At 65.8% G+C, this 186950-nt stretch carries 170 protein-coding genes, 1 tRNA gene and 2 pseudogenes; 57 read left to right on the top strand and 116 right to left on the bottom strand.

Annotated features, from left to right (window positions below; all coding sequences use genetic code 11):
• Positions 1–426 precede the first annotated feature (426 nt).
• Positions 427–1716, bottom strand: a complete 1290-nt coding sequence (gene tyrS / locus K940_RS0110205) for a tyrosine--tRNA ligase (RefSeq protein ID WP_028477451.1) — start codon at positions 1714–1716, stop codon at positions 427–429.
• A gap of 99 nt (positions 1717–1815) precedes the next feature.
• On the bottom strand, positions 1816–2439 hold the full coding sequence (locus K940_RS0110210; protein ID WP_028477452.1) for a DNA-3-methyladenine glycosylase: 624 nt from the start codon (positions 2437–2439) through the stop codon (positions 1816–1818).
• Between the two features lie 331 nt (positions 2440–2770).
• Here K940_RS0110210 and K940_RS0110215 point away from each other — a divergent pair, with 331 nt between their 5' ends.
• Both K940_RS0110215 and K940_RS0110220 read left to right on the top strand, forming a co-directional pair.
• Positions 2771–3502: an ABC transporter ATP-binding protein gene (locus K940_RS0110215; RefSeq protein WP_028477453.1), complete on the top strand. Its 732-nt coding sequence runs from the start codon at positions 2771–2773 to the stop codon at positions 3500–3502.
• On the top strand, positions 3499–4296 hold the full coding sequence (locus K940_RS0110220) for an ABC transporter permease (RefSeq protein WP_051407065.1): 798 nt from the start codon (positions 3499–3501) through the stop codon (positions 4294–4296). The genes K940_RS0110215 and K940_RS0110220 overlap by 4 nt, the downstream gene beginning before the upstream one ends.
• A gap of 53 nt (positions 4297–4349) precedes the next feature.
• Here the strand turns inward: K940_RS0110220 and K940_RS0110225 are convergent, their stop codons facing one another.
• Positions 4350–4583, bottom strand: a complete 234-nt coding sequence (locus K940_RS0110225; RefSeq protein WP_028477455.1) for a Trm112 family protein — start codon at positions 4581–4583, stop codon at positions 4350–4352.
• Positions 4584–4692: 109 nt separating this feature from the next.
• Positions 4693–7641 carry an AMP-binding protein gene (locus K940_RS0110230; RefSeq protein ID WP_028477456.1) on the bottom strand — a complete coding sequence of 983 codons (2949 nt, stop codon included), beginning with the start codon at positions 7639–7641 and terminating at the stop codon, positions 4693–4695.
• Positions 7642–7893: 252 nt separating this feature from the next.
• Here K940_RS0110230 and idi point away from each other — a divergent pair, with 252 nt between their 5' ends.
• The gene (idi, locus tag K940_RS0110235) at positions 7894–8460 is read left to right on the top strand and encodes an isopentenyl-diphosphate Delta-isomerase (protein WP_196812158.1); all 567 of its coding nucleotides are present in this window, start codon (positions 7894–7896) and stop codon (positions 8458–8460) included.
• A 68-nt stretch (positions 8461–8528) separates the two neighbouring features.
• Here the strand turns inward: idi and K940_RS0110240 are convergent, their stop codons facing one another.
• The 10 genes from K940_RS0110240 to K940_RS0110285 all read right to left on the bottom strand — a co-directional run bounded on the left by K940_RS0110240 (position 8529) and on the right by K940_RS0110285 (position 18371).
• On the bottom strand, positions 8529–8852 hold the full coding sequence (locus K940_RS0110240) for a multidrug efflux SMR transporter (protein ID WP_028477458.1): 324 nt from the start codon (positions 8850–8852) through the stop codon (positions 8529–8531).
• A 23-nt stretch (positions 8853–8875) separates the two neighbouring features.
• Complete coding sequence (gene argH / locus K940_RS0110245) at positions 8876–10297, bottom strand: argininosuccinate lyase (RefSeq protein ID WP_028477459.1); 1422 nt, start codon at positions 10295–10297, stop codon at positions 8876–8878.
• Positions 10298–10453: 156 nt separating this feature from the next.
• The gene (locus K940_RS0110250; RefSeq protein WP_028477460.1) at positions 10454–11656 is read right to left on the bottom strand and encodes an argininosuccinate synthase; all 1203 of its coding nucleotides are present in this window, start codon (positions 11654–11656) and stop codon (positions 10454–10456) included.
• Between the two features lie 210 nt (positions 11657–11866).
• A complete protein-coding gene (locus K940_RS0110255) occupies positions 11867–12385 on the bottom strand; it encodes an arginine repressor (protein WP_051407066.1) in 519 nt (172 codons plus the stop codon).
• 67 nt (positions 12386–12452) lie between these two features.
• Complete coding sequence (gene argF, locus K940_RS0110260) at positions 12453–13403, bottom strand: ornithine carbamoyltransferase (RefSeq protein WP_028477462.1); 951 nt, start codon at positions 13401–13403, stop codon at positions 12453–12455.
• Positions 13400–14602: an acetylornithine transaminase gene (locus K940_RS0110265; protein WP_028477463.1), complete on the bottom strand. Its 1203-nt coding sequence runs from the start codon at positions 14600–14602 to the stop codon at positions 13400–13402. Before K940_RS0110265 ends, argF begins: the two co-directional genes overlap by 4 nt.
• On the bottom strand, positions 14599–15534 hold the full coding sequence (argB, locus tag K940_RS0110270) for an acetylglutamate kinase (protein ID WP_028477464.1): 936 nt from the start codon (positions 15532–15534) through the stop codon (positions 14599–14601). The genes K940_RS0110265 and argB overlap by 4 nt, the downstream gene beginning before the upstream one ends.
• Complete coding sequence (argJ, locus tag K940_RS0110275) at positions 15531–16748, bottom strand: bifunctional glutamate N-acetyltransferase/amino-acid acetyltransferase ArgJ (protein WP_028477465.1); 1218 nt, start codon at positions 16746–16748, stop codon at positions 15531–15533. Before argJ ends, argB begins: the two co-directional genes overlap by 4 nt.
• Entirely contained in the window at positions 16745–17818 is a 1074-nt protein-coding gene (gene argC, locus K940_RS0110280; RefSeq protein ID WP_028477466.1) for an N-acetyl-gamma-glutamyl-phosphate reductase, read from the bottom strand. Before argC ends, argJ begins: the two co-directional genes overlap by 4 nt.
• A 61-nt stretch (positions 17819–17879) precedes the next feature.
• A complete protein-coding gene (locus K940_RS0110285; protein ID WP_028477467.1) occupies positions 17880–18371 on the bottom strand; it encodes a pyridoxamine 5'-phosphate oxidase family protein in 492 nt (163 codons plus the stop codon).
• 62 nt (positions 18372–18433) lie between these two features.
• On the opposite strand from K940_RS0110285, the gene K940_RS0110290 reads away from it, so the two are divergent.
• The 4 genes from K940_RS0110290 (at position 18434) to ilvA (K940_RS0110305) (ending at position 22693) form a co-directional block, all read left to right on the top strand.
• Complete coding sequence (locus K940_RS0110290) at positions 18434–19402, top strand: YafY family protein (protein ID WP_028477468.1); 969 nt, start codon at positions 18434–18436, stop codon at positions 19400–19402.
• A 205-nt stretch (positions 19403–19607) separates the two neighbouring features.
• Positions 19608–20084 (top strand): iron chaperone, encoded by a 477-nt coding sequence (locus tag K940_RS0110295; RefSeq protein WP_028477469.1) that lies wholly within the window; start codon positions 19608–19610, stop codon positions 20082–20084.
• Positions 20085–20253: 169 nt separating this feature from the next.
• Positions 20254–21444, top strand: coding sequence for a serine hydrolase (locus K940_RS0110300; RefSeq protein ID WP_028477470.1), 1191 nt, complete (start codon positions 20254–20256; stop codon positions 21442–21444).
• A 37-nt stretch (positions 21445–21481) separates the two neighbouring features.
• Positions 21482–22693: a threonine ammonia-lyase gene (ilvA, locus tag K940_RS0110305; protein ID WP_028477471.1), complete on the top strand. Its 1212-nt coding sequence runs from the start codon at positions 21482–21484 to the stop codon at positions 22691–22693.
• A 24-nt stretch (positions 22694–22717) separates the two neighbouring features.
• Here the strand turns inward: ilvA (K940_RS0110305) and K940_RS0110310 are convergent, their stop codons facing one another.
• The 5 genes from K940_RS0110310 to K940_RS0110335 all read right to left on the bottom strand — a co-directional run bounded on the left by K940_RS0110310 (position 22718) and on the right by K940_RS0110335 (position 26833).
• Positions 22718–23605 carry a hypothetical protein gene (locus K940_RS0110310; protein ID WP_155980806.1) on the bottom strand — a complete coding sequence of 296 codons (888 nt, stop codon included), beginning with the start codon at positions 23603–23605 and terminating at the stop codon, positions 22718–22720.
• Between the two features lie 232 nt (positions 23606–23837).
• Entirely contained in the window at positions 23838–24545 is a 708-nt protein-coding gene (locus tag K940_RS27755) for a hypothetical protein (protein ID WP_036528188.1), read from the bottom strand.
• A 131-nt stretch (positions 24546–24676) separates the two neighbouring features.
• The gene (locus K940_RS0110325) at positions 24677–26380 is read right to left on the bottom strand and encodes an amidohydrolase family protein (RefSeq protein ID WP_028477474.1); all 1704 of its coding nucleotides are present in this window, start codon (positions 26378–26380) and stop codon (positions 24677–24679) included.
• A gap of 25 nt (positions 26381–26405) precedes the next feature.
• Positions 26406–26612, bottom strand: coding sequence for a hypothetical protein (locus K940_RS0110330; protein WP_028477475.1), 207 nt, complete (start codon positions 26610–26612; stop codon positions 26406–26408).
• Between the two features lie 41 nt (positions 26613–26653).
• Positions 26654–26833: a hypothetical protein gene (locus K940_RS0110335; protein WP_028477476.1), complete on the bottom strand. Its 180-nt coding sequence runs from the start codon at positions 26831–26833 to the stop codon at positions 26654–26656.
• Between the two features lie 323 nt (positions 26834–27156).
• Here K940_RS0110335 and K940_RS0110340 point away from each other — a divergent pair, with 323 nt between their 5' ends.
• Positions 27157–27537: a hypothetical protein gene (locus K940_RS0110340; RefSeq protein WP_028477477.1), complete on the top strand. Its 381-nt coding sequence runs from the start codon at positions 27157–27159 to the stop codon at positions 27535–27537.
• Between the two features lie 63 nt (positions 27538–27600).
• On the opposite strand, the gene K940_RS0110345 is transcribed toward K940_RS0110340, so the two are convergent.
• Entirely contained in the window at positions 27601–28203 is a 603-nt protein-coding gene (locus K940_RS0110345) for an ABATE domain-containing protein (RefSeq protein ID WP_196812160.1), read from the bottom strand.
• A gap of 89 nt (positions 28204–28292) precedes the next feature.
• On the opposite strand from K940_RS0110345, the gene K940_RS27760 reads away from it, so the two are divergent.
• The 3 genes from K940_RS27760 to K940_RS0110365 are packed head-to-tail and all read left to right on the top strand — an operon-like array spanning position 28293 to position 31291.
• Positions 28293–29081: an MBL fold metallo-hydrolase gene (locus K940_RS27760; protein WP_036528190.1), complete on the top strand. Its 789-nt coding sequence runs from the start codon at positions 28293–28295 to the stop codon at positions 29079–29081.
• Positions 29082–29091: 10 nt separating this feature from the next.
• Entirely contained in the window at positions 29092–30357 is a 1266-nt protein-coding gene (locus K940_RS0110360) for an MFS transporter (RefSeq protein WP_231390316.1), read from the top strand.
• A 46-nt stretch (positions 30358–30403) separates the two neighbouring features.
• A complete protein-coding gene (locus K940_RS0110365; RefSeq protein WP_028477481.1) occupies positions 30404–31291 on the top strand; it encodes a MurR/RpiR family transcriptional regulator in 888 nt (295 codons plus the stop codon).
• Positions 31292–31408: 117 nt separating this feature from the next.
• On the opposite strand, the gene K940_RS0110370 is transcribed toward K940_RS0110365, so the two are convergent.
• Both K940_RS0110370 and K940_RS0110375 read right to left on the bottom strand, forming a co-directional pair.
• Positions 31409–31744, bottom strand: a complete 336-nt coding sequence (locus K940_RS0110370) for a hypothetical protein (RefSeq protein ID WP_028477482.1) — start codon at positions 31742–31744, stop codon at positions 31409–31411.
• Between the two features lie 11 nt (positions 31745–31755).
• A complete protein-coding gene (locus K940_RS0110375) occupies positions 31756–32004 on the bottom strand; it encodes a helix-turn-helix domain-containing protein (protein WP_155980807.1) in 249 nt (82 codons plus the stop codon).
• A gap of 121 nt (positions 32005–32125) precedes the next feature.
• On the opposite strand from K940_RS0110375, the gene K940_RS0110380 reads away from it, so the two are divergent.
• From K940_RS0110380 to K940_RS31525, 3 genes are all read left to right on the top strand, one after another.
• On the top strand, positions 32126–33067 hold the full coding sequence (locus K940_RS0110380; protein WP_081706271.1) for a helix-turn-helix transcriptional regulator: 942 nt from the start codon (positions 32126–32128) through the stop codon (positions 33065–33067).
• Complete coding sequence (locus tag K940_RS31520; protein ID WP_081706272.1) at positions 33057–33269, top strand: DUF397 domain-containing protein; 213 nt, start codon at positions 33057–33059, stop codon at positions 33267–33269. Before K940_RS0110380 ends, K940_RS31520 begins: the two co-directional genes overlap by 11 nt.
• 113 nt (positions 33270–33382) lie before the next feature.
• A complete protein-coding gene (locus K940_RS31525) occupies positions 33383–33595 on the top strand; it encodes a DUF397 domain-containing protein (RefSeq protein WP_081706273.1) in 213 nt (70 codons plus the stop codon).
• 86 nt (positions 33596–33681) lie between these two features.
• Here K940_RS31525 and K940_RS0110385 read toward each other — a convergent pair whose 3' ends face one another.
• From K940_RS0110385 to K940_RS0110420, 8 genes are all read right to left on the bottom strand, one after another.
• Positions 33682–34983, bottom strand: coding sequence for an amino acid deaminase (locus K940_RS0110385; protein WP_028477485.1), 1302 nt, complete (start codon positions 34981–34983; stop codon positions 33682–33684).
• A 39-nt stretch (positions 34984–35022) separates the two neighbouring features.
• Positions 35023–37776, bottom strand: a complete 2754-nt coding sequence (gene ppc, locus K940_RS0110390; protein ID WP_028477486.1) for a phosphoenolpyruvate carboxylase — start codon at positions 37774–37776, stop codon at positions 35023–35025.
• Between the two features lie 125 nt (positions 37777–37901).
• The gene (locus K940_RS0110395; RefSeq protein WP_028477487.1) at positions 37902–38924 is read right to left on the bottom strand and encodes a hypothetical protein; all 1023 of its coding nucleotides are present in this window, start codon (positions 38922–38924) and stop codon (positions 37902–37904) included.
• A gap of 232 nt (positions 38925–39156) precedes the next feature.
• A complete protein-coding gene (locus K940_RS0110400) occupies positions 39157–39924 on the bottom strand; it encodes an alpha/beta hydrolase (protein ID WP_028477488.1) in 768 nt (255 codons plus the stop codon).
• A 102-nt stretch (positions 39925–40026) separates the two neighbouring features.
• On the bottom strand, positions 40027–42552 hold the full coding sequence (gene pheT, locus K940_RS0110405; protein WP_028477489.1) for a phenylalanine--tRNA ligase subunit beta: 2526 nt from the start codon (positions 42550–42552) through the stop codon (positions 40027–40029).
• 32 nt (positions 42553–42584) lie between these two features.
• On the bottom strand, positions 42585–43646 hold the full coding sequence (gene pheS, locus K940_RS0110410; RefSeq protein WP_028477490.1) for a phenylalanine--tRNA ligase subunit alpha: 1062 nt from the start codon (positions 43644–43646) through the stop codon (positions 42585–42587).
• 174 nt (positions 43647–43820) lie between these two features.
• On the bottom strand, positions 43821–44639 hold the full coding sequence (locus K940_RS0110415) for an RNA methyltransferase (protein ID WP_028477491.1): 819 nt from the start codon (positions 44637–44639) through the stop codon (positions 43821–43823).
• Between the two features lie 274 nt (positions 44640–44913).
• Positions 44914–45237, bottom strand: a complete 324-nt coding sequence (locus K940_RS0110420; RefSeq protein WP_028477492.1) for a hypothetical protein — start codon at positions 45235–45237, stop codon at positions 44914–44916.
• 137 nt (positions 45238–45374) lie between these two features.
• Between K940_RS0110420 and K940_RS33530 the strand changes: the two genes are divergently transcribed.
• The 4 genes from K940_RS33530 (at position 45375) to K940_RS30730 (ending at position 48420) form a co-directional block, all read left to right on the top strand.
• Positions 45375–45587: a Scr1 family TA system antitoxin-like transcriptional regulator gene (locus K940_RS33530; RefSeq protein WP_231390317.1), complete on the top strand. Its 213-nt coding sequence runs from the start codon at positions 45375–45377 to the stop codon at positions 45585–45587.
• Between the two features lie 378 nt (positions 45588–45965).
• Entirely contained in the window at positions 45966–46376 is a 411-nt protein-coding gene (locus K940_RS32930) for a M20/M25/M40 family metallo-hydrolase (RefSeq protein ID WP_028477493.1), read from the top strand.
• Positions 46377–46617: 241 nt separating this feature from the next.
• On the top strand, positions 46618–46908 hold the full coding sequence (locus tag K940_RS32935) for a hypothetical protein (protein ID WP_028477494.1): 291 nt from the start codon (positions 46618–46620) through the stop codon (positions 46906–46908).
• 411 nt (positions 46909–47319) lie between these two features.
• On the top strand, positions 47320–48420 hold the full coding sequence (locus K940_RS30730) for an alpha/beta fold hydrolase (RefSeq protein WP_155980808.1): 1101 nt from the start codon (positions 47320–47322) through the stop codon (positions 48418–48420).
• 133 nt (positions 48421–48553) lie between these two features.
• On the opposite strand, the gene rplT is transcribed toward K940_RS30730, so the two are convergent.
• From rplT to infC, 3 genes are all read right to left on the bottom strand, one after another.
• Complete coding sequence (gene rplT / locus K940_RS0110445) at positions 48554–48934, bottom strand: 50S ribosomal protein L20 (RefSeq protein WP_028477495.1); 381 nt, start codon at positions 48932–48934, stop codon at positions 48554–48556.
• 107 nt (positions 48935–49041) lie between these two features.
• Entirely contained in the window at positions 49042–49236 is a 195-nt protein-coding gene (rpmI, locus tag K940_RS0110450; protein WP_028477496.1) for a 50S ribosomal protein L35, read from the bottom strand.
• A gap of 56 nt (positions 49237–49292) precedes the next feature.
• Positions 49293–49976 carry a translation initiation factor IF-3 gene (infC, locus tag K940_RS0110455; protein ID WP_081706289.1) on the bottom strand — a complete coding sequence of 228 codons (684 nt, stop codon included), beginning with the start codon at positions 49974–49976 and terminating at the stop codon, positions 49293–49295.
• A gap of 405 nt (positions 49977–50381) precedes the next feature.
• Between infC and K940_RS0110460 the strand changes: the two genes are divergently transcribed.
• Complete coding sequence (locus K940_RS0110460; protein ID WP_036528193.1) at positions 50382–50723, top strand: DUF1844 domain-containing protein; 342 nt, start codon at positions 50382–50384, stop codon at positions 50721–50723.
• A gap of 25 nt (positions 50724–50748) precedes the next feature.
• Here the strand turns inward: K940_RS0110460 and uvrA are convergent, their stop codons facing one another.
• A complete protein-coding gene (gene uvrA, locus K940_RS0110465) occupies positions 50749–53721 on the bottom strand; it encodes an excinuclease ABC subunit UvrA (RefSeq protein ID WP_028477499.1) in 2973 nt (990 codons plus the stop codon).
• Between the two features lie 389 nt (positions 53722–54110).
• Here uvrA and K940_RS0110470 point away from each other — a divergent pair, with 389 nt between their 5' ends.
• On the top strand, positions 54111–55457 hold the full coding sequence (locus tag K940_RS0110470) for a diguanylate cyclase domain-containing protein (protein WP_028477500.1): 1347 nt from the start codon (positions 54111–54113) through the stop codon (positions 55455–55457).
• Positions 55458–55686: 229 nt separating this feature from the next.
• Positions 55687–58011, top strand: coding sequence for a 3'-5' exonuclease (locus K940_RS0110475; protein WP_369797494.1), 2325 nt, complete (start codon positions 55687–55689; stop codon positions 58009–58011).
• 94 nt (positions 58012–58105) lie between these two features.
• Here the strand turns inward: K940_RS0110475 and K940_RS0110480 are convergent, their stop codons facing one another.
• Both K940_RS0110480 and K940_RS0110490 read right to left on the bottom strand, forming a co-directional pair.
• Complete coding sequence (locus K940_RS0110480; protein ID WP_028477502.1) at positions 58106–58558, bottom strand: universal stress protein; 453 nt, start codon at positions 58556–58558, stop codon at positions 58106–58108.
• 336 nt (positions 58559–58894) lie between these two features.
• On the bottom strand, positions 58895–59740 hold the full coding sequence (locus K940_RS0110490) for an AraC family transcriptional regulator (RefSeq protein WP_036528197.1): 846 nt from the start codon (positions 59738–59740) through the stop codon (positions 58895–58897).
• Positions 59741–59827: 87 nt separating this feature from the next.
• Between K940_RS0110490 and K940_RS0110495 the strand changes: the two genes are divergently transcribed.
• Positions 59828–60298 (top strand): VOC family protein, encoded by a 471-nt coding sequence (locus tag K940_RS0110495; protein WP_028477504.1) that lies wholly within the window; start codon positions 59828–59830, stop codon positions 60296–60298.
• A gap of 53 nt (positions 60299–60351) precedes the next feature.
• Here the strand turns inward: K940_RS0110495 and uvrB are convergent, their stop codons facing one another.
• Complete coding sequence (uvrB, locus tag K940_RS0110500) at positions 60352–62541, bottom strand: excinuclease ABC subunit UvrB (RefSeq protein WP_028477505.1); 2190 nt, start codon at positions 62539–62541, stop codon at positions 60352–60354.
• Between the two features lie 168 nt (positions 62542–62709).
• Here uvrB and K940_RS0110505 point away from each other — a divergent pair, with 168 nt between their 5' ends.
• On the top strand, positions 62710–63234 hold the full coding sequence (locus K940_RS0110505) for a DUF402 domain-containing protein (RefSeq protein WP_028477506.1): 525 nt from the start codon (positions 62710–62712) through the stop codon (positions 63232–63234).
• A 47-nt stretch (positions 63235–63281) separates the two neighbouring features.
• Here K940_RS0110505 and coaE read toward each other — a convergent pair whose 3' ends face one another.
• On the bottom strand, positions 63282–64484 hold the full coding sequence (coaE, locus tag K940_RS0110510; protein ID WP_028477507.1) for a dephospho-CoA kinase: 1203 nt from the start codon (positions 64482–64484) through the stop codon (positions 63282–63284).
• A gap of 765 nt (positions 64485–65249) precedes the next feature.
• Positions 65250–66716: a 30S ribosomal protein S1 gene (gene rpsA, locus K940_RS0110520; RefSeq protein ID WP_028477509.1), complete on the bottom strand. Its 1467-nt coding sequence runs from the start codon at positions 66714–66716 to the stop codon at positions 65250–65252.
• 239 nt (positions 66717–66955) lie between these two features.
• On the opposite strand from rpsA, the gene K940_RS0110525 reads away from it, so the two are divergent.
• Positions 66956–67801, top strand: a complete 846-nt coding sequence (locus K940_RS0110525) for a class I SAM-dependent methyltransferase (RefSeq protein WP_028477510.1) — start codon at positions 66956–66958, stop codon at positions 67799–67801.
• Between the two features lie 162 nt (positions 67802–67963).
• A complete protein-coding gene (locus K940_RS0110530) occupies positions 67964–68374 on the top strand; it encodes an SHOCT domain-containing protein (RefSeq protein WP_028477511.1) in 411 nt (136 codons plus the stop codon).
• A 102-nt stretch (positions 68375–68476) separates the two neighbouring features.
• On the opposite strand, the gene K940_RS0110535 is transcribed toward K940_RS0110530, so the two are convergent.
• Both K940_RS0110535 and K940_RS0110540 read right to left on the bottom strand, forming a co-directional pair.
• The gene (locus K940_RS0110535) at positions 68477–69145 is read right to left on the bottom strand and encodes an MspA family porin (protein WP_028477512.1); all 669 of its coding nucleotides are present in this window, start codon (positions 69143–69145) and stop codon (positions 68477–68479) included.
• A gap of 62 nt (positions 69146–69207) precedes the next feature.
• Positions 69208–69882 carry an MspA family porin gene (locus K940_RS0110540; RefSeq protein ID WP_028477513.1) on the bottom strand — a complete coding sequence of 225 codons (675 nt, stop codon included), beginning with the start codon at positions 69880–69882 and terminating at the stop codon, positions 69208–69210.
• A 296-nt stretch (positions 69883–70178) separates the two neighbouring features.
• Between K940_RS0110540 and K940_RS0110550 the strand changes: the two genes are divergently transcribed.
• The gene (locus K940_RS0110550) at positions 70179–70724 is read left to right on the top strand and encodes a 2'-5' RNA ligase family protein (RefSeq protein ID WP_231390318.1); all 546 of its coding nucleotides are present in this window, start codon (positions 70179–70181) and stop codon (positions 70722–70724) included.
• 48 nt (positions 70725–70772) lie between these two features.
• A complete protein-coding gene (gene trxA, locus K940_RS0110555) occupies positions 70773–71141 on the top strand; it encodes a thioredoxin (RefSeq protein ID WP_028477515.1) in 369 nt (122 codons plus the stop codon).
• 171 nt (positions 71142–71312) lie between these two features.
• On the opposite strand, the gene K940_RS0110560 is transcribed toward trxA, so the two are convergent.
• The 12 genes and pseudogenes from K940_RS0110560 to K940_RS0110610 all read right to left on the bottom strand — a co-directional run bounded on the left by K940_RS0110560 (position 71313) and on the right by K940_RS0110610 (position 85362).
• The gene (locus K940_RS0110560) at positions 71313–71753 is read right to left on the bottom strand and encodes a 2-keto-3-deoxygluconate kinase (RefSeq protein WP_028477516.1); all 441 of its coding nucleotides are present in this window, start codon (positions 71751–71753) and stop codon (positions 71313–71315) included.
• A 96-nt stretch (positions 71754–71849) separates the two neighbouring features.
• Positions 71850–72050 (bottom strand): hypothetical protein, encoded by a 201-nt coding sequence (locus K940_RS0110565; RefSeq protein WP_028477517.1) that lies wholly within the window; start codon positions 72048–72050, stop codon positions 71850–71852.
• An 84-nt stretch (positions 72051–72134) separates the two neighbouring features.
• Positions 72135–72644, bottom strand: a complete 510-nt coding sequence (locus K940_RS0110570; protein WP_028477518.1) for a carbonic anhydrase — start codon at positions 72642–72644, stop codon at positions 72135–72137.
• Positions 72645–72828: 184 nt separating this feature from the next.
• Positions 72829–75573 (bottom strand): DNA polymerase I, encoded by a 2745-nt coding sequence (polA, locus tag K940_RS0110575; RefSeq protein ID WP_028477519.1) that lies wholly within the window; start codon positions 75571–75573, stop codon positions 72829–72831.
• Positions 75574–75675: 102 nt separating this feature from the next.
• Positions 75676–77352, bottom strand: coding sequence for a DUF885 family protein (locus tag K940_RS0110580; protein ID WP_231390319.1), 1677 nt, complete (start codon positions 77350–77352; stop codon positions 75676–75678).
• A gap of 102 nt (positions 77353–77454) precedes the next feature.
• A complete protein-coding gene (locus K940_RS27775) occupies positions 77455–78927 on the bottom strand; it encodes an IPT/TIG domain-containing protein (RefSeq protein ID WP_081706275.1) in 1473 nt (490 codons plus the stop codon).
• 208 nt (positions 78928–79135) lie between these two features.
• Entirely contained in the window at positions 79136–79933 is a 798-nt protein-coding gene (locus K940_RS33540) for an ABC transporter ATP-binding protein (RefSeq protein WP_369797497.1), read from the bottom strand.
• A 42-nt stretch (positions 79934–79975) separates the two neighbouring features.
• Positions 79976–80815: pseudogene (locus tag K940_RS33545) on the bottom strand (ABC transporter ATP-binding protein); the annotation flags it as partial.
• Complete coding sequence (locus K940_RS0110595) at positions 80812–82230, bottom strand: branched-chain amino acid ABC transporter permease (protein WP_028477522.1); 1419 nt, start codon at positions 82228–82230, stop codon at positions 80812–80814. The pseudogene K940_RS33545 and the gene K940_RS0110595, both read right to left, overlap by 4 nt.
• Positions 82227–83264, bottom strand: a complete 1038-nt coding sequence (locus K940_RS0110600) for a branched-chain amino acid ABC transporter permease (RefSeq protein ID WP_028477523.1) — start codon at positions 83262–83264, stop codon at positions 82227–82229. The genes K940_RS0110595 and K940_RS0110600 overlap by 4 nt, the downstream gene beginning before the upstream one ends.
• 83 nt (positions 83265–83347) lie before the next feature.
• Complete coding sequence (locus K940_RS0110605) at positions 83348–84565, bottom strand: branched-chain amino acid ABC transporter substrate-binding protein (protein WP_231390320.1); 1218 nt, start codon at positions 84563–84565, stop codon at positions 83348–83350.
• Positions 84566–84744: 179 nt separating this feature from the next.
• A complete protein-coding gene (locus tag K940_RS0110610) occupies positions 84745–85362 on the bottom strand; it encodes an ANTAR domain-containing response regulator (RefSeq protein WP_028477525.1) in 618 nt (205 codons plus the stop codon).
• 220 nt (positions 85363–85582) lie between these two features.
• Here K940_RS0110610 and K940_RS0110615 point away from each other — a divergent pair.
• Positions 85583–85669 (top strand) — tRNA-Leu (locus K940_RS0110615).
• Positions 85670–86042: 373 nt separating this feature from the next.
• Positions 86043–86468 (top strand): hypothetical protein, encoded by a 426-nt coding sequence (locus K940_RS0110620; RefSeq protein ID WP_028477526.1) that lies wholly within the window; start codon positions 86043–86045, stop codon positions 86466–86468.
• Between the two features lie 10 nt (positions 86469–86478).
• Here the strand turns inward: K940_RS0110620 and K940_RS0110625 are convergent, their stop codons facing one another.
• From K940_RS0110625 to K940_RS0110660, 8 genes are all read right to left on the bottom strand, one after another.
• Entirely contained in the window at positions 86479–87387 is a 909-nt protein-coding gene (locus K940_RS0110625; RefSeq protein WP_051407070.1) for an acyl-CoA thioesterase II, read from the bottom strand.
• On the bottom strand, positions 87384–88805 hold the full coding sequence (gene pyk / locus K940_RS0110630) for a pyruvate kinase (RefSeq protein ID WP_028477528.1): 1422 nt from the start codon (positions 88803–88805) through the stop codon (positions 87384–87386). The genes K940_RS0110625 and pyk overlap by 4 nt, the downstream gene beginning before the upstream one ends.
• A 100-nt stretch (positions 88806–88905) precedes the next feature.
• Positions 88906–90105, bottom strand: coding sequence for a prolipoprotein diacylglyceryl transferase (gene lgt / locus K940_RS27785; protein ID WP_051407071.1), 1200 nt, complete (start codon positions 90103–90105; stop codon positions 88906–88908).
• A 122-nt stretch (positions 90106–90227) separates the two neighbouring features.
• A complete protein-coding gene (gene trpA, locus K940_RS0110640) occupies positions 90228–91028 on the bottom strand; it encodes a tryptophan synthase subunit alpha (protein WP_028477529.1) in 801 nt (266 codons plus the stop codon).
• Positions 91025–92353 carry a tryptophan synthase subunit beta gene (gene trpB, locus K940_RS27790; protein ID WP_051407072.1) on the bottom strand — a complete coding sequence of 443 codons (1329 nt, stop codon included), beginning with the start codon at positions 92351–92353 and terminating at the stop codon, positions 91025–91027. Before trpB ends, trpA begins: the two co-directional genes overlap by 4 nt.
• 5 nt (positions 92354–92358) lie before the next feature.
• A complete protein-coding gene (gene trpC, locus K940_RS0110650) occupies positions 92359–93177 on the bottom strand; it encodes an indole-3-glycerol phosphate synthase TrpC (RefSeq protein WP_028477530.1) in 819 nt (272 codons plus the stop codon).
• A 180-nt stretch (positions 93178–93357) separates the two neighbouring features.
• Positions 93358–94086, bottom strand: a complete 729-nt coding sequence (locus K940_RS27795; protein ID WP_081706277.1) for a TIGR02234 family membrane protein — start codon at positions 94084–94086, stop codon at positions 93358–93360.
• Positions 94083–95705: an anthranilate synthase component I gene (locus K940_RS0110660; protein WP_028477531.1), complete on the bottom strand. Its 1623-nt coding sequence runs from the start codon at positions 95703–95705 to the stop codon at positions 94083–94085. Before K940_RS0110660 ends, K940_RS27795 begins: the two co-directional genes overlap by 4 nt.
• Positions 95706–95830: 125 nt before the next feature.
• Between K940_RS0110660 and K940_RS0110665 the strand changes: the two genes are divergently transcribed.
• From K940_RS0110665 to K940_RS27805, 3 genes are all read left to right on the top strand, one after another.
• Complete coding sequence (locus K940_RS0110665) at positions 95831–96286, top strand: peroxiredoxin (protein WP_028477532.1); 456 nt, start codon at positions 95831–95833, stop codon at positions 96284–96286.
• Between the two features lie 60 nt (positions 96287–96346).
• Entirely contained in the window at positions 96347–96904 is a 558-nt protein-coding gene (locus tag K940_RS27800) for a hypothetical protein (RefSeq protein ID WP_036528203.1), read from the top strand.
• 154 nt (positions 96905–97058) lie between these two features.
• Positions 97059–97565 (top strand): MarR family winged helix-turn-helix transcriptional regulator, encoded by a 507-nt coding sequence (locus K940_RS27805; RefSeq protein ID WP_051407073.1) that lies wholly within the window; start codon positions 97059–97061, stop codon positions 97563–97565.
• Positions 97566–97628: 63 nt separating this feature from the next.
• Here K940_RS27805 and hisI read toward each other — a convergent pair whose 3' ends face one another.
• From hisI to nadA, 12 genes are all read right to left on the bottom strand, one after another.
• Positions 97629–97976: a phosphoribosyl-AMP cyclohydrolase gene (gene hisI, locus K940_RS0110680; RefSeq protein WP_028477533.1), complete on the bottom strand. Its 348-nt coding sequence runs from the start codon at positions 97974–97976 to the stop codon at positions 97629–97631.
• A 135-nt stretch (positions 97977–98111) separates the two neighbouring features.
• Positions 98112–98885 carry an imidazole glycerol phosphate synthase subunit HisF gene (gene hisF / locus K940_RS0110685; RefSeq protein ID WP_028477534.1) on the bottom strand — a complete coding sequence of 258 codons (774 nt, stop codon included), beginning with the start codon at positions 98883–98885 and terminating at the stop codon, positions 98112–98114.
• Between the two features lie 4 nt (positions 98886–98889).
• Positions 98890–99705 (bottom strand): inositol monophosphatase, encoded by an 816-nt coding sequence (locus K940_RS0110690; RefSeq protein WP_028477535.1) that lies wholly within the window; start codon positions 99703–99705, stop codon positions 98890–98892.
• On the bottom strand, positions 99702–100433 hold the full coding sequence (priA, locus tag K940_RS0110695; RefSeq protein WP_028477536.1) for a bifunctional 1-(5-phosphoribosyl)-5-((5-phosphoribosylamino)methylideneamino)imidazole-4-carboxamide isomerase/phosphoribosylanthranilate isomerase PriA: 732 nt from the start codon (positions 100431–100433) through the stop codon (positions 99702–99704). Before priA ends, K940_RS0110690 begins: the two co-directional genes overlap by 4 nt.
• 94 nt (positions 100434–100527) lie before the next feature.
• Positions 100528–101163 carry an imidazole glycerol phosphate synthase subunit HisH gene (gene hisH, locus K940_RS0110700; protein ID WP_028477537.1) on the bottom strand — a complete coding sequence of 212 codons (636 nt, stop codon included), beginning with the start codon at positions 101161–101163 and terminating at the stop codon, positions 100528–100530.
• Positions 101160–101774, bottom strand: a complete 615-nt coding sequence (gene hisB, locus K940_RS0110705; protein WP_036528205.1) for an imidazoleglycerol-phosphate dehydratase HisB — start codon at positions 101772–101774, stop codon at positions 101160–101162. Before hisB ends, hisH begins: the two co-directional genes overlap by 4 nt.
• A 44-nt stretch (positions 101775–101818) precedes the next feature.
• Positions 101819–102952, bottom strand: a complete 1134-nt coding sequence (locus tag K940_RS0110710; protein ID WP_028477539.1) for a histidinol-phosphate transaminase — start codon at positions 102950–102952, stop codon at positions 101819–101821.
• Positions 102949–104286: a histidinol dehydrogenase gene (gene hisD / locus K940_RS0110715; protein WP_028477540.1), complete on the bottom strand. Its 1338-nt coding sequence runs from the start codon at positions 104284–104286 to the stop codon at positions 102949–102951. Before hisD ends, K940_RS0110710 begins: the two co-directional genes overlap by 4 nt.
• 188 nt (positions 104287–104474) lie before the next feature.
• The gene (locus tag K940_RS0110725; protein WP_028477541.1) at positions 104475–106043 is read right to left on the bottom strand and encodes a protein kinase; all 1569 of its coding nucleotides are present in this window, start codon (positions 106041–106043) and stop codon (positions 104475–104477) included.
• A 307-nt stretch (positions 106044–106350) separates the two neighbouring features.
• Positions 106351–107211, bottom strand: coding sequence for a carboxylating nicotinate-nucleotide diphosphorylase (gene nadC, locus K940_RS0110730; RefSeq protein WP_028477542.1), 861 nt, complete (start codon positions 107209–107211; stop codon positions 106351–106353).
• Positions 107212–107286: 75 nt separating this feature from the next.
• Positions 107287–108858 carry an L-aspartate oxidase gene (locus K940_RS0110735; RefSeq protein WP_028477543.1) on the bottom strand — a complete coding sequence of 524 codons (1572 nt, stop codon included), beginning with the start codon at positions 108856–108858 and terminating at the stop codon, positions 107287–107289.
• A 16-nt stretch (positions 108859–108874) separates the two neighbouring features.
• Positions 108875–109882 (bottom strand): quinolinate synthase NadA, encoded by a 1008-nt coding sequence (nadA, locus tag K940_RS0110740; protein ID WP_231390328.1) that lies wholly within the window; start codon positions 109880–109882, stop codon positions 108875–108877.
• Between the two features lie 115 nt (positions 109883–109997).
• On the opposite strand from nadA, the gene K940_RS0110745 reads away from it, so the two are divergent.
• The gene (locus K940_RS0110745; RefSeq protein WP_028477545.1) at positions 109998–110753 is read left to right on the top strand and encodes an NUDIX domain-containing protein; all 756 of its coding nucleotides are present in this window, start codon (positions 109998–110000) and stop codon (positions 110751–110753) included.
• On the opposite strand, the gene K940_RS27810 is transcribed toward K940_RS0110745, so the two are convergent.
• The 3 genes from K940_RS27810 to bioB are packed head-to-tail and all read right to left on the bottom strand — an operon-like array spanning position 110687 to position 112540.
• Positions 110687–111283: a DUF2567 domain-containing protein gene (locus K940_RS27810; protein WP_231390321.1), complete on the bottom strand. Its 597-nt coding sequence runs from the start codon at positions 111281–111283 to the stop codon at positions 110687–110689. The two genes, K940_RS0110745 and K940_RS27810, sit on opposite strands and share 67 nt — an antisense overlap.
• An 8-nt stretch (positions 111284–111291) precedes the next feature.
• Positions 111292–111507: a hypothetical protein gene (locus tag K940_RS0110755; RefSeq protein WP_196812164.1), complete on the bottom strand. Its 216-nt coding sequence runs from the start codon at positions 111505–111507 to the stop codon at positions 111292–111294.
• A gap of 46 nt (positions 111508–111553) precedes the next feature.
• A complete protein-coding gene (gene bioB / locus K940_RS0110760; protein ID WP_028477547.1) occupies positions 111554–112540 on the bottom strand; it encodes a biotin synthase BioB in 987 nt (328 codons plus the stop codon).
• Between the two features lie 204 nt (positions 112541–112744).
• Here bioB and K940_RS0110765 point away from each other — a divergent pair, with 204 nt between their 5' ends.
• On the top strand, positions 112745–113329 hold the full coding sequence (locus tag K940_RS0110765) for a TetR/AcrR family transcriptional regulator C-terminal domain-containing protein (protein ID WP_028477548.1): 585 nt from the start codon (positions 112745–112747) through the stop codon (positions 113327–113329).
• A 12-nt stretch (positions 113330–113341) separates the two neighbouring features.
• On the opposite strand, the gene K940_RS0110770 is transcribed toward K940_RS0110765, so the two are convergent.
• From K940_RS0110770 to K940_RS0110785, 4 genes are all read right to left on the bottom strand, one after another.
• Positions 113342–114502, bottom strand: a complete 1161-nt coding sequence (locus K940_RS0110770) for an alpha/beta fold hydrolase (protein WP_028477549.1) — start codon at positions 114500–114502, stop codon at positions 113342–113344.
• A 74-nt stretch (positions 114503–114576) separates the two neighbouring features.
• The gene (gene bioD, locus K940_RS27815) at positions 114577–115308 is read right to left on the bottom strand and encodes a dethiobiotin synthase (protein ID WP_051407075.1); all 732 of its coding nucleotides are present in this window, start codon (positions 115306–115308) and stop codon (positions 114577–114579) included.
• Complete coding sequence (locus K940_RS0110780) at positions 115305–116453, bottom strand: 8-amino-7-oxononanoate synthase (RefSeq protein WP_028477550.1); 1149 nt, start codon at positions 116451–116453, stop codon at positions 115305–115307. Before K940_RS0110780 ends, bioD begins: the two co-directional genes overlap by 4 nt.
• A gap of 80 nt (positions 116454–116533) precedes the next feature.
• Positions 116534–117811, bottom strand: coding sequence for an adenosylmethionine--8-amino-7-oxononanoate transaminase (locus K940_RS0110785; RefSeq protein ID WP_028477551.1), 1278 nt, complete (start codon positions 117809–117811; stop codon positions 116534–116536).
• A gap of 293 nt (positions 117812–118104) precedes the next feature.
• On the opposite strand from K940_RS0110785, the gene treY reads away from it, so the two are divergent.
• A complete protein-coding gene (treY, locus tag K940_RS0110790) occupies positions 118105–120513 on the top strand; it encodes a malto-oligosyltrehalose synthase (protein ID WP_051407084.1) in 2409 nt (802 codons plus the stop codon).
• On the opposite strand, the gene K940_RS27820 is transcribed toward treY, so the two are convergent.
• Positions 120441–121667: a DUF2235 domain-containing protein gene (locus tag K940_RS27820; RefSeq protein WP_081706279.1), complete on the bottom strand. Its 1227-nt coding sequence runs from the start codon at positions 121665–121667 to the stop codon at positions 120441–120443. The two genes, treY and K940_RS27820, sit on opposite strands and share 73 nt — an antisense overlap.
• Positions 121668–121823: 156 nt before the next feature.
• Between K940_RS27820 and K940_RS0110800 the strand changes: the two genes are divergently transcribed.
• The gene (locus K940_RS0110800; protein ID WP_028477553.1) at positions 121824–122258 is read left to right on the top strand and encodes a nitroreductase family deazaflavin-dependent oxidoreductase; all 435 of its coding nucleotides are present in this window, start codon (positions 121824–121826) and stop codon (positions 122256–122258) included.
• On the opposite strand, the gene K940_RS27825 is transcribed toward K940_RS0110800, so the two are convergent.
• On the bottom strand, positions 122225–122488 hold the full coding sequence (locus tag K940_RS27825) for a hypothetical protein (RefSeq protein ID WP_196812162.1): 264 nt from the start codon (positions 122486–122488) through the stop codon (positions 122225–122227). The genes K940_RS0110800 and K940_RS27825 overlap by 34 nt on opposite strands.
• Positions 122489–122659: 171 nt before the next feature.
• On the opposite strand from K940_RS27825, the gene K940_RS0110810 reads away from it, so the two are divergent.
• Both K940_RS0110810 and ilvA (K940_RS0110815) read left to right on the top strand, forming a co-directional pair.
• Complete coding sequence (locus tag K940_RS0110810) at positions 122660–123097, top strand: nitroreductase family deazaflavin-dependent oxidoreductase (protein WP_028477554.1); 438 nt, start codon at positions 122660–122662, stop codon at positions 123095–123097.
• A 91-nt stretch (positions 123098–123188) separates the two neighbouring features.
• Positions 123189–124544 (top strand): threonine ammonia-lyase IlvA, encoded by a 1356-nt coding sequence (gene ilvA, locus K940_RS0110815; protein ID WP_081706280.1) that lies wholly within the window; start codon positions 123189–123191, stop codon positions 124542–124544.
• Between the two features lie 34 nt (positions 124545–124578).
• Here ilvA (K940_RS0110815) and K940_RS0110820 read toward each other — a convergent pair whose 3' ends face one another.
• The gene (locus K940_RS0110820; protein WP_036528208.1) at positions 124579–125826 is read right to left on the bottom strand and encodes a serine hydrolase; all 1248 of its coding nucleotides are present in this window, start codon (positions 125824–125826) and stop codon (positions 124579–124581) included.
• A 77-nt stretch (positions 125827–125903) separates the two neighbouring features.
• On the opposite strand from K940_RS0110820, the gene K940_RS0110825 reads away from it, so the two are divergent.
• Positions 125904–126521, top strand: coding sequence for a class I SAM-dependent methyltransferase (locus tag K940_RS0110825; protein WP_028477557.1), 618 nt, complete (start codon positions 125904–125906; stop codon positions 126519–126521).
• A 74-nt stretch (positions 126522–126595) separates the two neighbouring features.
• Here K940_RS0110825 and dnaE read toward each other — a convergent pair whose 3' ends face one another.
• Positions 126596–130144 carry a DNA polymerase III subunit alpha gene (dnaE, locus tag K940_RS0110830; RefSeq protein ID WP_028477558.1) on the bottom strand — a complete coding sequence of 1183 codons (3549 nt, stop codon included), beginning with the start codon at positions 130142–130144 and terminating at the stop codon, positions 126596–126598.
• A 456-nt stretch (positions 130145–130600) separates the two neighbouring features.
• On the opposite strand from dnaE, the gene K940_RS0110835 reads away from it, so the two are divergent.
• The 3 genes from K940_RS0110835 to K940_RS0110845 are packed head-to-tail and all read left to right on the top strand — an operon-like array spanning position 130601 to position 132292.
• The gene (locus K940_RS0110835; protein WP_028477559.1) at positions 130601–131272 is read left to right on the top strand and encodes a hypothetical protein; all 672 of its coding nucleotides are present in this window, start codon (positions 130601–130603) and stop codon (positions 131270–131272) included.
• Positions 131262–131831: a DUF6529 family protein gene (locus tag K940_RS0110840; RefSeq protein ID WP_028477560.1), complete on the top strand. Its 570-nt coding sequence runs from the start codon at positions 131262–131264 to the stop codon at positions 131829–131831. The genes K940_RS0110835 and K940_RS0110840 overlap by 11 nt, the downstream gene beginning before the upstream one ends.
• A gap of 14 nt (positions 131832–131845) precedes the next feature.
• Complete coding sequence (locus tag K940_RS0110845) at positions 131846–132292, top strand: ubiquinol-cytochrome c reductase iron-sulfur subunit (protein ID WP_028477561.1); 447 nt, start codon at positions 131846–131848, stop codon at positions 132290–132292.
• A 67-nt stretch (positions 132293–132359) separates the two neighbouring features.
• On the opposite strand, the gene K940_RS0110850 is transcribed toward K940_RS0110845, so the two are convergent.
• Positions 132360–133313, bottom strand: coding sequence for a hypothetical protein (locus K940_RS0110850; RefSeq protein ID WP_028477562.1), 954 nt, complete (start codon positions 133311–133313; stop codon positions 132360–132362).
• A gap of 182 nt (positions 133314–133495) precedes the next feature.
• Here K940_RS0110850 and lspA point away from each other — a divergent pair, with 182 nt between their 5' ends.
• The 3 genes from lspA to K940_RS0110865 are packed head-to-tail and all read left to right on the top strand — an operon-like array spanning position 133496 to position 135838.
• Complete coding sequence (lspA, locus tag K940_RS27830; RefSeq protein WP_081706281.1) at positions 133496–134260, top strand: signal peptidase II; 765 nt, start codon at positions 133496–133498, stop codon at positions 134258–134260.
• Positions 134257–135183, top strand: coding sequence for an RluA family pseudouridine synthase (locus K940_RS0110860; RefSeq protein WP_028477563.1), 927 nt, complete (start codon positions 134257–134259; stop codon positions 135181–135183). The genes lspA and K940_RS0110860 overlap by 4 nt, the downstream gene beginning before the upstream one ends.
• Positions 135155–135838 carry a hypothetical protein gene (locus K940_RS0110865; RefSeq protein WP_231390324.1) on the top strand — a complete coding sequence of 228 codons (684 nt, stop codon included), beginning with the start codon at positions 135155–135157 and terminating at the stop codon, positions 135836–135838. Before K940_RS0110860 ends, K940_RS0110865 begins: the two co-directional genes overlap by 29 nt.
• A gap of 35 nt (positions 135839–135873) precedes the next feature.
• On the opposite strand, the gene K940_RS0110870 is transcribed toward K940_RS0110865, so the two are convergent.
• From K940_RS0110870 to K940_RS27835, 3 genes are all read right to left on the bottom strand, one after another.
• Positions 135874–138297: a cation-translocating P-type ATPase gene (locus K940_RS0110870; RefSeq protein ID WP_028477565.1), complete on the bottom strand. Its 2424-nt coding sequence runs from the start codon at positions 138295–138297 to the stop codon at positions 135874–135876.
• 152 nt (positions 138298–138449) lie between these two features.
• Positions 138450–138953, bottom strand: coding sequence for a hypothetical protein (locus K940_RS0110875; protein WP_028477566.1), 504 nt, complete (start codon positions 138951–138953; stop codon positions 138450–138452).
• A gap of 202 nt (positions 138954–139155) precedes the next feature.
• Positions 139156–140502 (bottom strand): DNA polymerase IV, encoded by a 1347-nt coding sequence (locus K940_RS27835; RefSeq protein ID WP_051407087.1) that lies wholly within the window; start codon positions 140500–140502, stop codon positions 139156–139158.
• A 304-nt stretch (positions 140503–140806) separates the two neighbouring features.
• Here K940_RS27835 and K940_RS0110885 point away from each other — a divergent pair, with 304 nt between their 5' ends.
• On the top strand, positions 140807–141694 hold the full coding sequence (locus K940_RS0110885; RefSeq protein ID WP_036528253.1) for a UTP--glucose-1-phosphate uridylyltransferase: 888 nt from the start codon (positions 140807–140809) through the stop codon (positions 141692–141694).
• Between the two features lie 115 nt (positions 141695–141809).
• Here K940_RS0110885 and K940_RS0110890 read toward each other — a convergent pair whose 3' ends face one another.
• The 23 genes from K940_RS0110890 to K940_RS0110995 all read right to left on the bottom strand — a co-directional run bounded on the left by K940_RS0110890 (position 141810) and on the right by K940_RS0110995 (position 168448).
• On the bottom strand, positions 141810–142385 hold the full coding sequence (locus tag K940_RS0110890; RefSeq protein WP_051407076.1) for a C40 family peptidase: 576 nt from the start codon (positions 142383–142385) through the stop codon (positions 141810–141812).
• Between the two features lie 382 nt (positions 142386–142767).
• On the bottom strand, positions 142768–145899 hold the full coding sequence (gene ileS, locus K940_RS0110895) for an isoleucine--tRNA ligase (protein ID WP_028477569.1): 3132 nt from the start codon (positions 145897–145899) through the stop codon (positions 142768–142770).
• A 315-nt stretch (positions 145900–146214) separates the two neighbouring features.
• Positions 146215–146400, bottom strand: a complete 186-nt coding sequence (locus K940_RS32940) for a hypothetical protein (protein WP_369797495.1) — start codon at positions 146398–146400, stop codon at positions 146215–146217.
• Positions 146401–146485: 85 nt separating this feature from the next.
• Entirely contained in the window at positions 146486–147340 is an 855-nt protein-coding gene (locus K940_RS0110900; RefSeq protein ID WP_028477570.1) for a DivIVA domain-containing protein, read from the bottom strand.
• 60 nt (positions 147341–147400) lie between these two features.
• Complete coding sequence (locus tag K940_RS0110905) at positions 147401–147703, bottom strand: YggT family protein (protein ID WP_028477571.1); 303 nt, start codon at positions 147701–147703, stop codon at positions 147401–147403.
• Between the two features lie 89 nt (positions 147704–147792).
• Positions 147793–148566, bottom strand: coding sequence for a cell division protein SepF (locus tag K940_RS0110910; RefSeq protein WP_028477572.1), 774 nt, complete (start codon positions 148564–148566; stop codon positions 147793–147795).
• Positions 148567–148670: 104 nt separating this feature from the next.
• The gene (locus tag K940_RS0110915) at positions 148671–149417 is read right to left on the bottom strand and encodes a YggS family pyridoxal phosphate-dependent enzyme (protein ID WP_028477573.1); all 747 of its coding nucleotides are present in this window, start codon (positions 149415–149417) and stop codon (positions 148671–148673) included.
• Entirely contained in the window at positions 149414–150142 is a 729-nt protein-coding gene (gene pgeF / locus K940_RS0110920; protein WP_028477574.1) for a peptidoglycan editing factor PgeF, read from the bottom strand. Before pgeF ends, K940_RS0110915 begins: the two co-directional genes overlap by 4 nt.
• A 92-nt stretch (positions 150143–150234) precedes the next feature.
• A complete protein-coding gene (gene ftsZ, locus K940_RS0110925) occupies positions 150235–151554 on the bottom strand; it encodes a cell division protein FtsZ (protein WP_028477575.1) in 1320 nt (439 codons plus the stop codon).
• A gap of 349 nt (positions 151555–151903) precedes the next feature.
• A complete protein-coding gene (locus K940_RS0110930) occupies positions 151904–152626 on the bottom strand; it encodes a cell division protein FtsQ/DivIB (RefSeq protein WP_369797496.1) in 723 nt (240 codons plus the stop codon).
• Positions 152627–152632: 6 nt separating this feature from the next.
• The gene (murC, locus tag K940_RS0110935) at positions 152633–154153 is read right to left on the bottom strand and encodes a UDP-N-acetylmuramate--L-alanine ligase (protein WP_051407077.1); all 1521 of its coding nucleotides are present in this window, start codon (positions 154151–154153) and stop codon (positions 152633–152635) included.
• Positions 154150–155313 carry an undecaprenyldiphospho-muramoylpentapeptide beta-N-acetylglucosaminyltransferase gene (murG, locus tag K940_RS0110940; protein ID WP_051407078.1) on the bottom strand — a complete coding sequence of 388 codons (1164 nt, stop codon included), beginning with the start codon at positions 155311–155313 and terminating at the stop codon, positions 154150–154152. The genes murC and murG overlap by 4 nt, the downstream gene beginning before the upstream one ends.
• The gene (ftsW, locus tag K940_RS0110945; protein WP_028477579.1) at positions 155259–156701 is read right to left on the bottom strand and encodes a putative lipid II flippase FtsW; all 1443 of its coding nucleotides are present in this window, start codon (positions 156699–156701) and stop codon (positions 155259–155261) included. Before ftsW ends, murG begins: the two co-directional genes overlap by 55 nt.
• Positions 156698–158149 (bottom strand): UDP-N-acetylmuramoyl-L-alanine--D-glutamate ligase, encoded by a 1452-nt coding sequence (gene murD / locus K940_RS0110950; RefSeq protein ID WP_028477580.1) that lies wholly within the window; start codon positions 158147–158149, stop codon positions 156698–156700. The genes ftsW and murD overlap by 4 nt, the downstream gene beginning before the upstream one ends.
• Before the next feature lie 47 nt (positions 158150–158196).
• Positions 158197–159273, bottom strand: a complete 1077-nt coding sequence (gene mraY / locus K940_RS0110955; protein WP_028477581.1) for a phospho-N-acetylmuramoyl-pentapeptide-transferase — start codon at positions 159271–159273, stop codon at positions 158197–158199.
• Entirely contained in the window at positions 159270–160808 is a 1539-nt protein-coding gene (gene murF, locus K940_RS27840) for a UDP-N-acetylmuramoyl-tripeptide--D-alanyl-D-alanine ligase (protein WP_051407079.1), read from the bottom strand. The genes mraY and murF overlap by 4 nt, the downstream gene beginning before the upstream one ends.
• Positions 160805–162388: a UDP-N-acetylmuramoyl-L-alanyl-D-glutamate--2,6-diaminopimelate ligase gene (locus tag K940_RS0110965; protein WP_231390325.1), complete on the bottom strand. Its 1584-nt coding sequence runs from the start codon at positions 162386–162388 to the stop codon at positions 160805–160807. Before K940_RS0110965 ends, murF begins: the two co-directional genes overlap by 4 nt.
• Before the next feature lie 304 nt (positions 162389–162692).
• Positions 162693–164591 (bottom strand): penicillin-binding protein 2, encoded by a 1899-nt coding sequence (locus K940_RS0110970; RefSeq protein WP_081706284.1) that lies wholly within the window; start codon positions 164589–164591, stop codon positions 162693–162695.
• A complete protein-coding gene (locus K940_RS32945; protein ID WP_051407080.1) occupies positions 164588–165325 on the bottom strand; it encodes a hypothetical protein in 738 nt (245 codons plus the stop codon). Before K940_RS32945 ends, K940_RS0110970 begins: the two co-directional genes overlap by 4 nt.
• 99 nt (positions 165326–165424) lie before the next feature.
• Positions 165425–166399 (bottom strand): 16S rRNA (cytosine(1402)-N(4))-methyltransferase RsmH, encoded by a 975-nt coding sequence (gene rsmH, locus K940_RS0110980; protein ID WP_028477584.1) that lies wholly within the window; start codon positions 166397–166399, stop codon positions 165425–165427.
• Positions 166400–166615: 216 nt separating this feature from the next.
• Complete coding sequence (mraZ, locus tag K940_RS0110985; RefSeq protein WP_028477585.1) at positions 166616–167047, bottom strand: division/cell wall cluster transcriptional repressor MraZ; 432 nt, start codon at positions 167045–167047, stop codon at positions 166616–166618.
• A gap of 421 nt (positions 167048–167468) precedes the next feature.
• Entirely contained in the window at positions 167469–167882 is a 414-nt protein-coding gene (locus tag K940_RS0110990; protein ID WP_028477586.1) for a DUF3040 domain-containing protein, read from the bottom strand.
• Between the two features lie 125 nt (positions 167883–168007).
• Entirely contained in the window at positions 168008–168448 is a 441-nt protein-coding gene (locus K940_RS0110995) for an SAV_6107 family HEPN domain-containing protein (RefSeq protein ID WP_028477587.1), read from the bottom strand.
• Positions 168449–168620: 172 nt separating this feature from the next.
• Between K940_RS0110995 and K940_RS0111000 the strand changes: the two genes are divergently transcribed.
• The 5 genes from K940_RS0111000 to K940_RS0111020 all read left to right on the top strand — a co-directional run bounded on the left by K940_RS0111000 (position 168621) and on the right by K940_RS0111020 (position 173743).
• Positions 168621–169235: an N-acetyltransferase gene (locus K940_RS0111000; RefSeq protein ID WP_028477588.1), complete on the top strand. Its 615-nt coding sequence runs from the start codon at positions 168621–168623 to the stop codon at positions 169233–169235.
• A 7-nt stretch (positions 169236–169242) separates the two neighbouring features.
• A complete protein-coding gene (locus K940_RS0111005) occupies positions 169243–170805 on the top strand; it encodes an NAD(P)/FAD-dependent oxidoreductase (protein WP_028477589.1) in 1563 nt (520 codons plus the stop codon).
• Positions 170802–171719, top strand: coding sequence for a carotenoid biosynthesis protein (locus tag K940_RS27850; RefSeq protein ID WP_081706285.1), 918 nt, complete (start codon positions 170802–170804; stop codon positions 171717–171719). Before K940_RS0111005 ends, K940_RS27850 begins: the two co-directional genes overlap by 4 nt.
• Positions 171720–171795: 76 nt before the next feature.
• The gene (locus tag K940_RS0111015) at positions 171796–172542 is read left to right on the top strand and encodes a hypothetical protein (protein ID WP_051407089.1); all 747 of its coding nucleotides are present in this window, start codon (positions 171796–171798) and stop codon (positions 172540–172542) included.
• A 139-nt stretch (positions 172543–172681) separates the two neighbouring features.
• Positions 172682–173743 (top strand): glycosyltransferase family 2 protein, encoded by a 1062-nt coding sequence (locus K940_RS0111020; protein ID WP_369797498.1) that lies wholly within the window; start codon positions 172682–172684, stop codon positions 173741–173743.
• Positions 173744–173838: 95 nt separating this feature from the next.
• Here the strand turns inward: K940_RS0111020 and K940_RS0111025 are convergent, their stop codons facing one another.
• Entirely contained in the window at positions 173839–174546 is a 708-nt protein-coding gene (locus K940_RS0111025; RefSeq protein ID WP_051407082.1) for a hypothetical protein, read from the bottom strand.
• A 146-nt stretch (positions 174547–174692) separates the two neighbouring features.
• Positions 174693–175691: a methylenetetrahydrofolate reductase gene (locus K940_RS0111030; protein ID WP_081706287.1), complete on the bottom strand. Its 999-nt coding sequence runs from the start codon at positions 175689–175691 to the stop codon at positions 174693–174695.
• Between the two features lie 247 nt (positions 175692–175938).
• Here K940_RS0111030 and K940_RS0111035 point away from each other — a divergent pair, with 247 nt between their 5' ends.
• From K940_RS0111035 to K940_RS0111050, 4 genes are all read left to right on the top strand, one after another.
• Complete coding sequence (locus K940_RS0111035; protein WP_028477594.1) at positions 175939–177072, top strand: polyprenyl synthetase family protein; 1134 nt, start codon at positions 175939–175941, stop codon at positions 177070–177072.
• A gap of 46 nt (positions 177073–177118) precedes the next feature.
• On the top strand, positions 177119–178681 hold the full coding sequence (gene crtI / locus K940_RS27855) for a phytoene desaturase family protein (RefSeq protein ID WP_036528211.1): 1563 nt from the start codon (positions 177119–177121) through the stop codon (positions 178679–178681).
• Positions 178682–178909: 228 nt separating this feature from the next.
• Positions 178910–180493 (top strand): alpha-(1->6)-mannopyranosyltransferase A, encoded by a 1584-nt coding sequence (locus tag K940_RS27860; protein WP_231390332.1) that lies wholly within the window; start codon positions 178910–178912, stop codon positions 180491–180493.
• Complete coding sequence (locus tag K940_RS0111050; RefSeq protein WP_028477595.1) at positions 180490–181569, top strand: phytoene/squalene synthase family protein; 1080 nt, start codon at positions 180490–180492, stop codon at positions 181567–181569. The genes K940_RS27860 and K940_RS0111050 overlap by 4 nt, the downstream gene beginning before the upstream one ends.
• 63 nt (positions 181570–181632) lie before the next feature.
• Here the strand turns inward: K940_RS0111050 and K940_RS0111055 are convergent, their stop codons facing one another.
• Positions 181633–182001, bottom strand: a complete 369-nt coding sequence (locus K940_RS0111055; protein WP_028477596.1) for an Rv2175c family DNA-binding protein — start codon at positions 181999–182001, stop codon at positions 181633–181635.
• A gap of 159 nt (positions 182002–182160) precedes the next feature.
• On the opposite strand from K940_RS0111055, the gene pknB reads away from it, so the two are divergent.
• Positions 182161–184119, top strand: a complete 1959-nt coding sequence (gene pknB, locus K940_RS0111065) for a Stk1 family PASTA domain-containing Ser/Thr kinase (protein WP_028477597.1) — start codon at positions 182161–182163, stop codon at positions 184117–184119.
• 61 nt (positions 184120–184180) lie between these two features.
• On the opposite strand, the gene K940_RS0111070 is transcribed toward pknB, so the two are convergent.
• Positions 184181–185566, bottom strand: a complete 1386-nt coding sequence (locus tag K940_RS0111070) for a class II 3-deoxy-7-phosphoheptulonate synthase (protein WP_028477598.1) — start codon at positions 185564–185566, stop codon at positions 184181–184183.
• Positions 185567–185752: 186 nt separating this feature from the next.
• On the opposite strand from K940_RS0111070, the gene K940_RS0111075 reads away from it, so the two are divergent.
• Entirely contained in the window at positions 185753–186247 is a 495-nt protein-coding gene (locus tag K940_RS0111075; protein WP_028477599.1) for a polyadenylate-specific 3'-exoribonuclease AS, read from the top strand.
• A gap of 73 nt (positions 186248–186320) precedes the next feature.
• Here the strand turns inward: K940_RS0111075 and K940_RS32950 are convergent.
• Positions 186321–186950: pseudogene (locus tag K940_RS32950) on the bottom strand (cytochrome b); the annotation flags it as partial.

A 186950-nucleotide genomic window follows, 5' to 3' on the forward strand; every position in this document is an offset into this window, starting at 1 on the left:
CATACGGGGGCATGAAGAACACGGAACCAAAAACAATATTTCGGCACTGACATTCATCGACACACTATTGAGTTCTCAAAGAACACACACCACACATCCAACCCAGCTTTGCTGGACCTTCCGTGAGACAGGTCTTCTAGTCTAACCAAAATTTTGGGCAAAGTCAAGCTCGGCCGCATTCTCTGGCTCGTACTATGGTCAGGCGCTCCTCGTCCAACCTCGTTCACCCTAGCCCAGCGCATCATTTCTGCTACGCTCTCCGGCCCCGGGTCGGTGTCCGTGTCGCTCTGACTCGCAATAAGTTACGCGGCGGAGAACGCTACGTCAAATCGCCGTGATTTCACGGAGTTTCCGCAGGTCAACGGCTCCCTGAAGGCCGTGGATTCCGCCCGAATCACAACACTGTGACGCGAGACACCTCGACAATCAGGACCACCCGCGCACCACCCCCGCGACATTCTTCTTTCCGCGCCGCAGCACGAGCCAGCGTCCATGCAGGTAGTCGGCGTCCGCAGGGGTCCATTCGATGTCCGAGATCTTCGCGTTGTTCACCGAGGCCCCGCCTTCGTTCACCGTGCGCCGGGCCGCGCCGCGACTGTCGCACAGGCCCGCCGCGACGAGCAGATCCACGATCGTGTTCGGCTCATCGGTTCGGGTCCGCGCGACCTCACCGTCGATCGCGGCCTCCCGAAGGGCGGCGTCCAACGTCGATTCGTCCAAGTCACGCAGCTCGGCACGGCCGAACAGTGCCTGGCTGGCCAACTGAACGGCGCGGGTCTCGGACTCGCCGTGCACCAGAGTCGTCATCTCGGCGGCGAGCGTGCGCTGCGCCTGCCTGAGGTGCGGACGCTCAGCGGTCGCCTGCTCCAACTCTTCGAGCTCCTCGCGCGACAGGAAAGTGAACCAGCGCAAGTAGCGCATCACGTCGGCATCGGCGGTATTGACGAAGTACTGGTACCACGCGTACGGGCTGGTCATTTCGGGGTCCAGCCACAGGCTGCCGCCACCGGTGGATTTCCCGAACTTCTTGCCGTCGCTGGAGGTCACCAGCGGAACGGTCAATGCGTGCACCGACGCACCGTCGACGCGGCGGGTGAGTTCGACGCCGGCAACGATATTGCCCCACTGGTCGGAACCACCGACCTGGAGAGTGCAGCCGTAGTTGCGGTGTAGTTGGAGATAGTCGTTGGCCTGCAGCAGCATGTAGCTGAATTCGGTGTAGGAGATTCCCTCACCGTCCAGGCGACGCTTGACGGTGTCGCGGGCGAGCATGACATTCACCGAGAAGTGTTTGCCGATGTCACGCAGGAAGTCCACGGTGGTCAACGACCGCGTCCAAGCCATGTTGTCGACCACGACAGCCCCGGTCGGCGTATCGTCCAGGTCCACGAACCGCTCCAGCTGAGACCGGATTCGCCCGACCCAGTCGGCGACCGTATCGGTCGTGTTCATGGTTCGCTCGCCGACGTCGCGCGGATCGCCGATCAGGCCCGTCGCACCTCCCGCCAATACGATCGGACGATGGCCGGCACGTTGGAAACGCTTCAGCGCGAGCAATGGCACCAGATGTCCCGCGTGCAGGCTGGCGGCAGTGGGATCGAAACCGGCATACAGCGTCAGCGGTCCAGCAGCCGCCGCCTCCCGCAAGGCGTCGAGATCGGTGGACTGCGCGATCAGACCGCGCCAGGTCAGTTCGTCGATGATGTCGCCGCTCACGCCGTCCTATCTTTCCGTATGAGGATTCGCTCCCGCTGTATGGGATCCGATCCGCTCCGCATCCCACCGAGTCCGAGAACCAGGGATCCTCCGCGCCCCTCACACCTGGTGTCGCGGGGGTAGCGGCGCGCGCGGGCTACGCCGGTAGTTCGACACTGCCCGAGAACCGGATAGCCAGTACCGCCACGGAACGTCCGCTGCGCTGCTGACACCGATTCGAGGGCCGCTGGCGATCGCGGTCACCGCGACCGGGGCACCCAGCTCCAGTCGGATCGCGGAGGTCGGGTCGAACAACACGGTCCCGTAGTCGTCGAGTGTGATCCCCAGCACGGAACCGAGGTTGCCCGGACCGCGCGCCAGGTCACGATCGGATCGAGCGGCCGGGCGGCGCCGACGTGCGGCGTCCCATCCGTCGATCACCTCGCCGGAACGGATCAGCACGGCGCTGGCGACGCCATCCGGTCCGCTCGTCACGTTCACGCAGGTGTGTATCCCGTAGCTGCGGTAGACGTAGAGCATTCCAGCAGGTCCGAACATCACACTGTTGCGCTCGGTGCGTCCGCGTCCCGAATGCGAAGCCGGGTCCGGCCACGGGCCCGCCGGATCTCCGCCGTAGGCCTCGACCTCGACGATCCGTACTCCGACCGGCCCGGATCGCAGGGTGGCGCCCAGCAGACGCTGGGCAGCTGCAGGCGGTTCGACTGCGAGTTCCTCGACAGACACCACGATCTTCTCGCTCTCCTCACCGGTCGCGATGGCCGTCGGTCACGCCAGGTGACACCAGACTGTCGTCCTTGGCGCAGACTGTCGTCCACGGCGGAGTCCACGGGGGACATCATCCTGGACGGCTGCGGTGGAAAGTCCGCCGGGCATCTGTGACCCCCGACCTGAATGCTCGCGCCGCGCGGTGGTACTCGACGGACATGATCCCGCCACACGCTCCTCGCTCGAGGAGAGCACCGCACACCCGTGCCCAGGTCACTGTCGCCCAGCGTCCGGGTGAACTGCGGCAGTTGTCCCGTCGTGCACTCGCCACCGAGGAATAGAGCCGGTCATGTCACAGTCCACCGCATCACCCGTCGTCGAAGTGCAGAACCTGCGGGTCCGCCGCGGCCGTCGCCGGGTCCTCCACGATGTCTCGCTGACCATCCCGCGTGGCTCGATCACTGGGCTGCTCGGTCCGTCGGGTTGTGGCAAGACCACGCTGATGCGCTGCATCGTCGGTACCCAGATCGTCGAATCGGGCGATGTCCGGGCGCTCGGCCACCCGGCCGGCTCGGCGACATTGCGCCACCGGATCGGGTATGTCACCCAAGCGCCGAGCATCTATTCCGATATCAGTGTCCGAGAGAACGTCGCATATTTCGCCGCGCTCTACGGACGTGATCGGGCCGATGTCGAACAGGCAGTCGCGGCCGTCGGTCTGGGGCCGCAGGCACGACAGCGCGGCGACCAGCTCTCCGGCGGTCAGCAGACCCGTGCGTCACTGGCGTGTGCGCTGGTCGCGCAACCGGAATTGCTGGTGCTGGACGAACCGACGGTCGGCCTCGATCCCGTGCTGCGGGTCGAGCTCTGGCAGCAATTCCATGCCTTGGCCGCAAACGGGACGACTTTGCTGGTGTCCAGTCACGTCATGGACGAAGCAGAGCACTGCGACCAGCTGTTGTTGCTGCGCGAGGGACACCTGCTGGCACAACTCAGTCCTCGGGACCTGCGCGCCCGGACCGGTGAACAGAACCTCGAGACCGCGTTTCTCACCCTGATCACGATCGGATCGGACACATGACCACTGCTCCCGCGGCCGCACCACGGCGGCGCGCATCGGCACTGCGCCCCTACACCGCGACCACCGGTCGGATTCTGCGCCAGCTACGCAACGATCGACGCACCGTCGCCATGATCCTGGTCGTTCCCGCGGTGCTGATGGCACTGCTGTATTTCATCTATCAGAACAGCCCGGTCGACCCGGCGCAGCCGCTGTCGCTGTTCGACCGGGTCGGCATCAGCATGCTCGGCATTCTGCCGTTCATCGTGATGTTTCTGATCACCGCGATCGCCATGCAGCGCGAACGTAGCTCGGGCACCCTGGAGCGACTGCTGTCGACGCCGCTGTCGAAACTCGATCTGCTGGCCGGGTACGGCACCGCCTTCTCCCTCGCTGCCGCCGCCCAAGCGACCGTCGCCTGCCTGGTCGCCTTCGGCCTGCTCGGACTCGACGCCGCGGGCAATCCTGGCTGGATCGTGCTGATTGCGGTGGTCGATGCGGTATGCGGGGTAGCGCTGGGGCTGCTGGCGAGCGCGTTCGCCCGCACCGAATTCCAGGCCGTCCAGTTCATGCCGGTTGTGGTGGCGCCACAAATATTCGTGTGCGGCTTGCTCGTACCACGCAATCAACTGCCGGATTGGCTCGAGGTGCTCAGCAATGTGATGCCACTGAGCTACGCAGTCGACGCGCTGCAACAAGTCTCGACGCATCCAGAGGTCACCAGCCAGATATGGCGCGACCTCGCCCTGGTGGCCGGATTCGCTGTCGTCGCGCTGTGCTTGGGCGCGGCTACGTTGCGACGGCGTACCCCGTAAGGCGACTGCGGGTGGTTTCGGCAGCCTCGATCAGATCAGCAGCCTCGATCAGATCAGGAGCCGTCGGGTTGGGCGGTGAAGGTCGCGTGTTCGGCCTCGGTGACCTCGCTGGCTTCATCGACGAGCAACACCGGGATGCCGTCGTCGACCGGGTAGGCCCGGCGTAGGCGCGGGTTGTAGAGCACCATGCCGCCGTCGGCAGTGTGGACCAATCGCAGCGGTCCCTTGTCCTGCGGGCACGCGAGCAGACTCAGCAGTGTCGGGTCCAGAGTGTGATGGTCGGGCATAGGGAAAATCTACCGTGCGAGCGGGCCGGACCGACAACGCCCGGTTCGAGCCAGAGCGCATCCGGCCCGCCCGATGCAGCGTCACCCGAGCAATGTCACCCGAGCAATGTCACTCCCCGAGCACTGTCGGTGCCAGATCCTCGGTGAGGATCTCGTAAGTATCGGATGTCCGGTTGAACCACCACGTGCTCGGCCCCGGCTTCGGCCGGCCGGCAGCCCGCACGGCCGAAGCCGAGGGACGGAAGGACGGACTGCGACGGATGTCCTCGACCAGGTACACCAGATCGGGACGCCGATCCGGTTCCAGGGCGCGCAACGCCTCGGTGACATCGTGCGGTTCCAGGTGGAATCCCTTGCGCGCGGTCACCGCCGCCGCCGCGAGGCACTGCCCGCCGACCTCGAGCCCGTAGACGACCTCCAGGTCGACCGGGGTGATGTCGTTGAGCACGTCGGCGATGGGCTGGCCATAGACCGGACCTCGGGGGGTGTGCATCACCGTATCGGTGCGGTCGATCAACCAGAAGTCACCGTCGCTGTCGCGCCGGAACAAATTCTCCGTCGGCATCCATGAATCGCCCGCGGCGAAGACACCGCGTAGTCCGCCTGCGGAGACGTCGACACCATCGGAGGCCCTGCCGATGAGTAGCCCGACCTCGTTGTCCCTGCAGCGCCGCGCGAACCCGGAACCATCGACCATGATCCGTTCGGTGAGTGGGTCATAGGCGACCAGTTCGACCTTGGCGGTGCCGGGAACCGGTCGACCTTTGCATCCACGTTTCGTGCCGGTCACATTGGCCAATACCACGTCACCCTCGATCGAGGCATAGAACTCCAACACGCGTGCGGGATCGAACTGCTCGGTGGTGCGGCGCCACAGTCCGGCAGGCATGCCGGAGCCGATGAACAGCCGGATCGGGTGGCGGTGTCCCGCCGGGAAGACCTCGGCGTCGAGGATGTCGCGCAACATGGTCCAGGTGTAGGTCACCACGGTGACACCGAAGCGGTGCACTTCTTCGGCGAAGCGGTCGGGGTGCAACGAACGCGCCAGAGCGATCCGGCTACCGCCGGCCACCGCTCCACCGAGACTGACCAGCAGGCCGGATGAATGATGCAGCGGAGCAAGGCAGTACACCGTGTCGTGGTGGTCGAGGTCGGCCGTGGTCGCGGTGCCGAACGCCGACAATGCCCAACGGTGGTTGGTGATGTACTTGGTTTCCAAACGTTCGCCCGTACCGGTGACGAGTACGAAGGCCAGCTCCCGAGCCCGACCGGGATCCGGCCGATACCATGCCGGCATCGTGACCTGGGACGGATCGATCTGCTCCAAGTCGATCACTCGGTCACCGACGGACACAGCCAGTTCGCGCTCGGCGCCGCCACCCAGCACCAGTACCCTGGCGCCCGCGGCGACCGCCTGGACCAGGTTCTCCGGATCGGCGATCAGCGTCTCCACGCCGGTCAGCTCGATCGCGCGCCCGAGTTCGCTCCCCGGTGCGAGCAGCACCGCGACCGCGCCCAACCGCGACAGCGCCGCGACCGCGGCCAATGCGCTGGGCCGAGTTTCCATCACGACACCCACCCGCATGGCCGGCCGCAGGTCGACCGACACCAGACCCCGTACCACGTTGTCGATCCGGGCGTTGACCGCGGCGTGGGTATGCGCCCGGTCGTCGAACAAGAACAGGTCCTGCTGCGGCGCGCGACGCGTCTGCTCGGCGAGCAACCTGCCGAGCGAAATCCTGGTGTGCGGCTGGATCATGCCGAGCCGGGTCAATCTGGGCAGCGCGCGCGCAGCCTCCCCGGCCAACTCGATCGTGCCGCGCACCGTGTTGTTCGCGATGCCCTCCAACGCCTTTCCCACGCCGGTGCCCGCTTCGGCCAGGGTTGCGGCGGTGTGGACCACCCGGGTCGCAGCCGACCTCGGGCGATTGTTCGGCACGTGCTCGGCCATCGGCGCGATCTGTGGTGGTAGCGACGCGCCGCTGTCCATCCAATCGATCCACTGTTGCACCAGCGGCCAGGTGTGGTTGGTGGCCATACTCCCGGCCACGAGTCCGAAATGACCCGCCACCAAGGTCGCCTCGTAAACTTCTGCGTTCGGCGCCGCGCGCACGATGCCACGCACCGCGGCAGGTTGACCGATATCGTCGACTTCGCCGACGAATGCGAGGATCGGGCATTTGACCTCGGCCAGCGAGATGGGCTGATCCCGGATCACGAACCCGCCGAGCATCATCCGGTTGTGCGCGACGAACTGTTTGAGCAGATCCGCCGCCGCCGGGCCGGCGTAGCCGACCCAGCCATCGCTGTTGAGAAAGCGGCGTTGGCGCTCTTTCGGGAGCAACGCCTCACGGTCGTGCAGCTGACGCAGGAAGTCGATCCGCGACTTGGCGGTCTTGACCGGATCGAGGAGCTGGAAGCCGAGCCGGACCATGAAGTCGGTGATCGGCAGCCGGGTGACCACGTGGTCGGCGAGGAAGTCGGCGACATCGGAGACCATGCCGTAGGGCAGTCCCAACGGGATGCCCGCCACGATGTCGACCGGACTGCCGAAGGTCACGACGCTTGCCACACTCTTGCCGTATCGGTAGGCAGTGGTCTGGTAGGCGAACATGCCGCCCTGGGAATACCCCATCAGATGTACGCCGCTACCGGTGATCTCGGCAACGGTATCCAGGGCGCTGTTGACCGCGAGCACATGGTCGGCGAGGTCACGCTGCCAACCACCTTCCTCACTCGCGGGTGAGCCGAAATCGACCACCCAGCAATCGACTCCGCCGCGGTGCAGTATTCCGACGGCTCCACCGTCGGCATTCACGTCCCAGATATCGGCATTGACCATGAGTGGCGGAACCAGCAGCGCCACCGGCCGACCCGGGGTGGTGTCGTCCGGGAAGTAGCGACGCAGTCGGTAGGTGCGCCTACGCTCCACGACCTCGAAGGGAGACGACGTGACATCATGGCTCAAGCCACCGAAGCGGATGACCTCCAGGCCGTTCTGTGCGGTCGCCATCAACCGTTGCACAGATCCCGCCACACCCTTTGCATTGAACTTCACTATCGCTCCTGCCCCTACCCTTGAAAGTGATCTACATCACATGCTGAAGTGTTCCGATGAGCATCCCGCACCTCATGTCCATTATGTGTCTTCAGCGACACACCGTCGGCCCAGTCGCCGCGATCCGGGCGCCGGCGTGTGCACAACCACACCCACAACCACCTTCGGACACATCGTCGAGGCGGCCGGACCCGGGTGCGTCCGCGCAACCGTGCACGGACCGAGGGCGATCACCGGCGTCGAGGTGAACAGGTGACCGACCCTCTGGTTTCGGACGACGGTGCTCGTGAGACCCTCCCGGTCGAACTGGTCGACGACTCCGGGCGAGCGATCGGTACCGCATCCGTCGCCGCGGCCCACCGCACTCCCGGCCTGCAACATCGCGCATTCTCCGTGGTGCTGTTCGACTCCGCGGGCCGACTACTCCTGCAACAGCGCGCACCGGCGAAGACCAGATTCCCTGCCCTGTGGTCGAACACCTGTTGCGGCCACCCCGCCCCCGGCGAAGCCGTCACCGCCGCGGCGATGCGGCGACTGTCCGAGGAAATGGGTATGCGTGCAACCCTCGCCGAGGCGGGTATCTATCGATACCGAGCCGCGGACACGGGCACCGGTCAGGTGGAGTCCGAATGGGACCATGTGCTGATCGGTCGGCCCGATATCGAATCCCCGCGACCGGACGCGGCCGAGGTCGGCGACTACACGTGGATCCGACCGGACGAGCTGCGCGCCGCGTTGACGACGAACCCACAGGAATACACGCCCTGGCTGGCCGGCGTCCTCGACATCGCCGAGCGCGCACACCGGGACACGGCCTGAGCCCGCCCGGCTTCTTCGGGCGTGACATCTTCGGGCGTGACATCATCGGGCGGGGCATCGGGACGTGATCACCGCATCCCACCGAATTCCAGCGCGGCCACACCGGCGATCACGAGCGCGATACCGCCGACCTGCACCGGACTCAGCCGCTCGTTCAGAAACAGCACACCGATGACCGCGATCGCGGCAACCCCGACCGCCGACCAGATGCCATAGGCCACCCCCACCGGCATACCCCGCTTCAACGCCTGGCCGAGGCAGATGAACGCCGCGCCATAGCCGACCACCACCATGATCGAGGGAACCAACTTGGTGAATCCTTCGGAAAGTTTCAGCGAAACGGTGGCGGTCACCTCGGAAGCGATGGCCGCGACGAGCAGCAGCAGGGTCATTGCCGCAGCGTAGTCAGCAGGATTCAGCCGAGCCAGCCGCGCGAGGCCGCCGCTGCGCGACGTACCTCCTCGAGTTGGGCCGCGACCTGCGGGCTCGCGGTTCCACCACGAGCATTGCGAGACGCGATCGATCCCTGCACCGTGAGGACCTCGCGCACGCGGGCAGTCAGCCTCGGATCGACTGCAGCGAACTCCGCATCGGTGAGTTCATCGAGCCCGACGCCCCGGGATTCGGCAGCGCGCACACACGCGCCGGCCGCCTCGTGCGCGACACGGAACGGAACACCCTGGCGGACCAGCCATTCGGCGATGTCGGTGGCCAATGTGAAACCAGCGGGTGCGAGTTCGGCCATTCGGTCGGTATGGAAGGTCAGCGTGGAGATCAGACCGGCGATGGCCGGCAACAACAGTTCGAGTTGCGCGACCGAGTCGAACAGCGGTTCTTTGTCTTCTTGTAGGTCACGGTTGTAGGCCAGGGGCTGTGCCTTGAGGGTGGCCAGCAGACCGGTGAGGTTGCCGATCAACCGACCCGCCTTGCCGCGGGTGAGCTCGGAAACATCCGGATTCTTCTTCTGCGGCATGATCGAGGAGCCGGTCGACCACGCATCGGCGAGGGTGACATAGCCGAATTCCGGCGTGCTCCAGAGGATCACTTCTTCGGCCATACGGCTCAGGTCGACACCGATCATCGCGAACACGAACGCGGCCTCGGCAGCGAAATCTCGCGCCGAGGTCGCGTCGATCGAGTTGGCTGCGGCAGCGTCGAAGTCCAACTCCTCGGCTATCGCCGTGGGATCGAGCCCGAGCGAAGAGCCTGCCAGTGCCCCGGAACCGTAGGGTGAAACCGCGGCCCGACGATCGAAGTCGCGCAGCCGGTCGAGATCGCGAAGCAGCGGATGAGCGTGTGCGAGCAGGTGGTGCGCCACGAGGACCGGCTGGGCGGCCTGCAGATGCGTCTTGCCCGGCATCACCGCATCGGGGTGGGCCGCGGCCTGGTCGACCAGGGCGTCCACCACGGTGAGCACACCGGCGGCCACCCGGCGGACGCCGTCGCGCAGCCACATGCGAAACAGCGTCGCCACCTGGTCGTTGCGTGAGCGTCCCGCGCGCAGCCGGCCGCCGAGCTCTGCGCCGACCCGGTCGATCAAGCCGCGCTCCAAGGCGCCGTGCACATCCTCGTCCGACTCGGCGGGACCGAACGCACCCGATTCCACATCCGCCGCGAGCCGGTCGAGTCCATCCAGCATGCCGGACAATTCGGTGTCCGACAGCAGCTCCGCCGTGTGCAGCACCCGCGCATGCGCCTTCGACGCGCGGATGTCGTAGGGCGCCAGCACCCAGTCGAACTGTGTCGACTTGCTCAGCGCGGCCATGGCCTCGGCTGGTCCGGAGGCGAATCGCCCGCCCCAGAGCGCGCCCTGATTCGTGCCGCCGCTCTGCGTCATCGTGTGCTGTCTCCTCGAATCACGGTCGTCGGTCGTCGGTGGGTCATGGTCGTCGGCGGCTGTCCCCGTGCAGCTCCACGGCGGCCGGTACGGCCCCGATACACCCCCTGGAGTGGTCCGAGGGCGCACCGCGTGGGCGAGACGAGCGTGGTGAGCCTACTTCTGGTTCAGATCGCGGCGCGCGGCGACTTTGGACGACAGACCGTGAATCTGAACGAACCCTTTGGCCAACGACTGATCGAAGGTGTCGCCCTCGTCGTAGGTCGCCAGGTTGAAGTCGTAGAGCGATTGCTCGGAGCGACGACCGTTCACCACGACCGCGCCACCGTGCAGGACCATGCGGATGTCGCCGGAGACGTGGTGCTGGGTGTCGCCGATGAATGCGTCCAGCGCGCGCTTGAGCGGCGAGAACCACAAGCCGTCGTAGGCCAGTTCGCCCCAGCGCTGCTCGACCTGCCGCTTGTAGCGACCCAGCTCACGTTCGATGGTCACGTGCTCCAGGGCCTGATGGGCGGCGATCAGCGTGAGTGCGCCGGGCGCTTCGTAGATCTCACGGCTCTTGATCCCCACCAGCCGGTCCTCGACCATGTCCAGCCGGCCGACACCCTGACGACCGGCGCGGTGGTTCAACTCGACGATCGCCTCGAGCACGCTGACCGGGCGGCCGTCGATGGCCACGGGTACACCCTTGCTGAACGACACGACGAGTTCGTCAGGGGCTTCGAAGTTGACCGTCGGGTCGGAGGTGTAGTCGTAGACGTCTTTCGTCGGGGCGTTCCACAGGTCCTCGAGGAACCCGGTTTCCACTGCGCGGCCCCAGACGTTCTGGTCGATGGAGAACGGCGACTTCTTGGTGACGTTGATCGGCAGCGCGTTCTCCTCGGCGAAGGCAATGGCCTTCTCTCTGGTCCACGCGTAGTCACGCACCGGCGCGGTCACGGTCAACTCCGGCGCCAGCGCACCGATACCGACCTCGAAGCGCACCTGATCGTTGCCCTTGCCGGTGCAGCCGTGCGCGACCGTGTTCGCGCCGTGAGCCTTGGCGGCCTCGACGAGATGCTTGACGATCAACGGGCGACTGATGGCCGACACCAGCGGGTACTGCCCCATGTACAAGGCGTTGGCCTGGATGGTGGGCAGACAGTACTCGTCGGCGAACTCGTCGCGGGCGTCGACGACGATCGACTCGACCGCCCCGCAGTCCAGTGCGCGCTGGCGAACGACGTTCATGTCCTCGCCGCCCTGACCGAGGTCGACGGCCACGGCCACCACTTCGGCACCGGTCTCCTTGCCGATCCAACTGATCGCGACGGAGGTGTCCAGCCCACCGGAGTAGGCGAGTACGACGCGCTCGGACATGTTCGTGTGCTCCTCGGTTTTCGATGCTCGTCTACATATTGCTCGGCTGCTGCTGCCCAGTGTTCGGCTGCCCAACTCACCGGTGCGCAGTAGGGGTCGGCTTCCCGCCATACCGCCCTGCAAATGATTATGCACGAGAGTGCAAGCTCATTCACCACCGGGTGGGTGTCGTCCCTGCAGGGCGCACATTCGCAGGTGCACGCGGCTGGGTCAGGCGAGTTGTTCGATCTTCGTGGCCAGTTCGGCGCCGGTCAGCGGTTCGCGGGCGATCACGGCGATGGTGTCGTCGCCCGCAATGGTTCCGATGACGAAGGGCAGTGCGGCGCGGTCGAGCGCACTGGCCAAATAGTGGGCGGCGCCGGGCGGCGTGCGCAGGACCGCGATATTGCCACTGGCATCGGTGGAGACGAGGAGGTCACCCAGCAGCTTGGACAGGCGGTCGGTGCCGCCGGTCACTCCGCGAACCGGGCTGCCGTCCTCGGGAACCACGTAGACCCCTGCGCCGCCGTCGGCCGCCCGCAGCTTCACCGCGCCCAGTTCATCGAGGTCCCGGGACAACGTCGCCTGGGTGGTCTCGATACCTTCGGCCGCCAGGAGCGCAGCCAGCTCGGTCTGGCTGCGCACGGCATGCGCAGCCAGCAGTTCGACGATGCGCGATTGCCGGCCGGCACGGGTACGGGCGATCGCCGGGCCAGCACCCTTTCCCGGGTCCGAGTGCACTATGCTCACGCCGCCGACCCATCGGGTCCGGTGCCGCCCACCTGCGCAGCGCCAGCTGCGCGCACACCTGCTGCCCTCACGCCGCACTCCCGTAACGTCGTTCCAACAACCAGACCAGCAACGCCTTCTGCGCATGCAACCGGTTCTCGGCCTCGTCCCAGACCACGCTGCGTGGACCGTCGAGCACCGCATCGGTGATCTCCTCGCCGCGATGCGCAGGTAGGCAATGCAACACCACGGCATCGGGCCGCGCACGCGCCAGCAGGTCGCTGTCGAGCTGGAACGGACGGAACGGCCCAACCCGGTCGAGGCCGTCGTTCTCCTGTCCCATGGACGTCCAGGTATCGGTGACCAACGCATCGACCCCGTCGGCTGCCGCGAGGGGATCGTCGGTCAGCGTGATGCGAGCGCCGGTCTCGGCTGCCCGCTTGCGGGCGGCCTCCACCACCCACGGCGACGGCTCGAACCCGGCAGGCGCCGCGATGGTCACGTTCATCCCCGCGGTGACGCCGCCGAGCAGCAGCGAGTGCGCCATATTATTGGCTCCGTCTCCGAAGTAGGTCAGCGTCCGTCCGGCCACCGCGCCCAGATGCTCGTTCAGAGTCTGCAGGTCCGCCAGTACCTGGCACGGGTGGAACTCGTTGGACAGCGCGTTGATCAGCGGAACCGTGGCGGTGTCGGCCATCTCGTCGAGTCGAGACTGCTCGAAGGTCCGCCACACGATCGCATCGACGTAGCGGGACAGCACCCGACCGGTGTCGCCGAGCGTCTCCTCCCGACCCAATTGGGTGTCGCGGCCGTCGACGACCACCGCGTGCCCGCCGAGTTGGGCGATACCCATCTCGAAAGAGAACCTGGTGCGGGTGGAGTTCTTCTCGAAGATCACGCCGACGCCGCGCGGACCCGCCAATGGTGTGCGCGACCACGGCGCCTGCTTGAGTTGGGCCGCGAGAGCGAGAACCTCGGCCTGTTCGTCCGGACCGAGATCGTCGTCGCGCAGGAAGTGCCGTACGGGCTCGGAGGTCATTGCGCCACAGCTCCTTTCGCATCCTCGAGTGCGCCGTCGAGGATCTCTGGCAGATCGGCAAGGAAGCCGTCCACCTGGTTTTCGGTCACCACCAACGGGGGCGCGAGTCGAATCACGTCGGGTTTGGGTGGATTGACGAGGTATCCCGCCGCCCGTGCCCGAGCCTCGACCCGGGCCGACAACGCCCCGGTGAGCACGATGCCCACGAGCAGGCCCGCGCCGCGCACCCGATCGATCGCAGGGTGCCCCAGCGTGTCGATGCCGTCGCGAAGCCGTTTGCCGACCGACTCGACATGCGAGAGCAGATCGTCGTCGTCGATGGCGCGTAGCACCGCCAATGCGGCTGCGGCGGATACCGGGTTGCCGCCGAAGGTGGTGCCGTGCAGGCCGGGTGTGAACATCTCGGCCGCCCGACCGTTGGCCAGTACCGCGCCGATGGGTAGTCCACCGCCCAGCCCCTTGGCCAGGGTGATCACGTCCGGGACGATGCCGGCGGCCTGGTGGGCGTAGAACTTTCCGGTGCGGCCGATGCCGGTCTGCACTTCGTCGAGCACCAGCAGCGCGCCGTGACGTGTGGTGATCTCCCGCGCCGCGGCCAGATAGTCCAGCGGCGGCACCACGACACCGCTTTCCCCCAGAATCGGTTCCAGGAACACCGCGGCGGTGTCACCGTCGACCGCGGCGTCCAGCGCTGCGGCGTCGCCGTAGGGTATGTGCACGACACCGGGCGGCATCGGCTCGAACGGTGTCCGCTTGGCCGGCTGTCCGGTGAGTGCGAGCGCTCCCATGGTGCGGCCATGGAAGGCATCCTCGGCGGCTACGATCGTGCGCCGCCCGGTCAACCGCGCGATCTTGAACGCTGCCTCGACCGCTTCGGCGCCGGAGTTGCAGAAGAATGCGCGGCCGGTGCCGTCGCCGAAGTGTGCCAGCAATCGCTCGGCCAGCTCGATCACCGGTTCGTTGGCATACAGATTCGAGACGTGTCCCAAGGTGCCGAGTTGCTCGGTGACCGCCTCCAGAATCGCCGGGTGCGCGTGGCCGAGGCTGTTGACCGCGATGCCGCCGACGAGATCGAGGTAGCGATTTCCGTCCGCGTCGTAGACCATCGCGCCCGCTCCGCGCACCAGCGCGACCTCCGGCGTGCCGTAGTTGTTCATCAGTGCGGCGGACCATCGTGTCCGCAGTTGCGCAGTGCTCATCGTGTGGTTCCATCCGGTGTGGGCGAGGTGTCCGCGATCGGCGAGGCTGGCGTCACCATCGTTCCGATCCCTTCTCCGGTGAACAGTTCCAGCAACACCGCGTGCGGGACCCGACCGTCGATCACATGCGCGGTCGGCACCCCGGTACGCACGGCGCGCAGGCAGGCTTCCATCTTCGGCACCATGCCGGCATCCAACGTGGGAAGCAACTGTGCCAATGCGATCTCGTCGATACGGGTGGTCAGCGACGAGCGGTCCGGCCAGTTGGTATACAGGCCCTCGACATCGGTGAGTACCACCAGCTTCTCGGCGCCGATGCCGGCGGCCAATGCCGCGGCGGCGGTGTCGGCATTGATGTTGTGTACCACCCCATCGGCGTCCGGTGCGATGGTCGAAACCACCGGAATCCGGCCGGCGGCGATCAAATCGAGCACCGCCTCGGGATTCACCGTGGTGACATCGCCGACCAGGCCGATATCGGCCGGTTCACCGTCGACGTACACGGTGCGGCGAGTCGCAGTGAACAGCCTGGCGTCCTCACCGGATATCCCGACCGCGTAGGGACCGTGCGCGTTGATCAAACCGACCAATTCTCGGCCGACTTGACCGAACAGCACCATCCGCACCACGTCCATCACCTCCGGTGTGGTCACCCGGAAGCCGCCACGGAATTCCCCGTGCAGACCCAGCCTCTTCAGCATCGCGCTGATCTGTGGGCCGCCGCCGTGGACCACCACCGGATGCACACCGACGGTACGCAGGAACGCCATGTCGGCGGCGAAGGCCCGCTTGAGGTCCTCGTCGATCATGGCGTTGCCGCCGTATTTCACCACGACGACCTTGTCGCGGAATTTCTGCAGCCATGGCAGTGCGTCGGCCAGGACATGCGCTTTGTCCAGTGCGGACAGTGTGTGTACTACGTGGTCGGTCATGAGCTGTAGGCCGAATTCTCCTCGACGTACGCGTGCGAGAGGTCGGTGGTGCGGATCGTCGCGGTCGCGGAGCCGACATCGAGGTCGATCAGTACCTCGATGTCGCTCCCCGATAGATCGACCTCGCGCGCGCCCGGCGCGCCGACGCTGTCGACGCAGACCGGAATTCCGTTGAACGAAACCGAGATGTGCGCGGGGTCGAGTGTGACCGGAGCCATGCCGACGGCGGCCAGCACCCGCCCCCAATTCGGATCGGAGCCGAACAGTGCAGTCTTGACCAGACTGTCGCGCGCGACGCTACGTGCGGTGGCCAGGGCTTCGTCTTCGCTGACCGCCCCGGTGACGGTAATCCGAATCAGCTTGGTGCGACCCTCGGCGTCGGCCATCAACTGTTCGGCCAGATCATCGCAGACCGCGAGCACGGCGGCATCGAACTCCTCGTCATCGGGAGTGATCCCGCTCGCGCCGCTGGCCAGCAGCAACACGGTGTCGTTGGTGGAGCACGAACCGTCCACATCCAGCCGGTCGAAGCTGCGCGCGGTCGCGGTGCGCAACGCGCGATCGAGCTGATCCGCGGTGACCGCGGCGTCGGTGGTGAGTACCACCAGCATGGTCGCCAGCGACGGAGCCAACATGCCGGCACCCTTGGCCATGCCGCCGACATTCCACCGGTCACGGTGATGGAATGCCGCTTCCTTGGGCACGGTGTCGGTGGTCATGATGGCCGACGCCGCGTCCGAGCCGCCACACAGACCGCCGGCCATCTCGTGCACGATCTCGGTGATCGCGGGAATCAGCTTCTGCATCGGGAGTCGATCGCCGATCAGGCCGGTCGAGCAGACCGCGACTTCTCCGGCGCCGGTTTCGGTTCCCCAATTGCTCAGTGCGGTAGCGAGTTCCTCGGCCGTTCTATGTGTGTCCTGGAATCCTCCCGGGCCGGTGCACGCGTTGGCGCCGCCGGAGTTGAGGATCACCGCGCGCAATCGCTCGCCGGTCAGCACCTGCTGCGACCACAGCACCGGCGCCGCCTTCACCTGATTGCGGGTGAACACACCCGCGGCGTGATATTCGGGTCCTTCGTTGAACACCAACGCGAGATCGGACTTACCGTTGGCCTTGATGCCCGCCGCAATGCCCGCCGCCCGAAAACCGAGCGGCGCGGTGACGCCTTGGGTTCGAATCAGTGTCCCGCCCGCCGCGGCCGGGGTCGTCACGGCGCCACTCCTACCGTGGAGAGTCCTGCGGTCTCGTCGAATCCGAGTGCGAGGTTCATCGATTGCACCGCGGCGCCCGCGGTGCCCTTGGTCAGGTTGTCGATCGCGCCGATGACGACGAGCACACCCGCGTCGGCATCGACGGCAACTTGCAGCAGGACCGCATTGGAGCCGAGCACCGCTCCGGTGCGCGGGAGAACACCTTCCGGCAGCAGGTGCACGAACGGCTCATCGGCATAGGCCTTCTCGTAGACCGCGCGCGCGTGCGCGGCATCGCCCCGGATCGGCGCGGTGCAGGTGGCGAGGATGCCACGCGGCATCGGCGCGAGCACCGGGGTGAACGATACTGCGACCTCCGTGCCACCCGCGGCGGAGAGGTTTTGCGCGATCTCCGGGGTGTGGCGGTGCGCGCCGGCGACACTGTAGGCCCGCACCGAGCCCATCACTTCCGACCCCAGCAAAGACGTGTCGAGTTTACGACCCGCTCCTGAGGTGCCGCTCACCGCGACGACATGCACGGAGGGCTCCACGATGCCCGCGGCGAGCGCAGGAGCCAGAGCAAGGCTGGCTACCGTCGGATAGCATCCGGGGACCGCAATCCGTGTCGTGTCGCGCAGCTTCTCGCGCCCACCGGGCAGCTCCGGCAGACCGTAGGGCCAGCTGCCTGCGTGCGAGCTGCCGTAGTACTTCTCCCAGGCCTTCGGGTCGGTGAGCCGGAAGTCGGCGCCGCAATCGATGATCAGTGTGGATGCCGGCAGTTGCTCGGCAATGGCAGCCGACTGGCCATGCGGAAGAGCAAGGACGACTACATCATGACCGGCCAGTTCGGCGCTGGTGGTCGGCGCCAAGATGCGATCGGCCAATGGCAACAGATGCGGATGCGCTTGCCCCAGGGTCGAGCCGGCATTGCCCCCCGCCGTCAGCGCCCCCAGCGTGAGGCGCCCGGTTCGGTAGGCGGGATGCCCCAGCAGCAGACGCAATACTTCGCCGCCGGCGTAACCGCTGGCGCCGGCCACGGCGACCCGCACAGCGGGCCCGGGCGGGGCGGGGACATCCGAGGAATCAACCATGTGATGATTATGCACGGCCATGCAAGCCCATTCACAGTGCGGTTCGATGTCCCCCCGGATGTCAGTGCTTCTGGACCACGCGCTCGCCCTCGCCCGGGGTCCAGATGGTGATATCGAGGTGACCGTCGACCAGTTCGACCGTCGAAGCCCCGGTCAGGTCCGCGACATAGAAGTGGTCGAATTCCTCGCCGCGGAGGTCGAAGCCGCTCTCATCGAACAACTGCTGGGCGAAACGGGCATGCACGTCCCGATCAGGAAGGTCGAGCACGGCACCGAACAGTTTGGCGTCACCGTCGGAGACATGTGTGTCGACTGTGGCAGTGTGCAGACAGAAGCGGGAATCCCGGGCCAAGTCGCGAAACTTGGTCGTCCCCGGCATTCCCGGTATCACGAGGAATTCTTCGAATACCCGCGGCTCGACCGGGCTGATTCGCGGGGAACCATCGGCCCGCAGGGTGCCCAGTAGGCACAGATTGCCTGTGGCGCGGTATCTCCGCAGAAAGATTTCGGTGATGTGCGGCGCTTCGTCGGTGAACCGGCTCCAAGAGGTCATGGCGCCCACGGTAGGACAAAAACTCGCTATATTCTGTCAGGTTTTATGGCTAGGCTGCTGGGATGCGGGCAAGTCGACTGGTGCAGTTGCTGTTGCTGTTGCAAACGCGCGGCAGGATGACCGCGCCGGAACTGGCCCGGAATCTCGAGGTGTCGGTTCGCACGGTGTATCGCGACGTCGAAGCGCTGTCCGGAGCCGGCGTTCCCGTGTACAGCGAGCCGGGCCGAGCGGGCGGCATACAACTGATAGACGGCTACCGCACCCGACTGACCGGCCTGACCAGCGACGAGGCCGACGCAGTACTACTGACCGGATTACCCGCCGCTGCCGCCGACCTCGGGCTCGGCACGGTCCTCGCGACCGCTCAACTCAAAATGCTCGCCGCGCTGCCGCCCGAACTGCGCGGACGCGCGACCCGCATCGCCGAACGCGTCTATGTCGACGCGCCGGGCTGGTTCCGACGGCCGGACGAGACTCCAACCCTCGCCACCGTCGCCGACGCACTCTGGCACGACCGCAGGCTACGCATCCGATACAGCCGCAAAGACAAGGTCGTCGACCGGGTCCTCGATCCGCTCGGTCTGGTTCTCAAAGCAGGCACCTGGTATCTGGTCGCACGTAGTGACTCGGCACCGCGCGCATATCGCGTGAGCCGAATCCTCGTCGCCGAGGCGACCGACGAGACCTTCGTTCGCCCCACCGAATTCGACTTGCAGGCGCACTGGGCCGACTCCGCCGCCGACTTCGCCCGGTCGATGCTGCGGGTGCGGGCGCACTGCCGGATCGCTGTCACCCACGTGTGGCTATTGCGTCAGATGGGCGACCCCGCCGCGATCACGGAGGCGGTGGACTCCGTGGACGAGCCGGACGCCGACGGGTGGGCGAGGGTGGTCATACCTGCCGAATCCTACGAGGTGCTCGCGCAGTACATTCTTGCGATGGGCGAGTTCGTCGAAGTACTGGAACCAGAAAATTTTCGCGCACGGATCGCGCAGTCGGCTGCCGCCATGCACGCACATTATCGCAGCTGAGCACCCGCGTCGGCGGCATTCGGCGGCTCGGTCGACTCGAGACACGGCGCAAAGCCTTCGACCGACGATGTCGAGAACTGCCCAGCAGCTCCGTCCCAGGGGTGGCGATCCACTAGGGTCGCGCGTCCGGACGGGTGAGGTCGCCTGCCCATACGGCAGACGACCAGGACGGACGACAGGAGTGAACGACAGGAGCGGCACGTACATGAGCATCGAATTCAAATCCAGCAGGAACAAGCAGTCCACCTCTGCCGAGGAGGGGTTCTCCGAACTCGAACGCGCCGCCATCAAGGAACGCGCGGCAGAGTTGCGATCGGATTCTCGCCGCGACAAGAGCGCGAAGAAGGCGGCGGCCGACGAGAAGGACGTGCTGGCGAAGATCGCCAAGATGGAGCAACCGGACCGTGCGATTGCCGAGCGCCTGCACGCCATCATCACCGAGACCGCTCCGGACCTGGCGCCCAAACTGTGGTACGGCCAGCCCGCCTACGCGCGCGACGGAAAGGTGGTGTGCTTCTTCCGCAGTGGCCAGAAGGACAAGGAGCGCTACTCGACCTTCGGCTTCACCCCCCAGGCGGCGCTCGACGAGGATCACGGTATGTGGGCGACGTCGTTCGCCTTGACGGAGTTGAGTGACATGGCCGAGACGGTGATCAGAAAGCTCCTCACGATGGTGAGCTGAGCTGCTGGATTGCCGGGCCCGGTCGGCGGCCGGATCCATCCGGCCGGGCCTGCCCGAGGTCGCGACCAGGTTGCGGTGGTCGGACCCGGCGCCGACCGATCGGGCGGTAATCCGCTGGGCGCGTTCAGGACATGCGATGCTGGGCAGACGTACGACAGAGAGTTCCGCAATGACACACCCAGCAGCACAGTTCGTCGATCGCCGCTTCGCACGCCTGGTCGCCGAGTTCGATCGGCTCTTCCGACAGCCCTCCGACGGCGGCGGTGCACTGGCGGTCTACCTGCACGGCGAGCCGGTGGTGGACGTCTGGGCCGGCTTCGCGCACCCCGACCGGCCATGGGGGCGCGATACCGTCGCGATGGCGTATTCCACGAGCAAGGGCATTGCCAGCACTCTCGTGCACCGGTTGGCCGAGCGTGGCCTGATCGACTACGACGAGCCGCTGGCGACCTACTGGCCCGAATTCGCGGCGGCGGGCAAGGGGCGCATCACGGTGCGCGCGATACTCACCCACCGGGCCGGGCTGCACCGGCTGCGTGGGCTGCTGCCGGGGCCGCCGGAACGATTCTTCGATGACGAGGCAGTGACCGCGGCGCTCGCCGCTGCCGCTCCCGACCCGCGGCACAGGGTGACCAGCGGCTACCACGGAATCACCTACGGCCATCTGGTTGCCGAACTGGTCCGGCGGGTCACCGGAGCGGAGTTCACCGATGTCCTACGTACCGAGATCGCGCAACCCCTGGCGGCCGAAGAACTCTGGTTCCGAGTGCCATCCTCCGAACGTGAACGCATCGCCGCCAACTTCCCGCGCCTGACCATCGCGGGAATGAACTGGGAGCGCAGCTCCCGGTTGCTCACCCGTACCCGATTCGCGGCAGCCGCGGAGACCACACCGGAGGGTTTCGCCGATCTGGTCGCCGATCCGCGCCTCCACGATTCGGTGATGCCCGGCCTCAACGGCGTCTTCTCCGCCCGCGCGGTGGCCCGCGTGTACGGTGCGCTCGCCAACGGCGGACAGCTCGACGGATACCAGGTTTTGCGTCCGGACACCATCGAGCAGATGACGCGCCGGCAGGTGTTCACCTCGGACTACGTGCTCGCCTTCCGCATCCCCTGGGCCATGGGCTACCACGGGGTACCGATGAAACCGTCCAAAAACGAACCGATCTCGGCCTTCGGCCATTTCGGCCTCGGTGGTTCGGGTGGCTTCGCCGATCCAGCGACCGGGATGTCACTGGGCTTCGTCACCAATCGCTTGGGGGGCAAACTCACTCCACTCGGGGACGCTCGCCTCGCCCGGCTGGGCGCTCTCGCCCACCACCTCGCTCGTGGCACTCGGCCGCTGGCCGTCACCGAATGACGCGGCCCACGTGGCAGAGCACAACGACACAGACCCGATGGACATCACGCAGATCGAGGCGGCGGCACAATTGCTGGCTCCAGTGATTCGACGAACACCAGTGGTGGCTTCGCGAGTGCTGTCGGAAAAGGTGGGCGCCGAGGTATGGCTGAAGTGTGAGAATTTGCAGCGGACCGGGTCGTTCAAACCGCGCGGCGCCTACAACCGGATCGCGAATCTGCCACCGGAGTCACGCTCGCGCGGTACGGTCGCGGCGAGTGCCGGCAACCATGCACAAGGGGTCGCGTGGGCAGCGACGGCACTCGGGATCGAATCCACGGTGTTCATGCCGATCGGGGCATCGCTGCCGAAACTGATGGCGACCAGGGCATACGGCGCGCAGGTGCATCAGGTGGGCGAGTCCGTCGATGAGTCACTCGACGCCGCCAAGGATTTCGCCGACCGGACCGGGGCGACGCTGATCCACCCATTCGACCATCCCGACATCGTGGCCGGACAGGCGACCGTCGCACTGGAACTGCTGGACCAGCTGCCCGCACTGGGCACGGTGCTGGTTCCCACCGGTGGCGGTGGCTTGCTGGCTGGAATCGCGGTCGCTCTGCAACACGTGGCGCCGGATGTGCGGGTGATCGGGGTCCAGGCGGCAGAAGCGGCTGCATGGCCGGATTCTTTGGCGGCCGGGCGGCCGGTCCGAGTCGACCGGATGTCGACGATGGCCGACGGTATTGCGGTCGGTCAACCGGGTGCGGTGCCGTTCACACAGGTGTCTCGGCATGTTTCGACCATTGTGACCGTCGAGGAAGAGGCACTGTCGAAAGCGCTGCTGCTGTGTCTGGAACGCGCAAAGCTGATCGTGGAACCGGCCGGCGCCGCGGCGGTCGCTGCGTTGATGAGTTGCGCGGCCGAGGAACTCGACCTGCGCGGGCCGGTCTGTGCGATCGTGTCCGGTGGCAACATCGACCCCTTGTTGCTGACCCGAGTCGTCGGCCACGGGATGAGTGCCGCAGGCCGTTATCTTTCTGCGCGCGTGACGATCTCCGATCGCTCCGGCGCGCTGGGCGCGCTTCTGGCCGTCGTCGGCAAGACCGGCGCCAGTGTCGTGGACGTAGCGCATTCACGCACCAGCACCTGGCTGGCGATCGGTGAAGTCGAGGTGAGCCTCACTCTGGAAACGAAGGGTGCCACACATCGGGACGAGGTACTGGCTGCGTTGACCAACGCGGGATACGCCGTCCGCGATACGGATTGATCGAAGCTGCAGTTCGGATTGCGCTCAGAAGGTTGCGAGCAACCGGGGGAACCTCACATTCATCGGCAACAATGCCCATTTCACCGCAGGCACACCCGTCGGTCCGGATTCGGTGATTCGAATCCAATACTGGCGGACCTCCTTGGTGATGGGGTGCATGAGCGCCATAGTCCTCGACAACAGTTCGGATGGCGGTAGGTCGGTGTTCCACAACTGATCCCAGTCGCGCGATTCGGCACAGCGATCGATCAGGGCTCGGCGCTCGTGCGGGTCGATGAGTGCATCACTGGTGGCCTTGAACCACTGCACGACCCGTAGCGCCTCCAGTTCCCATTCGGGTAGAACATGTTTGGCGATGGCGTCGGTGACCAACCACTCCATCATATTGTTCGTCGACTCGATTCCGGGAAAGGCCATCCGGTAGGGCTGGTTGTGAGCAACAACCCCGAAACTCGGTACCGCGAGCATGCTGGCCGGGTACGAGTGAGCGTCGATATCGGTTCGGTCGTGAACCGTCGAGACAGCCTCGATGTCGTCGCCCCGGGTTCGGGACTGGACAATCGCCTGGCGTTCGAGGCTCCCGCGGGTGAATTCGTCGATACCGAGGGCAGCACACACCGCGGTGACGATGCCCGGCGCACGGGCACCGGTACCGAGTTCGAGCTCTTCGACCCCTGCGAGGCAGACACCTACCGCGGCAGCGAGTTCCATCCGGCTCATCCCCACTGCCTCGCGACGGTAGCGGATGAACCGAACAATGGCTTGCTCGCCGACGGTGTCGGGCACGATTGTCGTGTTCGTCGAGCGTGGTCCGAGCCAACTCGGCGGGTCGAAGCTCTCGACATCGGCCTGTTCCGCAGTGACGTCGGCTGCGGTCACCGCAACGCCTTCATGGATCGGTGTTCCTTCCACTCTCGTATGGTCCGCCCGCGAGGGCTCGCCGCGGCCACCATAGCGGCCATCCGGGCGTAAAACCAAACAATTTGACGCCTTTTTATGCCCGAACGTTTGCCAACGCGCCCGTTTGCGCGTCGACCACACCGTGTAGAAGCGACAGTGTCGCGACGCCCGCAACCACCGATCCCGGATCCCGGATCCCGGATCGACCGTCGTCGGGTTCGCGCAGACCGCCTGTGACCGCTGCTCAGTTGGGCGCCGCCGGGCTGAACGGCTGGTTGATGGTGGTGAAGTACTGTACGGCTGCCAGGATCGCGACCGGCGCCGTCACCAGCAGCTGCCCGGCGAAGGTTCCCAGCGCGCCGACGGCGAGTACTCCGCCGATGCAGCCGACCGCCGCCGCAGGAACGAAGGGGCCGAACAAACCGATGATCGTGGCCGAGGCAACCGTGGCGCCGGCGACACCGCCGAGCAGGCAGCCCACAGCGGCGCCACCGATACTGCCGACCAAGCCGCCGACCGTGGCGCCCAGGCCGATAGTGGCGGTCATGCGCCGCCAGGCGGCCTGCTCCCGTTCGTATTCGCTCTTCCACGGCGCCTGGCTTTCATAGGGCAGAGCCGCAGGCTGATACACCGCGTGCGCCAGGTCGAACTGCGGGGTCAATACCGCGGTCCGGTGACGGATCTCCGCAGCGATCGGGAACACGAAATCATCGACGCGGAAGGACAATTTCGTACCGGCGAGCACCGTACCGTCTGCTGCCTTGATCTTGAACACGCCGGCCTCGTCCACCAGCGAGCCGCCATCGGTCTCGATGGTCGTCGACGATTGCGTCACTCTGGCCCAGTAATTCACCGCGCCTTCATCGGCGCCGGTTTCGGCGGTCGCCGTGCCGACGGGCAACGTCATCGCCGCAGCAACCGAGCCCATAGCGATCATCGTTTTCCACTTCATCGTTTCAACTTTCTTTTTCATCTGCCGGGGTCGACGTAGTCGCCTCGTTCGGGCATGAAACGGCCGACACGGAAATTCGAATTCCGATTCGCCGTGTGAGTGATCGAAATGCGTGAACTGCCCGTGGGCCTCTAGGAGTCGGTGCGCGCGATGGGCACGCCGGCCAAGGTCTCGGTTGCCTGCCCGTCGCGGAGTGCGAATTGGCCATTGACCAGCACTTCGACCATGCCGTCCGAGTATCGCTGCGGATCTTCGTAGGTCGCATTGTCACGCAGCTTCGCCAGGTCGATCACATTGATATCGGCATAGAAGCCCTCCTGGATATACCCCCGCTCCCGCAGCCCCAGGAACGTTGCAGCCAGCCCGGTCATGCCTCGGATGACATGGGGCAGCGTCACTCGACGCTCGTCCAAGGCGAGCCGACGGAGCTTGTTGGTGAAGGCGCCGAAACTTCGCGGGTGGGAACGGCCGGGCCCTGGTGGGGCGGAAATACCATCCGTGCAGGTCATCATCCAGTCCTGCGTGGCCAGGTACCTGATGTTGTCGATGTCGTAGAGATCCATGTTCATGACGACGGTCAACTCGAATTGCCTACGCATCATGCGGATCACCACCTCGAACGGGGAGACATCCCACCGATCGGCTACCTGCTGTAGGCTCCGCCCGTTCAGCTCCGGGTCGGGCTCCACGAACACGATCTTCCCGGCACCGCCCCGGATGTCGAGCATCTGCTCGCTGTCACGCTGCATCCGCATGCGTGTGGCCGGATCGCGATACCGGCCGAGCAACGCGTCCTTCCCGCCGGCCAGAGCCCAGCTCGGTAAGGCATACGATTTGAGGTCGGTCATGGTGGCCGTGTAGGGGTGCTGCGCAGCCATCACATCCACGCCTCGGGCGCGAGCGCGTTCGATCAACGCGGCGCCCTCGGGCGCGCGCCCGTAATTGCGCACACTCTGCGGACTGAAGTGACTGAAGATGACCCGATTGCCGCTCTTCTCACCGATCTCGATGGCCTCGGCAATCGAAGCCAGAAATCCGATGCCCTCGTAGACCGCGCCGAGGTCACGGTCGTGGGTGTCGTAGATCCCGTGATAGCGGCCCGAGACCGTGGCCACCTCGATGACCTCGTCGGTCCCGGCATATACCCCGGGCGTGTAGAACAAACCACTCGACATTCCGAATGCACCACCGCGCATGCCGCGCTCGATGTAGTCCTGCATCGCCGCGATCTGTTCCCGCGTCGCCGGCTGGTCGGACATACCCATCACGGCTTTACGGGCAGCGTTGAAGCCGACATACGTGACAAGGTTGGCTCCCATACCGTTCTGGCGGTATCGGGTGAAATCCTCCGACACGGTGTCCCTGCCCCAGCCGTCGACTCCGACGACGACGGTGGTGATTCCCTGGTATCGCTGCGGCAACATCGTGCGGCTGTCGGGCTCATCCGGATCGGCGTGACTGTGCATATCGATGAAGCCGGGTGTCACGACCAGCCCTGTGGCGTCGATCGTCTCTTTGCCCACGACCCCGGCGATATCGGCTCGGCCGACGAAGGTGATCTTGTCACCGATGATGCCGATGTCGCGGCGTACCCAGGGGTTTCCGGCTCCGTCGTACACCTGCCCACCGCTGATCAGAATGTCGACCCGGTGATCGGATGGCGGTGTGGTCTGCTCGGTTCCGGCACAGGCCGCGATCGTCGGCAACAGCGCCGTGCCGAGCGCGGCGAATGCGCTGCCCTGCAGGAGCCGTCGGCGAGACGGTCTCGCCCTGTCGGTCTGTAGCGTGGCGCCACGAATCGGATACGTCATCGGGTCCTCTTCTTCGCGCTGCATCGCGCGCACTCCTTTCGAACAGCGGTCAACCGGCAGTGCCGACCACTGGTGCGGTGCTGAGTGGATAGTCCATGGTCGGGGCGGCTCGCGAGCGTCTGCTGCGACCGTCGCGCGAGCCGAGCCACCGGACGAGGAACGAGATCACCACGTTGGTGGCGACAGAGATCACCGCGACAACGATTGCTGTAGAGCCGAGTAGCGCCATAGTGAGACGGGTGAATGTTCTCGTCACAGAGTTCGTGGAAAGCATTGCGGTGTAGCGATGTTCGATGTTCAGCGCTGCCGCGTCCCGGGCGGACCGATGACCATGGCGACCGCGCAGTCGGCGAGGTCGATGCTACGTAGGGCAGTCGCGGTGCCCGAAACTCGTGCCACGCCATGCATGCCGATCGGCGGGGTGCTGGTGGGCAACGGTGAGAACGCTGCGGCGTCGCCGAGCGATTCGGTCTTCATGAGTGAATCCAGTCCTGATGTGAAGTGTCGTGCGAGGTCGCCGGATGTCGGTTGCCACGGATGGATACAGACACCAGCCCATATCGAGTTACCAGTCAGCTACATACATGCGTGTGGCAGCGAGTGGTGCCGATACGGGGAATCGCTCCGAACTCACATGCGGGACCTGGTTCGGAGCTAGAAAAAGTTGTTCCAGTCATAGTGCGTGCGAGGTACGAGACATGTAACTACAAGTCAGCTCGATATGCAACAACGATTGCGCACAAATCTGTCAACGCAATCATTTTGCTCGCGTAGGCATCATCGAAGCCGATGAGCGCACAGTGGAACGACGGCGATCCTCAGGCGCCGAGATGGCGGCGCATACCGACCAGCGAATGACGAGCGCGGCGCCGAAGAGGAGGTTGAACACGGCATGCGCGGTGGCGCCGACGGCCAACGAGAATCCGGTGTCCACCACGAACCAGGTGGCCAGACAGCTGGCCATGGCGGTCCAGGCCCAGCGTTCGCGGCGCGGCAGAGGACCACGGGCCACCGCCACCAGGCCGCCGCTGGTCGTCGCACTGCTTGCCCAACTCGACGGCCTGCTCGTGCTGCGTGGTATCGGGAACAGCGACGTGGCCGACGCGGCAGCACGCACCCTCGGCTGGCAACCTGATCCCGGACATTCGACCGACCCCGAACTGTCGGCGCCAGATAGCTGAACCACCCGAAACCGCCATACCACGACACCGGAAACCTATGCGGTGGGGTGACCGGCGCAATGGTCAGTCCGTTTTCGACTTGGCGCGGGCGTACGCGCGGGCGGCGCGAGCGCGGTCGCCACAGCGGGTCGAGCACCAGTGGCGGCGACCGTGGCGGATCAGGTACCGATTACACGGGACGGACTCGCAGGTCGTCAGGAAATCGGCACCGGACCCGCTGAGCAGGTCTGCCGCATCTGCGGCGAGCGTCGCCAGCGCGCGGTCGACGTTGGGCGGGCACAGCGCAGTGCGGTAGAAGCCATTCGCCTCGTCCCATTGCAACAGGGCGGCCGTTGGGGTCCTGCTCAGCGCGTCGTTGACGGCGGACAGCGCTGCAGGCAAGACAGGCTGCTGGGCGACGCGGGCGGCGAACAATGCCCTGATGTGTTCTCGCAGCACGCGCAGCTGCGTCGCACACATCTCCTGCACTCCGGCATCGGCGGGCGCAAGGCCCCGTTCGGCGAGCCACCGATTCGCGGATTCGGGAGTGCCGAGTAGGTCGATGAAGTGTCCGCCGGGCAGCACATAGGCGCTGTCGGCGAAATCGACAGCGAGGTACTGCTCGGCCCCGGGCGCCGGCGGTAGCGCAGCGGTCGAGGCCTCCCGCACGACTCTCGTAGCTCTCATAGCTCTCATGTTACGAATTGCATTTGTCCGTGAGAACACCCTACGGTATCTCACGGATATTTGGAGTTTTATTCGTGAGGAGATTGTTCGTGGGTTCCGAAAGCACAACCGACCAGCAGGTCTGCGTCCAGGTACTCGGCGGCCCGACCGCGCTCTTCGAATACGGCGGGCTGAGGTTCCTCACCGACCCGACCTTCGATGCACCCCGCGACTACCAACAATCGGGCGGCGTGCTCACCAAGACCGCGCCGGCTTCGGCTGCGCCAGCCGACCTCGGCCGCATCGACGTGGTTCTGCTCTCGCACGATGAGCACCCCGACAACCTCGACGACTCCGGTCGTGCCCTGCTCTCCGACGTGCCACTCACCCTCACCACGCCCGGTGGTGGACAACGCCTCGGGAACGGAGCCAAAGGCCTGGCCGACTGGGAGTCGATCGAGTTGGATCGCCGAGGCGACGGCACGATCACCGTGACGGGCGTGCCAGCGATCCACGGGCCGGGCACACGCGAGGAGGTCGAACCGATCACCGGCCAGGTTGTCGGATTCGTCCTGACCGGGGAAGGCCTACCCACCGTCTATGTCAGCGGCGACAACGCCTCGCTCACTGCGGTCGAGGAGATCGCCGAGCGATTCGCACCGGTGGATACCGCCATCCTCTTCGCCGGAGCTCCCCGCTTCTCCGTTCTCTTCGACGGTGCGCCGATCGTCCTCGACAGCACCCGGACCGCCGAGGCCGCCGAACTCCTCGGCGCACGTCGGGTCGTTCCCGTTCATTACGAGGGTTGGGCCCACTTCACCGAGGGCCGTGCCGAGTTGGTCGCGGCGTTCACTGCCGCCGGACTCCGCGACCGCCTCGACCTGGGCGAGCTGAGCTGACGCTGTCGTGGTGACTTCGGTATCTGCCAGCATCGATGATCCCCTCGGCTCCAAGGCCCAGCGCCGCACCCTGATCGTCCTGGTTGCCGCTCAGGCACTGAGCGGTGCGGGACTGGCGGCGGGCGTGACCGTCGGTGCGCTGCTCGCGCAGGAGATGCTCAGCTCGACCGGCCTCGCCGGCCTACCCAGTGCGCTCGGGACTGCAGGCTCCGCGCTGGCGGCCGTTGCAGTCGGACGAATTTCGCAAGCCCGCGGCCGCCGCCCCGGCCTGGTTGCCGGGTATCTGACCGGTGCCATCGGCAGTGTCGGAGTCATTGCGGCCGCCGTAGCCGGCAATCCGATCCTGCTGTTCGTAGCGCTGTTCGTCTATGGCGCTGGCACCTCCACCAATCTGCAAGCCCGGTATGCCGGAGCCGATTTGGCCGGCCCGGCGCACCGCGCCCGTGCTGTGTCCATCGTGCTGGTCGCCACCACACTCGGTGGCGTGGTCGGCCCCAACCTCACCGCGCCGACCAGCAACCTCGCACTCGCAATCGGCATCCCCCATCTGGCCGGTCCGTTCCTGCTCGCCGGGGCCGCCTACGCATTGGCCGCCGTGGTGCTGGCCATCTGGCTGCGCCCCGACCCACTACTGCTCGCCCGCACGCTCGAGGCCGGACACATCGCCGCGCAGCCCGACAGCGCCGAGGGCCGACCGCACCATTCGGTCCACAGGCGCGGTTCCGGCGTGCTGGTCGGTGCGGTGGTTATGGTGCTCGCCCAGTTCGTGATGGTCGCGATCATGACGATGACGCCCGTCCACATGAACGACCATGGCCACAGCACCGGCGCCACCGGCCTCGTCATCGCCATCCACATCGGTGCGATGTACCTGCCGTCGCCACTGACCGGCTGGCTCGTGGATCGCTGTGGCCGCTTCACCATCGCCGCCGTATCCGGACTGACCCTGCTCGGCGCCGGAGTCGTCGCCGCCTGCGCCCCCAACGACTCCGTGTTGCTGTTGACGGTGGCACTCACGCTGCTCGGTCTCGGCTGGAACTTCGGCCTCGTCGCAGGTACTGCGATCATCACCGACGCCGTTCCGCTGGCCACCCGCGCCAAAACCCAGGGCCTGGTCGACGTCACCATCGCCATCGCGGGCGCGACCGGTGGCATGATCTCGGGGCCGGTGGTCGCCAATGCCGGCTACCCCACGCTGGCGGTCGGCGGCGGCATCCTGGCACTGATCAGCGTGCCGGTCGTCGCGGCCGCACGCAATTCGCCCCGTTGGCCGTGACCACCGCAGACGCAACTTCGATTGCGTCTGTGCCATGATGTGGTGCATGGCGGCGAAGGAAACCGCGGTGGCCCCGGCACCGGAAACCTATGCGGAGTTGCGCAGCGTTCTGCAAGCTCGGATGGACGCATTCGCCCCAGGGCAACAGCGGGTCGCCAAGGTGTTGCTCACCGATCCCGAAGGCGCCGCGTTCCGGACGATCGCCGAGAATGCGCGGGTGGCCGGCGTGCACCAATCCTCGCTGGTGCGGTTCGCGACAGGACTGGGCCTGTCGGGCTATCCGGCGCTGGTCAAGTTGTGCCGCGAACATCTGGCAGAACAAGCCCAGCTCGTGCGACGCTTCGAAGCCGCGGAACAACACAGCGCCTCCACGCTGTTCGCCGCCGCCGTCGAACACGACCAACAGAATCTCGCACGTACCTACGCCCGTATCGACCCCGCCGAATGGGATCGTGCGGTCACGATGCTGGCCGAAGCACCGCGCGTCCACATCATCGGATTACGCAAGTGCACGGGCGTGGCACAGACGATGGCCTACCTGCTACATATGGTGCGCCCGGGCGTGCGGCATGTGGCGCCTTCCCTGGGCGGGCTGGTGGACGAACTGCGCGATCTCGACAGCAACGATGTCTTCGTCGCCATCTCGATCCGCCGCTACACCGCCGATACCGTTCGCGCCCTGCGATTCGCGCGCCAACGTGGCTTGCGCGCGATCGCGCTCACCGACGACGCAGCCTCGCCGCTGGCGGCAGCAGCGGATGTCACGTTCTTCGTGGACACCAACGGCATCACCATCTTCCGATCGCTGTCGGCCTTCCTGTCACTGGTTCAGACCTTGTCCACGGCCGTAGCATTGCAGCGCGGGAAACATACGCGGGCCGAGTTGCAGCAAGACGAAGCGCTACTGCAGGCCTTCGACATCTATACCGCCTAACGATGCCGAAGGACGATCGCGAAAGGCCGCCTTTCGTATCGGAAGACCCGATCGCGCCCGAACCGTCGAACGCGAAACACTTTCTCCGGTAGAGATTGTCACCGAGACGCGGCTCTGCTACCACCTGTGTGGGCGACGGCGCCCCTGTTCCGCGACATTGCGCGGCGTGCCGAGCGGAAGTATCGCGTCCCAATACTCTGCGCGCACCGCGTCCCACAGCTTCCAGTGCCCAGGGAACCACTCGCGCACGAGCACCAGATCCGGGCGAGCGCCGTCCTCACCGAAATACACGACTCCAGACGCGCCATTGGGAATGTCCACCGCGGTTCCGTCCAGACGCACGCGGTAGGCCGTGACCGGGCTACTGTGGTCGGCGAACGACTCCATCTCGATACGGGGGCCGACTACGCGCCATCTGGCTTCACAATGACCGAACGAGGTGATATGCACCATGTTTCGCCGCCTCACCACGTGGTGCGGCCACCGACCGACAGAGCATCTCGTCCACGTAGAGTGATCTGGTAGCCGTCATGTCCCCCCGGCCCGCCGGCGACCACGAGACCCATACGCTGTAGCCGCTTCACCGCGCGTCGCGCACGGCGACCGGACAGTTCGAGGGTCAGCGCAAGCGCTGCGACAGAGAGAATTCCGCCCGGCTCCAGTGCCAACAGCACTGCGACCTGCGCCCGATCGAATCGAGTTGTTCTAGGCATGCCGACACGATCCGTCGAACACCGACACCGAGTCGTCGAAACAGCACTGCTCGGAAATTCTCGCCGAAAAGCTATAGTCGCGTTGTGCACTGCCACATAGAATCAACGCATCTTGCAACGCATGGGCACTGCAGAATGCAACGATGAGGGGGACGATGTGGCAAGAGATAGCGAGCTGGAAGAAACGGGTAGCACCCTGCCACGCAGGCAGCTCGGCAGGTACCTGCGGGAGGCACGCGAAGGCGCAGGACTCAGCACAGACAAAGCCGCTCAACTCATGGAGTGGCACAAGTCCACCGTCAATCGCCTCGAGCGCGGGCTGACCGAAAGGATAAGAGTCCGAGATATTCTGGGCCTCTGCGAAATATATGGGCTGAGCGACGAAAAGACCGCAGTCGCGAAGGGTCTTGCCGAGCAGACTCCGGCGAAGTCGTGGTGGCACGCCTACGCCGATCTGATTCCCGCCAACGTGAACCTGTTCGTCGGTTTGGAGTCCGGTGCGAATACCCTGACAATGTTTCAGCCGCTCGTCGTCCCCGGCCTGCTGCAGACAGCGAACTACGCGCGTGCACTCGATCGAATCTATTTCCCGGATGAAACGAGCGAAGAGCTGGACCGGCGAGTCGCGCTACGAATCAGACGGCAGAACATCCTCACGCGCAAACGCAGGCCCACCCGCGCCGTGATAGTCCTCCACGAAAACGTACTACGGACCGTGATCGGCGATCGTCGTGTCATGGCTGCACTGTTACGACACATCGCGGACCTGGGCACTCGAGACAATATCGAAGTCCGATTGCTGCCCTTCCGTGCAGGTCTCCCCTTGGGGATGCCACTACCACCATTCACCGTTTTCGAATTCGACCGCGATACCCATGGCAGGTTGGTCGAACCTACTGTTGTGTTCTCGGAAAGCTTTGCGGGAGCGATGTACTTCGAGCGACGAACAGAAGTGGAACTCTACCGACGGTCGTTCGAGATAGTGCAAAGTTCCGCGCTGGACACTCGTCCCAGCCGAGATATGTTGCGACAGATAGCAAGGGAGTACGACAGTGAGCGTTGACCTGACACTGGCTCGGTGGTTCAAGTCCAGCCACAGCTCTGGGGGACAAGACTGCGTCGAGGTCGCCTTCCTCGAAGGTGGGAGAGTCGGAGTACGGGATTCCAAGGACCCTGCAGGCTCGATTCTGATATTTCACCCCGCTGTATGGGATGCCTTCACCGCGACAGTAGCGCACGAGGAGTTCAACCGGTCCCCTGCCTGACTGTTCGGCGACCTCCCGGATGGCAAGGATCGACCGACAGAAGGTTCACGCTACGAGCCTGGACGCACGTCCGAGCCGGGACCTCCTGAGAGTGAAAGCAAGGGAGCACAGCAGTGACCGTTGATCTGGCCGGAGCCGAGTGGTTCAAGTCCAGCCACAGCTCCGGTGGGCAAGAATGCGTCGAGGTTGCTTTCCTCGAAGGAGGGAGCATCGGAGTACGGGATTCCAAGGACCCTGCAGGCTCGATTCTGATATTTCACCCCGCTGTATGGGATGCCTTCACCGCAGCAGTAGCGCACGAGGAGTTCAACCGGTCCCCTGCCTGACTGTTCGGCGATTCCCGGATGGCCCGGAGCGGCAATCGGGCCAGCGCCGGGCCGTTCCGCCCCTGCCTTCGGCTACGGGCTGGTCGTCAGAAGAATGTGTGCAGCACATCGACGACCTTCGGGGCGGGGGCGTCGGCGTCGTCGACCACCGGGATGAGCCGCCACTTGTCGAAAGCGGTACACGGATGAGACAGGCCGAGACGCACGACCGCACCGATCTGCAGCGTCGACGCTGCGCTGGGCGGCAGCCGCAGGAAGGCATGCTGATCGTTGAGCGCGGATACCGTCGCGCCGACGAGTGGCTCGGAGCCCTCCCCCACGACCAGCTGCGGAACCGGGAGGCCGGCGTCGAACGGGAGGTCACGTCTGCCCGCGTCCAATAGGGCGAGACCTGGCTCCGGGCAGGACAATACGCGAGCCCAGCCGTGCATCGCCGCACGCAGTGGTGTGACAGCGTTCGGCAGGGCCAACGGCGACACCGCCGCGTAGAAACCGTCGTCATGGATGACGTAGGCCCCGGAACGCAGCACGACAGTCGTCGCGACACCGCGAGCGCCGTGCTCGTCGGCCAACGGTGCCAGGTGTTCCACCACCAGGTCCGGATAGGTGCTGCCGCCCGCGGTGAGAATCGCCGCGCCTCGGTACACCCCCGCGTCGGCCAGTTCGCGGTGTAGGCGAGCGAGCTGGCCGAGGTAGTCCTCGACCGCTGCGACGCCTTTCGGAGAGCGTTCGTAGGCCAGTACGCCCTCATAGCCACCCACGCCTGCCAGTGTCAACCGCGAGGCGCCGGCGATCGCCCGCGCAACGGCAGCCGCCTCGTCGACGGTGCGCGCGCCGGTACGGCCACCCGGCGCACCCAGTTCCACCAGCACCGGGATGCGCGCCGAGCCCGGCGCGCCGTGCAGGTGCGCATCCATCAGTGCGACCGTCTCGACACTGTCTGCCCAGCAGAAGAACTCGAAGGACGAGTCGTGCATGATTTCCGCCACGACCCAGCGCAATCCGACCGGATCGACGAGTGTATTGGCCAGCAGTACCCGCGCGACACCGAAAGCACGCGCCACCTGCGCCTGCCAGACAGTGGCCACCGTGATCCCCCACGACCCCGCGGCCAGTTGGTCGGCCCACAATCGAGGGGCCATGGTCGTTTTGCCGTGTGGCGCCAGACGCACCCCGGCCGCGTGCGCCCAGTCGGCCATGACGGAGATATTCGTTGCCACTGCACCGCGGTCGACGGTGAACATCGGTGTCTGCAACTGCCCGAGTGTCGGTGCAGTGGACAAGAACTCTCTCACCGTGGAACCCCACGACGCAGGCGGCATGCCTTTGTGCTCGGGACCGATCGTGCGGTCCCCGAGCGCCGCAACCGCGGCATCGTCGATCGACATCACATTCCTTCCGTCGAGCGCGGCCCTGGTGCGCACCGGTCAGCCCGAATTGCGCAGTGCGGTAGCCAGGCCGTTCATGGTCAGCAGAATGCCGCGCTTCACCAGTTCGGAGTCGTCGCCGGCGCGTAGGCGACGCAGCAACTGCACCTGCATCTGATTGAGCGGCTCCAGGTAGGGGAATCGGTTGTGAATGGACTCGGCCAGCGACGGGTTGTCGGCCAGGAGGTGATCGTTGCCGGTGATCGCGGCGTGCATGCGCATGGTACGTGCATGCTCGTCGCAGATCATGCCGAAAATCTCTTCCCGCAACGACACGTCGTCGACCAGTTCGGCATACCGGGCTGCGATGTCCAAATCGCTCTTGGCCATCACCTGGGCCAAATTCGACAAGACGGTGCGGAAGAACGGCCACCGCCGATACAGATCCGTCAGAACTGCCAGACGGTGCGGATCGCCACCGATCCACTGCTCGAGCGCCGCGCCGGTGCCATACCACCCCGGCAGCATCACCCGTGCCTGACTCCACGACATCACCCAGGGGATGGCCCGCAGGTCCGCGACCGAATTCGTCGGTTTGCGCGAGGCGGGTCTGCTGCCGATATTCAGGTCACCGACCTCGGCGACCGGCGTGGACTGGCGGAAATACTGGACGAACCCTGGGGTTTCGTGCACCAACTGGGTGTATGCCGCGCGGGCCCGCGCCGCCAGGTCGTCCATGATCGCGTAGGACGGCTCCGCGTCCGTGCCGAGTCCTTCCACATCCAACAATGTCGACTCGAGCGTACCGGCCAGCAGTGACTCCAAGTTGCGGTGCGCCGCACCGGGTTCGGCGTATTTGGCGGCGATCACCTCGCCCTGCTCGGTGAGCCGCAGCGAACCACGAACGGCGCCGGCTGGCTGAGCAAGGATCGCGTCGTAGCTGCGGCCACCGCCGCGACCCACGGTCCCGCCGCGACCGTGGAACAGCCGCAAGCGGATTCCGGTCTTGCGCGCCACATCGACCAAATCCAACTCTGCGCGATACAGTGCCCAGTTCGCGGCCAGGTACCCGCCGTCTTTGTTGGAATCGGAATAGCCGAGCATGACTTCCTGACGCATTCCCTGCGCTGCCACCAGCTCGCGATACACCGGAACCTCCAGCGCGGCGGACAAAGTCGTGGCGCCAGCGCCCAAGTCTTCGATGGTCTCGAACAGCGGCACGATACCCACCGGGCAGCTCGGTGGCCCGTCCGTCTCCCCCGGATCGAGCAGCCCACCCTCCTTCAACAGCAGGGCGGCCTCGAGCAAGTCGCTAACCGAGGTGCACATGCTGATGATGTAATTCGGCACCGCCCCTGCGCCGAGAGCGGCCACGACGTCCCGTGCGGCGCGAATGATGCCCAACTCCTTGACGGCCTGCTCGCTCAGCCGCGCCCGCGGACCGAGCAGAGGACGCCGGGTGCACAACTCCGCTGCCAACACCTCCACGCGCCGCGCCTCCGGTAGACCGGCATAGTCGCGGTGCACCCCGGCCCAGGCCAGTAGCTCCGCCACCACCTGCTCGTGCACCTCGGAGTTCTGCCGCATGTCCAGTCCCTGGAGGTGGAAGCCGAACGTTTCCACCGCATGTCGCAATGCGGCCAGACGATCGTCGGCGAGCAGACCGTCGCCACCGCGCCGCAGCGAGGCGTCCACCGCGTCGAGATCGTCCAATACCGCTGCCGGAGTCGGGTAGGGCTGCGCCACGTCCTCGGGGCCACCTGGCGACATCTCCCCGAGTGCGGTCCATGCGGTGGCGGTCAGTCGCGCCCGAATATGGTGTAGCGCGCGGCGATACGGCTCGTCGGCATGAATGGCCGGATCGGGGTAGCCGGTCTCGGCGAGAGCCGCCACCGCGGGGGTCACCGTGACCAGCCGGGCCGACAACGCCAGCGTCTTCTCCAACTCCACCAATTCGCTCAGGTAGCGCTCGAAGGCCACACCAGCGGCGCGATAGGCGGCCTGGCGCACCACATCGGCGGTCACGTAGGGGTTTCCGTCCCGGTCGCCCCCGATCCACGAGCCGGGACGCAGAATCGGGCGGCGCAGCAACTCCACCCCGGGCCAGCGGGTGCGCAACGCGGCGCGCACCTCGGCATTGATCGCTGGGATGACATCGAACAATGTGAGGTCGTAGTAGCGCAGACCCACCGAGATCTCGTCCTGAATCCGCAGGCGGGCCAGGCGGATCAACGCTGTGCGCCAGAGGCTGAGCACCTGGCGACGAATGCCGCGGTCGAGCTCGGCGCGCTCGGAGTCGGCATAGCGTTGACGCAGACGCAACAGTTCGGTGATCCGGGCCTGTGCGTCGAAGACGGTGCGTCGCCGGGTCTCGGTCGGGTGTGCGGTGATCACTGGCGACACCAACGCATCGGCCAGCAGCTCCCCGACCCGAGTCGCGTCCAGCGCGGCGGCGTCGAGCTTGCGGTAGGTCGCCGCCAACGACGAGTCCTGCGGCGGTTCACCGGCTGCTTCGTGGGCAGCGCGGCGTCGGTCGCGCTGAATGTCCTCGGCCAGATTGGCCAGCAAGACGAAGTAACTGAACGCGCGGATGAGCGGAAGCGCCCTCGTGATGTCCACGTCGTCCAGCATCTGCGCGACGGCGCTGCGCCCGACCTCCTCGCGGCGCACGCGGAACGCCTCGATACGCACCCGCTCGACCAGGTCGAAGACTTCTGGTCCCTCATGGTCCCGGATGATGTCGCCGAGCACGCCACCGAGGAATCGGATGTCGTCGCGCAGCGGCCGCGTTGCGTCGTGTGGGGTGCCGATCATCGATTCGCCCATGCTCAGACAGTATTGTCCGTAACCGACAGCGGCGCGCAACGTGGGCCAGAGTAGACGGTGGTCCGCGGTCACGCGGCTGCAACCGCTCGGCGATCCGACCCGCCGTCCCCGGTCTACTTCCCCGCGAGGATGTCGAGCACCGTGTCAGAGGTATAGAAGGGGGTCAGGCGCTGAGCGATCAGCGTCGCCAGCACCCCGTCACGCTTTGCCCCCTCGATGACGGCCGGACCGTACCGCAAGATCTCGGTGACGATGTCGTCACCGGTGAGTCCGAGTTCGGGCAGCATCGTTGCCAGGGTGTAGTCACCGTATTTGCTGAAGAACACCTCTACGCACTGGTCCACCAGCAGGCCGACATAGCCCTTCTCGCGGGTGGTGACCGCGACCTCGTAGACCAGTAGCGCGAGCTCGGCGAGGTCTTTGCTGCTGAGGTAGGCGCGCAGCTCACCGACCGGTTCGCCGGCATGCAGGTCCCAGAACTCCATGGCTGCCGCGTGCACCGGCGCATCGCGCAGCATCTCGCGCACGGCGTTGGTGGTGCGCTTGAGCGCGAACAGCGTGCCCTTGCCCGCCAGGTCGCCGACGAACGTGCCGTCGGCGACCTTCTTGGCTTTGTTGGCCGCGGATTGCCCCAACGACACCAGCGAGGACACACCCGGGATCTTCTCGGCGAATTCCCGGTTGGCCTGCACGAAATCCTCGAGCAGCTTGTCCACGAACTTCGAAGCGACCGTCGCGACCAGAGGACTTTCGGCGAGCCGGTCCAGCGTGCGCTCCTGCGCGCGACGCATGTCCAAGATCTTCGCCAGCAACGCCTCCATGGGCTCGCGGTCGACCACGTCGCCGAGTGTGTGCTCGCGTTCCGCGGCAATGTGAGCGTAGATGGCGTCGGCGAACACACCGACCGTATCGGCGATGACCGGGCTGCCACCGATCAACTCGATGACGGTGCGGACGGTCTTCTTGGCCTGCTCGACCTCGATGACATCACGGACGACGAGCGTGTCGGCGACCTCGAGCGCTGCCTCGGTGTCGCGCACGATCACCTCGGTGAAGCGCTCACCGGTGACCTCGGCGAGCAAGAACTCCACCTGAGCGTCCAGAAGCCGTGCCGCGATCTCCTTCGGCTCGCTCATCGAGTTCCCCTCTCGCCGTCGCGCCAGCGCGCGACATCCTCACGTGCTCGCAGTGCTCGTCCACGCCCCGGCGCCTGTGTCGTGCGGTCACCGAAAGGCTGCTCGACCCTATCGCGCCGGGACGAAAACCGCAGCGCGCGAGCGGAACCAACCTCCAGCGACTGCAGGCGCGAACCTACCTCGGCGACGTCGGCGCGGCGAGCGCAGCACCGGAGGCCGTCGCCGGCACCGCTCACTGCCGAACGAGAGCACCCGCCCAGTCGCGCACGAGGCCGTACCACTCCGAACCACCGACGGTGGCCACCTCTCCGTGCCCCGCGCCCGGAAAGACGACGAGACGCTTCGGCTCCGGCGCTGCCGCGTACAGCGCGTGCGCGTGCGGCAGCGGCAGCAGTTCGTCCTGGTCGCCGTGCATGATCAGCACCGGGGCGCGGACCCGGCCGATCCGTTGCAGATTCGGATACGCGTTCGGAATCAATGCAGCCGGCAGCAGCGGGTACACCCCGTGCGCGGCATCGCGAAGACCGGTGAACGTGGACATCACCATCAATCCGGCCGGTGGATACCGTTGCGCCAGTTCGAGCACGATCCCGCCGCCGAGCGATTCGCCCAGGTAGAGCACCCGGTCCGCATGCACCCCCGGCTGCGCCAGCAACGTCTCGCGCGCGGCGCGAGCATCCAGATAGGTCCCGTGCTCGGAGGGTTTTCCCGTGCTGCGTCCATAGCCGCGGTAGTCGAAGACCAATGCATCGAAACCAGCCTCGACGAGCATCGCCATCAACGAGACCTGGTCACCGATATTGCCCGCATTGCCGTGTGCGAACAGCACGTGCCCGATCGGATCGCGCGCCGGTACCCACCAGCCGTGCAGGGTTTCCCCGTCGGCGGTCACCGAGGACACGTCGGTGTACTGCAGCCCGAGCTGGTCGGGGGTCTGCAGCAGGGTCCGCTCCGGCCGATAGGTCAATGCGTTGAGGATCGGTGTGGCTGGGTGACGCATGTCTTCATTTCTACCGGACGGGTGGGCGACCGCCACGGGGCGCGCAGGAACGGCGCTCGCGTTCAGCCGCGTAGCCTCGCGTTCAGCCACGTAGCCTCGCGTTCAGCCACGTAGCACAGCGCCCACGGCCTCGGCTGCGGCGGCGACGGCCGCGTCACGCGCCGCACTGGCCTCCTCTTCGGTCAGCGTCCGATCGGCGGCGCGGAAGCGCAAGGCGTAAGCCAGTGATTTACGCCCTTCGCCCGCTTGAGCTCCCTCGTACACGTCGAACAGTGCGATGTCCTCCAACAGTTCGCCGCCGCCGGAGCGCAACGCCGACTCCACCGCTGCCGCCGCAACCATCTTGTCGACGCTCACCGCGACATCCTGCAGCACCGCGGGGAACGGTGACACCGTCGGCGCCGGCCGGGCCTCGTGCAACGGCAGCGCATCCAGGTCGAGTTCGACAGCACAGGTCCGTGGCGGCAGACCCGCACGTTCCAGCACCGCCGGGTGCAGTTCCCCCGCATGCCCGACGACGGTCCCATCGACCACCAGCTCGGCACACCGACCGGGGTGCCACGGTAGGGGGGTGGCGGCGTTGCGGGTCATGTGCACGCCCGCCGCGTCGGCGACCACTTCGGCCAAAGCGAAAACGTCGGCGGCCTCGACCGGGCGGCCGGACCCCCATGGCCCACGCGGGTCGCGGCGCCCGGTCAACACCGCCGCCACGTGCACCGGCTGGGCTGGTAGCGAATCGAACAGCTCGGCCACCTGGGCATCGGTCGGACGTCGATCCACCGGCAGCGCCGGCACCGATCGGGTGGTCGAGTCCGGCAGCACAACCTGGGCGATGCCGTAGATGGCGAGGTCACGCGCACCCCGCGAGATATTGCGGGCGGCCACTTCGAGCAGACCGGGCAACAAGGTGGTGGCCAACTCGGCCCGCTCCACGTCGAGCGGGTTCAGCACTCGGGTCGTAGCCCGGCGCGGGTCGTCGGCGCTCAGCCCCCAGGTGTCGAACACGCCGGCGGGCAGGAAGACCGGCGGTGGAACTTCCACACACCCGGCGAAGGCCAAGGCACGGCTGACCGCTCGCCGGCGGCGCTGCGCCGAGGTGAGTCCTCGGCCTGCCGGTGCGACGGGCAGCACGGACGGAATCCGCTCGAGCCCCTCGAGCCGCAGCACCTCTTCCACCAGATCGGCCGGCCCACTCAGATCCGGGCGCCAACTGGGCGGGGTCACCACCAACTGGCCGTGTCCCGTGGGACTGACACCGACCTCGACGGTGCAGCCGATCTGAGCCAGCCGGCGCGCCGCAGTCCCGGTCGGGTAGGTGACGCCGGCGACGCGATCGGGCAAGTCGATGTCCATGTGAATGGGTTCGGCCGCCGCGACCGCGGCCTGGATGTCGCTGAGCACCGGCTCGACAGTGCCGCCGGCGATCTCGGCGAGCAGCGTGGCCGCGCGGTCGAGCGCGGCAATATTGATCATCGGATCGACAATGCGCTCATACCGTTTGCCTGCCTCGGATACCAGCTTGTGCCGCCGGGCGGTCCGATAGATCGACAGTGGGTTCCAGGTGGCCGCTTCCAACAGAATGTCGGTGCTGTCCGCACTGACCTCGGTACTGGCCCCGCCCATCACTCCAGCCAGCGAGACGACGCCGGAATCGTCGGCGATCACCACGTCCTCCGCGGCGAGAACCCGCTCGACGCCATCCAAGGTCCGCAATGTCTCACCGGCGTTCGCGGTGCGCACCACCAGGGCGCCGGAAATTTTCGCGGCGTCGAAGGCGTGCAGCGGCTGACCCAGCTCGAGCATGACGTAGTTGGTGACATCGACCGCCGGCGAGATCGGGCGCACGCCGGAGAGCAACAATCTGCGCTGCAACCACCACGGGCTGACCGCTGTCGGGTCGATACCGGTGACGCGACGGGCCCCGAAACGGGTACACCGCGAGTCCGGCTCGACCCGAATCGACCAGGCTTCGGTTTCGTGGTCGGGCAGCAACCGCACCGCGGGATCGGCGTATTCGAGATCGAATCCACAAGCCAGTTCCCGGGCCAATCCGCGTACCGAGAAGCAATAGCCGCGATCGGGGGTGATGTTCAACTCGACGACCGTGTCGTGGAGGCCGAGGACCTCGTTGGCGTCGGTGCCCGGCTCGGCGGTGCCCTTCTCCAACACCAGGATGCCGGAATGATCTTTGCCGATGCCGAGTTCGGCAACCGAACAGATCATCCCATGCGAGACATGTCCGTAGGTCTTGCGCGCGGTGATCTGGAATCCGCCGGGCAACACCCCACCCGGCAATACCACCACCACGAGGTCGTCGACCACGAAGTTGCTCGCACCACAGATGATCTGCTGCAACTCGGGTTTGCCGATATCCACCTTGCACAAGCGGATCGGCTTTTTGAACTCGGTCAACTCGGTGATCTCGGCAACTCGACCGACGACCAGCGGCGGCGCGCCATCCGAGGCCGAGCCGCCCTCGCCCGAACCGGCCACCCGGTGCAGCGTATCGAGCTCTTCGACCTCCAGCCCGACCCGGACGAATCCCGCGTCGAGCTCTTGCGGTGTCACCGACCATTCGGGACTGGCGTGCTGGATGATGTCGGTCAGCCAGGACTGTGCTACTCGCACTTGACGTGTCGCTCTCTCGATCGAAGGGAAGGTCAGGACCGGATACCGAAGGGCAGCGTGAAACGCACGTCGCCTTCGACGATGTCACGCATGTCCGGGATGCCGTTGCGGAACTGCAAGGTCCGCTCCAGGCCCATGCCGAACGCGAACCCGCTGTACACCTCGGGATCTATTCCGTTGGCGATCAGCACCTTCGGGTTCACCATGCCGCAGCCGCCCCACTCGACCCAGCCGGCGCCGCCCTTCTTGTCCGGGAACCACACATCGACCTCGGCGGACGGCTCGGTGAACGGAAAGTAGTTGGGGCGCATACGGGTCCGGGTCTGCGGGCCGAACAACGCGCGCCCCAGGGCATCCAGGGTTCCGCGCAAATGGGCCATGGTCAGCCCCTTGTCCACGGCCAAACCCTCGACCTGGGAGAACACCGGGGTGTGGGTGGCGTCCAGTTCGTCGGTGCGGAAGGTGCGTCCCGGGCAGGCCACGTAGATCGGCAGGTCGCGTTCGAGCATCGAGCGCACCTGTACCGGTGAGGTGTGGGTGCGCAGGACCTGACGCGACCCCTCGGGCGCGATGTGGAAGGTGTCCTGCATGGTGCGCGCGGGGTGGTCGGGCAAGAAGTTCAGCGCATCGAAGTTGAAGTGCTCGGTCTCCACCTCGGGGCCTTCGGCGATCTCCCAACCCATCGCGACGAACACGTCGGCGATCTCCTCGGAGATGACCGTGATCGGGTGCCGAGCGCCGAGCGCCGAGCGCCGAGCCGGCAGCGTCACGTCGATGGCTTCGGCGCTCAACACGGCCGCGTCTCGCTCGGCCGACAAGATGGCGCGGCGGGCCTGGTATGCCTCCGACACCCGGGTCCGGGCCACGTTGACCCGTTTGCCGGCGTCGGCCTTCTCCGACTTCGGCAGGCCGCCCAGCGCGCGCTGAGCCAGCGCCAGCGGCGCCTTGCCACCGAGATGCTCGGTCTTCGCGACCGCGAGCGCATCCAGATCCGCGGCAGCGGCGAACGCCTTCTCGGCGGCCGCCGCCGCAGCGGCCAGTGCCTCCTCGGTCAGCGCCGCGTTCGGCTCGCCTGCGTCGATGTCGTCGGCCACGATGCTCAGTCTCTCCCCTGGGAATCGGTTCGCGGGACCGGCTGGGAGCCCGCCCGCATTGCTGCTGGTCGCATCGTATTCGATGCGTCATGAGCGGTTCACGTGGATTACCCTCCACAGTGGACCGAGCGGTCTGTTACCAGCACTCGATACTAGATGTCACGCGGCACCGGTCTACGAGGGCCTGTCGGATCGATAGCGGATGCGGGAATTCGCATATAGGCAGATCGCGGCAGCGGCGGCCAGATTCAGGCTCTCGGCCCGGCCGCGAATAGGAATGCGAATGCGATGGTCGGCACGACGCGCAATCGCCGGGTCGAGGCCATGCGCCTCGTTGCCGAACAACCAGGCAACCGGTCCGGTGAACAGCTCATCGGCATCATCGAGGTCGACCTCACCGTTCGCCGCCGTCGCCAGCACTGCGATCCCCGCCGCCGCCAATGTATCGAGCGTGTCACCGATATCACGATGCCGCGCGATCGGCACATGAAAGATGCTGCCCGCACTGGCGCGCACACACTTGCCGTTGTGCGGGTCGACCGTGTCACCTGCCAATATCACCCCATCCGCGCCCACAGAATCAGCAATCCGGATCACGGTTCCGGCGTTTCCCGGATCGGACAGCTCGACCGGGACCGCCAGCATTCGCGGGGACGCGTCGAGTATCCGCGCGACCGGCACGTCCACCAGGTCGCAGACTGCCACCAGCCCCGGAGCGGTGACGGTTTCACTGAGGTTGCGGGCGGCACGATCGCTGACCAGGGTGCACCGCACCCCGGCCGCCACCGCACCGGCGATCAGTGCACGGTCACGCTCCGCTGCGCTGTGCGCGTAGAACACCTCGCGCACCCGCCCGGTGTCCAACGCCGCAGCAACTGCGTTGGCGCCTTCGGCGAGGAACCGGCCCGCGTGTCGGCGCTGTGAGCCACGGTGCAGCTTGACAGCGGAAACGACCCGCGGATTGCGCCAGTCGACCAAATTCTGATGTGCCATTCTCGAACAATAACGCCCAGCTAGATCGGGCATTTCATGCATGCGGCACCACGCTCTGGGATGAATCTGCTCCGCTCGGCGCTCAGTCGCGCGGCGCAGCTCATCCTCGCGAGGGCCGCTGAATCCGTAGCTGAGGTGTATCCCTCCAGTGGGGTGCAATCGGCCATCCTGCGGCACGCACAGCACCGACCGAAAGTCATCCGCCCCCCATCCAGCGACGCATGGGCGACTGCAGCCCTGATGGCGCGGATCACTCCTGGAGTCCCACCAGTAATCAGGCTCGGAATGGGCTCGGTAGCACTCGCTGATAGGTGTGCGGTGGCGCCACGGTGATCACGTCAGCGAGCTGCACCAACTCGACAGGAACCTCCACACCGAAATGCTCGACGCTGGGCACGATCACAGCAGCAGCATCCACGCGCCACACCACGGTCATCAACCGCACCGTCGCAGAAGTCGTATTCGCGGTGAACACCACTGTCTTCGCCAAGTCATAGCCGAAGAGCTTCGCCAGACTCCGCATCTGAATTTCGTGCCAGTCCTGACGAATACCGGACACATCGCGACGCAGGTAACCGATCGCGGTCGGTTTGATCATCGCCGACCGCCCATCCTGGTGGTTGCATTGTGGGTGAGGAATTCGCGGTAGGCGCGGGATCTGGCCAGTAGCTTGCCCCGGTCGGTGATCCACCATCGCGCCGGTCTGTAATGCGAACTGGCCAGGCAGAGTTACCGATGCAGGTAACCAACTTTGTTGTGTTCGACCAGCGGCTAGTACTGGTGGAAGCAGTATCGGCTGAGCTGACCATTACACAGCCGCGAGAGATAGCGCTATATGGCCGCGCATTCGATATGCTGACCAGGCGATCTGTCACGGGCGATGCAGCACGGGCGCTGATCCAGAAAGAGATAGGCGCTCGGACCCAACCCCAAAGATGGTACTGCTGAGCGGTTTCCAGCTGATGAAGGATCTGCGGCAGCTTTAAGGCTCGCCGGGCGCAGAACCAACAGCAGGACGACTCAGTGTCGATTCCCGAGGCCCTTGTTCCTTTTACCGGCTTCCGCTGCATAAATCCGGATGGAGCGACAGAATTGGCTCTGGCAGCTCACACCTGAACACACCTAGCCTTCAACAACCCGCCCGGTAGCAGGAGGCATCCCATCAGCACCCACGAAATGCTGAACGCCACCGACCAAGACCATTGGCAGCGCAGTAATGGATGAGCTGCTGGATCGGGCACGCGCGGATGCTGATCGGTCACCGACTTGGCATCGGCCTTGATCCGCCAGCCCTCGCGCGGTGGGATCGACGACTAAGGGTCGGTATTGGCCGTTGCCGAGAAATGGCTCACAGACCACGACCTGTCGTGCCGACGGCTGTACGGACCTGATCACGACGTCGTTGGCGTGGTGTGCGAGGTGGGTGGGGCAGTTCGAGGTTCGACATGGGTGTTGGATGCCTGCCTGGATACGGCACCGTTCGGGGACGAGAGCGCCTGGTCGTTTCCACCGACGGCCGGTGACGTGGTCGGGGGCTGGTTGCGTGGTCGGGGCTCCGCCGATTCCAAGAGCGGCGCATCGCTGTTCTGCCATATCGCCGCAGCGGTGGCTCCCCATGCCGACCGTCTCGAGGGGACGTTGGCTGTGCTGCTCGACGTCGATGAACACACTGGCGAGTTCGGGGGCGTCCGGGCGTTTCTCTCCGTTGCGGCGCAGCGCCGATCGGAGGGGTTCTGATCGGACACCCCGGAGCCGATGAGGTTGTCGTCGGCGGCAGGGGTGTCCTTCGTGCCCGCCTGCATGTGTTCGGTGTGGCCGAACATTCAGGTGCGTCCCAGCCTTCCGCGGCCAATGCGGTAGGTCGGGCTGCGTTCCTGATCCGGGCCTTGGATGGGGTGGACCTTCTTGCGGGCGAGACAGGCGCGTTTCCGCTGCCGCCGAGCTCGATCGCGTCCTTCCTGCGCCCAGACCGACCATAGTGGAGACGATCCTGGCCTGGCCACCGTTTCTCCTGGGTGAGCACGACCAGCCCGCGGCGGCGCTGTTGGCCGGGGCCCGGGAGGCCGGGTTGAACCCTAGGCCGAAGGTAGCCGTCCCGTCGAATATCGGAAATCTATTGAGCACACTCGGTATTCGCGCCACGGCGGGATTCGGTTTGCGCTACCGGGGCCTGCACGGCACCGACGAATGTGTAGACCTGGACACGCTGCCAGCTGTTCATGCCGCCTACCACCGCTGCGTGAGGTCACTTCTGAAAATCGATTTGTAAATGCAGGTCGGTCAGCAGCGCCTCAGCAGTGGGGATCAGGTACGGTTCCTGGTCCGCTAGCGTCGTACGGACCGATTGTTGCCCACGGCACTTCCGAATGTCCGACATAACAAAGGTGACTGCGCATCGGTGCCACCTTGCACCAGCCGACCTACATCGACAGCGAACTCCGACACCGTCCACCCTACGAGCCAAGACCACACGAACCCGGCTCCTGGGTGGCTGCTCGGTCTTGCATACGGAGGATACGATCAACCACGCGAGCTCTTGCGCCGCTCCGCCGATGTCGGCAAGCATCATCTTGCCGACCGAACGCTGTCGACACAGCAGGCGGTCTGCCCCGCCGAAATCGGCGACACGCCCGACGAGGCCGCGACAAGAGGCCGAATTTCAACCGAATCGGAGCTACCAATGAATAGCGCTGCCGGACCGAGGAACGCGCCCACAGGAAACGTTGACACTACCCCGGGCAATTCCCCGCTGACCGATCCGCCGGCGGACTACTGCCCGCCCGGAGCGGCCAAGTGGTTCACCTTGCCCGACGGAGAGAATGCCGGCGCGAAGATCTTCTTCGCCGACTACCAGATCGGCGACGGCGAGCCCGAGGCGACGGTTGTTCTGGTTCACGGTAATCCGGAGTGCTCGTACTCGTATCGACATGTCGTCAACGAGCTCGGGTCCCTTGCTACGAAGCCCCTTCGAATAGTCGTGATGGACCACATCGGATTCGGGCTATCCGACCAGGCCACGTTCGAGATGATCGATATGCACCAAGCGCACAACCTCAGGCGCCTCGTGGAGCATCTGGACCTTCGAGGCATCACCCTTGTCGTTCACGACTGGGGCGGCCCGATAGGTATCGGTGCTCTTCTGCTCGAGAATCACACACGCGTCAAGAACTTGGTCGTGCTGAACACCACGGTGTTCCCATTGCCGAAGGATGGATTGAATTTCACCAACTTCCCGGTCCCCTGGCGGCGACTGTCCTGGCATGCCAGCCCAGATCTGTTCCCGTCGTCCATCTGGGGAACGTGGGCCGCGATTGCCGTTCACGCGACACCGGGATCAACGCCGAAATTGTTCTACAACACGCTGAAGAATTTCGCCCGGGCAGTACTGGGTCTGGCTCCCGATTCTTGGAATGTCTACAAGACGATGCTCAGCACGAAGGCCAACGCCAACAGCAGCAAACGCTTCGTTCGACACACCAAGTCCTGGGGCCATGGATACACCTACAAGACCTCGATTGGAACCGTCGACAATCGGGCTTTCTACCAGCGCATCCAAAGCGAAATCGGCGAGAAGTGGGGCCCGAAGGGCGGAAACATCCCGATCCGGATGCTCTTCGGTTCCTGGGACCCGCTTGCACAGCCCAGTGTGATCGAGCAGTGGACCGAGGCGCTGCCACAGCTGCGCGGCAACATCCAGGTGTTCGCGGACACCTCGCACTTTGTGGCAGAGCACAAAGGCCCAGAAATCGCCCAAGCCATCATCGACGTCAACGGTCTATAGATAGAGGGGATCGTGACCCCAGACACGTTCTCACGGAGAGTCATTCATCGATCTCATGCGCTCCAAGACCGTGTCACCCATCCCGCCACGGCCTCGGTCCGGGCGAGATGGGTGACGTCGGCGACGCGCTCGCTCAAGCGGCCGGCGCGTTGACGTCCTGCGGCAGAGCGGCCTTGGCAATCGCGACCAGGCCGGCGAAAGCCTCGGCATCCGACACCGCGAGCTCGGCGAGCATCTTGCGGTCCACCTCGACGCCAGCGGCCTTCAGGCCCTGCATGAAGCGGTTGTAGGTGATGTCGTTGATCCGCGCCGCGGCGTTGATGCGGGTGATCCACAACTTACGGAAATCGCCTTTGCGCGCGCGGCGGTCGCGGTAGGCGTAGGTGAGCGAGTGCAGCTGCTGCTCTTTGGCCTTGCGGTACAGCCGCGAGCGCTGGCCGCGGTATCCCTTGGAGGCCTCGAGAATGGAGCGGCGCTTCTTGTGAGCGTTGACAGCCCTCTTGACGCGTGCCACTGGTCAGTCCTGTTCGATCTGGGGCGCACTCTGCGCCCGGGAATGGGTCGGGGGTGGCGCCGGAGACACTCCGGTCACGGGGTGCCGGCTCGTGCGCTGCGGCGCGGTCAGATACCCAGTAGCTTCTTCACGCGACGAACGTCGGCGGCGGCCACGGCCTCCGTGCCTTCCAGACGACGAGTCCGACGGGTGGGCTTGTGCTCGAACAGGTGGCGGCGGTTGGCCTGCTGGCGACGCAGTTTGCCGCTGCCGGACACCTTGAATCGCTTCGAGGCGCCGCTGTGACTCTTCATCTTCGGCATGGGTTCCTCTATCTGTCGTCCTGGCGATCGACGAGATCGCCGATGTGTGATCGGTGTTACCGCGGACCTGTTGTCCCGGCCTGACCCGCGGGAGGCCGTGCGCCGGTCGTAGGGCGGGGCGCTTGGCGCGGGGCCGACTCCTGCTGCGCCTTCGCCCGCGTCTTCGCGCCCTTGTGTGGGGCGAGAACCATGGTCATGTTGCGACCATCCTGCTTGGCGGACGTTTCCACGAAACCGAGGTCGGCAACATCGGAGGCCAACCGCTGCAACAATCGGAAGCCGAGTTCGGGGCGGGACTGCTCTCGTCCCCGGAACATGATCGTCACCTTGACCTTGGACCCGGCCTCGAGAAACCGAACGACATTGCGCTTTTTGGTCTCGTAGTCGTGGTCGTCGATCTTCGGTCGGAGCTTCTGCTCCTTGATCACGGTCTGCTGCTGATTCTTGCGAGACTCGCGCGCCTTCTGCGCCGTCTCGTACTTGAATTTGCCGTAGTCCATGATCTTGCAGACCGGTGGACGGGCATCGGGCGCCACCTCGACCAGATCGAGGTCGGCTTCGAGGGCGACGCGTAGGGCATCTTCCACACGCACGATCCCAACCTGCTCGCCGCCGGGTCCGATAAGTCGGACCTCGGGAACCCGGATGCGATCGTTGATGCGGGTCTCAGTGCTGATAGGGGGGCCTCCTAGGTCAAGCGGTGTCGTCGGACGACCGCACGCAACAAGTGCAACCCCTATCCAACACAAAGGCCCGGTACGTGTATTCCACGTACAGGGCCCGATGTCGACCGATCGCCGATCGCGAGTTCCCTCGGATCGCCTCTCGCGTGCCGGTCCTCATTCGAGAACCGTGGAACGAGAAACCCGCCTCGCCAGGCGGGCGACCGGACCGCTGACCGAACGTGTACTCGCCGGCAACGGTGGGAGTCGGGCTCCACTTGTCGACCCCGATCGAAATCGGGGCGGTCGTCAGGGGCAGTTTAACATTCTGTTCCGCTATCGCCGAATCGGGACGAAAGCCGCGCGCAAGCCGACCGCGTGTCCCGCATGGACAGGCAGGGTCCGGGAGCGCCTGCGCGTACACCGTCCCCCATCGCTCGGGCCGCTCGAGCGGTGCTGCGCGGCGCCGCTAGCCTGAAGCGCATGACCGACGAGCTCGACGCTGCTGTACGCGACCTGGCCGACATCCCCGCGGTGGAGGTGATCAGCCGCGCGTGCGTGATGCTGATGAGCTCGGCAGCAGAGAAACTCGGCTTGGCCGACGAGAATCCCGACGCCAGCCCGCGCCGCGACCTCGACGAGGCGCGGCGCGTGATCACCGCGCTCGCCGGCCTGGTTTCTGCATCGGTGGAGTACCTGGGACCGCACGCCGGACCGATCCGTGAGGGCCTGCAGTCACTCCAGCGCGCCTTCCGTGAAGCATCCGCCCACCCCGACGAACCCGGCAAAGGTCCCGGCGAGAAGTACACCGGCCCGGTCTACTGATCTCCGATACCCGAACCGCTGCCGGCTATCCGGCCTTCGACCGCGCGCCGGCCGCGGCCTTCTTCGCTCCACGCCTGGCGGCGACCCGCGCGCCGGCTGTCTTCTTCACCGAACTCCGCTGCCCGCCCACCGACGAAGCCGGCGGGCGGTTCAGTGCCGCACGCAGGAACTGTCCCGTATAGCTGCAGTCCACGGCCGCGACGTCTTCGGGCGTGCCCTGAGCGACCACGGTGCCGCCGCCGGACCCACCTTCGGGACCCATGTCGATGATCCAATCGGAGGTCTTGATGACATCCAGATTGTGCTCGATGACGATCACCGTGTTGCCCTTGTCCACAAGGCCGTTGATCACCGACAGCAGCTTGCGGATGTCCTCGAAGTGCAGTCCGGTGGTCGGCTCGTCGAGGATGTACACCGTGCGACCGGTCGACCGCTTCTGCAACTCGGCGGCCAGTTTCACCCGCTGGGCCTCACCGCCGGACAAGGTGGGGGCACTCTGGCCCAAGCGCACGTACCCGAGCCCGACATCTACCAGCGTCTTGAGATAGCGGTGGATCGAGGTGACCGGTTCGAAGAATTCGGCCGCCTCCTCGATCGGCATGTCCAACACCTCGGAGATGGTCTTGCCCTTGTAGTGCACCTCCAGTGTTTCCCGGTTGTAGCGGGCGCCATGGCACACCTCACACGGGACGTAGACATCGGGCAGAAAGTTCATCTCGATCTTCAACGTGCCGTCGCCGGAGCAGGCCTCGCAGCGGCCGCCTTTGACATTGAACGAGAACCGGCCCGGCTGATAACCCCGCACCTTCGCCTCGGTGGTCGCCGCGAACAGCGTACGGATCTTGTCGAAAACTCCGGTGTACGTGGCCGGATTCGACCGCGGAGTACGACCGATCGGTGACTGGTCGACCTGCACCAGTTTGTCCAGCTGGTCCAGACCCTTGACTCGGGTGTGCCGACCGGGCACCTGCCGGGCGCCATTGAGCCGGTTGGCCAGCACCATCGCCAGAATGTCGTTCACCAGCGTCGACTTCCCGGATCCGGAGACACCGGTCACCGAGGTGAGCACACCGAGCGGGAAGCTGACGTCGATGCCCGCGAGGTTGTGTTCGATGGCTCCGACAACGGTGATCTGTCGCTTCTTCGCGACCGGGCGACGCATCAGCGGCACCTCGATCTGCTCCCGACCGGAGAGATAGGCGCCGGTCAGCGACTTCGGCTCGGCCAGCAACTGCTCGTAGGGCCCGCTGTGCACCACGGCGCCGCCGTGCTCGCCGGCGAACGGCCCGATATCGACCACCCAGTCCGAGGCTCGGATGGTGTCCTCGTCGTGTTCGACGACGATCAAGGTGTTGCCGAGATTACGCAGCCGGGTCAGGGTCTCGATCAGCCTGCGGTTGTCGCGTTGATGTAGACCGATGGACGGCTCGTCGAGCACGTAGAGCACACCGACCAGACCGGAGCCGATCTGGGTGGCGAGCCGGATGCGCTGGGCCTCACCACCGGAGAGCGTGGCGGCCGCACGCGACAGCGTCAAGTACTCCAGGCCGACGTCGAGCAGAAAGCCCAATCGCGCCTGCACTTCTTTGAGCACCTGCCCGGCGATGGCGGTCTCGCGCTCCCCCAGGGTCAACGAGTTCAAGAACGTGGAGCATTCGCCGATGGACAGGTCGCATACCGCGGCGATGGACTTCTTGTCACCGTTCGCGGCGATGGTGACTGCGAGAACTTCCGGGCGCAATCGCGCACCGTCGCATACCGGGCACGGAGTGTCGCGCATGTACCCGTCGTAGTGCTCTTTCATCTGCTCGGATTCGGTATTCGCCAAACGCCGCTGCAGAAATGGCATCACTCCCTCGAAATCCGCGTAGTACGAGCGGGTGCGGCCGTAGCGGTTGGTGTAGGACACGTGTACTTGGTCGGCGCTGCCTTCCAGCACGGCCTTGCGGGCTTTGGACGACAGCTCCCGCCACGGGGTGTCCATGGAGAAGCCCACGGAATCGGCCAAGCCGGACAGCAGCCGCGCGAAGTACTCGGAGGTCTGGCCGCGCGACCACGGAGCGATCGCGCCGTCGTTCAGACTCAACGCCGGATCGGGCACCACCAGGTCCGGGTCGACTTCCTTGCGGATACCCAAGCCGGTGCAATCCGGACACGCCCCGTAAGGAGAGTTGAACGAGAAAGACCGCGGCTCCAGATCCTCGATATCCAGCGAGTGGGCATTCGGACAGGCGAGCCGTTCGGAGAAACGACGCTCCCGGTCGTGCGCGTGTTCGTCGCGATCGACGAAATCGAGCACGACGATGCCATCGGCCAGCCGCAGCGCGGTCTCGATCGAATCCGTCAGACGCTGCTTGGAGCTCGGCTTCACCGCCAAGCGATCGATGACGACCTCCACATCGTGCTTCTCCTGCTTCTTCAGCTTCGGCGGCTCGGTGAGCGGATACACCACGCCATCGACCCGGACGCGGGAGTAACCCTGGCCGTTGAGCTGGTCGAACAAGTCGACGAACTCGCCCTTGCGCGTACGGACGACCGGGGCCAGCACCTGAAAGCGGACACCGGCCGGCATGGCGAGCACCTGGTCGACAATCTGCTGCGGCGTCTGCTTGGCGATCAACTCGCCACACACCGGACAGTGTGGGGTACCGGCTCTGGCGTACAGCAGCCGCAGGTAGTCGTATACCTCGGTGATGGTGCCGACGGTGGAGCGCGGATTGCGGTTGGTCGACTTCTGGTCGATGGACACCGCGGGCGAGAGCCCCTCGATGAAGTCCACGTCCGGCTTGTCCATCTGGCCCAGGAACTGCCGCGCATACGCCGACAACGACTCGACATAGCGTCGCTGCCCTTCGGCGAAGATGGTGTCGAAGGCCAAACTCGACTTCCCGGAGCCGGACAGACCCGTGAACACGATCAAGCTATCCCGGGGGAGATCCAAGTCGACTCCCTTCAGGTTGTGCTCCCGAGCTCCACGCACAGTGAGGCGTTCCGCCACCAGCCGTCCCTTCTTCGTCGTCTCCAGCATCCAACTCCCCCGTCCGCCATGCTAGGCATCGACGCCGACAACTTTCGCCGAGCACCCTGCACCTGGAACAATGGCCGGCATCCGGCAGCCGGACCCACAGCGAGCGTCAGGAGACCGCACTGGCGCCGCGCCCGGACGGACGGCCCGGATGCGCCGGTATCGACCCGACGCCTGGGAAATGCAGCATGCATCACGATCGCCGGATCGAATCGAGTGCCGTGCCAGTACTGTGATCGACAGAACAACGTGGGCGGTGGGCTCGCGACCGCTTCCACAGCAGTCCGTGTCTCCGGGCAGCCGGGGCGGCTCCGGCATTCGGGGCGCCATCCGGCCGTCGGGGTCGACGATCGGGGTTCGAAGTGGGTGATGACAAGCCAGCCGACGGCATCGACGGTGCCGCCCAGGCAGACGCATGCTATCGCTCTCTCGTAGAGCGGCTGCCGGACGGAATCTGGGTGCACGACGGGACCGCGGTCGTCTACGCCAATCCCGCGACGCTGCGGCTACTCGCCGCCGACAGCGCCGACCAGGTGGTCGGTCGCCCGCTGACCGACTTCGTCCACCCCACGTCTATTTCGGCGCTGCTCGATCGGGCCCGCACCCTGACCCTTGCGGGCCCAGCCGGCGCACCGGCGGAGACGACGCTACTGCGACTGGACGGCGTCGGAATTTCGGTCGAGACGGTCTCGGTGCTGACCACATGGCACGGCCACCCGGCCTACCAAGTGGTCATCCACGATCTCACTGCGCAGCACCATGCCGAGGCCGCCCGGCGGCGGGCCGAGCACTACTTCACCACGGTCGTCTCCCAACTGGAGGAGGGTGTCGTGGTGATCGATCCGGAGGGTCGGATCGAAGCGATGAATCCCGCCGCCGAGCGCATCTTCGGCACCGAGCGCTCCGACGAGCAGGTGATCGGCCACACGATCCAGTCGCTGCCCCTGGTTCTGCTGGATGCGAATGCCCAGCCACTGCCCCCGAGCCGCCACCCCATCGCACGCACGCTCGCTACCGGCGAGACCATCACAGGCTACGTTTTCGGCGTCGACCGCGACGATGGGCAACGCCGTTGGCTATCGGGCAGCAGCCGGCTACTCAATCCCGACGACGCGCGCTCCTCGGCGGTGTCCTCCTTCGCGGACATCACCGAGTTCCGAGCCAGCCGCAGGCAACTCGAATACCAGGCGACACACGATTCGCTCACCGGCCTGGGCAACCGGTCGTTGATCTTGTCGCGATTGGCGACCGCGCTGGCCAGCACCGCAGAAGAACAGCCGGTGTCGACCGTGCTGTTCATCGACCTGGACGGATTCAAAGCGATCAACGACACGCTGGGACATGCCATCGGCGATACCGTCCTGCAGATCGTGGCCCAGCGTCTGCAACGCGCGCTGCGCAGCGACGACATCGTCGGCCGGCTCGGCGGCGACGAATTTCTCGTGCTGTTGTTCGGCATCACTCGTCCGCAGGACACCGAGGCACTGGTCGCTCGACTGCGCAAAACGACGGCCGAACCGATCGTCGCACGGGGGCACCGCATCGAGGTGAACGCCTCGATCGGCGTCACCGAACTGCGCAGCTGTGATCCACGCACCCCTGAAGGCGTCCTCCACGACGCGGATCTGGCGATGTATCGCGCGAAGCCGGCCCGACGCCACCAGGGCACCATCACCCCGGGCCGGCCCGGCACCTCCCAGGTTTCCTGACCTGGTGGCGTCGAGCGCCGAACCGATAGGCGCATCGTCCACCGGGCACCGGACCCTCCCCACGCGCGGGCGCAGCGATTCGACCGCACGCCCCCGATCGCGCTCACGACACCTGCACCGACCACGAACGTGCGACAACCCCAGTACACTCGGCAGCCCTGCCTTCCCAGCGTCGACTCGCCGGCCTGGGTGGCGTGTGCCCGGCCTTCGCGGTGACAAGGAGTTCAGCTTGCCCGACCTCACTCAGGACCGTGCCGCTCACGTGAGCGCCGCCGAGCGGACCCGCGAGACGGAACTGGAACAGTCCTATCTTTCGGTGCTGTACGACCGATTGGACGAGATGCGCACATATGCACGCACTCGGCTGCGCACCGTGTTGTTGGAGACCGGCGGCACCCCGCAGGCCCGCAGCGAGCGCGAGTCCTTCACCCAGCTCTACACCGAAGACCTGGCGAAATACGATGCCGCAGAACACGGTTTGTGCTTCGGCCGGATCGATCTCGACGGCGAGCACGCGGAACACCACTACATCGGTCGAATCGGCATCCTCGACGAGAAGAACGACTACGACAGCCTGCTGCTGGACTGGCGGGCCCCGCTGGCGCGGCCGTTCTATCTGGCGACCACCGCGGCTCCGCAGGGAGTGACCCGGCGCCGACACATCCGCTCACGCAACCGCACGGTCACCGCGATCACCGACGAGTACCTCGACCTGGAGGCCGCGCACCGCGCCGGCGTCACCGCCTCCGACGGCGGTGTCGGCAGCGAGAGCGCGCTGCTGACCGCCCTCGACGCCGCCCGGACCGGCCACATGAGCGACATCGTCGAGACCATCCAGCACGAGCAGGACGCCATCATCCGGTCCGAGCACAAGAGCATACTGGTCGTACAAGGCGGGCCGGGTACGGGCAAGACCGCCGTCGCGCTGCACCGGGCCGCGTACCTGCTGTACACCTACCGCCAGCAACTGGCCAAGAGCGGTGTGCTCATCATCGGGCCGAACGCCACCTTCCTGGACTACATCGGCCAGGTGCTGCCCTCACTCGGCGAAACCGGCGTCCTGCTGTCGACCATCGGCAACCTCTATCCCGGGGTGCGCGCGACCCGCACGGATTCCCTGCGCGCAGGTGAGATCAAAGGTTCGCTGGCGATACTCCCGGTGCTCAAACAGGCGGTCCGAGACCGCGCGGAGGTTCCCACCGAACCGATCCGATTGACCTTCGACAGCTATCCGGTGGTCCTGGACCGCAAACTCGCCAGCAAGGCCCGCGGCCGCGCACGGTCCTCACGCCGTCCACACAATCTGGCCCGGCCGATCTTCGCCACTGCGGTGATCGATGCGCTGACCGAGCAACTCGCCCACACCATGGGCGCCGACCCCGCCGGCGGTCCCAGCCTGCTGGATTCGACCGATCTCGCCGACATTCGGGACGAGATGCGCACCGACCCGCAGATTCAGGCCGCCATCGGCAGTCTGTGGCCGATACTGTCTCCGCAGCAGGTGCTGACCGATCTGCTGTCGGATCCGGAACGACTCGACCGGGCCGCGAGGTCGCTGCCCGCGGTCGATCGTGCCGAACTGCTCCGCCCGGACGACGGACAGTTCAGCGCCGCCGACGCGCCGCTGTTGGACGAACTGGCCGAACTACTCGGCGTGGACGACGCCGCGGAGCGCGAGCGCGCACGTCGCCGGTGGCGCGCGCAGATCGCCGAAGCGCAAGATGCGCTGGACATTCTGACCGGATCTGCGCCGCAGGATCTCGAAGACGAACTCGACCCGGAAATCCTCATGGCCTACGACCTGATCGACGCCCGACAACTGGCCGAACGTCACGACATGCGTACCCGGCAGACGACCGCGGAACGCGCCGCCGGGGACCGCACCTGGACCTACGGGCACGTCATCATCGACGAGGCGCAAGAACTGTCGGAGATGGCCTGGCGCATGGTGATGAGACGCATCCCGAATCGGTGGGTCACCGTGGTCGGTGACATCGCGCAGACCGGCGACCCTGCCGGCACGTCGTCGTGGCAGCGCCGACTGGAAACCTACGTCGCCGCTCGATGGAAATTGACCGAATTGACCGTCAACTACCGCACGCCCACCGAGATCATGGATGTCGCCGCGGACGTGCTCGCTGCCATCGACCCTGCGGCGGCCGCACCACGCTCGATCCGCCGGACAGGCGTCGCACCTCGCGCCTATCGCGTCGATTCCCGTGATGTGGCCGCGCAGGTCGCCCGACTGGTCGCCTCCGAGACCGGCGCGGGCATCGTTGCGGTCATCGCACCCCAAGCGCTGGTGGCACCGCTACACCACGTGGCGAGAGACTCCGTGCAGGTACTGACGGTGCACGAGGCGAAGGGCCTCGAGTTCGACACGGTCTACGTGGTCGAGCCGCAAGACATCATCGATGCATCTCCACGTGGCCTCAACGATCTCTACGTGGCCCTCACTCGTGCCACCCAACGGCTCGGCGTTGTGCACAGCGCCGAGCTGCCGGACGTGCTCGGCCGACTCGCCCACGCGGCCGCGGCCGCTGCCGAACAATGAAGACTGCACCGTTACACCACCGTCGACCGCGGCTCGACATGTACCTGTCGGCGGGAATTCGACGCTCGGCGGTGATTCAGCATACGGCGGGGGCTCAGCGTACGGTGTGCACGATCAACACATCCGAGCGCGACTTGCGCGCTACATCGGAGGGCACCGAACCCAGCAAGCGTCCGGCCAGGGTGTTGAGCCCTCGGTTGCCGACCACGAGCAGGTCGGCCTCGACTTCTTTGACCAAGGACAGCAAAGACTCGACCGGCTCACCGACAACGGCTCGCTCGACGATGTCGGCCGCCCCCGCCGCCGTCGCTTTTTCCCGTGCGATGCGCAGAATCTCGGTAGTCGGTGCCGAACCGTGCACCTGGTATGCCTCCTCCTTGAGCACATCGGAGGCAGCTGCCAGATCACGATCGTCGGTCGGGAAGTACGCGCAGGCCACAACCAGCGTCGCCTCGGATACGCCGGCCAACGCGCCGGCCTTCTCGACGGCGACGTACGACGAGTCCGAGCCATCGGTACCGACGACAATGGTTCGGTAGACGGTCATGCTGTCCTCCAACTGTGCAATAGGTCAGATGCTGGGGCGGCGGCGCCTCGGTGGGAATTCCCGAGACGACAGCGCAGCACTGTGCTCGACCCTAGCGGCTGACGGTACGGTGATTTTGCAGAACCGACCGACATCACATTCGATGTGATCGATTGCTTCCCGGCGCCGATTCGACCGGAACGGTAGGAAATGCACGGCCATCCAGCACCGCCGCCATTTTTTCGATCTCACCCATCGTATGACGAATCGAACCGCGTTGAGACCCTAGGATATTCATCACAGAGCATTTCGGCGGGAGAATACCGAATCCTACGAGTGGCACAGGATCACTATGGCCTATCCCCGAACCTCGCCAACCGAATCGCGGGATCTTTTGGCGTACTCTCCTGGGGCGACACCGACTTCCGCGGTGAACTCACGAGTGAAGTGGGCCTGGTCGAAGTAGCCGAGTTCGGTAGCCAGCACGGCGAGAGCGTCGGTACAGCCCCTGGCGAGCAATTCGGCACCGTCCTGTAGGCGGTAGCGCCGCAACACCCATTTCGGCCCTGCGCCGACGTATCGCCGAAACATGCGTTGCAGCGTGCGCAGGGGCATGTCGAAGCGTTCGGCGACCTGATCGACTCTGGTCAGCCGGGGGTCGGTGGCCATGGCATCGACTATCCGCAGCACTCGGTGATAGGTCGGATCGTGGCCCACCCGGAGGGCCGCGAGATACTCTTGCACCACTGCGCGGCGCTGCTCGTCGGTGGGCGCCGCGAGCACCCGCTCGGTCACGCCCGCGGCATTCGGCATCACATCGATGATGTCTACGGCACGGTCGCGAAACACTCCGACATCGAGTCCGGTGAACGCGCCGAAACCACCCGCCCGAAATCGAACACCGAACGTATCCCCGAGTCCACTCAGTTCCCGAACGAATGTGGCGGTATACACGCCGTTGACGAATCCGCCGGTACCACTGTCGGAGCGTTCGAAGGTGAGGTTCACGCTCGGATACGACAGTACCCGTGCACGATACGGCGACCTGTCGCGCAGATCCCAGCGCACCGCCCAGTACCACTCGACGTAGCGATCCATCACGCCAGTCGGCGACAAACGAGTCAGCGTGCGATGCGCGGCCTGCTCCCCAGGATAGAGAATGCCCTTGGTATCGGCGGGCACCACGGGATTTCTGGCCGGCATCGGCCTCACGGTCGATGGTTCGCCACGGTGCGACACGATGGCGCTTTCCTACAAGACCTGTCGACCGTCGGCTGCCAGGCTCGTGCCATGACCAACACCGTGAATCCCATCGCCGACGGGTACCACTCGATCACCTGCTTCCTCCCGGTCGAGGACGGGAACGCCGCCATCGAGTTCTACGACGCGGTCTTCGGTGCGGAAGTGCTCGGACGCAACGACCTGCCCAATGGTAGGCCCGCGCATGCGGAACTGAAGATCGGGGACTCTACAGTGCAGGTGGGGATGCCAGTCCCGGACCGAGGAGTGCTGGCCCCGAACGGGGAATGGGTCCACACCTCGATCGTGCACTACTGTCCCGATGTCGACGCCGTCGTGCGACGCGCCAGGAAGCACGGCGCTCGTGTCGTGGAACAGCCACAGACGTTCGTGACCGGCGACCGCTACGGCGCGATCATCGATCCGTTCGGCCACCGGTGGGTGATCCTCACCCGGGTCGAGCAGGTCTCCCGTGAGGAGGCCAAGCGTCGCGTCGAGGAATGGATGGCCACCCAGACATAGCATTGCGCCTGCCTCGCCGGTCGGCGTGCCCTTGGCCTGCCGCACCGGTGCGGTCAACTCAACCCTGCGGCGTCCATACCGCGCAATTCCTTTTTCAGGTCGGCGATCTCGTCGCGCAATCGCCCGGCGAGTTCGAACTGCAGCTCGCGGGCCGCGTTCATCATCTGATCAGTGAGTTCTTTGACCAGGTCGGCGAGCTCGGCACGCGGCATCGCCTTCACATCACGGCCCTCGTAGACGCCCGAGCTCACCGCACGACCGGGCTCGCCTTGCGCGCGACGACCGCGGCTCGCATTGCGGCCCGAACCGCCGACCTCCACCTCGGTCTCGTCGGCTTCCTGGTAGACCTGATCGAGGATGTCGGCGATCTTCTTGCGCAACGGCATCGGATCGATGCCCATCGCCTCGTTGTAGGCGATCTGTTTCGCGCGGCGCCGCTCGGTCTCGTCGATGGCGTACTGCATCGAATCGGTGATCTTGTCCGCGTACATGTGCACTTCGCCCGAGACATTGCGCGCCGCGCGCCCGATCGTTTGGATGAGCGCGGTGGTACTGCGCAGAAACCCTTCCTTGTCGGCGTCGAGAATCGCCACCAAGGACACCTCGGGTAGGTCGAGGCCCTCGCGCAGCAGGTTGATACCGACCAGGACGTCGTATTCGCCGAGCCGCAGCTGTCGCAGCAACTCGACGCGGCGCAGCGTGTCGATCTCCGAGTGCAGATAGCGCACCCGGACTCCCAGTCCGAGGAGGTAGTCGGTGAGGTCCTCGGCCATCTTCTTGGTCAGCGTGGTGACCAGCACCCGCTCATCGCGTTCGGTGCGGTCCCTGATCTCGTGGATCAAATCGTCGATCTGCCCCTTCGTCGGCTTGACCACCACCTGGGGGTCGACCAGGCCGGTCGGACGAATCACCTGCTCGACCACCTCGCCGCCGGTTCGCCCCAGTTCATAGGGGCCCGGCGTCGCCGACAGGTAGATCGTCTGGCCGATGCGATCGGCGAATTCCTCCCAGGTCAGCGGCCGGTTGTCCACCGCAGAGGGGAGGCGGAACCCGTATTCGACGAGGTTGCGCTTGCGGGACATGTCACCTTCGAACATCCCGCCGATCTGCGGCACGGTGTTGTGCGACTCGTCGATGACGAGCAAGAAGTCTTCCGGGAAGTAGTCCAGCAAGGTCGCAGGCGCCGATCCGGCCGCACGCCCATCGATGTGGCGCGAGTAGTTCTCGATACCGGAACAGAATCCGACCTGTCGGATCATTTCCACGTCGTACTGGGTGCGCATCCGCAACCGCTGCGCCTCGAGCAATTTGCCCTTGCGCTCCAACAGCGCGAGTTGCTCCTCCAACTCTGCCTCGATATCGCGCACCGCGCGCTCCATCCGCTCCGGTCCGGCCACGTAGTGGGTAGCCGGAAATATCCGCAGCATGTCGACGCGACGCACAACATCACCGGTGAGCGGGTGCAAATAGTAGAGCGCTTCGATCTCGTCGCCGAAGAACTCGATGCGAACCGCGAGTTCCTCATAGGAGGGAATGATCTCCACGGTGTCCCCCCGCACCCGGAAGGACCCCCGGGTGAAGGCCATGTCGTTGCGGGTGTACTGCACATCGACCAGCAACCGCAGCAGTCGATCCCGATCGACATCGCCGCCCACCTGCAACGACACCGACCGGTCGAGATACGACTGTGGGGTGCCCAGTCCGTAGATACACGACACCGATGCGACGACCACGACGTCGCGACGAGACAACAGGCTGGAGGTCGCCGAGTGGCGCAGACGCTCGACGTCGTCGTTGATCGAGCTGTCCTTCTCGATGTAGGTATCCGTCTGGGCGATGTACGCCTCGGGTTGGTAGTAGTCGTAGTAGGAGACGAAGTACTCCACGGCATTGTTCGGGAGCATCTCGCGAAGCTCATTGGCCAACTGGGCGGCGAGTGTCTTGTTCGGCGCCATTACCAGTGTCGGCCGCTGCACGCGCTCGATCAGCCAGGCGGTGGTGGCCGACTTGCCGGTACCGGTGGCGCCGAGCAGCACCACGTCGCGTTCCCCGGCCCTGAGCCTGCGCTCCAATTCATCGATCGCGCCCGGCTGGTCTCCAGCCGGCTGATGCTCGCTGACCACATCGAACCGGCCGCCGACGCGCTCGATCTCGCCGACCGGACGGAACTCCGAGTGCGCGAGAGGCTGGGCGCCGGCCCTGTTCTGGAAGCCCTCCGCTGGTATCTCGGTTGCGAATGCCATACCGACCAGCCTAGGCCCAGCCGCCGACAGATACCGAGGGCGTCGGCGGCCTCGGCTGCGAGGTGGTCCTACCAGGGCGCCGACGGTGCCCCGAGCATGCACCCACACCGACCTACCGATTGCCGCACTCGGCTCGACGTGTACGGCGCGGCGGTGGATTCTTGATGCATGACGCAGGCACCCATCGTCGATGTACACCGACCCAAAGTCGAGTACTTCAACATCGCGGATCTGACCAATACGGATCCGAAGGGCTACGTACGCTCGGTCGAGCGATACCACGTCGAACCGTGGGGTCTCTACATGGCGCGCACCTCGGACCATCCCCAGTTCCACTATATGGAGTCCTGGTTGCTGCCCGAGCTGTTCATTCGCACAACCGTATTCCACTTTCACCCGGCCCATCGCCGCGATCAGGACTACTACCTCGACGTGGGTGAATTCACCAAGATCGCACCGAAGAAGTGGAAGGCCGTCGACCACTACCTCGACCTCGTCGTGCGCTCATCGCGCGAAACCCAGCTGCTCGACGTCGATGAACTCCTCGCCGCGCACGCCGCTGGGCTGCTCACCCCGGCCGAGGCCGAAGCTGCCGTCCAACACGCGACTGCCGCCATCGACGGCATCGCCGCGCACGGACACAGCTTCGAAGGCTGGATGGAGTCCATGGACATCACCCTGACGTGGTTGTAGCCCTTGCAACGGTCACGACGGCCATCGCCGATCCGACGCGGACGACGTCAGCGGTCACGCCAGGCCAGAGCCCGTGGATACGCGGCGGAAAACCACGGCCGCTTGACAGTGAGGTACGCCTCCAACGCGTCCGCCCCGGCCGCAGCCCCTGCCTCGGCTTCACCGGCGCGCTTGACTGCGAGGTATTCCGCACAAACGGCCGGTTCCGCCCGCAACCAGTCTCGAAACAGCAGCGCGTACTGCTGACCGGGTGAGTCCGCGACACGAACGTGCACATTCGCCAACCGGCCGGGGTCGGCACTCTGATGAAAACGCTTGGACCACACCGTGGTATCGATCCCGGTCGACCCCGGCAGTGGTACCGGATCATCATGGGTCACGTCGGGTCGGCACGGAAATCCCGCCGCGCCGAGGGCGTCTCGCAGGCAGTCGGCGGCATCTAGATCGGAAACCGTTATCTGCAGGTCGATTACGTCTTTGGCAGGCAGGCCCGGCACCGACGTCGAGCCGATGTGGTCGATGCGGGACGCGGCTGACCCGCAGGCGGCCCAGAGCCGGGCGATCAGTCGCTGCGCCTGTGCGGGCCACTCGAGATCAGGAGGCACGACCCGGATTTCGCCGTGAAGTCGGGCCGGCGTCCCGGTACGCAGGTTGTGCTCGAACGCAGTCAGTCGTCGCTCCCAGAGTCGGCCGACCGCGGCTTCGACCTCTCCGGGGGCGCCGCTGTTGTCGAGCAGCACGTCGGCCACCGCACGGCGCTGGTCGTCGGTGGCTTGCTTCGCGATACGCGCTCGCGCATCGGCTTCGGCGACTCCGCGGAATTCGACCAGCCGACGAATTCTGGTTTCGCTGTCGACCTCGACGACCACGACCAGATTCATCAACGGCGCGAGTCCGTTTTCCACGAGCAGGGGAATATCTTGTACCACAATCGCGTCCGAGGGCGCGGCGGCGATCAACTCCGCAGTGCGCTTTCCGACCAGCGGGTGCGTGATCGCGTTGAGTTTCGCCCGCGCCTGGTCATCCCCGAATGCTCTGGCTGCCAGTGCGGGCCGATCGAGCGCGCCGTCCGCGCCCACGATATCGGCGCCGAATGCCGCGACGAGCGCCGCGAGACCTTCGGTACCCGGCGCGACCACCTCCCGTGCGATCAGATCGGAATCGATGACCACCGCGCCGAGGTCGGCCAATGCCCGCGCCACGGTCGACTTGCCCGCACCCATGCCTCCGGTGAGGCCGATTCGTAACATCCGATCAGTTTCGCATCCCGAAGCAGCCGCCGTTCACTGCCCTACGTTCAGGGCGGACACCACTGTCGGAGCGATCCGCCACGACGACGTCGTCCGCCCCGAGACCGACATTCCCACAGCGGCCGATACCAGTACCCACTGCAGCTACACAATTCACCATTTGCTCCACCATTTACTCGATCCGTGACTACCCCGAGACCGATTCGCAATATTCCGGGTCCACTCCGATTCGCGTCAGCACCATTCCGACACGCCGAAGGCGAATATCAGCGCAAAATGCACTACTCGACAGTTTTCTTCGACTAATCTTCGCCGTGGCGATCCAGGCCGATACCAGCTAGCGAAGGAACTCCATTGGGCATCAGAATCAACCAGTCGGGTCGCCACCGCCTGGGCGCGGGGCGAGTGCATTGCATTCATATCCCTGCTGTGGCGGCGATGCTCGCCGAGCGCCGCCGCTCATGGTTCACCACGTTCGTCAGTCCCGCGCGCCACAGTGCCACAGCGACACGAAAACGTTCGACCGTCCCCGCGGTCCGCTGGGTACCTGTCACCGCAAGCTGACCATACGTGTCGTGTCCCGGCCTCGCGACGAGGCCGGGACACGTGTGTTGTTCACCGTCGAACCGGATCATCTGGTGGAGCGCTGTATGTGAGCGCCGCTGAATCGCTCGCCCGCAGCGGAGAACCAACCGAGACCCGCACATACGACTGCGCCCCCACCGGAGAAATCCGATGAGGGCGCAGATCTTCTGCTGAGGTCGATCAGGCGTTGCCGGACAGCTTCTCTCGCAGTGCGGCCAGTTGGGCGTCGCTTGCCAGCGAACCGCCCGCCGTCTCCGCCTGGCTGGCGACAGACTGCGCATTGGTCTCCGAGGAGTAATTCGACGCCGCATTGTTGTTCGCGGCCTCGGCCGCGGCATCGGCGGACATCTTCTCCATTTGCGCGGTGTGCATCTTGTGCCGGCGCTCCGCCTCGGCGTAGCGACCTTCCCATTCCTCACGCTGCTTGTCGAAGCCCTCGAGCCACTCGTTGGTCTCGGGATCGAAGCCCTCGGGGAAGATGTAGTTACCCTGTTCGTCGTAGCTGTCGGCCATGCCGTACTTCGACGGGTCGAACTCGGCGTGGTAGTCCTCGTTGGCCTGCTTCAGACTCAGCGAGATCCGACGACGCTCCAGGTCGATATCGATGACCTTGACCATTGCGTCGTCGCCGACGGCAACCACCTGGTCGGGAACTTCGACATGACGCTCGGCCAGTTCGGAGATGTGTACCAGGCCCTCGATGCCCTCCTCGACCCGCACGAACGCGCCGAACGGAACGAGTTTGGTGACCTTGCCCGGCACGATCTGACCGATCGCGTGGGTGCGGGCGAACTGCCGCCAGGGGTCCTCCTGGGTCGCTTTGAGCGACAGCGAGACGCGCTCACGATCCAGGTCGACGTCCAGCACCTCGACCGTGACCTCGTTGCCGACCTCGACGACCTCGGACGGATGGTCGATGTGCTTCCAGGACAGCTCGGAAACGTGGACCAGACCGTCGACGCCACCCAGATCGACGAAGGCGCCGAAGTTGACGATCGAGGAGACCACACCCTTGCGGACCTGGCCCTTCTGCAACTGATGCAAGAATTCGCTGCGGACCTCGGATTGCGTCTGCTCGAGCCAGGCGCGGCGAGACAGAACCACGTTGTTGCGATTCTTGTCCAGCTCGATGATCTTGGCTTCGATCTCCTTGCCGACATACGGCTGCAGATCGCGCACCCGGCGCATTTCGACGAGCGAGGCGGGCAGGAAGCCGCGCAGTCCGATATCGAGAATCAGGCCGCCCTTGACGACCTCGATGACCGTGCCCCGGACGGCTTCGTCCTTCTCTTTGAGGTCCTCGATGGTACCCCACGCACGTTCGTATTGTGCCCGCTTCTTCGACAGAATCAGGCGGCCTTCCTTGTCCTCCTTTGTGAGCACAAGCGCTTCCACCTCATCGCCCACGGCAACGACCTCATTGGGGTCGACATCGTGTTTGATGGACAGTTCGCGAGAAGGAATGACGCCTTCGGTTTTGTAACCGATGTCGAGCAGAACCTCGTCGCGGTCGACCTTGACGATGGTTCCTTCGACGATGTCGCCGTCGTTGAAGTACTTGATCGTAGCGTCGATGGCGGCGAGGAAATCCTCGGCGGAGCCGATGTCGTTGACGGCTACCTGCGGCGAGGTGACGGTGGTGGGCATGTGTCGGTGTGCTCCGGACGGATTGTGGTCGGTTGCGGACATTGGAACTTTCGGTACGCTGCGATCTCACGCACTGTGTGAGGACGGACACCAGGAACGTACCGCACTGCAATGCAAATCAAACGTACCGCGAGCCGAACTCCTCACGGAGGTACGCAAGGCACTCGCGGGTTCAGCGTACGCGACCCCTGTCCGGCCGGGCAAACCGATCCACCTGGCTCACCAGTAGTCTGGCCGGCGTGCCGGACGATTGCCATACGCCAGCAAACGCGCTGCTCTCGACAGAAAGCGCAACACGCACCCCGCTCGGACCGGCGGCCAGTCGACTCGCCAGCCAACGCTGGTGGGATGCCGATGCCGCTCAATACCACGACGCGCACGCGGAGTTCCTCGGCGTCGACTCCGCTGACGGCGAGTTCGTGTGGTGTCCAGAAGGCCTGCACGAAGGCGACATGCAATTTCTCGGCGACGTGGCGGGCAAGCGAGTGTTGGAAGTCGGCTGCGGTTCGGCGCCGTGTGCGCGCTGGCTGGCTGGGCAGGGCGCACATGCGGTTGGACTCGACCTCTCTCGTGGCATGTTGGAGCGCGGGGTGGCGGCTATGGCGCGCGGTGGTCCGCAGGTTCCCCTGGTGCAGGCGGGCGCCGAGGCCCTGCCGTTCACCGACGCTTCGTTCGATCTGGCGTGCTCTGCGTTCGGCGCCGTGCCTTTCGTTGCCGATTCGGCAGCGGTGATGCGGGAAGTCGCCCGCATACTGCGGCCCGGCGGACGCTGGGTGTTCTCGGTGAATCACCCTCTGCGCTGGATCTTCCCGGACGATCCTGGTACGCCCGGATTGACCGCCACCATCCCGTATTTCGACCGCACGCCGTATGTCGAGGTGGACGACACGGGCGCGGCCATCTACGTCGAACACCACAGGACCATCGGCGACCGCGTGCGCGAGATCGTCGCAGCGGGATTGGTGGTAGAGGACATCATCGAACCAGAATGGCCGGAAATGCTCGACCGCGAATGGGGCCAATGGAGTCCACTACGAGGCGAATTGTTTCCTGGCACCGCCATCTTCATCACACGGAAACCCTGATTGCCGGTTGTGGATGCGCGATCTCGGCGCGCCGGAGGAGGTGCCGGTTCGGATCATCGACAGTATATAACCGGATCGAAATCGGTTTAATACCGAAGGTTTCTTTTCATTTGCCATGCGAAACGGCTTTGAACAGCAAAGACGGGGATAGTGTAGGTACCCATGGATTCCTTTTGGGATTACGTGTGGTACATGATCCTCATCTTCGCGTTCGTGGCCTACCTGATCGTGTTGTTCCAGATACTGGTGGATCTGTTCCGGGACCACGAAGTATCTGGAATCGCCAAGGCCGGATGGGTGATCGCGCTGGTGGTGTTCCCCTATGTGACCGCGCTCGTCTACCTGGTCGCCCGCGGCAGAGGCATGGCGCTGCGAACTCAACAAGCACGGGTAGAAGCCGAACATGATGCCGAGCAATACATTCGGCGGATCGCTGGCAAATCACCCGCGCAAAACATCGCCGATGCCAAGGCGTTGCACGATTCCGGCGTGATCACCACGGAAGAATTCGAGCGACTCAAAGCCATGGCATTGGGGCAAACCGTCCCAACGGCCAACTCGACATCTGCCTGACGAGTCCGGACCCGCTCGATCCGACATCGAATCGCATACGCAGGACGAACAGGTCCAGTACGCCGGCACCGGACCTGCTTCGCTCTGCATCTATGCTGCCGGTCAGCCAATGCTGAACGGCTGCCCCCACAATGTCATGACCGACTGGACGTTCTCGGTCTCGACCTTGACTTTGACAAAGGCACGCGCTTGCGCGTACCCGCCGCAACCGCTGAGACCGATGGTCGAGTCGGCCCAGGTGACCGAACCGCTCTGCCCCTTGAATTTGTTCCGCTTCTGGTGCGATTCGTTGCCGTAGTCGTCGGCTTCCTCGAGATCGAGCACATAGAACGACTTCGCTTCACCGGGTCCGAGCGACAAGGCAGCACCGCCGGAGCCACCGACTTCCGGGCTCTCACCTTCCCAGTCACTACCGGCCGAGACTCCGCCATCGACACCGCCGCCGTCGATGTTGACTTGACATCCCACGACGTATCCGGGATATATTTTGCCGCCCATGGCGTTCGAGCCGGACAGTTCGACGTACGCAGTGCCGGAAACCCATGCGTTGCGGTGCACCGGAGTGGCGCCCATGGACGGGTTGATGTTGGCGGACTCGTTGAGTAGCCGGACCGTCACAACGGTACCGTCCGACAGCGATTTACTGATTTCGCCACCTGGCAGCGGCACATAGGTATCCGCGTTCGCCGGGCCGGACGCGAGCATGCCCACGGCGACGGAAGTGGCGGCGCCGACGGCGGCCAGCCGCGCGGCGTTCTTTCGGTTGATCATGATTTGGTCCCTCAGAGATTGAATTCGCCGCAGCGATAAGGTGTTTCGTTGTCCGACAGAGGTCAGCCGATGCTGAACGGCATCCCGTAGAGGGTGGTCTTCGAGTAGTGGTCGCCGATGATCTCGACAACGGTGTAGGCACGGGCCTGGGCGTAACCCGCGCAGCCCTGGATCGCGATCTCGGAATCCTCGTACTCCACCGAATACACGCCTGGCTCAGGGATTTCCTTCCCCTCGACCTCGACGAACGCCACCTCACCGGGACCGAGATTCAGTCCTACCGAACCACCGACGCTGAAGCCGTCGACATCGATGCCACCCGACATTCCGGCGCTGATTGCATCGTCGCCGATGCTGACCTGGCAACCGACGATGTATCCGGTGCTCAACTGCGAGACGCCATGGGTCGAGGAGTTGTTGGTACCGGGCGCACCCGCTGCCCCATTGTTCGGGCCGGCAGTACCTTCGGGGGTAACGGAAACCTCGGCCGTGGCAGTGCCGGACACCCAGACGACACGACCAGCACCGTTGGCGGCGAGAGACGGAGAAACCACCGCGCGCTCGTGTGTGCGGGTGATCTTCACTCCCGGGCCGAGCTTCTCGCCGTCCGGCAACGGCACAAACGCATCGGCATCGGCAACGCCGGTCGAGAACAATCCCATGGCCAGGGTCGCGGCAGCACCAATACCCGCGACACGGCCACCACGACGCAAACCACTGCTGTGGTAGTAGCTCATACTTCCCTCATCAGATTCTAGCGACTCGCCTCGTCCGTCGAGGCGATCGGCCTCAGTGAGGCTGGGATGAAGCATTCCCGGCTGTGCTATCGGCTGGATGAACCGTTACCGACCCAGTTGATGAACGATCTAGGACCCGTACATGTCCAGTTCTTTGCGATTGTGTGACAGCGCTTTTCAGATGAGTCGTCGGTCGAATCGAACCGCAGCCGGTGACGCGGCGCCGGTGTTCACCGAAAACACGGGCGAGGTGCACGAGATCGCGCAGAAACTGCCCGCAGGAGCGTCGAATACGATTGACTTCGACAACGATGGTGCAGTCGGTGGAATTCCTCCTCGATGACGCTGCCGACGGCGAGATTCGCCGTCAGTGGCGGATGCTCGCGGCAGTGGGGGTGTCGAGTCCGGCCACGCACACCGACGACACGCACCGTCCACACATCACCGCTGGCGTGGCCCGGCAGATCTGGCCACGCATCGAGCATGCGTTGAACACGCAGGCCTTCTCGCCGATCTCCGTGCGACTCGGTGGGCTGGTGATCTTCGGCGCGCGCCGCCCCGTTTTGGTGAGACTGGTGGTGCCCAGCGAACCACTGCTCGCACTGCATCGGAGGATCTTCCACACGATCTCCCCATGCCCCGGCATTCCGGCCACCATGTATCCGGATTCATGGACACCGCACGTCACGCTGGCGAGAAGAGTGTCGACTGGGCAACTCGGTGCGGCATTCGACGCCGTCGCCCGCGACCGGGATTTCTCGGCGAAAGTGGTGGGCATCCGGCGATGGGATAGCGATCGGCGCCGCGAGTGGCGCGTCGGCCGGATCGACGATGGAAGATAGGCGGGGCGGCCCGCGTTACATCTGGCACACCCGATACGAGAGGACGCCATGGCCACCCAGACATTGACGCAGCACAACTTCGACGAGGTAGTGACGAAAAACGACGTGGTCCTCGTTGATTTCTGGGCCGATTGGTGCGGCCCGTGTAAGGCTTTCGCACCGACATACGAGACCTCCTCCATCAAGCACCCGGACGTGGTACACGGAAGTGTGGACACCGAGGCCGAACAGGGTCTCGCCCAGGCGGCAAATATTCGTTCGATCCCGACCATCATGGCGTTTCGAGAGGGAGTGCTGGTGTTCGCTCAACCCGGTGCACTGCCGCCGGCTGCGCTCGAGGACTTGGTGACACAAGTCAAAGCGCTGGACATGGACGAGGTGCGCGCACAGCTCGCCCAACAGCAGGCGGCCGAATAGCAATTGTCACGTGACGCGCCAACATTGCGTCCACGGTCCCGCGGGCGCAGTGGAATCTGGTGTGGCCCGGACGAGCACGCCAGCATCCGGGCCACATCCGCTGCCGCGGAACCGCCACCGACGCCACTGCGCCATCCGGACGCAGAGTCATGGCAGGGAAAATAGCGGAAGCTATCCGGACTTGCCGAGTCGATTGACTCCAGCGATCATGGCGCGGACTGTCGACTCGTCGTTGCCATCGGCGATTGCGGCGCCCCAACCCCGCCGCCCATTGCATTCGCACTGCACGAACGTGGCGGTTCCATCTGCTGTGCGCCGCTGATGGAACTGCAGGATCTCCACGGGATATCCCTCGTCGTACAAAGCCGAGGTCATCGCCGCGACCGGGCTTCCGGTGGCGACGACGGTCCGGACGTGGTCGGTGAATTCGAGCGTGGCGGTGCACTCGACGCTGTACATATCCGCCGGTGACCACTCGTCGAGGCGAATCGGACCGCTACGCTCGCAGTAGCGGTTGCGGAACTCCGCTGAGGTCAGCCCAGCGCTTTCGGCACGCAAGCCTCGCGGAGCGGCGGCGTAGAAGGTGTCCATATCGAGAATCAGGGGGGTCATCGAAAGTATGTCTTCCCGGCAAAGGTCGTAGCTCAGTTGACGGCGGAACCGGCACAAAACAAATGGAAAACCCGCAGCGAGGGGCCGGTCGGCGTATCAGACCCCGCTGCGGCGGGCTACTACGCGGAGTCGATGATGCTGCGCCACCATTGCGGTAAGCGGGATCGAGGCGCCGTGAACCCCGGGCTCGGAAGCGGTGGCCTGCACGACCACGGAGGTCCCGGTGAGCGACGCCAGCGACTCGACGCGGTCTGCGACGTTGGGCGCTGTGGCGTAGCGGTCGGCGGGATTCGGCACGCTCCTGACAATAGAGACATCACGGCGCAATAGCAACTGCCCTCCAGAAGGCGTTCCTCGCTGGTCGAGGAGTATTCGCACGGTTCAAGACCCCGCGCCGTCAGCTGGATGGACCTCGTCCAACTTGCCGGAGGCGACGTCGAAGACGAAGCCGCGGATGGCGTCCTTGCGCGGCAAGAACGGGCTGGCGACAAGACGCTCGATCGATTGACGCACATCGGATTCCACATCGGAGAATGCTTCGGTCGACCACTCCGGTGTCATTCCGGTGTCCTGCTGAACTGCGGCCTCGAATTCCTCGTCGGTGAAGGTGAGCATGCCGCAATCGGTGTGGTGGATCAAGATGATCTCCGTGGTGCCGAGCATCCGCTGACTGATGGCCAATGACCGAACCACGTCCGCAGTGACGACACCACCAGCGTTGCGGATGACATGTGCCTCGCCGTCACCCAAGCCGAGTACGCCATAGACGTTGAGTCGAGCGTCCATACACGCGACGACGGCAACGCCCTTCGAAGGAGTCAGTGGACGGGACCCTCGGAAGGTGCTCGCATACTCCGCATTGTTCTTCACGTACTCATCGGTGACAGTCATGGTCATACCCCTGCGCTCGGTGGTGTGCGAATCCTGTACGCGACCGACCCACGGCAGACGTCCGTATTCGGCGCGCCACCAGCCTGTTGCTGTGGTTCGCTACTGGCGCGGCGCTGCGATGATAGCCCCCATCGCCGGCACGCAGGAGCATATCGGACATTTCCGGACCGGCGGGCGTGGTTCGTCAGTGCGCCGCCGCGTCCCAGCTGCGACCGACGCCGACCGACACCTCCAGCGGCACCGACAGCGTGATCGCCGAGGACATCCGTTCACGTGCCAGCGTCTCGAGCGCCTCTCGTTCCCCTTCTGCCACCTCGAAGACCAACTCGTCGTGGATTTGCAACAGCATCCTCGAACGTAGCCCCGCAGCCCGCATCGCCCGGTGCACATCGATCATCGCAACCTTGATGATGTCGGCCGCTGTTCCTTGAATGGGAGCGTTGAGCGCCATTCGTTCGGCCGCCTCACGTCGTTGCCGGTTACCCGAGTCCAGATCCGGCAGGTAGCGGCGCCGGCCGAACAGGGTCTCGGTATACCCGACCTTACGTGCGTGTTCCACCACCTCGTACAGGTAGTCCCGGATGCGACCGAAGCGGGCGAAATAGATCTCCATCTGTTCCTTCGCCTCGGCCGTGCTGATCTTCAACTGTGCCGACAATCCATAGGAGCTCAACCCGTAGGCGAGGCCGTAGGACATGGCCTTGATCCGCCGGCGCACCTCCGAGGTCACCTCGGCGATCGGTATGTCGAATGCTTTCGATGCGACGAAGCTGTGCAGATCCTCACCGGAGTTGAATGCCTCGATCAACCCTTCGTCCCCAGACAGATGTGCCATGATCCGCATCTCGATCTGGCTGTAGTCTGCGGTCATCAGTGACCGGTAGCCGGAACCGACCACGAAGGTGTCGCGAATCCGTCTGCCGGTGTCGGTACGGATCGGGATGTTCTGCAAGTTCGGTTCGGTCGACGACAGCCTGCCCGTGGCAGCAATCGTCTGATTGAAGGTGGTGTGGATGCGACCGTCCTCGGCGACGGATTTGAGCAGACCATCGACGGTGACCTTCAGCCGAGTGGCGTCGCGATGCGCAAGCAGGTGCTCCAGAAAAGGATGTTCGGTCTTCTCGAACAACGATTCCAGCGCGTCCGCGTCGGTGGTGTAGCCGGTCTTGGTGCGCTTCGTCTTCGGCATGTCCAGCTCGTCGAACAGCACCACCTGCAATTGCTTCGGTGAGCCGAGGTTGATCTGCTTGCCGATCACCTCATAGGCCGCGGCTGCCGCGGCGGCAACCCGGTCGGCGAACTGCTGCTGCAGCAGGGAGAGTTGCTCGGTATCGACTGCGATGCCCGCATCCTCCACGGTGGCCAGCACGCCGAGCAAGGGCAACTCCATGTCGGCCAGCAACGCAGTGGATTCGATCGCGCCCAACTCCTCGTCGAGCGCATCGGCCAAGTCGGCCACACCACGGGCCCGCAGCATCTGTGCCCGCGCCAGTTCGGCGTCGACGGTGTCCTCGTCATCGAGCAGCGACAACTGCTGAGTATCGTCGGATTCGGCGCGAAGCTCACGGCGCAGGTAGCGCAGCGAAAGATCATCGAGGTTGAAGGTGCGTTGACCGGGGCGGACCAGATACGCCGCGAGCGCAGTATCGCTGGTCAATCCACCGAGGGTCCAGCCCCGCCCGCGCAGAGCATGCACGGCCGGCTTGGCCTCGTGCAGCGCCTTGGGCACCTCCGGGTCCGCCAACCAGGTGCCCAAGGCAGCGTCATCGGCGGGGGTGAGCGTGGTGGCGTCGATGTATGCACTCTCGCCATCGGCCGCCGCGATGGCCACTGCACGGACGTCGCCACAGCTCGGAGTACCCGTGCCGAGGATTGCGACGCCATGGCGCACGCCCGCGGCAGCATGCTGGCCGAGCCACTCGGCCACAGCACCGACCTCCAGCGCGGCGCCACTGATCTCGAAACCCGCCTCCGCCTCCGGCGCCGCAGGGGCCAGCGTCTCGAACAAGCGATCGCGCAGCACACGGAACTCGAGGTCGTCGAACAATCGGTGGATCCGGTCGCGGTCCCACGGTTGCTGTGCCAGTTGGTCCGGGGTATAGGGCAGCGGCACATCGCGCACCATTTCGGTGAGTTGCCGATTGAGCACCACACTGCTGAGGTTGGCGCGCAGCGCGTCACCGACCTTGCCGCGCACGTCATCGACTTTGTCGACCAAAGTGTTCAGGTCACCGTACTGCCGGATCCATTTGGCGGCGGTCTTCTCCCCGACGCCTGGAATGCCGGGCAAGTTGTCGCTGGGGTCGCCGCGCAGCGCCGCATAGTCCGGGTACTGATTCGGTGTGAGGCCGTATTTGGCCACGACCTCCTCCACGGTGAATCTGGTCAGATCGGAGACACCCTTGCGGGGATACAACACCGTGACGTTGTCATCGACCAGTTGCAAGGAGTCACGGTCCCCGGTGACGATGAGCACGCGAAAGCCCTCGGCAGTCGCTCGCGTGGTGAGCGTAGCGATGATGTCGTCGGCTTCGAACCCCTCGATCGCCATCACGGGAATGCCCAGAGCGCCCAGCACGTCCTTGGTGAGTTCGACCTGACTGCGGAATTCGTCCGGAGTCGTGGCTCGGTTGGCCTTGTATTCGGGGTACGCCTCGGTGCGGAACGTTCGGCGCGACACGTCGAAGGCCGCCGCCACATGGGTCGGCTTCTCGTCCCGCAGCAAGTTGATCAGCATTGCGGTGAAGCCGTACACCGCATTGGTGGTCTGGCCGGTGACGGTCTTGAAATTCTCGGCCGGTAGCGCGAAGAACGCGCGGTAGGCGATCGAATGCCCGTCCAGCAGCAGCAGCGTCGGCCGGTCACCGGACCCGGAATCACCGGCAGCGGGCGTGGTGGCAGGTTGCGAAGCAGTCGACGGTGAACTCACGCCCCAAGAGTCTAGGGACCGGCACCGACAGGCGGTTGCGCCGACTCCCCTACCGTTCACCCCACGACAGGTTCTCCACGCACGTCCGACGCCACCGCCCCGTCAGAGCGCGGCAACCACCTCGCGCAGTACGGGCAGGCTCACCGACCCCGAGCCGAGCACCGCGTCATGGAACGCCGTGATGTCGAAGTCCGTGCCGAGCCGCTCGCTGGCCGACCTACGCTGACGCTGGATCTCCAGCTGACCCACCTTGTAACCCACCGCTTGTCCCGGCATGGCAATGTAACGATCCACTTCCACTGTGATCTCGGCCAGCCCAACCGGAGCGTTGGCCACCATGAAGTCGATCGCCCGCTGCCTGCTCCACCCCTTGGCGTGCAGACCGGTGTCGACGACCAAACGGCAAGATCGCCACGAGTCCCCGGCCAGCATGCCGAGACGGCCGAGATCGTCGTCGTAGAGACCCATCTCGTCGGCAAGCCGCTCTGTGTAGAGCGCCCACCCCTCGACGAATGCGGTATTGGCGAAGGACTGACGCTGGAAACGCGGCAGGTGATCGAGTTCTGTGGCGATGGTGAGCTGCAGATGATGTCCGGGAATCGCTTCGTGGTAGGCCACCGCCGCCGTCTCGTAGCGACCGCGGCCAGTGGGTTCGTGCAGGTTGACGTAGTAGGTGCCCGGTCGCGACCCGTCGGCTGCGGGCGGGAAGTAATATGCGGCAGGCGCATCCGCAGCCAGGAATTCCGGCACCGGTGCGATGTCGCAGGATTCTCGTGGCAGCCGACCGAACCACTTCCCCATCTCGGCGGTAGCCAGCGACAGGGCTCGCCGCGCATCGCTCATGATCTGCTCGGCGTCCGCATAGTACAGCGCGGGATCTTCACGCAGCCGGGTGAATATCTCACCGAGATCGTCGGTGCCGAACAAGCGCGCCCCGACCGTGGCGTACTCCGCGCGCAGTTTCGCGAGCTCGTCCAAACCGAGTCGATGGATCTCATCGGCGCCGAGATCGGACAATGTGGTGTGTCGGCGCAGCAGTCGCTGGTAGATGTCCTCACCGTCGGCGCCGAGCCAGCACAACCCGGGCTCGTCGTCGGGACGGCCGACCGGTAGCAGCTCGGTGTGCAGTACGTCACGGTAGGCCCGGAAAGCCGGTCGAACGACCTCGCGCGTCACCTCGGCCAGTTCGGCCCGCCACGCGGCCTCCCCATCCCACCCCTGCGGTCCACCGATCGTGGCGAACGGATCGGTGACGGCGGCGGAGCTCAGGTAGCTGTCGAGCTGATTGAGCGAGCGGCGGACCGTGATACGGGCGGGCGTGCGGCCGGCGGACAAACCGGCGCGGAATCGTTGCACCGCCTTACCGAGCAGGTCGCCGTACTGTCGGTAGCGCTGCACGAGCGCGTGCGCGTTCTCCGGTTGTGGCGCGGTGATCTGTGGCGCCATCATCAACATTCCCGCGTGCACGCCGTCCATATGGTCGGAGGCCATCTCCGCTGGACGCCACTGGCGGTGTTCGATGGCGCCGCGCAACTCGGTGCCCAGCAGGCTGCGCGTAATCCGGTCGGTCGGAGTCAGCTCTTCGACCGCAAGGGCGTCCACCCCACGAAGCAGTTCCCGCCACCTGGCGAGCAACCGCTCGTCGGCCTCCGCGGAGAGGTCTTCGATGCGGTCGTCGAATCGATGATCGCCCAACAAGGTCGCCGAACTCGGCGCCCCCTCGAGCACGCTGTCCCAGTATTCGTCCGCCAGGCGCAACAGTTCGGTGTGACCGTCCATGATCCTGATCATGCCTCGAGCTCGCGGGATCGACACCGCGCACACGGCTGGAGGATATCGGGCCGCGGAGCTGCGAACCGGCCGCAGCCCGATCCAGTAGCGTCAGACGTAGGTGTAGGACACGCCGTTGCTGATGTCGTCGCCCACCGTCACGGTGACCAAGACCGTCCCCGTACCCGCCGGACTATCCGCAGTGATCTGCGTGTCCGAGTCCACGGTGAACGAGAGCGCGGCAACCACCCCGAACGTCACCGCCGCCGCACCCATGAAGTTCGACCCCGTCAATACCACTGTCTGCCCGCCGATCTCGGGACCGGTGTCGGGCACCACCGTTGCAATGATCGGCGCCACATAGGTGTAGGGCACGCCATTGCTGACCTCGTCACCCACCGTGACGGTCACCGAGACCGTCCCCGTGCCCGCCGGAGTCACCGCCGAGATCTGCGTCGCCGAATCCACGGTGAACGAGGCCGCCGCGACCGCACCGAAGCGCACCGCCGTCGTTCCGGCGAAGTTCGACCCGGTCAGCAGCGCGGCCTGCCCACCGACCGCCGGACCGGAATCCGGCACGATCGCGGCTATGTTCGGCGACAGGTAGGCGTACGACACGCCATTGCTGACCTCGTCACCCACCGTGACGGTCACCGAGACCGTCCCCGTGCCCGCCGGAGTCACCGCCGAGATCTGCGTCGTCGAATCCACGGTGAACGAGATCGCCGCGACCGCCCCGAATGTCACCGCTGTCGCCCCGGCGAAGTTCGTCCCGGTCAATACCACTGCCTGCCCGCCGAGCGGCGAACCGGAGCTGGGCACGACGCTGGCCAGAACCGGGGTCCCGGCATAAGAGTAGGAAACGCCCTTGCCCGTTCCCCCGGTCCCGGTGACGGTGACGGTGACGATCCCGGACCCGGGCGGAGCGATTGCGGTGATCTCGGTCGTGGAGTCGATGGTGAAGACTGTTGCGATGGCACCGAACCGCACGGTGAGCGGACCGACGAAGTCAGCGCCGGTGAGGGTGACGGCGTTGCCACCCGCAACGGGACCCGAGATCGGCGAGATGTCGGTAACACTGGGGAGGATGACATAGACGAAGGTCACCGGGTTGCTCGTGCCGCCAGGTGCGGTGACCGTGATGGTCACGATTCCCGTGCCGGCCGGAGAGGTCGCAGTGATCTCGGTATCGGAGACGATCGCGAACCCGGCCGCGGGCGTCGCGCCGAACGAAACTGCGGTGACCCCGGCCAGGCCCGATCCGGTCAGTGTGACCACGGTACGCCCGATGGTCGGCCCCTGGTTGGGAGCAACACTGCTCAATACCGGCACCACGAGATAGGTGTAGTCGGCCGAATTGCTCGTCCCCTCGGGCGTGGTGACGGTCACCGATACGACACCGACCGTCCCGGGTGGCGCGCTCGCGGTGATCCGAGTGGCGGAATCGATCGTGAACACAGTTGCGATGGTGCCGAACCGGACGGTCGCGGCACCGGTGAAGTCGGTACCGGTGATGACGACACCGGTGCCCCCGGTGGCGGGTCCCGAGGTCGGGGAGATCGAGGATATGGTTGGCGCGGCCATGATGTCGGCTCCTTGATGCTGTGGCGATGGGTTCTCCGCACCGGGGGGTGCCCGATTCCATTGGTGGCCCGGCTGTTTCCATTAACGCGCGCACAACGAAGCCCGGACAAGGTCCTCTCTACTCCGATTTCGTCCGTTTTCACATCATGACCCTGATAGCCCAGTGGCGCAGCCGCGCTTCACCGTTCACGGTTACCGAGCGGCGACATCAGCCCACACCGAGGTAGGCGGACTTCACCGCGGGATCGATGAGCAGTTCGCTTCCGCGACCGGTCTTGGTAACCTTTCCGGTCTCCAAGATGTAGGCGCGACCGCTGCGAGCCAATGCTTGCTGGGCATTCTGCTCGACCAGCAGGACCGTGGTGCCTTCCCGATTGATCTCGGTGATGATCCGAAATATCTGCTGGATCACCATGGGCGCCAATCCCATCGACGGTTCATCGAGCAACAGCAGCCGAGGCCGCGCCATGAGTGCCCGAGCAATCGCCAGCATCTGTTGCTCTCCACCGGAGAGGGTGCCCCCGACCTGTTTGCCCCGTTCATGCAGCCTCGGAAAGAGCTCGAACACCCACTCCAATGTGCGATGATAGTCGGCTTTTCGGCGAAAACTCCGTCCATAGCAACCCATTTCGAGGTTCTCCTGCACCGTCATTCCGGGGAACACACCCCGCCCTTCCGGCGCCTGGATCAGGCCGTGAGCCACCCGCTCGTGCGCCTGCATCCGAGTGATGTCACGACCATCGAAAACGATGCGACCGCGAGTCAACGGCAACAGCCCGGACATTGCACGCATGGTTGTCGTCTTCCCAGCACCATTGGCGCCGAGCAGCGTGATCAGCTCGCCCTCGGCCACCGTGAGGGAAATCCCGTGCAGGGCACGGATTCTGCCGTAATCGACGACCATGTCCTCGATTTCGAGCAACGCCGCCGCCGAGCCGGGACCGGACCCGGCGGTGGGTGGGGACTGGGTGAGCGGCTCGGTCACCGCAGGCTCGGCGCGCCACATCGCCTCCGGTGTGGACTGCGCAGAATCGTCCGTTGATCGGTCCTCCCGGCCACTGTCGTCGACACCAGCGTCCCCGGCGCCGTGACCGGGCGCCTCGTCTGCGTCGGCGTCCGGTGCACCCAGATACGCCGCGATCACCGCCGGGTCTTCTCGGATGTCCGCAGGGCGCCCATCCGCGATCTTGCGGCCGAACTCCAGCACCACGATGCGGTCGGTGACACCCATGACCATCCGCATGTCGTGCTCGATCAACAGCACCGTGAAGCCATCGTCGCGGATCTTCCGGATCAGATCCATGAGCGCGGACTTCTCGCTGGGGTTGAAGCCGGCCGCAGGCTCGTCCAGACACAACAGCTTCGGATCGGTGGCCAATGCGCGGGCGATCTCCAAGCGACGTTGGTCGCCATAGGGCAGATTGCGTGCTTTCTCCGCCGCACGCGGCGCAATGCCGACGAACGTCAACATCGCCATGCCGCGATCGATGGCGTCGCGTTCCTCCCGCCGGTGCCGCGGCGTCCGAAACACCGCACCCGGCACCGAGGTCTTGTGGCGTGCATCGGTGCCGACCACCACGTTCTCCAACGCGGTCATCTCGCCGAACAGGCGCACATTCTGGAACGTGCGTGCGATACCGAGCCGAGTGATGGCATTGCGCTTGGTTTTCACCAGCGGCTTGCCGTCGAAGGACACCAGACCGGACGCAGGCTGGTAGACGCCGGTGATCGCATTGAAGCAGGTGGTCTTTCCTGCTCCGTTGGGTCCGATCAGCCCCAGGATCTCACCGCGGCGGATTTCGAAACTGACGTCGTCCAATGCGGTCAGGCCGCCGAACTTCACCGTGAGCCCCTCGGTGCGCAACAGGGGCGCGCTGGTCGCGTTCACCGCCCCGCTCCGATCGACTCCTGGGTATCTGGTTTGCGCACGGCCAGATACACGTGCCTGCCATAGGCGAGCAACTTCTGTCGCGCTGGGAACAGCCCTTGCGGACGAAGAATCATTACCACCACCAACGCGATACCGAAATACAGGTACTTGAGGTCTCCCAACGATTGCGCGCCGCCCATGCGGAACAGCAACACGCTGCCGAGCAAGAGCAATGCCAGCACCGCCGTGACCACCAGTCCCGTGACCACCCCGCGGCGCGGCCAAGCGCCCCACCGGTCGGCCCACAGCCGCCAGGCGACGAGCAGCGCCAGGAACACCGCAACGCAGATCGCCAGCCAGACGTAGCCGGTCGACTCGTCACTCACCAGGTTCACCGACTGCAACCGAGCAGGTAGGTAGGCGATGAGGAACGCCCCGACGACAACCCCCAACTTGTTGCCCTGGCCCCCGATCACCACCGCGCACAAGAACAGAACCGAGTTGACGATGTTGAAACCGGACGGATTGATGAACTGCACCTGCCCGGCGTACATCGCTCCGGACACTCCGCCCACCGCAGCGCCCATCACGAATGCCCACAGCTTGAACTTGAACGTCGGAACACCCATGATCTCTGCCGCGTCCTCGTCCTCACGGATGGCCACCCAGGCGCGACCGACTCGACTGCGCTCCATGTTGCCGACCATCAGCAACACGATGATCACCAGCGCCAGACCGAACCAGTACCAATAGGTGCCGTAGCTGGCACGGTCCAGAATGTTCGCGCTGTCGGCGTCGCCGATGTTGCCGCCGGAGAACACACCGTCCGGCCTGCTCTCCGACTCGCCGACCCGTGGGTAGGCCACCTCGGTGAGACCGAGGCTGCCGTTGGTGACGTCGGTGAGATTGTCGGCCAGCAACCGGACGATCTCACCGAAGCCGAGGGTGACGATGGCGAGGTAGTCGCCACGCAGGCGCAGTGTCGGCGAGCCGAGAATCAAACCGGAGACAGCGGTCACCGCGACCGCGATCGGCAGGCAGGCCAGCCATGCCCATCGGAGATCCAGCCAACCATCGTCGACCTGATTCCATGGACTGCTGGGGCTGGTGAGCAAGCCCACCGTGTACGCGCCCACAGCGTAGAAGCCGACATAGCCGAGGTCGAGCAAGCCTGCTTGCCCCACCACCACATTGAGGCCGATTGCCACCAGGGCATACATCGCGACCTGCGCCATCACCAGGCCGAAGTTGTAGGACGGGGTATCCAGCAACGGTGGCGGATACAGCGGTAGCAGCGCGAGCAGGAAGACGATCGGAACCCCGAAGCCCCATTGTGCGGGTCTGCTCAGACCATCCCACCAGTGTCGGATGCTGTCGCCGAGGCCATGTCGCGGGACGTCGGACGCGGGTGGCAGCGTGGTCGTTTCGGTCATACGCGCGCCCTTCCGAGACTCTCGCCGAGGATGCCGGTCGGACGGAACATCAAGACCAGAACCAACACGACGAACGCGACCACATCGCGCCACTCGGTACCGAACAGCATTTGACCGTATTGCTCTGCTACTCCGAGCAAAAGGCCCCCGAGCAGCGCGCCGCGCAAGTTGCCGATGCCGCCGAGCACCGCGGCGCTGAATGCCTTGATGCCGAGAATGAATCCACCGGAGTAGATGATCCCGTTCGGGTACTTGAGCGTGTACAACATCGCCGCCGCACCGGCAAGGACGCCGCCGATGAGAAACGTCAGCATGATGACCCGCTCTCGCGATACGCCCATCAGCGTGGCCGTATCGGGATCTTGAGCCACGGCCCGAATTCCGCGGCCGAACTTGGTCCGATTGATCACGAGCTCGGTGAGAATCGCCAGCACCATCATCGCCGAGACGATGAGCAGCGCAATGTTGGTCACGCTCGCTCCGCCGACAGTGAACTGCACGGTCGGTTCGACGAGCCGAATCGGCTGCTGCGCATTGGTGCCACCGAGATCTGGCCGGATCTTCGGCAGTACGAAGTGCACGAGTTCCTGGAGTATGAACGAAATCCCGATAGCGGTGATCAAAAAACTCAGGCGGGATGCGCCTTGCTTGCGCAACGGGCGATACGCCGCCCGTTCCAATCCGACAGCAGCGCCGCCCGAGACCGCCATGCCCACGATCATCGCCAAACCCAGGTAGATGATGGTGAACAGGACACCTTGGTCGTAGATGGTCGGGCTGGCAACGAACCCGAAGAGCATCAACCCGATCAGTTGCCCGAACATGCCGAGCATGAAGATTTCCGAATGAGCGAAATTGATCAGCCGCAAGACGCCATACACCAAGGTATAGCCCACCGCGACCAGCGCGTAGATCGCGCCATAGGTCACGCCGTCGACGGTCAGACGCCAGAAATTGTCGACCAACCCCACATAGTCGAAGTCGATCGAACCACTGGCGAATGGCACCCCCTCGGCCACCGCCGTTCTATTCATGAATAAGTCCCTCATCAGTGTGTCCATCGCACAGCGGCACGCACCGGGTAGTCACCCCAGCACGTGCCGCGTCCGAAGTAGGTCTACTCGACCTCGTACACCCAGATCAGGGCGTCCGACAGCTCACCGCTGGCATCCCAGCTGTAGTTCCGCCCGAGGCCGGCGCCGTCATACGCGCGGACGAAGTCGAGCAGGTCCGGGCGTGTGAGTTTCCCGGCGCCGATACCCTTGGCCAGAATCGTGGCGAGGTCGTAGGCCTCGACCGAATAGATGCCCGGTGCTTGTCCGGTGAGCTCTTGGTAGGCGCTCGCGAACTCCGCCGGCGCGGGCCCACACGGACACGACAGCGTCGCCCCTTCGGCCGAAGTGCCGGCCTGCTTGACGAATTCTGGGTCGTTGGACCCGTCCCCCGACACGAAGTCGCCCTCGAAACCACCGGATTTCAGCTGCTCGATCAGCGGCGCGCTCTGCGCATAGAAACCGGCGAAGAAGACAGCGTCCGGCTTCGCACTGGTCACCTTGGTAACCACTGCAGAGTAGTCCTTGTTGTCGTCGTTCTTGACCGATGCCGCACACCCCGGATCGGCTACGCCGCCGAGTCCCTCGTTGATCGCCTGGGCCAGCCCTTCGCCGTACGCGTCGTCCAGCTTGACGACACAGACCTTCTCATAGCCAGCGGTGTTGATCATGTAGTTTGCGACGGCTCCGCCTTGCACCTTGTCATGCGGCAAACCGCGGAAGAAACTGGTCCATCCTTTCTGGGTCAGTTCCACCTTGGTCGCAGACGGGGTCATCGTCACCAGGCCCGCGTCGCTGAGGATCTTGCCGGTCGCCTCGGTCTCCCCGGAGAAAAAGGGCCCGACCATGCCGACGACCGACTCGTCGCCGACGATCTGCGGGATCACCTGCGTGGCCTTCTGCTCGTCGCCCTCGGTGTCCCATGTCCTCAACACGATCTGACAACCGGAGTTGGCCTCGTTGTGTTGCTCGATCGCGAGCTTGGCACCGTTGACGATATTGATGCCCAGAGCGGAATTCTTACCGGTGAGCGCGCCCGCCATCGCGATCGTGGTACCAGGCGGGCAGTTCGCTCCACCGTCACCAGCAGGACTTGCCGCCAGGGTGCCTTCGGCGAACGGTATCTCCTTGCCGTCCTGATCGACCTGCATCACCGGCTGGATGGACAAGTCCACGGCATCGCCGGTGTCCTTGCCGCTGCAACCGGCCAATACCAGCGCTGCAGAAGCGCAGGCGACCACGACACCGCGTGTGGAACGACTGTGCCACGTAGAACCAAGCACGATTCACCTCTACGTTCTGTGCTCCCCTGAGGGTCTCTCCGGGAAGGCTGACCTCATCAACTTGGACAGAACATAGCGGTAATTCGCCATCCGCGCATAGCATTCGAGTGACGCAGGTTACACATATTCGTGAATCCGCAGCCTCGAGGGCGCACACTCATGCGGGAACCCAACCGCCGTCACTTGGGAGTCAGATTCTCCAACACGACCTCCGCGACCGCCTTCATTGTGGTTCGCCGATCCATTGCTGTGCGCTGAATCCACTTGAACGCCTGCGGCTCCGACAATCCCTGAGTCTGCATCAGAACCCCTTTGGCCCGCTCCACCAACTTGCGGGTCTCCAGCCGCTCGGCGAGGTTTGCCACCTCGCTCTCGAGCGCGGCGATCTCGTGGAAGCGACTGGCCGCCAATTCGATTGCCGGCACCAGGTCCGACTTCGTGAACGGCTTCACCAGATAGGCCATCGCGCCGGCGTCACGCGCCCGCTCCACGAGATCACGCTGACTGAAGGCCGTCAGAATAACCACGGGGGCAACCCGTTTGGATGCGATCTCCGCGGCCGCGTCGATACCGTCTCGGCGCGGCATCTTGACGTCCATGATGACCAGATCCGGCCGGTGCTCGACTGCGAGGTCCACCGCCTGCTGACCATCGCCCGCCTCGCCTACCACCCGATAGCCCTCTTCGGTCAACATCTCGACCAGATCCATGCGAATGAGCGCTTCGTCCTCGGCGACGACGACCCGCTTCGCTCCGGCCTCCCGCGTGGTGCCGGCGCCCCCAGCTGCTGTGCTCATAGATAGACCCCTCTGGTTTCGATGCCCTGTCCCTCGGCACACCGAAGCGCCGCGATCGAACCGCGCGACCGTCGGCCGATCCTCGGCTGCCGAGTGATGTAAAGAGTACCTTTCAGTTCGAGACAGAACGCATATACCCTGCGCAAACGGCGCGCCCACAGCGCTACGGCCAACGCATTCGCTTCTCCCGGACATACCCGCTATAGTTGCCTCCCGGTGCGCCGAGTTGGCGGAACTGGCAGACGCGACGGTCTCAAAAACCGTTGTCCGAAAGGACGTGTGGGTTCGAGTCCCACACTCGGCACCATCATGATCGGCCTCCTTTCCCGAGCCGCCATTCCCGTATCCCGATACCCATCCTGCCTTGCCATGCTTGGCCGCGCGATAGGGTGGGTGCCACCTGAGCCGATACCCCCTGAGCCGGCGGCAGCGGGCAGCCGGCAGCGGCTACCATCCCCCTTCCAGTGCACCTGACCAGTGACCGCAAGACTCGCCGTAGACACCCGCGGCGCCGGTGTCACACTTCCTCGTCCCCACCCACATGCGGTAGCCTGCCCGGGCGCGGCCGAATACACCTATTCGTCTGCCGTTGCCGGATGTGCCCCATGGGGTCCAGACGGTGTGGACTCCCGCGGACAACACTCTGCGCCGTTGCTGGTTCGACACGACAGGACTCAGACATGCCGAAGCGAACTTCGGATGTTTCGCTCCATGTTCATGTGACACCGGAAACCCTCGAGCAGGTCGTGGCCACCGTGCGCGCGGTGGTCGACGATCACCTCATCGATCACGATGTATTCGCCTGGCGGTTCACGGTACCGGTCGACACCGACAATCCAACCCACCTCGCGCTCGAAAATCACCACCGTGCGAGTCACCTCGACGATACGGCGCACAACCGGCAAACCTACGAGATCGTGCTCGGCCTGGTCGGCTCGCCCGACCAGCTGGCCGACCGTGATATGGCGATATTGGAACGCGAACTGCTGCAGAATATCTCCATGCTCGGGCGCAGCAAACCGGGAGAGTCGATCCCGCTCTCGATTCGATCCTCGCCCTGCACCGACGTCGATCTCGACATCGACCGCACCCGCGAATTGCTGTGAGCCCGTCCGCCTACCTTCGTGCGGGGAAGTGACGGATGAGTCCCTCCTGGACAGTGGTCGCCAACAGCTCGCCACAACGAGAGTAGAAGCGCCCGGTCGCCAAGCCACGAGAACCGGCGGCCACCGGCGATTCGGTGGCGTACAGCACCCATTCGTCGAAACGGAAGCGGCGGTGGAACCAGATCGAATGGTTGACCGTCGCCGCGACGATCCGGTCCAGGCCCCACGACAGCCCGTGGGTGGTGATGATCGAATCCATCACCGTGGTGTCGGACGAATAACCGAGCAGGGCAACGTGCAGCATCGGGTCATCGGGTAGAGCTCCGTCGGCGCGCATCCACACCCGATTGTGGTTGAGTCGCTCACCGGTGCCTTTGAGAATCCATGCTGGGTCGTTGATGTAGCGCATATCGATCGGATGCGGCGCGTTGATGAACATCTGCAGCTTGTCTTCCAAGCCTTCGAAGCTCTCCTCCACCCGCGGCAGCGTCTCCGGATCCGGAACCTCCGGCTGCTCGTGCGCATGTTCCAGTCCAGTACCCCAGTCCTGGAAGGCCGCGAGCATCACGAACAGCGCCCGACCGTTCTGGCTGGCGGTCACGGTTCGATTGGCGAACGCACGGCCGTCGCGATGTCGGTCCACCCGATACTCGATCGGCTGTTTCACATCACCGCCCCGGACGAAATGCGCGTTCACCGCATGCACCGAACGGCCCCCGACCGTCCGGCCGGCCGCCACGATCGCTTGTGAGACGAGCTGGCCGCCGAAGGTCCGGCTCCATACCTTGTCCGGATGCCGGCCGACGAACACGTCCCGATCGGTCTGCTCCAGATCGAGCAGGCCCACCAGGACATCCAGGTCGGACCGCTGAGCAGGCGGCTGGTCGACGCCGAGAGCGCGACTGGAAGCTGCTGTCACAAATGGTCCTCCTCGCCGATACGGTGCACGTGGATCAGGTTGGTCGAACCGACCGTACCGGGTGGCGATCCGGCCACGATGACCACGAGGTCGCCCTTGCGATATCGTCCCATCGACAACAACGCGACGTCGACCTGGTGGATCATCGCATCGGTGCTCTCCACGGTCGGCACGATGAAGGTCTCTGTGCCCCAGGTCAGCGCCAGACGGCTGCGCACTTCCGGCAATGGCGTGAACGCCAGCAGAGGCAGGGGCGTATGGAGCCGGGCCAAACGGCGCACGGTGTCGCCCGACTGAGTGAACGCCACCAATGCCCTGGCATTGAGCCGTTCGCCGATGTCTCGAGCGGCATAGGAGATCACGCCGCGCTTGGTCCGCGGGACGTGGGTCAGTGGAGGTACACGAGTCGACTCGATCTCTACTGCGTGCACGATTCGCGCCATAGTGCGCACCGTCTCGATGGGATACTTGCCGACCGAGGTCTCCCCGGACAGCATGACTGCATCGGCGCCGTCGAGCACTGCGTTCGCCACGTCGGAAGCCTCGGCACGAGTAGGACGAGAATTGTCGATCATCGATTCCAGCATCTGCGTGGCGACGATGACCGGTTTGGCGTTCTCGCGGGCCACCTGAATGGCCCGCTTCTGTACGAGCGGCACCTGCTCCAGCGGCAGCTCGACTCCCAGATCGCCGCGCGCCACCATCACCGCATCGAAGGCCAGCACAACGGCCTCGAGGTTGTCGATCGCTTCGGGCTTCTCGAGTTTGGCGATCACCGGCACGCGGCGGCCGACCCGATCCATCACGTCGTGCACCAGCTCGACGTCGGACGGTGATCGCACGAACGACAACGCGATGAAGTCGACCCCCAGTTTCAACGCGAATTCCAGGTCCTCGATGTCCTTGTCCGACAACGCGGGCACCGACACATCCATGCCCGGCAACGAGACACCCTTGTTGTTGGAGACCGGGCCACCTTCGGTCACCCTGCAGACCACGTCGCTACCGTCGACACCGACGACGACCAGCCCGACCTTGCCATCATCGACCAGCAATCGGTCGCCGGGCTTGGCGTCACCGACGAGCTGCTTGTACGTGGTGGATACTCGGTCGTGGGTTCCGTCGATGTCATCGATGGTGATGCGAACCTGTTCGCCGGTTGCCCACACCGTTTTGCCGTCCAGGAATCGTCCGAGCCGGATCTTCGGTCCCTGCAAGTCCGCCAACACGCCGACAGCTCGGCCGAGGTGGTCGGAGGCCTGACGCACCTTCTTGTAGTTCTCGGCATGATCGGCGTGCTCGCCGTGGCTGAAGTTGAGTCGAGCCACGTCCATGCCACTCTCGACGAGTTCGCGGATTCGATCCTCGGTGGCAGTGGCCGGGCCCAGGGTGCACACAATCTTCGTCCGTCGCATCACGGGTAGAGCCTAGACCCGTCGGATGGGTCGGTCCCGGCGCGGCCACGGTGAAACCTTGGTGACGAAACGCGAACGAAAACCTGCATCCGCTTCGGCCTGCTCAATGCCTCGATGACTCCGGCTGCTCCGGCGAGATCGCGCCGGCGTCGACCTCCTGATCCATATGCTCGGCCTCCCCAGCGTCCCCGGATTCACTGCCGCGGGATTCTGCCGGCCCTCCCTCTGGGTGCCGGTTCGGCCCCGCTGCGGCGCGTTCGGCGTCGGACGAGCGCGACTCGGCTACTGCAATTTCGGAATCTTTGGCTCGGGCACCCTCCGGTCCGTCGAGACCGGCCGAGTTCACCGCGGCCGTCGCCGAGGCGGTGCGCAGCGCGCCGATCTGCCATGGCCAGGGACGGGGACTCGCACCCGGCTGAAGCTGCGCTGGCGACTCGCGACCCTTGGTGGCGAAAACCGCGTACGCGATCGCCACCGCGAACACCACCGCCGAAGTGAACGAATTGATTCGAATGCCCGCAATGCGTGTCGCCTCGTCCGCGCGCATCAACTCGACGAAGAACCGCCCGAAACAATAGCCGGCTACATAGAGCGCGAACAATCGCCCATGGCCGATGCGCCACCGCTTGTCGACATACACCAACGCGATGACGACGAACAGACTCCACAGCATCTCGTAGAGGAAAGTGGGGTGCACGATCTTGTCGACCACGCCGGTGGAGGTGCCGTTCATCATGTCGAGTCGACCGTCGTCGCCGACTCGTCGAAAGATCTGCAGCCCCCAGGGCAGGTCGGTCTCGCGTCCGTACAGCTCCTGGTTGAAATAGTTGCCGAGTCGTCCGATGGCCTGGGCGAGCAGGATCGGCGCAGCCACCGCGTCACCCAAGGCGGGCAACGGAATCCGATAGACCCGGCACCCGATCCACGCGCCGACGCCACCCAACAGCACCGCACCCCAGATACCGAGTCCGCCTTGGTAGACCTTCAGCGCGTCGACCGGGTTCCCACCATCACCGAAGTACTTCTGCCAGTCGGTGGCCACGTGATAGAGCCGGCCACCGATCAAGCCGAACGGCACCGCGAACATCGCGACATCCAAGATCGCGCCCGGGTGCCCGCCGCGTTCTCGCCACCGCCGCTCGCCCCACCAGATCGCGACGACGATTCCGAGGACGATACACAGCGCGTAGGCTCGCACCGGGAACGGGCCGACCTGCCACACACCCTGAGGCGGACTGGGGAGGTAGGCCAGCGCCACCCCGCCATCGACGAGGACACTGTCTGCCAGGGCTCGAAAGGTCACCTGGCCACCGTAGCGGAGTCCCTCGCCAACCTTGCCACAGGCAAGGCCGATCGGCTCGTGAACGGATCCGGGCCGGGCCTGGAACCCCGTGTCCGGCTAAAGGTCGGGCAGCAATGATCCGCTCAGCCGGAGACGGTCGCCGACCGCACGCCACGGGCGAGTTCCGCGGTGAGCGCGTGGACCGCCTCCAGTCCCCGACTCGCGGCGGTCACGAGCGCCGAGCCGACGACGACACCGTCTGCGTACGAGGCGATCTCGGCGGCTTGCTCCCCGGTGTACACACCGAGCCCGACGCCGATGGGGATATCGGAGTGTGCCCGGATCCGCTCACACAGAATGGACGCTGCCGCGGACACCGTGTTGCGGGCGCCGGTGACACCCATGGTCGAGGACGCATAGACGAACCCTCGGGTGGCCTCGACCGTCTTCACCAGGCGTTCCTCGGTCGATGACGGCGCAACCAGGAAGATCCGGTCCAGGTTGTGCGTGGACGACGCGACGAACCAGTCGTCGGCCTCTTCGGGGATCAGGTTCGGGGTGATGATGCCGCAGCCGCCCGCACCGGCCAGGTCGCGCGCAAAACGATCGACGCCGTACCGGAGCACCGGATTCCAGTAGGTCATCACGACGGCCTGGCCGCCCGCGTCTGTGACCGCCTCGACGAGGGAGAACACATCACGCACGCGTACCCCGCCACGCAGCGCGTGCTCGGAGGCGGCCTGGATGGTCGGCCCGTCCATCACCGGATCGGAATAGGCGACGCCGACTTCGATGATGTCGCACCCGGATTCGACCATGGCGCGCACCGCCGCGATCGAACCGGGGAGGTCCGGGAAGCCGGCGGGCAAATAGCCGATCAGCGCCGCGCGCCCGTCGGCGCGGCAGGTGGCGAAGGTGCTCGCCAGATTGGACTGCTGGCTCACGACGTGGCTCCGCTCGACGCTGCAGCCGTGGCGGGCATCGCGCTCACCCGTAGGCCCTCCTCGCTCGGTTTCGGTGTCGACTCGACGTCGGTGTCGAGCAGCCCGAACCACCGCGCTGCCGTTTCCATGTCCTTGTCGCCGCGACCGGACATGTTCACCAGGATGATTGCGCCGGGACCGAGGTCCTTGCCCAACCGCAGCGCACCGGCCACCGCGTGCGCCGACTCGATCGCCGGAATGATGCCCTCGCTACGGCTGAGCAGCAAGAGCGCGTCCATTGCCTCGGCATCGGTGACCGGCTGGTATTCCGCCCGACCGATGTCTTTGAGATACGCATGCTCGGGACCGACGCCCGGGTAGTCCAACCCCGCCGAGATCGAGTGCGACTCGATGGTCTGGCCGTCCTCGTCCTGCAAAAGATACGAATAGGCACCCTGGAACGCACCCGGGGTACCCCCGGTGAACGTCGCCGCGTGTCGTCCGGTTTCGATACCGTCACCGCCCGCCTCGTACCCGATCAAACGCACGTCGGTGTCGTCGAGGAAACTGTGGAAGATACCGATCGCGTTGGAGCCTCCGCCGACACAGGCGACAACCGCGTCGGGGAGCCGACCCGTGGCGGCCAGGACCTGTTCGCGGGCCTCCATACCGATGATCCGCTGGAAGTCGCGCACCAACAATGGGTACGGGTGCGGCCCGGCAGCTGTGCCGAAGCAATAGTAGGTGTCGTAGGCATTGGTCACCCAGTCGCGCATCGCTTCGTTGATGGCGTCCTTGAGGGTCCGCGAACCGGTGGACACCGAAATCACTTGCGCGCCCAGCAGCCGCATGCGCGCCACGTTCAATGCTTGGCGTGCGGTATCGACCGCGCCCATATAGATGTGACAGTCCAGGCCGAGCAACGCGCATGCGGTCGCGGTGGCCACGCCATGCTGGCCGGCCCCGGTCTCCGCGATCACCCTCGTCTTGCCCATCCGCTTGGCCAGCAGGGCTTGGCCGAGCACATTGTTGATCTTGTGCGATCCGGTGTGGTTCAGGTCCTCGCGCTTGAGCAGAATGCGGGCGCCGCCGGCATGCTCGGCCAGCCGGGTGCATTCGAACACCGGCGACGGGCGGCCGGCATATTCGCGTTGCAGCCGGTCGAGTTCGTCGTGGAAGGACGTATCGGACCGGGCCTTCTCGTACTCGGCAGTGACCTCCTCGATCACAGCCATCAGCGCCTCGGGCAAATGCCTGCCACCATAGACGCCGAAATGTCCACCTGAATCCGGATCGTAGGCACTGCGTTGGGAAACGCCCTCACTGGCTCGAGGTGTCGGCCCCATTGCGCTCACCGTCCTCTCCGTGCTGGCTTCGGGCACGACGGGTGCGTGCCTGCGGTCACCAATTCCGACACCGCCGCACGCGGGTCACCGCTGGTGACGAGTCCCTCGCCCACCAGAACGGCGTCGGCACCGGCGCCGGCATAGGCCAGCAGGTCTGCGGTGCCGCGGATACCGGACTCGGCGATTCGAATGACGTCGGTGGGCAGGCCGGGGGCAATGCGAGCGAATACGTCTCGGTCGACCCGCAGTGTCTTGAGGTTGCGGGCGTTCACCCCGATCACGGATGCACCGGCCTCGAGCGCGCGATCTGCCTCCTCTTCGGTATGGACTTCGACCAACGCGGTCATACCCAACGATTCGGTGCGGTCGATCAGCGAGGCCAGGACATCCTGCTCCAGCGCGGCCACGATCAGCAGGATCACGTCTGCGCCGTGCGCGCGGGCCTCATGGATCTGGTAGGGCCCGACAACGAAATCCTTGCGCAGGATCGGAATGTTCACCGTGGCCCGGACGGCGTCCAAGTCGTCGAGCGAACCATTGAATCTACGCGCCTCGGTGAGCACGCTGATGACGCGCGCGCCACCGTCCTCGTAGGCCTTGGCCAGACTCGCGGGGTCGGGTATGTTCGCCAATTCGCCCTTGGACGGGCTGGCCCGCTTGACCTCGGCGATGACGCCGATGCCGTCTTCGAGCAGCGCGGCGCGCGCGTTTAGCGGAGCCGGCGCGGCAGCGGCGGCCACCTTGACCGCTGCGAAGTCGACCAGGGCTTCCCGAGCGGCTACATCCTCGCGGACCCCGTCGAGAATCGAGTCGAGTACCGTCATCTGGCTCGAATCCTTTCTGGGGAGACGGACTTGCTACCTGAGAATCCCCCCAGGTGCTGTCTCACCGATGCTGACCAAGCATAAATGGACCTACCGGACGCGTTGCCGCCGGGGCTCGAGTTGGAACATCGAGAAGGACGCGATGCAAGGTGGGACCCGCCACAACCGGACAGGGACGATTCAGCGCCCACGCCAGCCCGCCGAACCGTGGTCGGAGTCATCGGGCGGCAAGTGAGCACCACCGGACGCCTCCGGCAATCGAGCACCATCGGCGTCATCGGTCGGATCGGCGCCCGCGTCCAAGGCGTCCCACAGTACACGCTCCGACGGCGACGATGACGCGTCTCGGTGCGTGGCTCGACCGTGCTGCTGTGTGATCCGCGCCGCAGCTGTGGCACGCCGCACGGCCGGATTGTCGTATTTGCCCGAAAGCCGTGCGGTGTCCCCGGGCATGCGGGCAATCAGCACTGCCGCCCCCAGTGCGGCACTTGCGCCGAGGATCGTGAGCGCAGCTGAGAACGCCGAGGTATCGACCTGCGCCACCTCGGCGCGGGCCGGAAGTTCGGCAAGTGTCGCTGCCCGTTCGGCAATCGCCCCGGAGTCGGTCAGCAGCGCGAACCCCGGCACGGCCGCGACCGCGGCGAGCACAGCGATCAGCACACCGACCACCCGACGCAACCACCCTCTGGTCGCCAATACCGCGGCCGTCGAGGCCAGTAGCACCAGAGCCAACGGTGTCAGCGCACCGAACCACGTTCCGCCGTCGAGGTGATCGGTGCGTGGGTGGGTGAGACCATCGGAAGAAGTGATCGTCACCCATGTCATTCGGGACGACGCCCACAGCACGGCGGCGGCGACCGCGAGCAGAGCAATTGCACCCGCCGGAGTGCGGCCACGACCGGGCGTCATCGTGGTCCACCGGTATCGGCGCCCGGTGGGGCGGTGTCCTCGGCCGACCGAGCGGTGTCGGCGGCCGCGCCGGCCTGGTCCACGCCGGCCTGGGCGTGATACGCGCGAACGGTCTCGGCCGCCGCGATCGCTTTGAGCACCGCCATCGCTTTGTTGCGCGATTCCACGTCCTCGTACTCCGGCTCGGAGTCGGCGACGACGCCCGCCCCCGCTTGTACGTAGGCCGTAGCGTCCTTGAGCAGTGCCGTGCGAATGACGATCGCGGTATCGGCGTCGCCGGCGAAGTCCAGGTAGCCGATAACCCCTCCGTAGATACCGCGGCGGGTCGGCTCGAGCTCTTCGATCAACTCCATCGCGCGCACTTTGGGCGCCCCGGACAGGGTGCCCGCCGGGAAACAGGCGCGCACCGCGTCCAACGCCATCCGCCCCGGCGCCAGCCGGCCGGACACGGTCGACACCAGGTGCATGACATGGCTGTACCGCTCGATGTGTCGGTAGTCGGTGACCCGTACGGTTCCCGGCTCGCAGACCCGGCCGAGATCGTTGCGTCCGAGATCGACGAGCATGAGATGTTCGGCATTCTCCTTCTCGTCGGCGAGCAGGCCCTTCTCCAGCAGGAGGTCTTCTTCGTCGGTGGCGCCCCGCCACCGAGTGCCCGCAATGGGATGCGTCGTCGCCACACCCTCTTTGACGGTCACCAGCGCTTCCGGGCTGGAACCGACAATGGAAAACGCGGTACCGCCGTCGCTGTCCGGAATGTGCAGCAGATACATGTAGGGGCTCGGATTCGATGCGCGCAACATCCGATACAGGTCCAGCGGTGTGCCGTCGTAGTCCATCTCGAATCGCTGTGACAACACGACCTGGAACGCTTCACCCGCCTCGATCTCCTTGACCAGCCGCCGGACACCGGCGCCGAACTCCTCGGACGTACGCCGGCGGCGATAGCGTGGCTCGGGACGGTCGAACACCGACACCGTGGAATCGGCGGGCGCGGCGAGCGCGGCGGTCATCCGATCGAGTCTGGCTACCGCATCGTCGTAGGCTTCGTCGGCTCGTTCGGCGGTGCCGTTCCAATTGACCGCGTTCGCGATCAGCGTGATCGCACCTTCGTGATGGTCGAACGCAGCCAGGTCGGTGGCCAGCAGCAACACCATCTCCGGCACCTGGAGATCGTCCAGCGCCACGTTCGGCAGTCGCTCCATACCGCGCACCGCGTCGTAGCCGAGATAGCCCACCATTCCTCCGGTCAACGGTGGCAACCCGGGCAACCGCTCGGTACGCAGAAGTCGCAGGGTTTCACCCAACGCGAGCAAAGGATCACCGCCGGAGGGTGCATGCGCCGGGACGTGCCCCAGCCACGCCGCTTCGCCGTCGACGACCGTCAGCGCCGAAGGACTACCTGCCCCGATGAACGACCACCGCGACCACGACCGTCCGTTCTCCGCGGACTCGAACAAGAACGTGCCGGCGCGGTCGTCGGCCAGCTTGCGGTAGGCCGACAGCGGAGTTTCGGAGTCCGCCAACACTTTCCGGGTCACCGGAACCACCCGATGCTCCGCGGCGAGCTGGTGGAACTGTTCGCGGGTCGTGGTGGTGGGAGGGGGCGAAGCTGGCATGGACCCATCATTCCAGGCGGGTACGACCCGTCGGTGGTCGGTGCCGTCGACGCTCGCCCCGGTCGTACTCGGCGCAGGCGCCGACGGCTACGACATCGACGACAGTATCCGGTATGTTCTCCGACATGCAGCCAGGACAGCTCGCGCCGCGCTTCGAGCTCCCGGACCAATCCGGCGACCTCCGCTCACTCGACACCCTCCTCGCGGACGGCCCCCTGGTCCTGTTCTTCTACCCCGCGGCCAACACACCGATCTGCACGGCAGAGGCCTGCCATTTCCGTGACCTGGCCGCCGAATTCGCCGCGGTCGGCGCCACGTGCGCCGGCATCAGCACCGACGACGTGCACACTCAAGCCGGGTTCGCCGAAAAACAGCGCCTCGGGTACCCCTTGCTCTCCGACGCCGACGGCCAGGTAGCCGCACGCTTCGGGGTGAAGCGCGGACTGCTGGGAGCCCTGGCGCCGGTGAAGCGTCGAACGTTCATCATCGACACCGACCGCACCATCCGCACGGTCATCGCCGGCGAACTGCGCGCCGCGGTACACGCAGACTCCGCGCTGCAACATCTGCGCGCGAAGTAGACCGGACGACGCGCCGCGCGCACGCATCGGGTTCGCGCCGCAGCCGCCTAGGCTGGATTCATGACGTCGACCGAGGCTGGGGCAGGCGCGGGCAAGTCCACGGCAGCGGTCTGGCGCACTCGACTGATCGCCGGCGCTGCAGTCCTCGCCATCCTGGTCGGGTGCTACTTCGCCCTGTCGGCGTTCATCCCGCGCTGGTGGGCCCAGCGAGTCGGGGCGATGGTCGACGGGAGTTTCGCCAAGGGCATCGGCTGGGGCTTGTTCTTCGGCGGAGTGTGCACCGCTACGACCTTGTTCCTCGCGCTGTTCGCGGTATTGGTCTGGCGCCGCAGAGCCGGCAGATTCCTGTCCGGTGCCGCTGTCGTGGTGTCGGTCCTGTTCGCGATCCCCAATGTGATGACGTTGACCATCGTGCTCGGCACCAGTGGCGCCGCACACGCCGGCGAACGAACGCTCGATGTCGATGCACCGGCATTCCGTGGCGCCTGCCTGGTCGGAGCGATCCTCGCCGCGGTGCTGTTCTTGGGAGTCATCGGCCTCGTGCTGCTGCGGAAGTGGCGTTCCACGCACCCACACGCCGCGGCAGCCGACGACGCCACATCCTCCGGAAACGCCTGAACGGAATCGGGATCGGCACCGGGAAGACAGGTGATACGTCACCTCTATGACGATCGCGTGAAATCGTGGCAAACTAATTGAAGCGGGTACCCGCGGACCGACCGTACAACCATGACCGCGAACAAACCACGTCACTTGGCTTGGAAGAAGGCGCATGGTGACGAAGTGGCTCGACCCCGTCGAACAACGAGCGTGGCGCGCGATCGTAGCGTTGCTGACGCGCCTTCCCGGCGCCTTGGACACCGAGTTGCAACGCGAGTCCGGTGTGACCCATTTCGAGTACTGGGTACTGACCCTGCTGTCGGAGGAGCCAGGTCACCGGCTACAGATGAGCGACCTCGCACACAAGGCCAATGCCTCACTGTCACGGCTGTCGCATGTGGTGTCCAAGCTGGAGCGGATGGGCTGGGCACAGCGATCGGCGACCGCTGGTCGACGTGGCGTCCACGCCGTGCTCACCGACGACGGGTACCTCAAAGTGGTCGAGACCGCGCCAGGATATCTGGCTGCCGTCCGGCACTTGGTCTTCGACGGATTGGATACCGGGCACACGAACCAGCTCGCCGACCTGGGCGAACTGCTTGCCACCCACCTGTCACGCGCTCTCGACTCCACCGACGCGCGCCCCACCACGACACCGGAGGTCGACCCCGACGACTAGGGATCCGCTGATCCACAGCAGATCGGCCCATTCCAGAAGCTAGAACTCGAACTGGCACATCGTTCAGGGTTGCGCGGCCAAGAGGACATCGGCGTCGAAACACGCATGCGCACCGGTGTGGCAGGCCGCACCCTGCTGATCGACGACGAGCAGGATCGTGTCGCCGTCACAATCGAGGCGCACTTCGTGCACGTGCTGGGTGTGGCCGGAGGTCTCTCCCTTCACCCAATACTGCTGGCGTGAACGTGAATAGTATGTCGCCGTACGGGTTTCCAGTGTCCGCGCCAGCGCTTCGTCGTCCATCCACGCAACCATCAGCACCGCGCCGGTGGAGCGTTCCTGCGCGACCGCCGACACCAGCCCGGCGTCGTTGCGCTTGAGGCGGGCGGCGATGGCGGGATCGAGGCTCATTGCACTGTTATAACAGGCTCGAATTCGGACTCGAGCGCCCGGACCCCGGGACGGGACACTGCCATGGGCACGAAATCACTTCCCGGCCACGTGGCACGGGTTCGACGACGCACACTCCGGCACCTCGGCCGCGGGCTACCGGACGATGATCTTCTCCGCCCGCATCGAGTTCTTCACCTCGCCGATGGTCAGCTCTGCGAAGTGGAACACGCTGGCCGCCAACACCGCGTCCGCGCCGGCGTGCACAGCCGGAGCGAAGTGTTCCACCGCACCTGCGCCCCCACTGGCGATCACAGGTACCGTGACCGCGGCACGCACCGAACGAATCATCGGCAGATCGAAACCCGCCTTCGTTCCGTCGGTGTCCATGGAACTGAGCAGGATCTCGCCGACGCCGAGTTCGGCTCCGCGAACAGCCCATTCGATGGCATCGATGCCCGTTCCGCGCCGACCCCCGTGCGTGGTCACCTCCCAGCCGGATGCAGTACCCGGCCGGCCCGCCGGCGTCGTGCGTGCATCCACCGACAGCACGATGCATTGTGACCCGAAACGCTGCGACATTTCCCGCAATACCTCGGGCCGTGCGATGGCGGCGGTGTTCACCGAGACCTTGTCGGCGCCCGCCCTCAGCAACCGGTCCACATCCTCTACGGTGCGCACCCCGCCGCCGACGGTGAGCGGAATGAAGATCTGCTCGGCGGTACGGGTCACCACGTCGATCATGGTGCCGCGGTCACCGGTAGAGGCGGTCACGTCGAGGAAGGTCAATTCATCGGCGCCCTGCTCATCGTAGAGCGCGGCCAACTCGACCGGGTCACCGGCATCCCGTAGGTTTTCGAAGTTGACTCCTTTGACGACCCGGCCGGCGTCGACATCCAGGCACGGAATCACACGTACTGCCAACGTCATGGCCTCACCCATTCTCCATCGCCACCGGCTCGGCAACCGAGCCGATCAGGTCGAGCAGTTCGTCGTGGACGCCCGGCGCGGCCGCCACCACGGACCCGGAGGTGATGGTCCACGGCCGGCCGTCCAGGTCGGTGGCGACCCCACCGGCGGCACGCACCAGAGCGACGCCGGCCGCATTGTCCCACGGATGATGCCCGAACACGACCGCGCCACCGAGCACTCCGGACGCGGTGAAAGCCAGATCGACACCGGTGGAGCCGTGGATACGGACCCGCGAGGACACTGCGCTCAGCGCGCCGAGCAGATCGAATCGAAACCGTCCGGGGATCCGGCCGCGCGCGTCCACGTTGAATGTCCCGAAGCCGATCGTCGCCTCGGTCAGGGTGCCGTGCGGCAATGGCGGCATCGCACGACCGTTCAGCAACAGAGGACCGCCGGCCGCCGCCGCATAACGACGGTCGAGCAGCGGTAGCCAGGTGAGTCCGAGCACCGGCTCGCCATCACGCACCAATGCGAGCAACATCCCCGACAGCGGGTGTCCGGACGAATAGTTGCAGGTGCCGTCGATCGGATCGAGCACCCATGTGGTTCCCGAGGTGAGTTGTGGACCGCCGAACTCTTCTCCGTGCACCTCGATCCCGGTGCGTCGGCGCAGTTCGGCGGCTATGGTGCGCTCCAACTCCAGGTCGAGCTCGGTGGCGAAGTCGTCATGCCCTTTGACGACCGCGCTCGGCGCGCCGACCCCCTCGATGAACCGCTGTTGCCTCGAATCCAGAATTTCGCTCGCCACCGCGAGCAGTGCCGACAGCTCTCGCGTCATTTCACCGCGGCCAACGCTTCGGCCAATGTGAAACGACCCGCATACAACGCCTTGCCGACGATCGAGCCTTCGACGCCGTCCGGCACCAGATCGGCGATCGCAACCAGGTCCGCGATCGTGGATACCCCGCCGGAGGCGACGACCGGGGCGTCGGTGGCCGCGCAGACCTCGCGCAGCAGGCTCAGGTTGGGGCCGGTGAGCGTGCCGTCCTTGGTCACGTCGGTCACCACGTAGCGGGAGCAGCCATCGCGCTCCAAACGCTCGAGCACCTCCCACAGATCGCCGCCGTCACTGACCCACCCACGGCCGCGCAATCGGTGCTCACCGTCGATGATGCGGACATCCAGCCCGACGGCCACCCGCTCGCCGTATCGGGCAATGGCCTGCGCGCACCACGCCGGATCTTCCAGCGCCGCGGTACCGAGGTTCACCCGGGCGCAGCCGGTGGCCAGCGCGGCGGACAAGCTCGCGTCGTCACGAATACCGCCCGACAGTTCCACATCGACATCGAGTTCACCGACGACCCGTGCGAGGAGCTCATGATTCGAGCCACGCCCGAACGCGGCATCCAGGTCCACCAGATGTACCCACTGTGCCCCGGCTTCTTGCCACGCCAACGCCGCGTCGCGGGGCGAACCGTAGCTGGTCTCGCTGCCCGCCTCCCCCTGCACCAGGCGCACGGCCTCTCCATTGGCGACATCGACAGCGGGCAACAGCACAAGACTCACGCAAGCAGCCTAATGGTTGGCGAGCGACGTCCGAGCGACGGGCCTGACCGGATGGGATCGTGATCACCCGAGATGCTCCGGCGGCGCTGTGGAGCTACAGCGACGTCACCCAGTTGCGTAGCAGGTGCGCTCCCGCGTCGCCCGACTTCTCCGGATGGAATTGGGTTGCCGACAACGGGCCGTTCTCCACCGCGGCAAGAAACGGCCCACCATGGTGTGCCCAGGTCAACCGAGGCGACGCAATGTGCTCGCTGGGCGGCAGTTCCCACTTCTGCGTGGCATAGGAATGGACGAAGTAGAACCGGGTGTCGACATCGAGGCCGGCGAACAACTCGCTGTCGTCCGGCGCGGACACGGTATTCCAGCCCATGTGTGGCAGCACCGGCGCGGACAAGCGCTCGACGGTACCCGGCCATTCGGCGCACCCGGTGGTTTCGACCCCGAACTCGACACCGCGGTCGAACAGGATCTGCATGCCGACGCAGATGCCGAGCACCGGGCGGCCGCCGGCCAAGCGCCGACCGATCAGGCGCTCGCCTCGGATTGCGCGCAAACCTGCCATACAGGCGGCGAACGCGCCCACTCCGGGCACGACCAGACCGTCGGCCGCCAGCACGGTCTGCGGATCTGCGGTCACCTCGACCCGGGCTCCCGCACGAACCAAGGCGCGTTCGGCCGAGTGTAGGTTGCCAGAACCATAGTCGAGCAGGACAACGGTTCGAGTGCTCACAGAGTCCCTTTCGTCGATGGAACACCGCCGACCCGCGGGTCCGGCTCCACGGCGGCGCGCAACGCCCGTGCGACCGCCTTGAATTCCGCTTCGGTGACGTGGTGCTGGTCGCGACCGTAGAGCACGCGCACGTGCAGTGCGAGCCGCGCGTTGAACGCGATCGACTCGAACACGTGCCGATTCAGTACCGTGGAATAGGGAGCGCCGGGACCGGATCCGGGAATCACCGCATGCAGCAGATGCTCCGGCTCACCGGTGTGCACGCAGTAGGGACGGCCGGATACGTCGACCACGGCGTGAGCGAGCGTCTCGTCCATCGGGATGTACGCATCGCCGAATCGGCGGATACCGGCCTTGCTGCCCAGCGCCTGTCCCAGCGCCCGGCCGATCACGATCGCGGTGTCCTCCACGGTATGGTGCGCCTCGATCTCGACATCGCCTTCGGCACGAACGGTCAAGTCGAAACTCGCATGCGCGCCCAAGGCGGTCAGCATGTGGTCGTAGAAGGGGACACCGGTAGCGATATCGGTGACGCCGGTGCCGTCCAGGTCCAGCTCGACGACGATCGTGGATTCCTTGGTGACCCGCTCCACCCGGGCGGTCCTGCTCATGCTCACGTCCAATCGGGTTGTCGCCGGGCAGCTCCGGCGTGGGCTCATCGCAGTGTGAGGTCGGTGCCCGCCAGTGCGCCGCTGACCTTCAGCAGTTCGTCGTTCTCCACGGCCAATCCGATCGTGCTGCGCAAGTAGCCAGGGATACCGACGTCGCGGATCAACACACCATGGTCCAGGTAACGCTGCCAGGTCGCGGCGGCGTCGGCGAACCGACCGAACAGCAGGAAGTTGGCGTCGCTGGGGACGACGTCGAAACCCATCTCCTGTAATGCCACCGCCACACGATCGCGCTCCGCAGCCAATGCGGCGACGCTCCGTAGCGTCTCCTCGGCGTGTCGCAGGGCGGCGCGTGCAGCGGCCTGAGTGACCACCGACAGGTGGTAGGGCAGCCGTACCAGCAGAATCGCGTCGATCACCGCGGGCGCGGCGATGAGGTAGCCGAGACGCCCACCGGCGAAGGCGAAGGCCTTGCTCATCGTCCTGGTCACCACCAGCTTGGCCGGAAATCGGTCGATCAGTGCAATCGCACTGGGCCGGGCGGAGAACTCGCCGTAGGCTTCGTCGACCACCACGATGCCGGGAGCTGCGGTAAGGATCCGAGCCAGCTCCTGCTGCGAAATACTGTGCCCGGTGGGGTTGTTCGGGCTGGTCACGAAGACCACGTCCGGCTGGAGTTCGGCGATGACAGCCACCGCGTGGTCGATGTCGAGCGAAAAATCGCTGTCGCGCGCCGCTGTGGTCCACTCGGTGTTGCTGCCCTCGGAGATGATCGGGTGCATCGAATACGAGGGCGCGAAACCCAGTGCGCGGCGACCGGGGCCACCGAAGGCGTGCAAGAGCTGCTGCAGGATCTCGTTGGAGCCGTTGGCTGCCCAGACATTGCTGCTGTCCACCGGGGTACCGATCTGGGCGCTGAGGTATCGCGCCAAATCGGTACGCAGTGCGACCGCGTCGCGGTCCGGGTAGCGGTGCAGGTGCGCAGCCACCGCACGAACGGACTCCGCGACGTCGTCGATCAACGCTCGACTCGGCGGATGCGGATTCTCATTGGTGTTCAGTCGCACCGGAACCGTCAGTTGCGGCGCGCCGTAGGGCTTCGCGCCGCGAAGAGTCGCTCGCAACGGCAGCTCGTCGATGGATACCCCGGCGCCGGGCACATGCGGCGGCCGGGTCATGCCAGCGCTCCGAATCGCGCCTGCACGGCCTGCCCGTGCGCAGGCAGGTCCTCGGCATTCGCCAGTGCCACCACGTGCCCGGCGACATCCTTCAGCGCGGCTTCGGTGTATTCCACCACGTGGATCCCGCGCAGGAAAGTCTGCACACTCAAGCCCGAGGAGTGGCGCGCACAGCCCGCGGTCGGCAGGACGTGGTTCGAGCCTGCGCAGTAGTCGCCGAGGCTGACCGGTGTATAGGCGCCGACGAAGACCGCGCCGGCACTACGGACCTTGGCAGCGACCGTCGGGGCATGAGCGGTCTGAATTTCCACGTGCTCGGCGGCGTATGCGTTCACGACGCGCAAGCCCTGCTCGATATCGTCGACCAAGACGGTGCCGGACTGTTTTCCACGCAGCGCTTCGCTCACCCGATGGGCATGCTTGACCGTGGTCAGCTGCGCGGTCAGCGTGGCATCGACCGCGTCTGCCAAATGCTCGCTGTCGGTGATCAGCACGCTGGCCGCCAAGACATCGTGTTCGGCCTGGCTGATCAGGTCGGCGGCGACGTGCACCGGGTCGGCGGTCGCATCGGCGAGAATCGCGATCTCGGTAGGACCGGCCTCGGCGTCGATACCCACCGAGCCGCGACACAACCGCTTGGCAGCAGTGACATAGATGTTGCCGGGTCCGGTGATCAGGTCGACCGGTTCCAGATCGGCACCGTCGGTATCCACGCCCCCGTAGGACAGCAACGCAATACTCTGAGCGCCGCCGACCGCCCAGACCTCGTCGACGCCCAGCAGGTGCGCCGCGGCGAGGACGGTCGGATGTGGCAGGCCGCCGAACTGTGCTTGCGGCGGCGAGGCCACGACGAGCGAACCGACGCCCGCAGTCTGTGCCGGTACCACGTTCATCACGACGCTGGAGGGGTAGACGGCATTACCGCCCGGAACGTACAAGCCGACCCGTTCGATCGGCACCCAGCGTTCGACCACGGTGCCGCCGGGAACCACTGCGGTGGAGGTGTCGGTGCGACGTTGATCGGCATGCACTGCGCGAACCCTGGCGATGGCTTCCTCCAGGGCGGCGCGCACCGTCGGATCCAGCGCATCCAGTGCAGCCACCAATTCGGTGACCGGCACCCGCACCGTCGCCGGGATCACGCCATCGAAACGCTCGCTGTACTCCAGCGCCGCAGACACGCCCTGATCGCGGATCGCCTCCACCACCGGCCGCACCCGATCCAGCACCGAATCCACGTCGACTCCCCCGCGCGGCAGCGCCGCGCGCAGCTGGGCCACGGAAGGAGTACGACCGCGCAGATCGACGCGAGCGAGCTCGAGGCGGGTTGTCATGGGGTATGAGTCCTTGTCTCCAGCTGATTACACAACAGGAATGTTGCCGTCACCAGCCTAATGGGCGACTATCGACGGTTATCGGTGTGGTCGGCCCCGATCGACCGGGGAGGCCACGGCGAGATCGAGCGCACAGTCGGATCCGCTCCGCGGCTCATGGCACTACGCACCACCCTCACCGGTCGATCTCAATAGGTGTCGCTGTCGATCAGCGGAGACCCGCTGCCAGGATTGATCAAACGCAATGTCACCGACCTGCTCTGTCCCGCATAGGTCACACTGGCTACATTGATGTCCACCGATCCGTCCGGGTTGGTGCCGGCACCGCCACCGGCCGCGTCGACCGTATTGAAACCGGTGACGCGATTTCGGGTCCAGTGGTCGTGAAAGGCCTGTCGACTTCCGTAGACCTGCTGGGCGGCGGGGGTCAGCTGCTCCCACGCCGAGGTGAGTCGTAGGTAGACCAGGTTGTTGTAGAAGTCGACCACTTGATCGATGGACTGCCGTAGATCGGCCTTGCCGACGCTCCTGGTCTGTCCCACCGAAGGAGCAACCGACGCCATCTCGGTCGTACTGGCACCTTGCGGCGATGCGATCGTCACCGAGGAGCCGGCTCGGGTGGCTGGGGGGTTCGAGTCCGACGAGTTCAACAGGACCGCCCCGGAAACCACTGCGACGATGCTGACGGCCGCCGCGCCGATCCACAGCGCGCGGAGGGCGCCACCGGATCGCGTCGCCGGTTCGGGGCGCGGCTGCGCCATGGTGCGTGGATGGGCCGCGCCGTCGGATCTGGGCGGTGCGGCAACTGCGCGCTGGCTCCGTTCGGTCGGTGTGGTGGGCGCCGAAGAACGGGTCGTGGGCCACAACGCCTGGGTCTCCGAGTCGGACCCTTCCGCCTGGGGACGGGGGAAAGCCTGGCTGGCGGGAACGAAGCCCACCCCGATCGGCGCAGGACCCGCGGCAGCCAAGGCGGCCAGCTGCTCCTGCGCGGCCGGCATACTCGGCCGCTGCGCTGGATCGGGACCGAGCAGGTCGAGCAACAGTCCCGTAGCCGGACCGGCGTTGCGCGGCTCGCGCAACTGACCGTTGGCCGCGGCGTAGAGCACTGCGAGTGGATTGGCGCCCGCGCCATAGGGCGGTTCGCCTTCCAACGCATGGAACAGCGTGGCGCCCAGCGCGAAGACATCGGCCGCCGGTGTCGGATCGGAACCGCGTGCCACCTCCGGTGCGAGATAGGCAGCGGTGCCGCAGATCAGCCCGGTCTCGGTGAGCGTCACGTCTCCTGTTGCGCGAGAGATACCGAAGTCGGTGATCTTCACCGTGCCGTGATCATCGAGCAGGATATTGCCGGGCTTCACGTCACGGTGCACGATCCCAGCCTGATGCGCGGCAATCAGCGCCGAGGCGACCTGCTCCCCGATCCGGGCAACCTCGGCCAGGGGCAGGGTGCCTCGAGCGGAGATCACAGCGGCCAGGCTCTTGGACTTCAGATACTCCATCACCAGACACGGATCACCCTGGTGTTCTGTGATATCGAACACCACGATCGCATTCGGATGCTGGAATCGAGCAGCGTTTCGCGCCTCTCGGATCGCGCGTTGCCGCACCACGTCCCGCTCGGCTTCGGGCAAGCTCGGCTTGATGTGGATCTGTTTGACAGCCACCGAGCGATGGAGGCGTTCATCGACGGCACGCCACACCACACCCGTGCCGCCGCTACCAATCCGCTCGACCAGGCGGTAGTGTTCCGCGATCAACTGACCGGTATCGATGGCGCCTACTCCGAACCTTCTCGAAATCGTGACATACCGCATAGTGATCTCTCACGCGGTCCCGGGGACGAGTGTAGCGGGCACGAGAATGCTCGCACGCGTCAGCCGGACGTTGTTCGGGGCACGGTTCGCCCGAACGGCACAGCATAGCGCACCCGACTCACGCGGCCTGCGCGATCCCGCTGCCGCACCGCCGCGGCATCCTGGCGTCGCTCGGTCCCCAGCGACCCACCACACCGCTGCCCGGGTCGTGTCCGACGCCGGGGCAGTACACGGGTGGGGCGGGCCGGGGCTACATGTCCAAGCCGAGATCGAGGACGCGGACCGAATGGGTGAGCGCGCCCACCGCGAGGTAGTCGACGCCGGTTCGGGCATAGTCCACGGCGACCTCGAGGCCGAGCCCGCCGGAGGATTCCAACTTCGTTCGGGGCGAGACCGCATTGCGCCGCTGCACCGCCGCCTGCGTCTGCCACAACGGGAAGTTGTCCAGCAATACGAGTTCCACCTGCTGCCCGAGTACTGCGTCGAGTTGTTCGAGGCTGTCGACCTCGACCTCGCAAGCGACATCGGGGGCCGCGGACCTGACCGCACGCAACGCCTCGACCACCGATCCAGCCGCGACCACATGGTTGTCCTTGATCAGCGCAGCGTCACCCAGACCCATACGGTGGTTCACGCCGCCGCCGACCCGCACAGCGTACTTCTGCACGGCGCGTAACCCCGGCAGCGTCTTGCGACTGTCTCGGATCCGGCAGTCGGTGCCGGCAACCGCGTCGACCCAGGCGGCGGTCGTGGTTGCGATACCCGACAGGTGGCAGACGAGGTTGAGCATGGTGCGCTCGGCGGTGAGCAGGCCGCGAGCGGGCGCTGTCATGGTCAACACCCGCTGACCCGGACCCACACGAGCGCCATCGGCGACGCGATCGGTGATCTCGTAGCCGTGCGCACCGATCACCTCGTCCAGGACCAGCAATCCGATGTCCAGTCCCGCGACGATGCCCGGCTGGCGTGACACCACCGATGCCGTCGCCACCGCGTCGTGAGGCACGGTGGCCGCCGTGGTCACGTCCGGGCCGTAGCGCAGGTCCTCGTCGAGTGCCGTGCGTACGATCCGCAGCACGTCGTCGCGGTCCAGACCGGCGTCCAGCGCCATGGAAGCCTTCCTCTCTCCGTCACGGCGGAAGCCACAGCCCGCGCTGCGGTCGGACGTCCCGCGTGAGCATGGTGGTCAGGGAATCGGTGGGGTGAATTCGAGAACACCGTCGCCGTCGAGGCGAAACGGGAGGCTCCTGCGAAACTCTGGCCGCGTATTCGGATGGTCGGACCGGACATGACACCCACGGCTTTCGGTGCGTGCCTCCGCCGCCGACAGCAATGCGCGCGCCGCCAGGGTGAGTGCGGCATCCTCCATCTGCGCCAGCGACGCGGCTGCGCCGCGGAGCGGGTCGCGCCGAGAGGTGGCGTCGTCCAACTGTTTACGGGCTCCGGCGAGGTTCGCGCCGTCGCGAAGCACCGAGGCGTGCGCGGTCATCAGCCCCTGCACCACAGCGCGCCCGGCATGCTCGACCAGACGAGCGGGTATGTCGGTCACCTCGGCCACCTCGCCGCGGCGTTCGACCGCGGCAGCCCCGGCACGTTCGCCGACCACGAGTCCCTCGAGCAAGCTGTTGGACGCCAGTCGATTCGCCCCATGCAGACCGGTCCGTGCGACTTCGCCTGCCGCGTACAAGCCGGCCAGCGAGGTGCGACCATGGGTGTCGGTGACGATCCCGCCGCATTGGTAGTGCGCCGCGGGCGCGACGGGAATCGGGTCCGTGCGCGGATCGATACCGGCGGCCAGGCACGACGCGGTGATCGTCGGAAACCGTTGCGCGAAACCGTGGAGTGAACGCGCGTCGAGATAGACGTGCTCGACACCGAGCGCCAGCATGCGCGCTGCGATGGCCCGCGAGACCACATCACGCGGCGCGAGATCACCGCGGGGGTGCACACCTGCGGTGAGCGCCTCGCCGTTCGTATCGATCAGCGTCGCGCCCTCGCCGCGAACTGCCTCGCTGATCAGCGGCCTGCGTCCCACTGCGCCCGGGGTGTACAACACGGTCGGGTGAAACTGCACGAATTCGAGATCCGCGACCGTCGCGCCGGCCCACAACCCGAGCGCGATGCCGTCGGCGGTGGCTCCGGGCGGGTTGGTGCTCAGGGCATACAGCTGACCGAGCCCGCCGGTGGCCAGAACCACTGCGGGTGTGTGGACGATGCCCACACCTCGGTCCGAAACCAATACCACACCGCGCACGCCGGTGGGGCCGGTAACGATCCGCGCGACCGCGGCGCCGAACAGCACGGGCAGTCCGGCCTTGTTCAGCGCCCGCTGCACCTCCGCGCCGGTGGCATCACCGCCGGCGTGAATGATTCGCCGGGTGCTGTGCCCGCCCTCGCGGGTTCGTGAAATCCGACCGTCATGGCCGAGATCGAACACCGCACCCAGATCCGTCAGGGTGGCCACCGCCGCTCGCCCGCCCGCGACGATGGAACGCACCGCGCCCACGTCACACAGCCCGGCTCCGGCCTCCACGGTGTCGTACACGTGCGCGGCGACCGAATCCCCCTCGGGCGCGACGACCGCGATACCGCCCTGCGCGTACTGGGTGGAGGTGTCGGTCGGCCCGCCCTTGCTCACCGTGAGTACCCGCAGACCGCGCACGGAGGCGGCGCGCGCCGCGGTCAGCCCGGCAACGCCGCCACCGACGACAACCAGGTCCGTCGTGGTCTCCCAGTCGATCGACACTGCGGTACTCATCGGCGTGCGCCGGGACTCATTCACCGCCGCCGGACGTGCCGATCGCGATCATTCGCTGTACCGAATTGCGACCCAGCGCAGCCGTTTCCGGATCGACATGGACTTCGTCGCGGCCCTCGACCAGGCAGCGCAGCAGTGCGGCGGGCGTGATCATCTTCATATAGCGGCACGAGGCTCGATCGTTCACAGCCTGGAAGTCGATACCTGGAGCAGCCTTGCGCAACTGGTGGAGCATGCCGACCTCGGTCGCCACCAGTACCTGGTTCGACCTGGCCGCCTTGGCTGCGTCGATCATGCCGCCGGTGGACAGGATGTGCACCCGGTCGGCTGGGAACGCGCCCTCCCCTGCCAGATACAGCGCCGAGGTGGCACAACCGCATTCGGGGTGCACGAACAGTTCCGCGTCGGGATGGGTTCGCGCCTGCTCGGTCAGTTCGGCGCCGTTGATCCCCGCGTGCACGTGGCACTCACCCGCCCAGATATGCATGTTCGCGCGACCGGTGACCCGCTTGACGTGTGCGCCGAGGAACTGGTCGGGCAGGAACAGTACCTCACGGTCCGGGTCGATCGAGTCGACCACGTCGACCGCGTTGGACGACGTGCAGCAGATGTCGGTGAGCGCCTTGACCTCGGCGGTGGTGTTCACATACGACACGACCACCGCGCTGGGATGCTCGCCTTTCCAGGCACGCAGTTCGTCGGGGGTGATGGAATCCGCCAGCGAACATCCGGCGCGGTGGTCCGGGATGAGCACCGTCTTCGTCGGACTGAGAATTTTGGCCGTCTCGGCCATGAAGTGCACTCCGCAGAACACGATCGTGTCCTCCGGGGCCTCGGCCGCGATACGCGACAACGCGAGTGAATCACCGACGTGGTCGGCCACGTCCTGGATCGCGGGGATTTGATAGTTGTGCGCGAGAATAGTCGCATTGCGCTCGGCGGCCAGTCGCTTGACCTCCTGCGCCCATTCTGGTGTCGCCTCCACTCCAGCGAACCCGGAGGGACCGTCGAACACCTGCCCCATCAGCCGGGGCGCCAGTTTCGCACCCGTCGTCGCCATGGATGGCTCCCTTCCTCGTGCTGATCGGCCACCTCGCCGAGTAGCACCAAATCTGGTTTTCGACTTATAATCGAAAACTATGTCTCATGGTATCACCATCCACGAGTCGCTGACCGCGGTGTTCCAAGTTCGCCGGTTCCCTTTCGACATCGTCGCAGGTAGAACCACGAGCCGTGGGATTGGAGGCGCGCGCGGCCGCGCTCCGGCCGAGCGGACGGAACTGGCGGTGCTGCTATGGGAGCGCGCACTGGATCCGCAGAAGGGCACGTGGTCGTTGCCCGGCGGCCGATTGCGCGACGACGAGGATCTCGACACGTCCGCACGACGCCAACTCGCCGAGAAGGTGGATGTCCGCGAGCTCGCGCATCTCGAGCAACTCTCGGTGTTCAGCGCACCGGACCGAGTGCCCACCCCCCGCCGGATCGCCTCGGCCTACCTCGGCCTGGTGCCGTTGACCGCCGATCCGAAGCTCCCGGCGGACACCGGCTGGCATCCGGTGTCGACCCTGCCGCAGATGTCTTTCGATCACGGCACCGTAGTCGACCATGCACGCACCCGACTGGCCTCGAAGCTCTCCTACACCAATATCGCCTTCGCGCTCGCGCCAGAACGATTCACCATGTCGACCTTGCGCGAAATATATTGCGTCGCACTCGGATACGAGGTGGACACCACCAATCTGCAACGGGTGCTGACCCGGCGCAAGGTGATCACACCCACCGGCGCCGTCGCCGCGCCCGGCCGCGCCGGCGGCCGGCCCGCGGCGGTCTATCGCTTCACCGACTCCGGCTTGCGGGTGACAGACGAATTCGCAGCGCTGCGCCCACCGCTGTGAGTGGCCGTCGACCACGACGCCACATCGAGATCGTCCGACGTGTTCAGTGTCGCGAGCAGCAGCACCACGAACGACGCGAGCAGTGGTTGTGCGATCAGCGCGACCTGACTGCCCACCTCGGTGGGTAGCCTCACGAGTTGGCCGACCACCGCGTCGTGCGGACGCGGATGCAGCAACCCGGCGACGCCTTCACCGACCCGCGCCATCGCCAGCGCACCCAGCCCCGAACCGATCAGCAGACCGATCTGCATCATCGGCCCGCGCGCCGTCCGCCATCGCCAGGCCACCACTGCCGAGAGCAGACCGAGCACCGCACCGGTCATTACGAACAACGCCAGCGCATCGAATCGGTGCGCACTTTCACCGATCATCGAGGCAGCGCGATCAGGTGCGATCAGGAGCATCTGCTCGGTGGGTGCCAACACGCCCCAGCCGACGCCGACGAGTGCGCTGATCGCCACCACGGCCGCCGCGACCACCATGGCCTCGCGCACCGCGCGTCGGAGAGGCGCGCCCGACGGTGCCGCCACCGATCCCACTAGCGATGTTCCAACCGCGTCGAGTCGATGACACCGTGGCGGGAGCATCGCGCCCACCAACCGTCCGGGCTGACCTGCACGATCATCCGTCGACCACACCGTGCGCAAAACCGTGGCGGCTCCAACCCCAGCGCAGCGGCGGTCGGGGTGGGGTCGTCGAACCCCGGCTCGATCCGTTGACCTGTGAACGCGTTGTAACGCTCGTCCATATCCATGACAGTACTCACGATCCGGCGGCAGCTCGAGGCATACCGAGCCGGGTCACAGAGTTTCGTTGAGCGCCTTGATCGGCATCCGCAACTCGCCGAGTAGGTCCACATCCTGCTCCGCGGGCCGGCCGAGCGTGGTCAGGTAGTTGCCCACGATCACAGCATTGATTCCGCCCAGGATGCCCCTTTCGGCGCCGAGGTCACCCAAGGTGATCTCCCGGCCGCCCGCGAAGCGCAGCATCGTGCGCGGCAGCGCAAGCCGAAATGCGGCGACCGCACGCAGCGCGTCGGCGGCGGGCATCACTTCGAGTTCTCCGAACGGGGTACCCGGTCGGGGGTTGAGGAAGTTCAGCGGCACCTCGTCGGGTTCGAGTTCGGCCAGGTTCGCCGCGAACTCGGCCCGCTGCTCGAGCGTTTCGCCCATACCGAGAATGCCGCCACAACACACTTCCATTCCCGCATCACGCACCATGCTCAGCGTTTCCCACCGCTCTTCCCAGGAATGTGTGGTGACCACGTGTGGAAAGAACGAGCGGGCGGTCTCCAAGTTGTGGTTGTACCGATGGACGCCCATGGCCGCGAGCTGGTCGACCTGCTCCTGCGAGAGCATGCCCAATGAACAGGCGACCTGGATATCGACTTCGTTTCGGATCGCCTCGACACCAGCGGCCACTTGAGCCATCAAGCGCTCGTCCGGGCCCCTTACCGCGGCCACGATGCAGAATTCGGTGGCTCCGGTCTTTGCAGTCTGCTTCGCGGCTTCGACCAGACTGGGGATGTCCAGCCAGGCCGCGCGCACCGGCGACTGGAACAAGCCCGACTGCGAACAGAAGTGACAGTCTTCGGGGCAGCCGCCGGTCTTGAGGCTGATAATGCCCTCTACCTCGACTTCCGGGCCGCACCACCGCATGCGCACCTCATGGGCCAGCGCGAGCAGTTCGTCCAGGTGCTCGTCGCCCAGCCGAAGCACTTCGAGCGTTTGCTCGCGGTTGAGCCCCTCCCCGCACTCGAGCACCTGATCCCGGGCAACCGCCAGGATGGGCGGCGTCGGAACTGCAGAGGTCGCAACTGCAGAGGTCGCAACAGGAGAGGTCGGGACCTCGGTCTGCGACGCGCTGAGGTCGTCACGTGTCTGGGTCACTGCACGAATCCCTTCGTCCGGCCGAGGTGGCCGTGCAACTTGAACGGTGTTCAGGCTAGGGTAGAGACCGGAGTGAGTCAAAACACGGGGAAGGAAGTGCCAGTGCAGCTGCACCGGACGGACGTGATCGACGGCGCCATCACGATTCTGGATCGGTATGGCCTGGCCGATCTCACGATGCGCCGCCTGGCCGGATCCCTTCGAGTCCAGCCCGGAGCATTGTATTGGCACTTCCCCAACAAACAAGCGCTGCTCGGCGCGGTCGCGGACACGATTCTGGCGCCGATGGCCGACCCGGTCGAGGCCGACGACTGGTCCGGGCAGATCAGCGAATTGGCGCATCGGCTACGCACCTGCCTGCTGACCTATCGGGACGGCGCGGAACTGGTCTCGTCGACCTACGCATCCCGACTGACCACGAGCAAGGGCCGCGAACGCATGGCAAGTGCCGTGATTCGCGCGGGCATGCCCCGAACCGAGGCAGAGCTGGCTGCATCCACACTGCTGTACTACGTCCTCGGTCAAACGGTCGACGAGCAGTCCCGAATGCAGATGGACTCGGCGGGTGCGCTCGCCGACGACGCGACGCCATGGGAGGAAACCGTCGATGCCACAGCACGTTTCGACTTCGGTCTACGCTTGTTCGTGGCGGGCGTGCGTCACCTGCTCGGCGCCCGCATCCGCTGACCAGGGCTCCGGTCAGCGCGCTGCCACCATGACCGATTCTCGAACGTGCTGCTGATAACGCTGGACGAACGGTAGAATCCGCTGTTCGATCAGCGCGTTGTACTCTACGGGTCGTTGCCGCGGATTGGCGTGCTCGGTGTGTCGCGACAGCACGACCAGCAGCGTGCCGTCCTCGCCTCCGGATCGCTCGATCAGCACACTGTGTGAGTACTCCACGTCGACCACGTGATCGCGATGCGGATCCCGAGGCCGGATGAAGACGATGGCCGGCCGCGGTTTGTCACCGACCTTCTCGGCCAGGGTACGCAGATCTCCGGCTGTACCGCCGGCGGCGATAGCGGTGAACTGAGACTCGATCAGGCCATTGCTCGCTGCGTCGCGCGAGACGATCTTCTCGCGCATCACCTGAACCAATACCTCGCCCAAGTCACCGAAACGGATACCGGGCACCGCGCCGGAGCGATCGACGAACCGATCACGACGGACATAGGTCTCCACGGCCAGGCGCAGGGCACGACTCTCCCTGGCGCCGGGTAGCCATCCCATCCAGCGCAGCATGTCCTCGCCATGACTGCGGCTCTCCGGACGAACGGCGTCGAGGTCCATCGGCGTGCAGTCCAAGATCACTGCAACCATCCTGCGGTCGCTGTCGGCGTGGACGTGCGCGGCGACCTCCAAGGCGATGACGCCGCCCATGCTGTGGCCGACCAGTATGACGTTGGTCAACCCGGATGCTTCGGCTGCCCCGACGATCAAGTCGGCGATCACCTTGGTATCGATGCCTCCATTGTCGTAGCGGATCGCCCACACCATGCCCATCGTGCGCAGTGCCGGCAGTGCCGCGGCAGTGTCACTGGCATCCAAACCGCCGAGTCCGACCAGGTCCACGACCACGGTGTCCCAGTTCTTCGGATCCAGCGGCGGCGCCACCGGAAGGATGGCCGGAATCGTGTGCGCCAACCGTTCCCGTTCGGGCGCAACATCATACGCCCAGTACTGCGTGAATATCACGAGCCCGGCCAACAGCACTGCGGCGACCCACACCACCGTCGTTCTGGTGCGCCGCAACGTCTTCCACCCGTGCCCCGGGCGCGTGTCCCGCAGCCGAGCTCGCCGTCGCGCAGCGTCCCAGTCGGAGACGGTGGACGGATGCCTCTCGTCCAACGGCGACATCGATTTCCACAGTATGTGCCCACGCCGAGGGTTGTCATGCTCGGCGCGAGTCGCACACCACGACCGTCACGGGGTCATCTGTGAGGTGACAACGTCCGGAATCCATCGCGAGGTGCTGCGACCGGGCGGGGTCGGTCGAATGGCGACCAGTCGCGGGCGAACCACCCTGGAGCGGCGACGGTGAACCGTTCCAGATCCCAGCTCCCCACTCCCGCCGGCACGGAGCCCACCAGGCGCACGCCGGTCTGTCGCGGCAGGTCGATCCGATTGCACTCGGCGGCCAGATCGGGTTCGGCCGGCCACGCGCCGATCACCAGTCCGGCGCAAGGCACGCCCGCCGTATGTAATGTGCGAGTGGTCAGTTCGGTGTGGTTGAGCGTGCCCAGTCCGGCGGCGGTGACCAGGAGGACCGGCGCGTGCAGAGCGTGCGCCAGATCCAGCAGCGTGAAGTCACCCAAACGCACCAGCAATCCACCCGCGCCCTCGACCAGGACCAGATCCGCATCGGTCAGGGCATCGACCGCGGCGGCGGTCTCGGCGAGGGTCAGTTCCGGCAGACCGGCGCGCCGGGCGGCGGTCTCGGGAGCCAGTGGATCGGGATAGCGCGCGAGTTCGACCGTCCGTGCCACGCCGGACAACCGCTGGATCTCGGCGAGGTCGCCGGGTTCACCCGGCGCGACACCGGTCTGTCCGGGCTTGCACACCGCGACCGATCGCCCACTGGCCAGGGCGGCGGCGGCGATCGCGGCGACGACGACGGTCTTCCCGACATCTGTGGAGGTCCCGGAGATCAGCAGAACGCTCATACGACCGCGACGTCCCGCGCCGCGGCGAGCACATCGCCGAGCACTGTTGCGACGGTGTCGAGTTCCGTCGCGCCGAGGTCGGCACGCGCGGTCAACCGTAGGCGTGAGGTACCTTCCGGGACCGACGGCGGACGGAAGCAACCCACCTCGAGCCCACGCGCACGACAGGCTTCGGCAGCGTCCATGGCAACGTGCGCGGGGCCGAGAACGATCGGCACCACCGCCGAGTCCGGGGTGGGCACGCCGGCGATTCGGGCGAGATCGGCGCCACGCTCGAGCACCCGCGCGGCCAGCTCGGGCTGCGCGCGCAGCACACGGAGCGCCGCGCGCGCCGCCCCGACGGCCGCAGGCGCGAGTCCGGTGTCGAATATGAAGGTGCGAGCGGTGTCGACCAGATGCGCGCGCACCCGAGCGCTCGCCAGCACGACGCCCCCCTGGGCGGCGAGGGATTTCGACAATGTCGCGGTGATCACGATGTCCGGCACGCCAGCCAGTCCGAGCTCGTGGACCAATCCACGCCCCCCGATACCGCGCACGCCGAGTCCGTGTGCTTCGTCCACCACCAATACCGCGCCATTGGCCCTGGCCACTCGATGAAGTTCGGCCAGCGGCGCGAGATCGCCGTCGGCGCTGAACACCGAGTCGGTGAGTACCACCGCGCGTTCCTCGGTGCGCTGCGACAACAACCGCTCCACCGCGGCGACATCGCGGTGCGGCGCGATTGCCACCCGCGCTCGCGACAGCCGGCAGGCATCCACCAACGATGCGTGACTGCCGGCATCGGAGACCACGAGGCAACCGCGCCCGGCAAGGGCGGTGACCGCGCCGAGGTTGGCCGCATACCCGGACGCGAACACGAGTCCGGACTCGGTACCACAGAATTGCGCCAGTTCGGCTTCCAGGTGTTCGTGCTCGACAGTGGTACCGGTGACCAGGCGTGACCCGGTCGATCCTGCACCCCAGCGGCGCACCGCTTCGATGGCGCCGGCGATCACCTCCGGATGGCGAACCAATCCGAGATAGTCGTTGGAGGCGAGGTCGATCGAGGTCGCCTCGGCAGCGCGCGGCCGCAACTCGCGGCGCAGTCCCGCCGCGACTCGTGCGCCGGCGCGCTCGTCCAACCAGGTCAGCGGATCGGTGGTCACGTGTGCGGAGCATACTTGAACACCGTTCAGGTCAGCTACCCGCCGTGGTCGGATCGCTCCGAATCGCTCGCGCACGGGAGCTATCCCTGGTGCACGGATGCCGCCGCGCGCATTCCCGCAGTGATCGTCGCGATGTCATCGGAGGTGCTGACGAACGGTGGCATGGTGTAGATCAGGTTACCGAACGGACGCAGCCACGCTCCGGCGGCAGTCGCGGCATCGGTCGCGGCACCCATGTCCACCGGACGGTCCAGTTCGATCACTCCGATCGCGCCCAGGACCCGCACGTCGACCACGCCGGGCCACCCGCGCACGGGGGCGAGGCCTGCCTCGAGCTCGCGCTCGATCCGAGCCACGTCACCGCGCCAATCGCGAGCGCGCAACAACTCGATCGACGCGACTGCCACCGCGCATGCCAGCGGGTTGCCCATGAACGTGGGGCCGTGCATGAGAGCGCCGTGCGCGGCGCTGATCGTCCGCGCCATGCGCGCGGTGCACAATGTCGCGGCCAACGTGAGGTACCCGCCGGTCAGCGCCTTACCCACACACATCACATCCGGACTCACCGCAGCCTGGTCGGCGGCGAACATGGTTCCGGTGCGTCCGAATCCGGTCGCGATCTCGTCGAAGATCAGCAGTACGCCGAATTCGTCGCACAGCGCACGCAGGTCGACCAGGTAGTCCGGATGATGCCAGCGCATTCCACCCGTCCCCTGGACGACCGGCTCCACAATGACCGCCGCGAGTTCCTCGGCATGGGTCGCGATCAGGTGTCGCAGCTGCGCAACGTACTGCGACCGGTAGGTGCTCGGTGGCCGTGGTGCGAATACCTGATCCGCCACGACGTCGGTCCACAGGGTGTGCATCCCACCTTCGGGGTCGCACACGCTCATCGCAGTGAAGGTATCGCCGTGGTAGCCGCCTCGCCAGGTGAGCAGCCGCCTCTTCTGCGCCTCACCCAGCGAGCGCCAATACTGCAAACACATCTTCACTGCGACTTCCACCGACACCGAACCGGAGTCACACAAGAACACCTTGTCCAATCCTGGCGGTGTCGAATCGACCAGCAGTTCGGCCAATCGAACCGCAGGCTCGTGAGTGAGTCCACCGAACATCACATGACTCATCCGGCCCGCCTGATCGGCCAGCGCAGCATCGAGTACCGGATGCCGATAGCCGTGGATGGCGGACCACCAGGAACTCATCCCGTCCACCACCTCGCGCCCGTCTGCCAGTGTCAGGCGGGTGCCCGCAGCGCTCGCCACCACCAGCGGCTCGATCGCCGCGGGGAAGCCCCCGTAGGGATGCCAGACATACTCGGCATCACGGGAGATGATCTCATCACGAGTCAGTGCCATGAGAATCCTCACATCCTTGCCCCAGTCAACGGAGCGACTTGAACACTGTTCAAGTTAGCATGCGCTCCACCGCGGAGCGTTCGGAATCGCCTCGCCCACGCCGACTCGATCCACCGCAGCCACCGAGGCCGGCAGACCACGCCGCCCGCTACTGTCGTTGCCATGGCTCAGCTCGACGCAGCGCCCGGTAGTGCAACGCCTCTGGGCACCCGACCCGGCGGCACCGGTGACCGTGTTGTCCGCGGACCGCTCGCCTGACCTCGATGCCGATGACAGCGCTCGATTCCGCCGAGATGCTCGCAACCGATCCGGTATCTCTGCGACGCCAGCCCGCGCGGTACACCCCGGTCCGAAGTACCTACCGGCTGCAGCTACGGCCGGACGCGGTGACCTTCACCGAAGCTCGCGCGATTGCGGAATATTTGCAACAACTCGGAATCTCGCACCTCTACCTGTCGCCGATCCTGACCGCAGCACGCGGGTCCACCCATGGCTACGACATCACGGACCCGACGAAGGTCTCCGCCGCGCTCGGCGGACCGGCGGGCCTCAAAGCCCTCGCCACCGAGGTACGCAGCCGCGGCATGGGGCTGATCGTCGACCTGGTGCCGAATCACGTGGCCGTCGCCGATCCACAGCAGAACCCCTGGTGGTGGGATGTCTTGCGCACGGGCCGAGAGTCCCGGTTCGCGCCGTACTTCGATATCGACTGGAGCCCGAGCAATGGGGCCGGCGGGCGGCTGGCGCTGCCGGTTCTACAAACCGAGAACGACCCTGCCGCACTGACCGTGGACCGTACCGGCGCCGAACCCATGCTGGCCCTGCACGATCTGCGATTCCCGATTGCACCGGGAACCGACGGCGACAACGCCCTGCGTATCCATGACAAGCAGCACTACCGCCTGGTCAGCTGGAAAGCCGGATTGTGCACCTACCGTAGGTACTTCGCCGTCAGCGGCCTGGCCGCGATCCGCCAGGAGAACCCGGATGTCTTCGACATCACCCACCGCGAACTCGCCGCGTGGTGTGAGCACGATCTGATCGACGGCGTGCGGGTCGATCATCCCGACGGGTTGTCCGATCCCGCCGGCTACCTCACCCGGCTACGCGGACTCATCGGCCCACACCGGCTGTTGCTGGTGGAAAAGATCCTCGCCAACCGCGAACCGTTGGATGCCACCCTGTCGGTCGACGGTACGACGGGCTACGAGGCGCTGGCGGACTTCTCCAACGTGCTGGTCGATCCTCGAGGCGAGCAAGCGCTCACGCAACTCTCGCATCGTGTCGCTGGACACGGAAGCGACCGGGCCTGGATCGGGGAGACCGAGCACCGGATCAAGCGCGCGGTCGCGGAGAGCGTTCTGGCTCCGGAAGTCCGGCGGCTGATCGCGGCGATCAAGCAGGACGCGAGGGCCGAGAGCTTCGATACGTTGGCTTTGACCAATGCCGCGATCGAAGTGTTGGCGTTCATGCCGGTGTATCGGGCCGACTACGCGCCACTGGCCGGAATGGCCGGTGCCGTGATCGCGGAGGTGGAGAAGCGCAGCAGCGAACTCACCGCGCCGCTGGCGGTGCTGGTCGCTGCGCTGGCCGCCGATGGCGAGGCGGCGGTGCGCTTCAGCCAGGTGTGCAGCGCCATGACGGCCAAAGCAGTCGAGGACACCATGTTCTATCAGGCCGTGCGACTGGTATCGCTGCAAGAAGTGGGCGGCAACCCGGCGCGGTTCGGCCACTCGGTCAACGAATTCCATTTGTCCAACAGCCAACGTGCGCAGCGGTGGCCGGCAACCATGACGACGTTGTCGACGCACGACACCAAACGCGGCGAGGACGTGCGCGCCCGCATCGGCGTGTTGTCCCAGGTGGCCGATATCTGGGCGCGCTGCGTGGACTCCTGGTTGGAGATCACCCCGGCTCCGGATGGCGCGACGGCACTGTTTCTGCTGCAGAACATGTTCGGCGTATGGCCTGCCGATGGCCGACCCGCCGGCTCGGTGCCCGGCCTGCGCGAACGCCTACACGTGTTCGCCGAAAAGGCAATCCGGGAAGCGAATACGAAGACCTCATGGGAGGAGCCGGACGCAGAATTCGAAGCTGCGGTCCACGGATGGCTCGATGCGGTGATCGACGGACCGGTCGGCTCGGAGCTCGGTGACCTGGTCCACGAACTGGCTCCGCACGCCTGGTCGGACGCACTGTCGCAGAAGCTGCTACAACTGTGTGGCCCAGGCGTCCCGGACCTGTATCAAGGCTGCGAACTGTGGGAAGACTCCCTCGTCGACCCGGACAATCGCCGCCCAGTGGACTTCGTCGCCCGCGCGGCCATGCTCCAATCGCTCACCGGCACACCCGCACTGGACACCACTGGCGCCGCGAAGATGTGGGTGGTCGCCTACGCGCTGTGGCTGCGCCGTGAGCGTCCCGAATGCTTCGTCGGCGGCAGTTATCGACCACTGTTCGCCACTGGAGAACATGCGAGCAAGGTCGTGTCCTACGCTCGCGGCCGGTCGGGCGACGCACCCGAAGTCATCGTCGTCGCCACCCGCCACAGTGTCGCCCTGGCCGACAGCGGTTGGAGCGATACATTTCTCGACCTGCCGGCGGGCACATGGACCGATCGGCTGACCGGTCAGACTTTCCAAGGGCGCGCCCGGCTGGAGGTGGTATTCACCCGGCTGCCGGTCGCGTTGCTGGTCCGTTGATCGTTCGACGGCGCGCCCGTGGCAACATCGACCCGCTCGATGATGTCCGAAGGAAACCTGCCACCGACCTGCGCCCGCCACCGACGTAGGTTCACCGGATGGTGGTTGCGTACGCCCGGGATACCCGAGGCCAGCCGAACGGATCGATCGCTCGGCATACCCATTCTCCGCCAGGAATCCCAATGGAAGCGGCGGCTGCGCGGGCGGCGCAACATCCGAAACACGTTCAGTACGCGGTAGCCGGCACCGAGCGAATCGTGCACCTGGAGATGGTTCCTCGCATCGGCACATCGCTGGACCAACTGGGCGAGCCGGTCACGATCGAACGCCAGTCCACACGATTCCGCCTCCCGAACCATCCAATGCAGTGTTGCATCGGATAGTCCGCATTCGGCGTAGCCGCCGCCGATGTCGCTGTGCACACCCGGAAACCACACCTGCTTGACCCGCTCGATCCCGCGCAGGTCCAGCGCGGTCGGTTCCCCCGCAACCTTCCACAGACAGGGTTCGAAGGTGCGCCGCCTCTCATCGATAGCCAGTGCCTGGCGAGCGCACCGCACATTTCCGGAGAGCTCGACATCGTGAAAACGATGTCGCAGGGCAGTGAGCCCGGGCACCCCTAGCGCGCCGACGGTGTCGAATACGCCGAGAAAGGTGATCTCCGCACGCCGACAGTGCCTGCGGCGGAACGCCCGCCAATGCTGGGGTTCTCCCGGATCGTGGTTGTCCGGTGTCTTCGGCGGCGGCTGCCGATAGATCCGCAACCCCTCTGGGTATCGGCCGGCGATCATCGCATCCGGCGTCATGATCCCGATGCGGCCGATCAGTCCTGCCAAGCTGCGCGCGGTGAACGCGCCACGGCTGAAACCGAAGATGTAGATCTCGTCGCCCTCCTCCCAATTGAGGGCCAGATGCCAGTACACCGACGAGAGGTTCGCCTCGAGGCCGAGACCGAATGCCCCACCCATCAGCCGATCGGCGAGAAAGCCACGGGCACCGGGTCCGGCCGCGTAGATGACCCATTGCCGAACCGCCGTTCCGGGCGGATTCGGTGCATCGAACCGAACTGTTTGCGCGATCTTGACAATGTTCGACACCGTAGTGCTGGACTCGGCCTTCCATGTACCGTCGCAACATACAACCAAACGCTTCACCGTGCAGAGCCCCCCGCGATGCCGTTCCGCCTTCGGGAGCAAGCTACTACGTGGAGGGCGCCGTCGCCAGTGCCATCGGATGTCCGCCATCGAAATCCGGCTCAGTGCACGGCATCACGAGGGAATGTATGAACTCGATCACGCGTTTGAGGCAGTATGCCGCTCACAGGTGAATACGAACCGAGTACCTCCGACTGGGCCCGCAAGCACGCCGAAGAGTACGAGAACTCCGGCGGGACTCGGGCCACCACCATGCACGACAGGCCGATTGTCCTGCTGACGAGCAAGGGCGCACGAACCGGAAAGCTACGCAAGACGCCGTTGATCCGAGTGGAGCACGCCGGCGAGTACGCCGTGGTCGCCTCCATGGCCGGCGCGCCGAAACACCCGGTGTGGTACTACAACGTCAAAGCCGAGCCGCACGTCGAATTGCGTGACGGTCCGGTCAACAAGGACTACACCGCACGCGAGGTCTTCGGCGAGGAGAAGACACTGTGGTGGACCCGCGCGGTCGCCGTCTTGCCGGACTATGCGGACTACCAGACCAAAACCGATCGTCAGATCCCGGTCTTCGTCCTGACCCCGAAGTAGCCAGCGCCCGAGCAGCCGCCGGAGCCCGACCGTTGCCGAAGGCGGCCACCGAGCCACCGCGCAGTAGCGAGCCCGGCCGCGGTCAGGACCGCGGCCGGCAACGACCCGACGATCAACAGCACAACGGCGCAACTCCCCAACCCGATGACCAGCGCGTCGAAGGAGTGTGTCGGCCACGCGCTCCCAGCGATGTCGATCGTCGTGCCGCGAGCCGAAGGTACGACTGCCATAACTTCAGGGTAGTCGGAGACGGAAGTTCGGACCATCGAACTCCTTCCTTCTCCGGGCCGTGTTCCACAGGAGGGTTCCACAGGAGGTGCTGAAGGAGCCCATTTCACCGAACAGCCCGGGTACACCGCCCCATGAGGAATGCGTGCAACCAACATCTGGTTTCAGTCGGCATGCCTCTGACAGGTGAATACGAACCGAGTACCTCCGAGCGGGCCCGCAAACATGCCGAAGAGTACGAGAACTCCGGCGGAACCGAGGGCGCCATCATGCAGGGCGTGCCCATCGTTCTACTGACCAGCAAAGGCGCCAAGACCGGCAAACTTCGTAGGACCCCGCTGGTTCGAGTGGAACATGGCGGCGAGTACGCCGTGGTCGCCGGCATGGCCGGTGTACCGAAACGCCCGGTGTGGTACTACAACGTCAAAGCCGAGCCGCACGTCGAATTGCGCGACGGTCCGATCAACAAGGACTACACCGCACGCGAGGTCTTTGCCGAGGAGAAGGCACTGTGGTGGGCCCGCGCGGTCGCAGTATGGCCGGACTATGGAAACGATGAGACCGAAACCGATCGTCGGATCCCGGTCTTCGTCCTCACCCCACAGGAGTGACGCCCAACGCCCACATTCCAGATCGCTGGTAACCGCCGAGTAGCTGCCACCCGCCGCGGCACATCGGGGCGCCGGGTGGCAGCATAATTGGGTGCCCAATCCGCTGAATGCTTTCGACGTGCCCACTGAATCCCGTCCTGCGCTCACCGCGGACGAGATCGATGCCGCCGCCAAGCGAATTGCCGACGTCATCGACCCGACGCCGCTCCAGCGAAGTGCACGGTTGTCTACGCTGACCGGCGCGAATGTCTACCTCAAGCGCGAAGATCTCGGTGCGGTCCGCTCCTACAAACTGCGCGGGGCCTACAACCTGGTGATGCAGCTGACCGAGCAGGAGCGCGCCGCCGGCGTGGTCGCGGCCAGCGCGGGCAACCACGCACAGGGCGTCGCGTTCGCCTGCCAAGCGCTGGGAATCACCGCGCGCATCTATGTGCCGGCAACGACGCCGAAGCAGAAACGCGACCGAATCCGGGCTCACGGTGGACAGTTCGTCGACCTGATCGCCCTCGGGGAAACCTACGACGCGGCAGCCATGGCCGCAACCGACGACGTGGCCCGCACCGGAGCCACCATGGTGCCGCCGTTCGACGATGCCCGCACCGCCGCCGGCCAGGGCACCATTGCCGCAGAGATCCTCGAACAGCTCGGTACCGCCCCGGACCTGGTGGTCGTCCCCGTAGGCGGCGGCGGCTGCCTGGCGGGCATCGGCACCTACCTGCGGGCGCGGTCGCCACACACCGGGATTCTCGGTGTGGAGCCGGCAGGCGCGCCCTCGATGACCGCTGCCCTGGTGGCAGGCGGTCCGGTGACGCTGCCCGACATCGACCCATTCGTCGACGGCGCCGCGGTACGCCGGATCGGCGCCGTGCCGTTCGCCGCGGTGTCCGGATTCGGCGGCCGGGTGGTGTCACATGCCTCGCTGCCGCTACTCACCAGCACCGAATCCCCCCGAGGGGAGGGCGCCTTTCAGATCATGCAGGTCGATGAAGGCGCAATCTGCACCACCATGCTCGAGCTGTACCAGATGGAGGGCATCATCGCCGAGCCGGCCGGCGCGCTCACCGTGACAGCGCTCACGGAGATCACCCCGCAACCGAATGCGACGGTGGTGTGCCTGGTATCCGGAGGCAACAACGATGTCTCACGGTACGGCGAAGTCATCGAGCGTTCCCTGGTGCATCGCGGCCTCAAACACTATTTTCTGGTGGACTTTCCTCAGGAGCCCGGCGCCCTGCGGCGCTTCCTCGACGAGGTGCTCGGGCCCAACGACGACATCACGCTGTTCGAGTACGTCAAGCGAAACAATCGCGAGACCGGTGCAGCACTGGTCGGCATCGAACTCGGCGCACCGGACGGGCTCGGGCCGTTGTTGGAGCGGATGCGGCGGTCCCCGATCCAATGCGAGCGCCTCGAGCCGGATTCTCCGGCCTATCGCTACCTCACCTGACCGGCGCGCAAGCGACGCGACCAGGCCGCTTCGGTCACGCCGCCTTCGACGGGGCGCTCGACGGTACCCGGCCGGGTCCAGCGCGCAGGCAGCGCATCATGAGCGGCAACAACCAGAAGGCCGCCGGCTGATCGTAGCCCAGCTGAGCGGCGGACAGCCGGTTGTGTACGAACCCGACCGACAGCCCCAGCCGCGGCTCGACCCACCCGAACGAACCACCCAGACCCAGGTGACCGAACCCGGCGTGGGCGCCTGGCATCGGCAGTGAGTGGTAGCCGAGGCGCCACAGCATGGGCAGGTAGAACAACGCATGGTCGGGCTGATAGGTCTCGACACGACGCAACGCCTTCATGGTGTGGTCGCCGAGGTACCTGCGGCCGGCCCCGATGCCGTCATTGGCGAGCGCGCTGTACATCGCCGCCAATGCCGGGGCGGTGCACACACCATTGGCCGCACCCAATTCGGTGTCCAGGATCGCCGGATTCCGGCCCTCCACAATGGTTTCCAGACCAGGCAGGAAAAGGCCGCGGGTCACGGCACCTAGTGCGCCCGGGATCCGATGGCCACGACCGAGAACCGCGGCGCCGAGTGGTCTCGCGAGCATGCCGAGCTGGGAATCGGCCAGCGGAGCGAAGCTGGTCGCCGAATCCGCGGGGGGTCGGCCCAGATGCAGACCCTCGATACCGAGCGGCTCGACGACCTCGGTCCGGATCAGCTCGCCCAGGCTGGCGCCCGTGATCGCACGCGTCAGGCCGGCAACCAACCAGCCGAAGGTGAGTGCGTGATAGGCAGGCCGACCGAGCAGGCGATCGGGCTTCGCCGCGGCGAGGCGCTGCTCCATGAGCCGATGGTCGAGCACGTCGGTCGGGCCGGACGCGATCGGCGCCAATCCGGACAGACCCGCACGGTGTGACAGCATCTGGCGGACGGTGATCTTGTGCTTGCCGTTGGCTGCGAACTCCGGCCAATACTCGGCCACCGGGGCCGAATAATCGAGCAATCCGCGGTCGGCGAGGCGATGTACCACCATGGCGGTAATCCCCTTCGTGGCGGAGAACACGATCGTGCCGGTATCTCTCGTCCACGGAACGTCACCACCGGAGCCGATCCAGATGTCCACCAGCGGCTCTTCGTTCCGGTAGAGCGCGAATGCCGCGCCGGCACCCCGGCGGTTGCCGAATGCCCGTGCAAAAGCGCGCACGAACGGTGCGAATTCGGCGGCTGCGCTGCCACCCATCCCCGGGGGAAGAACCGCGAGGTCCCCGGAAGCGACGTTGCTCATACTTCCACGGTAGTGGCGTGGATCATATCCGGCAAAGTTCGTATCTGCGACGCACCGGTGCGTGCCAGAGTTGAGGAGTGGGTATCTATGACACGCAGGTGGTCCCCCGGCTCGTCGACCTGGCCTGCGGGCGGCGTGCTCACGACGAGCTACGCGAGCGGGTGTGTCGCGAGCTGCACGGCCACGTGGTGGAGATCGGATTCGGATCGGGACTGAATGTGCCGTTCTACCCGGCTGCGGTTCGCTCGGTCGGCGCGGTGGAACCCTCCGATGCCGGCTGGCGACTCGCGCGTGGGCGAGTCGCCGCGGCCACGGTGCCGATCGAACGGATCGGACGCGACGGGCAAGCACTCGCCGCGGCGGACAACACGTTCGACTGCGCACTGTCGACCTGGACGATGTGCACCATCCCGGACGTCACCGCTGCGCTGTTGCAGGTACGCCGAGCACTCGTCCCGGGCGGAACCCTGCACTTCGTCGAGCACGGGCGGGCTCCGGACCGTGCAGTGCGGGTCTGGCAACACCGCCTGAATCCGATCCAGCAGAAACTCTGCGGCGGCTGTCACCTGAACCGTGATATCCGCGGCCTGGTGACCCAAGCCGGCTTCGAGATCCGCAACGCGGACTCGTTCTACGGCGCCGGCGCCCCGCGATTCGAGGCCGCCTTCACCCTCGGCGTCGCCGTGGCGCCGTAACAGCTCCGCCGAAGTCACGTGAGGGCCGAAACCGGCATTACCGCAGCGCTCTTCGCGGGCGCGCGGACAACGCGTCAGTTGGTGAGACAGCCCGGACCCAGTAGCGCCTTCAGGTCACCCATCAGCGCCGACGATGGCGAAACCCGCAATCGGTCGTCGAGTTTCAACAGCGTGGCCTGATCGCCGGCGCCGACCAAACGCACGTGGACATCCGAAGTGCCCGGGTGACTGTGCAGCACTCGCTTGAGCGCGCCGACCTTGTCCGGGGTGCACATCCGTGTCGGAATGGTGACCGACAGTGGTTTGGCCACACCGAGTGCGGAAAGATCGGGCACAGCGAGGTCGTTGGCGATCAACGAGATCCGGTCGTCGCGAACCGACACCCGAGCGCGTACCAACACCACGGCGTCCTCGACGACGTCCATGCCGTACACCGAGTACGCCTGCGGGAAGAACAGCACCTCGATGCCGCCGGTGAGATCCTCCAACTGCGCCGACGCCCAGGCCAGTCCATTCTTGTTGATGCGTCGGTTCACCGAGGCCAGAATGCCGCCCACCGTGACCTGTGACCCGTCTTTGACATCGCCTGCCAGGATCGCGGGCAGCTGCGCATCCACTTGGGCCGCGAGTACATGCTCGATGCCGTTGAGAGGATGGCCGGACACATACAGCCCGAGCATCTCCCGCTCGAGCGCCAGCCGATGCTTGGACTCCCACTCCTCGTCGGGCACTTTCACAGTGAATACCGATGTGACCGACTCGTCCGCCTCGGCGCCACCGAACAGGTCGAACTGTCCGATCGCCTCGGCCTTCTTGGTGGCCATCACGGCGTCGATCGCATCGGAGTGAATCAGCATCAAACCCTTGCGGGGGTGGCCGAGCGAGTCGAAACCGCCTGCCTTGATCAGCGATTCGGTGACCTTCTTGCTCGCGGCGATCGCGTCGATCTTGTCGAGGTAGTCGGAGAAGTCGGTGTACTTCGACTTCTCCGTGCGCGCTTGAATGATCGAGGCCACCACATTGGTACCGACATTGCGGACCGCACCGAGGCCGAAGCGGATGTCCTTGCCCACCGAGGCGAAGTTCTGCTCGGATTCGTTGACATCCGGCGGTAGCACGGTGATGCCGAGGCGACGGCAGTCCGACAGGTACACCGCGGCCTTGTCCTTGTCGTCACCGACCGACGTGAGCAGACCGGCCATGTACTCGGCGGGATAGTTGGCCTTGAGGTAGGCGGTCCAGAACGACACCAAACCGTAGCCCGCGGCGTGCGATTTGTTGAACGCATAGCCAGCGAACGGGAGGATGGTGTCCCACAGTGCCTTCACCGCGCCCTCGGAGAATCCATTGGCGGTCATACCCGCATGGAAGTCCTTGTATTCGGCTTCGAGGACTTCGAGCTTCTTCTTGCCCATCGCCTTGCGCAGTGCGTCGGCCTTACCCATCGAGTAGGAGGCGACCTTCTGCGCGATCATCATGATCTGCTCTTGGTAGACGATCAGACCATAGGTCTCGGCGAGAACCTCTTCGAGCGCATCGGCCAGTTCGGGATGGATCGGCGTGATCGGTTGCCGCCCGTTCTTGCGGTCGGCATAGTCGTTGTGCGCATTCATCCCCATCGGACCGGGGCGATACAACGCGAGCACAGCCACGATGTCGTTGAAACCGGTGGGTTGCATGCGGCGCAGCAAGTCGCGCATCGGTCCACCATCGAGCTGGAAAACACCGAGAGTATCTCCGCGCGAGAGCAATTCGTAGGTCGCGGAGTCCTCCAGCGGCAGGTTGTCCATGTCCAGGTCGACGCCCCGGTTGGACTTGATGTTGTCCAGTGCGTCGCCGATGACGGTGAGGTTGCGCAGACCGAGGAAGTCCATCTTCAGCAAGCCGATGGCCTCGCACGACGGGTAGTCCCACCCGGTGATGATCGCCCCGTCCTGCGGCCGCTTCCATACCGGAATGGCGTCCTGCAAAGGCTCCGAGGACATGATCACCGCGCACGCGTGCACCCCGGCGTTACGAATCAAGCCCTCGAGTCCGCGGGCGGTTTCGTAGATCTTGGCGACATCGGCATTGGTGCCGATGAGTTCACGGACCTCGGCAGCCTCCTTGTACCGCTCGTGGTCGGGGTCCATGATGCCCGACAGCGGGATGTCCTTCGCCATGATCGGCGGCGGCAACGCCTTGGAGATCTGGTCTGCGATGGCGAAGCCGGGCTGGCCGAACTGGACGCGCGCGGAGTCCTTGATCGCGGCCTTGGTCTTGATGGTGCCGAATGTGATCACCTGAGCGACCCGATCGCTACCCCATTTGTCGGTCGCGTAGCGCACCATCTCACCGCGGCGGCGGTCGTCGAAGTCGATATCGATATCGGGCGCCGACGGGCGCTCCGGGTTGAGGAACCGTTCGAACAGCAATCCATGCGGCAACGGGTCGATATTGGTGATACCCAGCGCGTAGGCCACCAACGAACCGGCCGCGGACCCGCGGCCGGGCCCGACCCGGATGCCGACCTCCCGCGCGTGCGCGACGAGATCGCCGACGACGAGGAAATACGCGGGAAAGCCCTTCTGCTCGATGACGTCCAGCTCGTAGTGGGCGCGCGCGAAGTACTCCTGCGCAACCCCGGCCGGAAACCGGCGCGCCAAGCCGCGGTCGACTTCTTTGCGCAACCACGAGTTCTGATCCTCCCCATCGGGCACGGGGAAGACCGGCATCCGGTCCTTGAAGGCCCACACCTCGTCGTAGGATCGGACACGTTCACCGATCAGCACCGTGTTGTCGCACGCGCCGGGGACCTCGCTGTCCCAGAGTGCGCGCATCTCCTCGGCAGACTTCAGGTAATACCCATCGCCGTCGAACTTGAAGCGAGTGGGGTCCGACAGCGTCTTACCGGTTTGGACGCACAGCAGTGCTTCGTGGTTTCGGGACTGATCCTTGGTGACGTAGTGGCAGTCGTTGGTGGCCAACGGCCGAATGCCCAATTGCTTGCCGACGCGAAGCAACCCTTCGCGGACCCGGCGCTCGATCGACAGACCATGGTCCATGACCTCCAGGAAGAAGTTTTCCGGTCCGAAAATCTCCTGCCATTTGGCCGCGGCCTCCAGCGCTTCGCGCTCATGACCGAGGCGCAGTCGGGTCTGCACCTCACCGGAGGGGCACCCGGTGGTGGCGATGATGCCCTCGGCATGCTCGGCGATGATCTCCGCGTCCATGCGTGCCCACTTGCCGAGTTGGCCTTCGATCGACGCCAGGGACGACAGCTTGAACAGATTGCGCAGACCCGTGGCGTTCTCTGCGACCATGGTCATATGGGTGTAGGCACCCGAGCCGGAGACATCGTCGCCCTTCTGGCTCGGATCTCCCCACCGCACGCGTTTGTTGTCGAACCGGGACGCGGGTGCGACGTAGGCCTCGATCCCGATGATCGGCTTGATGCCGTGGCGGGTGGCGGAGTTGTAGAACTCCGCTGCCCCGTACATATTGCCGTGGTCGGTCATCCCGACCGCAGTCATCCCGAGTCGCTCGGCCTCGGCGAACAGTGGCGAGATCTTGGCCGCCCCATCGAGCATCGAATACTCGGTGTGATTGTGCAGATGGACGAATGATCCGGACGAAGCGGCCAAGACGGTCCTTCCTCCCAAGGTCTCGGCGGGGGTTGGCTGGACCGATTCTAGGGGGGGCCACCGACGGGCGCGCGATCGCTGTCGGCGGCGCACAGGCGCTCGGCGTGTCCCGCAAAGCGCCACTCGGCGCGTCCTGGTGCTGCGCCGAGAAGTGTCCGGCTATTCCGCCCGCTCCGGGGGCCTGCCGCGCAGCGGCCCCCGTCGCGATCACATCCGATCGCGACGGGCGTCCATAGGTCGGTCGCTGCCGGGGCCGACGCGGAGGTGTTCGAACCGCTCGCCGTGGGTATTCATTCGAAGCGGCGGACCCGGCCACACGCAGATGAGGGGCCCGGGTCCGCCGACCACTGTGCTCGCGCTACCCATACGAGCGAAATCCGTCTGAACCATCGCGTCGCACTCTCCGTGGACAAGGTGTGACCGGCGTGCTGCCGGCCGCACCTTCGAGGAGATCAGATGAAACGATCAGGGCCATGGCTCACCCTGGCGGCGGTAGCAGCGCTCGGCGCAGTGCTGTTGGTCGTCAACATGTCCAAAGAGGCCGAGCCGGCCGCAGGGTCACCGACATCCGCGGCCAACGCCGCCAGCGCGGTGACACCGAACACCGAAACGCCACCGAACACCGAAACGCCACAGTCGACAACCGAGGCCTTTCCCACGCAGGCCGACTATGTGGGGACCATCCCGGTGTCCACCGGTGCGCCGATCACCCTGGCGATCGCCGTCGAGGGCGACAAGGCGATCGCATATGCCTGTGACGGTGACGCCGTCGAGTCCTGGCTGCGCGGCGCCGCACTCGGTGCCACGCTGCAACTCGACGGCAAGAGCGAGGCCAGGCTCGACGGCCGCTACGACGGCACGACGGTCACCGGGACGCTGTCGCTCGGCGGCACGCAATGGGACTTCACGGCCACGCCCGTCGATGAACCCGCCGGTCTCTATGTCTACCGCAGCGGCGGCGTCCGGCAGAGTTGGATCGTCGATGCGAACGGTGTCGTGACCGGCGTGCAGCGTGGTGCCGATGGGACACGGTCACCGGCTCCGGTTCTGTCGCCGGATGCGACGGCAACAGTCGATGGCGAGACGGTGACTGCACGCAGGGTCAGTGGTGGCGACGATGCCCACTGAACCAGAAACCACACCGATGGTTCCGATCCGACCCGCTGTGGCCATCACCATCCCCGTGATGGTCGGCGCCGCGGTCGCCGTGGTTCTGGGCGTCTACGGCCAGGTTCACGAGCCGCGGTTCTTCTCCGTCAATGTGGCGGGCTTTTCCAGCCCGACAGCGGTGAAGTCGTGGCTGGCCACACTCGCCGTGGTCTTGGGCCTCGGGCAGGTGGCCTCCGCCATGGTGATGTACGGTCGGCTGCCCCGACTGGGATCGCCCCGGTGGATCGGTGCGGCCCATGTGTGGTCGGGCAGGCTGGCCGTGCTGGCCAGCGTCCCGGTCGCGGTGCACTGCCTGTACGCGCTGGGCTTCCAACATTCCCAGTCCCGTGTCCTGCTGCATTCACTACTGGGCTGCTTCTTCTACGGCGCCTTCGTCGCCAAGATGCTGTTGCTCACCCGAAAGGGCCTGCCCGGTTGGATCGTCCCAGTCGCCGGTGGCATGGTGTTCACCGGCCTCACCGGCGTCTGGTTGACGTCCGCGCTGTGGTTCTTCCAGCACAACGGCCTCGTCTTCTGATTGGAACTCGACCCATGACCTTCGAACGAACCCATACCCGTCGCGGCGTCGTCATTGCCGGCACGAGCGCTGTCACAGCGGCGGCGCTCACCGCGTGCGCCACCTACGGCAAGGACACCGCAGCACCGGCAGATGCCGCGCCCGGCTCCGACGGTGATCGGGCAGCCGGCGGCGCTCCGACGGCGACCACGCTCGCCAAGACCACCGACATCCCGGTCGGTGGGGGCGTGATCATCGGTAACACCGTGGTCACCCAACCCAGCGCCGGCACGTTTGTCGGTCTGTCCTCCACGTGTACCCATGCGGGATGCACAGTGGCCACCGTGTCCGACGGCACCATCAACTGCCCGTGTCACAACAGCCAATTCGGTTTGGACGGCTCGGTCGCGAAGGGACCGGCCACCAAACCCCTCGCCGAGAAGCGCATTCGAGTGCAAGGCGATGCGATCATCGCCGAATGATCGCATCCGTCGAGCCGGCGCTGCCTGGACCGACCGGCGCCTCGGCGCGCCGGTCGAGCGCGGCCCATCATTCCGTCCAGGACACCTGGGTATCGATCGTCTGCTGCAATACGCTGGACGCACGCGGATCGCGGTAGACCTGATGCCCACCGACGGTGATGGACCCGGAGACCGGCAACGGAAGACCCAGATCGACGGTGATGGTGCCCGCCCCTTGCATGACGTAGTCCCGGATATCCAGAGTGCCCGCACGATTGGGAAGATTCCAGACCGGCGACTTCGGTGTCTGAGTTACCTGCAGGTCGATGGTGAGTCGGTGCCCTTCGCGTTCGATCAACGTCGCAGTAGTCACTTGATCGAGGAGCATTCCGCTGGAGACTTCCTGGTGCACCATCCATACGGCACCCTCACCGACGGGCTCGTTCGGGAACACAATCGAGCGGTACACGGCCTGGTAGAACGCCTGCTCGACAGCAGCGCGCGCCGTGTGCGGCGCCTCCGGCGCAGGTTCGAGCCGCAACGCGGTGATCGCGCCCAGCTCACTGAGATCGAAACTCGCGTGCGAACCGCCGATCTTGGTCAGCGCCTTGGCCAGGACCGGATCCGGCGAGGTGACGGTGCCCAAGATCAGGTCGATGCCGTCGGCGGTGGTGCGCGCGGTCATCGGGATGGTCAGTGCTGGAGTGGAATAGTCATGGGTCGGCTGCTCGTCGAGCTGCTGTTCGATGCGATAGGCGGTATACAGCGTCACCCGCTGGGCCGTGCCCGCCGGGTAGGCGGGCCGCAGCAGCGAACGCGGCTGCTCACCGGTGGAAACGACCGTGGTCACCGACTCCGGAATCGGCATGGTCACTTCCTTGCCGATTCCCAGCGGCTCCGCGCTGTCGCCGTCGCCGGACGATTGCGCGCGGTCACTGCAACCGACACCGAAAGCGGACAACCCGAGCGCGAGCACCATGAGCAGCACACCCGAACGCGCGCTCCGAGGAGGGTGGGGGGAAGGCAACACCGTCACGTGCAACAGGGTACGGGCGCTACCTGAGTGCTGGCTGGGACATCGGAGTGTTCGTCGGTCCGCGCGGCGCGTCGAGCGCCCCATATGCGCGGCGCGTCGAGCGCCCCATGTGCAGGGCGCGTCGAGCGCCCCGCACACGGCCAGCCGCGCAACCGGACGCGCGCACAGCCCATGATCCAGCTCGAGAGATGATGGTCGGCGTGAGTGACGATCAGCCGCCCGAGGCAAACCCAGCGAATATCGCTGATCCGACGAGCCCGGCGAGCGCCCCGCCACGCCTGGCGATGCTACTGGTCATCGCAGCGGTGATATTCGGTCTGGATCTGCTCACCAAGATCCTCGCGGTCGCGAACCTGACTCCCGGCGATCCGGTACCGATCATCGGTGATTTCGCGCGGTTGACTCTGGTGCGCAACCCGGGCGCGGCGTTTTCCATGGCCACCGGGATGACCTGGCTGTTGACTCTGATCGCGGTCGCCGTCGTGATCGGCGTGGTCCGCATCGGCCGTACCCTGCGTTCGCCGTGGTGGGCGATCGGCCTGGGCCTGGTGCTCGGTGGCGCACTCGGCAACTTGGTCGACCGGCTGTTCCGTGCACCCGGCCCACTCCAAGGTCATGTCGTGGACTTCGTCGCGATCGGCTGGTGGCCGGTGTTCAATGTCGCGGACTCTTCCATCGTGTGCGGCGCGATCACGCTCGTGGCGCTCACCGTATTCGGTTTCGAACCGAACGGCACCCGTATCGGCCGCAGTGCTCGCAACAGCGTGAGCAAGCGCCACGCAAACGAAGACAACAGCACACGCGAAGACAACACCGCAGACGAAGACCGCGCCGCAGACGAAGACCGCAGCGCAGACGAAGACCGCAGCGCAGACGAAGACCGCGGACACGGAGACACCGCAGACAGAAGCACCGCACAGAAGGACGCCGCACGCAAGGGCAGGACGGCATGAGAGAGACCAGGACGATGCCGGTTCCCGACGGGCTCGACGGAATGCGCGTCGACGCCGGCCTGTCCCGGTTGCTCGGCCTGTCCCGCACGGTGGTCGCCGCGCTCGCCGAAGAAGGCGCGGTACTGCTCGACAGCATCGCCGCGGGCAAATCCGATCGGCTTACTGCCGGCGCGTGGCTCGAAGTGGAGTTCCCCGAACCCCGACGAGAGCTCGACATCGTGGCCGAACCGGTGGAAGGCATGAAGATCCTCTACGCCGACGACGACATCGTCGCGGTGGACAAGCCGGTCGGCGTGGCGGCGCACACCGGCATCGGCTGGAGTGGCCCCACCGTGGTGGGTGGATTGGCCGCGCTGGGCTATCGCATCTCCACTTCCGGAGCCCACGAGCGGCAGGGCATCGTGCACCGCCTCGACGTCGGCACCTCCGGAGTGATGGTGGTCGCACAGTCCGAGCAGGCGTACACCGTGCTCAAACGTGCGTTCAAGCAACGCACCGTCGACAAGCGCTACCACGCTCTGGTCCAGGGACATCCAGATCCCAGCAGCGGCACCATCGACGCCCCGATCGGCCGAGCGCGAGGCAACGACTGGAAGTTCACTGTCGCCGCCGATGGCCGACCGAGTATCACGCACTACGACACGCTCGAGGCTTTCCGGTCGGCCAGCCTGCTGGACATCCATCTGGAAACCGGCCGCACGCATCAGATCCGGGTGCACTTCTCCGCGGTCCGCCACCCGTGCTGCGGCGACCTGACCTATGGTGCGGACCCCCGTCTGGCGCAGCGCCTCGGGTTGCAGCGCCAGTGGCTGCATGCCCGTGCGCTGGGGTTCCAGCATCCTGCCGACGGCCGCTCCCTGGAAATCACCAGCGAGTATCCGGACGATCTGAACCATGCCCTGGACATCCTGCGCACCAGCTGACCGTCTGGCTCGGTCGTGGCGGTCGGTCGTCACCGTCGGGATCGTCGCGCTGGTCATCGTGCTCGGTGCGCTCGGCATACTTGCCGAACCCTATCGACCTGCGGTGGCCACCGATCGACTCGGACCCGACCACGGTGAACTGGTCGTGGACTACCTGGCGCGGGCACGGGATTCACTCGACGGCACCGACCGGGATCGGCACTGGGGGTTGGTGTCGTTCACCGCACCCGTGGCGCCGGCACAGATTTCGGCGCACAGCGGCGGCACGCACATCGCTCAGGTGCTGTACCAGGTGACCCTGCCGCGGGTACACACTCCCCTGGTCGCGGTACCGGTGCTCCACGACCTCGCGACGGTGGCCGATTCGGCGCGCGACGCAGCATGGCTACTACCCTCCCCCACCGACGACCGCTCCGCCCGAGCCGTGTCCGTCGCCGCGGCACGGCTGCGGGCCGACTGTGCGTGCGCGGTCGGACTCGTCGTCTATGGATCGCTGACCGAATTGCGCAGCCTCGCCACGCGCGATGGCGTTCGCAGCGTGCAAGCACTGCCCGCCGACGCAGTGGCGGGCAGCTTCGCAGTCGCTCCACTGTTGCCCACCCATCGCGGCATCGTGCTACCCGGCCCCGACGACGGTCCGATCCCGCAACCGTAGGCCGCCAGCAGCACTCGAGACCCACTCGTCGGCCGTCAGGCCGCTCCACCCGGAGAACTGGGCAACAATCGCCGCGTGTCGCCGTGTACCGCCGCGCTCACCCACCATGCGAGTTCCACGAGCACGATGCCGACCGCGCCGCAGGCCACAGCGGCGCCGGTCAGCGTGAGATCGGAGGGGTCGAGTTTGAAGAACTCCCGGGTGAACGGAATCATGAACAGGGCGACGTACGCCGCCACAGACGTCACGATCAATACGACTTTCCACCACACATACGGTCGCGCGACAATGGCCAACACCCAGACCGCGATCATGATCAGGGTGATGAGCGCGGTCGTGCCGGCCTGTACGCGCTGCTCCTCGCTGGCCTGCGGACCTGCGTAGGCGATCAAGTAGGAGACGAAGGTGGACAGGCCGATCACGACGCCGGAGGGAACCGCCAACCGCATCACGCGCCCCACGAATCCGGGGCGCGCACGTTCGTTGCTGGGTGCGAGAGAGAGTATGAACGCCGGGATGCCGATGGTGAACCACGCGACGATCGTGACGTGGCGCGGCAGGAACGGGTAGCCGATGGGTTCGTAGTCGAAGATCTGCGAACCGATCCCGGCGGCTCCGACCAGGAAGGCGAGCAACACCGAATACACGGTCTTGGTCAGAAACAGATTCGACACTCGTTCGATGTTGGCGATCACCCGACGCCCCTCACCGACCACTGCCGGCAATGTCGCGAACTTGTTGTCCAACAACACGATCTGGGCAACCGCGCGGGTAGCCGGACTTCCCGACCCCATCGCCACACCGATGTCCGCGTCCTTCAGTGCGAGGACATCGTTCACCCCGTCGCCGGTCATCGCCACGGTATGGCCTCGAGACTGCAGAGCAGCGACCATGGCGCGCTTCTGGTCCGGCCGGACTCGACCGAAGGTCGTTTTGCGCTCCACGATCTCGGCCAGCGGCTCGGCGTCGTCGGGCAACTCTCGGGCATCCAGGGCTCGGTCACCACCCGCCAAGCCCAGCGAGGATGCCACCGCGCCGACCGATACGGCATTGTCGCCGGAGATGACCTTGACCGACACATTCTGCGCGGCGAAGTATTCCAGGGTGTCACGCGCGTCGGATCGAATCTTCTGCTCGAGTACCACCAATGCAGCGGGTCGGATCACACCGGGGGCGTCCGGCGCATCCACCGGACGATCGCTACGCGCCAGCAGCAGTACGCGCAGTCCGGAGGAACCGAGTTCCTCGGCGACACCGGCATATTCGGAGTCCGGGTCGAGCAGCACGTCCGGCGCGCCGAGCAACCAGTCACCGGACGCACCATAGGAGCCGCCGCTCCATTTCTTCGCCGAAGAAAACGGGGCGACGGCGGTACGCTGCCACCCAGGTCCGTGCGGTAGCGCCTCGGCGATCGCCTGCACACTGGCATTCGGATGGGAGTCGTCGGCGGCCAGCGCGGCCAGCGCGGCGCGGACTTCGGTGTCCTCGAAGTCCTCCAGCGTCCGGATGTCCGATAGTCGCATTCCGTTCTCGGTCAGTGTTCCGGTCTTGTCGGCACACACCACATCGACCCGGGCCAGCCCTTCGATGGCGGGCAACTCCTGCACCAGACACTTGCGGCGCCCCAGACGCACCACACCGACCGCGAACGCGATCGATGTCATCAACACCAGCCCCTCGGGCACCATCGGCACGAGTGCGGCGACCATCCCGGTGACCGCCGGTCGCCACGACTCGCCGCTGGAGACCAACTGGTTGTAGATACTCAGCAGGCCCGCTGGGACGAGCAGATAGGTGATGAAGGTCAAGATCTTGTCGATGCCGCTGCGCAATTCGGAATGCACCAGGGTGAACTTGCTCGCCTCTTCCGCCAGCCGCGCCGCGTAGGCGTCCCGACCCACCTTGGTGGCACGGTAGGCGCCGGAACCGGATACGACGAAACTGCCGGACATCACCGTGGCACCGACCGCTTTGTCGATCGGGTCCGCCTCCCCGGTGAGCAGCGATTCGTCCACCTCGAGCAGCGTGGATTCCTCGACTACTCCGTCCACGACGATTTGGTCGCCGGGACCGAGTTCGATCAGATCGTCGAGCACGACCTCACCCGGCGCGATCTCGACGGCCGTCTCGCCGCGGCGCACCGTCGGCTTGGCCTGACCGACAATGGCCAGGCGATCGAGGGTGCGCTTGGCGCGAATCTCCTGGACGATGCCGACAGCGCTGTTCGCGACGATCAGCAGGCCGAACATGCCGTCGATGATGGATCCAGCGGCCATCACCAGCAGAAACAGCACGCCGAGAATGGCATTGATCCTGGTGAAGACATTGGCGCGGACAATGTCGCGGACCGACCGGCTCGCGCGAGCCGGCACGTCGTTGGTCAAACCGTCACGACGCCGTTGCTCGACCTCCGCGGCGGTGAGTCCGGTCGCACGTGGAGCCTGCGCGATTATCGACATGATCGCAAGGCTACGTGACGGCGGTGGGCACCCCTCGTGCTGCTGGTGCCGGCCCGTCTCATCGGCCGCGAACAGCGCATGGTCGGGGGGCATACAGCGAAAACGAGTCGGTCACCGAGGTATCCGGCGACCGACTCGGGTGATACCGCGAACTAGGCGCAGGCCACCGACTCCTCACCGAGGTTGGCCAGCATATTGCACGCCCATGTCTTCTGAATCTTCCATTTACCGTTGTCCACGACGAATGGCACGCCGACCTCCGGCTGTGGCTCACCGTTGAGGGTGAAGATGGCCTTGGCCTCCACAGCTTCGCCGAACGAGGACACGTCGACGACCTGGATCTCTACATTGTTTTCCGCCGCAGCCTGGGCCAGACGGTCGGGCAACGTCGGGTCGACCTCGGCGCCCTGAATCTTCTCCAGCTTCTCCGCAGCCGGCACCGACGGGTCGAGCGCGCGGGCCAGGTCGGCGTTGAGTTCCTCGACCGTGGGTACCGGCGGCAAAGTGACGGTATCCGTTGCCGACGCTGCGGCGCTGGTCGAGGTCTCGGCGGCAGATGTGTTGTCGCTGTCGTCGTCACCGCAAGCCGTCATGCCGAGCGCGGCGACCATGGCCAGGCCGGCTATCGCGATACGTCCAGTCTTACGAAGCTTCAACTGCTCGTCCTTTGCGTTCGAGGAGGTCCGTGTCGTGTTCCACCTTGGCAACCGTCGCCCGAATCGGCGCCCGCTGCACGAGGCCTCAGACTACCGGCACCCGCAACACCGGTGAATTCCACCGGACGCCGGTGGCTGCGTCGGCAGCGACCGTACGCGGACGAACCACTGCTGTCGAGCCGCTGTCTCCGTTACCCCGCTGTCACTGCAGACTGCCGAGCGGATCTGCCCGGGTGAGTTCGGTGTTGTCCAAGGCGAAGGTGTGCGCCGGACCCGGACCGGTCGAACGGGTTTCGAACCGAACGGTCATCACACTCGATCCCGCGCCCTGCACCCAGCCGTGACCATACCGTGGATGTGTCACATCCATTCCGCGGCGCCACGAGGTGCGGGTGTCGAGCGTCCCGGCAGGCCGCGCGAGATCGTTTGCGGCGCCAGCCCCCTCGGCCGAGGGTTCTTCCTCCGAAGCGCGGAGCCCGGCCGCGGCGACCTCCTCGTCGGATACGCCGTGATCGAGTTCGGGGAACAGCGAATCCTGACGAACCGCGGACAGGCCCCCGTAGCCGACGCCGACGAGGCGGACCGGTCCGAGCTCTCGGGGATCGAGAGCCGAGCGCTGCGCCGCGGCGGCCAGCGTCGCCAAGTCCTCGGTCGCAAAAGGCAGCGTGCTCGAGCGGGTTACCACGCTCAGGTCCGACTTCCGCAGCTTGAGTACCACTGTTCTTGCCGCACGCCCATCGTCGGCCAGGCGCCGATGCGCTGCCGCCGCCATGTCCGCGACGGCCTTTCGGAGCTGGGCGAGGGTGACGATATCGGTTTCGTATGTGGTCTCCGCGCTGATCTGCTTGGCTTCGGCACGCTCGGCGACCGGTCGGTCGTCGATCCCTCTGGCCAGACGATGCAGCGCGGCGCCGGAGCTGTTGCCGAGAATCGACATCGCCTCCGACTCCGCGAGCGCAGCAAGCGCCCCCACAGTCTCGATGCCCAGCGCGCGCAACCTGCTCTCCGCGACCGGTCCGATGCCCCACAGGCTCCGCACCGGCAACCCGGCCAGCAGCTTCGGCTGCTCGGCCGGCGAAACGACCCGAACCCCGTCGGGCTTCGCCAGCCCGGAGGCGATCTTGGCCAGCTGCTTTCCGGTTCCCGCGCCCACCGACGCGGTCAACCCGGTGCGTGCGCGCACCTGTGTGCGCACGTCCTCGCAGAACGCCCGCACCTTCGCCGTGCTCGCACCCGCAAGTTCGGCGGGCTCACCGAATGCCTCGTCCAGCGACAACGTCTCCAACACCGGAATCCGCTCGCGAATCGCATCGAAGACCTGTTCACTCACCGCCGTGTACACCGCGCCCCGCGGCGGCACCACCACGCCGGTGACGCCGATCAGCCGACGCGCATGGTGCATCGGCATCGCCGAACGCGCGCCGAAAACCCGCGCCTCGTAGCTGGCTCCGGCCACCACCCCCCGGGCGCCGGTTCCTCCGACCAATACCGGTCGACCACGCAATGTAGGCCGGGTCAGCTGTTCGACCGAGGCGAAGAACGCGTCCATGTCCACATGCAGAACCCAACGGCGAGCGGCATCGACGGCCCCGGCCGACTCGCCCCTGTGGTTCGGGACCTCGCCGTCCGCAGTCCCGGCCTGGACCGCGGAGGCGACCGGACTCTCGGCGTTCGACTGTGGGGGGCACACAGCCGCAATGTACGCCGCGACGCCGACACGCCCGGGCGGTCGGAACCCCGGATCAGCAGCGTAGCCGCAGGTGCAGGGAGATGTACCAACCAGTACCGAACGCTCGCCGACCTGCCGCGCCGTCGCCGCCGACGATGTGCTCGGGTGTGTGATGATCGGATATATGAGTATCCGCAAGGCCGTCATCCCGGCCGCCGGTATCGGCTCCCGGCTGCTCCCGCTGACCAAAGCCATCCCCAAGGAAATGCTGCCGGTCGGCGACAAGCCGGTCATCGAGCACACGGTCCGCGAGTTGGTCGCTTCGGGCATCACCGACATCACCATCGTGGTCAGCGGCGGAAAGTCGCTGATCCAAGATCACTTCCGCCCCAACCCCGCGCTCGCGGCTGCGCTGCGCACAGACGGCAAGACCGCCTTCGCCGACGCCGTGGACGAAGTCGGTGAACTGTCCCGTCTCGGCCACATCACCTATCTCGACCAGCACGGGCCATACGGCAACGGCACTCCGGTGCTCAATGCCGCCCGCAATCTCGGCGACGAGCCGATGCTGGTGCTGTGGCCGGACGACGTATTCGTCGCCGAAATACCGCGGGCCCAGCAACTCATCAATGCGTACGCGACCACCGGCGCGCCCGTCCTGGCGCTGATGCCGATGGACTCTGCCGAGTCGCACCGATACGGCGTTCCCGTGGTGGCCGGTGACCACGGCAACGGCCTGTTGCGAATCACAGGATTGCGGGAGAAGCCCAAGCCCGAGGATGCCCCCTCCTCCTTTGCGGCGATCGGCGGCTATGTGGTCACGCCCGGAATCATCGAGGAACTGCGGGCTCAGACCGAGGCGTGGTACGAACATCGCACCGGCGAGGTCTATCTTACCGACGCAATCAACATCTACGCGGCGCAGAGTCCGGTATTCGGTCAGGTGATTCGCGGTCGGTGGTACGACACCGGGAACCCGGCGGACTATCTGGTCGCTCAGTTCGCCTCGGCGCTCGCCCATCCCCGATACGGACCGGTGCTGCGTACGCTCGCCAGCGACCTCGACAGCTGAGGCGCCCTCAGCGTCGCGCGATGTGGCCTCGACCCGGTCGGTCGGGGCCACATTGCCCGAGCCGCAGGCGATCCTGCGCGTCGTGGTCGATGCCAGGCTTCCAACCCGGTGGCACTCAGAAACGGCGTATGGCGTAGATGTCGAACTCGCGCAACGGGGTGAATCCGACCGGCACGCCCCAACCGTAAGCGTTGAGAACCTCTCCGAAGCCCGCGTAGATCCCGACATGTGAGCCGTCTCGATTCAGTACCACGACATCACCGGGAGACAGAGCGGCCCGGGGAACCGGTGCACCCGCGCTCGCCTGCTGCCAGGTCGTGCGCGGAATTCGCACGCCGACTTGGCGGAACGCCCACTGCACCAGACCCGAACAGTCCCAGCTGGACGGCCCGGTCCCGCCCCACTCGTAGGGTTTGCCGAGCTGAGTGGTGGCTACTGCGAGTGCAGCAAGGCCACGCACGCTGGGAACCGGCAGCATAGCCGAGCCGGTGCTGCTGAGGCCGGACGCGCTGCCCGAACCGCTACCCGATGACGAACCGGATGACGAACTCCCCGGCCCACTCAGGGATGAGCTCCCGGTATCCGACCATGCGGGTCCGGCACATACGACAGCCGCGATGAGGGATAGCAAGAATCCGAATGTGATGTGACGCAAAAATTTTGTCGGCACGTGCTCGCCCTTTCCGTGCATTCGATCAACGGGCAATTTTTCAGCAAATATGGCTGACACATTGCACCCCGGCGCCATCGAGACAGAGCCGTGGATACCGCGTCCAACGCAGGCAGGTGCCGCGCCCGACGCAGCCGCATTCAACACGCACGACGCAGAGCGTTGTGCGCGCACAGTTCGGAGAGAACAGACCACGAAATACAGACCGCCGCCCCCGGGGGGACCGTCCACCACAGGAGCAGCATCGCGATTGTGCCGCGAGCAACTGGCAGCGCGCGGGCTAATAGCAAACATTCAGCATGTGATACATATCACATGCTGAATGTTGCATACCGGTCTCGGAGCGATTACGGATCGCACCCGGTTTTTCCATGCACGATTCGATCCGCGGCCGAGCGCACAGTCAGGCCTTGGTGAGCTCGACCCGGATACCACTGGCCAGGTCGATCGCCTCTGGGCCGGCCTTGCCGATGGTCAAACGGGTAGCGAGAATCTCGCCGGCAATCAGGTCACGATGGACTTCGGCCCACACTGCCCGATCCTGCGGCACCTGCAAAACGACCACGACACGATCGGAAACATCGAGCCCCGCGGCCTTGCGGGTCTGCTGCAAGTCCCGGATGAGATCGCGGGCCCAGCCTTCGGCCGCCAACTCTTCGGTGACCACCGAATTCAACACCACCAGGCCGGTATTGCCCGGCAGCGCCGCAGTCGACTCGGGTTCGGCGGCGACCAGACGCTGGGTGTATTCCTCTGGCAACAGGGCGATCCCAGCCGCAGTGACCACGCCATCGGAGTTCTCCGACCACTGCCCGGCCTTGACCGCCTTGATCACCATCTGTACCTGTTTGCCGAGACGCGGACCTGCGGCACGGGCGTTGACCACCAGCTCGAACCGACCGTGGATGTCCACATCGGTGGTCAGATCCACCTTCTTGACATTGACCTCATCGGCGATGATGTCGGTGAACGGCGCCAGCCGTTCGGCATCCACCGCGGCGATGGTGACCTCGGCCAGCGGTAGCCGCACGCGCAGATTCTGGGCCTTCCGCACGCTGAGCACCGTCGAACACACCATGCGCACCTCGTCCATGGCAGCAACCAGTTCCGGGTCGTGCGGCAGTTCGTCCTTCGCGGGCCACGACGTCGTATGCACCGATTCTCCACCGGTCAGCCCGCGCCAGATCACCTCGGTGAGCAGCGGCAACAATGGCGCGGCCAATCTGGCAACCACGTCGAGCACAGTGTGCAGAGTGTCCACCGCATCCTGGTCTTCGTTCCAGAATCGCGAGCGTGACCGACGTACATACCAATTGGTCAGCGCGTCGGCAAACGACCGCAGTTGCTCACAGGCTCCTGCGATATCGTAGGCCTGAAGTGCCTCGGTCATGACGTCCCTGGTCAAGGCCAACTTCGCCAGGATGTACCGGTCCAGGACATGGGGTGAATCCGTCCGCCACGTGCCGGGGCCGGCGGCGTACAGCTGCAGGAACGACCACGCATTCCACAACGGCCGCAACGCATGACCGATCCCTTCACGAATACCGCGTTCGGTCACGATGAGGTTCCCACCCCGTAGCACGGGTGAACTCATGAGAAACCATCGCATGGCGTCGGAACCGTCCCGGTCGAACACCTCGTTCACATCCGGATAGTTTCCCTTGGATTTGCTCATCTTCAGACCGTCTTCACCGAGGACGATCCCGTGCGCGGCAACCGTTTTGAACGCCGGACTGTCGAACAGAGCGGTTGCCAGCACATGCAGTGTGTAGAACCAGCCACGAGTCTGCCCGTTGTATTCGACGATGAAATCACCGGGAAAGTGGTCGTCGAACCGCTGCTTGTTCTCGAACGGATAGTGCACCTGGGCGAAGGGCATCGAACCGGACTCGAACCAACAGTCGAGCACCTCCGGCACCCTGCGCATAACCGACTTACCCGTCGGGTCATCGGGATTCGGCCGAGTGAGTTCATCGATCATCGGTCGATGCAGATCGGTCGGACGTACGCCGAAGTCACGCTGCAGCTCGTCCAGCGAGCCGTAGACGTCGACCCGCGGGTAGGCCGGATCATCGGACACCCACACCGGAATCGGGCTGCCCCAATAGCGATTTCGGCTGATGTTCCAGTCTCTGGCTCCTTCCAGCCACTTTCCGAACTGACCATCGCGGATGTGTTCGGGAACCCAGGTGACCTGTTTGTTCAACTCCACCATCCGATCGCGGAAGGTGGAGACCGCGACGAACCAGGAGGGCACTGCGAGGTAGATCAGCGGCTGTCCGGAACGCCAACTGTGCGGGTAGGAGTGCTCGATCGTCTCGTGCCGCAACAACTTTCCCGCGGTCTTGAGGTCCTTGATGATCACCGGATTGGCGTCGAACACCATCAGACCTTCGTACGGCGGAACCATCGAGGTGAACTTTCCGCCGGCATCCAGCGGCTGCACCAGTTCGATGCCGTGACTCGCGGCCACCTCCATGTCCTCTTCACCGAAAGCCGGTGCCAGATGCACGATCCCAGTGCCGGAGTCGGTGGTGACATAGTCCGCGGTGAGTACCCGATGCGCGTTTGCATTGCCCAGGAAGAAGTCGAACGGCGGAGCGTAGGACAGACCGGACAGTTCGGAACCGGTGAATTCGCCGAGTACCTCCATCTCGGAACCGAACTCCCGCAGGTAGTGCGAGACACGTTCGGCAGCAAGAAGATACCGCTGTCCGCTGGTCACGCGTAGGTGTACATAGCGAATATCGGGATGCACCGCGATCGCCAAGTTGGATGGCAGCGTCCACGGTGTCGTGGTCCAGATCAGCGCGTTGGCGCCATCGAGTTCGTGCAAGCGATGATCGACAGGAATCCGCAATGGCATATCGACGGTTACCGCCGGGTCCTGCCGCATCTTATAGGCGTCGTCGAGGCGAGTCTCTTGATTCGACAACGGCGTCTGCTCGGACCAACTGTAGGGCAGTACTCGAAAACCTTGGTAGATCAAGCCTTTGTCATAGAGCGACTTGAATGCCCACATCACCGATTCCATGAAATCGATGTCCAACGTCTTGTAGTCGTTGTCGAAGTCGACCCATCGGGCTTGGCGCGTCACATAGTCGCGCCATTCTCCGGTGTAACGCAGCACAGACGACTTGCAGGCCGCATTGAATTCTGCCAACCCCATCGAATCGATCTGTGATTTGTCCGTGATTCCGAGTTGTTTCTCGGCCTCGATTTCTGCCGGCAACCCATGACAGTCCCACCCGAATCGTCTTTCGACCCGCTTTCCCCGCATAGTTTGGAAACGCGGCACGACATCCTTGACATATCCGGTGAGCAAATGGCCGTAGTGCGGCAGACCATTGGCAAAAGGCGGGCCGTCGTAGAAGACGAACTCCGATGCGCTGGACCGATTTTCGATGCTCGCACGAAATGTGTCGGCGACCGCCCACGCGTCGAGCACCCGGCGCTCCATCTCCGGGAACGAAGTTCCGTTCCCGCCGCTCAGATCGACGCGCGGATACGCGCTATTGCTGGAGGTCTTGTCCATCGTGGGTACGTCTCCTCGTGCCGTGTCCGTCCTGACACGGGGACGACGACGACGCCGGTGCGCCGAAACCGCGGTACCACCCCGCTTGTCCGGCGTAGCGAAACGACACCGGACCACTCGTTGTTCGAGCTGTGACGGGCTCATCCCGTTCGGTTCTACTGAGCGCGCCGCGCCGTTCTTCCGAAGGCTCCCCGGTGATAGCCGGATCCACACCGCTTTCACTCCGATTCTAGCCAGAGCGGTCAACGGGGATTACACGGCCGGCCCCGCGTTCGACCGGCATCGTCACCGGCGGGGGTTATCCGTGGATTGTCGTCAACGGGGCTTGTGCCCGGACGGCGGGGATTCGTTGTCGGGTCTGCGTACAGATAGGGCACTCACCAGCAACAGCGCCGCTCCGACGCTGCAGACCACGATGCACCCCCAGGCCCAGATCATGGCTCCCGTTACCAACGCAGCAATGAGCAGCGCACAACCGATCGCTGCAAGAACAAGTGTCACGACGAGCACATTGGCCCCCAAGACATGCCATACGGCTCGACATTTCCTCTACGTGGACTACGTACTCCTTGCGCAACGACCGGCGCTACTTACCGCCCTTCGCGAACGAGGCGGGCGCCAAGTTGTCTGCTGTGGTGGTGGAGTCGGCAAACGCCTCGCCACCATCGACCGGCACCGCCGAGCCGCGATTCTCCAGCTCCTCCAACTGGGATTCCAAGTAGGACTTCAATCGCACCCGATATTCCCGCTCGAACGTTTTGAGCTGCTCGATCCGGCCTTCCAGCACACCACGCTGCTGGGTGATGGTGGCCATGATCTCGGTGTGCTTGCGCTCAGCGTCGGCCTGCAACGCATCGGCCTTTTCCTTGGCCTGACGCAACTGAGTGTCCGAGCGGGTCTGCGCGTCCGACAGCATCGCATCCGACTTCTGCCGCGCATCGGCGATCATCGCCTCCGACCGGGTACGCGCATCACCGACCAGCCGCTCGGAGTTCGACCGAGCATTCGACAGCAGACTCTCCGCCTCGGCCTTCGCGTCGCTGGTCAGCCGATCGGCCATCTCCTGAGCGAGGCTGAGCACCTTCGTCGCGTGCAGATTGGCATCTGCCGTGGGACCATCGATGGCTGCCGGCGCCGATGGAGGCGGGACAGGCGGCGAGACCGGGACCGGGGGTTTGACCGGCTCCGGTGGCGGAGCCTGCGGAGCCGGCGCCTTCGCAGTGCTCACCGCTGCCGCCCCACGGCTGCTCTTCGCATCGGCCAATTCGGTGTCGAGCTCGGCAACCCGCTGACGCAGATCAGCGTTCTCCTCGATCAGACGCGAGAGCTCCTGCTCCACGAGATCCAGGAAGGCGTCCACTTCGTCCTCGTTATAGCCGCGCTTCCCGATCGGCGGTTTGCTGAACGCGACGTTGTGCACATCGGCTGGGGTCAGCGGCATGGAAGGATCCCTTCACGCGTCTTTTGGAGATCTAGCGAGCTGTCTTCTCGGCCCATTCTGTCACACCACGGCGACGGGTTGCCCGAGTCTCTGTACAACCGACATCAGGATGAAGACGATGAAAAGCAGGACCATTATCGACAGATCCAGCCGAATTCCTCCCAGCGACACCGGAGGTATCAACCGCCTCAAGAGTTTCACCGGAGGATCGGTGATCGTGAAGATCACCTCCAAGATGATCACCAGAACGCCCCGAGGACGCCAGTCTCGGGCAAAGCTACGGATGAACTCGACAAACACCCGGCTGATCAGCAACAGCCAGAAGATGAACAGTACGAAGTACAGCACCGCGAACAAGGCCACGACTTCACTCTGCCGGAAAAATCGCGGTGTGCAAAATGATCGTGTCACACCAGCGGCCGCCGGTCTGCCCCACCCCCCAGATCACGACTCTATTTCTGGTTATAGAAGCCGGTTTCCGCGATGCGTCTGCGTTCCTCGGCCGATACATCGACATCGGCCGGTGAGAGGAGGAACACCTTCGTTGCAACCTTGTCGAACGACCCACGCAGGGCGAACGCGAGCCCCGCAGCGAAGTCGACCAGTCGCTTGGCATCGGCGTTGCTCAGATCGACCAGGTCCATGATCACCGGGTTGCCCTCACGGAAGCGTTCGCCGATGATTCGAGCCTCGCTGTAGTCCCGCGGGCGCAGCGTGGTGATCTTGGACAAGGGGCCTCCGTCCTCGAAGATCCCGGGCCGCCGCACCGGTGCGGGCTCGGGACGCATGCGCTCCTCCAGCCTGCGCTCCTCGGCGTCGGGATCGACGGCGAGCGCACCGCGGGTAGCGCCACGCAGCGTCGGCGCACTCCCGCTGGCGCGGAACCGCCCCGACGGAGCGGAGTCGATCCGTGTGGGTCGGCGCGAGGTCTCGTAGCGGTCGGCGCCATAGTGCGTGTCGGCGTACTCGTCGCGCCGCGACACCGAATAACCCGCCTTGTACGGCGACGTGTAGGCCGGCTCGGAATAGTCGGCATCGAAGCGGTCCGAAGTGTACCGCTCCTCCCCGTAGCGGTCGACATATCCGTCTCGGTCGGAGTAGTCACGGGGCCGGCGGGCGCCGCGCTCGTCCATACCCCGAGGGGCGCGATCGTCGACATAGTCGTCCTCGTAGTCATCGAGCGGAACCATGCCGAAGTACGCCTTGAACTTGTGCAGCGTGCTCATTGGTCGACCTTCCTTCGGCCCCGGTGGCGGCCGGGTGTTGAAGTCTTGCTCAGCCCTCGTCAGCCCCCAGCATATGTGTCGAATGTGACTGATGAGGTTCTTTGCTACTCCGAGGTTATCGGCCGAGCGCCCATCAGGGCGGTACCGACACGCACAAGCGTGGAACCGTGCGTGATCGCTGCCTCCAGATCTGCAGACATTCCAGTAGACAGCTCCGCCGCGCCCGGATACTCGGCACGCAGCCGAGTGTGGATCGCTGCGAGACGGGCGAAGGCGGCCTCGGCATGCGACTGCAGCGGCGGAATCGCCATCAGCCCCGACAGGCGCAATCCGGGCGCCCGGGCCGTCCGGTCGGCCAGAACAGCGAGGTCATCTGCAGCAACGCCCCCACGAGCAGGATCTCCATCCACACTCACCTGCAGCAGTACCCGGATCGGTTCGGTACGTTCTCCGGCGTCCAGTGCGGCCCGCGCGCCGGTGTCGAGGGCAGCTACCAGACGCTCGCTGTCGACCGAGTGCACCGCATGCGCCCAGCGAGCTACACTCCGTGCTTTGTTGCGCTGCAGTCGTCCGATCATGTGCCATCCGATACCCGGGTACGCGGCGGCGTGCAGTGTCGCCACCTTGTCAGCGGCCTCTTGCGCCCGCGATTCGCCGAACTGCCGCCGCCCGAGTCGATACAACGCCGCCACGTCGGAGGCAGGAAAGAACTTCGTCACCGGCAGTAGCCGCACCGATTCCGGCGCTCGGCCCGCAACGCGACATGCCGCATCGATCCGCGCGAGCAGGCTTGCCAAGTTGCCGGACAACTCGGCCGTTCTCGCCGGGGCGGACTCGCGCTGCTCGTTCATCGCGAGACCGCCTTCCAGATCACCCCACCGAGCCGGCCCGTCGGCGCTGCACGGCGGTGGCTGAACAATGCACGGTCCTCGATGGTGCAGCGCGGGTCCACGGCAACCGCGGCAACGCCCGCTTCGGTGAGTTGCCGGGCGATGCCCGCACGCAGGTCCAGTCCGGGAGTCCCTCGAATCGTCACGGTCGCGCTGCCGGGCAGATCCGCCTCGACCTCGTCGCGCATCGCGGCTGGTACCTCGTATTGCCGGCCGGACGCGGCCGGCCCGAGGAAAGCGCCGATTCGGCCGAGGCTCGCCCCGACCGAGACCATGGCCGTCAGTACGCGCGGCACGATCCCGATGCGCGCGCCCACCCGTCCCGCATGGACCGCGGCGATCACGCCCGCTTGGTCATCGGACAGCAGAATCGGCACACAATCGGCGGTGAGCACGACGAGCGCGAGGTCGGAGACGGTTGTCACGACCGCGTCGGTGGCGGGGACCGGGTGCGAGCGAGGGCCGTCGACGATCTCCACGGTGCGGCCGTGGATCTGCTCCATCCACACCAAGCGCTCGGCCGGCAAGCCGATCTTCTCGGCCAGCCGCCGACGGTTTCGCCGCACCTTCGCCGGATCGTCACCGACGTGGTCGGCGAGATTGAAACTTTCGTAGGGCGGCTGCGAGTAACCCCCGGATCTGGTCGTGACAACCCGTCGAACGGTCGTGGCCGGCGCGCTGGTCATGACAACGAGCCTAACGGCGCTCGATCCAGGCCGGCGAACTGTCCCGGCCCACGTCGACCTCGCCGGCGACGCGGCGGAACTCGATCGAGCCGCTACCCCCTGCGCATGAACGAGGGAACATCCACGTCGTCGTCGTCATCGCCCTCCGACGAGCCGAGGGACGCCCTGGGATTCGGCGCCGGCGGCTCGACCGGTGTGCGCTGCCGCTCGGTGGGCCGATAGCCGGGCAACGCGCTGCGTCCAGACGCGCTCGGTGCACTGTCACCGGCACGCGCCGGCATCTCGCCGACCCGGCCCTGCCCGATCTCGCCAACTCGGCCGTGCCCGATCTCCCCAACTCGGCCGTGCCCGATCTCGCCGACCCGACCCTGCCCGATCTCGCCGACCCGACCCTGCCCGATCTCCCCGGCACGCGCCGAGCCGATGTTCACCCGCCCAGTGGTGTCGAACGTGCGCCGGGCCGGCCCGCCTCCATCGAAGCCCGCGGCGATCACGGTGACGCGCACCTCGTCGCCGAGGGAGTCGTCGATCACGGTGCCGAAGATGATGTTGGCCTCGATATGCGCGGCCTCTTGTACCAGTGAGGCCGCCTCGTTGATCTCGAACAGACCCAGGTCCGACCCACCCGCAATCGACAACAACACCCCGTGCGCGCCGTCCATGGACGCCTCGAGCAGCGGTGAATTGATCGCCGCCTCGGCCGCTTTCACCGAGCGCCCCTCACCGCGCGAAGAACCGATGCCCATCAGCGCGCTACCTGCCCCGGACATCACGCTCTTGACATCTGCAAAGTCGACATTGATCAAACCGGGGGTCGTGATCAGGTCCGTGATGCCCTGGACACCGTTGAGTAGCACCTCGTCCGCCGACCGGAACGCATCCATCAAGCTCACCGCGGCATCACCGAGTTGCAGCAGTCGGTCGTTAGGGATCACGATGAGCGTGTCGCACGACTCTCGAAGCAGATTGATGCCGACTTCGGCCTGATTGCCGCGACGCTTGCCTTCGAACGAGAACGGGCGCGTGACCACGCCGATCGTGAGCGCGCCGAGCTTGCGGGCGATCTGCGCGACAACCGGAGCGCCACCCGTACCGGTGCCGCCACCCTCGCCGGCGGTCACGAAGACCATGTCGGCGCCCTTGAGCACTTCTTCGATTTCGTCTTTGTGATCCTCGGCGGCCTTGCGACCGACCTCGGGGTCCGCACCCGCTCCCAGACCACGGGTCAGCTCACGGCCGACGTCGAGTTTGACGTCGGCATCACTCATCAACAGCGCCTGTGCGTCGGTGTTGACTGCGATGAACTCGACACCTTTGAGTCCTTGCTCGATCATCCGGTTGACGGCATTCACACCGCCGCCGCCGATACCGACGACCTTGATCACCGCAAGGTAGTTGTGCGGGGGCGTCATGGGCTCTCGCCTTCCTTCGATCTAAGCGTGTCGTTTCCGGATCCTCGACACACCGTGCGTCGACCCGTTCCGGGGTCGGGTCGCTGCCGAAAGCGAACCACGGCCCGGGTCCAAACCCTAAAGCTCAACCATAGGGTCAGCGATATGTCAAGTATCCGACTGGTGCGGAACGGTATTCGCAGCCGCCGCGATACGCGCGCAGGCGCGCCGAAGCCAGGGTCAGAAACTTGCCCAACCCCGCCTGCCTCGCCACTCCACACGTCATACGGTGAACGGTTGCCCCGACCCCTACTCGACGACGGACCTACTGCCGGACCGACGAGAATTTCTTGGGCGTACCGGGTCGGAATCACTTTACCGTGACCAGATTTGGGCTCGAAACATCGAATACTGTTCCCGGGCGCGTCAACAACGGCAACACGACCGCCGACTTGCGCTCGGTGTCGTCGGCCCCGCCCCACAATACCGTACGACCATCTTTCAGGCTCAAGGACACGTCCGAAATGGACCGCGCCACAACTTCGTCCACCTGGAGGGCCAGCGCGGCCGGCATGGCTGCGACGATCGAGACCGCGGCCCGGGTCACCGGATCCGCGCTGTGCGGGTGCTCGGTGATCAACTTCGGCACCCCGATCGGCGCCTGCTCGACGGCAAATTCCACGCTCTGCGCATCCAGCAGATGCGCGCCGTGCCGACTGTCGTAGAACAGTACCGGGACACGCTCGACGAGCGTCACACGAACAGTGAACGGAAACACCCGCTGTACTCGCACCGTGTGCACCTTGGGGAGGCCGGCCACCCGCCGCTCGGCAGCCGCGGTGTCGATGCGCAGCATCGAACGTCCCGAAGGGATGGCCAACAACTCCCGGATCTGCTGTTCGGATACCGTTGCCGCACCATCGATCTGCACCGAGCGCACCGACACCACCGGGGTGAACCATGCCAGGGCACCGGCTCCGAGCAGCGCGGCGACGACGAGCAGCACCCCGAGCCGAATTCGGCTCCGTCCCAGCCCACCGGACCGACCGTTCGCACGGCGCCGGTCCCCGCGCACCCCTGCCACCCCGCGCACGGCGGATCACCGTCCGTGCTGGGGCCGCGCGCGAAGTCCGTCCAGAATCTGAGGGCAGAGCATGGTCACGTCGCCGGCACCCATGGTGATCACCACATCGCCCGGCAGCGCCAGCCCCGCGACCTGACGACCCACTCGAGACATGTCCGGCTGATAGTGCACCGGAACCGTGACCGACTGGGCCACCAGCGCGCCGTTCACACCGGGCAGCGGCTTTTCCCGTGCACCGTAGACGTCGAGGACGACAACCTCGTCGGCCAGACTCAACGCGTCGCCGAATTCCTGCGCCATGGTTGCGGTGCGACTGTAGAGATGCGGCTGAAAGACCACGATCACTCGTCCCTGGCGCGACCGAGCACCATCACGCGCCTCTTGTCGCACCAGTTCGGCAGCGGCGCCGAGCACCGCGCGAACCTCGGTCGGATGGTGGGCGTAATCATCGAAGACTCGCACACCGTTTTCGCGTCCAGCGAACTGGAACCGACGGTGCACACCACCGAATCCCTCCAATCCTTGCACGATTTCGCCCACGTCGGCGCCGGCGGCACGAGCAGCGAGCAGAGCGCCCAGCGCATTGAGCGCCATATGCCTGCCGGGTACCGACAGCCGCAGCGTGCGCTCGGCGGGTTCGTCGGCGAGTTGGAACTGCACGATCCCGCCGACATCACGCGGCTCCCAACTGTGCAACCGGGCGCCTACGGTGACCGGCGCGTCGGCGAGATCTCCGGAGCCGTAGCCGAGAATCTGGACGTCCTTGCGCGCCAATCGGTCGGCGACCCGCTGCGCCAACGCGCGGGATCCGGGATCGTCCAGACACACCACCAACAGACCACCGGGTGCGAGACGGTCGACGAAGTCGTCGAACACCTGCACGTAGGCCTCGTCCGAACCGAAGAAGTCCAGATGATCGGACTCGATATTGGTGACCACGGTGACATCCGAGTCGTACTGCAGTAACGAGCCGTCGCTCTCGTCGGCCTCGGCGACGAAGATGTCTCCACTTCCGTGGTGGGCGTTGGTGCCGGCCTCGTTCAGTTCGCCGCCCACTGCGAACGAGGGGTCGAGCCCGCAATGCTGCAACGAGACGATGAGCATCGAGGTGGTCGACGTCTTGCCATGAGTACCGGACACGAGCAGTGAGCGATGTCCCCGCATCAGCGCGGCGAGGACGGTTGGACGCAGCAGCACGGGAATGTCGCGGTCGGCGGCTTCGACCAACTCCGGATTGGTCTTCGGAATGGCCGCGTATGTCGTGACGACCGCGGTCGGGCCACCGGGAAGCAGGTCGAGTGCGGTCGCATCGTGACCGATCCGCACCTGCGCGCCCCGCGCTCGCAATGCGAGCACACCGCGGCTCTCCTTGGCATCCGACCCCGACACCGCGCCACCGCGCGCGAGCAGAATCCGGGCGATTCCCGACATTCCGGCCCCCCCGATACCGACCATGTGCACGCGCGTCAATTCTTCCGGCAGCCCGATGCGGTCGGCGGGGTGTGGTGCGGCCTCGCGTGCGACGATATCGCTCATCGCAGCGCCACCTCCTGGGCAATCCGCGCCACCTCATCGGCGGCGTCGCGGTGCCCGGCGCCTGCAGCGGCCCGGCCCATCTCGATAAGCTGTGCGGGGTCCCTGAGCAGTGGAATCACCTCATCGATCACATACTTCGACGTCAGCTCGGAATCGTGGACGATTCTCCCACCACCCTGACGCACCACCGGACGGGCATTGAGTTCCTGCTCCCCGTTGCCGTGTGGTAGCGGGACGTAGAACGCGGGCAATCCGACTGCGGAGACCTCGGCGACGGTCATCGCGCCCGACCGACAGACCACTGCGTCGGCGGCAGCATAGGCAAGGTCCATCCGCGACAGATACGGTACAGCCGCATATCGAGCGCCCTGTCGCCCGGAGCTGACCCAACCAGCCAGTTCGAGCGTGTTCTTGGGGCCGTGCGCGTGCAGCACCGATACTCCCGCGCCGGTGAGTTCCGCCGCGGCAGCGGCCACGGCCTCGTTCACGGTACGGGCTCCCTGAGAACCGCCGAACACCAGTAGTACCGGGCCCTCGGCGGGCAGGCCGAAGTGGGCGCGGGCACTGCTCCGCAGCGCGGCACGGTCCAATGCAGTGATCGATTCGCGCACCGGGATTCCCACCACGCGAGCGTTCGGCAAACCCGAGTCCGGAACGGCGGCGAGCACATGCGCCGCACGACGAGCCCCGATTCTATTGGCGATGCCGGCCTTCGCGTTCGCCTCGTGCACGAGAACCGGGACAGGGCGCCGACGCCGCAACGGACTGGCACCCGCCGCGAGGTAGGCCGGTAGCGCCACATATCCGCCGAATCCGATGATCACATCGGCCTCGACCGACTCGATCACCGCTCTGGTCGCCGCGACCGACGACCACACACGTCCGGGCAGTCGCAGCAGGTCGATCGTCGGCTTTCGCGGCAACGGAACCGGAGGAATCAATTCGAGCGGATATCCTCTATCGGGAACCAGCCGAGTCTCGAGTCCGCGTTCGGTGCCCAACGCGGTGACCCGGATCGACTCGTCCAACCGCCGCAACGAGTCCGCCACCGCCAGCGCCGGTTCGATGTGGCCCGCCGTGCCGCCGCCCGCGACGATAACCGAGATCACTTGGATCTTCCCCGTTCTCTTGCGTGATTCACTGGATAGCTCGGCTCCCACGCGCGGGTGGCACGCGCCGACCTGGTGCCACGGCTCTCCGATGATCGGCGCGGTGCCCGGTCCACACCGTCGCGCGCGCGGCCACCCGCGGATGGTGGCGAGGCCGCGCGGACGGCCTTTCCGGGCGCCCGACCACGTCGGGCCATCTGCGCGCGAGCCGGCACGTACCGTTCCGGCGTGGGCAACCGCAACAGCCTACTCACACGACCATCGTGGCCGGCCCGCAGCGCCGACACCGCCTCGGGCTCATGTCGTGCCGCATTCGCGATGAGACCGAACATGAACAATGTGATCGCCAGAGATGACCCGCCGGCAGAGACCAACGGCAGCTGCAGACCCGTCACCGGGAGCAATCCGACCACATAGCCGGTGTTGATCAGTGCCTGTGACGTGATCCAGACGGTTGCGGTCGCGGTGAGCAAGCGTAGAAACGGGTCCACCGAGCGCGACGCGATCCGCAAACCGACGTAGACGAACAGTGCGAACAGACCGATAACCAGTGCACAACCGAGAAAGCCCAATTCTTCGCCGATGATCGCGAAGATGAAGTCGTTGTGCGCGTTGGGCAGATAGTTCCATTTGGCGCGACTCTGGCCGAGTCCACGACCCCAGATACCACCGTCGGCCAAGGAATACATGGCTTGCCGTGCCTGATAGTTGATGCCCTGCGGATCGTCGCCGGGATTGAAATACGCGCGCATACGATCGGAGCGATAGCCCGCCGTCAGTGCGAGCACCCCGGCGGCGATCGCGCCGGACAATACGGTCGTCACGAACAGCCGCATCGGCAGACCACCGAACCACAGCAATGCCGCGAGCACGATGCCCAGCGCGACAGTCGTGGACAAGTTCGGTTGCAACACCACCAGCAGGCATACCAGCAGGCTGGCGGGTACCAGTGGGACCAGCAGGTCCTTGAGGCTCGCACGCTGGGCGCGGCGGGAAGCCAACAAGTGCGCGCCCCAGACCACGAGCGTCACTTTCACGACCTCCGACGGCTGCACCGAGGCCGGCCCGAGTACCAACCACCGGCGGGCGCCTTGCACCTGCGAGCCGATGCCGGGAACGAGCACCAAGACCAATGCCAGCACCGAGAGGGCGAACAAGGGGAACGACCAATGTCGCAATACGCGTATCGGGATGCGCAGTGCCAGGTAGAACAGCACGACACCGATCACCGCGAAGACTGCTTGCCGGACGAACAACGAGTAGGCCGACCCACCGTCGGCGTAGGCCTCGACACTCGAGGCCGACAACACCATGACCAACCCGAGCACGGTCAACAGTGCGGCGATGGCGACCACCAAATGGAACGACGCGAGCGGGCGCGCCAGCCAAGCTCCGAATCTCGTTGCCGACTCGCGAGTGCGCCGCGTCGATCCCGTCATAATCGCCGTCCGATGTCACCGTCTTCCAGTGTGCGCACCGCCGCAGCGAAGCTGCGTCCTCGGTGTGTGTAGTCGGCGAACATATCCAGCGACGCCGCTGCCGGCGCCAGCAGCACGGTGTCGCCACCACGAGCGATCCCGGCTGCGGTGCGTACCGCACGCGCCATCACCGCCTCGGCCGCCGCCGTCCTTTCTCCCGCGCCCGCGCTGTCACCCATGCCGGCATCGTCCCCCGTGACCAGCTCGACGACCAAGACTTCGGGTGCGTGTCGCGCCAGGGCTGCCGCGATCACCGGGGCATCGGCGCCGATCAATACCGCCGCCACCAGCCGATCGGCCACTTCTTCGATCAAGTCCTCGACGTGTGCACCCTTCAACTGGCCACCGGCCACCCAGATCACGTGTGGGTGCGCCAGGATCGACGACCGGGCCGCGTGCGGATTGGTGGCCTTGGAATCGTCGACGAAGTCGACCCCGGCCACTGCTCGCACGAAAGCGGAACGATGCGGACCGACCTTGTGCTCGGTCAAACCCTCCCGGACGAATTGCGGGACCACCTCGATCGCCCGCGCCAGCGCCGCCGCGGCGAGCGCATCGGCGACGCCCGCCGGACCGGGCGGACTGATATCGCCGACTTCGGCGAGGATCGCCGCCTTGGTGAACGCGCGGTCGAGCAGCTTGCCGTCGACCACGCCGAGTTCACCGTCCGCGGGAACACCGACCCGGAAGCCCACGGTACGGCGAGCCTTGGATTTGCGGGCGAGCGCGGCCGCAACGGGATCGTCCAATCCGACCACACCGACCCGACCGCTCAGCGCGCGCGCCTTGGCTGCAGCGTAGGCGTCCAAACCGCCGTGCCAGTCCAAGTGATCCTCGGCGACATTGAGTACCACGCCCGCCTCCGGGCGTACCGAGGGCGCCCAATGCAATTGGAACGACGACAGCTCGACTGCCAGGACTTGAGGACCTGGGTTGCGCCGCAATGCGTCCAGTATCGGGAGGCCGATATTGCCGCAGGCGATGCTGGCGATACCGGCGGCCCGCAAGATCGCATGAGTCATCTGGGTCGTGGTGGTCTTGCCATTGGTGCCGGTCACCACCAGCCACTTGCGGACCGGTCCGTAGATCCTGGCCTGATCGACCCACCATGCGAATTCGACATCACCCCACACCGGGGTGCCTTCGGCAACCGCCGAGGCGAGCACCGGCGAATCCGGCCGCCAGCCCGGACTGGTGATCACCAACGCAAATCGGCTCCAGTCGGCGGTTTCCAGCTCGGTACTGGCCGCCACATCCACGCCCAACCCGGCGGCCTCGGACAGTGCTGCGGCAGAGCCGTCGGTGACCACTGGTCGCGCGCCGATTTCGTGCAGCGGCTCGATCAGCGAGCGACCGGACACCCCCCAGCCAGCAACCAAGACCTCCCGCCCACGGAGGAATTCCAGCATGGGTCCTAGCGAACGCAACGCTCGCGAAGAATGTTCAACCATCTCGTTCACCCGACCGCAGAGAGATATTCGCTGTAGAACAGACCGAGCCCAACCGCGGAGGCGATTGCGGCCAGCAGCCAGAACCGGATGATCACGGTGGTCTCGGCCCACTTGCTGAGCTCGAAGTGATGGTGGAACGGCGCCATTTTGAACAACCGGTTTCGTGTCGTGCGGAAGACTGCCACCTGCAACATCACCGACGCCGCCTCGGCCACGAACAACGCACCGATCACGACCATCAGCAATTCGGTCCGGGTGGTGATGGACAGCCCGGCCAGCAGACCGCCCAGGGCCAGTGATCCGGTATCGCCCATGAAGATCTTGGCGGGGGCGGCGTTCCACCACAGGAAGCCTATGCACGCCGCAGTACCCGCCGCGCAGACCAAGGCAAGGTCCAGCGGATCGCGCACGTTGTAGCAACCGGTTTCGGGCTTGGTCTCACAGGCATGGTAGTACTGCCAGAACGTGATGACGACGTACCCGCCCAAGACCAGGCTCATCGATCCGGCGGCCAGTCCGTCCAGCCCGTCGGTGAGATTCACCGCATTGGACCATGCGATGACCAAGAAACAGGCGAGGAGCAGAAACCAAACGACACCCATGGTCAGTGTGCTGATATCACGCACATAGGACAGGTGCCTACTCGCGGGGGTCAATCCACTCGCACCGGGAAACTGCAGAGCGAGAATGCCGAAGGTCACTCCAGCAGTGCCCTGCCCGAGGTATTTGCCCGCCGCGGTGAGCCCCAGATTGCGTTGCTTGCGAATCTTGATGAAGTCGTCGATGAAGCCCACCGCACCCAGCGCGGTGGCCAAGCCGAGTACCAGCAGCGCCGACGCAGACGGCCCGTCGGCGTCGTAGCCGATGCCGATCAGATGGGATCCCAGGTAGCCCGCCCACATGCCGACCAGGATCGCGACGCCTCCCATGGTCGGCGTGCCGCGTTTGGCTTGATGGCTGGCCGGCCCGTCGACCCGAATCTCCTGGCCGAAGCCCTGCTTGGCGAACAGCCTGATCAACAAGGGAGTGAGCAGGATCGACACCGCCATGGCGATCGCCGCGGCGAAGAGAATCTGTCTCATTCGGCCGCCTCCGTGTCGTGTCCTACTGTGTTCGCTCGGGCCGTGCGACGCTCCGCGACGACCTCCGGATCGGTCAGATGTTCGGCAACCTGCCACAAGCCGACCGACTTCGATGCTTTGACCAGCACGACGTCACCGGGCACGACCTCGGTGTCCAACAGCGCGAGCGCCGCATCGATATCCGCAACGCGAACCGATTCCTCGCCCCACGACCCTTCCATCACAGCTCCTTGGTGCAAGGCCCGCGCCGGTCGTCCGGTGCCCACGGCGACCACCCGACCGACATCCAGTCGCACGGCGAGGCGCCCGATGGCATCGTGCTCGGCAACCGATGCCTCCCCGAGTTCGGCCATCTCGCCGAGCACTGCCCAACTGCGGCGCGGCGTCCGGCCTGCGCGTGCCATGCTGACCAGCGCTTTGAGCGCAGCGCGGACCGAATCCGGGTTGGCGTTGTACGAATCGTTGACGACGGTGATCCCATCGGCGGTGGTTCGCACGTCCATACGGCGAGCCGACACCGCGCGTGCACCGGACAGGGCCGTGGCCACGCTGCCGAGGTCTGCGCCGCATTCCAGCGCGACCGCAATCGCCGCCAGCGCATTGCCCACCTGGTGCTCACCATGGACCGCCAATCGCACCTCGGCGCTGGCCGTGGCGGCATGCACGGTGAACGTGGCCCGGGCCTGGTCGTCCAGACGAATATCGGTGGCGCGGACATCGGCAGTCCGTGCCTGTCCGACCGTCACCACCCGGGCCGATGTGCGCGCGGCCATGGCCGCGACGCGGGGATCGTCGGCATTGAGCACCGCGAGCCCGGAGGAGGGCAAGGCATCCACCAACTCGCCCTTGGCCTGTGCGATGACGTCTCGACTGCCGAACTCACCGATATGCGCGGTGCCGACATTGAGCACGACACCGATACTCGGCGGCGCCACCTCGGTCAGCGCTGCAATATGCCCCGGACCCCGCGCCGAGAGCTCGAGCACGAGGAACCGCGTGTCGGCGTCGGCGCGCAGCGCGGTCCAGGGATGGCCGAGCTCGTTGTTGAACGAACCCGGCGGAGCGACCACCGAACCCAGCGGAGTGAGTGCAGCGGCCAAGAGGTCCTTGGTCGACGTCTTGCCGGACGAGCCGGTGACGCCGACAACGGTGAGGCCACCACTGTGCGCCAAGCGCACCGTGCTGGCGCGGGCGAGTGCTCCGAGCGCAGCGAGCACGGCAGCGCCGGAGCCGTCCGAATCGTGACTCACGACAACTGAATTCGACGGCACTCCACCGTGGTCGGGTGGGACCACGATGGCCGGCACACCGAGAGGCCGCGCGGCCAGCACCGCAACCGCGCCCGCCTCGATCGCCGCGCCTGCATAGTCGTGGCCGTCGGCGTTGCGGCCCGGCAGCGCCAGGAACAGATCACCGAAACCAATGCGGCGCGAATCGAATTCGACCGTTCCGGTCACTCGCACCTCCGGGTCTGCGACATCGCGCAGCGTGCCGCCGACGATGTCGGCGACCTCCCGCAGTGTCATCTCGATCATGAAACCGTCAAGTCCTCCGCCTGATTGCCGTGTGGACTCAGTCTCTCCAATGCGGCCGCCAGTACCTCGCGGTCGTCGAACGGATGCTTCACCCCGTGGATCTCCTGCCCTGCCTCATGTCCTTTTCCTGCGATCAGCAGCGCATCACCGGGGCGTGCCCACGCCACGGCGGCCGCGATCGCTTCGGCTCGGTCGCCGATGACCCGCACCTCACCGCGTTCGGCCTCCGGCACTGCCAGCGCACCCGACCGCAGAGCGGCCCGGATGGCCGCTGGATCCTCGGTGCGAGGATTGTCGTCGGTGATGATCAACAAATCGGCGCCGCGGGCGCCTGCGGCGCCCATCAGCGCCCGCTTGGCCGCATCGCGGTCTCCTCCGGCGCCGACCACCACCGCAAGCCGTCCCCTGGTGTCTGCCGCGAGATGACCTCGCAGTGTGGCGATCACGGACTCCAACGCCGCGGGCTTGTGCGCGTAGTCGACCATCGCCAGGAAGTCCTGCCCACGGTCCACCCGCTGCATCCGGCCCGGCACATCCACGGTTGCCAACGCGGGCGCGGCGACCGAAGCCTCGACCCCGTCCGCAGCGCATACGGCAAGCGCGAGCAAGCCATTCGCGACATTATAGTGACCGGGCAGACGCAACCGCACCGCAACCTCACCCTGTGGCGCGGAGACCATGAAATCTTGTTCACCGCTATGGGTCGACACCGTGCCCGTGACGGTCCACGTGGCATCCCGAACAGTCGAGACGGTGACCGGGCCGGCCAACCCGGAAGCGAGTCGTTGGCCCCACTCGTCATCCACACAGACCACAGCGGTGCGCGCCGCCACCGGCGAATCCGGTTCGAACAACTTGCGTTTGGCAGCGAAGTAGTCACCGAAGTCGGCATGAAAGTCCAGATGATCCTGTGACAGATTGGTGAACGCCCCGACTGCGAATCGGACCCCGTCGACACGCCCCAACGCCAAGGCGTGACTGGACACCTCCATCACCACCGCATCCACGCCTTGCTCGACCATGAGAGCGAACATCGCGTGCAATTGCGGCGCCTCGGGAGTGGTCAGCGCGCTGGGCACCCGCCGGCCACCCATTCTGGTCTCGATGGTGCCGATGAGGGCGGTGGCGCGGCCGGCAGCCGCCAGACCTGCCTCGACCAAGTACGAAGTCGTCGTCTTGCCCGAAGTACCGGTGATCCCGATGATCCGCAACCGGTCGGACGGGTATCCGTAGACCGCCGCGGACAGTTCCCCGAGCACCGCTCTCGGGTGGTCGTGCGTCAACACCGGCACCGAGAGATCGCCAGCGGCCGCGGCGCCGGCAGCGTCGGTCAGAATCGCGACCGCGCCCCGAGCGATCGCATCACGCGCGAAACGGGCACCGTGGGCACGTGCGCCCGGCAATGCCGCGAAAAGGTCGCCGGGAAGTATCGCCTGCGATCGCTGCTCTATCCCGGTGACCGACACACCGGACACATCCCACGCCTGGCTCACCGTAGCCCCCACGACGGCGGCCAGCGACGACAGCGACGTCGACGGCGGATACTCTGGCCGCAAGGCGTGCGGTTGACCGGACTGCACAGAAACCAGGCTCCTTTCGGGGGCGGCGATCGACGTGTCAGGTTACCGGCGACCCATCACCGTGGGACCATGCGCCCCACCGCACAGTCACCGAGGTCGCCCACCGCACCCTACGGCCTCGTCTTCCAGCCACGACCACGCCACGCGGCACTCGGCACGCCACGGGTCGAAACCTGGAGCCGACCTACCGGCTCGCGAATCACGAGCGCTCCCGATCAATGCGCCGAGCTGCGAGTTCGGCCATGGCCACCCGATACTCTCCGTCCCGATCGGCGCGCTCGATCCGAAGCAGGCTGGGGTGGGATCACCCCGCCTGCAGCACGAATCGCTGTGGAGGCTGCGCCGACGGCGGAACACGGTCGCGTTGCAGCGCCCAGGAGGCGATGTTGTGGAACAACGGAGCGGCCGAACCACCCCCGCTGCCGTCGGAACTTCGAACCGGTGCGTCGAGCATCAGGCCGATCACATACCGCGGGTTTTCCGCGGGCACCATGCCCGCAAACGTGATCCAGAACGACGAGGTGGAATAGCATCGGCAGCTGGGGTCCACCTTCTGCGCGGTTCCGGTCTTGCCCGCTACCTGATAGCCGGAAATCGCTGCGGGCCACCCGGTGCCGTTCTGGTTGGCATTGAGGGGGTCACGCTGGACAACCGCTTGGAACATGGTCCGAATCGTCGCCGCGGTCTGTGGGCTCACCACACGTACACCATCGGGCTGCGGGTGCTCGGTGCGGGTGCCGTCGGGAGCGATTTCGGCCCGCACGATCCGGGGTGGGATGCGGACACCGTCATTGGCGATGGCCTGGTACATAGCGGCCATTTGCAACGTGGTCAACGAAAGCCCCTGCCCGATGGGCAGGTTCGCGAAGGTACCGCCCGACCACTGCGCTCGGTCGGGCATGAGTCCCGAACTCTCCCCGGGCAATCCGATCCCGGTACGCTGGCCGATCCCGAACCGCTGGGTCATCTCCGCGAAGCGATCCTCACCCACCCGCTGGGCGAGCATGAGCGTACCGACGTTCGAGGATCGACCGAAAACACCGGTCGTGGTGTATTGCTCGGTACCGTGCGACCATGCGTCGTTCACCGTGACTCCGGCCATCCGAATCGCGCCGGGAACCCGATGCACCTCATCGGGATCGGTCACGCCGTATTCGAGGGCTGCCGCCGCGGTAACGATCTTGTGCACGGAACCGGGTTCGAAGGTGTCGGTCACCGACGGGTTGCTCAGGTCGGCGTCGACCCATCGCTCGGGTCCGAGGGACGGGTTGAAGGTGTTGTCGTTGCTCATGGCCAGGACCTGCCCGGTCTTGGCGTCCAGGACGACCGCGGAGGCCGCACCCGCACCGGAGAGCTCTCTGGCCTGCTGCACCTGTTGCTGTACGTAGTACTGCAGATCCGAATCCATGGTCAACTCGACCGCGGACCCATCGACTGCGGGGTGTTCGTCTCGCCAGCTGCCCGGGATGACGGTGCCATCGGAGCCGCGATCGTAGGTGGAGGACCCATCGGTTCCGGCCAGCACCGAATCCATCGCCGCTTCCAGCCCGACTTGTCCGTGACCGTCCCAGCCGGTAGCGCCGATCACATTCGCCGCCAGCGAACCGCCCGGGTACACCCGGATACTCTGCTGCTCGGAGCCGACATGGGCGAATTTGTCGGTGATCTCACTCGCGACCCGCGAATCGACATTGCGAGCCAGATACACGAACGGCTCGTCGCTGCGCAGCTTCGCCAAGAGATCCGCCTCCGAGGGAGCGTCACTGCCCACCTTCTCGTGGATGGTACGGGCGATGGCGCGCAGGCGGGCGTCCGGATCGGGTGCGGCATCGTCGGCAGCCTTGGCTTCGACCAGCTGCCGCCGCACTCGAACCGGTTGGAAGGTCAAGGCTTTCGCGGAGACGGTGAACGCCAGCGGTTTACCGTGGCGATCGGTGATCGACCCGCGGGTGGCCGGGTCCAGGTGGTGTGTGGTTCGCTGGCTCGCTGCCTGTGCCGACAGTCGAGGAGCAGCGACACTCTGCACCCACAACAGCTGCAGCGCAACCACGGCGAGCGCGATCAACATGACCACGCGGCCGACGCCGAGACGCAGCCGATACGGGCGGGCCGCGACCGTTGCGCTGGACCGGCGCGGCGGGTGCACCGCCCGCGACCCAGACGGCTGGCGGCGCCGACGCGGCGCCGACCGCGCGGGGGTCATTGCGATGCTCCGTCCGACCCCGACCCCGACCCCGACCCCGGTGCTGGGGCCGGTGCAGTGGGCACCGGAGCCGGCTCTGTGGGCACAGGACCTGCCGCCGCTGGCGCCGAATGTGCGCGATCGTCGTTGTGTGCCGTGTCCTCCGGCTGGCCCGGCGCTGCGTCGCTCGGCGGCATCGTGACCGGCACCGGCCGCTCTCCCTGGGCCGTCGAGGCGCCCGAACGCTCCGACGGGGCGTTCAGCAGCGGCGCCGGAGCGCCTTGCGCGGGAGTGGGCGTACCGATCACGGTGACCGAGCCGTCGGGTTCGATCACGAGGCGAGCGGGGTCCTCGGCCGGAATCATGCCGAGTTCCCGGGCCCGCGCAGCCAGTTCCGGTGCCGAATCAGCAGCTTCCACCTCACGTTGCAGTGCAGCCCGTTCATCGGCCAGCCGCCGGTTGTTCGCTCGCGCGTCACCGAGTTGGTAGCTGTCCTCGGCCGCTCGCGTGGTCAGCAACAGCGTCGCCGCCAGACCACACCCCAACAGCGCGATGACCGCCGTGACGAACGGAATGCGCGCGGCCGTCGCCGAACGCCGAGCCGCGCCCGCGGTCGCAGGCTCCGACCGACTCCGAGCGCGTACCCGTCGTCGCTCGTAGGCACGCTGCGCAGCACCGGATTTCACCCGCTCGGCATCATGGACCCGACGGGCGACCCGACCCGGCGTTTCAGCGGTCCGCGTCCGCACACTCATTCAGTTCCCCTCCTCATGTCCTCACACGTGACCTCGGCGTGACCTCGGCGTGACGCAGCACACGCGTCGAGTCCGCGCGGCCCGCCCCGGCACGGCGCCTCACCGTGGCGCCTGGACCCGCTCGGCAGCGCGCATGCGTACCGGCGCAGCCCGCGTGTTCTCCGCGATCTCGCGCTCGGTCGCTTTCTCCGCGCCGCGGGTCAGCATGCGAAATTCCGGTCCCATGCCGGGCAGCTCGACCGGCAGTCCTACCGGTGTCCGTGAGGTCGTGTGCGCGACGAGCTCCCGCTTGACCAGCTTGTCCTCCAACGACTGGTAGGACATCACCACGATGCGACCGCCGACACGGAGTGCGGCCAGCGCAGCTGGTAGTGCGACGCGCAGTGACTCGAGTTCCTGGTTCACCTCCACCCGTAGTGCCTGGAAAGTGCGCTTGGCCGGATGCCCGCCGGTGCGTCGACTCGCAGCGGGTATGACGGCATACAGCAGCTCCACCAGCTCAGCACTGGTGGTGAATGGTCTGATCCGACGGCGACGAACCACCTCCGCAGCGATACGGCTCGCAAAGCGTTCCTCCCCGTAGGTTTTCAGCACACGAGCGAGGTCGCCGTGACCATAGGTGTTGAGCACATCGGCGGCGGTGGGTCCACGGGTCGGGTCCATCCGCATGTCCAGTGGCGCGTCGACCGAGTAGGCGAACCCACGGTCGACCTCGTCCACCTGCATCGATGACAGACCCAGGTCCATCAGGACAGCCGAAACCGAGCCGACCGGCGACAGCTCGGCCCGGCTCAGCGCATCGGCGATGCCGTCGTACCGAGTGTGGACCACGGTGACTCGATCGCCGAACGGCTCCAGCCGCTCGCTGGCCAGGCGCAAGGCATGGGCGTCCCGGTCGAGTCCGACCACCCGGACGTTCGGATAGGTGCGCAGGAAATGCTCGGCATGTCCACCGAGGCCGAGTGTCGCATCGACATAGACCGCACCCGGATCGGACAATGCGGGCCCGAGCACAGCGTCGGCTCGCTCCAGCAGAACCGGAACATGACGGGGACCGCGCTGTTCACGGTTCACCTCGACCTCCCGGAATCTGCCTCTCGTCGTCGCGCACCGCACACGGGTCGCTTTGACACACAGTGTCTTCGATATAGATACGGTCTTCGATATAGATACGTTCGATGTAGCTACGAATGCCCCGTGGTCTCTGACCGAACGTCGGCACCTGGCGTCGGGGAAGTACGTCAGGGTCCTGGTCCGGGCAGAGACCGCGCGGCACTCGTTCGCCCGCGGCTAGACGATGCCGCCGAGTGATTCCGCTCGGGCTTGTGAGAAGTCCTCCTCGTGCTCGGCGAGGTAGGACTCCCACGCCTGCTTGTCCCATATCTCCAAGAAGTCGACCGACCCGACCACCGCACAGTCCCTGGTGAGATTGGCGTAGCGACGATGGTCGGGCGACACCACGATCCGGCCCTGTGCGTCGGGACGCTGCTCATCGGTCCCGGCCGCGAGTGCCCGGACGAATGCGCGCGCCTGCGGATCACTTCGAGACGCGGTCGCGGCGCGGCGAGCGAGCGCGGTGAACTCTTCCTTCGGATACACCGCGAGGCTGTGGTCCTGCCCCTTCGTGACCATCAACCCTCCCGCCAGATCGTCTCGAAACTTCGCAGGCAACGTGAGTCGCCCCTTGTCGTCCAAGCGAGGCGTGTAGGTACCGAGAAACACCTCGATACCTCCCTAGTCGATCACCTCGTGGTCGGCCATTCGGTACTGCGCACCCCACATTACCCCACATCCCCCCACTTTCAATCGAAACCTGCGGTGATCTGCCTCCCCCTGCAGACGATTTCGCAGGTCATCCCAGCTATCATCGCAGCAGAGATCTTTCGCGAGTTCCGCCGACACGCACTACACCACCGGACAAATACCCGAAAACACCCAGCAAACGCCTTGCCGGGTCCCACTGCACGCCGGGGAACACCACTCGACGGGGACACTGTGGGGCAGAGTGGGGGCGCGAGGGCAGGTCCGACACTTTCTCCACAGCGCCGCTCCATGGAACGCAGAAAACGACGCCGCACCCTGACGGTGCGGCGTCGCCCTGCCGACGTCGTCGGCCTCGAAAGTTCGTCAGGTCACCAGCGCGCTACTCCTGCTCGAACCGTCGCCGGAAGCGGTCCTCCATGCGGTCGGAGAACCCACCGGACTTGCGCTGACGGCCCCGACCACCGGAACCGCCCTCGGAGGCGCCGCCAGCCGGTCGATCGTTTCCGTTGACGTTCTTGGAGGCGCCGAGTAGCAACAACACGCCGGCGCCGAACATGACGATGAATCCGATCAGACTGATGATCGGAAAACCACCAGGCTTCACCGGCGCCGCGATGCCAGCGACGAGCAGCGAAAGACCCAGGACGAACAGCGCTGCAGCCTGGAATCTGCGACGACTCGAGGTCGAACGAAGCCTTCCGCCACGGACGGACGAGGCGAACTTGGGATCCTCAGCATAGAGAGCGCTCTCGATCTGTTCGAGCATGCGCTGCTCGTGCTCGGAGAGTGGCACGGTACCTCCCCCGGCACTAGGACGTGGCTGCCGCCTCCGGGTAGGCGACAAATAGCCGACCTTGGCGGCTATCTGTCACCAATGATACGAGTTCGAGCAGGCCCAGACCACCTACTCACCCATAACTAAGCGGTCATGCCGCCATTCCATGGTGACGCCGGTCGCAACCGGGCCGACGCCGAGAGGAGATCTTCCACGTCATGAAGGAATGCCCCGACCCGCGAAGAGAACTCGTCGGCTTCATGATCATGGATGTTGCGGTCGAGCCCCGCCTCCAGCGCAGCCCTGGTCTCCGAGTGGGCGCTGAAGTAGTCCGCCCACATCACGAACTCGGGCGCGGCGCGCTGTAGAAGTACCCATGCATTGCGCGAGCGCGCCCGAGGCGCGGTGTCGGCGCCGGTGAGCGCGAGCACGACGCCCGCACCACGCAGCGCGGCCAGGTATGCCGTGCGGAAACGCTCGCGCGGATCACTCTCCCCCATCGCTTCCATCAGCAAGCCGTCCGCTCGCTCCAGCAGCCGACCAGCGCGGCCCGGCCGGCCCGAATGCTCCATTCGACCAGACATAACCGTCCCTCCGCCATCACGCACCCCGGCCGGACACCTACGCTGGAGACCGCGTGCCACACCGTTTTCCAGCACCGCCCACACCGAACAGGTATTCGAACGTTTGAATTGAGCTTCAATATAGAGACGCCCCCCGACAAATTTCCGCGTGCGCGCGCAACCGACGAGAGCCATGACCGCCGTCAAGCCCCACCACACCCCCGCACCCGCCGTCGTCGTCGACCTCTCGGTCGCAGATCTACGCTGCCGGCTACACGACGCGCTGGCAGTCTATGTCGCGGCCATGGACTATCCACGCGGGACCGAGCGTCATCGCGCCCCGATGTGGACCGAGCACACCACGCGCCCCGGCTGGCGCGCAGTCGCGGCCATGACGCCCGACAGTTCCGGCCGGATCGATGTTCGAAAGGCGCCACTCACCGCCGTCGCCTACGGCTATCGCGGCGACACGCGCCAATGGTGGCATCAGCAGGTGGACAGCGGCATGCGACGCTCGGGCTGGCCGGAACACTCCGCCCGCGAACTGCTCTCGGACTATTTCGAGCTCACCGAGCTCCACGTGCACCCCACCACCCAGGGCCGCGGCATCGGCGCCACCCTGCTGGAGCGGCTGCTGCGCGACCGAACCGAGCGAGCCGTGCTGTTGTCGACGCCAGAGGTGGACCGCGAGGACAATCGCGCCTGGCGGCTGTATCGTCGCCGGGGCTTCTCCGATGTGATCCGCAATTTCGTATTCGCCGGCGACAACCGCCCGTTCGCCATCCTCGGCCGGCGGCTGCCACTATAAGGGTCACATGAGGACAATCGTGGTGGGCTCCGGCCACAACGGCCTGATCGCCGCATGCTATCTGGCACGCGCGGGGCATCAGGTGGAGGTACTCGAGCGCGACGGTGTGCTCGGCGGCGCCGTGTCGACGGTCGAGCGATTCCCCGGACATCGGGTCGATCGCGGCTCGTCGGCGCACATCATGATCCGGCATACCGGCATCATCGAAGACCTGGAACTCGACCGTTTCGGGCTGCGGTACATCGACTGCGATCCGTGGGGGTTCACGCCCGCACACGCAGGCCGCCCGGCGATCGTGTTCCACCGTGACCTGGACGCGACGGTCACATCCATTGCTGCCGCCTGCGGCTCGGCAGACGCCGCGGCCTACCGCCGCTTCGTCGGCGTCTGGGGACCGCGCAGCGCCCGCGTGATGCGGGCTTTCGGCGGCCGGCCCACCCCGAGCAACCTGGTGCGGTCGTTCTGGGGTCTCGACGCGCCGTCCGGCGGTAGTGCCCTGTCGCAAGAATTTCTTCGGTCCGGAGATGCATTGCTGGACGGCTTCTTCGAAGACGAACGATTGAAAGCATCGTTGGCCTGGTTCGCAGCACAGTCCGGTCCGCCGATGTCGGAACCGGGAACTGCACCGATGGTGGGGTTCGCCGCGCTCATGCACACGCTGCCGCCGGGCCGCGCCGTGGGCGGCAGTGGAGCGCTGACCTCCGCTCTGGTGGCCCGGCTTCGATCCGATGGCGCCGTGGTGACTGCTGGTGATGCAGTGTCGAGCCTGCGCCGCGATACAGACCACTGGCGAGTGGTTACCGCGTCGGGACGAGACCTACGCGCCGATGTCGTCGTCGCTGGCACTCACATACTGACGACTTTGGATCTCCTGCACGCCGGCGGGTTCGACGACGCCGTGCTGCGCGACTGGCGACGGCGCATTCGCCTGGGACCCGGAATCGGCATGGTGGTCCGCGTCGCCACTCGAGCGCTACCGCAGTACCCGGACAGCCCGAGCGAGCATTCCGCCCGCGGCCTGCAATTGCTGGTGTCGGATCGGGCTCGGTTGCGGCAGGCCCACGGTGCGGCGCTGGCCGGGCAGCTGCCACCGCGGCCAGTGGTGCTGGCGATGAGCTTCAGCGCACTGGACCCGACGGTCGCGCCGCCGGGCGAGCACCAACTGTCGCTGTGGGCGCAATGGCATCCGTATCACTTGGCTCGCGGCGATTGGGGCGAGTATGCACAGCAGGAGGGCACCCGGATCATCGACGAAGTCGATTCCTACGCGCCCGGATTCGCGGCTTCGGTACTACGCCGGCACGTGCAGACTCCGCTGGACCTGGAACGTGAACTCGGGCTGGTCGGCGGCAATGTCATGCACGTGGAGATGTCGCTGGACCAGATGATGCTCTGGCGCCCCCTCCCGGAACTGTCCGGGCAACGCGTGCCCGGCGCGCCGGGACTGTATCTGACCGGCGCATCCACCCATCCTGGCGGCGGGGTCTGCGGAACCAGCGGACGCAATGCCGCCGCCCTGGTACTGCGCGACCTTCGCCGCCACCGATTCTCCCGTCGGCGTGGTCGATGACCGATCCCCGCGACCCGACGCCAGCCGATGAGACCCGGACCCCACAGCCCCTTCCCGCGCACGGCATCCGTCCCGCGCCACGGCTTCGGTCACCCCACGTTCTGCTACCGCTGGCCTTCGTCGCGCTGACCATCGTCGCCCAGATCGGCTATCCACTGACCACCGGCGCCACGCGCGACCGAATCACGGTCACGATCGTGCTTTCGACCGTCTGCGCGGCACTGGCGCATGCCACCGCGACCAGGGGCGTTCGCTATGCTGTCGGTTTTGCAGTGCTCGTCTCCGGGGTCGGCCTCCTGGCCGAGGTGATCGGAACGACAACGGGTATCCCTTTCGGCTGCTACGCCTATGCAGCGGATCGTCTCGGCCCGGCACTGCTCGACGTGCCCTTGGTCATCGCGTTGGCGTGGACCGGCGGGGTGTATCCGGTGTACGTGGTGGCGGGGATACTGTCGCGGCGATCCATGGTGCGGATCGCCCTCACCGCGACCGGCGCGGTCGGCTGGGATCTGTTCCTGGATCCGCAGATGGTTGCCGACGGGCAGTGGACCTGGTGCACCGTGGGTTCCGGACTACCCGGGGTGGACTCGATCCCCTATACCAACTACCTGGGTTGGTTCGGCGTCGCGCTCGTGATCGCCGGATTGCTCGCTGTCTGGGAACGCGCCGCGCCCGACCCGGGACCGGAGCCGGGCAGCACCACGCTCGCGGCCCCGGTCACGTTGTTCCTGTGGACCTGGCTGGGATCGGCATTGGCCCACGCCGCATTCCTCGGCCTGCCTGCTTCCGCCGGCTACGGGCTCGCTGGCATGGGCGTACTCGGTGTTCCACTTCTGCTGGTTGCTGCCCGCAGATTCCGGTCCCCACCGCCCGCGCCCGCGCGAGACCCGGATTCGCCCGCTCCGACCCGATAGTGCGCCACCGGCACGTTTCATGTCGGAGGTGTGGCCTGGCACGATGTCATCCGTGCAGCCGAGTCCCGTCACCACGATGCCCGATGCCCCGCATCTCCCATGGCGCCGCGCCCGACGCGGCGTCGTCCGTGCCGGGGCGGTCGTCCTACTCGCGGCCCTGGCGGTCCCGATGCTGGCAGGCTGCCTACGCGTCCAGGTGGCCATGGGCGTCTCGTCCAACGACCGCGTGTCCGGACAGATCGTCGTCGCAGTCGTACCCGCAGATGCCAACGACAAAGGCCCGCAACTGAAGGCGCCACCGACACTCGCCACGAAGTTGCGTGTGACGCCCTACGCCCGAGACGGCTACGTGGGTAGCAAAGTGTTCTTCGACGATTTGTCCTTCGGCGAAGTACAGCAGCTCGGACAATTGTCCGAGCACGCCCAGGGCATGTTCCAGCTGCAGTTCCAGCGGGTCGGCGACCTGGTCGGTCTCACCGGACGAGTCGATTTGAAATCTGTTCCGCCACACGGCTCCGATGTGCAACTGAACATCGCGTTCCCGGCTCGCGTGGCGAAGACCAACGGCACCCGTGAAGGCGGCGACACGGTGTCCTGGAAGCTACCGCCCGGCGACGTCTCCACGATCCATGCCGAAGTCGGCTATGCGGACCCGAATACTCGTTCCTTCGTGGGCTGGGCGGGCATCGTCGGTGGAATCACCCTCGCCGTGTCGGCCATCGTCGCCGGCCTGGCGTATATGAACCGCAACCCCGCCCCGGCGGGTACTCCGGAAACCCGGTTCTCGCTGGGGCGGCGGCCCTCGGCACGACAGCGCCGCTGACTCTCGGTCGACGGTCCGGGATAGCGTGGCACGCATGGTAGGTGCCGGTCGGCCGAAGGCCTCGTCCGCGAATTCGTTCCTGCCGGCATGCGCCACTGGGCTCGCCCTGCTCGGGGCGACCACTGCGCTGTACAACCGCATGACCGTCCGACAGTTGGCGAACACACCGGCGACGGTCATCGAGCCGGTCACCGTCTGCATTCCCGCGCGCAACGAAGCCGACCGGCTGCCCGATCTGATCGCCGACCTGCGCGCCCAAGTCGGCATACCACGCCTGTCGGTGCGCATCCTCGACGATGCGTCCACCGACGACACCTCTGCCGCCGCCCGGGCAGCGATCGGTGACGACCCGCGTTTCACCGTGCTGCGCACGACAGGCGACCCACTCCCCGGGTGGACCGGTAAGACCAGCGCGTGTGCACGGTTGGCCGAGGAGGTCTCCACACCGGTGCTGATCTTCCTCGACGCCGACGTGCGCATGGCCCCGACCGCGCTCGCCGCCGCGGTGACCGTCCTGCGCAGGAATACCCTCGCTCTGGTCTCACCCTGGCCGCTGCAGGTGGCCGGTTCGGCCGCGGAGGCTCTGGTCCAACCACTGCTGTGCTGGTCGTGGATGTCGACGCTGCCGATCGCCGCGGCCGAACGGAGCCTGCGGCCGTCCACATCGGTGGCCTGCGGCCAGTTTCTCGTGTTCGACACCGCGCGATACCACGCGATCGGCGGCCACACAGCAGTGGCGAGCAGCGTCACCGAAGATCTCGAGATCGCCCGTGCGCTGCGCCGGGCCGGCGCCCGCACCACCGTAGTGGCCGCAGGCCGGTTGGCACGCACCAGGATGTACCGCGATATAGCCGAAGTCGATGCGGGCTATACCCGCTGGCTGTGGTCGGCGTACGGCGGCTCCGCGGCCGGCGGCACCACAGTGGCACTGCTCTGCGCTTGTACCTATTGGATCCCACCCGCGACCGCGCTGTTCGGGGCCGGCGCACTGCGCCGAACGGGTGCGCTCGGCTATCTGGCTGCGGTGGGCGGCAGGTTACTGGCGCGGTCCACCGAGACCGGTGGACCGCTCACCCGCATCGACGTCCTGAGCGCCGTGGCGCACCCGGTGTCGATCGGGGCCTACCTGGTGCTGTGGACACGTTCGCGTCGTGCCCACCGCCGGGGCACGACGCGCTGGAAGAACCGCCGACTCGACTGAATCCGCAGACCACCATGACCGACAGAGGCCGAGCGCCGAACGGTCGATGAACGTGGTTTCGTGCGGCATGATGCCGAGCGTGTCGAGCGCACCACTCATGGCACAGCGGTGATTCCGACCGTGGGCAGGAAATGGCACGTGCGCTCGCCATTGCGCACCGAACCGAACACCGCGGCGAGCACCATGCCGCTGCCGGTCTCCACCGGCACCGCCCGCACTCCACCCATCGGAAGGGTCGCGGCGAGAAAGTCTCGGATCCGTTGTTCGGCCTGTGGCCGCAGTTGCGGCGGAACCGCGGGCGGGATCATCTCGCGGGCTGTCTCCGGCAACGATCCCATGGCGGTCGTACCACTACGGCCGGTGTTCGGATTGAGCCATGCGACGTGCATGCCCGCGGTGTTCGGGCCGTCGGCATCGAGTCCGTAGGGCACGAAAGTGAACAGGGCATGCCCCGCCTTGACAGCGCTGAGGTCGAGGCCGGGAATCTCCACGGTGTTCTTCGGCCACGGACCGGGAATGACGCCGGCCACCGCGGGCGCCAGGCCGAGAGGGCTGTCCTCCAGGCAAAACGCCGCCGCAGCCGGATATGAGAACGGCTCGATACCCAAGGCGCGTAGCGCGTCGAGCGCAGAGCGGTATGCATCCGATAGATCAGCCGGTGTGGCGGCCAGCGCTGCCGAATCGGTGTCCACGGCAACCACCGTATCCGCGGTCGCGGGCGAGGCTGTCGGTCCGACGAGCGCCACCGCGAGCGCGCTGGACGCGATGGCAGACAACAGAGGCAGACGGCGCAATACGATCACGAAACCTCCTCATCGGTGGAACGATCGAGGGGCACAGTACTCCGGCAGCTGCCACCGACAGGTGATATTGCCGACAGCAATCTGCGTGCGATTCCCAGTTTCCGACATCGCCCCCGGTCGCGATCGCTATCGCAGGCGCGAGGCACTCAGGCGCTGATCGATGCGTCCGCGACGCCATAACCGAGGTTACCGAGAACCTCACTGGTCGCCTTCGCGAAATTGAGGGTGATGAAATGCAGGCAGGGCGCGCCCTCTTCGATCAGCCGCTGCGCAATCTCGGTCGCGATCTCGATGCCGGCCGCGCGTACGGCCGCGACGTTCTCCTCACCGCTGCCTGCCGCTGTGCGCAACCTGTCCAGCACCGCGGCGGGCAACGACCTGCCGCACAGCTGTTCGGCGCGCTGCACGGTGCGTAGCGAGGTGATCGGCATCAACTCCGGGATGATCGGCTTGGCGCCCTCCACCGGATCCATCGCCACGACGCGATCGCGCAAACGCAAATAGTGCTCGACGTCGAAAAACATCTGGGTGATCGAATATTCCGCTCCCGCACGCAGTTTCGCGACCAGAAACGCGGTATCGGTCTCGAGGTCCGGGGAGTGATGGTGGCCTTGTGGGAACGAGGCGACACCGAGATGGAAGTCGCCGAGACCACGCACGATACGCACCAGCTCCTCGGCATACGAGACCCCGTCGGGATGCTTGTGCCACTCGCCGAGAGGATCGCCGGGCGGGTCGCCGCGCAGCGCCAGGATATTGTGAATTCCCGAGTCCGCGTATGCGCCGACCAGCGAACGCAGCTCGGCGACGCTGTGCCCTACGGCGGTCAGGTGAGCGACCGGCAGCAGCGTGGTCTCACGCGCCAACTCGCCGGTGACGCGCACGGTACGGTCCCGGGTGGACCCGCCCGCGCCGTAGGTCATCGACACGAACGCGGGATGCATACGCTCGAACTGGCGCACTGCCCGCCACAGGCGCGCTTCGGCGGCTTCGTCACGGGGCGGGTTGAACTCCACCGAGAAGGGCACCCCTCGCCCCGCGTGCGCCCGCAGGCTCTGGACAACCGAAGGCGTCCCAGAGACATTCGCGTGCGCTCGAGCGGGCGGGCCAGGTGTCGAGCGTGCCCGCGAGTCGTCGAAAGTCACCGGTTCAGTCTAGAGGTGACCCACCGCGGCATTATCGAGTTGCTCCCGGCCCCGCGTATTCTTCGGACCAGACGACACAGTCGACATGGTCGACATGGTCGACATGGTCGACACAGTCGACATGGTCGACACAGTCGACATGGTCGCCGTGACGAGACGACACGCGCGACCGCGCGACCGCAGGACCGAATCACAACAGACACCATGCCGGCAAACCGTCGGTCCACGACCCACGATCCGCACGACCTTGGAGGCCGCCCTGTCCACCGGAACCGGTACTCAGACGTCGGATGCCCCGGTACCGCAGCCGGGCACCCCCGCCTTCGCCAACGCGATAGAGCAGGCCCTGGCCACGTTCTTCGCAACCCGCCGCCCCACGGTCGAACGACTCGGCCCGATCTTCGTCGAAGCCGCGGACACGCTCGAGCAATTCGTCCTGCGTGGTGGAAAGCGCACCAGACCGGCGTTCGCATGGACCGGGTGGCTCGGCGCCGGCGGTGATCCGCAGGGACCGGAGGCCGCGACGGTGCTGTCGGCGTGCGCGTCTTTGGAGCTGGTGCAGGCGTGCGCGCTGATCCACGACGACATCATCGACTCCTCTCACACGCGCCGGCGTTTCCCCACGGTGCACGTGGACTTCGGGCAGCGCCATCGAGATCGTGGATGGGGAGGCGACGCGGCGCATTTCGGTACCAGTGTCGCCATCCTGCTCGGAGACCTTGCGTTGGCGTGGGCGGACGATGTGGTTCACGCCGCCGGTCTGAGTCCCGCGGCACTCGGCAGGTTTGCGCCGGTGTGGGCCGAGATGCGTACCGAGGTGCTCGGCGGCCAATTGCTCGATGTCAGCGGCGAGGCGGGTGCCGACGAATCGGTCGAGTCGGCGCTGCGGATCAGCCGGTACAAGACCGCTGCCTACACGGTCGAACGTCCGCTGCACCTGGGCGCCGCCATCGCCGCAGGGAGCCCTGAGCTGATCGAGGCATATCGGACGTTCGGCGCGGCGATCGGCATCGCCTTCCAGCTCCGCGACGATCTGCTCGGTGTCTTCGGTGACCCGGTGGTGACCGGCAAACCTTCGGGCGACGATCTTCGCGAGGGCAAACGCACCGTGCTGCTGGCAGAGGCGTTGCGCCTGGCCGACGCGAGCGACCCGACCGCCGCAACCCTGCTGCGGCGCAGTATCGGCAGCGACCTGGACGCCGAGGCACTACGCAGGCTGCGCGTGCTGTTGACCGAACTCGGCGCGGTCGACAGTGTGGAACGCCGCATCGCCGAGCTCACCGACGTCGGGCTCTCCGCCATCGAGGCCAGCTCCGCGACCCCCATGGCCAAGGAACGGCTGCGTGCAATGGCACTGTCCGCGACCGAACGCAGCGCGTGACCTTCGGCATTCGGGCCGGCCGACGTTCAGGCAAGGAGAAGACCGCGTGAAAACCGTTGCGGGACCCACCGATCGCGTAGTCGTCGTCGGCGCGGGGTTGGCCGGCTTGTCCGCCGCGTTGTACCTGACCGGCGCCGGCCACACGGTCACGCTGCTCGAGCGAGCCGACCACCCGGGTGGTCGAGTAGGGCGCTATCGGGGCGTGGACTACGACATCGACTCCGGCGCCACCGTATTGACCCTGCCCGAACTGATCACCGACGCGCTCGCCACGGTCGGCCGTACCCCGGAAAGCTGCCTCCCCCCGCTACGGATCCATCGACTGACCCCCAGCTACCACGCGCGGTTCGCCGATGGCGTCGATATCGAGGTGTTCGCCGACGCCGACACAATGGCCGCGGAGATCGAGCGGATCTTCGGTCCGGCCGAGGCGCGTGGGTATCGACGTCTGCGCAACTGGTTGGCGCGCGTCTACGCTGCAGAGTTCGACGAGTTCGTCGACACCAATTTCGACTCCCCGCTGGATCTGGTATTCGTGCCGGCCAAACGTCGCGCGCTGATCGAGCTGACACGCCTGGGCGGGTTCGGCCGATTGGGCACCAAGGTGCGGCGGTTCCTGCGTGATCCACGCCTGGCCCGCGTGTTCACCTTCCAAGCGCTCTACGCCGGCATGTCACCCGAACAGGCACTCGCCGTATACGGCGCGATCCCGCACATGGACACCTCACTCGGGGTCTACTTTCCCGAGGGCGGGATGCGCGCGATCGCCGAGGCACTCGCGCACGCGTTCACCGACGCGGGCGGCACCCTGGAACTCGGCGCCGAGGTGGTCGGCGTCGACTATGCCGATCGCAGAGCTCGGCGCGCCCGCACCGCCGATGGTCGGTCGTTCGAGTGTGACGCACTGGTCGTGACCGCCGATCTCGGTACACTCGCCCGCTTCGGCGTGCGGCCCCGGCGTGGGCTGCGTGCGGCGCCATCGGCGGTCGTCGCCCACGGCACCATCCCTGCCGCTGTCGCCGCGCACTGGCCGGTACAGGCGCACCACGTGATCGAATTCGGGCGTGCCTGGAAGACCACGTTCGCCGAGATCGCTGCACGACCCGGTCGCGGCGCACTGATGAGCGACCCTTCGCTGCTGTTGACTCGGCCCGCACACACCGATCCGAGTCTGCTCATCGAACGTCCCGACCAGCGACACGAGCCGTTCTCGCTGCTGGCGCCCTGCCCGAACCTGGTAGCTGCACCATTGGACTGGCCGCGGCTGGGTCCGGCGTACCTGCGCGAGCTGTTGTTGATTTTGGAAGCGCGCGGCTACCACGGTATCGCCCAGCACTTCATCGTCGATCGGCTCGACACTCCGCAGACATGGCTCGACCACGGCATGCTTGCCGGTTCGCCCTTCTCCGCCGCACATCTGTTCCGGCAGACCGGTCCCTTCCGACCGAACAACTTCCCCCGCTCCAGCGATAATGTCGTTATTGCTGGCTGCGGTACAACACCCGGCGTGGGAGTACCCACTGCACTGCTATCGGGGAAGCTCGCCGCAACCCGCATTACCGGTGCGGTCCGCCCGCACGTTGCGAAACGTGGCGTACCAACCGGATAGTGCTCGGTGCTACACCGTAAACTTGGCGACCGTAAACTGGGCGCCGACCGTAAACTAGGCGCCGACCTATTCGCCCGCGGTTGCGACCGCCGACCACTCGGGGGGACCGACTTCCAGATGGCATCCCCTGACACGCGCATTGCCGACACCACGCATCCCGACACCTCCGGCCGAACGTCCCTGCTCGTGCGCCCTCCATCGGATGGCCTTCGCGGTTTCCGGCGGCGGATGCGCATCGGGGCCGAGTTCGCCAGAAGCCCAGAGGGTCACGCGGCGTTGCTCGGATTCTTCGGCGCGGTCCTGATCACGTTCGGCGGGTTCGGGGCAGGCAGCGTGCGTGCGCGCGACCCGCTGTTGGAGGCCATGCACCTGTCCTGGCTCCGGTTCGGGCACGGCTTCGCATTGTCGACCATCTTCGTCTGGATCGGTGTGCTGCTGATGATCGTCGCCTGGGTTCGGCTCGGACGAGCAACGATCAAGCCACGTGACGAGTCCGGCGTGGGCGTGACGCCGAACGAACTGCGTGCCATCGTCGGCATCTGGATCACCCCATTGATGTTCGCTGTGCCCATGTTCAGCCGCGACGCCTACTCCTACCTCGCCCAAGGTGCACTGCTCCGTGACGGGTTCGACCCCTACCAAGTCGGTCCGGTAGCGAATCCAGGTGTCCTACTGGACAATGTGAGCCCGGTCTGGACCACGACCACAGCGCCGTACGGGCCGGTGTTCCTTCTACTCGGACAGATGGTCACCACGATTACCGGTGACAACATCGTCGCCGGCACCATCGCCATGCGCTTGGTCATGCTGCCCGGCCTGGCGTTGATGATGTGGGCAGTGCCCTATCTCACCAAGCACCTCGGTGGCAGGCCCACCGTCGCGCTGTGGCTCGCAGTGCTCAACCCGCTGGTGCTCATCCATCTGATCGGCGGCGTCCACAACGAGATGCTCATGGTCGGACTGATGTGCGCGGGCATCGCGCTGGTATTGGAGCGCCACCACGTGGCGGGGATCGTGGTCGTCGCGATCGGCGTGGCGATCAAAGCGACCGCCGGTGTGGCCCTACCCTTCCTGGTATGGATCTGGATGTTGCACGAGCGTGAGCGCCGCGCGGCGCAGCGGGTCGGCCGTGATCCGGGGCAGCTACCGGCGGACGAGCATCCCGACGATGCCGCACGGCCGACCGAGGACATGCCCGATCCCGCGCGGATGTTCGCCAAGATCGCGGGCCTGGGCCTGAGTGTCTTCGTGGTGGTCTTCGTGGCCGCGTCCGCGGTCGCGGGCGTCGGAATCGGCTGGCTGACCGCGCTGTCCGGGTCACAGAAGATCATCAACTGGTTGTCGCTGCCGACCGTGCTGGCGCACGCGACCGCCTGGGTGACCCCACTACAGTGGGAAGGGCTGGTCCTCGACGTGACCCGCACGGTGGGGGTGCTCGCGCTCATCGCGGTATTGATCTGGACCTGGTGGCAGTTTCGGCACAGCGAACGCGAAGCCGTGCTGGGCATTCTGATCGCCTTCGTCGCGATCGTCATTCTCTCGCCCGCGGCGCTTCCGTGGTACTACTCGTGGCCATTGGCCTTGGCCGCCGGACTCGCCCTGTCCACCACGACGCTGATGATGCTGGTCGGGGTATGCACGTGGCTCATGCTGCTCTTTCAGCCCGATGGTTCGCACGGTATGTACAACTTCTGGCATGTCGCCGCCGCGACCGTCGCCGCCGTTGTGGCGGCGCTGTCGCTACGCACCAGGAATCCGCTGCGCCCGCGCTCCGCGTCGACAACCGCCGTCGTCGATACCCCGGTCCGATGACCGCCGACGATCCGACGACACCCGCCCTGCTCCCTTCTGCCTACCGAGAATGCAAGCGAGTCGCCGCCGCACACGGTCGCACCTACTTTCTGGCGACTCGGCTCTTGGCGCCCGAGCAGCGACCCGCAATCCATGCGCTGTACGCGTTCGCTCGTCTGGTGGACGACATCGTCGACCGCGCCGGTCACGCCGGAGTCCCGGCGGTGAGCGATGGCGCCGGAGTCCCGGCGGTGAGCGATGGCGCCGGAGTCCCGGCGGTGAGCGATGGCGCCGGAGTCCCGGCGGTGGCCGGACCGACCGAAGAAATCGACCTGATCGAGCGTGCGCTCCGAGGCGCGCTCGTGCCCTGTGGCGGTCGAGTACCGCCAGACAGGCCACCTCACCCACCGCAACCGGACCCGCCCACGACCGGAATGCTCGTCTTGTCCGCTGTGGTCGACACCATCCAGCGCTACGACATCGACGCCCGGCACTTCTGGACATTCCTGGATTCCATGCGAATGGACGTACCCGGCGCCCCGACCTTCCGCAACAGGTACGCCACCATGGACGAGTTGGGCGAATACATGCGCGGGTCCGCAGCCGCGATCGGCTTGCAACTGCTGCCCGTCCTCGGCACCGTCGTCCCGGTCCGCGAGGCCGAACCAGGGGCAGCCGCCCTTGGCGAAGCGTTCCAGCTCACCAACTTCCTGCGGGATGTCGCAGAGGACCTCGATCGTGATCGGGTCTATCTTCCTGCCGATATCCTCGCCGCATTCGGCGTCTCGGAGGCGTTGCTGTTCGAGTGTCGCCGCACTGGACACACCGACCGCCACGTGCGCCACGCGCTGGCGCACCTGATCGCGCTGAACCGCGATATCTACCGTCGTGCCATACCCGCCATCGACTTGCTCGCGCCACGCGTGCGACCGGGCATCCGCACCGCTGCCGCCCTCTACGCCGATATCCTCTACCGCATCGAGCGCAACGACTATGCGGTCTTCGACCGGCGTGCCCTGGTCCCACGTCGGCACCGCCTACGCGTGGCCGCCACCGAATTCGCCACCGCTGCCCTGCGCGGCGAACTCGTACGCTGAGCAGAGTCGGTATCCATCGCGATCCGCGGGCGGCTCAGAACGGGTCGGCCGCGGCCCGACAGCTCAGAACGGGTCGGCCGCGGCCCGACGGAGTACTTCACGCGCAAGGGGTCCGTGCAATGCATCGACCGGTCTGCCGGGCAGACTGTCGTCTTCGGTGAAGATCCACTCCAGGATCTCCTCGTCGGTGTACTTCGCGTCCCGCATGACCGTGATCAGGCCGGGCAACGACTTCACCACCGCGCCGGCGTCATCGAAGAATCGCTCCGGGATGCCCGCCACGCCACCTCTGCGCACCGCGATCAACTGGTGGTCGCGCAGCAGTTGATGCACCCGGGTCACCACCAGGCCGAGCCGGCTGGCAACCTCCGGCAGCGGCACCAGCGTCACCGACTGCGGAAGGACATCGTCACTGCAGGGAAATGCACTCACCCGAACAACCGTAGACGGTCATGCCGTGCACGTCCTCGAACACCCGAGGCAGTTCGCTCGCTACCATCGGGGGGCCGCACCGAGCGGCCGCTCGGTGGTCACAGATACCGTGCAGGGTGAGAACGTGGGCAAGCCGGAGGACATCATTTGATCGGCCAGATGCTGGAAGGGCGCTATCGGATCGACGCGCCGATTGCCCGCGGGGGGATGTCAATGGTCTTCCGCGGAGTCGATACCCGCCTGGACCGGCCGGTCGCCATCAAGGTGATGGACCCGAAGTTCGCCGGCGATCCCCAGTTCCTGTCCCGATTCGAGTTCGAGGCCCGAGCGGTGGCCAAACTCAAGCATCCGTCTCTGGTCGCGGTATACGACCAGGGTATCGATGGTGACCACCCATTCCTGATCATGGAGTTGGTCGAAGGCGGCACACTCCGCGAACTACTGCGCGAACGTGGACCTATGCCGCCGCACGCGGTCCACGCCGTCGCCGGTCCGGTCCTCGCCGCGGTCGGCGTCGCGCACTCCGCCGGACTGGTTCATCGCGACATCAAGCCGGAGAACGTGTTGATCTCCGATGCGGGCGAGGTGAAAATCGCGGACTTCGGCCTGGTGCGCGCCGTCGCGGCGGCGAACACCACCTCGGCGAGCGTCATCCTCGGCACGGCCGCCTACCTGTCACCCGAGCAGGTCACCAGCGGCACGGCCGATTCACGCAGCGATGTCTATTCGTTCGGTGTGCTGATCTTCGAAATGCTGACCAACCAGGTACCGTTTTCCGGAGACACCGCCTTGTCGGTGGCCTTTCAACGCATCGACAACGACGTGCCGAGTCCGAGCGGTGTCATTGCGGGAGTACCCCAGGAGTTCGATCAGTTGGTCACGACGGCGACCGCGCGTGAACCTGCGCATCGATTCGCCGACGCGAACGAGATGGCCGCACAGCTTCGCCACGTCGCTACTACCTTGCACATTCCCGACTATCGGGTGCCCGCACCCCTCGAATCAGCCGAACATCTCAGCGCCAGCTACCAGGCCACGCCCGAGCACGAGGGGCGAGCACCGCGTGCCGGGGCGGCGCTGCCGGGCTCGGCGCAACCCACGCGGCACCCCCCGCGGCCCGCGGCGCACACCAAGGTGATGACAGCGCAACACGGACTGCCGGAATTCGGCCCGCCCATCCATCCCGAACAGCCACAACTGCCACAGCCTGGGCGGTCGTGGTCGCATACGACCCCACCGCGAAATTCCCGTCGCACGGTGTGGGTATGGGTCGCCATCGTCGCGCTCCTGACACTGCTGGTCGGCGCCGGCGGATGGTGGCTCGGTTTCGGTAGGTACACCGCGGTGCCACCGATCGCCGGACTGGACACCGACCAAGCGATCGCCGCCCTCGAGCGCGTGGGGTTCGAGACACAGCTGCGACAACGCGCATCGGAAACGATTCCTCCCGGCGGCGTGGTCGGCACCGATCCATCGGCCGGATCCAAGATCACCAAAGGATCGACGGTCTCGGTGCTGGTCTCCAACGGCAGGCCCCGCGTGCCGGACATCACACCGGGTGACACCGTCTCGACAGTGAACACGGTGATCCGCGACAACGGCCTGCAGCCGGTCGACGCCGGAGCAGTGCACAGCACCGCACCCGAAGGCACCGTCGCCCGAGTGGAACCCGCGTCGGGAACCGTATTGCCCATGGGTGCCCAGGTGAAGGTGTTCCGCAGCAAGGGCTCACAGCCGGTACAGGTGCCCGATGTGCGCGGACTGACCACCGCTGAAGCCACCAGGACACTCACCGACGCTGGCATCGAGGTGCGCGAGACCGAGATGCAATTCGACCGCAGCATCGACGCGGACCTGGCCATCGGCACCAGCCCGCCGGCGGGCGTCACTGTTCAATCCGGCGACAGTGTGGGGCTGCTGGTCTCCAACGCGATCGACATGCCCGACGTACGCGGGTGGTCGGTGGCCAACGCCCGCGAGAAGCTGCAATCGCTCGGACTGAAGGTCGTGGTCAAGCAGCTCGCCCAGATCGACAGCTCCCTCGTGATCTCACAGACACCCGCCATCGGAGTGAATGTCGAGGCAGGTAGCACGGTCACCGTGATCGCGCTCCCCTGACGAGGCAAGTCGCGGGCTCGATACCGCCGAATCAGCCAGGACCGGATCAGCCAGGACCGGATCAGCGCAGCATTTCGGCGACGAGAAAAGCCAGCTCCAACGACTGTTGCGTGTTCAACCGTGGATCGCAGGCGGTCTCGTACCGGCCGGACAGATCGACATCGGAGATATCTTGCGCACCGCCGAGGCATTCGGTGACGTCCTCACCGGTGAGCTCGATGTGCAGACCACCAGGATGAGTGCCGAGTGCGCGATGCACCTCGAAGAACCCTTGCACCTCGTCGACGATGCGGTCGAAATGGCGGGTTTTGAAGCCGGTGGAGGACTCGTGGGTATTGCCGTGCATCGGATCGCACTGCCAGATCACTTGATGACCAGTGGCCTGCACTTTTTCGATGATGGGCGGCAACACCTCGCGAACCTTGGTGTGCCCCATGCGGGACACGATCGTCAGCCTGCCCGGCTCGTTGTTGGGGTCCAGCCGCTCGACATATTCCACGGCTTGGTCGGGTGTGGTCGACGGGCCGAGCTTCAGACCGATCGGGTTGGCGATCAGCTCCGCGAACGCGATGTGCGCGCTGTCGAGTTGGCGGGTGCGCTCGCCGATCCACAGAAAGTGTGCCGACAAGTCGTAGAGCACGGGCTCACCGATCGCGTTCTCGCTCAGGCGCAACATGGCGCGCTCGTAGTCGAGCACCAGCGCCTCATGGCTTGCGTAGATGCGGGCGGACTTGAGACTCGGGTCGTCGACCCGGCATGCAGCCATGAACGCGAGACCGCGGTCGATCTCCTCGGCCAACGCCTCGTAGCGCGCGCCCGCGGGTGACTGGGCCACGAAATCACGGTTCCAGTCGTGAACTTTGTTCAGGTCGGCCATGCCCGCACCGGTGAGCGCGCGCACGAGGTTCATCGCGGCACTCGCATTGGCGTAGGCCCGAACCAAGCGTGACGGGTCGTGTTCGCGCAGGGCCGCGTCCGCGATCAGCGAGTTCACCATGTCCCCGCGGTAGGACTTCAAGCCGAGTGAGTCGATGTCCAATGAACGCGGTTTGGCGTACTGTCCCGCGATCCGCGCCACCTTCACCACGGGCAGACTCGCGCCGTAGGTGAGTACGACCGCCATTTGGAGCAGGGTCCTGATGTTACCGCGAATGTGCGGCTCGGTATTGTCGGCGAACGTCTCGGCACAATCGCCGCCCTGCATGAGGAATGCCTCGCCGCGGGCGACCTCGGCCAATTGCCCGCGCAACTCCTCGACCTCGGCCGGCATACAAATCGGCGGCACGCTCTCCAGTACGGTACGCATCATGGCCGCCTGCTCTGGATCCCATGAAGGCTGTTGCCGTGCCGGGAGTGCCAACGCTCTGTCCAGTCGTCTGCGCAGCTCGTCAGGCAGCGGAGGCAGCTCCGGCAGGCGATCGATCGGTACGTCCACGGTCCAATTCACCAGTTCAGAATACGGGTCGCTCACTGCCGCGAAACACCCAGTATCAGCGCTGCGAGGACGTTACCGGCGTGGCGCAAATCTCCACCCCATGGCCCCTTGTCCAGCCAGAGCCGACGGTCACCATACAGTTGCCGCAGAACCTGTCACCTGCCACACCGGCACCAAGCCGAGGAGAGACCGATCTCGCTGAGATACTTCTACGATTGTGAATTCATCGAAGACGGCGCCACCATCGACCTGATCTCCATCGGCGTCGTGTGCGAGGACGGCCGAGAGTACTACGCGGTGTCCACCGAATTCGATGCCGACCGCGCGGGTCCGTGGGTACGCAAACACGTCCTGCCGCAGTTACCTGCACCGTCCTCCCCCTTGTGGCGCAGCCGGGCGCGAATCCGGGACGAACTGTATGCCTTCTTGGTGCCGAGACCGACCGTACAGCCGCAGCTGTGGGCATGGGTCTCCGCCTACGACCATGTCTCGCTGTGCCAACTCTGGGGCTCGATGGTCGATCTGCCCACCGCGCTCCCGCGCTATACCAACGAACTGCGCCAACACTGGGAAGCGCACGGTCGACCCGAACTCCCGCGGATACCGCCGGACGCCCACGATGCATTGGCCGACGCCCGTCACAATCGAGCCAAGTTCGACGCGATCGAAGCCGCTCGCCGCTTGCGTCTGTGACAACCCGAGAGGCCCGACGCACGAGGACCCCGAGTCGATATCGACTCGGGGCCCTCGTGCGTGACGGGCGACGTCAGTCGCTGTGCTCGCTGTGGGCTGTTTGTTGTACTTTTTGTAGCGCTTTCAGTTGTTTGTGTTCTTCGGCGTGTTCGATTTCGAAGTGTCGGTCGCTTTCGTGTTGGGGGTCCGGGCGCAGGAAGCTACCGGTGCCGGGTTTGCCGGCGGCGCCGAGTTTGCTCATCTTCTTCGGTACCGGTGCGCCTTGGTATTCCAGCGGGATGGGGTGTCCGTGGTCGTCGACCGGGCCCAGTGGCTGGTGGACCTCGATGTATTCCCCGTGGGGTAGGCGTTTGATCACGCCGGTCTCGATACCGTGTTCCAGGACGGCGCGGTCGCTGCGTTGCAGGCCCAGACACAGCCGGTAGGTCAGGAAGTACGCGATCGGTGGACCCAGGAGCAGGCCGATACGCCCGATCCAGGTGGTGGCGTTCAACGAGATGTCGAACTTGAACGCGATGATGTCGTTGACACACGACAGGGTCAACACCACATAGAACGTGATCGCCATCGCGCCGATCGCGGTGCGCACCGGCACATCGCGGGGCCGCTGCAGCAGGTTGTGGTGTGCGTTGCCGTCACCGGTGAGGCGTTTCTCGATCCAGGGGTAGGCGATCAACACCACGAACACCAACCCCATGACCAG

The sequence above is a fragment of the Nocardia sp. CNY236 genome, assembly GCF_000482385.1.
Lineage (GTDB): Bacteria > Actinomycetota > Actinomycetes > Mycobacteriales > Mycobacteriaceae > Nocardia.

Excerpts from the sequence above, each read along its gene's own strand:
- K940_RS0110810 (WP_028477554.1), top strand. The coding sequence starts at position 122,660 with ATGCCTCTGACAGGTGAATACGAACCGAGTACCTCCGAGCGGGCCCGC.
- K940_RS27850 (WP_081706285.1), top strand. The coding sequence starts at position 170,802 with ATGACCGATCCCCGCGACCCGACGCCAGCCGATGAGACCCGGACCCCA.
- ftsZ (WP_028477575.1), bottom strand. The coding sequence starts at position 151,554 with ATGACGCCCCCGCACAACTACCTTGCGGTGATCAAGGTCGTCGGTATC.
- argB (WP_028477464.1), bottom strand. The coding sequence starts at position 15,534 with ATGACCGACCACGTAGTACACACACTGTCCGCACTGGACAAAGCGCAT.
- K940_RS0110860 (WP_028477563.1), top strand. The coding sequence starts at position 134,257 with ATGAGAGAGACCAGGACGATGCCGGTTCCCGACGGGCTCGACGGAATG.
- K940_RS0111000 (WP_028477588.1), top strand. The coding sequence starts at position 168,621 with ATGACCGCCGTCAAGCCCCACCACACCCCCGCACCCGCCGTCGTCGTC.
- K940_RS0110820 (WP_036528208.1), bottom strand. The coding sequence starts at position 125,826 with ATGAGCAACGTCGCTTCCGGGGACCTCGCGGTTCTTCCCCCGGGGATG.
- bioD (WP_051407075.1), bottom strand. The coding sequence starts at position 115,308 with ATGAGCGTTCTGCTGATCTCCGGGACCTCCACAGATGTCGGGAAGACC.
- coaE (WP_028477507.1), bottom strand. The coding sequence starts at position 64,484 with ATGTTACGAATCGGCCTCACCGGAGGCATGGGTGCGGGCAAGTCGACC.
- K940_RS0110250 (WP_028477460.1), bottom strand. The coding sequence starts at position 11,656 with ATGTCCGAGCGCGTCGTACTCGCCTACTCCGGTGGGCTGGACACCTCC.
- K940_RS0110380 (WP_081706271.1), top strand. The coding sequence starts at position 32,126 with ATGGGCACTGCAGAATGCAACGATGAGGGGGACGATGTGGCAAGAGAT.
- K940_RS0110400 (WP_028477488.1), bottom strand. The coding sequence starts at position 39,924 with ATGCGTCACCCAGCCACACCGATCCTCAACGCATTGACCTATCGGCCG.
- K940_RS0110370 (WP_028477482.1), bottom strand. The coding sequence starts at position 31,744 with ATGGTGCATATCACCTCGTTCGGTCATTGTGAAGCCAGATGGCGCGTA.
- murF (WP_051407079.1), bottom strand. The coding sequence starts at position 160,808 with ATGATCGAGATGACACTGCGGGAGGTCGCCGACATCGTCGGCGGCACG.
- K940_RS0110365 (WP_028477481.1), top strand. The coding sequence starts at position 30,404 with ATGGCGGCGAAGGAAACCGCGGTGGCCCCGGCACCGGAAACCTATGCG.
- K940_RS0110215 (WP_028477453.1), top strand. The coding sequence starts at position 2,771 with ATGTCACAGTCCACCGCATCACCCGTCGTCGAAGTGCAGAACCTGCGG.
- K940_RS0110540 (WP_028477513.1), bottom strand. The coding sequence starts at position 69,882 with ATGAGCTACTACCACAGCAGTGGTTTGCGTCGTGGTGGCCGTGTCGCG.
- K940_RS0110800 (WP_028477553.1), top strand. The coding sequence starts at position 121,824 with ATGCCGCTCACAGGTGAATACGAACCGAGTACCTCCGACTGGGCCCGC.
- K940_RS0110580 (WP_231390319.1), bottom strand. The coding sequence starts at position 77,352 with ATGGACGGTCACACCGAACTGTTGCGCCTGGCGGACGAATACTGGGAC.
- K940_RS0110755 (WP_196812164.1), bottom strand. The coding sequence starts at position 111,507 with ATGGATATGGACGAGCGTTACAACGCGTTCACAGGTCAACGGATCGAG.
- lspA (WP_081706281.1), top strand. The coding sequence starts at position 133,496 with ATGATGGTCGGCGTGAGTGACGATCAGCCGCCCGAGGCAAACCCAGCG.
- ilvA (WP_028477471.1), top strand. The coding sequence starts at position 21,482 with ATGGACATCACGCAGATCGAGGCGGCGGCACAATTGCTGGCTCCAGTG.
- K940_RS0110495 (WP_028477504.1), top strand. The coding sequence starts at position 59,828 with ATGACCAACACCGTGAATCCCATCGCCGACGGGTACCACTCGATCACC.
- nadC (WP_028477542.1), bottom strand. The coding sequence starts at position 107,211 with ATGGCGCTGGACGCCGGTCTGGACCGCGACGACGTGCTGCGGATCGTA.
- uvrB (WP_028477505.1), bottom strand. The coding sequence starts at position 62,541 with ATGGCATTCGCAACCGAGATACCAGCGGAGGGCTTCCAGAACAGGGCC.
- K940_RS0110885 (WP_036528253.1), top strand. The coding sequence starts at position 140,807 with ATGAGTATCCGCAAGGCCGTCATCCCGGCCGCCGGTATCGGCTCCCGG.
- K940_RS0110460 (WP_036528193.1), top strand. The coding sequence starts at position 50,382 with ATGACCGACGAGCTCGACGCTGCTGTACGCGACCTGGCCGACATCCCC.
- K940_RS0110660 (WP_028477531.1), bottom strand. The coding sequence starts at position 95,705 with ATGCCAGCTTCGCCCCCTCCCACCACCACGACCCGCGAACAGTTCCAC.
- murD (WP_028477580.1), bottom strand. The coding sequence starts at position 158,149 with ATGCTGGAATTCCTCCGTGGGCGGGAGGTCTTGGTTGCTGGCTGGGGG.
- trxA (WP_028477515.1), top strand. The coding sequence starts at position 70,773 with ATGGCCACCCAGACATTGACGCAGCACAACTTCGACGAGGTAGTGACG.
- K940_RS0110620 (WP_028477526.1), top strand. The coding sequence starts at position 86,043 with ATGCCGAAGCGAACTTCGGATGTTTCGCTCCATGTTCATGTGACACCG.
- K940_RS0111020 (WP_369797498.1), top strand. The coding sequence starts at position 172,682 with ATGACCGTCCGACAGTTGGCGAACACACCGGCGACGGTCATCGAGCCG.
- K940_RS0110415 (WP_028477491.1), bottom strand. The coding sequence starts at position 44,639 with ATGGCACATCAGAATTTGGTCGACTGGCGCAATCCGCGGGTCGTTTCC.
- K940_RS0110735 (WP_028477543.1), bottom strand. The coding sequence starts at position 108,858 with ATGAGTACCGCAGTGTCGATCGACTGGGAGACCACGACGGACCTGGTT.
- nadA (WP_231390328.1), bottom strand. The coding sequence starts at position 109,882 with ATGGGGCAGGTGTTCGACGGTCCCTCCGGGTTCGCTGGAGTGGAGGCG.
- K940_RS0111005 (WP_028477589.1), top strand. The coding sequence starts at position 169,243 with ATGAGGACAATCGTGGTGGGCTCCGGCCACAACGGCCTGATCGCCGCA.
- rpsA (WP_028477509.1), bottom strand. The coding sequence starts at position 66,716 with ATGCCCACCACCGTCACCTCGCCGCAGGTAGCCGTCAACGACATCGGC.
- argC (WP_028477466.1), bottom strand. The coding sequence starts at position 17,818 with ATGGTTGATTCCTCGGATGTCCCCGCCCCGCCCGGGCCCGCTGTGCGG.
- K940_RS0110300 (WP_028477470.1), top strand. The coding sequence starts at position 20,254 with ATGACACACCCAGCAGCACAGTTCGTCGATCGCCGCTTCGCACGCCTG.
- K940_RS0110665 (WP_028477532.1), top strand. The coding sequence starts at position 95,831 with ATGCAGCCAGGACAGCTCGCGCCGCGCTTCGAGCTCCCGGACCAATCC.
- K940_RS0110290 (WP_028477468.1), top strand. The coding sequence starts at position 18,434 with ATGCGGGCAAGTCGACTGGTGCAGTTGCTGTTGCTGTTGCAAACGCGC.
- K940_RS0111050 (WP_028477595.1), top strand. The coding sequence starts at position 180,490 with ATGACCGCCGACGATCCGACGACACCCGCCCTGCTCCCTTCTGCCTAC.
- K940_RS0110610 (WP_028477525.1), bottom strand. The coding sequence starts at position 85,362 with ATGAGCACAGCAGCTGGGGGCGCCGGCACCACGCGGGAGGCCGGAGCG.
- K940_RS0110285 (WP_028477467.1), bottom strand. The coding sequence starts at position 18,371 with ATGACCTCTTGGAGCCGGTTCACCGACGAAGCGCCGCACATCACCGAA.
- K940_RS0110995 (WP_028477587.1), bottom strand. The coding sequence starts at position 168,448 with ATGTCTGGTCGAATGGAGCATTCGGGCCGGCCGGGCCGCGCTGGTCGG.
- K940_RS0110490 (WP_036528197.1), bottom strand. The coding sequence starts at position 59,740 with ATGCCGGCCAGAAATCCCGTGGTGCCCGCCGATACCAAGGGCATTCTC.
- hisD (WP_028477540.1), bottom strand. The coding sequence starts at position 104,286 with ATGACAACCCGCCTCGAGCTCGCTCGCGTCGATCTGCGCGGTCGTACT.
- K940_RS27775 (WP_081706275.1), bottom strand. The coding sequence starts at position 78,927 with ATGGCCGCGCCAACCATATCCTCGATCTCCCCGACCTCGGGACCCGCC.
- K940_RS0110570 (WP_028477518.1), bottom strand. The coding sequence starts at position 72,644 with ATGACTGTCACCGATGAGTACGTGAAGAACAATGCGGAGTATGCGAGC.
- K940_RS0110225 (WP_028477455.1), bottom strand. The coding sequence starts at position 4,583 with ATGCCCGACCATCACACTCTGGACCCGACACTGCTGAGTCTGCTCGCG.
- K940_RS30730 (WP_155980808.1), top strand. The coding sequence starts at position 47,320 with ATGAATAGCGCTGCCGGACCGAGGAACGCGCCCACAGGAAACGTTGAC.
- K940_RS32945 (WP_051407080.1), bottom strand. The coding sequence starts at position 165,325 with ATGAGTGTGCGGACGCGGACCGCTGAAACGCCGGGTCGGGTCGCCCGT.
- K940_RS0110420 (WP_028477492.1), bottom strand. The coding sequence starts at position 45,237 with ATGATCAAACCGACCGCGATCGGTTACCTGCGTCGCGATGTGTCCGGT.
- K940_RS0110220 (WP_051407065.1), top strand. The coding sequence starts at position 3,499 with ATGACCACTGCTCCCGCGGCCGCACCACGGCGGCGCGCATCGGCACTG.
- K940_RS0110335 (WP_028477476.1), bottom strand. The coding sequence starts at position 26,833 with ATGAAGACCGAATCGCTCGGCGACGCCGCAGCGTTCTCACCGTTGCCC.
- K940_RS0110840 (WP_028477560.1), top strand. The coding sequence starts at position 131,262 with ATGCCCACTGAACCAGAAACCACACCGATGGTTCCGATCCGACCCGCT.
- K940_RS0110910 (WP_028477572.1), bottom strand. The coding sequence starts at position 148,566 with ATGAGCACGCTGCACAAGTTCAAGGCGTACTTCGGCATGGTTCCGCTC.
- K940_RS0110395 (WP_028477487.1), bottom strand. The coding sequence starts at position 38,924 with ATGAGCGAGCCGAAGGAGATCGCGGCACGGCTTCTGGACGCTCAGGTG.
- K940_RS0110865 (WP_231390324.1), top strand. The coding sequence starts at position 135,155 with ATGCCCTGGACATCCTGCGCACCAGCTGACCGTCTGGCTCGGTCGTGG.
- K940_RS27755 (WP_036528188.1), bottom strand. The coding sequence starts at position 24,545 with ATGAAGTGGAAAACGATGATCGCTATGGGCTCGGTTGCTGCGGCGATG.
- K940_RS0110600 (WP_028477523.1), bottom strand. The coding sequence starts at position 83,264 with ATGAATAGAACGGCGGTGGCCGAGGGGGTGCCATTCGCCAGTGGTTCG.
- K940_RS33540 (WP_369797497.1), bottom strand. The coding sequence starts at position 79,933 with ATGTGGCGCGCCGAGCCTGCGGTGACCGAGCCGCTCACCCAGTCCCCA.
- K940_RS0110890 (WP_051407076.1), bottom strand. The coding sequence starts at position 142,385 with ATGCACGGAAAGGGCGAGCACGTGCCGACAAAATTTTTGCGTCACATC.
- K940_RS0110745 (WP_028477545.1), top strand. The coding sequence starts at position 109,998 with ATGTCTCATGGTATCACCATCCACGAGTCGCTGACCGCGGTGTTCCAA.
- K940_RS0110870 (WP_028477565.1), bottom strand. The coding sequence starts at position 138,297 with ATGTCGATAATCGCGCAGGCTCCACGTGCGACCGGACTCACCGCCGCG.
- K940_RS0110375 (WP_155980807.1), bottom strand. The coding sequence starts at position 32,004 with ATGCCTAGAACAACTCGATTCGATCGGGCGCAGGTCGCAGTGCTGTTG.
- K940_RS27800 (WP_036528203.1), top strand. The coding sequence starts at position 96,347 with ATGACGTCGACCGAGGCTGGGGCAGGCGCGGGCAAGTCCACGGCAGCG.
- K940_RS27835 (WP_051407087.1), bottom strand. The coding sequence starts at position 140,502 with ATGGACGCGTTCTTCGCCTCGGTCGAACAGCTGACCCGGCCTACATTG.
- K940_RS0110505 (WP_028477506.1), top strand. The coding sequence starts at position 62,710 with ATGACGCAGGCACCCATCGTCGATGTACACCGACCCAAAGTCGAGTAC.
- K940_RS0110710 (WP_028477539.1), bottom strand. The coding sequence starts at position 102,952 with ATGACCCGGCCGCCGCATGTGCCCGGCGCCGGGGTATCCATCGACGAG.
- K940_RS0110970 (WP_081706284.1), bottom strand. The coding sequence starts at position 164,591 with ATGACCCCCGCGCGGTCGGCGCCGCGTCGGCGCCGCCAGCCGTCTGGG.
- K940_RS27795 (WP_081706277.1), bottom strand. The coding sequence starts at position 94,086 with ATGACGCCCGGTCGTGGCCGCACTCCGGCGGGTGCAATTGCTCTGCTC.
- K940_RS0110240 (WP_028477458.1), bottom strand. The coding sequence starts at position 8,852 with ATGACCCTGCTGCTGCTCGTCGCGGCCATCGCTTCCGAGGTGACCGCC.
- pgeF (WP_028477574.1), bottom strand. The coding sequence starts at position 150,142 with ATGACCAGCGCGCCGGCCACGACCGTTCGACGGGTTGTCACGACCAGA.
- K940_RS0110345 (WP_196812160.1), bottom strand. The coding sequence starts at position 28,203 with ATGAGAGCTACGAGAGTCGTGCGGGAGGCCTCGACCGCTGCGCTACCG.
- K940_RS0110265 (WP_028477463.1), bottom strand. The coding sequence starts at position 14,602 with ATGAGCACTGCGCAACTGCGGACACGATGGTCCGCCGCACTGATGAAC.
- K940_RS0110690 (WP_028477535.1), bottom strand. The coding sequence starts at position 99,705 with ATGACGCGAGAGCTGTCGGCACTGCTCGCGGTGGCGAGCGAAATTCTG.
- K940_RS33530 (WP_231390317.1), top strand. The coding sequence starts at position 45,375 with ATGCAGGTAACCAACTTTGTTGTGTTCGACCAGCGGCTAGTACTGGTG.
- ileS (WP_028477569.1), bottom strand. The coding sequence starts at position 145,899 with ATGGACAAGACCTCCAGCAATAGCGCGTATCCGCGCGTCGATCTGAGC.
- rpmI (WP_028477496.1), bottom strand. The coding sequence starts at position 49,236 with ATGCCGAAGATGAAGAGTCACAGCGGCGCCTCGAAGCGATTCAAGGTG.
- K940_RS0110535 (WP_028477512.1), bottom strand. The coding sequence starts at position 69,145 with ATGATCAACCGAAAGAACGCCGCGCGGCTGGCCGCCGTCGGCGCCGCC.
- argH (WP_028477459.1), bottom strand. The coding sequence starts at position 10,297 with ATGACGCAGAGCGGCGGCACGAATCAGGGCGCGCTCTGGGGCGGGCGA.
- K940_RS27860 (WP_231390332.1), top strand. The coding sequence starts at position 178,910 with ATGCGCATCGGGGCCGAGTTCGCCAGAAGCCCAGAGGGTCACGCGGCG.
- hisB (WP_036528205.1), bottom strand. The coding sequence starts at position 101,774 with ATGAGCAGGACCGCCCGGGTGGAGCGGGTCACCAAGGAATCCACGATC.
- hisF (WP_028477534.1), bottom strand. The coding sequence starts at position 98,885 with ATGACGTTGGCAGTACGTGTGATTCCGTGCCTGGATGTCGACGCCGGC.
- treY (WP_051407084.1), top strand. The coding sequence starts at position 118,105 with ATGCTCGCAACCGATCCGGTATCTCTGCGACGCCAGCCCGCGCGGTAC.
- K940_RS0110595 (WP_028477522.1), bottom strand. The coding sequence starts at position 82,230 with ATGACCGAAACGACCACGCTGCCACCCGCGTCCGACGTCCCGCGACAT.
- mraY (WP_028477581.1), bottom strand. The coding sequence starts at position 159,273 with ATGAGACAGATTCTCTTCGCCGCGGCGATCGCCATGGCGGTGTCGATC.
- K940_RS0110295 (WP_028477469.1), top strand. The coding sequence starts at position 19,608 with ATGAGCATCGAATTCAAATCCAGCAGGAACAAGCAGTCCACCTCTGCC.
- K940_RS0110530 (WP_028477511.1), top strand. The coding sequence starts at position 67,964 with ATGGATTCCTTTTGGGATTACGTGTGGTACATGATCCTCATCTTCGCG.
- K940_RS0110770 (WP_028477549.1), bottom strand. The coding sequence starts at position 114,502 with ATGTCGCCGTTGGACGAGAGGCATCCGTCCACCGTCTCCGACTGGGAC.
- K940_RS27805 (WP_051407073.1), top strand. The coding sequence starts at position 97,059 with ATGGTGACGAAGTGGCTCGACCCCGTCGAACAACGAGCGTGGCGCGCG.
- trpB (WP_051407072.1), bottom strand. The coding sequence starts at position 92,353 with ATGGGGCCGACACCTCGAGCCAGTGAGGGCGTTTCCCAACGCAGTGCC.
- K940_RS0110480 (WP_028477502.1), bottom strand. The coding sequence starts at position 58,558 with ATGACCGTCTACCGAACCATTGTCGTCGGTACCGATGGCTCGGACTCG.
- K940_RS0111015 (WP_051407089.1), top strand. The coding sequence starts at position 171,796 with ATGCCCGATGCCCCGCATCTCCCATGGCGCCGCGCCCGACGCGGCGTC.
- murC (WP_051407077.1), bottom strand. The coding sequence starts at position 154,153 with ATGAGCGATATCGTCGCACGCGAGGCCGCACCACACCCCGCCGACCGC.
- K940_RS0110325 (WP_028477474.1), bottom strand. The coding sequence starts at position 26,380 with ATGCAGCGCGAAGAAGAGGACCCGATGACGTATCCGATTCGTGGCGCC.
- K940_RS27825 (WP_196812162.1), bottom strand. The coding sequence starts at position 122,488 with ATGGCAGTCGTACCTTCGGCTCGCGGCACGACGATCGACATCGCTGGG.
- K940_RS0110785 (WP_028477551.1), bottom strand. The coding sequence starts at position 117,811 with ATGGCACTGACTCGTGATGAGATCATCTCCCGTGATGCCGAGTATGTC.
- argF (WP_028477462.1), bottom strand. The coding sequence starts at position 13,403 with ATGACCTCCGAGCCCGTACGGCACTTCCTGCGCGACGACGATCTCGGT.
- K940_RS0110845 (WP_028477561.1), top strand. The coding sequence starts at position 131,846 with ATGACCTTCGAACGAACCCATACCCGTCGCGGCGTCGTCATTGCCGGC.
- K940_RS0110915 (WP_028477573.1), bottom strand. The coding sequence starts at position 149,417 with ATGAACGAGCAGCGCGAGTCCGCCCCGGCGAGAACGGCCGAGTTGTCC.
- ftsW (WP_028477579.1), bottom strand. The coding sequence starts at position 156,701 with ATGACGGGATCGACGCGGCGCACTCGCGAGTCGGCAACGAGATTCGGA.
- K940_RS0110560 (WP_028477516.1), bottom strand. The coding sequence starts at position 71,753 with ATGACCCCCCTGATTCTCGATATGGACACCTTCTACGCCGCCGCTCCG.
- K940_RS0110835 (WP_028477559.1), top strand. The coding sequence starts at position 130,601 with ATGAAACGATCAGGGCCATGGCTCACCCTGGCGGCGGTAGCAGCGCTC.
- pknB (WP_028477597.1), top strand. The coding sequence starts at position 182,161 with ATGCTGGAAGGGCGCTATCGGATCGACGCGCCGATTGCCCGCGGGGGG.
- hisI (WP_028477533.1), bottom strand. The coding sequence starts at position 97,976 with ATGAGCCTCGATCCCGCCATCGCCGCCCGCCTCAAGCGCAACGACGCC.
- K940_RS0110385 (WP_028477485.1), bottom strand. The coding sequence starts at position 34,983 with ATGTCGATCGACGATGCCGCGGTTGCGGCGCTCGGGGACCGCACGATC.
- ppc (WP_028477486.1), bottom strand. The coding sequence starts at position 37,776 with ATGATCGGCACCCCACACGACGCAACGCGGCCGCTGCGCGACGACATC.
- trpC (WP_028477530.1), bottom strand. The coding sequence starts at position 93,177 with ATGACGGTACTCGACTCGATTCTCGACGGGGTCCGCGAGGATGTAGCC.
- K940_RS0110900 (WP_028477570.1), bottom strand. The coding sequence starts at position 147,340 with ATGCCGCTGACCCCAGCCGATGTGCACAACGTCGCGTTCAGCAAACCG.